This is a genomic window from Variovorax ureilyticus, assembly GCF_037889935.1.
Lineage (GTDB): Bacteria > Pseudomonadota > Gammaproteobacteria > Burkholderiales > Burkholderiaceae_C > Variovorax > Variovorax ureilyticus.
In genome coordinates this window covers 170,646-393,678 of sequence record NZ_JBBKZU010000005.1, presented here as the reverse complement: position 1 = coordinate 393,678, position 223,033 = coordinate 170,646, and the positions used below count along the sequence as shown (strand labels likewise).

At 66.8% G+C, this 223,033-nt stretch carries 208 protein-coding genes, 2 pseudogenes and 1 riboswitch (2 of these 211 only partly in view); of the genes and pseudogenes, 122 read left to right on the top strand and 88 right to left on the bottom strand.

All coding sequences use genetic code 11. From position 1 onward, the window contains the following. The 5 genes from WKW77_RS14255 to WKW77_RS14235 form a co-directional block, all read left to right on the top strand. Positions 1-3,103, top strand: partial view of a YadA-like family protein gene (locus WKW77_RS14255; RefSeq protein ID WP_340357495.1) — the 3' portion only. 17 nt of this gene lie to the left of the window's left edge; only the last 3,103 of its 3,120 coding nucleotides appear in the window; the start codon falls outside the window, past its left edge; it ends in the stop codon at positions 3,101-3,103. A 155-nt stretch (positions 3,104-3,258) separates the two neighbouring features. After that, positions 3,259-3,657 carry a nuclear transport factor 2 family protein gene (locus WKW77_RS14250; protein ID WP_340357494.1) on the top strand — a complete coding sequence of 133 codons (399 nt, stop codon included), beginning with the start codon at positions 3,259-3,261 and terminating at the stop codon, positions 3,655-3,657. A gap of 301 nt (positions 3,658-3,958) precedes the next feature. After that, positions 3,959-4,246, top strand: coding sequence for a hypothetical protein (locus WKW77_RS14245; protein WP_340357493.1), 288 nt, complete (start codon positions 3,959-3,961; stop codon positions 4,244-4,246). Positions 4,247-4,407: 161 nt separating this feature from the next. Beyond that, complete coding sequence (locus WKW77_RS14240) at positions 4,408-4,707, top strand: hypothetical protein (protein ID WP_340357492.1); 300 nt, start codon at positions 4,408-4,410, stop codon at positions 4,705-4,707. Between the two features lie 93 nt (positions 4,708-4,800). After that, the gene (locus WKW77_RS14235) at positions 4,801-5,397 is read left to right on the top strand and encodes a hypothetical protein (protein ID WP_340357491.1); all 597 of its coding nucleotides are present in this window, start codon (positions 4,801-4,803) and stop codon (positions 5,395-5,397) included. Positions 5,398-5,409: 12 nt separating this feature from the next. Here WKW77_RS14235 and WKW77_RS14230 read toward each other — a convergent pair whose 3' ends face one another. Next, positions 5,410-5,793: a hypothetical protein gene (locus WKW77_RS14230; protein ID WP_340357490.1), complete on the bottom strand. Its 384-nt coding sequence runs from the start codon at positions 5,791-5,793 to the stop codon at positions 5,410-5,412. Positions 5,794-5,921: 128 nt separating this feature from the next. On the opposite strand from WKW77_RS14230, the gene WKW77_RS14225 reads away from it, so the two are divergent. After that, the gene (locus tag WKW77_RS14225) at positions 5,922-6,839 is read left to right on the top strand and encodes a hypothetical protein (protein ID WP_340357489.1); all 918 of its coding nucleotides are present in this window, start codon (positions 5,922-5,924) and stop codon (positions 6,837-6,839) included. Between the two features lie 36 nt (positions 6,840-6,875). Continuing rightward, a complete protein-coding gene (locus WKW77_RS14220) occupies positions 6,876-7,187 on the top strand; it encodes a hypothetical protein (protein WP_340357488.1) in 312 nt (103 codons plus the stop codon). Between the two features lie 24 nt (positions 7,188-7,211). Here the strand turns inward: WKW77_RS14220 and WKW77_RS14215 are convergent, their stop codons facing one another. Beyond that, positions 7,212-8,483 (bottom strand): CynX/NimT family MFS transporter, encoded by a 1,272-nt coding sequence (locus WKW77_RS14215; RefSeq protein WP_340357487.1) that lies wholly within the window; start codon positions 8,481-8,483, stop codon positions 7,212-7,214. 181 nt (positions 8,484-8,664) lie between these two features. On the opposite strand from WKW77_RS14215, the gene WKW77_RS14210 reads away from it, so the two are divergent. Next, on the top strand, positions 8,665-9,279 hold the full coding sequence (locus tag WKW77_RS14210; RefSeq protein WP_340357486.1) for a hypothetical protein: 615 nt from the start codon (positions 8,665-8,667) through the stop codon (positions 9,277-9,279). Positions 9,280-9,298: 19 nt separating this feature from the next. Here the strand turns inward: WKW77_RS14210 and WKW77_RS14205 are convergent, their stop codons facing one another. The 3 genes from WKW77_RS14205 to WKW77_RS14195 all read right to left on the bottom strand — a co-directional run bounded on the left by WKW77_RS14205 (position 9,299) and on the right by WKW77_RS14195 (position 12,199). After that, the gene (locus tag WKW77_RS14205; RefSeq protein WP_340357485.1) at positions 9,299-9,940 is read right to left on the bottom strand and encodes a hypothetical protein; all 642 of its coding nucleotides are present in this window, start codon (positions 9,938-9,940) and stop codon (positions 9,299-9,301) included. Between the two features lie 140 nt (positions 9,941-10,080). Beyond that, positions 10,081-11,631 (bottom strand): MFS transporter, encoded by a 1,551-nt coding sequence (locus WKW77_RS14200; RefSeq protein ID WP_340357484.1) that lies wholly within the window; start codon positions 11,629-11,631, stop codon positions 10,081-10,083. A 61-nt stretch (positions 11,632-11,692) separates the two neighbouring features. Beyond that, the gene (locus WKW77_RS14195) at positions 11,693-12,199 is read right to left on the bottom strand and encodes a MerR family transcriptional regulator (protein ID WP_340357483.1); all 507 of its coding nucleotides are present in this window, start codon (positions 12,197-12,199) and stop codon (positions 11,693-11,695) included. 115 nt (positions 12,200-12,314) lie between these two features. On the opposite strand from WKW77_RS14195, the gene WKW77_RS14190 reads away from it, so the two are divergent. Further along, positions 12,315-12,716, top strand: a complete 402-nt coding sequence (locus WKW77_RS14190; protein WP_340357482.1) for a phage holin family protein — start codon at positions 12,315-12,317, stop codon at positions 12,714-12,716. Positions 12,717-12,755: 39 nt separating this feature from the next. Here WKW77_RS14190 and WKW77_RS14185 read toward each other — a convergent pair whose 3' ends face one another. The 3 genes from WKW77_RS14185 to WKW77_RS14175 all read right to left on the bottom strand — a co-directional run bounded on the left by WKW77_RS14185 (position 12,756) and on the right by WKW77_RS14175 (position 16,358). Continuing rightward, positions 12,756-13,730, bottom strand: coding sequence for a Bug family tripartite tricarboxylate transporter substrate binding protein (locus WKW77_RS14185; protein ID WP_340357481.1), 975 nt, complete (start codon positions 13,728-13,730; stop codon positions 12,756-12,758). Between the two features lie 64 nt (positions 13,731-13,794). Beyond that, on the bottom strand, positions 13,795-14,226 hold the full coding sequence (locus tag WKW77_RS14180) for a YbaY family lipoprotein (RefSeq protein WP_340357480.1): 432 nt from the start codon (positions 14,224-14,226) through the stop codon (positions 13,795-13,797). After that, positions 14,223-16,358, bottom strand: a complete 2,136-nt coding sequence (locus tag WKW77_RS14175; RefSeq protein WP_340357576.1) for an acetoacetate--CoA ligase — start codon at positions 16,356-16,358, stop codon at positions 14,223-14,225. The genes WKW77_RS14180 and WKW77_RS14175 overlap by 4 nt, the downstream gene beginning before the upstream one ends. Before the next feature lie 191 nt (positions 16,359-16,549). Here WKW77_RS14175 and WKW77_RS14170 point away from each other — a divergent pair, with 191 nt between their 5' ends. The 4 genes from WKW77_RS14170 (at position 16,550) to WKW77_RS14155 (ending at position 19,460) form a co-directional block, all read left to right on the top strand. After that, the gene (locus WKW77_RS14170) at positions 16,550-17,209 is read left to right on the top strand and encodes a peroxiredoxin (protein WP_340357479.1); all 660 of its coding nucleotides are present in this window, start codon (positions 16,550-16,552) and stop codon (positions 17,207-17,209) included. 4 nt (positions 17,210-17,213) lie between these two features. Continuing rightward, the gene (locus tag WKW77_RS14165; protein ID WP_340357478.1) at positions 17,214-18,254 is read left to right on the top strand and encodes an MBL fold metallo-hydrolase; all 1,041 of its coding nucleotides are present in this window, start codon (positions 17,214-17,216) and stop codon (positions 18,252-18,254) included. A gap of 145 nt (positions 18,255-18,399) precedes the next feature. After that, positions 18,400-19,035, top strand: a complete 636-nt coding sequence (locus WKW77_RS14160; RefSeq protein WP_340357477.1) for a peptidoglycan recognition protein family protein — start codon at positions 18,400-18,402, stop codon at positions 19,033-19,035. Beyond that, positions 19,032-19,460 carry a hypothetical protein gene (locus WKW77_RS14155; RefSeq protein WP_340357476.1) on the top strand — a complete coding sequence of 143 codons (429 nt, stop codon included), beginning with the start codon at positions 19,032-19,034 and terminating at the stop codon, positions 19,458-19,460. Before WKW77_RS14160 ends, WKW77_RS14155 begins: the two co-directional genes overlap by 4 nt. A gap of 322 nt (positions 19,461-19,782) precedes the next feature. On the opposite strand, the gene WKW77_RS14150 is transcribed toward WKW77_RS14155, so the two are convergent. After that, the gene (locus WKW77_RS14150) at positions 19,783-20,196 is read right to left on the bottom strand and encodes a DUF1801 domain-containing protein (protein WP_340357475.1); all 414 of its coding nucleotides are present in this window, start codon (positions 20,194-20,196) and stop codon (positions 19,783-19,785) included. Between the two features lie 114 nt (positions 20,197-20,310). On the opposite strand from WKW77_RS14150, the gene WKW77_RS14145 reads away from it, so the two are divergent. Both WKW77_RS14145 and WKW77_RS14140 read left to right on the top strand, forming a co-directional pair. Next, on the top strand, positions 20,311-21,126 hold the full coding sequence (locus WKW77_RS14145; protein ID WP_340357474.1) for a class I SAM-dependent methyltransferase: 816 nt from the start codon (positions 20,311-20,313) through the stop codon (positions 21,124-21,126). A gap of 30 nt (positions 21,127-21,156) precedes the next feature. Beyond that, positions 21,157-21,588, top strand: a complete 432-nt coding sequence (locus WKW77_RS14140; protein WP_340357473.1) for a MarR family winged helix-turn-helix transcriptional regulator — start codon at positions 21,157-21,159, stop codon at positions 21,586-21,588. 24 nt (positions 21,589-21,612) lie between these two features. On the opposite strand, the gene WKW77_RS14135 is transcribed toward WKW77_RS14140, so the two are convergent. The 5 genes from WKW77_RS14135 to WKW77_RS14115 form a co-directional block, all read right to left on the bottom strand. Continuing rightward, the gene (locus WKW77_RS14135) at positions 21,613-22,062 is read right to left on the bottom strand and encodes a MaoC family dehydratase (protein ID WP_340357472.1); all 450 of its coding nucleotides are present in this window, start codon (positions 22,060-22,062) and stop codon (positions 21,613-21,615) included. Between the two features lie 25 nt (positions 22,063-22,087). Continuing rightward, a complete protein-coding gene (boxA, locus tag WKW77_RS14130) occupies positions 22,088-23,368 on the bottom strand; it encodes a benzoyl-CoA 2,3-epoxidase subunit BoxA (protein WP_340357471.1) in 1,281 nt (426 codons plus the stop codon). Between the two features lie 144 nt (positions 23,369-23,512). Continuing rightward, positions 23,513-24,940 (bottom strand): benzoyl-CoA 2,3-epoxidase subunit BoxB, encoded by a 1,428-nt coding sequence (boxB, locus tag WKW77_RS14125; protein WP_340357470.1) that lies wholly within the window; start codon positions 24,938-24,940, stop codon positions 23,513-23,515. A gap of 34 nt (positions 24,941-24,974) precedes the next feature. Continuing rightward, a complete protein-coding gene (gene boxC, locus WKW77_RS14120; RefSeq protein ID WP_340357469.1) occupies positions 24,975-26,645 on the bottom strand; it encodes a 2,3-epoxybenzoyl-CoA dihydrolase in 1,671 nt (556 codons plus the stop codon). Positions 26,646-26,785: 140 nt separating this feature from the next. Then, positions 26,786-27,724 (bottom strand): helix-turn-helix transcriptional regulator, encoded by a 939-nt coding sequence (locus tag WKW77_RS14115; RefSeq protein WP_340357575.1) that lies wholly within the window; start codon positions 27,722-27,724, stop codon positions 26,786-26,788. A gap of 178 nt (positions 27,725-27,902) precedes the next feature. Between WKW77_RS14115 and WKW77_RS14110 the strand changes: the two genes are divergently transcribed. The 9 genes from WKW77_RS14110 to WKW77_RS14070 all read left to right on the top strand — a co-directional run bounded on the left by WKW77_RS14110 (position 27,903) and on the right by WKW77_RS14070 (position 37,375). Next, positions 27,903-28,367 (top strand): 4-hydroxylaminobenzoate lyase, encoded by a 465-nt coding sequence (locus WKW77_RS14110; protein ID WP_340357468.1) that lies wholly within the window; start codon positions 27,903-27,905, stop codon positions 28,365-28,367. A 121-nt stretch (positions 28,368-28,488) separates the two neighbouring features. Then, a complete protein-coding gene (locus tag WKW77_RS14105) occupies positions 28,489-30,048 on the top strand; it encodes a 3,4-dehydroadipyl-CoA semialdehyde dehydrogenase (protein WP_340357467.1) in 1,560 nt (519 codons plus the stop codon). 35 nt (positions 30,049-30,083) lie between these two features. Continuing rightward, complete coding sequence (locus tag WKW77_RS14100) at positions 30,084-31,631, top strand: benzoate-CoA ligase family protein (RefSeq protein ID WP_340357466.1); 1,548 nt, start codon at positions 30,084-30,086, stop codon at positions 31,629-31,631. After that, positions 31,628-32,452 carry an alpha/beta fold hydrolase gene (locus WKW77_RS14095; RefSeq protein WP_340357465.1) on the top strand — a complete coding sequence of 275 codons (825 nt, stop codon included), beginning with the start codon at positions 31,628-31,630 and terminating at the stop codon, positions 32,450-32,452. Before WKW77_RS14100 ends, WKW77_RS14095 begins: the two co-directional genes overlap by 4 nt. A gap of 104 nt (positions 32,453-32,556) precedes the next feature. Beyond that, positions 32,557-33,723 carry an ABC transporter substrate-binding protein gene (locus WKW77_RS14090; protein WP_340357464.1) on the top strand — a complete coding sequence of 389 codons (1,167 nt, stop codon included), beginning with the start codon at positions 32,557-32,559 and terminating at the stop codon, positions 33,721-33,723. A 146-nt stretch (positions 33,724-33,869) separates the two neighbouring features. Then, entirely contained in the window at positions 33,870-34,742 is an 873-nt protein-coding gene (locus WKW77_RS14085) for a branched-chain amino acid ABC transporter permease (RefSeq protein WP_340357463.1), read from the top strand. Between the two features lie 2 nt (positions 34,743-34,744). Next, on the top strand, positions 34,745-35,695 hold the full coding sequence (locus WKW77_RS14080) for a branched-chain amino acid ABC transporter permease (RefSeq protein ID WP_340357462.1): 951 nt from the start codon (positions 34,745-34,747) through the stop codon (positions 35,693-35,695). After that, entirely contained in the window at positions 35,692-36,522 is an 831-nt protein-coding gene (locus tag WKW77_RS14075) for an ABC transporter ATP-binding protein (protein ID WP_340357461.1), read from the top strand. Before WKW77_RS14080 ends, WKW77_RS14075 begins: the two co-directional genes overlap by 4 nt. A gap of 151 nt (positions 36,523-36,673) precedes the next feature. Then, complete coding sequence (locus WKW77_RS14070) at positions 36,674-37,375, top strand: ABC transporter ATP-binding protein (protein WP_340357460.1); 702 nt, start codon at positions 36,674-36,676, stop codon at positions 37,373-37,375. 4 nt (positions 37,376-37,379) lie between these two features. Here the strand turns inward: WKW77_RS14070 and WKW77_RS14065 are convergent, their stop codons facing one another. The 3 genes from WKW77_RS14065 to WKW77_RS14055 are packed head-to-tail and all read right to left on the bottom strand — an operon-like array spanning position 37,380 to position 39,648. After that, positions 37,380-37,718, bottom strand: coding sequence for a hypothetical protein (locus WKW77_RS14065; RefSeq protein ID WP_340357459.1), 339 nt, complete (start codon positions 37,716-37,718; stop codon positions 37,380-37,382). 11 nt (positions 37,719-37,729) lie between these two features. After that, complete coding sequence (locus tag WKW77_RS14060) at positions 37,730-39,259, bottom strand: tripartite tricarboxylate transporter permease (RefSeq protein WP_340357458.1); 1,530 nt, start codon at positions 39,257-39,259, stop codon at positions 37,730-37,732. A gap of 2 nt (positions 39,260-39,261) precedes the next feature. Then, a complete protein-coding gene (locus WKW77_RS14055; protein ID WP_422823187.1) occupies positions 39,262-39,648 on the bottom strand; it encodes a tripartite tricarboxylate transporter TctB family protein in 387 nt (128 codons plus the stop codon). A gap of 327 nt (positions 39,649-39,975) precedes the next feature. Here WKW77_RS14055 and WKW77_RS14050 point away from each other — a divergent pair, with 327 nt between their 5' ends. Then, positions 39,976-41,787: a tetratricopeptide repeat protein gene (locus WKW77_RS14050; RefSeq protein WP_340357456.1), complete on the top strand. Its 1,812-nt coding sequence runs from the start codon at positions 39,976-39,978 to the stop codon at positions 41,785-41,787. 18 nt (positions 41,788-41,805) lie between these two features. Here the strand turns inward: WKW77_RS14050 and WKW77_RS14045 are convergent, their stop codons facing one another. Beyond that, positions 41,806-42,237 (bottom strand): hypothetical protein, encoded by a 432-nt coding sequence (locus tag WKW77_RS14045; RefSeq protein ID WP_340357455.1) that lies wholly within the window; start codon positions 42,235-42,237, stop codon positions 41,806-41,808. A 152-nt stretch (positions 42,238-42,389) separates the two neighbouring features. Here WKW77_RS14045 and WKW77_RS14040 point away from each other — a divergent pair, with 152 nt between their 5' ends. The 3 genes from WKW77_RS14040 to WKW77_RS14030 are packed head-to-tail and all read left to right on the top strand — an operon-like array spanning position 42,390 to position 45,086. Further along, positions 42,390-43,319, top strand: coding sequence for a DUF6502 family protein (locus WKW77_RS14040; RefSeq protein WP_340357454.1), 930 nt, complete (start codon positions 42,390-42,392; stop codon positions 43,317-43,319). Beyond that, positions 43,316-44,689 (top strand): DUF5666 domain-containing protein, encoded by a 1,374-nt coding sequence (locus WKW77_RS14035; RefSeq protein WP_340357453.1) that lies wholly within the window; start codon positions 43,316-43,318, stop codon positions 44,687-44,689. Before WKW77_RS14040 ends, WKW77_RS14035 begins: the two co-directional genes overlap by 4 nt. Positions 44,690-44,717: 28 nt before the next feature. Beyond that, entirely contained in the window at positions 44,718-45,086 is a 369-nt protein-coding gene (locus WKW77_RS14030; RefSeq protein ID WP_340357452.1) for an SseB family protein, read from the top strand. Between the two features lie 2 nt (positions 45,087-45,088). Here WKW77_RS14030 and WKW77_RS14025 read toward each other — a convergent pair whose 3' ends face one another. Next, on the bottom strand, positions 45,089-45,811 hold the full coding sequence (locus tag WKW77_RS14025) for a Crp/Fnr family transcriptional regulator (protein ID WP_340357451.1): 723 nt from the start codon (positions 45,809-45,811) through the stop codon (positions 45,089-45,091). 105 nt (positions 45,812-45,916) lie between these two features. Here WKW77_RS14025 and WKW77_RS14020 point away from each other — a divergent pair, with 105 nt between their 5' ends. The 4 genes from WKW77_RS14020 (at position 45,917) to WKW77_RS14005 (ending at position 50,184) form a co-directional block, all read left to right on the top strand. Then, entirely contained in the window at positions 45,917-46,837 is a 921-nt protein-coding gene (locus tag WKW77_RS14020; protein ID WP_340357450.1) for a beta-keto acid cleavage family enzyme, read from the top strand. A 15-nt stretch (positions 46,838-46,852) separates the two neighbouring features. Continuing rightward, complete coding sequence (locus WKW77_RS14015; protein ID WP_340357449.1) at positions 46,853-47,803, top strand: 3-hydroxyacyl-CoA dehydrogenase NAD-binding domain-containing protein; 951 nt, start codon at positions 46,853-46,855, stop codon at positions 47,801-47,803. A 35-nt stretch (positions 47,804-47,838) separates the two neighbouring features. Continuing rightward, positions 47,839-49,650, top strand: a complete 1,812-nt coding sequence (locus WKW77_RS14010; RefSeq protein ID WP_340357448.1) for a feruloyl-CoA synthase — start codon at positions 47,839-47,841, stop codon at positions 49,648-49,650. Positions 49,651-49,734: 84 nt separating this feature from the next. After that, positions 49,735-50,184, top strand: a complete 450-nt coding sequence (locus WKW77_RS14005; protein WP_340357447.1) for a surface-adhesin E family protein — start codon at positions 49,735-49,737, stop codon at positions 50,182-50,184. A gap of 18 nt (positions 50,185-50,202) precedes the next feature. Here the strand turns inward: WKW77_RS14005 and WKW77_RS14000 are convergent, their stop codons facing one another. Beyond that, the gene (locus tag WKW77_RS14000; protein ID WP_340357446.1) at positions 50,203-50,748 is read right to left on the bottom strand and encodes a DUF4136 domain-containing protein; all 546 of its coding nucleotides are present in this window, start codon (positions 50,746-50,748) and stop codon (positions 50,203-50,205) included. A gap of 135 nt (positions 50,749-50,883) precedes the next feature. Between WKW77_RS14000 and WKW77_RS13995 the strand changes: the two genes are divergently transcribed. The 3 genes from WKW77_RS13995 to WKW77_RS13985 all read left to right on the top strand — a co-directional run bounded on the left by WKW77_RS13995 (position 50,884) and on the right by WKW77_RS13985 (position 54,172). Beyond that, on the top strand, positions 50,884-51,339 hold the full coding sequence (locus tag WKW77_RS13995) for an FHA domain-containing protein (protein ID WP_340357445.1): 456 nt from the start codon (positions 50,884-50,886) through the stop codon (positions 51,337-51,339). Positions 51,340-51,599: 260 nt separating this feature from the next. Next, positions 51,600-52,325 carry an OmpW/AlkL family protein gene (locus WKW77_RS13990; RefSeq protein WP_422823186.1) on the top strand — a complete coding sequence of 242 codons (726 nt, stop codon included), beginning with the start codon at positions 51,600-51,602 and terminating at the stop codon, positions 52,323-52,325. A gap of 155 nt (positions 52,326-52,480) precedes the next feature. Further along, positions 52,481-54,172: a methyl-accepting chemotaxis protein gene (locus tag WKW77_RS13985; RefSeq protein ID WP_340357444.1), complete on the top strand. Its 1,692-nt coding sequence runs from the start codon at positions 52,481-52,483 to the stop codon at positions 54,170-54,172. Between the two features lie 3 nt (positions 54,173-54,175). Here the strand turns inward: WKW77_RS13985 and WKW77_RS13980 are convergent, their stop codons facing one another. Together WKW77_RS13980 and WKW77_RS13975 are read right to left on the bottom strand one after the other, a co-directional pair. Then, positions 54,176-54,568, bottom strand: coding sequence for a hypothetical protein (locus WKW77_RS13980; RefSeq protein WP_340357443.1), 393 nt, complete (start codon positions 54,566-54,568; stop codon positions 54,176-54,178). 127 nt (positions 54,569-54,695) lie between these two features. Beyond that, entirely contained in the window at positions 54,696-55,997 is a 1,302-nt protein-coding gene (locus tag WKW77_RS13975; protein ID WP_340357442.1) for an AsmA family protein, read from the bottom strand. Between the two features lie 128 nt (positions 55,998-56,125). On the opposite strand from WKW77_RS13975, the gene WKW77_RS13970 reads away from it, so the two are divergent. The 15 genes from WKW77_RS13970 to WKW77_RS13900 all read left to right on the top strand — a co-directional run bounded on the left by WKW77_RS13970 (position 56,126) and on the right by WKW77_RS13900 (position 73,558). Continuing rightward, complete coding sequence (locus WKW77_RS13970) at positions 56,126-56,554, top strand: hotdog fold thioesterase (RefSeq protein ID WP_093167644.1); 429 nt, start codon at positions 56,126-56,128, stop codon at positions 56,552-56,554. Positions 56,555-56,629: 75 nt separating this feature from the next. Continuing rightward, positions 56,630-57,994 (top strand): solute carrier family 23 protein, encoded by a 1,365-nt coding sequence (locus tag WKW77_RS13965; protein WP_340357441.1) that lies wholly within the window; start codon positions 56,630-56,632, stop codon positions 57,992-57,994. A gap of 109 nt (positions 57,995-58,103) precedes the next feature. After that, a complete protein-coding gene (minC, locus tag WKW77_RS13960) occupies positions 58,104-58,862 on the top strand; it encodes a septum site-determining protein MinC (protein ID WP_340357440.1) in 759 nt (252 codons plus the stop codon). 53 nt (positions 58,863-58,915) lie between these two features. Next, on the top strand, positions 58,916-59,731 hold the full coding sequence (gene minD, locus WKW77_RS13955) for a septum site-determining protein MinD (protein ID WP_340357439.1): 816 nt from the start codon (positions 58,916-58,918) through the stop codon (positions 59,729-59,731). A 4-nt stretch (positions 59,732-59,735) separates the two neighbouring features. After that, positions 59,736-60,011 carry a cell division topological specificity factor MinE gene (gene minE, locus WKW77_RS13950; RefSeq protein ID WP_093167637.1) on the top strand — a complete coding sequence of 92 codons (276 nt, stop codon included), beginning with the start codon at positions 59,736-59,738 and terminating at the stop codon, positions 60,009-60,011. A 100-nt stretch (positions 60,012-60,111) separates the two neighbouring features. Further along, positions 60,112-60,576 carry a bacteriohemerythrin gene (locus WKW77_RS13945; protein ID WP_340357438.1) on the top strand — a complete coding sequence of 155 codons (465 nt, stop codon included), beginning with the start codon at positions 60,112-60,114 and terminating at the stop codon, positions 60,574-60,576. Between the two features lie 113 nt (positions 60,577-60,689). Beyond that, complete coding sequence (locus WKW77_RS13940) at positions 60,690-61,958, top strand: MFS transporter (RefSeq protein WP_340357437.1); 1,269 nt, start codon at positions 60,690-60,692, stop codon at positions 61,956-61,958. Then, complete coding sequence (locus WKW77_RS13935) at positions 61,955-63,364, top strand: NarK family nitrate/nitrite MFS transporter (protein WP_340357436.1); 1,410 nt, start codon at positions 61,955-61,957, stop codon at positions 63,362-63,364. The genes WKW77_RS13940 and WKW77_RS13935 overlap by 4 nt, the downstream gene beginning before the upstream one ends. A 16-nt stretch (positions 63,365-63,380) precedes the next feature. Then, positions 63,381-67,181 (top strand): nitrate reductase subunit alpha, encoded by a 3,801-nt coding sequence (locus WKW77_RS13930; protein WP_340357435.1) that lies wholly within the window; start codon positions 63,381-63,383, stop codon positions 67,179-67,181. Then, positions 67,178-68,701, top strand: coding sequence for a nitrate reductase subunit beta (narH, locus tag WKW77_RS13925; RefSeq protein WP_340357434.1), 1,524 nt, complete (start codon positions 67,178-67,180; stop codon positions 68,699-68,701). The genes WKW77_RS13930 and narH overlap by 4 nt, the downstream gene beginning before the upstream one ends. Positions 68,702-68,704: 3 nt before the next feature. Next, entirely contained in the window at positions 68,705-69,418 is a 714-nt protein-coding gene (gene narJ / locus WKW77_RS13920) for a nitrate reductase molybdenum cofactor assembly chaperone (protein WP_340357433.1), read from the top strand. Beyond that, complete coding sequence (narI, locus tag WKW77_RS13915) at positions 69,415-70,140, top strand: respiratory nitrate reductase subunit gamma (RefSeq protein WP_340357432.1); 726 nt, start codon at positions 69,415-69,417, stop codon at positions 70,138-70,140. The genes narJ and narI overlap by 4 nt, the downstream gene beginning before the upstream one ends. A 15-nt stretch (positions 70,141-70,155) precedes the next feature. Then, complete coding sequence (locus WKW77_RS13910; RefSeq protein WP_340357431.1) at positions 70,156-70,935, top strand: peptidylprolyl isomerase; 780 nt, start codon at positions 70,156-70,158, stop codon at positions 70,933-70,935. A 41-nt stretch (positions 70,936-70,976) separates the two neighbouring features. Continuing rightward, complete coding sequence (locus WKW77_RS13905; RefSeq protein WP_340357430.1) at positions 70,977-72,875, top strand: type IV pili methyl-accepting chemotaxis transducer N-terminal domain-containing protein; 1,899 nt, start codon at positions 70,977-70,979, stop codon at positions 72,873-72,875. Continuing rightward, on the top strand, positions 72,872-73,558 hold the full coding sequence (locus WKW77_RS13900; RefSeq protein WP_340357429.1) for a response regulator: 687 nt from the start codon (positions 72,872-72,874) through the stop codon (positions 73,556-73,558). Before WKW77_RS13905 ends, WKW77_RS13900 begins: the two co-directional genes overlap by 4 nt. 56 nt (positions 73,559-73,614) lie before the next feature. Here WKW77_RS13900 and ubiM read toward each other — a convergent pair whose 3' ends face one another. The 6 genes from ubiM to WKW77_RS13870 are packed head-to-tail and all read right to left on the bottom strand — an operon-like array spanning position 73,615 to position 80,205. After that, entirely contained in the window at positions 73,615-74,850 is a 1,236-nt protein-coding gene (gene ubiM, locus WKW77_RS13895; protein ID WP_340357428.1) for a 5-demethoxyubiquinol-8 5-hydroxylase UbiM, read from the bottom strand. Further along, positions 74,834-75,724 (bottom strand): acyltransferase, encoded by an 891-nt coding sequence (locus tag WKW77_RS13890; RefSeq protein ID WP_340357427.1) that lies wholly within the window; start codon positions 75,722-75,724, stop codon positions 74,834-74,836. Before WKW77_RS13890 ends, ubiM begins: the two co-directional genes overlap by 17 nt. Beyond that, a complete protein-coding gene (locus tag WKW77_RS13885) occupies positions 75,721-78,108 on the bottom strand; it encodes an adenosylcobalamin-dependent ribonucleoside-diphosphate reductase (protein ID WP_340357426.1) in 2,388 nt (795 codons plus the stop codon). The genes WKW77_RS13890 and WKW77_RS13885 overlap by 4 nt, the downstream gene beginning before the upstream one ends. 4 nt (positions 78,109-78,112) lie before the next feature. Then, positions 78,113-79,318: an NAD(P)H-dependent flavin oxidoreductase gene (locus WKW77_RS13880; RefSeq protein WP_340357425.1), complete on the bottom strand. Its 1,206-nt coding sequence runs from the start codon at positions 79,316-79,318 to the stop codon at positions 78,113-78,115. A gap of 44 nt (positions 79,319-79,362) precedes the next feature. Then, a complete protein-coding gene (locus WKW77_RS13875; protein WP_340357424.1) occupies positions 79,363-80,019 on the bottom strand; it encodes an OmpW/AlkL family protein in 657 nt (218 codons plus the stop codon). Positions 80,020-80,022: 3 nt separating this feature from the next. After that, a complete protein-coding gene (locus WKW77_RS13870) occupies positions 80,023-80,205 on the bottom strand; it encodes a hypothetical protein (protein ID WP_340357423.1) in 183 nt (60 codons plus the stop codon). A gap of 56 nt (positions 80,206-80,261) precedes the next feature. Here WKW77_RS13870 and phaP point away from each other — a divergent pair, with 56 nt between their 5' ends. Both phaP and WKW77_RS13860 read left to right on the top strand, forming a co-directional pair. Continuing rightward, a complete protein-coding gene (phaP, locus tag WKW77_RS13865) occupies positions 80,262-80,753 on the top strand; it encodes a TIGR01841 family phasin (protein WP_093167615.1) in 492 nt (163 codons plus the stop codon). Between the two features lie 128 nt (positions 80,754-80,881). Further along, positions 80,882-81,127 carry a hypothetical protein gene (locus WKW77_RS13860; protein ID WP_340357422.1) on the top strand — a complete coding sequence of 82 codons (246 nt, stop codon included), beginning with the start codon at positions 80,882-80,884 and terminating at the stop codon, positions 81,125-81,127. A gap of 16 nt (positions 81,128-81,143) precedes the next feature. On the opposite strand, the gene WKW77_RS13855 is transcribed toward WKW77_RS13860, so the two are convergent. The 3 genes from WKW77_RS13855 to WKW77_RS13845 form a co-directional block, all read right to left on the bottom strand. Continuing rightward, positions 81,144-81,548 (bottom strand): RcnB family protein, encoded by a 405-nt coding sequence (locus WKW77_RS13855; protein ID WP_340357421.1) that lies wholly within the window; start codon positions 81,546-81,548, stop codon positions 81,144-81,146. A 104-nt stretch (positions 81,549-81,652) separates the two neighbouring features. Continuing rightward, positions 81,653-81,973 (bottom strand): hypothetical protein, encoded by a 321-nt coding sequence (locus tag WKW77_RS13850; protein ID WP_340357420.1) that lies wholly within the window; start codon positions 81,971-81,973, stop codon positions 81,653-81,655. After that, positions 81,970-82,563, bottom strand: a complete 594-nt coding sequence (locus tag WKW77_RS13845; protein WP_340357419.1) for a cob(I)yrinic acid a,c-diamide adenosyltransferase — start codon at positions 82,561-82,563, stop codon at positions 81,970-81,972. Before WKW77_RS13845 ends, WKW77_RS13850 begins: the two co-directional genes overlap by 4 nt. Positions 82,564-82,630: 67 nt before the next feature. Between WKW77_RS13845 and WKW77_RS13840 the strand changes: the two genes are divergently transcribed. After that, positions 82,631-84,055 (top strand): FAD-binding oxidoreductase, encoded by a 1,425-nt coding sequence (locus tag WKW77_RS13840; protein WP_340357418.1) that lies wholly within the window; start codon positions 82,631-82,633, stop codon positions 84,053-84,055. Positions 84,056-84,164: 109 nt separating this feature from the next. Here the strand turns inward: WKW77_RS13840 and WKW77_RS13835 are convergent, their stop codons facing one another. The 7 genes from WKW77_RS13835 to WKW77_RS13805 all read right to left on the bottom strand — a co-directional run bounded on the left by WKW77_RS13835 (position 84,165) and on the right by WKW77_RS13805 (position 90,186). Further along, a complete protein-coding gene (locus tag WKW77_RS13835) occupies positions 84,165-85,106 on the bottom strand; it encodes a ParB/RepB/Spo0J family partition protein (RefSeq protein ID WP_340357417.1) in 942 nt (313 codons plus the stop codon). A 5-nt stretch (positions 85,107-85,111) separates the two neighbouring features. Next, positions 85,112-85,654, bottom strand: coding sequence for an RBBP9/YdeN family alpha/beta hydrolase (locus WKW77_RS13830; protein ID WP_340357416.1), 543 nt, complete (start codon positions 85,652-85,654; stop codon positions 85,112-85,114). A 32-nt stretch (positions 85,655-85,686) separates the two neighbouring features. Further along, the gene (locus WKW77_RS13825; RefSeq protein ID WP_340357415.1) at positions 85,687-86,556 is read right to left on the bottom strand and encodes a ParA family protein; all 870 of its coding nucleotides are present in this window, start codon (positions 86,554-86,556) and stop codon (positions 85,687-85,689) included. 10 nt (positions 86,557-86,566) lie between these two features. Continuing rightward, positions 86,567-87,181 (bottom strand): LysE family transporter, encoded by a 615-nt coding sequence (locus WKW77_RS13820; RefSeq protein ID WP_340357414.1) that lies wholly within the window; start codon positions 87,179-87,181, stop codon positions 86,567-86,569. Positions 87,182-87,241: 60 nt separating this feature from the next. Continuing rightward, positions 87,242-87,883 (bottom strand): 16S rRNA (guanine(527)-N(7))-methyltransferase RsmG, encoded by a 642-nt coding sequence (gene rsmG, locus WKW77_RS13815; protein ID WP_340357413.1) that lies wholly within the window; start codon positions 87,881-87,883, stop codon positions 87,242-87,244. After that, positions 87,880-89,826: a tRNA uridine-5-carboxymethylaminomethyl(34) synthesis enzyme MnmG gene (mnmG, locus tag WKW77_RS13810; protein WP_340357412.1), complete on the bottom strand. Its 1,947-nt coding sequence runs from the start codon at positions 89,824-89,826 to the stop codon at positions 87,880-87,882. Before mnmG ends, rsmG begins: the two co-directional genes overlap by 4 nt. A 174-nt stretch (positions 89,827-90,000) precedes the next feature. Further along, entirely contained in the window at positions 90,001-90,186 is a 186-nt protein-coding gene (locus WKW77_RS13805; protein WP_340357411.1) for a DUF1328 family protein, read from the bottom strand. 179 nt (positions 90,187-90,365) lie between these two features. Here WKW77_RS13805 and gstA point away from each other — a divergent pair, with 179 nt between their 5' ends. Then, positions 90,366-90,974 carry a glutathione transferase GstA gene (gene gstA / locus WKW77_RS13800; protein WP_340357410.1) on the top strand — a complete coding sequence of 203 codons (609 nt, stop codon included), beginning with the start codon at positions 90,366-90,368 and terminating at the stop codon, positions 90,972-90,974. A 7-nt stretch (positions 90,975-90,981) separates the two neighbouring features. Here gstA and WKW77_RS13795 read toward each other — a convergent pair whose 3' ends face one another. Further along, positions 90,982-92,208 carry a YbfB/YjiJ family MFS transporter gene (locus tag WKW77_RS13795; RefSeq protein ID WP_340357409.1) on the bottom strand — a complete coding sequence of 409 codons (1,227 nt, stop codon included), beginning with the start codon at positions 92,206-92,208 and terminating at the stop codon, positions 90,982-90,984. A gap of 114 nt (positions 92,209-92,322) precedes the next feature. On the opposite strand from WKW77_RS13795, the gene WKW77_RS13790 reads away from it, so the two are divergent. Then, positions 92,323-93,426, top strand: a complete 1,104-nt coding sequence (locus WKW77_RS13790; protein WP_340357408.1) for an alkene reductase — start codon at positions 92,323-92,325, stop codon at positions 93,424-93,426. 21 nt (positions 93,427-93,447) lie between these two features. On the opposite strand, the gene WKW77_RS13785 is transcribed toward WKW77_RS13790, so the two are convergent. Together WKW77_RS13785 and WKW77_RS13780 are read right to left on the bottom strand one after the other, a co-directional pair. Further along, a complete protein-coding gene (locus WKW77_RS13785; protein ID WP_340357407.1) occupies positions 93,448-94,818 on the bottom strand; it encodes a sensor histidine kinase in 1,371 nt (456 codons plus the stop codon). Continuing rightward, positions 94,815-95,504 carry a response regulator transcription factor gene (locus tag WKW77_RS13780; RefSeq protein ID WP_340357406.1) on the bottom strand — a complete coding sequence of 230 codons (690 nt, stop codon included), beginning with the start codon at positions 95,502-95,504 and terminating at the stop codon, positions 94,815-94,817. Before WKW77_RS13780 ends, WKW77_RS13785 begins: the two co-directional genes overlap by 4 nt. Before the next feature lie 449 nt (positions 95,505-95,953). On the opposite strand from WKW77_RS13780, the gene WKW77_RS13775 reads away from it, so the two are divergent. From WKW77_RS13775 to creC, 4 genes are all read left to right on the top strand, one after another. After that, positions 95,954-96,148 (top strand): heavy-metal-associated domain-containing protein, encoded by a 195-nt coding sequence (locus tag WKW77_RS13775; RefSeq protein ID WP_340357405.1) that lies wholly within the window; start codon positions 95,954-95,956, stop codon positions 96,146-96,148. 113 nt (positions 96,149-96,261) lie between these two features. Next, positions 96,262-97,029 carry a TIGR04325 family methyltransferase gene (locus WKW77_RS13770; RefSeq protein ID WP_340357404.1) on the top strand — a complete coding sequence of 256 codons (768 nt, stop codon included), beginning with the start codon at positions 96,262-96,264 and terminating at the stop codon, positions 97,027-97,029. A gap of 161 nt (positions 97,030-97,190) precedes the next feature. Then, positions 97,191-97,934 (top strand): two-component system response regulator CreB, encoded by a 744-nt coding sequence (gene creB / locus WKW77_RS13765; RefSeq protein ID WP_340357403.1) that lies wholly within the window; start codon positions 97,191-97,193, stop codon positions 97,932-97,934. A 4-nt stretch (positions 97,935-97,938) separates the two neighbouring features. Further along, positions 97,939-99,378, top strand: coding sequence for a two-component system sensor histidine kinase CreC (gene creC, locus WKW77_RS13760; protein WP_340357402.1), 1,440 nt, complete (start codon positions 97,939-97,941; stop codon positions 99,376-99,378). Here the strand turns inward: creC and WKW77_RS13755 are convergent. Together WKW77_RS13755 and WKW77_RS13750 are read right to left on the bottom strand one after the other, a co-directional pair. Beyond that, positions 99,372-99,977 carry a hypothetical protein gene (locus WKW77_RS13755; protein ID WP_340357401.1) on the bottom strand — a complete coding sequence of 202 codons (606 nt, stop codon included), beginning with the start codon at positions 99,975-99,977 and terminating at the stop codon, positions 99,372-99,374. The genes creC and WKW77_RS13755 overlap by 7 nt on opposite strands. Before the next feature lie 88 nt (positions 99,978-100,065). Beyond that, positions 100,066-102,447, bottom strand: a complete 2,382-nt coding sequence (locus tag WKW77_RS13750; protein WP_340357400.1) for a penicillin-binding protein 1A — start codon at positions 102,445-102,447, stop codon at positions 100,066-100,068. Positions 102,448-102,760: 313 nt separating this feature from the next. On the opposite strand from WKW77_RS13750, the gene WKW77_RS13745 reads away from it, so the two are divergent. From WKW77_RS13745 to WKW77_RS13695, 11 genes are all read left to right on the top strand, one after another. Further along, positions 102,761-104,839 carry a VIT and vWA domain-containing protein gene (locus tag WKW77_RS13745; protein ID WP_340357399.1) on the top strand — a complete coding sequence of 693 codons (2,079 nt, stop codon included), beginning with the start codon at positions 102,761-102,763 and terminating at the stop codon, positions 104,837-104,839. A gap of 10 nt (positions 104,840-104,849) precedes the next feature. After that, positions 104,850-105,722 (top strand): exosortase Q, encoded by an 873-nt coding sequence (gene xrtQ, locus WKW77_RS13740; RefSeq protein ID WP_340357398.1) that lies wholly within the window; start codon positions 104,850-104,852, stop codon positions 105,720-105,722. Beyond that, the gene (locus WKW77_RS13735) at positions 105,703-106,356 is read left to right on the top strand and encodes a hypothetical protein (RefSeq protein WP_340357397.1); all 654 of its coding nucleotides are present in this window, start codon (positions 105,703-105,705) and stop codon (positions 106,354-106,356) included. Before xrtQ ends, WKW77_RS13735 begins: the two co-directional genes overlap by 20 nt. A 7-nt stretch (positions 106,357-106,363) precedes the next feature. Further along, positions 106,364-107,638, top strand: coding sequence for a transglycosylase domain-containing protein (locus WKW77_RS13730; RefSeq protein ID WP_340357396.1), 1,275 nt, complete (start codon positions 106,364-106,366; stop codon positions 107,636-107,638). 84 nt (positions 107,639-107,722) lie between these two features. Then, positions 107,723-108,835: an ABC transporter ATP-binding protein gene (locus tag WKW77_RS13725; RefSeq protein ID WP_340357395.1), complete on the top strand. Its 1,113-nt coding sequence runs from the start codon at positions 107,723-107,725 to the stop codon at positions 108,833-108,835. Between the two features lie 75 nt (positions 108,836-108,910). Further along, the gene (locus WKW77_RS13720) at positions 108,911-110,182 is read left to right on the top strand and encodes an ABC transporter substrate-binding protein (protein WP_340357394.1); all 1,272 of its coding nucleotides are present in this window, start codon (positions 108,911-108,913) and stop codon (positions 110,180-110,182) included. Between the two features lie 146 nt (positions 110,183-110,328). Continuing rightward, a complete protein-coding gene (locus WKW77_RS13715; protein WP_340357393.1) occupies positions 110,329-111,246 on the top strand; it encodes an ABC transporter permease in 918 nt (305 codons plus the stop codon). A gap of 322 nt (positions 111,247-111,568) precedes the next feature. After that, the gene (locus tag WKW77_RS13710) at positions 111,569-112,459 is read left to right on the top strand and encodes an ABC transporter permease (protein WP_340357392.1); all 891 of its coding nucleotides are present in this window, start codon (positions 111,569-111,571) and stop codon (positions 112,457-112,459) included. Between the two features lie 13 nt (positions 112,460-112,472). Continuing rightward, on the top strand, positions 112,473-113,210 hold the full coding sequence (locus WKW77_RS13705) for an aspartate/glutamate racemase family protein (RefSeq protein ID WP_340357391.1): 738 nt from the start codon (positions 112,473-112,475) through the stop codon (positions 113,208-113,210). Positions 113,211-113,265: 55 nt separating this feature from the next. Continuing rightward, on the top strand, positions 113,266-114,171 hold the full coding sequence (locus WKW77_RS13700; RefSeq protein WP_340357390.1) for a pirin family protein: 906 nt from the start codon (positions 113,266-113,268) through the stop codon (positions 114,169-114,171). Between the two features lie 133 nt (positions 114,172-114,304). Beyond that, a complete protein-coding gene (locus tag WKW77_RS13695; protein ID WP_340357389.1) occupies positions 114,305-114,850 on the top strand; it encodes a Spy/CpxP family protein refolding chaperone in 546 nt (181 codons plus the stop codon). Between the two features lie 76 nt (positions 114,851-114,926). On the opposite strand, the gene WKW77_RS13690 is transcribed toward WKW77_RS13695, so the two are convergent. Continuing rightward, on the bottom strand, positions 114,927-115,355 hold the full coding sequence (locus WKW77_RS13690) for a serine/threonine protein kinase (protein WP_340357388.1): 429 nt from the start codon (positions 115,353-115,355) through the stop codon (positions 114,927-114,929). A gap of 191 nt (positions 115,356-115,546) precedes the next feature. Here WKW77_RS13690 and WKW77_RS13685 point away from each other — a divergent pair, with 191 nt between their 5' ends. From WKW77_RS13685 to WKW77_RS13670, 4 genes are all read left to right on the top strand, one after another. Further along, positions 115,547-116,314 carry an endonuclease/exonuclease/phosphatase family protein gene (locus WKW77_RS13685; protein WP_340357573.1) on the top strand — a complete coding sequence of 256 codons (768 nt, stop codon included), beginning with the start codon at positions 115,547-115,549 and terminating at the stop codon, positions 116,312-116,314. Beyond that, positions 116,311-117,549 (top strand): cardiolipin synthase ClsB, encoded by a 1,239-nt coding sequence (gene clsB, locus WKW77_RS13680; RefSeq protein ID WP_340357387.1) that lies wholly within the window; start codon positions 116,311-116,313, stop codon positions 117,547-117,549. The genes WKW77_RS13685 and clsB overlap by 4 nt, the downstream gene beginning before the upstream one ends. Next, positions 117,549-118,544 carry a lysylphosphatidylglycerol synthase domain-containing protein gene (locus tag WKW77_RS13675; protein WP_340357386.1) on the top strand — a complete coding sequence of 332 codons (996 nt, stop codon included), beginning with the start codon at positions 117,549-117,551 and terminating at the stop codon, positions 118,542-118,544. Before clsB ends, WKW77_RS13675 begins: the two co-directional genes overlap by 1 nt. A gap of 90 nt (positions 118,545-118,634) precedes the next feature. Then, positions 118,635-119,327, top strand: coding sequence for a DUF4130 domain-containing protein (locus WKW77_RS13670; RefSeq protein ID WP_340357385.1), 693 nt, complete (start codon positions 118,635-118,637; stop codon positions 119,325-119,327). On the opposite strand, the gene WKW77_RS13665 is transcribed toward WKW77_RS13670, so the two are convergent. Beyond that, positions 119,321-119,884, bottom strand: coding sequence for an acyloxyacyl hydrolase (locus tag WKW77_RS13665; protein ID WP_340357384.1), 564 nt, complete (start codon positions 119,882-119,884; stop codon positions 119,321-119,323). The two genes, WKW77_RS13670 and WKW77_RS13665, sit on opposite strands and share 7 nt — an antisense overlap. 191 nt (positions 119,885-120,075) lie before the next feature. Between WKW77_RS13665 and WKW77_RS13660 the strand changes: the two genes are divergently transcribed. Then, positions 120,076-120,564 carry a polyhydroxyalkanoate granule-associated phasin gene (locus tag WKW77_RS13660; RefSeq protein WP_340357383.1) on the top strand — a complete coding sequence of 163 codons (489 nt, stop codon included), beginning with the start codon at positions 120,076-120,078 and terminating at the stop codon, positions 120,562-120,564. Positions 120,565-120,657: 93 nt separating this feature from the next. Here the strand turns inward: WKW77_RS13660 and WKW77_RS13655 are convergent, their stop codons facing one another. The 5 genes and pseudogenes from WKW77_RS13655 to dnaA form a co-directional block, all read right to left on the bottom strand. After that, the gene (locus WKW77_RS13655; protein WP_340357382.1) at positions 120,658-121,842 is read right to left on the bottom strand and encodes a metallophosphoesterase; all 1,185 of its coding nucleotides are present in this window, start codon (positions 121,840-121,842) and stop codon (positions 120,658-120,660) included. Between the two features lie 176 nt (positions 121,843-122,018). Continuing rightward, complete coding sequence (locus WKW77_RS13650; RefSeq protein ID WP_340357381.1) at positions 122,019-122,519, bottom strand: hypothetical protein; 501 nt, start codon at positions 122,517-122,519, stop codon at positions 122,019-122,021. 151 nt (positions 122,520-122,670) lie between these two features. Beyond that, positions 122,671-125,187, bottom strand: a pseudogene (gene gyrB, locus WKW77_RS13645) (DNA topoisomerase (ATP-hydrolyzing) subunit B); the annotation flags it as partial. Between the two features lie 235 nt (positions 125,188-125,422). Next, positions 125,423-126,529, bottom strand: coding sequence for a DNA polymerase III subunit beta (gene dnaN, locus WKW77_RS13640; RefSeq protein ID WP_340357380.1), 1,107 nt, complete (start codon positions 126,527-126,529; stop codon positions 125,423-125,425). Between the two features lie 267 nt (positions 126,530-126,796). After that, positions 126,797-128,176 (bottom strand): chromosomal replication initiator protein DnaA, encoded by a 1,380-nt coding sequence (gene dnaA / locus WKW77_RS13635; RefSeq protein WP_340357379.1) that lies wholly within the window; start codon positions 128,174-128,176, stop codon positions 126,797-126,799. Between the two features lie 318 nt (positions 128,177-128,494). Between dnaA and rpmH the strand changes: the two genes are divergently transcribed. The 6 genes from rpmH to WKW77_RS13605 all read left to right on the top strand — a co-directional run bounded on the left by rpmH (position 128,495) and on the right by WKW77_RS13605 (position 133,161). Then, entirely contained in the window at positions 128,495-128,629 is a 135-nt protein-coding gene (gene rpmH, locus WKW77_RS13630; protein ID WP_088958522.1) for a 50S ribosomal protein L34, read from the top strand. 74 nt (positions 128,630-128,703) lie between these two features. After that, positions 128,704-129,090, top strand: a complete 387-nt coding sequence (locus tag WKW77_RS13625) for a ribonuclease P protein component (RefSeq protein ID WP_093167529.1) — start codon at positions 128,704-128,706, stop codon at positions 129,088-129,090. Further along, entirely contained in the window at positions 129,087-129,374 is a 288-nt protein-coding gene (yidD, locus tag WKW77_RS13620) for a membrane protein insertion efficiency factor YidD (RefSeq protein WP_340357378.1), read from the top strand. Before WKW77_RS13625 ends, yidD begins: the two co-directional genes overlap by 4 nt. After that, complete coding sequence (gene yidC / locus WKW77_RS13615; RefSeq protein WP_340357377.1) at positions 129,371-131,125, top strand: membrane protein insertase YidC; 1,755 nt, start codon at positions 129,371-129,373, stop codon at positions 131,123-131,125. The genes yidD and yidC overlap by 4 nt, the downstream gene beginning before the upstream one ends. Before the next feature lie 75 nt (positions 131,126-131,200). After that, positions 131,201-132,607 (top strand): tRNA uridine-5-carboxymethylaminomethyl(34) synthesis GTPase MnmE, encoded by a 1,407-nt coding sequence (gene mnmE / locus WKW77_RS13610; RefSeq protein WP_340357376.1) that lies wholly within the window; start codon positions 131,201-131,203, stop codon positions 132,605-132,607. An 80-nt stretch (positions 132,608-132,687) separates the two neighbouring features. After that, positions 132,688-133,161, top strand: a complete 474-nt coding sequence (locus WKW77_RS13605; RefSeq protein WP_340357375.1) for a Crp/Fnr family transcriptional regulator — start codon at positions 132,688-132,690, stop codon at positions 133,159-133,161. Positions 133,162-133,233: 72 nt separating this feature from the next. Here WKW77_RS13605 and WKW77_RS13600 read toward each other — a convergent pair whose 3' ends face one another. Beyond that, on the bottom strand, positions 133,234-135,219 hold the full coding sequence (locus tag WKW77_RS13600; RefSeq protein ID WP_340357374.1) for a monovalent cation:proton antiporter family protein: 1,986 nt from the start codon (positions 135,217-135,219) through the stop codon (positions 133,234-133,236). Between the two features lie 98 nt (positions 135,220-135,317). Between WKW77_RS13600 and WKW77_RS13595 the strand changes: the two genes are divergently transcribed. The 4 genes from WKW77_RS13595 to WKW77_RS13580 are packed head-to-tail and all read left to right on the top strand — an operon-like array spanning position 135,318 to position 138,286. After that, on the top strand, positions 135,318-136,319 hold the full coding sequence (locus tag WKW77_RS13595) for a KpsF/GutQ family sugar-phosphate isomerase (RefSeq protein WP_340357373.1): 1,002 nt from the start codon (positions 135,318-135,320) through the stop codon (positions 136,317-136,319). Further along, a complete protein-coding gene (locus tag WKW77_RS13590) occupies positions 136,319-136,867 on the top strand; it encodes a KdsC family phosphatase (RefSeq protein ID WP_340357372.1) in 549 nt (182 codons plus the stop codon). The genes WKW77_RS13595 and WKW77_RS13590 overlap by 1 nt, the downstream gene beginning before the upstream one ends. After that, complete coding sequence (gene lptC / locus WKW77_RS13585) at positions 136,864-137,505, top strand: LPS export ABC transporter periplasmic protein LptC (RefSeq protein WP_340357371.1); 642 nt, start codon at positions 136,864-136,866, stop codon at positions 137,503-137,505. The genes WKW77_RS13590 and lptC overlap by 4 nt, the downstream gene beginning before the upstream one ends. Before the next feature lie 7 nt (positions 137,506-137,512). Beyond that, positions 137,513-138,286, top strand: a complete 774-nt coding sequence (locus tag WKW77_RS13580; RefSeq protein WP_340357370.1) for an SDR family oxidoreductase — start codon at positions 137,513-137,515, stop codon at positions 138,284-138,286. A gap of 84 nt (positions 138,287-138,370) precedes the next feature. Here the strand turns inward: WKW77_RS13580 and WKW77_RS13575 are convergent, their stop codons facing one another. After that, positions 138,371-138,880 carry an RNA recognition motif domain-containing protein gene (locus WKW77_RS13575; RefSeq protein WP_340357369.1) on the bottom strand — a complete coding sequence of 170 codons (510 nt, stop codon included), beginning with the start codon at positions 138,878-138,880 and terminating at the stop codon, positions 138,371-138,373. Positions 138,881-139,132: 252 nt separating this feature from the next. Continuing rightward, positions 139,133-139,306, top strand: a riboswitch (yybP-ykoY riboswitch). A gap of 14 nt (positions 139,307-139,320) precedes the next feature. On the opposite strand from WKW77_RS13575, the gene WKW77_RS13570 reads away from it, so the two are divergent. The 5 genes from WKW77_RS13570 (at position 139,321) to WKW77_RS13550 (ending at position 143,038) form a co-directional block, all read left to right on the top strand. Next, entirely contained in the window at positions 139,321-139,887 is a 567-nt protein-coding gene (locus tag WKW77_RS13570) for a TMEM165/GDT1 family protein (protein WP_340357368.1), read from the top strand. A 132-nt stretch (positions 139,888-140,019) separates the two neighbouring features. Continuing rightward, positions 140,020-141,174: a homoserine O-succinyltransferase MetX gene (gene metX / locus WKW77_RS13565; protein WP_340357367.1), complete on the top strand. Its 1,155-nt coding sequence runs from the start codon at positions 140,020-140,022 to the stop codon at positions 141,172-141,174. Then, on the top strand, positions 141,171-141,755 hold the full coding sequence (gene metW, locus WKW77_RS13560) for a methionine biosynthesis protein MetW (protein ID WP_093167502.1): 585 nt from the start codon (positions 141,171-141,173) through the stop codon (positions 141,753-141,755). The genes metX and metW overlap by 4 nt, the downstream gene beginning before the upstream one ends. A gap of 30 nt (positions 141,756-141,785) precedes the next feature. Continuing rightward, entirely contained in the window at positions 141,786-142,373 is a 588-nt protein-coding gene (locus WKW77_RS13555) for an IMPACT family protein (protein WP_340357366.1), read from the top strand. Between the two features lie 131 nt (positions 142,374-142,504). Beyond that, positions 142,505-143,038 (top strand): bactofilin family protein, encoded by a 534-nt coding sequence (locus WKW77_RS13550; RefSeq protein ID WP_340357365.1) that lies wholly within the window; start codon positions 142,505-142,507, stop codon positions 143,036-143,038. A 7-nt stretch (positions 143,039-143,045) separates the two neighbouring features. Here the strand turns inward: WKW77_RS13550 and WKW77_RS13545 are convergent, their stop codons facing one another. Further along, positions 143,046-143,867 carry a DUF72 domain-containing protein gene (locus tag WKW77_RS13545; RefSeq protein ID WP_340357364.1) on the bottom strand — a complete coding sequence of 274 codons (822 nt, stop codon included), beginning with the start codon at positions 143,865-143,867 and terminating at the stop codon, positions 143,046-143,048. Between the two features lie 123 nt (positions 143,868-143,990). Here WKW77_RS13545 and WKW77_RS13540 point away from each other — a divergent pair, with 123 nt between their 5' ends. Beyond that, on the top strand, positions 143,991-145,484 hold the full coding sequence (locus WKW77_RS13540; RefSeq protein ID WP_340357363.1) for a M20 family metallopeptidase: 1,494 nt from the start codon (positions 143,991-143,993) through the stop codon (positions 145,482-145,484). Then, entirely contained in the window at positions 145,481-146,326 is an 846-nt protein-coding gene (locus WKW77_RS13535) for an alpha/beta hydrolase (protein ID WP_340357362.1), read from the top strand. Before WKW77_RS13540 ends, WKW77_RS13535 begins: the two co-directional genes overlap by 4 nt. Here WKW77_RS13535 and WKW77_RS13530 read toward each other — a convergent pair. The 5 genes from WKW77_RS13530 to WKW77_RS13510 form a co-directional block, all read right to left on the bottom strand. Continuing rightward, entirely contained in the window at positions 146,323-147,495 is a 1,173-nt protein-coding gene (locus WKW77_RS13530; RefSeq protein WP_340357361.1) for an MFS transporter, read from the bottom strand. The genes WKW77_RS13535 and WKW77_RS13530 overlap by 4 nt on opposite strands. 81 nt (positions 147,496-147,576) lie before the next feature. Continuing rightward, on the bottom strand, positions 147,577-148,044 hold the full coding sequence (locus WKW77_RS13525) for a YidB family protein (RefSeq protein WP_340357360.1): 468 nt from the start codon (positions 148,042-148,044) through the stop codon (positions 147,577-147,579). A 38-nt stretch (positions 148,045-148,082) separates the two neighbouring features. Beyond that, positions 148,083-149,438, bottom strand: a complete 1,356-nt coding sequence (locus WKW77_RS13520; RefSeq protein ID WP_340357359.1) for a M20/M25/M40 family metallo-hydrolase — start codon at positions 149,436-149,438, stop codon at positions 148,083-148,085. A gap of 32 nt (positions 149,439-149,470) precedes the next feature. Next, on the bottom strand, positions 149,471-150,181 hold the full coding sequence (locus WKW77_RS13515; protein WP_340357358.1) for a 16S rRNA (uracil(1498)-N(3))-methyltransferase: 711 nt from the start codon (positions 150,179-150,181) through the stop codon (positions 149,471-149,473). Positions 150,182-150,241: 60 nt separating this feature from the next. Beyond that, complete coding sequence (locus WKW77_RS13510; protein ID WP_340357357.1) at positions 150,242-151,336, bottom strand: aminoglycoside phosphotransferase family protein; 1,095 nt, start codon at positions 151,334-151,336, stop codon at positions 150,242-150,244. 100 nt (positions 151,337-151,436) lie between these two features. Here WKW77_RS13510 and WKW77_RS13505 point away from each other — a divergent pair, with 100 nt between their 5' ends. The 3 genes from WKW77_RS13505 to rsmA are packed head-to-tail and all read left to right on the top strand — an operon-like array spanning position 151,437 to position 156,031. Then, positions 151,437-153,851 (top strand): LPS-assembly protein LptD, encoded by a 2,415-nt coding sequence (locus WKW77_RS13505; protein WP_340357356.1) that lies wholly within the window; start codon positions 151,437-151,439, stop codon positions 153,849-153,851. A gap of 18 nt (positions 153,852-153,869) precedes the next feature. After that, positions 153,870-155,252 (top strand): peptidylprolyl isomerase, encoded by a 1,383-nt coding sequence (locus tag WKW77_RS13500; RefSeq protein WP_340357355.1) that lies wholly within the window; start codon positions 153,870-153,872, stop codon positions 155,250-155,252. Between the two features lie 2 nt (positions 155,253-155,254). Continuing rightward, complete coding sequence (gene rsmA / locus WKW77_RS13495; protein WP_340357354.1) at positions 155,255-156,031, top strand: 16S rRNA (adenine(1518)-N(6)/adenine(1519)-N(6))-dimethyltransferase RsmA; 777 nt, start codon at positions 155,255-155,257, stop codon at positions 156,029-156,031. A gap of 131 nt (positions 156,032-156,162) precedes the next feature. On the opposite strand, the gene WKW77_RS13490 is transcribed toward rsmA, so the two are convergent. The 4 genes from WKW77_RS13490 to WKW77_RS13475 all read right to left on the bottom strand — a co-directional run bounded on the left by WKW77_RS13490 (position 156,163) and on the right by WKW77_RS13475 (position 159,775). Beyond that, positions 156,163-156,381: a hypothetical protein gene (locus WKW77_RS13490; protein ID WP_340357353.1), complete on the bottom strand. Its 219-nt coding sequence runs from the start codon at positions 156,379-156,381 to the stop codon at positions 156,163-156,165. Then, positions 156,360-156,761: a barstar family protein gene (locus WKW77_RS13485; RefSeq protein WP_340357352.1), complete on the bottom strand. Its 402-nt coding sequence runs from the start codon at positions 156,759-156,761 to the stop codon at positions 156,360-156,362. Before WKW77_RS13485 ends, WKW77_RS13490 begins: the two co-directional genes overlap by 22 nt. A gap of 77 nt (positions 156,762-156,838) precedes the next feature. Further along, positions 156,839-157,252 (bottom strand): guanyl-specific ribonuclease, encoded by a 414-nt coding sequence (locus tag WKW77_RS13480; protein WP_340357351.1) that lies wholly within the window; start codon positions 157,250-157,252, stop codon positions 156,839-156,841. Positions 157,253-157,435: 183 nt separating this feature from the next. Next, positions 157,436-159,775: an NADP-dependent malic enzyme gene (locus WKW77_RS13475; RefSeq protein WP_340357350.1), complete on the bottom strand. Its 2,340-nt coding sequence runs from the start codon at positions 159,773-159,775 to the stop codon at positions 157,436-157,438. A 165-nt stretch (positions 159,776-159,940) separates the two neighbouring features. Between WKW77_RS13475 and WKW77_RS13470 the strand changes: the two genes are divergently transcribed. The 5 genes from WKW77_RS13470 to WKW77_RS13450 all read left to right on the top strand — a co-directional run bounded on the left by WKW77_RS13470 (position 159,941) and on the right by WKW77_RS13450 (position 165,899). Continuing rightward, positions 159,941-160,987 (top strand): SPFH domain-containing protein, encoded by a 1,047-nt coding sequence (locus tag WKW77_RS13470; protein WP_340357349.1) that lies wholly within the window; start codon positions 159,941-159,943, stop codon positions 160,985-160,987. Positions 160,988-161,050: 63 nt separating this feature from the next. After that, positions 161,051-162,541, top strand: coding sequence for a DUF4178 domain-containing protein (locus WKW77_RS13465; RefSeq protein WP_340357348.1), 1,491 nt, complete (start codon positions 161,051-161,053; stop codon positions 162,539-162,541). Between the two features lie 24 nt (positions 162,542-162,565). Then, on the top strand, positions 162,566-162,784 hold the full coding sequence (locus WKW77_RS13460; RefSeq protein WP_340357347.1) for a DUF350 domain-containing protein: 219 nt from the start codon (positions 162,566-162,568) through the stop codon (positions 162,782-162,784). A gap of 11 nt (positions 162,785-162,795) precedes the next feature. Further along, the gene (locus WKW77_RS13455) at positions 162,796-164,334 is read left to right on the top strand and encodes a polyamine aminopropyltransferase (protein ID WP_340357346.1); all 1,539 of its coding nucleotides are present in this window, start codon (positions 162,796-162,798) and stop codon (positions 164,332-164,334) included. Then, positions 164,331-165,899, top strand: coding sequence for an FAD-dependent oxidoreductase (locus tag WKW77_RS13450; RefSeq protein WP_340357345.1), 1,569 nt, complete (start codon positions 164,331-164,333; stop codon positions 165,897-165,899). The genes WKW77_RS13455 and WKW77_RS13450 overlap by 4 nt, the downstream gene beginning before the upstream one ends. 107 nt (positions 165,900-166,006) lie before the next feature. Here the strand turns inward: WKW77_RS13450 and WKW77_RS13445 are convergent, their stop codons facing one another. Next, positions 166,007-167,392 carry an aminopeptidase P N-terminal domain-containing protein gene (locus tag WKW77_RS13445; protein WP_340357344.1) on the bottom strand — a complete coding sequence of 462 codons (1,386 nt, stop codon included), beginning with the start codon at positions 167,390-167,392 and terminating at the stop codon, positions 166,007-166,009. 245 nt (positions 167,393-167,637) lie between these two features. On the opposite strand from WKW77_RS13445, the gene WKW77_RS13440 reads away from it, so the two are divergent. After that, positions 167,638-169,584: a hypothetical protein gene (locus tag WKW77_RS13440; protein WP_340357343.1), complete on the top strand. Its 1,947-nt coding sequence runs from the start codon at positions 167,638-167,640 to the stop codon at positions 169,582-169,584. Between the two features lie 57 nt (positions 169,585-169,641). On the opposite strand, the gene WKW77_RS13435 is transcribed toward WKW77_RS13440, so the two are convergent. Both WKW77_RS13435 and speD read right to left on the bottom strand, forming a co-directional pair. After that, positions 169,642-170,331 (bottom strand): nucleotidyltransferase family protein, encoded by a 690-nt coding sequence (locus tag WKW77_RS13435; RefSeq protein WP_340357571.1) that lies wholly within the window; start codon positions 170,329-170,331, stop codon positions 169,642-169,644. 14 nt (positions 170,332-170,345) lie between these two features. Beyond that, positions 170,346-170,735 carry an adenosylmethionine decarboxylase gene (gene speD, locus WKW77_RS13430; protein WP_340357342.1) on the bottom strand — a complete coding sequence of 130 codons (390 nt, stop codon included), beginning with the start codon at positions 170,733-170,735 and terminating at the stop codon, positions 170,346-170,348. Positions 170,736-170,836: 101 nt separating this feature from the next. Between speD and tkt the strand changes: the two genes are divergently transcribed. After that, positions 170,837-172,876: a transketolase gene (gene tkt / locus WKW77_RS13425; protein ID WP_340357341.1), complete on the top strand. Its 2,040-nt coding sequence runs from the start codon at positions 170,837-170,839 to the stop codon at positions 172,874-172,876. A gap of 47 nt (positions 172,877-172,923) precedes the next feature. Then, positions 172,924-173,925, top strand: coding sequence for a type I glyceraldehyde-3-phosphate dehydrogenase (gap, locus tag WKW77_RS13420; RefSeq protein WP_340357340.1), 1,002 nt, complete (start codon positions 172,924-172,926; stop codon positions 173,923-173,925). A 178-nt stretch (positions 173,926-174,103) separates the two neighbouring features. Here gap and WKW77_RS13415 read toward each other — a convergent pair whose 3' ends face one another. Both WKW77_RS13415 and WKW77_RS13410 read right to left on the bottom strand, forming a co-directional pair. Further along, positions 174,104-174,412, bottom strand: coding sequence for a putative quinol monooxygenase (locus WKW77_RS13415; protein ID WP_340357339.1), 309 nt, complete (start codon positions 174,410-174,412; stop codon positions 174,104-174,106). 91 nt (positions 174,413-174,503) lie between these two features. Continuing rightward, positions 174,504-174,926, bottom strand: coding sequence for a VOC family protein (locus tag WKW77_RS13410; RefSeq protein ID WP_340357338.1), 423 nt, complete (start codon positions 174,924-174,926; stop codon positions 174,504-174,506). A gap of 115 nt (positions 174,927-175,041) precedes the next feature. On the opposite strand from WKW77_RS13410, the gene WKW77_RS13405 reads away from it, so the two are divergent. Further along, complete coding sequence (locus WKW77_RS13405; RefSeq protein ID WP_340357337.1) at positions 175,042-175,689, top strand: TetR/AcrR family transcriptional regulator; 648 nt, start codon at positions 175,042-175,044, stop codon at positions 175,687-175,689. On the opposite strand, the gene WKW77_RS13400 is transcribed toward WKW77_RS13405, so the two are convergent. The 4 genes from WKW77_RS13400 to WKW77_RS13385 all read right to left on the bottom strand — a co-directional run bounded on the left by WKW77_RS13400 (position 175,686) and on the right by WKW77_RS13385 (position 180,211). Then, on the bottom strand, positions 175,686-175,907 hold the full coding sequence (locus WKW77_RS13400; RefSeq protein WP_422823185.1) for an oxidoreductase-like domain-containing protein: 222 nt from the start codon (positions 175,905-175,907) through the stop codon (positions 175,686-175,688). The two genes, WKW77_RS13405 and WKW77_RS13400, sit on opposite strands and share 4 nt — an antisense overlap. Before the next feature lie 394 nt (positions 175,908-176,301). Then, a complete protein-coding gene (locus tag WKW77_RS13395) occupies positions 176,302-177,531 on the bottom strand; it encodes an MFS transporter (RefSeq protein WP_340357336.1) in 1,230 nt (409 codons plus the stop codon). After that, a complete protein-coding gene (locus WKW77_RS13390; RefSeq protein WP_340357335.1) occupies positions 177,521-179,098 on the bottom strand; it encodes a carbamoyltransferase C-terminal domain-containing protein in 1,578 nt (525 codons plus the stop codon). Before WKW77_RS13390 ends, WKW77_RS13395 begins: the two co-directional genes overlap by 11 nt. A 9-nt stretch (positions 179,099-179,107) precedes the next feature. Then, positions 179,108-180,211, bottom strand: a complete 1,104-nt coding sequence (locus WKW77_RS13385) for a SagB/ThcOx family dehydrogenase (RefSeq protein ID WP_340357334.1) — start codon at positions 180,209-180,211, stop codon at positions 179,108-179,110. Positions 180,212-180,834: 623 nt separating this feature from the next. On the opposite strand from WKW77_RS13385, the gene WKW77_RS13380 reads away from it, so the two are divergent. Then, positions 180,835-181,182 (top strand): FHA domain-containing protein, encoded by a 348-nt coding sequence (locus WKW77_RS13380; RefSeq protein WP_340357333.1) that lies wholly within the window; start codon positions 180,835-180,837, stop codon positions 181,180-181,182. Here WKW77_RS13380 and WKW77_RS13375 read toward each other — a convergent pair whose 3' ends face one another. Then, complete coding sequence (locus tag WKW77_RS13375) at positions 181,183-182,985, bottom strand: NAD(P)/FAD-dependent oxidoreductase (RefSeq protein WP_340357332.1); 1,803 nt, start codon at positions 182,983-182,985, stop codon at positions 181,183-181,185. Positions 182,986-183,139: 154 nt separating this feature from the next. Here WKW77_RS13375 and acuI point away from each other — a divergent pair, with 154 nt between their 5' ends. From acuI to WKW77_RS13360, 3 genes are all read left to right on the top strand, one after another. Further along, positions 183,140-184,129: an acrylyl-CoA reductase (NADPH) gene (gene acuI / locus WKW77_RS13370; RefSeq protein ID WP_340357331.1), complete on the top strand. Its 990-nt coding sequence runs from the start codon at positions 183,140-183,142 to the stop codon at positions 184,127-184,129. Positions 184,130-184,192: 63 nt separating this feature from the next. After that, complete coding sequence (locus WKW77_RS13365; protein WP_340357330.1) at positions 184,193-188,530, top strand: DEAD/DEAH box helicase; 4,338 nt, start codon at positions 184,193-184,195, stop codon at positions 188,528-188,530. An 83-nt stretch (positions 188,531-188,613) separates the two neighbouring features. Next, the gene (locus WKW77_RS13360) at positions 188,614-189,624 is read left to right on the top strand and encodes an aldo/keto reductase (RefSeq protein ID WP_340357329.1); all 1,011 of its coding nucleotides are present in this window, start codon (positions 188,614-188,616) and stop codon (positions 189,622-189,624) included. Between the two features lie 126 nt (positions 189,625-189,750). Here the strand turns inward: WKW77_RS13360 and WKW77_RS13355 are convergent, their stop codons facing one another. Further along, positions 189,751-190,752: a bile acid:sodium symporter family protein gene (locus WKW77_RS13355; protein WP_340357328.1), complete on the bottom strand. Its 1,002-nt coding sequence runs from the start codon at positions 190,750-190,752 to the stop codon at positions 189,751-189,753. 138 nt (positions 190,753-190,890) lie between these two features. Here WKW77_RS13355 and WKW77_RS13350 point away from each other — a divergent pair, with 138 nt between their 5' ends. Further along, positions 190,891-191,796: a LysR family transcriptional regulator gene (locus tag WKW77_RS13350; protein ID WP_340357327.1), complete on the top strand. Its 906-nt coding sequence runs from the start codon at positions 190,891-190,893 to the stop codon at positions 191,794-191,796. 6 nt (positions 191,797-191,802) lie between these two features. Here WKW77_RS13350 and WKW77_RS13345 read toward each other — a convergent pair whose 3' ends face one another. Then, the gene (locus tag WKW77_RS13345) at positions 191,803-192,870 is read right to left on the bottom strand and encodes a pirin family protein (protein ID WP_340357326.1); all 1,068 of its coding nucleotides are present in this window, start codon (positions 192,868-192,870) and stop codon (positions 191,803-191,805) included. Positions 192,871-193,096: 226 nt separating this feature from the next. On the opposite strand from WKW77_RS13345, the gene WKW77_RS13340 reads away from it, so the two are divergent. Beyond that, entirely contained in the window at positions 193,097-193,360 is a 264-nt protein-coding gene (locus WKW77_RS13340) for a hypothetical protein (RefSeq protein ID WP_340357325.1), read from the top strand. A gap of 3 nt (positions 193,361-193,363) precedes the next feature. On the opposite strand, the gene WKW77_RS13335 is transcribed toward WKW77_RS13340, so the two are convergent. Further along, positions 193,364-193,843: an FKBP-type peptidyl-prolyl cis-trans isomerase gene (locus WKW77_RS13335; RefSeq protein ID WP_340357324.1), complete on the bottom strand. Its 480-nt coding sequence runs from the start codon at positions 193,841-193,843 to the stop codon at positions 193,364-193,366. Positions 193,844-194,156: 313 nt separating this feature from the next. Between WKW77_RS13335 and WKW77_RS34995 the strand changes: the two are divergent. Continuing rightward, a pseudogene (locus WKW77_RS34995) lies at positions 194,157-194,261 on the top strand (ESPR-type extended signal peptide-containing protein); the annotation flags it as partial. Positions 194,262-194,282: 21 nt separating this feature from the next. Next, positions 194,283-201,794, top strand: a complete 7,512-nt coding sequence (locus WKW77_RS13330) for an autotransporter-associated beta strand repeat-containing protein (protein ID WP_340357323.1) — start codon at positions 194,283-194,285, stop codon at positions 201,792-201,794. 16 nt (positions 201,795-201,810) lie between these two features. On the opposite strand, the gene WKW77_RS13325 is transcribed toward WKW77_RS13330, so the two are convergent. Continuing rightward, positions 201,811-202,821, bottom strand: coding sequence for an SDR family oxidoreductase (locus WKW77_RS13325; RefSeq protein ID WP_340357322.1), 1,011 nt, complete (start codon positions 202,819-202,821; stop codon positions 201,811-201,813). Positions 202,822-203,016: 195 nt separating this feature from the next. On the opposite strand from WKW77_RS13325, the gene WKW77_RS13320 reads away from it, so the two are divergent. Further along, positions 203,017-204,312, top strand: coding sequence for an Nramp family divalent metal transporter (locus WKW77_RS13320; protein WP_340357321.1), 1,296 nt, complete (start codon positions 203,017-203,019; stop codon positions 204,310-204,312). Between the two features lie 49 nt (positions 204,313-204,361). After that, positions 204,362-206,716: a helicase C-terminal domain-containing protein gene (locus WKW77_RS13315; protein ID WP_340357320.1), complete on the top strand. Its 2,355-nt coding sequence runs from the start codon at positions 204,362-204,364 to the stop codon at positions 206,714-206,716. On the opposite strand, the gene WKW77_RS13310 is transcribed toward WKW77_RS13315, so the two are convergent. Next, positions 206,657-207,427, bottom strand: coding sequence for an SGNH/GDSL hydrolase family protein (locus WKW77_RS13310; protein WP_340357319.1), 771 nt, complete (start codon positions 207,425-207,427; stop codon positions 206,657-206,659). The genes WKW77_RS13315 and WKW77_RS13310 overlap by 60 nt on opposite strands. A gap of 188 nt (positions 207,428-207,615) precedes the next feature. Here WKW77_RS13310 and WKW77_RS13305 point away from each other — a divergent pair, with 188 nt between their 5' ends. Further along, positions 207,616-207,927: a plasmid stabilization protein gene (locus WKW77_RS13305; protein WP_184530788.1), complete on the top strand. Its 312-nt coding sequence runs from the start codon at positions 207,616-207,618 to the stop codon at positions 207,925-207,927. A 9-nt stretch (positions 207,928-207,936) separates the two neighbouring features. On the opposite strand, the gene WKW77_RS13300 is transcribed toward WKW77_RS13305, so the two are convergent. From WKW77_RS13300 to WKW77_RS13290, 3 genes are all read right to left on the bottom strand, one after another. Continuing rightward, positions 207,937-208,128: a hypothetical protein gene (locus WKW77_RS13300; protein ID WP_340357318.1), complete on the bottom strand. Its 192-nt coding sequence runs from the start codon at positions 208,126-208,128 to the stop codon at positions 207,937-207,939. Between the two features lie 62 nt (positions 208,129-208,190). Beyond that, positions 208,191-209,102, bottom strand: a complete 912-nt coding sequence (locus tag WKW77_RS13295) for a c-type cytochrome (RefSeq protein WP_340357317.1) — start codon at positions 209,100-209,102, stop codon at positions 208,191-208,193. Continuing rightward, positions 209,099-210,055: a VOC family protein gene (locus WKW77_RS13290; RefSeq protein WP_340357316.1), complete on the bottom strand. Its 957-nt coding sequence runs from the start codon at positions 210,053-210,055 to the stop codon at positions 209,099-209,101. Before WKW77_RS13290 ends, WKW77_RS13295 begins: the two co-directional genes overlap by 4 nt. 97 nt (positions 210,056-210,152) lie before the next feature. Between WKW77_RS13290 and WKW77_RS13285 the strand changes: the two genes are divergently transcribed. Then, the gene (locus WKW77_RS13285; RefSeq protein WP_340357315.1) at positions 210,153-210,845 is read left to right on the top strand and encodes a TetR/AcrR family transcriptional regulator; all 693 of its coding nucleotides are present in this window, start codon (positions 210,153-210,155) and stop codon (positions 210,843-210,845) included. On the opposite strand, the gene WKW77_RS13280 is transcribed toward WKW77_RS13285, so the two are convergent. From WKW77_RS13280 to infA, 4 genes are all read right to left on the bottom strand, one after another. Next, the gene (locus WKW77_RS13280) at positions 210,842-211,171 is read right to left on the bottom strand and encodes a hypothetical protein (protein WP_340357314.1); all 330 of its coding nucleotides are present in this window, start codon (positions 211,169-211,171) and stop codon (positions 210,842-210,844) included. The genes WKW77_RS13285 and WKW77_RS13280 overlap by 4 nt on opposite strands. Before the next feature lie 97 nt (positions 211,172-211,268). Then, the gene (locus tag WKW77_RS13275) at positions 211,269-211,439 is read right to left on the bottom strand and encodes a hypothetical protein (protein ID WP_340357313.1); all 171 of its coding nucleotides are present in this window, start codon (positions 211,437-211,439) and stop codon (positions 211,269-211,271) included. Positions 211,440-211,475: 36 nt separating this feature from the next. Further along, complete coding sequence (dbpA, locus tag WKW77_RS13270; protein WP_340357312.1) at positions 211,476-212,882, bottom strand: ATP-dependent RNA helicase DbpA; 1,407 nt, start codon at positions 212,880-212,882, stop codon at positions 211,476-211,478. 7 nt (positions 212,883-212,889) lie between these two features. Beyond that, positions 212,890-213,159 carry a translation initiation factor IF-1 gene (gene infA / locus WKW77_RS13265; protein ID WP_340357311.1) on the bottom strand — a complete coding sequence of 90 codons (270 nt, stop codon included), beginning with the start codon at positions 213,157-213,159 and terminating at the stop codon, positions 212,890-212,892. Between the two features lie 379 nt (positions 213,160-213,538). On the opposite strand from infA, the gene WKW77_RS13260 reads away from it, so the two are divergent. After that, positions 213,539-214,501 carry a DMT family transporter gene (locus tag WKW77_RS13260; protein ID WP_340357310.1) on the top strand — a complete coding sequence of 321 codons (963 nt, stop codon included), beginning with the start codon at positions 213,539-213,541 and terminating at the stop codon, positions 214,499-214,501. 84 nt (positions 214,502-214,585) lie between these two features. After that, on the top strand, positions 214,586-215,668 hold the full coding sequence (locus tag WKW77_RS13255) for a S1C family serine protease (protein WP_340357309.1): 1,083 nt from the start codon (positions 214,586-214,588) through the stop codon (positions 215,666-215,668). Positions 215,669-215,676: 8 nt separating this feature from the next. Here the strand turns inward: WKW77_RS13255 and WKW77_RS13250 are convergent, their stop codons facing one another. After that, positions 215,677-216,732, bottom strand: coding sequence for a sugar phosphate isomerase/epimerase family protein (locus tag WKW77_RS13250; protein ID WP_340357308.1), 1,056 nt, complete (start codon positions 216,730-216,732; stop codon positions 215,677-215,679). Positions 216,733-216,899: 167 nt separating this feature from the next. On the opposite strand from WKW77_RS13250, the gene WKW77_RS13245 reads away from it, so the two are divergent. Then, complete coding sequence (locus WKW77_RS13245) at positions 216,900-217,781, top strand: gamma-glutamyl-gamma-aminobutyrate hydrolase family protein (protein ID WP_340357307.1); 882 nt, start codon at positions 216,900-216,902, stop codon at positions 217,779-217,781. A 10-nt stretch (positions 217,782-217,791) separates the two neighbouring features. On the opposite strand, the gene WKW77_RS13240 is transcribed toward WKW77_RS13245, so the two are convergent. Both WKW77_RS13240 and WKW77_RS13235 read right to left on the bottom strand, forming a co-directional pair. Continuing rightward, entirely contained in the window at positions 217,792-217,959 is a 168-nt protein-coding gene (locus WKW77_RS13240) for a hypothetical protein (protein ID WP_340357306.1), read from the bottom strand. A 17-nt stretch (positions 217,960-217,976) separates the two neighbouring features. Continuing rightward, positions 217,977-220,883, bottom strand: coding sequence for a DNA topoisomerase III (locus WKW77_RS13235; RefSeq protein WP_340357305.1), 2,907 nt, complete (start codon positions 220,881-220,883; stop codon positions 217,977-217,979). Between the two features lie 85 nt (positions 220,884-220,968). Between WKW77_RS13235 and WKW77_RS13230 the strand changes: the two genes are divergently transcribed. The 3 genes from WKW77_RS13230 to WKW77_RS13220 are packed head-to-tail and all read left to right on the top strand — an operon-like array spanning position 220,969 to position 222,577. Continuing rightward, the gene (locus WKW77_RS13230; protein ID WP_340357304.1) at positions 220,969-221,592 is read left to right on the top strand and encodes an SET domain-containing protein; all 624 of its coding nucleotides are present in this window, start codon (positions 220,969-220,971) and stop codon (positions 221,590-221,592) included. A gap of 2 nt (positions 221,593-221,594) precedes the next feature. Continuing rightward, positions 221,595-222,389, top strand: a complete 795-nt coding sequence (locus WKW77_RS13225; protein WP_340357303.1) for a biotin--[acetyl-CoA-carboxylase] ligase — start codon at positions 221,595-221,597, stop codon at positions 222,387-222,389. A gap of 2 nt (positions 222,390-222,391) precedes the next feature. Continuing rightward, positions 222,392-222,577 carry a sporulation protein gene (locus tag WKW77_RS13220; protein WP_340357302.1) on the top strand — a complete coding sequence of 62 codons (186 nt, stop codon included), beginning with the start codon at positions 222,392-222,394 and terminating at the stop codon, positions 222,575-222,577. A gap of 21 nt (positions 222,578-222,598) precedes the next feature. Here the strand turns inward: WKW77_RS13220 and WKW77_RS13215 are convergent, their stop codons facing one another. Beyond that, positions 222,599-223,033, bottom strand: the end of a protein-coding gene (locus tag WKW77_RS13215; protein WP_340357301.1) for a sensor histidine kinase. Its footprint extends 1,029 nt past the window's final position; the window shows 435 of its 1,464 coding nt (coding positions 1,030-1,464); its start codon lies off the right edge, out of view; its stop codon occupies positions 222,599-222,601.

The window sequence follows — 223,033 nt, the reverse complement described above, 5'->3', positions numbered from 1 at the left end:
CAGCCTCTGGAACGAATCGCTCGGCGCCTGGGTCGCCGCCTCGGAACTCACCCGCGCCCGCGGCAAGCGCAGCAGCGCGCGGGTCGTGGCCGCAACCATCCTCGCTGCCGCAGCCCTGGGCGGGCTGTCGGGCGCGGCGTCGGCGGCGGTGATCGGCACGCCGGTCCAGGCGCAGGATGGCGTCTATTCCTCGGGCGCGGCTTCGGCGACCAGCGGGGACTCGACCGCCGTGGGCGCCGGCTCCAAGGCGTCGGCGCAGGGCGCGACGGCGGTGGGCGCAGCGTCCAAAGCCAGCGGTAGCAACTCGACCGCGGTCGGCATCGAGTCCGAGGCGTCGGGCAACCAATCGATGGCATTGGGATACAAGGCCAAGAGCGCCGGGCTCTCCTCCACCGCCATCGGCGCGTTGGCCAGCGCAGACGGCAGCCAGTCGATCGCCATGGGCGCTTCGGCGGCGGTCACCGCGGGTGCCACCAACGCGATGGCCATCGGCACGCTGGCCAATGCAAGCGCGGTCGGCGCGATGGCGCTCGGTTCGCGTGCAGTCAGCAGCGGCGTGTCCAGCGTGGCGCTCGGCGTGTCTGCCGCTGCAACGGCGGAACATTCGGTTGCGCTGGGCGCAGACTCGACCACGACGGCCAATCTGGCCGCGGCGGCCTACAACGCCGGCGCTTCGGCCTTGTCGGGCACGGCGTCGGTGGCGAACGGCGAGGTGTCCATCGGCGCGGCCGGCAAGGAGCGCCGCCTCACGAACCTGGCCGCCGGTTCGGCCCTCACCGACGCGGTGAACGTCAGCCAGCTGCAGTCGGAAGCCATCAAGTCGAACGCGACCGGCGCCAGCGCCGCCGCGGCACTGGGCGGTGGCGCGACATACAACGCCACCACCGGCGAGATCAGCGCGCCGAGCTACATGGTGGGCGGTACGACGGTCAACAGCGTGGGTGACGCAGTCTCCAACATCGATGACCGCATGACCACCAACGCGACCCACATCGCGCAGAACACGTCCGACATCGCGAACCTGGCCAACAACGTCGCCAACGGTACGGTCGGCCTGGTGCAGCAAGCTTCGGCGGGCGCCAACCTGACGGTGGGCAAGGACACGGACGGCGCGGCGGTGGACTTCACCGGCACGGCCGGCGCACGCAAGCTCGCCGGCGTGGCCGATGGCAGGCTCGCGGCCGACAGCAAGGAAGCGGTCAACGGCTCGCAGCTGCACGCGACCAATACCAACGTCGGCAATCTGCAGACCACGGTGGACGGCCATACGACCCGCATCGCCAACCTGCAGACCACGGTGGACGGCCATACGACCCGCATCGCCAACCTGCAGACCACGGTGGACGATCACACGACCACGCTCAACAACCTGGACAGCGGCAAGGCGGGTCTGGTGCAGCAGGCCGCTGCTGGCGCCAACCTCACGGTGGGCAAGGACACGGACGGCGCGATGGTGGACTTCACCGGCACGGCCGGCGCACGCAAGCTCGCCGGCGTGGCCGATGGCAGGCTCGCGGCCGACAGCAAGGAAGCCGTCAACGGCTCGCAACTGCACGCGACCAATACCAACGTCGGCAATCTGCAGACGACGGTGAACAGCCACACGACCAGCATCAACACGCTGACGAACCAGATCAACACCGGCGCTGTCGGCTTGCTGCAGCAGGCTTCGGCGGGCGCCAACCTCACGGCGGGCGCGGGGACGGACGGCGCGGCGGTGGACTTCACCGACAAGAACGGCAACACCCGCACGCTGAAGAACATCACGGCGGGCGAGGACGGCAACGACGCGGTGAACGTGGCCCAGCTGAAGGACCAGTTCAATCGCGCGGGCCTCACCGACGCCTCGGGCAATCCGCTCGAAGCCGTGACCTACGACGCCGGCTCCGGCAAGGGCTCGATCACCCTGGGCGGTGCCACCGGCACGCAGATCAAGAACGTGGCCGACGGTACGGCCGATCAGGACGCCGTCAACGTTCGCCAGCTCAGGAACGCCGGCCTGCTCGACGGCTCCGGCAACACACTCGATGCGGTGACCTACGCCGCCGGCTCGAACAAGGGCGTGGTGAACTTCGCCGGTGCGAACGGCACGCTGCTGACCAACGTGGCCAGCGGCCAGATCGAGGCCGGCAGCCGCGACGCGGTGAACGGCTCCCAGATCGCGGCCCTGCGCGACACGCTGCAGAACCAGCTCACCAGTATCGATGGCCGCGTGACGAACATCGAAGCCAACGGTGTCGGTGTCGGTGTCGGCGGCGGGGGCAATGGCAACGGCAACGGCGTGGCCTACATCGACGGCAATGCCAACGGCGGCAACGCCAGCAAGGCCGATGCGGGCGGCAGCCCGGGCGTGGCGGTGGGCTACAACGCCACGGCGACGGGCGAGAACGCGTCGGTGCTGGGCCAGAACGCCACGGCGCTGGGCAGCTACGGCACGGCCGTCGGCAACGACAGCTACGCCGCGGGCGCCAACGACACGGCGCTGGGCGGCAACGCGAAGGTGCATGCCGACGGCAGCGTCGCGGTGGGCGCCAACGCCTCGGTCACGTCCGCATCCGCGACCCACGCGGTGGCGGTCGGAGCCGACTCGCAGGTGAGCGCCGCTTCCGGCACGGCCATCGGGCAGGGCGCGGCCGTGGCGGCCTCGGCGACGGGGGCGGTGGCCCTGGGCCAGGGCTCCGTGGCCGATCGCGCCAACACGGTGTCGGTGGGCTCGGCGGGCAACGAGCGCCAGATCACCAACGTCGCGGCCGGCACGGCGCCGACCGATGCGGTGAATGTCCAGCAACTGCAGGACGTGCAGCAGTCCGTCTCGAACTACGCCGATGCGCGCGCCAACCAGCTGCAGTCGCAGATCATTGACAACAAGCGCGACAGCAATGCTGCGATCGCGGGTGCGCTGGCGGCCGCCAACCTGCCGCAGTCGGTGTTTCCCGGCAAGAGCATGATGTCGGCCGGGGTCGGCCATCAGGACGGCGAGTCCGCCGTCGCGATCGGCATGTCCAAGATGGCCGACAGCGGCCGCTGGGTGAGCAAGCTGTCGGGCTCGGTCAACACCCGCGGCAAGGTCGGCGTGGGGGCGGGCATCGGCTACTACTGGTAAGCGCGTTCCGGCAAAGGCTTGAAGAAAGGAAAGAAGAGCGGCGCTCGTTGCGGGCGGCCGCTCTTCTTTCATGTCCGCGAGGTGCCGACGCCGGTTGAATCGAAGAATCCCGTGACTAGACTTGAAGGTTCCCCGTCAGCATGGAGGACGCCGCAATGAGCACCCCATCCGAAGTCGTCCAGCAGGCCTATGCCGCGTTCGGACGCCGTGACATCCCGGGAATCCTGGCCTTGCTTGCCGATGACGTGGACTGGCAGTTCCACGCCAGCCCCAGCACCGGCATTCCGTACGGCGGCAAGTTCACCGGCAAGAAGGCCGTGGAGGACTGGTTCGTCACGCTGGCGCAGAACGACGACATCCAGCAGTTCGAGCCGCGTGAGTTCCTGGCGGGGCCGGACCACGTGACGGTGCTTGGCTGGGAGCGCGTGAAGCCGCTTCCGAACGGGACGCCGTTCGATGGCGAATGGGTTCATGTGTTCACGCTGAAGGGCGGCAAGATCAGCCGCTGGATCGGCACCGCGGACACGGCGGCGCGTCAGGCTGCAGCGAAATAGGTGTCGTGCCGGAGGCCACGCCCCTCCGCCATTCACACTCGTATACTCCGCCGCGTCGCGTCCAACAAGGACGAGACCGGGTTTGGAAGCCCGTCAGCACCCCTGCGACGAAAGCCGCAGGACCCTCCGCAGGGATTGCGGCTTTTTCGTTCGCGCTTGCTTTCAGGCGGCTCGAACGGGAGGGCTCACGCCCTGCCGGTTCTCGCAAGGGGTGCCCGGTCTTCCAACCTGTTCGAGTCGCCGCCCCCGTTTGGAAGCGGGTACGGCGGTTTTTGCAAACCGCACCCCTTGGAGGCCATTCATGGCACACCCTACTTGCGCGCCCGCGCACCTCCCCAACGATCCCCCCGCCCGCACTGGCGCGCCCGATGAGGCCAAGTCCGATCCCTTCGCGCTCACGATGCAAGCGCTCCGCGAGATCAGGTCAGCACGGGCGGCCTATCACGTCGTCGCCTGCATCCGAGGCATTGGCGACGCGTCGCAAGCGCGCGAGCTGATGCAGCTCACCGATGCCGAGTTCCAGCACCGCGTCGAACGCGCCATCGCCGCGCTCAAGTCGATGCGAATGCCGGACGGCATGCGGCACTAAGCGGCGACCGCCCCGCTGTCACACCCACGAGCCGGTAGCCCGCCGGCTCGCCAACTTCCAATCAGGCTTTCCCCCTGCCCCGCGCCACGCGCAGGGCGCAGAGTGCTCGCGGCGCATCCCGTGCCGGAGTCCGCCGCTACTTTCGGCGGGAGGAGATCCAGATGATCGTCTTCGTCCGTACTGCCGGCATCGCGCCGGGCAAGAACGCCAGCATGCTGGCCTTTTCGAAGGAAATCGTGGCCTACATCAAGGAGGTCTACAAGTTCGATGTCGAGGTGCTGCTGCCGATCGGCGGCAATCCGCAGCGGATCGGCTGGACGACGCGGCACAAGGATCTGGCGGAGTACGACAGCATCAATCTGCGGCTGATCGGCGACCCGAAGTACTGGGAGATCGTGAACAAGTACGTCGACAGCTTCCAGCCCGGTTCGGCCCACGACGAGATCTGGCGCACGCTCTGACCTCCGGCGTCCCGCCGTGCGGCGGGGTGACAGCCGCGAGCCGCCGCATGAGAATCCTTCGTCGCTCATCCGCATCGCGAGGAAGGTTCCCTCATGGCCGACGAAGAAAAGTCCAAGTCCTGGTGGCAGACGTTGCCGGGGCTCATCGCCAGCCTGACGGCGGCCACGACCGCCTTCGCAGGGTTGCTGGTGGCGCTCAAGCAGGTGGGCTGGATCGGGTCGTCGCCGCACCCGCCCGCGCCACCGGCGCCTCAGCAACAGCAGTCGTCGCAAGGCGGGGGCGCGTCGTCCTCGCCGGATGCGGCCACGCCGGCATCGGCGCCAATCGCGGAGAGCCGTCCGGTGACCTTGCCGGAGTTGCGCGAGTACAAGCTCGACACGGCGACGTTCACGCTGCTGTCGGCAACGCTGTCGCCGCGGACCGCCGAGAAGGATGCGCTGCGGATCCGGATCCGCATGATGAACAACAACAGCTATGACGCGAATTTCTGGGATCGGTCGTTCCGCCTGATGCTCGACGGTGTGCCGACGGCGCCGGAAAGCGATCTCAACGAGCTGGTTCCGGCCCGCTCCGCGAAAGAGGGGGCGGTCTTGTTCGCGCTTCCGCGCGGCACGGCGGCCGTGAAGCTGGAGATCAGCTATGGCAACGAGCAGACGCTGATTCCGCTCGCGCTCGCGGGTCCGAAATAGTGAGCGGCCCCGCTACAAGCGACGCCATTCGCCCAGGCAGTGCGCGGCCAGCGCCGTGACCCAGAACGGCTCCTTCGGATCGAAGGCGATGCCGAAGCGGGGCGAGACGAGGAATCCGGCTCTCTCGAAACAGTCTTCATCCTCGGCGTGGATGAAGAACGAGAGTGCGTCGAAGCCGATGGAGCGCCGACCGATGATGACGACGGCCGCCTGCATCGTGACCTCTTCGAGCCGGCCGCAGTCCTGGAAGCGGTAGATGACCGATCCGTAGTCGAGTTCGTTCAGGCCGACCGTGTTGCGCCCGGTCTTCAGGGGCTTGCCGCGCAGCCGCTGCACGTCTTCCTTCGAAGCGGAGAACGGCAGGTCGTTGACGCGGATGAAGGGGTCGAGGTTCATGGCGGGCGTGGGGACATTCTGGTGCAGGGATGGCGGTCCCGCGCCGCCGGGTGCCTGGTGGTTTCTTCGGACGACTGAGCCGTGGGTTTGCTTCCAGAATGGCGGTCGAAAGCGAACGGAGAGCCTTCATGAACGAATCTCCCGGCAGTGCGGCCGATGCGCCGCAGAACGAGCGCCGCGATCTGCTGCAGCGCATGTGCGCGCTGGCCGCGATCGGCGTGGCGTCCGGCGGCAGCACGATCACAGGCTGCGGCGGCGGCAGCAGCGGTGGCGGGGTCTCATTTGTCGCGACCTCGGGCACCGCGACGACCTCACCGCCGCCTTCGCCTTCTCCATCGGCGGGTCCGCCTCCGCCAGCAACGCCGCCAGCGCCGCCGCCGGCATCGACATCCGCACTGGCAGCGCCCGCGCTCGGTGCTCATGGCCTGAACTTCAACGGGCTGAACACGTCGGCGCCGGCGCTGTCGGTTTCGGGGATGTCGACGCGCGCGAGCGGAAGCAGCCTGCTGGTCAGCGTCGGGCGAGGCGATCAGGCGGCCAGCGCAACGCCGACGGACAACGCGGGGAATGCGTTCGTCCAGCTCGGCACGACGCACGCCTACACGCTCTATCCCACCTCGGGCACGGCACTGTTCGCTTGCGAGAAGGCGCGCGGGATGGCGGGTCACACGGTTTCGGCGGCGAAGCCGAACCTGATCGACGAAGTGACGCTGTCGGTGGTCGAGATCACCGGCGGCGGCCTGGTGCGCGACGTGAAGTGGCGAGAGGTGCTGTCGGACCAGCCGCTGACCAGCGCCAGCGTCACCACCACCGGCCCGGCGCTGCTGGTGGCATGGTGGTGGGGTGATGCGGGCGTCGACGGCAACAAGACAGCCACGCCCGACGGCGGATTCGCGGTGATCGATTCGGTGCTGGCAGCGGGCGCGCTGGTGCAGTGCGCGGTAGCGGTCAAGCAGGTTTCGTCGGCCGGCAGCTACAACGTGACGTGGACGTCGACGCCGCAGCAGGGCGCTCAACTCTGGCTGGCGGCGGTGGAGGCGGGGTGACGCCGCGTGGGCTTCGACTTGAGGTAGCTTCGCCGCATGACCCTGGACTATCTGGATTTCGACTACAGCGAAGACACCGAGGGCGTCGGCGTGTTCGACGCCATGGCCACCGTTCGCCCGCCGCAGCTCGCCGCGGTGCAGGCGGAGATCGAAAAGGTGCTCGGGTGGGCAAACAGCGTCTTTGCCGGGCGGCGCGGCCCGGTGGAGGACGGCGGAGAGTGGGACTACGACCTGCAGGAGATGCAGGAGAACGCGCCCGGCGAGCCGTGGCACACGGTGACGCTGTCCATCAGCGGCACCGAGGCGTTCTGCGCGGCGTTCAGGGAAGCGTTCGACCTGCCAGGCTGATGCGGCTTCGGCGGTCTCGCACGTTCAGGCGTCGCGGGGCTGCAGCACCGTCATCCGCCGTCCCGCGCCCCAGCCGCTCCAGGCCATGCCGATGCCGATGACGACCATCAGCGCGGCGGAACTCTCGAAGCCGCCGGTCCAGCCGCGCAGCAGCCCGGCGATCAGCGGACCGGCGGAGGCCAGCACGTACCCACAGCCCTGCGCCATGGCCGAGAGCTGCGCGGTGACGTTGGCATCGGGCGAGCGCATGACGATCAGGGCGAGCGCGAGCGCGAAGGATCCGCCCTGCCCCAACCCGAGCAGCACGGTCCACAGCCAGACGCTCTCGAGCGGCGCGAAGAGGAAGGCCAGCAGCGAGACGAGGATGACCACCGTGAGTCCGAGCGCCAGCCCACGCTGGTCTCGGCAGCGCGCGGCGATGGAGAGCGTGACGAGGCAGGTGCCGAGCTGCACGAGGATGGAGACGGCCAGCACGTAGCCGGCGGTCTGGCTGTCGAGGCCGCGCTCGCGCAGGATCGGCGAGAGCCATCCCATGACGATGTAGGCGAGCGAGGACTGCAAGCCCATGAAGCCGGTGACCTGCCACGCGAGCGGGTCGCGCCACAGGCTGCCGACATGCGCGCCCGGCCCCGTCGGCCGCGCACGCGCGGCGAGCGCCTGCGGTGCCCAGAGCAGCACCACCAGGCCGGCGGGCAACGCCCAGAAGGCGAGCGCCGCGGTCCACGAGCCGCCGAAGAGGTGCTCGAGCGGCACGGTGAAGGCGGCGGCGCTCGATGCGCCGGCGCACACGGCGAGGGTGTAGAAGCCGGTCATCATCGCCGCGCGGCTGGAGAAGTCGCGCTTGACGAGTCCCGGCAGCAGCACGTTGCCGACCGCAATGCCGGCGCCGGCCAGCGCCGACGAGACGAACAGCATCGTGAGGTCGCCCGTGCCGCGCAGCAGCGTGCCGATGCAGATCAGGACGAGCGCCCCCAGCAGCGTGCGCTCGGGGCCGAAGCGCCGCGCCAGCGCGGGTGCGGGTGCCGCGAAGAGGCCCAGGCACAGCAGCGGCAGCGTGGTGAGCAGGCTCGCACCCGAGGCGCCGAGGCCGGTGTCCTTCATGACTTCGGGCAACAGCACCGAGAGGCTGCCGAACACCGGCCGAAGATTGAAGGCGATGAGGATCAGGCTCAGACCCAGCAGCACCTGGCGAGCGCGCGTCTGCGCGTGAGAGGGGACGGCGGAAGCGGAAGCAGAAGGGGCGGCGCCGGAGCGGATGTCCGCGCGAGGGCCGGACGCCCGGGCTGTGGATGGCATTGTCTGGATTGTTGTTGGATGGATGCGAAGCGCACGGCACTGTAGCCGGATGATCCCTGCGGCGCGCCCGTGGGCCTCAGTAGCCGCGCGCACAGCCGGGAAAACACCGCTCTGTTCAGCGGATTGAAATGTGCGCGCTCCCCGCAGAATGGCCGCTCATGGCAAGAATAATGACCAAGCCGTGTCAACGATGAACTTCGATGCGTTGCGCTTCTCGGGGCGGGACGGCGCCCCATGCGTGCCGGGAGAGCCGATCTGCGTGCATCTCGGCGAGATCCATGCGGGCATGGTGGACCCGGTGCCGCTGAGCCTCGGCGGCACGCGCATCCTCCTCGCACACTACAACCCGAGGGCGGACGAGGCCTCGCGCCGGCTTCACAAATTGAACTTCGGCCGCGTGTCGCTGCTCGGCGTGACGGCGCACATCGCCGAGCACTACTCGAACGTGACCACGATCAGCTTCCTGCTGGACCGCGAAATCGAGGGGTACGGCGGCGGCGTGCGGCTGGCGGGTTCGCGCTCGGCGCTGCTGCAGAGCATCGGCGCGGAGAACATCGTGATCACGCCACGACCGGAGCCCGAGCACGCGGGACAGTTCGTGGTGGCAGCGACCTGGCAGTACAACCAGCAGAACCTGGCCTTGCTCCATGCCGCGCTGGCGGCGGAGTGGAAGATCTTCAGCGACCGCATGGCCCATGCGGAGGCCGCCGGCGGCCGCACGCCGCGCGCGAATGCGTGGCTGCGGCGGTTCCTGCAGCGGCGCGGACGGCCGGGCGGCGGGCGCAGGCCGGGCTGATCGGCGCGCAGCGGCCGGCTCAGGCCGCCTCCAGTTCCCGAAAACACGCGAGCACGGCGGTGGTGCCGCTCGCCCCGGCGGCTCCGTAGCGCCAGTCGGGCGCCTCGTAGTCCATATGCGCGCAGATGTCGTCCCACGACTGGGCGAGCGCGGCCCATTCGGCCACCCCGGCTTCGTGAACGCGCTCTGCCAGTACCGCGAGCGCCTGCTGCAGCGACGGCACCTGTTCGATGAGCAGACGGCAGCGCCGGAAGGCGCCGGCATCGCGCGGAAGGTCGCGCCCCGGCGTGCCGCGGTAGTGCCGGGGACGCACGCCGCTCAGCAGCAGGAAGAGCGCAAGGCAGGCAGGCCCGTGCTCGCCGGCAGCCAGCCAGCGCAGTGCATCGGGGTCCAGCCGGAGCGCGGCGCGGCCGAGCCCGGTGCGCACCCGCTCGATCGCCGCCGGGGTTTCGCGGCGCCGCAGGCGTGCGAGCGCGCTCGGCAGGCCGATGACGGCGGTCGCATCCAGCATGCGTGCGGTGCCGGCGTGGAGCACCTCGTGATCGCTCGCCTGCCGCACCAGCGCGAGAAACTCCGGCAGCGGCATCTGGCCGTACACGATCCTGCACCCTTCGCGCATGAGGATCCGGTAGCTGTCATCGCTGGCGGCAGTCGTGGTCACGCCGCTCTATCGGCAGGAATGAAGTCGGAGAACAGGGGCGGCGCGGAGTTCTTTACGGCCGATCACGGTTTTCGGTGATGGCGTGGCGGAGGAACTGCAGCTGAAGCTGGCGAAGCTCCGCTTTCCGGCCTGGGCGGGTTCTAGTCCAGCACCTTCTGCGAGGCCGCGTAGATCGCCGCGACGATCGCGATCACCGCCATCACCTGGAACCCGTCGAGCGAAGCCATGAAAGTGGCCTGCTGCTCGAGCATGCGCGACAGCGACGCAAGCGCCATCGTGTGCGCCTCGTTCGCGGCGTGGCCGGCCGCCTGGAAGCCGCGCGTGAGCATGTCGAGCGATTGCGCGAAGGTGGCGTTGCCGAGGCTGGCCGATTCGCCCAGCCGCGTCTCGTGCAGCGCCACGCGGTGCTGCTGCAGCGCAATGACGCTCGCGGTCGCGAAGGAGATCGCAAGCTGCCGCAGCAGGTTCTTGAGCCGGTAGCTGTGCGCGAAGTCCTCGCCCTTGAAGGCACGGAAGGTGACGCCGGCGACCGGCAGCATGACGAAGAGCATCATCAGGCCGCGCAGCAGCAGCGGCACCACGAGCTGCGCGCGCCCGGCCTGCGGCGACATGCGGGCAAGCCAGAAGCCCGCGACGGCAGCGATGACGAAGCCCGGCACCACCAGCCAGCGCTTGCGGGTGACGCGGGACGAGAACTTCATGTAGACGAACATCATCAGCCCGCCCACGAGCGACATCACGCCGGTGAAATAGCCGGTGTCGCCGACCGTGAAGCCGAGGCCGCCTTCCATCATGCGCGGCAGCAGATAGCTGAAGCCGGTCGACAGGCAGTAATAGACGACATAAAGCGCGAGTCCCACCTGGAAGCTCGCCTCCCTGAGCCCCTGCAGCCGCACCAGCGGCGCGGGATGCTTCCACTGGTGGTAGCCGAACCAGCCGAGCCCTCCGAGGCCGGCCACCGCGAGCCCGATGAGGGTGGGCGAGCCGGAGAAGAGTTCGAAGTGCGCGCGGGTCAGCACAAGCTGCAGCGCGGCCTGCGCGAGCGCGAAGACGATGTAGGCGACGTAATGCGGCTCGGTGCGCTGGTGCGGCGCGACATCGCCGATGTCAGGCAGTGTCCACAGCGCCAGCGCACCGGTGATCACCGCGACCGGCGCAGTGCAGAAGAAAAGCGAGCGCCATTCGAAATGCGTGACGAGCCACGCGCCGACGATGGGCGCAAGTGCGCCGCCGAAGATGATCATGGCCATGAACGCACGCAGCGACTTCGCGCGCCGCTGCAGCGGGATACCGATCTGGATCAGGATACGGCACGCGCCGAGCATCGGCCCGACGAAATAGCCCTGGAAGCCGCGCGCGAACATCAGCTGCACCGAGTTGTCGCTGAGCGCCGCGAACACGCCGCCGGCAGCGAAGGCGAACATCGAGATGGCCAGATAGCGGCGATAGCCGATCCGCTCCACCCACGCATGCTGCTGCAGGATGCCGAGCACCGCGCCGAGCGCATAGGCGCTGGAGGCCCAGACCAGTTCGTCGGCCGATGCGCTCACGCCGCCCGCGATGTAGCTCGCGAAGAAGGCGAACAGCGCGTTGTCGAAATAGTCGATGCCCGTGATGACGCCGATGACCCATGGCGCGAGTGCGACGGCCGCGAGTCCGCGCTGCTGGAGCGTCGACAGCGAACTGCTCACGGAAGCACCTTCGTGCTTCGCGCTGCGGTGACGCTTGCTCGGGCGCGGCCCGGCGCTGCGCTCATGACGGCATGCCCTTGCGCAACGCGGCCTTGCGCTCGGGGGCTTCGCGCCTGCGCTCTTCGAGGATGGCTTCGAGCGATTCGCCGCCCAGGCGCCGCTCCACGTACTCGATGTCGCGGCGCAGTTGCGCCTGCATCGCGGCGGCCTCCTTCAGTTCGCGGCGCACCTGCTCGACGCGCTTGTCCAGCGTTTCGAGCTGGGCGGCGAGCGTAGCTTTGAGCGTCTTGAGCGAGGCGTTCGACAGGCGCGGCCGGCCGCCATCCGCCGGCGCCTCGAAGGGCTGCTGGAGCATGGCGGTGATCGCCGTGAGCGAAAAGCCCAGCGAGCGCATCCGCAGCACGCGGGCCAGCTTGTCGAGATCGGGCGCCTCGTAGAGGCGATAGCGACCCTCGCTGCGCGCGGGAACGACCAGGCCCAGCTCCTCGTAGTACTTCAAGGTGCGCGGCGTCACGCCGAGCCGCTCGGCGGCTTCGCGGACGGTGATGGAACCCTTGCTGTCGGTCATGCGGCCATTCTACCAGAGCGTGTACGTTTACGTACATGTTTGGGCGTAGTGGCAGGTGTCGGGCGGATGCGCCGATATGATCGGCCGGTCAATCCCAACGAAGAGAAAGACCGACATGTCCGACTACCTCCCCTCGTTCGTCATCACCTGGGCGATCACCGCGCTGTCGCTGTGGGTGGCGAGCTATCTGTTCAAGGGAATCAAGTTCGAGGGTGCGGGCTCCATCATCATCGCGGCGCTGCTGCTGGGTTTCGCGAACGCGATCGTGCGACCGCTTCTGATCATCCTCACGCTGCCGCTGACGCTGCTGACGTTCGGGCTCTTCCTGCTGGTGATCAACGCGCTGATGATCCTGCTGGTCTCGGCGCTGGTGCGGGGCTTCAAGGTGTCGGGCTTCTGGACCGCCCTGTTCGCGAGCATCTTCATCTCGATCCTGAGCTTCTTCATCAGCGCCACGATCGACGGCGGCTCGCCGGAGACGCGCATCCAGATGCCCTCCGAGGGCAAGTGGCTCTGAACCGATGCGGCCGGACGGTGCGCGAACCGTCCGCTTCGCTCACTGCTTCGGAATGCCTGCCTGCCGGATCACGTCCGACCAGCGCTTGATCTCGTCCTTGAGCACCTTCGCCTGCTGTTCCGGGGTGCTGCCGGCCGCTTCGACGCCGAGGGTGCGCAGGCGCTGCTTGACCTCCGGCGAGGCGAGCGCCTTGTTGGCTTCCTTGTTGAGGCGCGCGACGATGTCCGGCGGCGTCTTCGCGGGCACCGCGAGCGCATTCCACGACGCGACGTTGAAGCCCGCAACGCCGCTTTCGGCAACGGTCGGCGTGTCGGGCAGCGCGAAGGAGCGCTTGGCGCCCATGGTCGCGAGAGCGCGCAACGCCTTGCCGTCGAGCTGGCCGAGGATGGGCGCGAGGATCTCGACGCCCGCATCGACCTGACCGCCGCGCAGCGCGGTGATCAGCGCCGGCGAGCCGTTGAAGGGGATCACCTGCACGTCGATGCCGGTGCTGCGCTTGAGCAGCTCGGCTGCGAGATGCTGCGTGCTGCCGGTGTTGATGGTGCCGATGTTGACCTTGCCGGGATTGGCCTTCGCGTAGGCGAGCAGGTCCTGCATGGTCTTGAACCTGGAGTTCGCCGCGGTGACCACCGCCATGTCGAAATAGCCGAGCATCGAGACCGGCGCGAAGTCCTTGATCGTGTCGAACGGCAGCTTGTTGAACAGGCCCACGCTGACCGCGTTCCCGTTGGACATCAGCAGCATGGTCAATCCGTCGGCCGGCGCCTTGGCGACGGTGTCGCTCGCGACCACGCCGCCCGCGCCGGGCTTGTTGTCGATGACGATCGGCTGGCCCATGGATTCGGACATCTTCTGCGCCACGGTGCGCGCGGTGAGGTCGGCGACGCCGCCGGGACCGAAGGGGACCACGAGGCGGATGGGCTTGGACGAGGGCTGTGCCTGGGCCCCCGCGACGATGGCGAGCGCCGCGAAGGCCACGAAGGAGCGGCGGGCAAGGGTGGGAAAGAGCTTCATGGAATCAGCGAGGTTGGGTGCACGGGCGCTCGCGATCGTAGCCGTTACGCCGGGTCCATCTCTGTCAGCGATCCACGCGCGTGAGCATCAGGCTCGCGGTGTTGCCTTCGCGGTAGGTGAGCACCGGATACGCGCGATCAGTGATGAAGAGCAGCTTCCCGTCCTGGAGGATGCGCGCCGACACGTTGTAGCGCATGCGCGGATCGATGCGTGCCGCCTCGACGCTGAGCTCGAAGGCGATGGGCACCTGCCTGCCGTCGGCACGCATGCGCTGTTCGGCGAGCACGGTGGCCGGCGCGTCCATGCGCGAGACGTCGAGGAGCTGCACCACGATCTCCGCGGACGGATCGAGCGCGATGCGCTCGCGGTAGGCGACGGTGCCGGTCACGCGCACGAATTCGGGCTTGGGCGGCGCCGATGGGTCCACCCCGCAGGCCGCGAACAGCGGCAGCACGGCGGCGGCAAGAAGGACATGAAGTGCGGCGCGTTTGTTCATGCGTCGCGATTTTGCGCCTGCGCCTTTGCATGCGCCGACGCGAAGGCGACGTACCAGTCGAGGCAGCCGGGGTTCGCCATCGCCTCGCGGTTGACCACCCTCTCGATCGGCTGGCCGAGCAGCAGTTTCTTGATCGGCAGCTCCTGCTTCTTGCCAGAGAGCGTGCGCGGGATCTCCGCGACCTGCAGGATCTCGTTGGGCACGAAGCGCGGCGAGAGCGAGGTCTTGATCGCATGGTTGATCTTCGCGCGCATCGCTTCATCGAGTTCGAGGCCCGGGCGCAGCACCACGAAGAGCGGCATGTAGCTCTCGCGGCCGAGGTATTCGAGATCGACCACCATCGAGTCGAGCACCTCGGGCAAGGCTTCGACCGCGCTGTAGATCTCGCTGGTGCCCATGCGCAGGCCCTGGCGGTTGATGGTCGCGTCGCTGCGGCCGTAGATGATGCAGCCGCCGTCCTCGCCGATCCGGATCCAGTCGCCATGGCGCCAGACGCCGGGGTAGGTGTCGAAGTAGCTCGACAGCAAGCGTGCGTTGCCTTCGTCGCCCCAGAAGTACAGCGGCATCGACGGGATGGGCTTCGTGCAGACGAGCTCGCCGACTTCGCCGATGACGGGCTCGCCGTTCTCGTTCCAGGCCTCGACCGCCGCGCCGAGGAAGCGGCACTGCATCTGGCCCGGCACCTCGGGCAGTTCGCGGTTGCCGCCGACGAAGGCGCCGCAGAAGTCCGTGCCGCCCGAAATGTTGTACCACCAGACTTGTTGCTCGCCCCCAGGCTGCGCGCACTCCGTGTCGCTTCGCCACCCCCCTACCGGGGGCGGGCCGGCCGCTTCGGGCGGCCGGGCGCGGCGGCCCTCGCCTGAAGAAGAAGCGTCAATGCTCGCTGCCTGCAATTGGGCAGTTCCCCAGCGCTGGACTTCTTCCGACAGGGGCGAGCCGGTGCTGCCGAGGGCGCGCACGCGCGAGAGATCGCCGCAGTCGCTGGCGACCAGTCCCACCTTCATGCAGTTGGCGAAGTACGCCGCGCCCGCGCCGAAGAAAGTCACCTTGTGCCGCGCGACGAAGCGCCACAGCACGCCCCAGTCGGGCTTCTCGCGGCTGCCCGCCGGATTGCCGTCGTAGATGCAGATGGTCGCCCCGAAAGCGAGCCCCGAGAGCTGCGAGTTCCACATCACCCAGCCGGTCGAGCTGTACCAGTGATAGCGCTCGCCGTGGTTGTTGGCGCTGTAGCTCGGGCCTAAGTCATGGTGCAGGCCACAGGCATACATGTTGACGAGGATGCCGCCCTGCCCGTGCACGATGGGCTTGGGCAAGCCGGTGGTGCCGCTCGAATAGACGATCCAGATCGGATGATCGAAAGGCAGCCATTCGGGCGCGAAGGCGGCGGTTGCGGCATCGTCCCGCTGGGCGGCGTCCGCCCATTCGGCGTCGGCCTCGATGCGCGCGGCGGCGAACTGCGTGCGCACCAGCAGCAGCTTCTGCACGCTCGGCAAGGCGGCGCGCAGTTCCTGCACCACCGCGCCGCGATCCTGCGGCTTGCCGCCGTAGTGGATGCCGTCGACCGCGATCAGCACCTTGGGTTCGATCTGGCGGAAGCGGTCGACCACCGCCGCGGTGCCCATGTCGGGCGCGCAGACGCTCCACACCGCGCCGATGCTCGAGCAGGCGAGGAATGCGACGAGGGTCTCGGGCACGTTCGGCATGTAGGCAGCGACGCGATCGCCGCGCTGCACGCCGAGGTCCTTCAACTTCAGCGCGACCGAGGCCACCTGCCGGCGCAGTTCGGGCCAGGAAATCTCGCGCACGTCGCCCAGTTCGTTTTCGGCCACGACCGCGAGCATGCCGGCCGCGTGCGCCGCATCGGCGTGGCGGAAGACCTCGCGTGCGTAGTTGACCTGCGCCCCCGGGAACCACCGGGTGCCGGGCATGTGCATGTCGCCGACCACCTCGCTGTGCGGCGTGGGCGACTGCATGCCGAAAAAGTCCCAGATGCTCTGCCAGAACGCGGGCAGGTCGGTGGTCGACCAGCGCCACAGCTCGTCGTACGAATCGAAGGTGAGGCCGCGCTCGTCGCGCAGCCAATCCTGGTAGAGGCGGATCCGGGGGATGAAGGGGGCGGGTGTCAGGGCGATCTTGTTCACTTCGCGAGCCTAGCGCGCGGGCGGCCGGTCCTTCAATGCGGGAAAGCACAAGGCTCGTGGCCGCCGGCAGGGGTTGATGTCTTGCCTGAGTCACCGGAAAGTGGTGTACTTTTGGGCTCCTCGTGCGCCTTGTTCGGGGGGTCGCGAGTCCACAAGATCACCACCAGACTGAAGGAGCGAACATGTCACTGCGCATCAACGATGTTGCACCCGATTTCACGGCCAACACCACCCAGGGCCCCATCAAGTTCCACGACTGGATCGGGGACAAGTGGGCCATCCTGTTCTCGCATCCCAAGGACTTCACGCCGGTGTGCACCACCGAGCTGGGCTACATGGCGAAAATCGAGCCCGAGTTCACCAAGCGGAACGCGAAACTCATCGGCCTGAGCATCGACCCGGTGGACGCCCATGACAAGTGGGCCAAGGACATCGAGGAAACGCAGGGCTACCTGCCCAAGTACCCGATGATCGGCGACACCGACCTGAACGTCGCCAAGCTCTACAACATGCTGCCGGCCGAGGAGGCGGGTACGTCCGAAGGCCGCACCGCAGCGACCAATGCGACCGTTCGCTCGGTGTTCATCATCGGCCCGGACAAGAAGATCAAGCTGATGCTCACCTACCCGATGACCACGGGCCGCAACTTCGACGAGATCCTGCGCGTGCTCGACTCGATGCAGCTCACGGCCGCGCACAAGGTGGCGACGCCGGTGAACTGGAAGCACGGCGAGGACGTGATCATCGCGGGCTCGGTCTCGGACGATGACGCCAAGAAGCTCTTCCCCGACGGCTGGAAGGCGCCGAAGCCCTATCTGCGCGTGGTGAAGCAGCCGGGCTGATCGGGTGATCTTCGAGCAGATCGCGACCGGCGGCTGCCAGTCGTACCTGATCGGGTGCGACCAGAGTTGCGTGGCCGCGCTGATCGATCCGGAGCTGAGCCAGATCGACCACTACCTGGCACTCGCAGCGCGCGAGGGCGTGCGGCTGCGCTACCTGATCGACACGCATACGCACGCCGATCACTTCTCGGCCACGCGCGAACTGGCACGGCGGCTCGACCTGCCGGTGGTGATGCACCGCGCGAGCCCCGCCCCTTTCGTCGACATGCGCATCGGCGACGGCGAAATGGTCGTGCTCGGCAAGCTCCGGCTGCAGGCGATCCATACGCCGGGTCACACCGCCGATTCGATGTGCCTGCTGGTGGACGACAGGATCTTCACCGGCGACACCCTGCTCATCGGCGCGACCGGCCGCACCGACCTGCCGAGCGGGGATCCCGAGCAGCTCTACGACAGTCTCTTCAACAAGGTGCTGAAGCTCGACCCGGCGCTCAAGGTCTACCCCGCGCACGACTACAAGGGCCGCAGCCACTCGACCATCGGCGACGAGATCGCGACCAATCCGCGCCTGCAGAAGCGCGATCGCGCCGAGTTCGTGGAGATGATGCGCAACCTCAACCTCACGATGCCCACGCACATCACCGAGGCGCTGCGCACGAACATGAGCGGCGGCAAGACGGTCGCGAGCCTCCTGGCCGAGGCCACATCGGCGGTGCCCTTCATGTCGCTGGCCGAGCTGAAGTCGCGCGTGGAAGCCGGAGAGGACGATCTCATCGTGCTGGACGTGCGCGAGCGCGATGCCTATGAAGCGGGCCACATCCCGGGCGCGCGCCTGCTGCCGCGCGGTCAGCTCGAACTGCGCGTGAACCAGGATTTGCCGGACCCGACGCGGCGCATCCTCGCCTGCTGCGAACTCGGCTACATCTCCACGCTCGCGGCCGCGACGCTGCGCTCGATGGGCTTCGTGCGCGCGGTGGCGCTCGATGGCGGCATGAAGGCATGGCGCGAGGCGGGCTACCCGCTGAGATCGGGCAAGGAGGCCTGAACTCCCATCTGCGAACCGCCGATCGCAGAGAAGCGCACGCATCGCGAACTGTCTGATTTGGAGGAGTTCATTTCTCAGAGCAATGCAAGCCCCTTGAGGCGAGTCTGGATATGACTTAGCGTCGGGCGGATCAGGCGCACGTCGCATGCCTGACACACAAGGGAGCATCGTGATGCTTTACATCACAAGAGATGGCCACGTTGATGCAGAAAGAATCAAAGTGAAGATTTTTTCAAGCATCGAACGAGGGAAGCTGGATGTAATCAACGGCATCGTCGTCCATCAAACGGGTGGGTCCACGGCGGATGGTGCCTTCAGCAGCTATCAAAAAGCGGGCGCGAATGGTGCCCACTTCCTGATCGACAAGGACGGCACCATCTATCAAACGGCCTCGCTGTTCAGGGTCACCAACCATGTCGGCCATCTGAAGTCGCGATGCATGGAAACACGCAAATGCACCGCGGCCGAACTCAAGGCTGCGAACTCGATCCGGGGGCCCATCAATCTGTCGAGATTCGAATTACGAAAAAACTTCCCCAGCAGATTTCCGTCGAACACAGATTCCCTCGGCATAGAGATTGTCGGGCGCCCCATCGAAGGCAAAGGTGAAGATGCGATCTACGAGCCCGTCAATGCACAGCAAAACGCGTCTTTGCAATGGCTGGTGAAGCAACTGGGCGAAACTCTGGGCGTGTCCATGCGGGAGGTGTACAAGCATCCTCAAGTTTCGTACAAGGTGAAGACCGAAGCGGCAACGGCAATATGGCAAAGGGATTATTGAGGCTCGTCATCGCGATGGCCGTATTGGTCTGTCCTCAAGTTGAAGCAATTGCCAGCAAGAGAATCAAGCCCAGAACCGTCATCGCAGTTCAAATCTCCGAAGCCGGCAAAAGCGAGGACGAAGGTGCGTGGGAAACCAGAGAGTGCGAGGCATTCAGGCCCACAAAGGATGAAGTCAAGCGGTTCTTCCTGAAGGCCTATCCGGTGCCGGAAAAAATGGGCCTGCACGACCGGTACTCTCCCTGTTATGCGAAAGGTTCGATCGAGTTCAGCGACAACACGCGCGGCCGTTGGAAAATCCGCTCCAGCGGGATCGGGGTCCTCGTTTTCGACACGGGCGACAGAGTGAACATGTTCTATCGAGACTACAGATGGAAGGATCCCTTCGCATGCTCGTACGGTCTGAGCGATGAAGGGGAGTGCTGAATCACCTTAAAGACAGCGATGCCGAAAGTCGTACGCGGCTACCCGCTCCAGAACCTATGAGAAGGTGCGGTGCCAAGGCGACTGCCGCATAAGACGGCAGGCAAGAATCCCGAGCAACGTCAAAATCGAAGCGTTCGGGACTCACCGACACGACCCGAAGGACGACGCCATGAACCGAGCCCTCGCACTCCTTCTCGCCTGCGCGACCCTGGCGGCGCTTGCGGCATGCGAGCCCAAGCCGCAGGCGCCCAAGGCAGCGGCCGACGCCACGCAATCCAGCTGCGCGTAGCGGATCGCGCGGAGCCGTTCGACTGCCAGGTCTCTATTTCCCTCGCCTGGGGTTCGCCTTGGCGGCACCGTTCAGCGCGATCGCCGCGCGGATGAGTGCCTTGAACGCAGCCGCATCGACCGTCTCGCCTTCGTGGATGTCGATCGCGCGGCGGACGTTGCCGTCGAGGCTCGAATTGAAAAGCTTCGCCGGATCGTCCAGCGACGCACCCTTGGCGAAGGTGAGCTTGACGACCGACTTGTACGACTCGCCGGTGCAGAGGATGCCGTCGTGCTCCCAGACCGGCGTGCCCATCCACTTCCAGGTCTCGACGACCTCCGGGTCCGCTTCCTTGACGAGCTTGCGCATGCGCGCCAGGGTCTCGCCGCGCCAGCCGCCGAGCGAGGCGATTCTTTCGTCGATGAGCTGGGACGGCGGCGGGCCCTCGGTCGATTCCGGCTTCTTCATCGCGACTCCTGTCGATGCAAAGCGGGCTACTTTATCCGGAGGACCCGCGCGATTGACACGCCCTTGACGCCCGCGCACCATCGTGCGACCGAGCCTCTCGCCAAGGGGAACCGCATGAGCGACGCCTTTCGCGATTTCGAGCACGCCGGTTGGGCGAACCCGGCGGTGTGCGCAAGCTACGACGACCTTCTCTCCGGGTTGACGACGCAATCGATCGCGCCGCTGCTCGATGCCGCACACGTGACCCAAGGCAGCGTGGTGCTCGACGCGGCCTGCGGCGCGGGCTACGCAGCGGGTGCGGCGCTGGCCCGAGGGGCCGAAGTCGTCGGGATCGATTTCTCGGCCGAGCAGGTGCGGCTCGCGGCGCGGCGTTATCCCGCGGCGACCTTCGTCGAAGCCGATGCCGGCAGCCTGCCGTTCGAAGGCGGGCACTTCGATGCGATCGTGTCGAACTACGGCGTGCTGCACTTTCCCGATCCCGGGCAGTTCTTTCGCGAAGCCTTCCGCGTGCTCAAGTCCGGCGGCCGGCTCGCGTTCACGGTCTGGGACATGCCGCAGCAGGCGAAGCTCTACGGTGCCGTGCTCGGGGCGGTCGCTTCGGTCGGCTCGCAGGAGATCGGCCTGCCGGCCGGCCCGCCCATGTTCCAGTTCGCAGATGCAGCGACCAGCGAGAAAGCGTTGGCCGAAGCGGGCTTCGCGGATGTCGCGGTCACCCGGCTGCCGCAGAGCTGGCGCGCGGCCTCGGGCGAGCAGATCCTGTTGACGGTGAAGACCGGCACGGTGCGAATGCGCGGCACGCTGCAGCGGCAGCGCCCCGAGGTCCGCGATGCGATCGACGATGCGATCCTGGATGCGCTCGAGCCCTACAGAACCGAAGGCGGCTACGAAGTGCCGATGCCCGCGGTGCTGGCAGCGGCACGCAAGCCCTGACGCAAGCGCCGCGGGCACTACATTCGCCCCATGCCAGAAACCAGGGTCCGACTTCTTCACAACCTGCCGCACCTGCTGCGCCGCGCGCATTTCGAGTGCGAAGCCAAGTTCCCCGCCGTCTACGGCGAGGCGATGACACCCCGCCAGCTCGCGCTGCTGGTGGCGGTGCAGCAGCGGCCGGGCGCTTCGCAGCGCCAGATCGCGCAGGACATCGGCCTGGACCTCAACACCTGCAGCGACCTGGTCGTGCGCACTGTCGGCAAAGGGCTGCTGTGGCGCGAGCGTTCCCTGGCGGATGCGCGCAGCTTCTGCCTGCGGCTGAGCGACGCAGGCCGGCGGATGCTGGAAGATCACGCAGCGAAGTCGGCGTCGTACGTCGATGCGGTGACCACACGGCTGAGCGCGACCGAACGCGAGCAGCTCACCGCGCTCCTGCGCAAGCTGCTGGGGTTCGAGAGCTGAGCGCTGGAAGCGCGGCGCAGTGCATCAGTGGCCGCGTGATTCGGGCAGCCTGAACAGACTCGTCGCTTCGAGATCGAGCACAGGCAGTTCCCGCTGGTTGAAGAGCTGCCAGCGCCAGCGCAGGATGCCGAGTGTCGGGCGCTTTTCGGAGCGGCGCACCTCGATGACTTCGGCCACGAGCCGCAGGCTGTCGCCGGGCCGCACCGGGTTGGTCCACTTGAGGTATTGCAGCCCCGGCGACGCAAAGGACTCGGAGCCCGCCAGCGCCGCATCGGCGACGAGCCGCATCGCGATCGCTGCCGTGTGCCAGCCGCTCGCGATCAGGCCGCCGAACGCACCCTCGGCCGCAAGCGCCGCGTCGGTGTGGAACCACTGCGGGTCGTAGGCCTTCGCGAACTGGAGAAGCTCCGCCTCGGTCACGACATACGGGCCGGCCTCGATGACCTGCCCCGCGTGGAACTCCGCAAAGATCAAGTGGCTCCCCCGGACCGGGCTTCGTTCAGTAGGTCTCGAGATGCAGGCGGCCTTCGCGCTTGAGCGCGGCGCCGATGATGTCCCAGTCGAGCCCGGCTTCGGTCGCGACATCTCGCAGCGCGAGCACCACGCCTTCTTCCATGCTCTTCAGGCCGCAGACGTAGAAGTGGCTCTGGCCGTCCTTGAGCAGCTCGACCAGATCGGCCTTGCGCTCGCGCATCGCATCCTGCACGTAGCGCTTGGGCTGGCCCGGCGTGCGCGAGAAAGCGAAGTTGATGTCGATGAAATCCTTGGGCAGCGTCTGCAGCGGACCGAAGTACGGCAGCTCCTGCTGCGTGCGCGCACCGAAGAACAGCATCAGCTTGCCGCCTTCGAACTTGCCGCTCTTGCGCAGGCGACGGCGCCATTCGGTCATCGCACGCATCGGTGCGCTGCCGGTGCCGGTGCAGATCATCACGATGTGCGACTTCGGGTGGTTCGGCATCAGGAAGGAATTGCCGAAGGGCCCGATGACCTGCACCTTGTCGCCGACCTTGAGGTCGCAGACGTAGTTGCTGCACACGCCGCGCACCGGGTTGCCCTGGTGGTCCTCCAGCACGCGCTTCACGGTCAGCGAGATGTTGTTGTAGCCGGGCCGCTCGCCATTGCGCGGGCTCGCGATCGAGTACTGCCGCGCGAAGTGCTGCTTGCCGTTGGCGTCGACGCCCGGCGGGATGATCGCGATCGACTGGCCTTCGAGCACCGGGAAGGGCATGCCGCCGAAGTCGAGCACGATGTGGTGCGTCTGGTTCTCGTAGCCCGCCTCGGTGCAGTTGAAGTTGCCGACGACGGTCGCGGTGGTCGGGGTCTTCGGCGGGTACAGGTTGGTGTACGCGTGCGCGGCCGACCAGGGCGGCACCGTTGCGCCGTATTGCGCAGAGTTGAAGGCGACTTCGCCCGGTGCGGATGCCGGCTGAGGCACCGCGGAGCCGGCGGCCTGAAGCTGCACTTCATCGGCTGCGCCCAAGCCTTCGGCTTCGAGCTGCTCGGGCGAGAGTTCGGCGGGCAGTTCGTCCCAGGTGAGCTGCTCTTCGATGGAATAGGCGCGCGCGACGGGCATGGTGCGCCAGTTGTCGATCGAGCCGGTCGGGCATGGCGAGATGCAGGCCATGCAGCTGTTGCACACGTCGGCACGGACGACGTAGTTGCGATCGTCGTGCGTGATGGCGTTGACCGGGCAGGTCGCTTCGCAGGTGTTGCAGCGGATGCAGATCTCGGGGTCGATCAGGTGTTGCCTGATGACCTTCACATCAACGGCCATGTCCATCGTAGGTCTCCTTCTTTCTTCCCTGCCGTTCGCAGCCTATTCCAGGAACACCGCGGAACCGGCTTTGCCGGACCGCTGGTGTTGCCCCCGGTCGGGGGTTGGCGTAGCGACACGAAGTGCGCGAAGCCTGGGGGCGAGCTCAATTCAGCCAAATCTCACGTATTCGAAGTCGACGGGCTGGCGGTTGATGCCCATCACCGGCGGCGCGATCCAGCCGGCGAACTTGCCCGGATCGACCACGCGGCCCATCAACGATGCCACGAAAGCGAAGTCTTCGGGGGTCGGCAGCCACTCGCCCTTCTTCGCGGCCCATTCGGCCTCGTTGACCACGCGGCCATCGGGCGACATCTTGATGCCGGCCAGCGCGCCGATCTGGCGGTTGAAGGCCTTGTGCGGCACCGTGAGGCGCGTCGGGATGCCGGCCTTCTCGAGCACCTTGTTCCAGCGGGCGACGCCGGCCATCGAGTCCTTGATGAAGTCGTCGCGCAGCACTTCATTGAGCGCATTGAGCATCGGCACTTCCTTCTCGACCAGCTGCCCGTTGTGCACCTCGAGCACCTTGTAGGTCTGGCCCTTGAGCACGTGGTCGTCCTCGCGCTTGCCTTCTTCGTAGCGGCCCTTCAGGCCCGAGCTGTAGAAGATCGCGGCGTTGCTCGACTGGTCGGCGCCGAAGAGGTCGATCGTGACGCTGTAGTGGAAGTTCAGGTAGCGCTGGATGGTGCCGAGATCGATCGCGCCGGCTTCGCGCACCTTCTTCGGATCGTCGGTCTTGAGGTCGTTCATCACCTGCGCGGTGCGCTGCAGCACGCGCGAGACGCCGCTTTCGCCGACGAACATGTGGTGCGCTTCTTCCGTCAGCATGAACTTGGTCGTGCGCGACAGCGGATCGAAGGCGCTTTCGGCCAGCGCGGAGAGCTGGAACTTGCCGTCGCGGTCCGTGAAGTAGGTGAACATGAAGAACGCGAGCCAGTCGGGCGTCTTTTCGTTGAAGGCGCCGAGGATGCGCGGGTTGTCCTGGTCGCCGGACTGGCGCTGCAGCAGGGCCTCGGCCTCTTCGCGGCCGTCGCGGCCGAAGTACTTGTGCAGCAGGTAGACCATGGCCCACAGGTGGCGGCCTTCCTCGACGTTGACCTGGAACAGGTTGCGCAGGTCGTACTGGCTCGGGCAGGTGAGGCCCAGGTGGCGCTGTTGCTCGACCGACGCGGGCTCGGTGTCGCCCTGCGTGACGATGATGCGGCGCAGGTTGGCGCGGTGCTCGCCGGGCACGTCCTGCCAGGCCTTCTCGCCCTTGTGGTCGCCGAAGTGGATCTCGCGGCTCGCGTCGCCCGGGTTCAGGAAGATGCCCCAGCGATAGTCGCGCATCTTCACGTGGCCGAACTGGGCCCAGCCGTTCGGGTCGACGCTCACGGCGGTGCGCAGGTACACGTCGAAGTTGGTCGAGCCCTCGGGCCCGACATCGTCCCACCAGTTGATGAAGTTCGGCTGCCAGCTCTCGAGCGCGCGCTGCAAGGTGCGGTCCTCGCTCAGGTTGACGTTGTTCGGGATCTTCTCGCTGTAGTTGATCGTGCTCATGACTTGTTTCCTTGAGTGTTCGTGGGACGAAAGATCAGACGCGGTTCATATCGAAGCCGGCTTTTTGGCCGGTGCCGTAGACCTTCAGCGCACCCTTCTCGCCGACGGCGTTCGGGCGGTTGAAGATCCAGTTCTGCCAGGCGGTGAGCCGGCCGAAGATGCGGGTCGCCATGTTTTCCTTGCTCGCGAAGCGCAGGTTGGCTTCGAGGCCGGTCAGCGCATCGGGCGACATGGCGACGCGCTCTTCGATCGCGATGCGGATCTCGTCGTCCCAGTCGATGTCGTCAGGCGCCATGGTGACCAGGCCGAGCTTGAGCGCCTCGTCGGCGTCGAGCGCCTTGCCGGCGGCGGCGCGCGCGGCTTCGAGCGGCGCGGACTCTTCATAGAAGCGGCGCTGCAGGCGGCTCTGGTCGTTCACCAGCGGGAAGAAGCCGAAGTTGAATTCGTTCAGCGTGAGCTTCGGCGCCTTGTCGGCGTCGTCGGGCAGCGCGAGCATGTAGGCGCGATCGGCCGCGAAGGCCAGCTCTGCCAGCGTGCCGGCGAAGCACGAACCCGATTCGATCAGCGCGAACAGGCTGCGCGACGACACATCGAGGCGCGCGAGCGTGCGGCGCAGCAGGCCGATGGTTTCGCGCACCAGCCAGTGGTCCTTGTTCGCGAGCACGGCGGCGTCGCTGGCGAGCACCGCTTTCGCGTCGCCTTCGGTCTTGAGCAGCCAGGTGCCGATGTCGAGCTCGTTGGTGCGCATGCAGAGGATCGCGTCGTCGAGCTGGCGGGCCATCGCGAGCGGCCACCAGGCGGTGCCTGCGGCTTCGATGCCGGCGATGTCGGTGGGCTGCGCAGTCTTCGGCGCCTTGACGGTGAAGGTGGCGGTGCGGCGGGCGCGGTCGATCTCGACGCTCACGTACTCGTAACGCAGGCTGTCCGGGCCGTCCTCGCGTTCCACGCGGGTGAGCTGCACGCCCTTGCCGTCGGCCGGACGGTGGCTGGCTTCGCCCAGCTTGGCCGCGCGCTCCTGAACCGCCGCGCCGAACTGCGCCGGCTTGGCGATGGCATCGACCAGTCGCCAGTCGACCGCGCGCTGGCCGCGCACGCCTTCGACGCTGGTGCAGAAGATGTCGGCGAGGTCGTGGCGCACGTGGCGCTTGTCGGTCACGCGGGTCAGGCCGCCGGTGCCGGGCAGCACGCCGAGCAGCGGGACTTCCGGCAGCGAGACGGAGGAAGAGCGGTCGTCGACCAGGATGATTTCATCGCAGGCCAGCGCGAGTTCGTAGCCGCCGCCGGCGCAGGCGCCGTTGACCGCGGCGACGAACTTCAGGCCCGAGTGCTTCGACGAATCCTCGATGCCGTTGCGGGTCTCGTTGGTGAACTTGCAGAAGTTCACTTTCCACGCATGGCTGGAGACGCCGAGCATGAAGATGTTGGCGCCGGAGCAGAAGATGCGGTCCTTGGCGCTCGTGACGATGACCGAGCGCACTTCAGGGTGCTCGAAGCGCACGCGATTGAGCGCGTCATGCAGTTCGATGTCCACGCCGAGGTCGTAGCTGTTGAGCTTGAGCTTGTAGCCGGGCCGGATGCCGCCGTCTTCCGCGATGTCGAGCGACAGGCGGGCGACCGAGCCTTCGACGCTCAGGTTCCAGTGGCGGTACTGCGTGGGATCGGTGCGGTAGTCCACGCGGGCGGGGTGAGCAGCAGTTTCGGCCATGTCGGTCTCCTAGGGGTTCGGGGGCATCAAGGAACAATAGTGCATTTGCCTATCGCATGGACATGCATCATGCTGCATGTTTTGAGGCGCGTCAACCCTGAAATGAATTTTTTACAGGCAGTGGATGGGCCGGAGGCGGTTCAGCCTTCGTGGTGGATGGTTTCGCGCACGGCGTTGCGCAGGAGCTGGAAGCTCTCCGCGAGGCCATGCCCGCTGGTGTCGACGGCCAGGTCGGCCTTCGAATAGAAGGCGGCGCGACCGGCGAGGATGCGGCGCAGGTCGTCCATGGCCTCCTTGCTGGCGGCCATCGGCCGCGTGTCGCCCTGCGCGGCGACGCGGCCCATGTGCTCCTCGGGCGCGGCCTGCAGCCAGACGGTGGTGCAGTGCGCGAGCAGCTGGTTGAAGGTGGCGGGGTCCGAGACGATGCCGCCCGGCGTGGCGATCACCACCTCGCTGTAGATCTGGATGGTTTCCTCGAGCGCGCGGCGCTCGTAGCGGCGGTAGGCGTTGGTGCCGTAGAGGTCGTGGATCTCGCGCACGCTGCAGCCGGCGAACTTCTCGATCTCGCGGCTCAGTTCGATGAAGGGCACGTCGAGGTCGTCGGCCAGCATCTGCCCCAGCGTGGACTTGCCCGCGCCGCGCAATCCGACCAGCGCGATGCGGCGCCGGCGTGCCGGGTCGCCGGCAGCCGTACCGAGCAGCTCGCCGAGTGCGACGCGGGCGCGTCGCAGGTCGGCTTCGCTGCGATGCTCCAGCAGTTCGCGGATCAGCAGCCACTCGGGCGAGCTGGTGGTGACGTCGCCGACGAGCTCCGCCAGCGAGCACTGCAGCGCACCCGACACCTGCTGCAGCACGAGGATCGAGGCATTGCCGATGCCGTATTCGAGATTGGCGAGGTGGCGCTCCGACACGTTGGCCGCCTGCGCGACCGCCTTGCGGGTGAGCCCCCTTCGCGCGCGCAGGTTGCGGACGCGGTCGCCCAGCGCTACCAGCAGCGGGTTCTTGGCCTCTTCGGCCGGCTGGGATGCCTCGGTGTCGGTGTCGGCGGTTAGCACCGCGTCGTCGGCTCGCTCGTTCATGAGGTTCTTTCGCTGTCTTCCCATGGGTGAATCTTGGGGTTATCACCCATTCATGCACTATATTGCTTGACACCCGAATGGTGGGTGCTTATGGTTCGCACACAGGCAAGATACTGCACGCCGGCAATTGCCGCAAGCCAGTGCAGTCAAGTTTGTTCCCACGAACCACGAGGCGCCCATGTCCAAGCAAGCCTTTCATCAACTCGTCGCCGATCTCGCGACCCAGATCGCCGGTCGCCCGCTCGATGCAGACCTCGACCACTGGCTCAACACCCACCATGGCGCCGGCAGCCCCACTTATGAAGCGCTGAAGCGGGCCTGCATCGGCGGCGTCGCCGAAGGCTGGCTATGCGAGCGCGAAGGTGGCGGCATCCGCTACGGGCGGGTCTTCAAGGCCGAGGACGCTCTCAGCCGCTTCTCGGTCGATGTGGTCGACATGCGCGACATCGCCGGGCCGCACCACACGCATCCGGGCGGGGAGATCGATTTGATCATGCCGCTGGAAGGCGAGGCGACCTTCGACGGCCGGCCCGCGGGTTGGTGCGTCTATCCGCCGGGCAGCGCCCATTTCCCCACCGTGGCGCAAGGCCGCGCCCTTGTCCTGTATCTCCTGCCCGAAGGGCAAATCCAGTTCAGTAAATGAGGCACACCCCCAGGCTCGCGCACTTCGTGTCGCTCGCCACCCCCTTGCAGGGGGGAACACCAGCGGCCCGGCAGAGCCGGTTCCACGGTGTTCCCCGCGATCATCAAGAACGGACCATGGCATGACTGATCTCCTCCTCAACTACGTCGCCGGCCGCTGGCAGGCCGGCACCGGCGCCGGAACGCCGCTGTTCGATCCGGCGCTCGGCACCGAGCTGGTCCGCGTCGATGCGACCGGACTGGATCTGCCCGGGGCCTTCCGCTTTGCGCGTGAAACCGGCGGCGCGGCCCTGCGCGCGCTGACCTATCGCCAGCGCGCCGGCCTGCTCGCCGCCATCGTGAAGGTGCTGCAGGCCAACCGCGACAGCTACTACGAGATCGCCACCGCGAACTCGGGCACGGTGAAGAACGATTCCGCGGTCGACATCGACGGTGCGATCTTCACCATCGGCCAGTACGCGAAATGGGGCGATGCGCTCGGCGACGTTCGCGCGCTGCGCGACGGCGATGCGGTCAAGCTCGGCAAGGAGCCGGTCTTCCAGTCGCAGCACCTGCAGGTGCCCACGCGCGGCGTGGCGCTGTTCATCAATGCCTTCAACTTCCCTTCGTGGGGGCTGTGGGAGAAGGCCGCGCCCGCCCTGCTCTCAGGCGTCCCGGTGATCGTGAAGCCCGCGACCGCCACCGCATGGCTCACGCAGCGCATGGTGCGCGACGTGGTCGAGGCCGGCGTGCTGCCGGCCGGCGCACTCTCGGTGATCTGCGGCAGCTCGGCCGGGTTGATGGACCAGCTCGAAAGCTTCGACGTGGTGTCGTTCACCGGCTCGGCCGACACCGGCGCGGTGATCCGCTCGCATCCCGCCGTGGCGCAGCGCTCGGTGCGCGTGAACATCGAGGCCGACAGCCTGAATTCCGCGCTGCTGCTGCCGGATGCCGCCCCCGGGTCCGATGCCTTCAACCTGCTCGTGCGCGAAGTGGTGCGCGAGATGACGGTCAAGTCCGGCCAGAAGTGCACCGCGATCCGCCGCATCCTCGTGCCTGCCGCTTCGTATGAAGCGGCCGCGGAAGCCATCGGCGCGAAGCTCGCCGGCGTCACGGTCGGCAACCCGCGCAACGAGACAGTGCGCATGGGCTCGCTGGTGAGCCGCGCACAACTGAACGCGGTGCGCGAAGGCCTCGATGCGCTCAGGACGCAGGCCAGCATGCTGCACGACGGCAGCGCGCAGGCGCTGGTCGATGCCGATCCCGCCGTCGCCGCCTGCATCGGCCCCGTGCTGCTCGGCGCGCGCGATGCCGATGCGGCGCAGCGCGTGCATGACATCGAAGTGTTCGGCCCGGTGGCGACGCTGCTGCCCTATCGCGATCTCGATCACGCCGTGGCACTCGCACATCGCGGGCAGGGTTCGCTCGTGACTTCGCTCTACGGCGCGGACGAAGTGGCGCTCGGCCAGGCGGCCGTGCAGCTCGCCGCCAGCCACGGCCGCGTGCACGTCGTCACGCCCGATGTCGCCCAGGCGCACACCGGACACGGCAACGTGGTGCCGATGTCGCTGCACGGTGGCCCGGGCCGGGCGGGCGGCGGCGCGGAGCTGGGCGGCTTGCGCGCGCTGGACTTCTATCACCGCCGCAGCGCGGTGCAGGCCAGCCCCGCCGTGCTGGCGCAGCTCGGCCTGCCCCAGTCATAGCGCCCCGCGCGCGAAACGAATCAAGGAGACAAACGATGAGCCTGCCTGACACCTTCAACTTCGCCGAGCACCTGTTCGCGCTCAATCGCGGCCGCGCGCAGAAGACGGCCTATGTCGACGACCGCGGCGCGCTCGGCTACGGCCAGCTCGAAGACCGTGCCCGCCGCTTTGCCGCGGCCCTGCTCGCCGAGGGCGTGCAGCGCGAGGACCGCGTGCTGCTGCTGATGCTCGACAGCAGCGACTGGCCGGTGTGCTTTCTCGGCAGTCTCTATGCGGGGGCGGTGCCGGTCGCGGTGAACACGCTGCTCACGGCGGACGACTACGCCTACATGCTCGAACACAGCGGCGCGACCGCGGCGATGGTGTCGGGCGCGCTGCTGCCGGTGTTGCAGGAAGCGATGGCGAAAGCCAAGAGCCAGGTCCGCAAACTGTTCGTCTCGCAGCCGACGGATGCACTGCCGGAGAACGCGCGCAATCTCGATTCGGCGATCGCCGCGCATCCGGCGCTCGCGTCACCCGCGGCCACGTCGCCGAAGGACCATGCCTTCTGGCTCTATTCGTCGGGCTCCACCGGCAAGCCCAAGGGCACGGTGCACACGCACGCGAATCCATGGTGGACCGCACAGCTGTACGGCAAGCCGGTGCTGGGCCTCACGGAAGACGACGTGTGCTTCTCCGCAGCCAAGATGTACTTCGCCTATGGCCTGGGCAATGCGCTGACCTTCCCACTGTCGGTGGGCGCCACGGTGCTGCTGATGGCCGAACGGCCCACGCCCGACGCCACCTTCAAGCGCTGGACCGGGCCGTACAAGCCCACGGTGTTCTTCGGCGCGCCGACCGGCTTCGCGGGCATGCTCGCGTCGCCCCACCTGCCGGCCCGAGAAGCGGTGGCCCTGCGCATGTGCTCCTCGGCCGGCGAAGCGCTGCCGGGCGAGATCGCGCAGCGCTTCAAGCAGCACTTCGGCTGCGAGATCGTCGACGGCATCGGCTCGACGGAGATGCTGCACATCTTCATCTCCAACCGGCCCGGCGACATCCGCTACGGCACCACCGGGCGGCCGGTGGAGGGCTATGAAATCGAGCTGCGCGGCGAAGACGGCAAGCCCGTTCCCGTGGGCGAGGTCGGCGACCTCTATATCAAGGGGCCGAGCACCGCCGTCATGTACTGGGGCAATCCGGAGAAGACCGCCGACACCTTCCAGGGTGGCTGGACCAAGAGCGGCGACAAGTACTCGCGCGACGCCGACGGCTACTACACCTATGCGGGCCGCAGCGACGACATGCTCAAGGTCAGCGGCATCTACGTCTCGCCCTTCGAGGTCGAGGCCACGCTGATGCAGCATCCGGCGGTGCTCGAAGCCGCGGTGATCGGCAAGCAGGATGCCGATGGCCTCACGAAGACGAAGGCTTTCGTGGTGCGCAAGGAAGGCCAGAGCGTGAGCGAAGACGAGCTGAAGGCCTTCGTCAAGGAACGCCTCGCGCCCTACAAGTACCCGCGCTTCATCGAGTTCGTCGACGAACTGCCGAAGACCGCGACCGGCAAGATCCAGCGCTTCCGCCTGCGCGAACGGGAAAAGGCATGAGTACGCCTTCCCAATTCGCCGCCATCGAATGGCGGGGCCGGGAGGTGCGCGTCGAATACGTGCACATCGCACCGGAGAGGAGCGATGCGCCGCTCGTCGTGTTCCTCCACGAAGGGCTGGGCTCGATCGCGATGTGGAAGGATTTTCCCGAGAAGCTGTGCGAAGCCGGCGGCTTTCGCGGGCTGGTGTTCTCGCGGCCCGCGTATGGACGCTCCACTCCGCGCGACGCCGATGAAGTGTGGGACGTCGACTTCATGCACCGCCAGGCGCACGAGGTACTGCCTGCCTTCTTCGATGCCATCGGCATCCACGAGAAGCCCTGGCTCTTCGGACACAGCGACGGCGGCTCGATCTCGCTGCTTTATGCCTCGCGCTTTCCGGATCACGTGGCGGGACTCGTGGTGCTGGCCCCGCACATCTTCGTGGAGGACGTGACGGTCGCGAACATCGAGCTCGCCCGCCGCGCCTACCTCGACACGGACATGCCGAAGAAACTCGGCCGCTATCACGATGACGTGGACTCGGCCTTCTGGGGCTGGAACCGCATCTGGCTGCATCCGCCCTTCAAGCAATGGAACATCGAGAACGAGCTCGCGACGATCCGTTGCCCGGTTCTTGCTATGCAAGGTGTCGACGACGAATACGGGACCTTGCGCCAGATCCGTGACATCGCCTTGCACGTGCCGCAGACGCAGTTGCTGGAGATTCCCGACTGCGGGCATTCCCCGCATCGCGATCAGCCCGAAACGGCGATAGTGGCGACCGTTTCATTCGTGAGGCGCCATTCGCCGGATCAGGGAAAACGCTCGGTTGAGAGCTAAATAGTTTACTAGTAAAGTATTGACGCCTGCAGCAATCTGCGCGGGTGTCCCTGGATGTCGGAAATGGCCCACGTCGCCAACTTTTATCAACGAAGGAGTCTTCCATGAGCACCCGCATCGCACGCACCACGCTGACCGCCCTGACGCTGGCCTCGATCGCCACGTTGGGCCATGCCCAGACGGGCAAGCTGAAGGTGGGCCTGATGCTTCCGTTCAGCGGCACGTATGCGGCGCTCGGTGTCGCGATCGAAAACGGCTTCAAGCTGCAGGTCGAGGAAAAGGGCGGCAAGCTCGCCGGCCGCGAGATCGAGTACGTGAAGGTCGACGACGAGTCCGATCCGGCCAAGGCCACAGACAACGTCAACAAGCTGATCAAGCGCGACAACGTCGATGTGATCATCGGCACGGTGCATTCCGGCGTCGCGATGGCGATGGCCAAGGCCGCCAAGGAAAGCGGCACCGTGCTGATCGTGCCGAACGCCGGCGCCGACGCCGTGACCGGCCCGATGTGCGCGCAGAACATCTTCCGCAGCTCGTTCTCGAACTGGCAGCCCGCCTACGCGATGGGCGAAGTCGCCGGCAAGCAGGGCAAGAAGAAGGCGATGACGATCACCTGGAAGTACGCGGCCGGCGACGAGTCGGTGGCGGGCTTCAAGGAAGGCTTCGAGAAGGCCGGCGGCAAGGTCGACAAGCAGCTCACCGTGCCGTTCCCGAACGTGGAGTTCCAGGCGCTCCTGACCGAGATCGCGGCGGCCAAGCCCGATGTCGTCTACGCCTTCTTCGCGGGCGGCGGTGCGGTGAAGTTCGTCAAGGACTACGCAGCGGCAGGCCTGAACAAGACCATCCCGCTGGTCGGCCCCGGCTTCCTGACCGATGGCACGCTTGAAGCGCAAGGCGATACGGCGCAAGGCATGCAGACCACCCTGCACTACGCCGACGGCCTGAACACGCCGCGCGACACGGCATTCCGCACGGCGTATGCCAAGAGCTTCAAGCTGCAGCCCGATGTGTACGCAGTGCAAGGCTATGACGCGGCGCAGATCCTCAACATCGGCCTGACGGCGGTGAAGGGCGACATCTCGAAGAAGGCCGAGTTCGCGGCTGCGGTCGAGAAGGCGAAGATCGACAGCCCGCGCGGCACGTTCACGATGAACAAGGCGCACAACCCGGTACAGGACATCTACCTGCGCAAGGTCGAGGGCAACGAGAACAAGCTGGTGAACGTCGCTGTGAAGAACCTGGCCGATCCGGCCCGCGGCTGCAAGCTCTGACCTGAGCCCACCCCCAGGCTGCGCGCACTTCGTGTCGCTACGCCAACCCCCTTGCAGGGGGCAACACCAGCGGCCCGGCAGAGCCGGTTCCGCGGTGTTCCCCGCGACGGGGACTTCCTAACAACCTTCCAAAAGAACCGCACACCGTGGACATCGGTACCTTTCTGGTTCAGTGCCTGAACTCCGTGCAGTACGGCTTGCTGCTGTTCCTGGTGGCGTCGGGGCTGACGCTGATCTTCGGGATCATGGGCGTGATCAATCTCGCCCACGGCAGCTTCTACATGATCGGCGCCTACATGGCGTTCTCGCTGGCGCCGCTGTTCGGCGACCAGTTCATCGTGATGCTGGTCGCGGGCGTGGTGCTCGCGGCGGTCTTCGGCTACGTGCTGGAGTGGGCCTTCTTCAGCTACCTCTATCAGCGTGACCATCTGCAGCAGGTGCTGATGACCTATGGCCTCATCCTCGTGTTCGAGGAGCTTCGCTCGCTGCTGGTGGGCAACGATGTGCACGGCGTGAAGGTGCCGGAATGGCTCGATGGCAGCTTCGCGCTTGGCGATCTCATGAGCTATCCGTGGTATCGGCTCTTCGCTTCTGCGGCGTGCGTGGTGCTCGCGGTGGGGCTCTACTACGTGGTGAATCGCACGCGGCTGGGGATGATGATCCGCGCCGGTGCGAGCAACCGCGACATGGTGCGCGGGCTCGGCATCGACATCCGCCGGCTGTACCGCATCGTGTTCGCGGCGGGCGTGGCGCTCGCGGCGCTGGCGGGGATGATCGCGGCGCCGATGTCCTCGGTCTATCCGGGCATGGGCGCGAGCGTGCTGATCATCTGCTTCGTGGTGGTGGTGATCGGCGGCATCGGTTCGATCACCGGTGCGCTGGTCGCTTCGTTGCTGGTGGGCTTCGTCGACACCTTCGGCAAGGTGTTCTTCGCGGAGCTGAGCGGCATGGGCGTGTATGTGCTGATGGCCATCGTGCTCATCTGGCGTCCCGAGGGACTCATGGGGAAAAGGCTCTGAGCATGCAACGCGCTACGTTCTTCATCCCGCTTGGCTGCGCGGTCCTGCTGGCGCTGCTCGGGCCGACGCTGACGCCCTATCTCTCCGACCTCGTGGTGAAGGTGATGATCCTGTCGATCTTCGCGCTGAGCCTCGAACTGCTCGTCGGCATGACCGGACTCGTGAGCCTCGGCCACGCCGCGTTCTATGGCATCGGCGCGTATGCGACGGTGCTCGGCTCGGGCAAGGAGGGCGGCTCGATCGCGCTCCTGCTGCCGCTCGCGATGGGCTGCGCGGCGGCCTATGCGCTCGTCGTCGGTGCCTTGAGCCTGCGCACGCGCGGCGTTTACTTCATCATGGTCACGCTGGCGTTCGCGCAGATGGCCTTCTTCGTGTTCCACGACACCGCGCTCGGCGGCGGCAGCGACGGCATCTACATGTACATCCGCCCTGCACTCGGCGCGCTCGACCTGGAAAGCGCTCGTGTGCAGTTCTACTTCGTGCTCGTATCGCTCGTGTTCACCTATGCGCTGCTGGCGCTGATCCGCCGCTCGCGCTTCGGCGCGGCACTCGCGGGCATCCGCGTGAATGAACAGCGCATGCGCGCGGCGGGCTTTCCGGTGTATGGCTACAAGCTCGCGGCATTCGTGATCGCGGGCGCCCTCGCCGGGCTCGCAGGTTTTCTGCTGGCTTCGCGCGACGGCGTGGTCAACCCCGAGCTGCTGGCGTGGCACAACTCGGGCGAGGTGCTGCTGATGATCATCCTCGGCGGCCTCGGCCATCTGCGCGGCGCGGTGATCGGCGCGGTGGCCTTCACTCTGCTGAAGGAGCTGCTCTCGACGCATGCCATCGTCGGCCCGCTCGCGGATCACTGGCAGCTCACGCTGGGCCTCGCGATCATCGCCTTCGTCGCGCTGCTGCCGAAGGGCATCATCGGCATTGCGGCACGCATTTCTCCGAGGGGTGCGGCATGACGAGCGCAGCGCCGGGCCGCCCCAAGCAAGCTCGCGCCCTCTCGGGGGGCAGCGAAGGACACGAAGTGCCGAGCGTGGGGGCTGAAGTCCTCCTTGCAGTCGAATCGCTCACACGCCGCTTCGGCGGGTTGGTTGCCGTGAACGCGGTCACGCTCGATCTGCGCCGCGGCGAAGTGCACGCGGTGATCGGCACCAACGGTGCCGGCAAGTCCACGCTGATCAACATGCTCTCGGGCGAGATCGGCGCATCCGAAGGACGCATCTCGCTGGACGGTGAAGACATCACCGGCCGCGCGCAGTTCCGCCGCGCGCTCGCCGGTGTCGGCCGCAGCTATCAGCGCACCACGATCTTTCCGGAATTCACGGTGCTGGAGAACTGCCGCCTCGCCGCGCAGGCCGCGACGCCGAAGCCGTGGGCCCTCTGGCAATCAGCGAAGAGCTGTGCCGAGAGCAATGCCTCGGCACGCGAAGCGCTGGCCGCCGCCGGCCTCGACGGCGTGGCCGATCGCATCGCCGGCACGCTGAGCCACGGCGCCAAGCGCCAGCTCGAAGTGGCGATGTGCCTGGCGACCAAGCCGCGCGTGCTGCTGCTGGACGAGCCGCTCGCCGGCATGGGCGCGGAGGAGACCGAACGCATGCTCGCGCTGCTCGAGCGCCTCAAACAATCGCACGCGATCCTGCTGGTGGAGCACGACATGGATGCGGTCTTCCGCATCGCCGACCGCATCACGGTGATGGTGAACGGCACGGTGATCGCGACCGGCGACCCCGCGTCGATCCGCCAGAACCCCGAGGTGCGCATCGCCTACCTGGGCGAGGAGCACTGAATGACTGAGTTCTCCCCCAGCCTCGCCCACTTCGTGTGGCTCGGACACCCCCTCTCCGGGGGCAACCCCAGCGGCCCGGCAAAGCCGGTTCCGCGGGGTTCCTGGATTGGGCTGCGCGAGCACCGCACCCGCACGCATCCGAGGAGCTGACATGCTTCAGGTCAAAGGCCTCAACACCTACTACGGCGACAGCCACATCCTGCGCGGCGCCGATGTCGACATCCCCACCGCGACCTCGGTCGGCCTTCTCGGACGGAACGGGATGGGCAAGACCACGCTGATCCGCTCGGTGATGGGCTATGTGCGACCCGCGTCCGGGCAGGTGCTGCTCGACGGCCAGAACGTCACCGGCTGGACGCCCGAGAAGATGGCGCGTCGCGGCATCGGCTACGTGCCCGAAGGGCGCGGCATCTTCCCGAATCTGTCGGTGCGCGAGAACCTCGTCATGAGTGCGCGCGCCGGCATCGACGGCCGCCGCGACTGGACCTTCGACCGTGTGATGGCGACCTTCCCGCGCCTTGCCGAGCGGCTCTCGCACGGCGGCCAGCAGTTGTCGGGCGGCGAGCAGCAGATGCTCTCCATCGGCCGCGCGCTGATGACGAACCCGCGCCTGATGATCCTCGACGAAGCCACCGAAGGCCTCGCGCCGCTGATCGTCGCGGAGATCTGGCGCGTGATCGGCGACATCCGCGCCACCGGCATCGCCACGCTCATCGTGGACCGCGACTGGCGCAAGGTGCTCGCGCACACGGACCAGGCGGTGGTGATGGAGAAAGGCCGCATCGTGCGGCAAGGGGCGTCGGCCGATCTGCTGGCCTCGCCCGCGGTGCTCGAGGAAGTCCTCGGCGTCTGACGCGTCAGCGCGACCTGCCGGGCTTCATCAGGTCCGGCGCGCCCTGGCCATCGCCCGGCAAGGTGTCCAGCACACGGGGGCGGCGCAGGTCCATCCTCAGATGCGCGAGCATGGCATTCAACTCGGCGTCGGAATGGCCATCGCCCCGACCTTCCAGGTCCCATTCCCAAATGGCCTGGATGTCGGGGACGAACATGTTGTCGAAGACTTCAGCAGCGATCCACGCCAGGTTGGTCCGCTGGAGGTCGAAGCGCTGCGCGAGACGCCGAAGGGCCGCCGCCGGCGGCCCTTTCATCAGCTCCTCCCTCGCAACGCGGCGGACCTCGTCGCTCACCTCGAACATGGCGCCTTCGCTTATTCCTGCGGTTCCAGCGCGTGGGTCGTTTCCGGGAGCACGCCCTTGCCCTTCTTGCGCGCCTTGAGAACGAACACGGTGACCTGCCACACGATGAACACGGCGATCAGCGCCATCAGCGTGCCGCTGATCGGACGCTGCACGAACACGTTGAAGCTGCCACGGCTCAGGAGCATCGCGCGGCGGAAGTTCTCTTCGAGCATCGGGCCGAGGATGAAGCCCAGCATCAGCGGTGCCGCATCGAGTTCGAGGCGCATGAAGAGGTAGCCCATCAGGCCGAAGGCGGCGGTGATGAACACGTCTTCCAGGTTGTTGTTCACGCTGTAGGTGCCGATGCAGCAGAAGAACAAGATGCACGGGAACAGCACGTTGTACGGGATCTTGAAGACCGACAGCCAGTAGCGCACCAGCGGCACGTTCAGCACCAGCAGGAAGACGTTACCGACCCACATGCTCGCCACCAGGCCCCAGAAGAGCTCGGGGTGGCTCGCGATCATGTTCGGGCCCGGCTGGATGCCCTTGATGATGAAGGCAGCCAGCATCAGCGCCATCACAGCGTTCTCGGGAATGCCGATGCTCATCAGCGGGATGAAGCTGGTGCGCGCAGCGGCTTCGTCGGCGGCGGCCTGGCCGGCCACGCCTTCGATGCAGCCGGTGCCGATCTCGTCCTTGTACTTGCTGACCTTCTTGTCGATCGCATACGCCGCGAACTGCGCGATGGTCGGGCCGCCGCCAGGCAGGATGCCCAGGAAGGAGCCGATGGCGCTGCCGCGCAGGGCACTCGGCCAGATCCGCTTGAACTCTTCCCAGGTCGGGATCAGGTTGATCTTGCCGTTGAAGGGCGAACGCTCTTCGCGTGCGTCGAGGTTCTTCGTGATTTCGGCGATACCGAAGCAGCCGAGCGCGATGCTCACCACGCCCACGCCATCCACGAGGAAGGGCAGGTCCATGGTGAAGCGCTGCGCGCCGCTGTTCACGTCGGTGCCGATGCAGCCGAGCAGCACGCCGATCATGCACATCGCCAGGCCGTTGAGCAGGCTGCCGGTGGTCACGAAGCTCACGCAGACGAAGCCCACGAGCATCATCGCGACGTAGTCGGCCGGGCCGAAGAGGAAGGCCACCTCGCCCAGCACCGGTGCCAGGAAGGTCAGCACGATGATCGCGACCGTACCGCCGATGAAGCTGGAGAAGCCCGCGGTGAACAGCGCCACCCCGGTCTTGCCCTTGAGCGTCATCTGGTAGCCGTCGATACAGGCCACGATACTGCTGGCGTGCGGGATCTTCATCGTGATCGCACTCACGCTGTCGCCGTACTGCGCTCCGTAGTAGATACCCGCGAGCATGATCAGCGCGCCGGTGGTCGGGATCGAGTACGTGAGCGGCAGCAGCAGACTGATGGTCGCCAGCGGGCCGAGGCCCGGCAGCAGGCCGACCAGCGTGCCGACGGTGCACCCGATGGCGCAGTACATCAGGTTGTGGAGTGTGAGGGCGTGCGAAAAGCCGAACGCCAGATTGTTGAGTGCTTCCATGATCAGAACAGCGGCAGGTTCAGGCCGAGCAGGTATTGAAGGGCCAGTGCCATCGCGATCAGGCCGGCACAAATCTTGACGTTGCGCCACCACGAGTAGGACGTCCCGGCCAAGGTCGACACGAACACCATGAAGATGATGCCCGCGATCATGTTCACGAACATCGACACCACCGCGAAGCCGCAGAGACTCGCGAGAACGATCAGGATGTTGCGGAAGTAAAGGGGCAGGTGAACCTTCTCGACGAAGAAGGAGCGCACCACGGTTGCCACGGCGATCACCAGCAGCATGCCGCTGACCATCGCAGGGAAGAAGCCGGGTCCCGCGTGACTGAGTTCTCCGATGGGGTAGCGAAGCGCAGTCAGGCCGAAGGCCAGTGCGATCGCCATGAGGAACAAGCCTCTGACAAGATTTCTATTCATGTAAGCACGATCAGGTTGGGGTCATCGAATCCCGCAGTTGCGGCGGCGGCCGGTGCGGAACTTGTCTCCATCCGGTAGGGATTCCCGGATGCTTCGATGTTCTTGCCGCTTAACTGAGCGGAATCTGACGGCGACTGTTCGTGAAACTACGTATCAGGCGATTGCGGCGACTGCTGGCGAGTGCCAAAATTTGCGACCCTGATCCGAAGCAAGCATTGCCGATTACCCCCGGCGCACTGCGTTGCAAGCGGCGCAACGGCGGCGAAATCGGTCCTCGATTCGAGGAGGAATGTCATGCCGTTGCATCGATCCACGCCCCCGGGCGGCAGCGCCATTGCGGCGTGCGCCTGCATCTTCGCAGCGACCGGCTTGCTGCTACCTGACGAAGTCGGCGCCGGCAGAAAAGGCGACAGCTTCGATCCGCTGTTTTCGTCGCCGAACAACGTTTGCGGGCCCGGCGCGACCGGGCAGCCGGACTTGCTGAAGGCCCTGGTGCGCGTCGCGGCGACGCAGACCGCGAAGGCACCGCCGGATTCGCCGGCATCGGCCGAGGTGCCGCTCTACAAGGACCTCGGCTCGCTCGGGTTCCGCATCAGCACGAAGAACCCCAAGGCGCAGGTTTATTTCAATCAGGGACTGCGGCTGGCCTTCGGCTTCAACCACGCAGAGGCGCAGCGGGCCTTCCAGGCCGCGCAGAAGCTCGATCCGCAATGCGCGATGTGCTTCTGGGGCGAGGCGCTGGTGCTCGGCACCAACATCAACGTGCCGATGATGCCGGATGCCAATGCGCCGGCGATGGCCGCACTGACCAAGGCGGTCGCGCTCAAGGGCAATGCGAGCGCGAAGGAGCAGGCGCTGATCGGCGCGCTCGAGAAGCGCTATGCCGACAACCCGCCACCGAACCGCGCTCCGCTCGATGCGGCCTATGCCGATGCGATGAAGTCGGTGGTGGAGCGCTTTCCCGCCGACGACACCATCCAGACCCTCTACGCCGAGGCCGCGATGGACACGCAACCCTGGGACTACTGGGAAGCCGGCGGAGCGAAGTCCAAGGGCCGGGGCGCGGAGATCGTCAAGTCGCTGGAGACCGTGCTCAAGCGAAATCCGACGCATCCCGGCGCGATCCACCTCTACATCCACGCGATGGAGGCCTCGACGCAGCCCGAGAAGGCGCTGCCCTATGCCAACCGCCTTGCGGCACTGATGCCCGGTGCGGGGCACATCGTGCACATGCCGGCGCACATCTACTACCGCGTGGGCATGTACCGCGATTCGATGACGCTCAACCAGAAGGCCGCCAAAGTGGACGAGGGCTACTTCAAGACCTCCGCGTCCGACCCGATCTACAAGACCGCCTACTACCCGCACAACGTGCACTTCGTGCTGGTGTCGGCGCAGATGGGCGGCGACGGCAGGACCGCGGTCGAATCGGCCTCGAAGCTCGACGCCGCGGTGCCGATGGAACTGGTGAAGATGTTCCCGATCCTGCAGCCGATCAAGTCCGCGCCCTATGCGGCGCATGCGCGCTTCAGCGATCCGGACACCATCCTCGGATTGCCCGCGCCGGACGGCGATGCGGCGGTCGTGCAGACGATGTACCACTACGCGCGCGCCATCGCGTACGCGCAAAAGAGGGACAAGACCGATGCGCAGAAGGAGATCGACGCGATCGAGAAGATCGAAGGCACCGCCGATTACAAGACCTTCGAGGCGTGGCAACTGCCCGCGCGCGAGATCATCCGCACCGCGGGCCTCGTCGCCGCCGGGCGGCTGGCGGATGCGAGCGGCGATCTCGATGCGGCGGCGAAGTTCTATTCCGACGCGATCGCGATCGAGGACGGCCTGCCCTATACCGAGCCGCCCTACTGGTACTACCCGGTGCGGCAGTCGCTCGGCTCGGTGAAGCTGCGGCAAGGCAAGCTCGACGAGGCGCAGCAGGCGTTCAGGGATTCGCTGGCCAGGGTGCACAACAATGGCTGGGCGCTCGCCGGACTGGTCGAGGTCGAGCGCAAGAAAGGGGATGCGAGTGCCGAGCGGGCCGCACGCAAGGCGTACGAGCGCGCATGGTTCGGGCCGCCCGGCGGGCCGGATCTCGCGGCCCTTTGATCGGCCCGGCCGCGGCACTCACCGCACAGGGATGAATGCCGTGATCAACACCAGCGAACTCAGCACCACCCACACCGCCGCGAGGTCCCAGGCCAGGGTACGGTTGCCGGTCCGCTCGCGCCGATGCCTGAGCACCATCGGCGCGCGTGCGTTGGCGCAGGCGTAGTACGCCGGCAGCTTGTGCTCGCAGCCTTTGCAGTAGCAGGCCCCCGCGCGGTTGAGCGTCTTGCATTCCTGGCAGATTTCGCCGCTGTCTTCGGCCCCCGTCGATCGAACGAGATCGATGAATCCGGCGAATGCGACTGGAGACGATAGCGCGGAATCGGGCGGCTCCGTCGCCCAAGCGCCTTGCGACGCGCCGGCGGGACCGAATTCCACGAAAGCGTGGTGCGCGACGAAGAACGCACGACCGAGCGCTCGACCAGAGGTGACAGCATGGATTGAAGACATAGGGCTTTCCTCTCTTTTGCTGATGTGAAAAAATCACATTTCGAGAGTGTGTTCTCCAATGCGCGTCGAAGCAATCCTGTCAGACGGGAACTGAACTTCGTGTACGTGTCGCCGGAGCGGGGCGAACCACGTGCCGCAACATGGTGGGCTGCATGACGAAGGAAGCCGTGGCGACCGGCGCCTCCCGGGGAGGCCGTGCACGAGTTCTGCCTTCCGCGAAGCTCGCGCAGCTGGCGGAGGGTCAGCTCGATTGGGTGCTTGCGGCCTGCGCGCGCGTGATGCGTCCGCTGGTTCGCCTGGCCGTACGCACGGGCGTCAAGCACGCACAGCTCGACCGGCTCCTGCGCAGCCTGCTCGTCGAGGAGGCACAGCGCACCTGGCGCGACAAGGGCGGCGAGCCGAATCTCAGCCAGATTTCGCTCACCACCGGTCTCAATCGCAAGGTCGTGACCTCGATCGTGCGCGACACGGTCGAGCACCTTCCCTATTCCGAGATGTCCGCCCCCGCGAAGACCATGACGCTGTGGCTGCGGATGTGCACGGACGATCCTTCGCGGCGCAGGCTGCCCATCAGCGCGATCGCGCACGGCCCATCGTTCGAAGCCGTGGCGCACGAGGCGAGCCGCGGCAACGTGCACCATCGCGCGGTGCTCGAAGAGCTGGTGCGGCTCGGCATGGCGACGGCGCCCGGCGACGGCTTCGTCGGACTCGAGGCCGACGGCTTCGTGCCCTCGCAGGACATGCGCAGCATGCTGGCGTTTCTCGGCGACAACACGCGCGACCACCTCCTCGCAGCGGTGTCGAACACGCTGGGCGGTCAGCCTGCGTTCCTGGAGCGCTCGGTGTTCGCGAGGGGGATCTCGCCGGCCCAATGCGAACGAATCCACCAGATCGCGCGCACGCGCTGGAATGCGCTGCACCACGAACTCTCGCATGAGCTGACCGACGCCTTCAGCGAAGCGCCGAAATCGGCGTCGGCGCGGATGCGCGTGGGCATCTACGCCTACTACGAAGAGGGTTCCGCAACGGCTTCCGACGCTGCTGCGGATGCGACTGCTGCGCCCAAGGGAGGACGACCATGACGAAGACCTTTTTGCGCGACGCCTGTCTGGCGATGGCGATGGCGCTGCTCGTGTCCTGCGGCGGCGGAAGCAGCGGCGGTGGCGTGGCGATCGTCGTCGGAAGCCACACGGCCACCTCGGCGCCAGCGGGCTCGGCGCCTGGCAGCGCCACCACGCAGCAGTCGCTGCTGGACAGGACGGTGTCTCCGGCGGGCGGTGGCAGCGGGCCGGGCGACGCGGGCGCGACGGGCACCGGCACCGGCGCGGGCGGCGGCACGTCCGTGGCCGGGGGCGATGACGGCTCCGGCGTCGGCTCGGGCGGCACGGGCGTCAGCACCGCGGACGCGACCGGCATCGGCTCGGTGGACGGCGCCGGCAGCATCCTGGTCAACGGCGTGCGCTACAACACCGACGGCGCAATCGTGGCGCTCGACGACGTGCCGGGGCTGCAGCTCGGCATGACGGCGAAGGTGGTGGGACCCTTCGATACCGATCTCACAAGCGGTAACGCCAAGCGCGTCGAATCGTCGATCGACCTGCGGGGGCCGGTGAGCGCGGTCGACGCGCAGCACGCGAGCTTCACGATCCTCGGCACGACGGTGACGACCGACGAAGCCACGGTGTGGGCGGACGCGCCCGGTGTCGCCGATGTCGCAGCGGGCGCGACGCTGCAGGTGTGGGGCCTGCCCGCCGCGCCAGGGATCCTGCGCGCAACGCGCGTGGAAGTGCATGCGAGCGGCACGCCGATTCTTACGGGCGTGGTGCAGAACCTCGACATCGCGGCGCGGCGCTTCCGCATCGGAAGCTACGCGATCGACTACGGGCAGGCGCCCGTGACGGGCGGAAATGGCGGCCTGCCCTTCGCCAACGGCGTGCTGGTGCGCGTGCGGGCGAACACGGTCGGCGCGGGCCTGCTGGTGGCGAGCGCGGTGCAGGGGTGGTATCCGCCGCCGACCGCCACGGGCACGGCTTTGCAGCTGGGCGGCGTGGTGACCGACTTCGCCGGCCTGGGCTCGCTGCATGTGCTGGGCATTCCGGTCGATGCCTCGGCGGCGAAAGTGTCCGGCGGTCCGCCCCAGTCGGTGGGCAACGGCGTCAGGGTGATCATCGGCGGCGCGCTCTCGAACGGCGTGCTGCAGGCGAACACGCTCAAGATCCGGCTCGTGCCGGGCACCGGCGGGCAGCCCTCGTTCAGCCTGACCGGGCCGATCTCGACCTTCGCCTCGATCGCCGATTTCCGCATCAAGGGACAGCCGATAGACGCCAGCAGGCCGGGGGTGATCTTCCTCAACGGCAGCGCCGCGAACCTCGGTGCGCAGGTGCGGGTGACGGTCGAGGGCAGTCGCGTCGCGGGCGGTGTGCTCATCGCCGATCGCGTCACCTTCCAGTGAGGCCACGCCCCATCGCGGGAACTCGACGATGGACCTCAACAACTCGCTCGAACTGGTGCTGTCGCACGCACGGTGCGGGTCGCTGACGATGGAAGACCTGCTGAAGGAATTCGCCGATTCGGACCTGATCGTGGCCAGCAGGACGGCGTTCATCAAGCACGGTCCGCCGTTCCGGCCGCTGCTGCTCTTCAGGGAGCAGAACGCGATGATGGCCTGCTTCACCGACAAGTGCCGCATCGGCGACTTCGCATCGGTGGCGCCGCATTCCATCGTGATGAAGGGCGTCGACGTGCTGCGGGCGCTGCCGCCGGGGATGGGGCTGGTGATCAACCCCGGGACATCGCTCAACCTGGAGCTTTTTCCCGAGGGCGCGTGCCCGGCGTACGTGTGCCTCTGAAGCTAGACGCGATCGCCGAACCGGCGCAGGCCTTCGACGTCGATCACGGTGATGCCGCCGTACTCGATGCGCAGAAGCCCCGCATCGCGAAGCCGCTTGAGCGCCGCGTTGCAGCGTTGCCGGGAGAGGCCCGACAGTGCCGCGATCTCCTCCTGCGAGGTCTGCAGGTGCTTCTGCCCGAGCGGATGCAGCCATGGATGGAAGAGCCCCGCGAGCGCCCGCGCCACCTGGCTGTCGGCGTCGAGCAGGCGATGCGCCGCGTAGTTGCCCATGAACCAGTGCAGCCGCTCGTTGATCTGCGCGAGCAGGAAGTGGTTGAAGGTCATCTGCGTGCGATGCAGCCACTCGAAGGTGTCCCGCGGCATCACCGCCACGCGGCTGTCGCGCAGCGCGATGATGTCCGCGGAGCGCGGCACCGCGCGCAGCAGCGTGCCTTCGCCGAACCAGCTGCCGACGGTGAGGCCGCCGAAGGTGACGGAGCGGCCATCGTCCGAGGTGACGGACCACTTGAGCAGCCCTTCGAGCGTGCCGTACCAGTGCAGCGGTACCTCGCCGCGCCGGCAAAGCGCCGCGCCGGCGGCGACGGGCTCCTCGCGCATCTCGTCGAGCACGCGCGCCTGCACTTCGCCGTCGAGCTGCGGGAACCAGCCAGAGAGCGCCAGCAGACGCGGAATGGTCAGGGAGAGGCTGGCCGGTGGTGTCTCAGCCGCGGGCTTGTTGCGCATGGGGGCTCCTGCGCCTCGTTATCCCTGATCCGAAATGTCATCACGATGACTGTCAGGGCGAAGGCGGCCAAAAATAATACCGTGCTGTCCCACAGGAGATAGCCGATGACCAAGCGCAAAGTGATCGTGACCATCGCCCCGACCGGCGGCATGGCGCACAAGTCCCAGAACCCCCACCTGCCGACGCAGCCCGCCGAGATCGCGGAGGACGTGATCCGCTGCTGGAAGGCCGGCGCGAGCGTGGCCGCGATCCACGCGCGGCGTCCCGACGACGGCGCGACCTGCGACGCCGCGGTCTACCGCGAGATCAACACCCGCATCCGCGACGCCGGCTGCGACATCGTCATCAACAACTCCACCGGCGGCGGCGTGCATGGCGACATGGTGAAGCCGCTGGCGGGCAACCGCTGGGAGATCGCGTGGGAGGAGCGCATCAAGGGCATGGATGCGGGCGCCGAGATGTGCACGCTCGACGCGACCACGCTGAACCTCTCGTTCGAAGGCCGCGAGATCCTGATGGACACGCCGCTCAGCAAGGGCCGCGAGCTCGCGGCGGGCATGAAGGCGCGCGGCATCAAGCCCGAGTGGGAGGTGTTCAGCCCCACGCACATCCTGCAGGACACGACGACGCTCATCAACGAAGGACTCGACGAGGCGCCCTACTTCATCAACCTCGTGATGAACGTGCACCGCAACTTCCAGAACGCGATGCCCTTCTCGCCGCGCCACCTTCAGATGATGGTCGACACGCTACCCAAGGGCGCGATCTTCTGCGTGAGCGGCATCGGCCCCTCGCAGCTCGAGGCGAACATCAGCGCGCTGTTGCTGGGCGGCCATGCGCGCGTGGGGCTGGAGGACAACCTCTACTTTCGCCATGGCGAGCTGGCGACGAACCTGCAGCTCACCGAGCGCATCGTGCGGATCATCCGCGAGATGGACATGGAGCCCGCGACGCCTGCCGAAGCGCGCGACATGATGGGCCTGCCGCGCATCGGGCTGCCCCGCCCCGAGTTCGCGCCGCGCTGAACGCTGGAGCGCAACATGAGCACTTCGACGAGCGATGTGAAGCGCGTAGCGGTCGTCGCCACGGGGGTGATCGGCGCAAGCTGGGCCGCGTACTTCCTCGCCCGCGGGCTGGACGTGGATGCGACGGACCCGTCGCCCGGCGCCGAGGAGCGGCTGCGCGCGGCGGTGGCGCAGCATTGGCCGACGCTGGAGCGCTTCGGCCTGGCCGAGGGCGCATCGCTCGATCGGCTGCGCTTCCATGCGCGGCTCGAAGACGCGGTCGCGCCGGCGGACTTCGTGCAGGAGAACGGCCCCGAGCGCATGGACATCAAGGCCGATCTGTTCCGGCGCATGGATGCGGCGGCGCGGCCGCATGTGATCCTCGCATCCAGCTCGTCGGGGCTCGCGATCAGCGGCGTGCAGGCGCAATGCAGGCACCCGGAGCGCGTGGTGCTCGGGCATCCGTTCAATCCGCCGCACCTGATCCCACTGGTGGAAGTGGTCGGCGGAGAACACACCTCGGCCGATGCGGTGGCGCGCACGATGGCCTTCTACGCGGCGATCGGCAAGCGGCCGATCCACGTGAGGCGCGAAGTGAAGGGGCATATCGCGAACCGGCTGCAGGCCGCCCTGTGGCGCGAGGCCTTCCATCTGGTGGACCAGGGCGTGGCCTCGGTGGCGGACATCGACACCGCGATCGCGCACGGTCCGGGCCTGCGCTGGGCAGTGATGGGGCCGTTCATGAACCTGCACCTCTCGGGCGGCGCGGGCGGAATCGCGCATGTGCTAGACCATCTGGGCGGCCCGATCGAGGACTGGTGGCACGACCTCGGCGCGCCGTCGATGACGCCCGAGCTCAAGAAGAGCGTCGCAGCAGGCGTCGCCGACGAACTCGGTACGCGGCGCACGGCCGACCTCGAGGCCACGCGAGACATCCTGCTGATGGACCTGATCCGCGCCAAGGCATCCGCCGGCACACTCCAATAACGAAAAGGCGGCAACGACCGCCGAGGAGACAAGACATGAGCACCCCGGCCTTCTTCGAAGACGAGAACCAGATCGCGCCGCCGCGCACCGTGCGCATCGACCTGGACGACGGCTCGTTCATCCTGCGCTCGCCCGTGGCGCTGAAGCCGTACGCGCGCTGCATCGGCGACTGGCTGGAGCGCTGGGCGCGCGAGACGCCCGACGCGCTCGCGCTGGCCGAGCGCGACGAGAGCGGCGAAGGCTGGCGCAAGCTGAGCTACGGCGAGCTGCGCCGCGCCGTGGGCGCCGTCGCGCAAGGGCTGCTTGACCTGGGCGTGCCGAAGGACCGGCCGGTGGTGATCCTCTCGGACAACGCGATCGACCACGCGGTGCTGATGCTCGCCGCGATGCACATCGGGCGCACCGCGTGCTCGCTGTCGAGCGCCTACTCGCGCATGGCCAAGGACCCTTCGCGGCTGCACGGCATGCTGCGCGCGCTGGGGCCTGCGGTGATCTACGCGTCCGATGCGAAGGTGTACGGCCCGTCGCTCGCGGGCTGCGGCATCGAGGCGACCACGGTCTTCAGCCGCAACGCCGATGCGCACCCGGGCGCCATGCCGTTCGAGCGGCTCCTGCACACGGCGGAGACGCCGGCGGTGATTCAGGCCTTCGAAGCCATCCTGCCGGACGACCACGCCAAATACCTGCTGACCTCCGGCTCCACCGGCAAGCCGAAGGTGGTGATCAACACGCACCGCATGCTCTGCGCGAACCAGCAGATGATGGCGCAGACCTGGCGCTTCCTCGACCAGGAGAAGCCGGTGCTGGTCGACTGGCTGCCATGGAGCCACACCTTCGGCGCCAACCACAACTTCAACATGGTGCTCAGCCACGGCGGCGCGCTCTACATCGACGAAGGCCGGCCGGCGCCGGGTCTGATCGAGAAGACGGTGCGCAACCTGCGCGAAGTGCGGCCGACGCTGCTGTTCAACGTGCCGCGCGGCTACGACATGCTGCTGCCCTTCCTCGAAGCCGATGAAGCGCTGGCGTCGGAAGTGCTCTCGCGACTGCGGCTGGTCTTCTACGCGGCCGCCGCGCTGGCACCTTCCACGTGGGAGCGGCTCGAGGCGGTGGCCCGTCGCGCGCGGCCGACGCGGCCGCTGTGGCTCACGACTTCCTGGGGCGCGACGGAGACGTCGCCCGCGATCACCACCGCACACTGGCGGCTCGACGGCGCGGGCTGCATCGGCGCACCGCTGCCGGGGATCGAGCTCAAGCTGGTGCCCAACGGCGGCAAGCTGGAGATGCGGGTGAAGGGCGTGTCGGTGTTCCCCGGCTACCGCCACGGGCCGCGCGAGACCTCCGAGGCCTTCGACGAAGAAGGCTACTACCGCATCGGCGACGCGGGCTACCTGGTCCACGCGGAGCAGCCCGAGCGCGGCGTGATGTTCAACGGTCGCGTGGCCGAGGATTTCAAGCTGTCCAGCGGCACCTGGGTCTCGGTGGGCACCCTGCGCGTGGAACTGGTGTCGCGCCTCGCGCCGCTGGCACAGGACATCGTGATCACCGGGCACGACCGCGCGGAGATCGGCATGCTGGTGTTCCCGAGCCCCCAGGCGGCATCCCGGCCGCGGGACGAACTGCACGCGGCGCTGCAACGCGTGATGCGCGATCTGCGCGATGCGGGCGCGGGCTCTTCGCAGTGCCCCGTGCGCGCGATCGTGCTGAACGCACCGCCCGACATCGACGCGGGCGAGATCACCGACAAGGGCTACATCAACCAACGCGCCGTGCTGGCGCGGCGCGCCGAGCAGGTCGCGAAGCTGCATGCCGACGCGGTCGATGCCGAGGTGGTGCGCGTGGACTGAGGCGCGGGGCGTCGGCCGGCGACCGCTGGCTAGAATCGTCCGCTTCTTCGGCCAGCAAAGGAATGGGATTTGAGACGGCGGCTCGTGTTGCTCAGCATCGTGGCTTGCAATGTGCAGGCACAGCCGCAGGCGCAATCCCAGGGGCAGATCCAGACCCAGCCCCCGGCACCCACGCAGTGGTTCACCGTGACGGGCAATCCGGCGGATGCATCGATGGACACGGTCCAGGTCGATCCGATCGCCACCCGGGTCGAAGGCCAGTTCAAGACCATGAACGTGCGGGTCAGCCGCGCGAGGCAGCGGTTCAACTGGGAAAACGTTCCCTATCGCTCCTACGAATCGACGGTGGTCTTCGACTGCCGCGCGCGCAAGGCGGGCTACACCTTCGCGACGTTCTATCCTGAGCCGCTCTGGCAGGGCGCGCCGAGCCAATCGACCGACTACTCGCGCAATCCGCAGCCGATGCTCTTTCGGGACGTCGAGCCCAATCCGACGCAGCGCATCATCCGCGCGGCCTGCCAGTCGGGCGGCTAGCCGCCCGCCTTGCGCGCTCTATTTCGAGCGCGCGGACGCTCCGCCGGGCGGGAAGCCGGCAAAGAGCTTGTCGAGCGCCGCCTGCACGCTCGCATTCACGCGCGACGGATCGTCCGGCAGTACGCCGCTCGCGCTGCCGCGCCAGATCGCGCGCCTGGTGCCCGCGTCGAACATGTCGACCAGCAACGTGCCCTTCTCGTAGTCGTCGGTGGACATCGTCACGTAGCCGGGCCAGTTGCTGCCGATGCCGAGCCAGTTGAGGTCGTGGCCGATGCCGCTGTAGAAGTTGTTGAAGGTCTGGCCCTTCACGCGCGTGACGTGGGCGGAGACCCGGATCTCGCCGTTCTCGGGCACCCGCTTCCAGCCACGGGCCGAAAGGCGCGAGTCGATGCCCGAGACGATGACCTGCGGCAGCAATGCGCCCCCGTCGTCGCCCGAGATCCAGCTGTAGGTGCGGTCGTTGCCGAAGCGCGCATTCGGATCGAAGTCGGTCTTGACGGTCGCGGTGCTGGCGCAGGCGGCCAGCACGAGGGCAAGCGCCACGGCAAGGAATCTTCCGATCATGTTCGCTCCTGTTGCCGGCGCATGTTACCGGCGCGGATTGCGAAAAGTTGCGGCACTCGCGCGCCGGGACGCTTCAAAAACCGGCTGGACGCGCCGAAAAGCACCACACGTTCAACCACTTACAGCGAGAAGCACATGTCCAGACTCATCGTCCTGACGCGGCACGGCAGCGTGCGACAAGTCAATCTCAAGGGGCCGATCACGACGATCGGCCGCGACCCCACCTGCGGGGTGCACATCGACAGTCTCGGCGTGAGCCGGCATCACGCGGCGATCCGCTGGATCGGCGACCGCTACGTCGTGCTCGACATGGCGAGCCGCAACGGCACTTTCGTGAACCAGTCGCGCATCCGCGAAAGCACGCTGCGCAACGGCGATGCGATCGGCGTGGGCGACTGCCAGATCCGCTTTCTCCAGACGGTCAGCCAGATGGCGGACGAGGATCCGCTGAAGCTGGTCACGGTGCCCGGCGACCCGGTCGAGGTCGAGGTCGCGCGCCAGCGCAGCGACTGGGCGAGCTTCTTCCGCCAAGGCCGCGCGGCCCGGCAGGCCGAAGGCCGGCGCTACGCCAGCGTGCAATGGCGCGCCTGAACGGCCGGGCGGCCGGCTGCGCCAAAAAGAAGGCCCGCACGCGGCGGGCCGAATGATCCTTGGCAAGAAGATCCCTGGAGAACCAGCCCTGATATCGGCTGCCCGTCCAAAACCTTGAGGAGCGCGAGGGAAACCCTACCTTGAGAGTGTGTGCTCACAGAAGAAACAGGCCTTTGCTGTAGCCTCGGTGGCACATCTGGCGAATCAATTAAACGCATACGTATCATATGCAGATCCCCTTTCCCTCAACTCGCTCTCTCATGATGAAGACAAGACTGTTTGCGCTGGCCGCCGTTGCTGCTCTCGGTTCCGGCAGCGCCCTGGCGCAAAAGGCTGGCGACTGGCAGGTGGGCGCCGGCTGGCTGCACTTTTCGCCGCAGGATTCGAGCAAGCCCCTGACCTTCACCTCGCCGGTCGCGGCCGTGGTGCCGGGCTCCGGCGCGGATGCCGGCAACTCGGACACGCTGGGGCTCAGCGCCACCTATTTCTTCGACAGCCACTGGGCCGTCGAAGGCGTGATCGGCGTGCCGCCGAAGTTCAAGCTCTACGGTACCGGCACCCTTGCGCCGATCGGCGAACTCGGCGAGGCGCGCCAGTGGAGCCCCACGATCCTCGCCAAGTACTACTTCAACGACGGCGAAGCCAGGCTGCGCCCCTACGTCGGCCTCGGCGCGACCTACGTCTGGTACAGCGACGTGCAGCTCACCCCGAGCCTGCAGGGCGCGCTCGCGAACCGCCTCGGCATCCCGGTCGCCGCCTCGTCGACGACGGCCAAGCTCGACAGCTCCTTCGCGCCGGTGTTCAACGTGGGCGCGGCCTACCAGTTCGACCCGCACTGGGGCATGTCCTTCTCGGTGTCGTACATCCGCCTGAGCACCACGGCCAAGCTGACCACGACCGCCGTGGGCGTGCCGGTGGCGAAGAGCGAATCGAGCCTCAAGCTCAATCCGATCGTCCCGTACCTGGCGGTGACCTACAAGTTCTAAGCCCCAAACTCCCCGAGCCCCGCTCGCCGGGCCGGAGGGCGCGCAACGCGCTCTCCGCTTCTCTCCCCTTCGCTTCCCTCAAGTTCGGCGGATTCCGGCCGATATGCGAATGCGCAGCGTGCGCACTCTTCTTCGCATCTTCCGGAATCACCACCATGTCCTTGAGCAACATCTCGATCGGCCGGCGTCTCGCCCTCGTGCTTGGCGCCATCCTTGCCCTCTTCCTCGCCAGCAGCGTCTTCGCGGTGCTGAAGCTGCAGCGACTGGGCGAAGAGATCGACCGCATGGTCAACGACAACGTGAAGACCGAACGCGCCGGCGCCGACTGGCTTCGCCACACGACCTCGGGCGTGCAGCGCGCTGCCGCGATCGCGAAGAGCAGCGACCCGAGCCTGATCGCCTACTTCGCGCCGGCGACCGCGGCCTCCATCAAGGAAACGAACGAGCTGCAGAAGTTCATCGAGGGCCAGATGGTCAAGCCGGACGAGCGCGCGCTCTTCGAGAAGGTCGGCGAGTTGCGCAAGGACTATCTCGCCGCACGCGAGGAAGTGAGCAAGCTCAAGCTCGCAGGCGACCTCGAAGGCGCGAACCGGGTGTTCACCGCGCGCTTCGAACCGACATCGGTCAGCTACATCGCCGGCGTGCAGAAGATGGTGGGCCTGCAGCGCGCCGCGCTCGACGCCGCCGCCGAGCGCGGACAGGCCTTGCGCGCGCAGACGAGCTCGCTGTTGATGATCTGCACCGCGCTTTCACTGGCGCTGGGCAGCGCGTTGGCGTGGTTCCTTGCGCGCAGCATCACGCAGCCGCTGCGCCGCGCCGAATCGATGGCGCAGGCGATCGCCGACATGGACCTGACCGGCGCGCCGCAAGCGCGCTACGCCGGCGACGAAACCGGCCGCCTGCTGCACGCGCTCGACCGGATGCGCACCGCGCTGCAGTCTTCGCTGCACCAGGTGCAGGGCGTGGTCGTGAATGTGTCGACGGCCAGTTCGCAGATCGCATCGGGCAATCAGGATCTTTCCTCGCGCACCGAGGAGCAGGCCGGCTCGCTCGAAGAGACGGCCGCCTCGATGGAGGAACTCACCAGCACCGTCAAGCAGAACGCGGACAACGCGCGCCAGGCCAACCAGCTCGCGGTGTCGGCCTCCGAAGTCGCCGTGCGCGGCGGCAGCGTGGTGAATCAGGTCGTGGACACGATGGGCTCGATCAACGCGTCCTCGCGCAAGATCGTGGACATCATCGGCGTGATCGACGGCATTGCCTTCCAGACCAACATCCTGGCGCTGAACGCAGCCGTCGAAGCGGCACGTGCCGGCGAACAGGGCCGCGGCTTTGCAGTCGTGGCATCCGAAGTGCGCAACCTCGCACAGCGCTCGGCAGCCGCAGCGAAAGAGATCAAGACCCTCATCGGCGATTCCGTCGAGAAGGTCGAGGAAGGCAGCAAGCAGGTCACCGAAGCCGGCCGCACGATGGACGAGATCGTCGAAAGAGTGAAGCGCGTGACGGACATCATGGGCGAGATCACCGCGGCCAGCCAGGAGCAGACCTCGGGCATCGAGCAGATCAACCAGGCGATCACGCAGATGGACCAGGTCACGCAGCAGAACGCCGCACTGGTCGAAGAGGCGGCTGCCGCAGCCGCATCGTTGCAGGAACAGGCGGCCAGCCTCTCGGAAGTGGTGAGCGTCTTCAAGCTGGACGGCCAGGGCCAGCGCCCGGTCGCTGCCCCTCAGCGCGCCGCGGCGGCAAAGGCTGCCCCGGCCGCAAGGAAGCCCGCCGCGGCAGCGCAGAAGCCCGCACCCGCACCCGCGGCGGTGGCTGCCGGCGGCGACTGGGAGTCGTTCTGAGGGCTACAGCTCCGGACCGCTCGCCGCGTCCGCATGCTCCTCGTTGAAGCGCTTTTCCGCGGCGGCCAGATGGGTGGTCAGGACGTGCGAGATCATGTTGATGCCGAGGCCCGCGAACAGCGCGGGCAACAGGTAGAGCGCCACCCGCACTTCCGAAACGAAGAACACGTCGTCCGCCAGTGACGGCGTCGCGTTCGCGAGGGTGGCCAGCCGTTGGAGGAAGAAGACGTCGATCCCGGCGATGGCGACCAGCGTGAACCCGAGCACCAGCACCGTGAAGCGCGAGATCGCGCGCTTGGCGATCAGCACGCCGTAGATGGAGAACGGCAGCACGACCGACACGGCCACCATGATCCAGAAGCGCACCTCCGTGAAGACCGAATAGCTGACGTGCATGGCGTGACACCTCGGGTGGCTGGAGCAAAAGGAAAAAGGAAAGCGCGGAGCTTGGCACGCGCGCCGCCCCGGCATTGTCTAGCGCAGGTAAAGAATCCGGCCGCGAGGCGACAGCCGTCACAGTCGCTCAACGCTTCGCCGGGGCCTTGCCGGGGGTGGGCGGCTTGCGGGACGGCTTTGCGTCGTCCGGGCCCAGCAGCTTGTCCATCGCCTGCCCCACGCGCGCGCCGATCGCGGTGCCCACGCCGGGCAGCACCGCCGTGCCGACGGCAGCGCCCGCCAGCGCCGCGCCGGTCAGCGACAACACCGGCGCATCGAGCGTGCCGCCGAGCTTGAGGGGCACGCCCACGACACCATCCACGATGTCGACCGCCGCCTCGCCGTCGAGCTTGCGGTTCAGCACGGTGGCGGCGCCGCTCGCGGTGAGCACGCCGGACCTCGCCTTGAGTTGGCTGTAGCGCAAGATCACGCCGTTGTCCGTCGATTGGGTGTCGAGCGTGCCCGTCAGCGTGTCGAGCCGGGTCTGCCCCCCGCGCGCCGAAGCGGGCGCGGTCACCGCCTTGGCGAGATCGAAGCCGGTGAGCATCGCCGGCGCGATGGTGAAGCGGGTCCGGGTATGCAGATGCCGGATCAGGTCGCCGACATTGGCGGCCTCGGCATTCACTTCTGTGGGGCCGTTCATCTTGCCTTCGACCGCGCTGTGGCGGCCGAAAGCGCGCAGGAACTGCGTCAGCTCCACGCTCTTCGCCGCCAGAGTCGCCGTGAGCCGCATCCGGCCATCGTTGTCGGCTTCGAGCCGCGTGGTGCCGTTCCACGTGCCGCCGCCGACCTCGATCAAGGTTCGCCAGCGGTCGTCTTCGCCCTCGCGTTCGACGCGCAGACTTGCCGGCGGCGAGACGCCCGGGCGGCGGATCTCGCCTTCGCGCGGGCGCCAATGGCGGTCGAAGCGCAGATCGACGTCGTAGGCGAGCGCGATGTCCCGCCAATCGATCCAGGAGATGTCGCGCAGGCGCAGCGTTTCGACGGGCACCTCGGTGAGCGCCCAGCCGCCGGCGAGGGCCACCGCTGTATCGCCCCCCTCCCATCGCCCACGGAACGCGCGGACGGAAGCACTCGGCAGCACGGCGCCGCTCACCGCGACCTCCTCGATGGCCACCTTGCGCCGCCAGAGCGACGCCAGCCGCGGCCGCACCACGATGTGCCGCACCGTGATCGGCCTCGCCTGCGCGGTCGCGACTTCCATCAACTCGATGACCGGCGACGGCCGCAGCGCCCAGTGCGCCGCGCCGATACGCAGGCCGATGCCCGACGCCTGCTCGAAGCGCGCAGCGATTTCCGAGGCCAGCTGCTCGTCGCTCGGCAGCCGCGCGCGCACCCAGAGGCCCAGCCCGGCCGACAGCACGACCAGCAGGGCGACGGAAACGGCCATCCAACGTCGCGTCCGGCTCATGGCGCCAGCTTGCCCGGGCGGGGGCGCCTGTGCTGTCAGCGATGAGCGCATCGTCTTCGGCGCCAATCGCTATAGTCTGCGCAGCCCGAATCTGGAGAAAGATCCCCATGCGCATCTGGAAGAAAGACATCTCGGTGGAAGAGTTGACCCGGAGCCACATCGATACCACGGTCGCCAACCTCGGGATCGAGTTTCTGGAGATCGGGGACGACTTCATTCGCGCCCGCGTTCCGGTCGACAAACGCACGGTGCAGCCCTACGGCATCCTGCACGGCGGCGTCTCCGTCGTGCTGGCGGAGACACTGGGCTCGTGCGGCGCGCACTACTCGGCGCCCGAAGGCCACCGCGCAGTGGGGCTGGACATCAACGCCAATCACCTCAAATCAGCGAGCTCGGGCTGGGTCACCGGCACGGCGCGGCCGGTGCACCGGGGCCGCACCACGCAGGTCTGGCAAATCGACCTCACCAACGACGCGGGCGAGCTCACCTGCGTCTCGCGCATCACGATGGCGGTACTGGCCCCGCGCGGCGACTGACCGTCGCGGCGGGCCCGAAGCGCCCACCGCCCCGCTTCCCGGCAAAAGAAGAAACAACCAACGAGGAGAAAAACCATGAGCGAGTCCTACTTTCCGCGCTGGCAAAAGGTGTCGGCCAGCGCGGGTGCCGTCGTCACGCCCGAACAGCGCCTGCCCTGGCCGCAGACTGCCGCGATGGGCGTGCAGCACGTGATCGCGATGTTCGGCGCCACAGTGCTGGCGCCGATCCTGATGGGGTTCAACCCCAATGTGGCGATCCTCATGAGCGGCATCGGCACGCTGCTGTTCTTCTTCATCACCGGCGGGCGGGTGCCGAGCTACCTGGGGTCGAGCTTCGCCTTCATCGGCGTGGTGATCGCAGCCACCGGCTATTCGGGCTCGGGGCCGAACACGAATCTCGGCGTGGCGCTGGGCGGCATCATCGTGTGCGGCCTGGTCTACGTGCTGATCGGCATCCTGGTCGCGCTCACCAATGAGCGGCGCACGAAGCGAGCGCCGGTGAAGGGCCTCGAAGGCATGGAGGTCGAGGAAGTCGAGAACGACGTGGCGGTGCACTGGATCGAGCGGCTGATGCCGCCGGTGGTGACCGGCGCGGTGGTCGCGGTGATAGGGCTGAACCTCGCAAGCGTGCCGATCAAGAACATGGCGCCGACCGGCTTCGACACCTGGATGCAGCTCGTCACCTTCCTGAGCGTGGGCCTGATCGCGGTCTACACGCGCGGGATGATCCAGCGGCTCCTGATCCTCATGGGGCTGATCGTGGCGAGCGTCGTGTACGCGCTGCTGACCAACGGCCTCGGGCTGGGCAAGCCGATCGACCTCGCCCCGCTCGCGGCGGCGCCGTGGTTCGGCATGCCAACCTTCTCGTCGCCGGTGTTCGACGTCAACGCGATGCTGCTGATCGCGCCGGTGGCGGTCATCCTGGTGGCGGAGAACCTCGGCCACCTCAAGGCCGTCGGCGCGATGACGGGGCGCGACCTCAATCCGTACCTGGGCCGCGCCTTCATCGGCGACGGCATCGCGACGATGGTGAGCGGCGCGGTCGGCGGCACCGGCGTCACCACCTACGCCGAGAACATCGGCGTGATGGCCGCCACCAAGATCTATTCGACGGCGATGTTCGTCGTCGCCGCGCTGATCGCGCTGGTGCTGGGCTTCAGCCCGAAATTCGGTGCGCTGGTGCAGGCGATCCCGCTCGCGGTGATGGGCGGCGTGAGCATCGTGGTGTTCGGCCTGATCGCGGTGTCCGGCGCCAAGATCTGGGTCGACAACCGGGTCGATTTCTCGATGAACAAGAACCTCATCACGGCGGCGATCACGCTGATCCTCGGCACCGGCGACTTCACGCTCAAGTTCGGCCAGTTCGCGCTCGGAGGCATCGGCACCGCGACCTTCGGAGCGATCCTGCTCTACGCGCTGCTCAACCGTGCCCAGGATTGAAATGAAACCTGGTGCAAGAGGTGTTGTGTCAGGTGATAGCGACGCGCCGGTTTCATGGCGCGGAAGCCACTCCCGTTAGACTCCAACGCTTTTCGCACCTACGTTTTACATGGCCGACGCATCCGCCGCGCGCACCAAGACGCTATTCGAGTTCAAGAGCGCGACGATGCCGCTGATCGCGGTCATTCTCCGCACCGTCGATCTCGACGTGCTCTCCGAGGCGCTCGACGCCCAACTCGCCGATTCCCCGGACTTCTTCGAACAGGAGCCCGTGGTCATCGATCTCTCGCAACTGCAGGACGACGACGCGGAAGCCGACATCGACTTCCCCCGGCTGCGCAGCATGCTCGCGCGCCACCAGACGCAACCCGTGGCGGTGCGTGGGGGCACCGACGCGCAGAACGCCGCGGCGCGTGCCGCCGGCCTGTCGGTCACCGCGATGCCCGCCGCGTCGGCGCCCAAGCCGCAAGCGCCGCCCGCCGAACCGCCGAGCGAAGCCCCGCAGATCGTGCGCGAAGTGCCGGTGCCGGCCAACGGCACGCTGGTCATCGACCGGCCGCTGCGCTCGGGCCAGCAGGTGTATGCGCGCGGCGGCGACGTGATCGTCACGGCCGTCGTGAGCTTCGGCGCCGAGGTGATCGCCGACGGCAACGTCCATGTGTACGCACCGCTGCGCGGCAAGGCGATCGCCGGCGCGCGCGGCGACACCGGGGCGCGCATCTTCACGACCTGCCTGGAAGCGCAGCTCGTCGCCATCGCGGGCATCTATCGCACTTCCGAGGTCGCGCTGCCGGACGAGGTGGCGGGCAAGGCGGCGCAGATCTCGCTGCAGGACGGCAAGAAGATCCTGATCGAGGCGATCGAATGAGATTCCGGCCTCAACAACCGAACAACTGAAACGAACGAAAGAGGAATGTGGCAATGGCCAAAATTGTGGTGGTGACATCGGGCAAGGGCGGCGTCGGCAAGACGACCACGAGCGCGAGCTTCGCGTCCGGTCTCGCCCTGGCAGGCAAGAAGACGGCGGTGATCGATTTCGACGTCGGCCTGCGCAACCTCGACCTCATCATGGGCTGCGAGCGCCGCGTGGTGTTCGACCTCATCAACGTGATCCAGGGCGAGGCGAACCTGAGCCAGGCGCTCATCAAGGACAAGCACTGCGAGAACCTCTATGTACTGGCCGCCTCGCAGACGCGCGACAAGGACGCACTGACGCAGGACGGCGTCGAGAAGATCCTCAAGGAACTGGCCGACCAGGGCTTCGACTACATCGTGTGCGACTCGCCCGCCGGCATCGAGGTCGGTGCGCTGATGGCGATGCACTTCGCGGACGAAGCGCTCATCGTCACCAACCCCGAGGTGTCCTCGGTGCGGGACTCGGACCGCATCCTGGGGATGCTCAGCTCCAAGACCAAGCGCGCCAAGGAAGGCGGCGAGCCGATCAAGGAGCACCTGCTGATCACCCGCTACAACCCCAACCGGGTGGCAGGCGGACAGATGCTGTCGCTGGAAGACATCCAGGACATCCTGCGCATCAAGCTCATCGGCGTGATTCCCGAGTCCGAGAGCGTGCTGCAGGCTTCCAACCAGGGCGTGCCGGCGATCCACGACAAGGACACCGACGTGGCGCAGGCCTACAGCGACGTGGTGGCGCGCTTCCTCGGCGAGGACCGGCCGATGCGCTTCGTCGACGCCGAGAAACCCGGCTTCTTCAAACGAATCTTCGGCGCGAGGTAGTTCGATGTCCCTTCTCTCCTTTCTGCTGGGCGAAAAGAAGAAGACGGCCAGTGTCGCCAAGGAACGGCTGCAGATCATCCTCGCCCACGAGCGCAGCAGCCTCGGCAACAAGCGGCCCGACTATCTGCCGGAGCTTCAGCGCGAGCTGATCGCGGTGATCTCCAAGTACGTGTCGATCAAGGCCGAGGACATCAAGGTCCACCTCGAGAAGCAGGACGACCTCGAAGTGCTCGAGGTCAAGATCGAACTGCCCGACGGCACCGCGGTCGCGGCGCGCTGACGCCCCGGCAGCGCGCCGGGGCCGCGCGATCATTGCGCGCGGTCAACGAACGGCCGGCCCTTCGTCGATAGCCTGGGGGCTTCCCAACAAGGAGGCCCCGATGACGGATCCGCTTCGCTTCGACTCGCTCTGTCTCGACCTGCCGTTCATGGACGAGGCGCACGAACAGCTCATGCGCCTGCTGGCGATCGTCGAGGAAGCCGACGACGCGCACCTGCCGGCCGCATGGCGCGACCTGGTCGAGTGCATCGCCCAGGGCTTTGCCCGCGAGGACCGGTGGATGAACGACACCGGATATGCCTCCCGCAGGGACCACCAGGTCCAGCACCGCGTGGTGCTCGAAGTGCTGCGCGACGGCATCACGCAGGTCGCCGAAGGCCGCCTGCTTCACGTGCGGCAGATGGCCTGGCAGTTGCGGGACTGGTATCGCAAGCACGTCCAGACCATGGACGCCGCCCTTGCACTGCATCTGCGCGGCAGGCGTTTCGATCCGGCGAATGGCGGGTCGGGCCCGAGCCGCAGCAGTGTCGCTTCGGCCCGCGCCGGCATCGTTCTTCGGAACTAGGCGGCGCTGAGGTTCCATCGTTCTTCTGCTGCGATGGACCTGTGCTCCGGACGGATGTTCAGGCCTGCGCCCCTCGGGAACAGTGGAGTGGTCACACACGAGAGCACTCCCCCATGCCCCCTTCCCCCATCGCACCCAAGGCCTGGTCGGTCCTGATCGTCAGCACGCTGGCCTTCACGACCTGCTTCATGGTCTGGATGATGTTCGGCGTCATCGGCATCCCGATCAGGAAGGCCCTCGGCCTCAACGCCACCGAGTTCGGCCTGCTGACCGCGATGCCGGTGCTCTCCGGCTCGCTGGTCCGCGTGCCGCTCGGCATCTGGACCGACAAGTACGGCGGCCGGATCGTGATGGCCGTGCTGCTCGCGATCACGGTGCCGGCGATCTGGCTGCTGGCCTATGCCACGGCCTTCTGGCACTTCCTCGTGATCGGGCTCGTGCTGGGCCTCGCGGGCGGTTCGTTCTCGGTCGGCACGCCCTACGTCGCGCGCTGGTTCCCCAGGGAACGGCAAGGCATGGCGATGGGCGTGTTCGGCGCCGGCAATTCGGGCGCGGCGGTCAACAAGTTCGTCGCGCCCGCGCTGATGGTGGCCTTCGGTTGGACCATCGTGCCCGAGGTCTATGCGGCCATCATGCTCGGCACGCTGATCGTGTTCTGGCTCGGCAGCGCGAGCGATCCGCGGCACCTCGTGCCCTCGAACACGAAGTTCGCAGACCAGTTGCGCGCGCTCAAGGATCCGCGCGTGCTCAAGTACTGCCAGTACTACAGCATCGTGTTCGGCGGCTACGTGGCGCTGAGCCTCTGGATGGTGCAGTACTACGTCGGCGAATACGGCCTGGACATCCGCATCGCGGCGCTGCTGGCGGCCTGCTTCTCGCTGCCGGGCGGCGTGCTGCGCGCCATCGGCGGCCTGCTGTCGGACCGGCACGGCGCGCACAAGGTCACCTGGTGGGTGATGTGGCTGAGCTGGGTCTGCCTGTTCCTGCTGAGCTACCCGCAGACCGACTTCACCGTGCTCACGGTCGATGGCCCGAAGAGTTTCCACATCGGGCTCAACGTCTACGGCTTCACCGCACTTCTGTTTCTGCTCGGCATCGCCTTCGCGTTCGGCAAGGCCAGCGTCTTCAAGTACATCAGCGACGACTACCCGCACAACATCGGCGCGATCAGCGGCATCGTCGGGCTCGCGGGCGGGCTGGGCGGCTTCGTGCTGCCGATCCTGTTCGGCGCGCTGATGGACCTCACCGGCGTGCGTTCCAGCGCCTTCATGCTGATGTACGGCGTGGTCTGGGTGTCGCTGGTCTGGATGTACTGGACCGAAGTGCGCAAGACCGATCTGCTGGGCTCCACGCCCCTGACTCCCAAGGAGGTATCCGTATGACCACGCAAACCATGGGCGCGCGGCGCGGCCGCCTGCTCGAAATCTGGAAGCCGGAAGACAAGGCGTTCTGGGAACGCGAGGGCGAAGCCGTCGCCAAGCTCAACCTCTGGATCTCGGTGCCGGCGCTGTTCCTGGCCTTCGCGATCTGGCAGGTGTGGAGCGTGGTGGCGGTGAGCCTGCCCTCGCTCGGCTTCAACTACTCGACCAACCAGCTCTTCTGGCTGGCCGCCGCGCCGGCGCTGAGCGGCGCGACCTTGCGCATCTTCTATTCGTTCATGGTGCCGCTCGTCGGTGGACGTCGCTGGACGGCGATCTCCACCGCATCGCTGCTGATCCCGGCGATCGGCATCGGCTTCGCGGTGCAGGACCCGACGACCGCCTACCCGACGATGCTGATCCTTGCACTGCTGTGCGGCTTCGGCGGCGGCAACTTCAGCTCCAGCATGGCGAACATCAGCTTCTTCTTTCCGAAGGAGCGCAAGGGTTCGGCGCTCGGCATCAATGCGGGGCTCGGCAACCTCGGCGTGTCGGTGGTGCAGTTCCTGAGTCCTCTGGTGGTCACCGCCGGCATCTTCGGCATCTTCGGCGGCGAAGCGCAGACCATCGTCCGGAACAACCAGACGGTGCAGGTCTGGACGCAGAACGCGGCCTTCATCTGGGTGCCGTGGATCGCGCTGGCCTCGCTCGCCGCCTGGTTCGGCATGAACGACCTCGCGGACGCGAAGGCCTCGTTCGCCGAGCAGGCCGTGATCTTCCGCCGCAAGCACAACTGGCTGATGTGCATCCTGTACCTCGGCACCTTCGGTTCCTTCCTCGGCTATGCGGCGGGCTTTCCGCTGCTCATCAAGAGCCAGTTTCCCGGCGTGAATCCGCTCGCCTATGCATGGCTCGGCCCGCTGACCGGCGCGGCGGTGCGGCCCTTCGGCGGCTGGCTCGCCGACAAGCTCGGCGGCGCGAAGGTCACGTTCTGGAACTTCATCGTGATGACGATGGCGGTCGGTGGCGTGCTGGTCTTCCTGCCGCACGGGCCGCTGGGCGGCAGCTTCGCGGGCTTCTTCGTGAGCTTCCTGGTGCTGTTCCTCACGACCGGCCTCGGCAACGGATCGACCTTCCGCATGATCCCGGTGATCTTCCAGACGCAGAAGATGCGCGAGGTGAACGCCGGCGACCGCGAGGCCGTGGCCCGCGCCACCAAGGAAGCCAACACCGAGGCCGCCGCCACGCTGGGCTTCACCGCGGCCTTCGCGGCCTACGGCGGCTTCTTCATCCCGAAGAGCTACGGCAGCGCCATCGCGCTGACCGGATCGCCCGACGCGGCGCTCTACGTCTTCATCGTCTTCTACCTGCTGTGCATCGGCGTGACCTGGTGGCACTACGCGCGCCGCAACGCACCCATGCCCTGCTGATCTCGAAAGCACAACCATGAGCCATTTCCTCGATCGCCTCACGCACTTCAGCCTCCCCAAGGAACGCTTCGCCGACGGCCACGGCGTGACCACCGGCGAAGACCGCACCTGGGAGGACGCCTACCGCAACCGCTGGGCGCACGACAAGATCGTGCGCAGCACGCACGGCGTGAACTGCACGGGCTCCTGCTCGTGGAAGATCTACGTCAAGGGCGGCATCGTCACCTGGGAAACCCAGCAGACCGACTACCCGCGCACCCGCTGGGACATGCCCAACCACGAGCCGCGCGGCTGCGCACGTGGCGCCTCGTACTCGTGGTACCTCTACAGCGCCAACCGCGTGAAGTACCCGATGGTGCGCGGCCGGCTGCTCGAACGCTGGCGCGCCGCGCTCGCGGTGAGCAAGGACCCGGTCTCGGCCTGGGCCTCGATCGCCGGGAACCCCGAAGCGCGCCGCGACTACCAGCAGCTGCGCGGCATGGGCGGCTTCGTGCGCAGCACCTGGGATGAAGTGAACCAGTTGATCGCCGCCGCGAACGTCCACACGATCAAGCAGTACGGGCCCGACCGCATCATCGGCTTCTCGCCGATCCCCGCGATGAGCATGGTGAGCTACGCGGCCGGCAGTCGCTACCTGAGCCTGATCGGCGGCGTCTGCATGAGCTTCTACGACTGGTACTGCGACCTGCCGCCCGCGAGCCCGCAGATCTGGGGCGAGCAGACCGACGTGCCCGAATCGGCCGACTGGTACAACTCGACCTACATCATCGCCTGGGGCAGCAACGTGCCGCAGACGCGCACGCCCGATGCGCATTTCTTCACCGAGGTGCGCTACAAGGGCGCGAAGACCGTCGCGGTCACGCCCGACTACAGCGAGGTCGCCAAGCTCGCCGACCTGTGGCTGCACCCCAAGCAGGGCACCGACGCGGCGCTCGCGATGGCGATGGGCCATGTCGCGCTGAGCGAGTTCTACTTCAAGCAGCGCAGCGCCTATTTCGACGACTACGCGCGCCGCTACACCGACCTGCCGATGCTGGTGATGCTCAAGGCGCAGCGCCACGCCGACGGCCGCACCACGCTCGTGCCCGACCGCTACCTGCGCGCGAGCGACTTCAACGGCAAGCTGGGCCAGGCCAACAACCCCGACTGGAAGACCGTCGCCTTCGACACCGACGGACGCGCGGTGTTGCCCAACGGCTCGATCGGCTTCCGCTGGGGCCCCGAAGGGCGGGAGGATGCCGGCAAGTGGAACCTGGAGGAGAAGGAAGCGCGCCACGACGCCGACGTGCGCCTGAAGCTCTCGGTGCTCGAGGACGGCAAGCAGGCGCACGAAGTGCGCGATGTGAGCTTCCCGTACTTCGGCGGCGTTCAGACGCCCCACTTCACCGCCAACACGCAGAAGGGCGACGTGATCGACGCCCGCGTGCCGGTCGTGTCGCTCCGGCTCGGCAAGGAAGGCGACTACCGCGAGGCGTTCGTGGCCACCGTGTTCGACCTGCAGGCCGCGCAGTACGGCATCGACCGCGGCCTCGGCAGCGGCGCCGCCAGCTATGACGACAACGCGCCCTACACGCCCGCCTGGGCCGAATCGATCACCGGCGTGCCGCGCGAGCAGATTGTGACCGTCGCGCGCCAGTTCGCCGACAACGCGGACCGGACAGAAGGCAAGTCGATGGTCATCATCGGCGCGGCGATGAACCACTGGTACCACGCCGACATGAACTACCGCGGCGTCATCAACCTCCTGATGATGTGCGGCTGCATCGGAAAGAGCGGCGGCGGCTGGGCGCACTACGTGGGGCAGGAGAAGCTGCGCCCTCAGACCGGCTGGACCGCCCTCGCCTTCGCGCTCGACTGGATCCGGCCGCCGCGCCAGATGAACAGCACCAGCTTCTTCTACGCCCACACCGACCAGTGGCGCTACGAGAAGCTCGGCATGGAAGAGATCGTCTCGCCGCTGGCCGACAAGGCGATGTATGGCGGCAGCATGATCGACTACAACGTGCGCGCCGAACGCATGGGCTGGCTGCCGAGCGCGCCGCAGCTCAAGACCAACCCGCTGCAGGTGGTGAAGGACGCGGGCGCCGCCAACATGGAGCCGCGCGACTACGTGGTGCGCGGCCTGCGCGACGGCACCTTGCAGATGAGCTGCGAAGACCCCGACGCACCACAGAACTGGCCGCGCAACATGTTCGTGTGGCGCAGCAACCTGCTGGGCTCCAGCGGCAAGGGCCACGAGTATTTCTGCAAGCACCTGCTCGGCACCACCAACGGCGTGCAAGGCAAGGATCTCGGCGCCGACGATGCCAAGCCGGTCGAGGTCGAATGGCATGCACAGGCGCCCGAAGGCAAGCTCGACCTGCTCGTGACGCTCGACTTCCGCATGAGCACCACCTGCCTCTATTCGGACATCGTGCTGCCCACCGCGAGCTGGTACGAGAAGAACGACCTCAACACCAGCGACATGCACCCGTTCATCCACCCGCTCTCGGCGGCGGTGGACCCGGTGTGGCAGTCGCGCAGCGACTGGGAGATCTACAAGGGCTTCGCGAAGGCCTTCAGCGAAGTGTGCGTGGGCCACCTCGGCGTCGAACGCGAAGTGGTGCTGACGCCGCTGATGCACGACACGCCGGCCGAACTCGCCCAGCCCTTCGAGGTGAAGGACTGGAAGAAGGGCGAGTGCGAGCTCGTCCCCGGCAAGACCGCGCCGCAGATCGCGGTGGTCGAGCGCGACTACCCGAACGTCTACAAGCGCTTCACCGCGCTCGGCCCGCTGATGGACAAGCTCGGCAACGGCGGCAAGGGCATCGGCTGGAAGACCGACACCGAGGTCACGCAGCTCGGGCAGCTCAACGGCTTCACGCAAGACGATGGCGCGACGAAAGGCCGGCCGAAGATCGTGACCGACATCGATGCCTGCGAAGTGATCCTGCAACTCGCGCCCGAGACCAATGGCCACGTGGCGGTGAAGGCCTGGGAAGCACTCTCCAAGGCCACCGGCCGCGACCACAAGCACCTCGCGCTCTACCGCGAGGACGAGAAGATCCGCTACCGCGACGTGCAGGCGCAGCCGCGCAAGATCATCAGCAGCCCGACCTGGAGCGGCATCGAGAGCGAGACGGTGAGCTACAACGCCGGCTACACCAACGTGCACGAGCTGATCCCATGGCGCACGCTGACGGGCCGCCAGCAGTTCTACCAGGACCACCCGTGGATGATCGCCTTCGGCGAAGGCTTCTCGAGCTACCGCCCGCCGGTGGACATGAAGGCCACCCACGGCATGCAGGGCATCAAGCCCAATGGCAACGCCGAGATCCTGCTGAACTTCATCACGCCGCACCAGAAGTGGGGCATCCACAGCACCTACAGCGACAACCTGCTGATGCTGACGCTCAACCGTGGCGGCCCTGTCGTTTGGTTGAGTGAGGACGACGCGAAGAAGGCCGGCATTGAGGACAACGACTGGGTGGAGCTGTTCAACGTGAACGGCGCGATCGCGGCGCGCGCAGTCGTAAGCCAGCGGGTCCACCCCGGCATGGTGCTCATGTACCACGCGCAGGAAAAGATCATCAACACCCCGGGCTCGGAGATCACCGGCACGCGCGGCGGCATCCACAACTCGGTGACCCGCATCGTGCTCAAGCCCACGCACATGATCGGCGGCTACGCGCAGCTGAGTTACGGCTTCAACTACTACGGGACCATCGGCACCAACCGCGACGAGTTCGTGGTGGTGCGCAAGATGAACAAGGTCGACTGGCTCGACGCGCCACGCGATGCAGGCGCGGCCCAACCCACGCAAGGAGCAACGCAATGAAAGTTCGTGCGCAGATCGGCATGGTGCTGAACCTGGACAAGTGCATCGGCTGCCACACGTGCAGCGTGACCTGCAAGAACGTCTGGACCAGCCGGCCCGGCGTCGAGTACGCCTGGTTCAACAACGTGGAGACCAAGCCCGGCATCGGCTACCCCAAGGACTGGGAAGACCAGGACAAGTGGAACGGCGGCTGGACCCGCCACGCGGACGGCTCGATCACGCCGCGCCAGGGCGGCAAGTGGAAGCTGCTGATGCGCATCTTCGCCAATCCGAACCTGCCGCAGATCGACGACTACTACGAGCCCTTCACCTTCGACTACGAGCACCTGCACACCGCGCCCGAGATGAAGGCCGCGCCCACCGCGCGGCCGCGCAGCCTGATCACCGGCCAGCGCATGGAGAAGATCGTCTGGGGCCCGAACTGGGAAGAGATCCTCGGCGGCGAATTCGCCAAGCGCAGCAAGGACCGCAACTTCGACGACATCCAGAAGGACATCTACGGCCAGTTCGAGAACACCTTCATGATGTACTTGCCGCGCCTGTGCGAGCACTGCCTGAATCCGGCGTGCGTGGCATCGTGCCCCTCGGGCTCGATCTACAAGCGCGAGGAAGACGGCATCGTGCTCATCGACCAGGACAAGTGCCGTGGCTGGCGCATGTGCGTCTCGGGCTGCCCGTACAAGAAGATCTACTACAACTGGAAGAGCGGCAAGGCCGAGAAGTGCATCTTCTGCTACCCGCGCATCGAGGCCGGACAGCCCACCGTGTGCAGCGAGACCTGCGTGGGCCGCATCCGCTACCTCGGCGTGATGCTCTACGACGCCGACCGCATCGAGCAGGCGGCGAGCGTGGAACGTGACAAGGACCTGTACCAGGCCCAGCTCGACGTATTCCTCGACCCCCACGATCCCGAAGTCATCGCCCAGGCGCGTCGCGACGGCATCCCCGAGAACTGGCTCGAAGCGGCGCGCAGCAGCCCGGTCTACAAGATGGCGATGGACTGGAAGGTCGCGCTGCCGCTGCACCCGGAATACCGCACCTTGCCGATGGTCTGGTACGTGCCGCCGCTGTCGCCGATCACCGGCGCGGCACAGGCCGGCCACATCGGCAGCAACGGCGAGATCCCGGACGTGAACCAGCTGCGCATCCCGGTGAAGTACCTCGCCAACCTGCTCACGGCCGGCGACACCGCGCCGGTGGTGCGCGCTCTCGAACGCATGCTCGCGATGCGCGCCTGGCAGCGCGGCAAGCACGTCGAGGGCCAAGGCAATGCCGAGGCACTGCGGCAGGTGGGTCTCGACGCCGAGACGGTCGAGGAGATGTACCGCGTGATGGCGATCGCCAACTACGAGGACCGCTTCGTCATCCCGAGCACGCACCGCGAGTACGCGGAGAACGCCTTCGACCTGCGCGGCGGCTGCGGCTTCAGCTTCGGCAACGGGTGCTCCGACGGCGAGACCGACGCCAGCCTGTTCGGTGGCCAGAAGAAGCGAACGATCCCCATCCACGTGGAGAACTGAGTCATGGCATTGTTCAAGCAAAGCACCCAGCCGATGGCCCACACCCTGCGTGTGCTGGCCCGCCTGCTGGGCTACCCCGACGCCGAACTCTGCGCGCACCTCGACGCGATGCGCGACGCGCTGCATGCCGAAGGCGCGCTCGGCGCGGCAAGGCTCGCCGAACTCGACGCGCTGGTCGCGCACCTCGGCGATGGCCCGCAGCTCGACGTCGAAGCCGAGTACGTCGACCTCTTCGATCGTGGCCGCGCCACCGCGCTGCACCTGTTCGAACACGTGCACGGCGATTCGCGCGAACGTGGTCCCGCGATGGTCGACCTCACGCAGACCTATGCGCAGGCCGGCCTGCTGCTGCACGCCGGCGAGCTGCCGGACCACCTGACGGTGGTGCTCGAATACGCATCGACGCAACCGCCCGCGCAGGCCGCCGCCTTCCTCGCGGAATTCGCGCACATCACGCGCAGCATCTTCAGCGCGCTGCGGGGGCGCCGCAGTCCCTACGCCTGCGTGCTCGCCGCCGTGCTCGAACTCGCAGGCGAAAAGGCGCAGCCCGTACCGATCGAGCCCGAACCCGCGCTCGACGAGGCCTGGGAAGAGCCGCTGGCCTTCGGCGGCTGCTCCACCGAAGGGCAGGCCGCACCCGGCACGCCGCAGCCCGTGCGCATCGTGCGGCGGCCTGCCTCCCCCTCCAACCCACACGCCCAAGGAGCCTCCGCATGACACGCGCGGTGCATGACTTCCTGTTCACGGTCTATCCGTACATCTGCCTCGCGGTCTTCCTGCTCGGCAGCCTGGCGCGCTTCGACCGCGACCAGTACACGTGGAAGAGCGACTCGTCGCAGCTGCTGCGCGCCGGCCAGCTGCGCTGGGGCAGCAACCTGTTCCACGTCGGCATCCTGTTCCTGCTGTTCGGCCACACGGTCGGGCTGCTGACGCCGCATTGGCTCTACGAACCCTTCATCGGCGCCGGCCAGAAGCAGATGGTGGCCGTGGTCTCCGGCGGCGCGGCCGGCGCGCTGTGCTTCGTCGGGCTGACGATGCTTCTGCATCGCCGCCTGTCGGACCCGCGCATCCGCGCCACCAGCCATCGCACCGACGTCGCGATCCTCGTCGTGCTGTGGGCGCAGCTCGTGCTCGGCCTCGTCACCCTGCCCTTCTCGGTGCATCACCGCGACGGCGGGACGATGATGATCCTGGCCGGATGGGCGCAGGGCATCGTCACCTTCCGCCCCGACGCGGCCGCGCTTGCGGGCGTGGAATGGCCCTTCAAGACGCACATGGTGCTGGGCATGACCCTGTTCCTGCTGTTTCCGTTCACGCGCCTCGTGCATGTGTGGAGCGGGCTCGCGACGGTCGGCTACCTCTTCCGGCCCTACCAGGTGGTGCGCTCGCGCCGCATGAACATCGTCGCCGCCCGCACACGGCCGGGCCGCTCGGCCTGAGCCCCGGAGGAAGCCATGACCACCCCCACGGATCTGCCCTCGGTGAACGGCGTCCCGCTCGCGCGCGACGACGAATCGCCGGCCCCGGAAGCCCTGCGCCAGCGCGCCTGCACCGAGCTGCTTCGGCAGGCCGCGATGCGCGCCGGCCTGCTCGACGCCGATGATCCCGCGCCCGTCGAAGGTGCGACCAGCGAAGCGGCGGCGCGGTCCATCGAGGCGCTGCTCGACCGCGAGATCGTGGTGCCCGATCCTTCGGAAGAGGCCTGCCGCCGCCACCACGCCGCGAACTCAAAGCACTTCGCCAGCGGCGAGCGCGTGCATGCGCGCCACGTGCTGTTCGCCGTGACGCCCGGCGTGGACATCGCGCTCGTGCGCATGCGCGCCGAGGACTGTCTGTTCGACCTGCGCTGCCAGGACGCAGCGCGCGCGACCGAAGCCTTCGCCGCCATGGCCGCGGAGTTCTCCAACTGCCCGAGCGGCGCCCACGGCGGCGACCTCGGCTGGCTCACGGCCAACGACTGCGCGCCCGAATTTGCACGCGCCCTCTTTGGCGGCCAGGCCATCGGCGTGCTGCCGCACCTGGTCGCGACCCGCTTCGGCCTGCACGTGATCGAAGTGCTGGCGCGCGAAGGCGGCGAGCAGCCGCCCTTCGAGGCGGTCCACGCCGCCGTCGCGCAAGCGCTGCGCCAGCAAAGCTATGTGACCGCGCTGCGCCAGTACCTCGGCCTGCTGACCGGCGCGGCGCGCATCGAAGGCATCGACATGGACGCGGCGACCGCTCCTCTGGTTCAATAGGCGTCCGTCGAGCGAGCCCGCTCCGCTACATTACCGACCCCATGCGCAGATCCCCGAACCTGGTGGCCAAGCTGGGCGCCATCGGTGGCGCCCTGCTGGTGGCCGCAATCGCCTCCATCGGGCTCACGCTGTGGATGACGTGGCAGCTCGAAGGCGGCGCCGCCGCCATCAACGAGGCGGGCCGCATGCGCATGCAGGCCTGGCGGCTCGCGCAGGCGCAGGCCTTTTCCGATCCGCAGAAGATCGTCGCGCTGTCCGGCGAACTCGATCGCAGCATCGTGCTGCTGCGCCAGGGCGATCCGGCCCGCCCGCTCTTCGTGCCGCGCGACAAGGCATCACTGGATGCCTTCGACGCGGTGGAAGCCGGCTGGAACGCGCTGCGCCGCGACTGGAGCGCAGCACCCGCACCGTCCGCCGACGCCGCTGCCGAGCGCGCCCGAACCCTGGTGGAGGAGATCGACCGCTTCGTCTCGCAGATCGAGGGCCATCTCTCGCGCCTCACGGCCATCCTCAACGCGGTCCAGCTCGCCATGGTGGCGCTGGTGGTCGCGAGCGCCGTCGCCATCCTGTACCTGTCGTACCTGCTGGTCTTCAATCCGCTCGCTCGGCTGCAGGCCGGGCTCACGCGCATCCGCGACGGCGACCTCTCGGCGCGCGTCGATCATCCGGCGAAGGACGAATTCGGCGCGCTGGCCGACGGCTTCAACCGCATGGCCGAAACGCTGCAGGACCTCTACCAGGGCCTCGAATCCAAGGTGCAGGAAAAGACCATGCGCCTCGAAGCCGAGCACGCCCGCCTCGCCGCGCTCTACAAGGCCGCGGCCTTCGTCAATCGCGCCGGCACGCTCGAAGAACTGGCCCACGGCTTCGCACAGCAGATCCGCGCCGCGGCCGAGGCCGATGCGTCGGCCATCCGCTGGTCCGACGAATCGAACCGGCGCTACATCATGCTGGCCTCCGACGGCCTGCCGCGCGACCTGACGGACGACGAGTACTGCCTGCCCACCGGCGACTGCTTCTGCGGCCAGGATCAGACGCATGCCAGCACGCAGGTGATTCCGATCGTCGCGCAGAACCGGCCCGGCTTTCTCGGCCACTGCACGCGCGCAGGCTACGGTGCGGTGGTGAGCGTGCCCGTGCGGCTGCAGGAGCGCCTCGTCGGCGAACTGAACCTCTTCTACCGCGAGCCCCGCGCGCTCGCCGACGACGACCGCGCGCTGCTCGAAACCCTCGCGAGCCACCTGGCCGGCGCCATCGAGGCGCTGCGCGGCGCGGCCCTGCAGCGCGAGGCCGCCATCGCGGAGGAGCGCGGCCTGCTCGCGCGCGAGCTGCACGACTCCATCGCGCAGAGCCTCGCCTTCCTGAAGATCCAGATCGGCCTGCTGCGTGGCGCGCTCAAGCGCGGCGACAGCGCGCAGGCCGATCGCACCCTGGCCGAACTCGATGCGGGCGTCAACGGCAGCCTCTCGGACGTCCGTGAGCTGCTCGTGCACTTCCGCACCCGCACCAACGCCGAGGACATCATTCCCGCGATCCAGATCACCCTGCAGAAGTTCGAGCACCAGACCGGCCTGCCCACGCACCTCTCCATTGATGGTCAGGGCCTGCCGCTCGATCCCGACGTGCAGGTGCAGGTGCTGCACGTGGTGCAGGAAGCGCTGTCGAACGTGCGCAAGCATTCCGGAGCGAGCGCCGTGTGGGTCGAGGTGCAGCAATCGCCGCCATGGCGCGTCGAGGTGCGCGACGACGGCTGCGGCTTCATCGAGCCCGAGCAGGCGCCAGACGGCATCCACGTCGGCCTGCGCATCATGCGCGAGCGCGCCCGCAGCATCGGCGCCGAGGTCGAGGTGCATTCCGTCGTCGACGCCGGCACCAGCATCGCGATGATCCTGCCCGTCGCCGAAACGCCGCCGCAGAAGGCAACCACCGCAATCTCATGAATCACGACAGCACCGCGACGCCCATCCGCCTTCTCGTGGTCGATGACCACACCCTGTTCCGGCGCGGCGTGATCGCGCTGCTCGAAGCCGACACCCGCTTCCGCGTCGTCGCCGAAGCCGGCGACGCCGGCGAAGCCCAGCGCCGCGCCGCCGAGACCCAGCCCGACATCATCCTGCTCGACAACCACCTGCCCGGCGTCAAGGGCGTGGATGCGCTCGCGGGCCTCCGGCAGGCCGCGCCCGAGGCGCGCATCCTGATGCTCACGGTGAGCGAAGACGAGAACGACCTCGCCGCCGCGCTGCGCGGTGGCGCGCTGGGCTACCTGCTGAAGACCGTGGACAGCGACGTGATGGCCGGAGCCATCGTGCGCGCGATGGCCGGCGAATCGACCATCAGCCCCGAGATGACCGGCAAGCTCATCACCGCCTTTCGCTCCACCCAGAGTTCGCTTCCAGCCCAGCAGCCCCCGGCGAGCGTGCCGGCCGACCCCATCGAGAGCCTCTCGCCGCGCGAGCAGGAAATCCTCGCCCACATCGCACGCGGCGCCAGCAACAAGGACATCGCGCGCGCGCTCGGCATCGCGGAGACCACCGTCAAGATCCACGTGCAGCACATCCTGCGCAAGTTGAACCTCGCCTCGCGCGTGCAGGCGGCGGTCTATGCCGTGAGCCGCATGGAGTGAGCGGCGCCTCGGCGCGCCATCCGGAGGTCGCCCGGATCGTGGCCGGAACGGCTCCTTCAGCGACGCTGCGTCAGGTCGCCCAACCGGAATGACACAGGCGGCGGCAGCCCGCCGCGTCCCGTCAGCCGCGCCATGATCGCGGTCTTCAAGAGCGGCAGATTCTGCGCACCGCGCAGCAGCCACCGGCGCGCCACACGCTGCATCGCGCCATGGCCCGCATAGAGCTTCGCGACCGCGTTGGTGCCGTGGTACATCACCGACGCGTCGCGGCGATGGGCGCGCTCGTAGCCGGCCAGCACGCCGGCGTCGCCGATGTCCCGCCCCTCGCCGCGCGCGCCCTGCAGCACCCGGGTCAGCGCAGCCACGCTCTGCAGTCCGAGGTTGTAGCCATGCGCCGTGACCGGGTGCATGCCCACTGCCGCGTCGCCGATCAGCGCGCTGCGTTCGGCTGCGAAGCGGCGCGACAGGACCGTGACGAGCGGATAGGCGAAGCGCTCGCCCACCAGATGCATGGCGCCGAGCCGGCCGCCGAACTGGGTCGCCACGAGCGCGGCGTACTCGCCCGCCGGCAGGGCCATGAGCCGCGCTGCCGAAGCGGTGTCGACGGTGATCACCACCGAGCACAGCTCGCCCGCCAGCGGCAGTACCGCCAGCGTGCGCTCGTAGCCGAAGCACTCATGGGCCACATGGTGATGCGGCAGCGCATGGCGCATGCGGCAGACGATCATGGTGCGGCCGAAGTCATGCATGTCGGCCGCGATGCCGAGATGCCGGCGCGCCGCCGAGAAACGGCTGTCGGCGGCGACGAAGAGCTGCGCGCGGAGGGCTTCGCGCGTGCCGTCGGCCGCGCTCTCGACCTGCATGTCCACGTGCGCTGGCGAGGGCTCGACGGCGAGCAGCCGGGTGCGATCCCGCAGGCGGATGGCCGGCCGTTCGGCCAGTGCTTCGAAGCTCACGCGGCGCAGGGCGTGGTTGGGGACGATCCAGCCCAGTTCCATGCTGGACTTGAAGCGCAGGGCCGCGTCGTGCCGGTCGCCGTCGATCACGCGGGCCTCGCGGATCTCGCCGATCTCTTCGGCACGCAAACGATGCCAGAGGCCCAGCGTGCGCAAGGTGGCGACGCTCGAATGGGTCAGCGCGATTTCGCGGCCGTCCTCGGGGGGCGCAGCCAGCGCATCGCGCGCCTGCAAGTCGAGCACGGTGACGCCGAAACCGGCGTCGTGCAGCGCGACGGCCATGGCGAGGCCCGCGGGCCCCGCACCGACGATGACCACTTCAGCGTCCAGCGACATGGGGTGACTCCTTCAACAAGAGGGGGATGAGCGAATCCTTCTCCGCCCACTGCAGCTCGATCCATTCGCGCAGGCGCTGGCGGTAGGCCCTGTCGGCGGGCGCGCCGGGCCGGATCAGCGCGGCAGGAATCTCGCGCCGCCGCACGTCCACCGTCACCGCGCGCAAGCGGCCGCTCAGCAGGTCCCAGAAGGTGGGCGTGCCGCCCGGATAGACGATGGTGACGTCCAGCATCGCGTCGAAACGCTCGCCCATCGTCTGCAGCGCCACGCCGATGCCGCCCATCCTGGGCTCCAGCAGATGGCGATAGCGGCTGTGCTGGCCGGCGTGGCGCGCGCAGGTGAAGCGCGTGCCTTCGACGAAGTTGATGACGGTGGTGGGGAAGCGCTTGAACTTCTCGCAGGCCTCGCGCGTGGCGGCGAGATCGCCGCGCTGCGTGCGCGCATCGCCGCCGCGCTTCATGAAGGGAAAGTCGAGCGCCCACCAGGCCAGGCCCATGAAAGGCACCCAGATGAGCTGCTGCTTGAGAAAGAACTTGAGGAACGGAATGCGGCCGTGAAACACCCGCTGGAGCACCAGGATGTCGACCCAGCTCTGGTGGTTGACGGACACCAGGTACCAGCCGCTCCGGTTCAGCCCCTCGAGGCCGCTCTGCCGCCAGGGCTCGCGGCACACGGCCGCGATCCAGGCGTTGTTGATCGCCACCCAGCGGCCGGCAATGGCGTTCAGCAGCCGGTCGCAGGCGTTGCGCAGCCGGCCCGCCGGCAGCACGCCCTTGCCGAGTGCCGGCACGACCATCGGCGCGAAGCCCGCCAGGGTGTTGAGCCCCAGCACCAGGCCGCTGCCAATACCGCGCACAACGGCCGGCAGCCTCATCCACAGCTCCCCATGTGGCCGCATCCGGTACAGAAGTCGCAGCCGTCCTTGCGGATCATGGCGTGCGCGCCGCACTCGGGGCACTTGGCGCCGGCCATCGGCGCAGGCGCCTCGGACGACGAAGCGGCATCGGGCGACGCGGCCTCCAGCTTGTTGCGCCGCGCGATGAGGTTCTGGATCGCGAAGGCGATCGCCGCCACTTCCGAGTCGTGCCATTGCGGCACCAGCGTGCAGTCGGCTTTGCGGTAGTGGCCGAGTCGCACCGGGCCGCGATCCCATGCCACCTTGCGCATGTCGGCCAGCGCGCGTTCGAGGAAGCCGCCGCGCGCGGCCAGCGACAGGAGGCGCATGCTCGCGGTGACCCACTGCTGCGACTCGCCGTTCTGGCCCACCGGCATGAAGAACTCGACCGCGCGCTCTCGCCCGTCGGCGAGCGGCAGAAACGAAACCACGAGGTACAGCGTCTGGCGGCCCTGCGCGGTCCAGTATTCGATCTTGTCGGCGAGCGCGTTCAGCGCGCCCTTCGGCCGGCTCTCGATCTGCGCACGCATCGGATCGATCGCCGCAGCGGCGGCCTGCGCGTCCGATGGCGCGGGGGCGGCGTCGAGCACCGAGCCGACGATCGTGTTGGGCCGGTAGGTCGCAAGCCCCTTGAGACCCGCATCCCACGCCTGCTGGTAGAGCCCCTTGAAGTCGTCGTAGGGAAATTCGGCCGGCACGTTCACCGTCTTCGAGATCGCGGTGTCGACGTAGGGCTGCACCGCTTCCATCATCGCGAGGTGCGCGCAAGCGGGCATCGAGAGCGCCGAGACGAAGTACGCAGGCAGCCGGTCGACGTCGCCGCCGAGGAAGCGGTAGAGGCGCCATGCGTGGTCCTCGACCTGGTATTCGCTGACGCTGCCGTCGGCCTCCCGCTTCTTGCGCCGGTAGGTCCACGAGAAGGCCGGCTCGATGCCGTTCGACGCGTTGTCCGCGAAGGCGAGGCTCACCGTGCCGGTGGGCGCGATCGAGACCAGATGGCTGTTGCGCAGGCCCTGTTCGCGGATCTGCGCCTGCAATGCGGGATCGAGGCGGCTCGCGAAGGTGCCCGGCGCGAGATGGCTTTGCGCATCGAAGGCCGGAAACGCGCCCTTCTCGCGCGCGAGCGCCACCGAGGCGGCATAGGCCGCATCGCGCAGCGTGCGTGCGATGCGCGCGGCCATTTCGCGGCCCTCGGCCTGGTCGTAGCGCAGGCACAGCATCGCGAGCGCGTCGCCCAGGCCGGTGAAGCCGACGCCGATGCGCCGCTTGGCCATGGCTTCCACGCGCTGCTGGGGCAGCGGCCAGAAACTCAGGTCGAGCACGTTGTCGAGCGCGCGCACCTGCACCGCGACCGCGGCGCCGAAGGCGTCGAAATCGAACCCGGCCGTGCCGCCGATCGAGAACGGATGCCGCACGAAGCGCGGCAGGATCACCGGGCCCAGGTCGCAGCAGCCGTAGGGCGGCAAGGGCTGCTCGCCGCAGGGATTGGTGGCGTCGATGCGCTCCAGCGCGCGCAGGTTGTTGTCGTCGTTGATCGTGTCGGTGAACAGGATGCCCGGCTCGGCGAAATCGTAGGCCGAGCGCATCACCGTGTCCCACAGCTCCCGCGCGGGCAGGCGGCGATAGACCCAATGGTCCCCCTCCTGCACCGCGCCCTGCGCGATCAGGGCCGGGCCCGGTTTTGCGCGATGCACCAACGCCCAGTCTTCGTCGGCCTCGAGCGCCTGCATGAAAGCATCGCTGACCGCAACGGAGACGTTGAAGTTGCTCCAGCGCCCCGGCGTGCGCTTGGCGGTGATGAATTCGAGCACGTCGGGATGGTCGATGCGCAGCACGCCCATCTGCGCGCCGCGGCGCGCGCCTGCGCTTTCCACCGTGGAACACGAGCGGTCGAACACATCGATGTAGCTGCACGGCCCCGAAGCGAGCGAGGCGGTGGCGTGCACGGCCGCGCCGCGCGGGCGGATGCGCGAGAAGTCGTAGCCCACGCCGCCGCCGCGCCGCATGGTCTCGGCGGCTTCGCGCAGGGCTTCGTAGATGCCGGGGTAGCCGTCCGCGTCCTGCCCCTGGATGCAGTCGCCGACGGGCTGCACGAAGCAGTTGATGAGCGTGGCCTCCAGGCCGGTGCCGGCAGCGCTCATGATGCGGCCGGCGCCGATGGCGCCCGCGTGCAGGTTCGCGAGGAAGCGTTGCCGCCACGTCTCGCGCAGCGCTTCGGTCTCCACCGACGCCAGCGCCGCGGCGACCCGCTGGAACAGGTCGCCCACGCTCTGCTCGCCGGGCTTGAGGTACTTCTGGACCAGCACGTCCCGGCTGATCGGCTGCATGGACAGGCGATTCATGACCGCGTCGTCGCGCTTCATGGCGCTATGCCGCGCCGGTCAGCGGTGCAGGGCGCAGTCCGCCGAGCAGCCACTGCAGCAGCTCCTGCACCGAGCGGATCTCGCTGCCGAAGGGCAGCTTGCCCGCGCCGCGGAAGAACAGCCCCTGCTCGGTCTGGCCCGACAAGGCATGGCCCAGCATCTTGTCGATGCAGAACTTGCCCCAGCCCGGCGTGCCGTCGCGCAGCCCGCAGTGGGCCAGGCAGTCGAAGCGCATGGTGCATTCCGTCTCCTTGTGGACCTTGGCGTTCAGCCTCGGCTCCAGCCGCATGTATTTCGCGAGCCACTTGGTGCGCACCGCACGCGCGGGCAGGCCGGCCACACTGGTGAATTCGACGAGGTCCTCGGGCTTTGCATCGGCCAGCACCTGCTTGAACCTCGGATCGGCATCGCACTCGGTGGTGACCGCAAACGCGGTGCCGAGTTGCACCGCGCTCGCCCCCAGCGACTGCAGGCGGCGGATGTCCTCCTGGGTGCCGATGCCGCCGGCGGCGATCAGCGGAATCTTCCCTTCGATGCCGGCCGACTTGAAGAAATCCTGCGCCTGCGGCAGCACGACCTCGAAGTCGAAGCGCGGATCGTTGAGATCTCCCACCTTCGCCGCGCCGAGGTGACCACCCGCGAGGCGCGGATGCTCGACCACGATCGCATCGGGCAGGCGCCCCTTCTTCTCCCACTTGCGCACGAGCAGCTGGATGCCCCGCGCGTCCGACAGGATCGGGATCAACGCCACCTTCGGATGGTCCTTCGCGAGGTCGGGCAGATCGAGCGGCAGGCCTGCGCCCACCACCAGCGCGTCGACGCCGCAGGCGAGCGCATGGCGCACCTGGGCCGCGTAGGCGGAGAGCGCCTTCATCACGTTCACGGCCAGGAGCCCGCGCCCGCCCGACAGGCGGCGCGCCAGGCCGATTTCGCGGCCGAGCGCTTCGAGGTTGGCCGCATCGATGCGCGGTCCCGCGTCGGGCTCCGCGTCGAGGTGGGCCGTCTTCGCCATCAGGTCCGGATGCAGCCGGCGCAGATCGACCGACGACACCGTGCCGATGCCGCCGAGCCCCGCGACCGTGCCGGCGAGACCGCCCGCCGAGATGCCCACGCCCATCCCGCCTTGCACGACGGGCAGCAGTTCGCGGCCTCCCAGCTTCCAGCTTCTGAGGCCGGACGTCGCGGCGAGCGCCTTCAGCCGGTCAGCCATCGACGCCCCATCGCAGGGCGCCACGCCAGATGTGCGCATCATCATCAGAAGCGGTAGCCGACGCCCGCGCCGAACAGCCAGGGATCGACCTTGACCGTCGAGAGCTTCTGGCCGAACTGCGTCACGTCGGTGCGGATCTGCACCTTCTTGACGTCGAAGTTGAGGAACCAGTTCTTCGCGAGCTCGATGTCCACGCCGCCGCCCACCGCGAGGCCCCAGCTGTTCTGGTCGAGGTCCAGGCGGCCGACGGTCGGCACGAACAGGTTCACCGAGCTGATCCGCGTGTAGTTCACACCCGCGCCCGCATAGGGACGGATCTTCGCGTCGGGCATGAAGTGGTATTGCAGCATCAGCGTCGGCGGCAGGTGCTCGAAGGTGCCGATGTCGACCGGCCCGCCCAATGCGCTCTGCTGCACGGTGACGGTGTGCTTCTGCGGCACCGTCAGCACCAGCTCGGCCGCGATGTTGGGCGTGAAGAAGTAGGTGACATCGACTTCGGGAATGGTCTTGTTGCTGACCGTGATCGCATCCGAGGGGATGGCCAGCGACGGGATCGGGTCGGATTTGTCGGCGGTGTCGATGCGCACGGCGCGTGCGCGCACCAGCCAGTGGCCTTGCGCTTCCTGCGCCTGCGCGGGCAATGCCCCCAAGGTGCCGAGGACGGCAGCGGCAATCAATGCGCGCGGACGGTTTCCATTCATGTATCAGCTGCTCCAGAGTTGGCCGGCGTCAAACGGTGCGTCGGCGGCCGGGGCAGTGTCGATGCGCGTGGTGCGAGAAAGCTTGACCCATGGCAAGACCAGCGCCATGGTGCGCGCCGCGATGGCGATGAGCTTGATCCAGGTCAGTGGTTCACCGGGCCGCGAAACTGCATTCGGGGCTTCCATCGGAAGGCCCTGTGGGCGTATCGTCGCAACTCCAACATCAACTGGAGACATCGCACATGGCAACGAGCAGAACGAGCACCACCGCCGCGAAAAAGGCGGGCTCCACGCGCAGCAGCGCCGCCGAAGACATCCAGGACGCCTTCGTCAAGCCGCTGAAGGGCATGGCGGACAGGCTTCAGAACCTCCCCCTGGCCGGTGCCGCCGGCGCGATCGTGGAAAGTGGACGCAAGGACCTGCAGGCGCTCGTGCAGGCCAACGAGAAGTCCTACCAGGGCCTGCAGGCCGTGGTGCAGCGGCAGACCGAGATGCTCAAGGCATCGATCCAGGACTGGCAGAGCACCGTGAAGGGCATGTCGACCGGCGAGCCGCGCGAGAACCTCGCCAAGCTCGACGCGATGGGCAAGGCCGCATTCAAGCAGGCGCTCGACGACATCCGCGAGTTGTCCGAGATGGCCGCCAAGTCGCAGTCCGAGGCGTTCGAAGTGGTGCGCAAGCGCATCGGCGAGAACGTGGATGAGGTCAGCAAGCTGTTGCGCACCCGCAAGTAGCAGCATCGCCGAGCCTCCGGGCTCGGGTTTGTCCTCTGCGAAAACGAGAAATACGCCCGTGACACGTCACACAGGGCGCGTACATTGGTGAGGTTCTGTTCCAGCGATCCGACGATCAAGAATCAACCATGGCATCGATTTCTCAGACGCGCGCATCCGCCAAGGTGGACGCCAAGGCCGCCGAGCGTGAACGGCTGCGGCAGGCGCTGCCCGCCACCGTGGGCCATCTGCGGCAGCACCAGGCCGGCCGGATCGACGACAACGATATCGAGGCCTACGTGCAGCTCAACTGGCTCGAATGGCATGGCGGCGGGTTGCGGCTCACGATCACCGGCCGCAACGTCTACGCTCAGGTCGCGACCCCCGCCGCCTGAGTTCTGAGCGGCCCGCTCAGCTGTTGGCGATGATCTGGGCGATGAGCCCGGTCGCCACGGCCGCCAGCACGAAGTCGCCTCGCACTCCCACCCACTGGTAGCCCCGCGGCGGCGCATACAGGCGGTGCGCACGCCAGTCGTTCACGACGTAGCCGGGGCTGCGGTACGCGGCCGGCAGGCGGTCGCCGCGGTGCCACTGCGCATAGGGGTTCACGTAGCCGCGGCGCACCACCTGCGGCTGCGCCCGGAAGTCCGGCCGGCCGTGACCGTCGAAGCGTTGGTGCTGCGGCTCGACGCGCTCATAGCGGTCATGGCGCTCGGGTCCGCGATCGAAGCGGCCGTCCTGGGCCAAGGCGCTTCCGGCCATGCACATCGCCAGTACTGCTGCGACGACGGTCATGTACTTCTTCGACTTGATCATTCTGGAACTCCTGTTCGCGTTGATGAGGAGTCCAGTGTGCGCAGCCGATGTGTCGCGCGGCCCTCGCGCCTGTATGCGCCAGGTGAAGCAAGGTAAAGGCGTGTTCAGGGCGCGTTGCCTTGCGGGCCGACCGCCGGAGACGCCGCGTGGTGCGAGCCGTGCGGCAGCTTGCGACCCAGGTTCTCTCCCCAGCGCCGCACGGGTGCGCTCGCTTTCTCGGCGGTGTTGTTGACGCCCCTGCGCGTGGCGTCGGCGCCGTGCTCGATGCCGCGGCCGGTCGCATTCGCGCCCCGTTCGATGCCGCCGAGGACCTTGCTGTCGCTGGCGAAGGCTGCCGGGGTCAGCAGCATCCCGGCGGCCAGGGCCGCGAGGCAGGCTGCGGCGCGTGCGGAAATGGGCGTTTGGTTCGTGTTGCGTGAAATCATGCGTTGGGTTCCTTCGATTCGGATTCGGCGGCCGCGGCGCGCGCCATGCGTTCGCTCTTCCAGTAGATGTCGTCGCCGCCATCGATGCGGTTGAGCACCCGCGCGAGCACGAAGAGCAGGTCGCTCAGCCGGTTGAGATAGCGGCGCAGCGTGTCGTTGATCTCTTCGTTCGCGCCGAGCGCTACCACGGCGCGCTCGGCACGGCGGGCGACGGTGCGGCACACGTGCGCGACCGAAGCGCCCCGCGTGCCGGCAGGGAGGATGAATTCGGCGAGCCGCGGCAGCGCTGCGTTGTGCTCGGCCAGTGCATTGTCGAGCTGCAGCAGTGCCTCGGGCTTGAGCAGCGTGTAGCCCGGCATCGAGAGTTCGCCGCCCAGGTTGAACAGCTGGTGCTGCACATCGACGAGCAGCTCGCGCACCGCGGCAGGCATCGGCTCGCACAGCAGCACGCCGATGTTCGAGTTGAGCTCGTCGACGTCGCCCATGGCCTGCACGCGCAGGTGGTTCTTGGGCACGCGCGTGTTGTCGCCGAGGCCGGTCGTGCCATCGTCGCCGGTGCGCGTGGCGATCTGGGAAAGGCGGTTGCCCATGGAATGTCCCTGTCTTTCTTTAAGGAGTGCGGTTCGTAGAATGTTAGACCCCTTCAGGAGTCCGCCGATGAACGCCCCCACCGCACTGTCCCACCTGACGCCCGAGATCGCGCTGCGCGACGTGCCCGATGCGCTGATCGACGCCCTGAAGGCCCGCTTCGGCGATCGATGCTCCACCGCGATGGCCGTGCGCACTCAGCATGGCCGCGACGAATCCTCCTTCGAAGCGCCGCCGCCCTCTGCCGTTGTCTTCGCCGAAAGCACGCAGGACGTGGCCGATGCCGTGAAGCTGGCGAGCGACTACAGCGTGCCGGTGATCCCGTTCGGCGTGGGCTCCTCGCTCGAAGGCCACTTGCTGGCGGTACAGGGCGGCATCAGCATCGACGTGGGCCGCATGAACCGTGTGCTCTCCGTCAACGCCGACGACCTCACGGTGACGGTGCAGCCGGGCGTCACGCGCAAGCAGCTCAACGAGGAGATCAAGAGCACGGGCCTCTTCTTCCCGATCGACCCGGGCGCCGACGCTTCGATCGGCGGCATGTCCGCCACGCGCGCGAGCGGCACGAACGCGGTGCGCTACGGCACGATGCGCGAGAACGTGCTGTCGCTCGAAGTGGTGACGGCGAGCGGCGAGATCATCCGCACCGGGACACGGGCCAAGAAGTCCTCCGCGGGTTACGACCTGACCCGCCTCTTCGTCGGCAGCGAAGGCACGCTGGGCGTGATCACCGAAATCACGCTGCGCATCTATCCGCTGCCCGAGGCGGTTTCCGCGGCGATCTGCTCGTTCCCGAGCATCGAGGCGGCCGTGCGCACCACCATCGAGACCATCCAGCTCGGCGTGCCGATCGCGCGCGTGGAACTGATCGACGTGAACACGGTCCGCATGGTCAATGCATATTCGAAGCTCAGCCTGCGCGAAGAGCCGATGCTGCTGATGGAATTCCACGGCTCCCCCACCGGTGTGAAGGAGCAGGCCGAGACGGTGCAGGAAATCGCCAGCGGCCACGGCGGCAACGCCTTCGAATGGGCCAGCACGCCCGAGGAGCGCACCCGCCTCTGGACCGCCCGCCACAACAGCTATTTCGCAGCGGTGCAGTCGCGTCCGGGCTGTCGCGCGATCTCGACCGACACCTGCGTGCCGATTTCGCGCCTGGCCGACTGCCTGCTCGAATCGGTGGCCGAAGCCGATGCGAGCGGCATCCCCTACTTTCTCGTCGGCCATGTCGGCGACGGCAACTTCCACTTCGGCTATCTGCTGGACCCGAACGACCCGAAGGAGCGTGAAACCGCCGAGAAGCTGAACCACTCGCTCGTGGCGCGCGCCCTGTCGCTCGAAGGCACCTGCACCGGCGAGCACGGCGTGGGACTGCACAAGATGGGCTTCCTGGTCGACGAGGCCGGCGCCGGCGCGGTGGATGTGATGCGGACGATCAAGCGCGCGCTCGATCCGAAGAACATCATGAACCCCGGAAAAATATTTTCTCTCTGACCCCCAGCCTCGCCCACTTCGCGTGGCTCGGGCACCCCCTTTCAGGGGGCAATCCCAGCGGCCCGGCGAAGCCGGTTCCGCGGGATTTCTGGCATTGGCCGTGGGGGCGCTAGGCGGTTTGACGAATGCGGTCGATGAGGCCGTTCAGGGCATCGAGCGAGCCGAAGTGGATTGCCAACTCGCCGCTTTCTTCCACGCGCCCTCCCCGCTTGGTGCGCTTCTTGATGCGCACTTCGACTTCGGCGGCGAGCAGGTCGGCCAGTTCCTCTTCCACACGCAGCAGGTCGCGCGACTTCTCCGCCGTGCCGCGGCGTGAAGTCGGGGTCAGGCTGAATTCCGCTGCCAGCTTCTTCACCAGCGCCTCGGCTTCGCGCACCGACATCTTCTTCGCGGCGATCTGGTTGGCCGCAGTGATCTGCGTGCCCTTGTCGAGCGACAGCAGCGCCCGCGCGTGGCCCATGTCGATGTCGCCGGCCATCAGCATGGCCTGCGCCGGCTCGGCCAGATTCAGCAGGCGCAGCAGGTTGCTGGCGGCGCTGCGCGAGCGGCCGACGGCCTGCGCTGCAGATTCGTGAGTGAGTCCAAACTCAACGACCAGGCGTTGCAGGCCTTGGGCTTCTTCCAGCGGATTGAGGTCTTCACGCTGGATGTTCTCGATCAGCGACATGGCTGCCGCGGCCTCGTTGGGCACATCGCGGACCAGCACGGGGACACTTTCCAGCCCGGCCAGCCGGGCGGCACGAAAGCGGCGCTCGCCGGCAATGATCTCGAATTCGGCGTTCTTGTCGCGCGCCGCATCAGTGTCCAGGCGACGCACGAGGATCGGCTGCATGATCCCCTGCGCCTTGATGCTTTCCGCGAGTTCGTAGAGCGCGCCTTCGTCCATGCGCGTGCGCGGCTGGTAGACGCCCGGCACCATCTGGTCGAGATTGAGCGAGGTCGGGCTCGGCGGTGCCGAATCGTCGACGACGGCGGTGTCGGGCCCGTTGAAGGTGGGGCCAAGCAGGGCTTCGAGTCCGCGGCCGAGGCCCTTGGGTTTTTTGGTCGCCATGGAGATCAGTGTTCTTTCAGGAGATCGGTCAGGAGCTTTCGACCCTCGGGCCAGTCGCCGAGGCCGGATTCGCTGTTGATGTGGCCGCGCGAGCCTGCGTCGATGTAGCTGGCGCCCCAGGCACCGGCCATGCCGCGGGAGCGTTCGGCTGCGCAGTACGGATCGTTGTTCGCCGCGATCATGAGGGCTGGGAACGGCAAGGGCTGGCGCACGATCGGCGACCAGCCGGGAATCATCTGCCGCAAGTCATCGCGCTCCAGATCACCCGGCGCGACCAGCAATGCCGCGCGAACCTTGCCGACATGACGCGAATGCGCCGCCCAGGCAGCGACAAGGACGCAGCCGAGACTGTGCGCCACGAGCGCCACCGGCCCTGGTGCCGCGATGACCTCTTCCTCCAGCCGCGCGGCCCAGTCGCCGCGCAGGGGTCGCATCCAGTCGTGCTGCTCGACGCGATGATCGCCATAGATCGCTTCCCAGCGGCTTTGCCAATGGTCGGGGTCGCTGTTCTGCCAGCCGGGCAGCAACAGGATCTGTGGAGAGGTCATCGGCGAGGTATGGATGGAACGATGAAAGATGTTCAGGGCGCTTCCGGGGTTTCTTCAGGTGCATGGACCGTCACTGGCGGCGGGTCCATCGGCACAGGCGCGGCAGGCGCCGATGCTTCGGAGGTCATGGCGCTGGCCGGCGGCATCTTCCGCACCAGTTCTTCCGCGAAGGCGACGAATGCCTGGCTGCCCTTGGCCGGCGGATCGAAGACCACGCCTGGAAGGCCGTAGCTCGGCGCTTCCGCGAGTCGCACGTTGCGGGGAATGACGGTGTCGAACACCTTGTCGCCGAAATGGGCCTTCAGTTGCTCGCTGACCTGCTGCTGCAGCGTGATGCGCGGATCGAACATCACGCGCAACAGGCCGATGATCTGCAGGTTCTTGTTGAGGTTGGCGTGGACCTGCTTGATGGTGTTGACGAGGTCCGTCAGCCCTTCGAGAGCGAAATATTCGCACTGCATGGGGACGATGACGCCATGCGCCGCGCACAGGCCGTTGAGCGTCAGCAGGCTCAGGCTGGGCGGGCAATCGATCAGGATGAAATCGTATTCGGCGCCGACCGCGGCCAGCGCGGTCCGCAGGCGCTTCTCGCGCCGGTCGAGCGTCACCATTTCGACTTCCGCGCCGGCCAGCTCCCGGTTTGCGCCCAGCACGTCGTAGCCGCATCGCTCGGATGTCACCCGCGCTTCGGCGACCGAAGCCGACTCGAGCAGCACGTCGTACACCGTGGTTTCGAGCTGTCGCTTGTCGATGCCCGAACCCATGGTCGCATTGCCCTGTGGATCGAGGTCGATCATCAGGACCCGCTGGCCGACCTTGGCCAGGCCAGCGGCCAGATTGACAGTGGTCGTCGTCTTGCCGACCCCACCCTTCTGGTTCGCGATGCAGAAAATTTTTGCCATGGCGTACGACTTACCTCGAAATGGCGAGCCGGACGCCAAAGCCGATCAGGAAGATCCCGGCGATCTTGTTCAGCCAGACCGTCACACGCGGGTTCGCGCGGACGCGCTCGGCCAGGAAGTGCGTCAGCAGGGTGGCGGTGAGCCCGTAGAGGAAGGTCAGAAAGGCGATGGTCATCGCCATCACTGCGAAGGTCGTCAGGCCCTGGTGGCGTGCCGGATCGACGAACAGCGGAAAGAACGCCATGTAGAAGACGATCGCCTTCGGGTTGAGCAGCGTGATCGTCAGCGCCTGTTGAAAGTACTGGCGAGGACGGATGTTCAGGATGGGCGCGGCGCCCGGCTTGGTGCGCAGCATCTTGAATCCGAGCCAGGCCAGATAGACCGCGCCGAGCCATTGGACGACATGGAAAGCGGTCGGATAAGCGGTGAGCATCGCCGCGACGCCAGCAACCGCTGCCCACATGAGCACCTGGTCCCCTGAAATGACACCGAATGTCGCCGCCAATCCGCCGCGGATGCCACCTTTGCTCGTCGACGTGATCAGCGCCAGATTGCCGGGTCCGGGAATCGCGAGAAAAAGGATGATGGCTGCGACGAACGCGCCGTAGTCAGCGATGCCGAACATGCAAATTGCTCAAAAAGGGGATGCGTCGAGTCTAAGCGAGGTCGACGCGGAGCACGCCGCTTAGCCGGCAGGTTTTCGCATCCAGACGATGCAGCGCTCGGCGTCCAACCCCGGAACTGACAGTTGTTCCACGTGAAACACCTCGGCTTGCGGGGGGAGCTGGGCGATTTCGTCCGTCGGCACCCTGCCCTTCATGGCGAGCCAGACGCCGTCCGGGGCCAGAAGATGGACCGAGCCGAGCACAAAATCCGGCAGCGATGCGAAGGCGCGCGAGCTGATGACTTCGTAGCTGCCGGTCAGCGTCTCTACCCGCGCGTGCAGGCCGTGCAGGTTGCGCAAACCCAGTTCCGAAGCCACTTGCTGGATGAAGGCAGCCTTCTTGGCGACTGCGTCGACGCAGGTGACATCGATGTCGCTTCTGAGAATGGCGATCACCACGCCCGGCAACCCGGCCCCTGCGCCCACATCCAGCAGCTTGGCCTCGCTGGCGCACTCCCGCTGAAGCGGCGCAATCGCGGCCAGGCTATCGAGCAAATGATGGGTCAGAACGGCCGCCGGATCACGCAAGGCCGTCAGGTTGTAGACCTTGTTCCATTTGAGGATGAGCGCGCCGTACGCCAGCAGCTGTTCCGCCTGCTCATCGCTCAAGGCGATGCCGAGCGCCTCCGCCCCCTGGCGGAGTTGTTGTTCCTTGGGGCTCATTCGACGGATTGCGCTTCGACTGCCGTGTCCCGCACGAACGCGCGGTGCCCACCTTTGCGGAGATGGATCATCAGCAGTGAAATGGCCGCGGGCGTCACGCCCGATATGCGCGATGCCATCCCGAGCGTTTCGGGCCGGTGCTTGGCGAGCTTCTGGCGAACCTCGATGCTCAATGCCTTGACCTGGCTGTAGTCCAGGTCTTCCGGCAACTTGAGGCTTTCGAAGTGCGCGGCCCGCTCCACCTCGTCGTGCTGGCGATTGATGTAGCCGGAATACTTGGCCGCAATCTCGATCTGCTCGATCTCCGTGTCGCCCAACGCTTCCTCGGAGCGGTACTTGCCGCCGTCCATCGACATCAGGGATTCATAGCTCACGTTCGGCCGGCGCAACAGATCGCCGAGGTTGTACTCATGGTCGATCGCCTTGCCGAGAACCCGCTCCGACTCGGCCGCCGGCAGGTTGCGGGGATTCACCCAGATGGAGCGCAGCCGCTCTGTTTCACGTGAAACAATATCGCGCTTGCGCGAGAAAGCATCCCAGCGTGCGTCGTCGACCAGTCCGAGCTTGCGCCCTGCCTCGGTCAGCCGCATGTCGGCGTTGTCCTCGCGCAGTTGCAGCCGGAACTCCGCGCGGCTCGTGAACATCCGATACGGTTCGGTCACGCCCTTGGTGATCAGATCGTCGACGAGCACGCCCAGATAGGCTTCGTCGCGACGGGGCAGCCAGGGATCCTCTCCCCTGCATTGCAGCGCCGCATTGATCCCGGCAAAAAGCCCTTGGGCGGCGGCTTCTTCGTAGCCGGTCGTGCCGTTGATCTGTCCGGCAAAGAACAGGCCCCGGATCGCACGGGTTTCGAAGTTGCTCTTCAGTTCGCGCGGATCGAAGTAGTCGTATTCGATCGCGTAGCCCGGCCGCAGGATGTGCGCGTTCTCCAGGCCTACCATCGAGCGCACCAGTTGGAATTGGATATCGAACGGCAAGCTGGTCGAGATCCCATTCGGGTAGTACTCGTTGGTGGCCAGCCCTTCGGGTTCGAGAAAGATCTGGTGGCTCTCCTTGTCGGCGAACCGGTTGATCTTGTCTTCCACGCTCGGGCAGTAGCGCGGCCCGACGCCATCGATCTTGCCGGTGAACATCGGGCTGCGATCGAAGCCGGACCGGATGATCTCGTGCGTGCGCGCATTGGTATTCGTGATCCAGCACGGCAACTGTTGCGGATGCATGTCCGCGCGCCCCATGAAGCTGAAGACCGGCATCGGCCCTGCACCGCCCGGCATGCCGTCACCGGGCTGCTCGGTGCACTTCGAAAAATCGATGGTCCGGCCATCGAGACGCGGCGGCGTGCCCGTCTTGAGGCGCCCTTGCGGCAGTTTCAGCTCCTTCAGACGCGCCGAGAGACTCACCGCCGGCGGATCACCCGCGCGGCCGGCCTGATAGTTGTCCAGACCCACATGGATGCGGCCGTCGAGGAAGGTCCCCGCGGTCAGCACGACGGTGCGGGCACGGAAGGCGATGCCGACCTGCGTCACCGCGCCAACGACGCGGTCCCCCTCGATCATGAGGTCGTCCACCGCCTGCTGGAAGAGGGACAGATTCGGCTGATTCTCCAGCCGGCGGCGGATCGCCGCCTTGTAGAGCACCCGGTCGGCCTGTGCACGCGTCGCGCGCACGGCCGGGCCTTTGCTCGAATTCAGCACCCGGAACTGGATTCCGGCTTCATCCGTCGCGATCGCCATGGCGCCGCCGAGTGCATCGACTTCCTTGACCAGGTGACCCTTGCCGATTCCGCCGATGGACGGGTTGCAGCTCATCTGCCCGAGCGTCTCGATGTTGTGGGTCAGCAAAAGGGTCCGGGCGCCCATCCGGGCGGAAGCGAGCGCGGCTTCGGTGCCGGCATGGCCTCCGCCAACGACGATCACATCGAATTCTTCGGGATACAGCATGAGAGTGGGCGCACTGCCGCGTGCGCTGCGCAAAGGGGGCGCTGATTTTAATCGGCCCCGCTGCTGTCTGCCGCTTTGGGGACAAAGCCAGCGCTTGAACTGTTGCTATCCATTTGATAGCAAGCGACTTGTTAGCGTTCGCTCACCAACCCCGCTGCGCAGCATCAAGGCGCCCTATTCGAGCGACTTCTTGACGGCCCCCACGCCCAATGCAGCCAGCACGAGGAACACGACCGCGAGGATCAGGAACAGTCCGAACAGCACTTTGGCGATACCGGCCGCACCGGCGGCCACGCCGCCGAAGCCAAGCGCACCGGCGATGAGCGAGATCACCGCGAAAACAATGGCGTACTTCAACATGCACGAACTCCTTGCAGCGGCAACGATCGCCGCAACGCACAGGTTAGGAATTCGCCCCTTCCCCACTCATAGTCACCGCCCGCGAGCCCCCGTAGGACAAGTACGCCGGGCCCGCGAACCCGCTAGCATCGGCTTCCCTTTCCCAAAACACACATCGACTTTCGATTGGAGTTTTCCGCATGAAGCTGTACTACTCGCCGGGCGCCTGCTCGCTGTCTCCCCACATCGCGCTGCGTGAAGCCGGGCTCGCCTTCGAACCGGTGCTAGCCAGCACCAAGAGCCACAAGCTTCAGGACGGCACCGACTACTACGGCATCAACCCGCTCGGCTACGTGCCGATGCTCGAACTCGACGACGGCACGCGACTGCGCGAAGGCCCCGCGATCGTGCAGTACATCGCCGACCAGGCGCCCACCAAGAACCTCGCGCCGGCCAACGGCACCCTCTCGCGCTACCGCCTGCAGGAATGGCTGACCTTCATCGGCACCGAGATCCACAAGACCTTCTCGCCGCTGTTCAACCCGGCCATTCCGGACGAGGCCAAGGCCGTCTTCAAGGACAAGCTGAAGTCGCGCTACGAATGGCTCGACGGCCAGCTCGCGGGCAAGGAATTCGTCATGGGCGAACACTTCACGGTGGCGGACGGCTATCTCTTCACCGTCACCAACTGGACCAAGCCGATGGGCATCGACCTTTCGGGCTTCCCGAACGTCAGCGCATGGCACGCCCGCGTGGCCGCGCGTCCCGCGGTGCAGGAAGCGATGAAGCTCGAAGGCCTCGTCAAGTAAGCCCGCTTCAGGCGGGCTGCGGATGCAAGGGCTTCTGTCGCGAGGCCAGCAGCGCACCCGCCCACAGGATCACCGCCGAGGCCACGAGGCCTCGCGCCAAGCCTCCCCGGCCATCGGAGATCCACCCCGTCAGCGTCGGGCCGACGATCTGACCCGCCGCGAACACGATCGTGAACGCGCTGATCCCCGTCGCCCAGCGGGACGCGGGCAGGTTGTGCCGGACGAGCGCAGTCGTCGACGCAACGACAGAAAGAAACACCGCACCGAAGAGCAGGCCGGACGCCATCGCCAGCGGCCATGACGCGCTCACGACCGGCAGGATCGTCGCCACGCCCAGCAGCCCGTTGAGGATCGCCTGCGGCCCGCCGCCCCGGAATCTGTCGAGCAAGCCCGACCACAGCTTCGACGAAGCCACGCACGCCACGCCGAGCAGCGCATAGAACAGCGTGATGTGGCCCGGCCCCGCGCCCTGCTCGCGCAACAAGGCGATCACGAAGGTCATGTAGCCGATGTACCCCGCACCGAAAGCCACGTAGCCGGCCAGGGCCCAGCCGAATCGATGCACTTGCGCGGTGTTCGCCGGAGTTGAATGCGCAGGCACGCGTGATATCGCATGTGTGTCGCCCGGCATCCGGCGCATCGCCATCGCGAGCACGCCCGTCGCGATGAAGCTCGCGCCCGCCAGTGCCCACCAGGCCCATGACCACCCATGCGGCACCCCCGAAGCCGCCTGCAGCACCGCAGGCACCAGCAAGGCGGACAAAGTGATGCCGAGCCCTGTTCCGCCGTAATAAATGCCCAGAAGGAAACCCGCCCGCGCGGGTTGGAGCGACCCGAGCCGAGCCGCCAACAGCCCGCCGGCGACGAAGACCCAGGCACTCGCGAGCCCTGCGAGCAATCGCTGCAGCAACAAGGCAGGCGCCGAAGCGAGAAAGCCGCTCGCGACCATGAACACGCTCGCCCAGAACGCCCCCCAGACCAGCAGGCGAATCGGTCCGAAGCGCCGCATCAATGCGGGCGTCATCAAGGCGCCGAGCAGATAGCCCGCCGCGTTCGCCGTGTTCATCCCGCCGGCGAGCGCATAGCTCCATCCGAGATCCTCGCGCATCGGTGGCAGCAGCAGGCCATAGGAGAAGCGCGTGATGCCCAGCGATACCGCGGCGCCCAGCGACAAGGCCAACGCCAGATTCAGTACTCGATAAGCAGGCGTAGGGATGGCGGCATTCGATGTCATGGGCTCGCGGCGATTCTGCTGCATCGCCTAGCACCAAACCGACAACCCCGTGACAGCGCGGATGAGTTGCCGGGTTTACCCTCAGCCTCGTTCTCAACAACACACAACGCGAACATGTCCTCTCTCTTCGATCCCATCCAGGTCGGCGACCTGCATCTGCGCAACCGCGTCGTGATGGCGCCGCTCACGCGCAACCGTTCGCCCAACGCCATTCCGCGCGACATCACTGCGACCTACTACGCGCAGCGCGCGAGCGCCGGCCTGCTGATCACCGAAGCCACCGCCATCAGCCACCAGGGCCAGGGCTATGCGGACGTTCCGGGTCTCTACGGCACCGAGCAGCTCGATGCCTGGAAGCACGTCACGAATGCGGTACACGCCAAGGGCGGCAAGATCGTCGTGCAGCTCTGGCATGTGGGCCGCGTCTCGCACACCGAACTCCAGCCCGACGGCGCCAAGCCGGTCGCGCCTTCGGCGATCGCTGCGAAGACGAAGACCGTGCTGATCAAGAACGGCATCCCGACCTTCACCGACACCTCCGAGCCCCGCGCCCTCGAAGCGGCGGAACTGCCCGGCATCGTGCACGCCTATGCGGTGGCCGCGCGCAACGCGGTGGAGACCGCGGGCTTCGACGGCGTGGAGATCCACGGCGCGAACGGCTATCTGCTGGACCAGTTCCTCAAGAACGGCAGCAACAAGCGCACCGACGACTACGGCGGCAGCATCGAGAACCGCGCCCGCCTGCTGCTCGAAGCAACGCGTGCCGTGGTCGACGCGGTCGGCGGCGGCAAGGTCGGCATCCGTCTTTCGCCGGTGACGCCCGCGAACGACGTGCACGACGACAACCCGCAGCCGCTCTTCGACTACGTGGTGCGCCAGCTCGCAACGCTGAACCTCGCCTACATCCACGTCATCGAGGGTGCGACCGGCGGGCCGCGCGAGATCTCCGACCGGCCCTTCGACTACGAAGCGCTCAAGGCCGCGTACGCCCAAGCCGGCGGCAAGGGCGCGTGGATGGTGAACAACGGCTACGACAAGCCGCTCGCCGAACAAGCGCTGAAGGAAGGCGACGATCTCATCGCCTTCGGCAAGCCCTTCATCTCGAACCCCGACCTCGTGCGCCGGCTGCGCGAGAACGCACCGCTGAACGAATGGGACAAGAACACCTTCTACGGCGGCAGCGAAGCGGGCTACATCGACTATCCCGCGCTGGCCTGACCGCCGCCGCGCCGGATCGCGTCAGTCGGGCCCGAATGCCAGGCTGACGCGCAAACCACCTTCTTCCGAAGCCTTCGCGAAGCTGAGCTCCGCACCGAGCAGCTTCGCATAGCGCGCCACGATCGCGAGGCCCAGTCCGGCGCCTTCGCCGAGCTTCTGGCCCTCCGGTCCCTGTGTCCATCGCTCCATCAGGTCGCGCTGCGCCGCATCGGGAATGCCCGGGCCATCGTCGATCACGCTCAGGGTCCTGCCGTCGAGTTCGATGGTGATCGTGTGCCCGCCGTAGCGCAGCGCGTTGTCGATCAGGTTGTCGAGCGTGCCTTCGACCAGCGCCATGGTCGCCTGCACCGTCACCGGCTCGTCGATGCCCTTGGCGCCCAGATCCACGCCCTTGGCATCGGCCCGCGCCAGATGGCGGAGCACCGCTTGCCGGATCAGTTCGTCGAGACGCACCGCCTGCTGCTGCAGGCCCGTGCGTCTTTCATTGGCCAGCGCCAGCGCCAGCAATTGATCCACGAGGTGACTGGCCCGCGCCTGGCTCGTGGCGATCTGCTTGAGCTGTTCGCGCCACACCGAGGGCGTCGTCTGCGCAAGCCCATAGTCCGCGAGCGCCCGGATTCCGGCGAGCGGGGTTCGCAGTTCGTGCGCCACGTTGCCGGCGAACTCGCGCTGCGCGGACGCGCTCTGCGCCAGCCTTTCGAGCAGCGCGTTGAGCGTGTCGCACAACTGCTCAAGCTCGCGCGAACTGCGTGCCACGGGCACCGGCGTCAAGTCGTTTGCATTGCGCTTTTCCAGCGTCTGCCGCAATTCGCCGAGCGGACGAAGCTCGCGCCGGATGCGGCGCCACAGCCACGTCGCGAGCAAGCCCAGCAGCACGATCTGCGGCGCGATCGAATAGATCAGCAGCCTTTCGATCAGAACGCCGCGCGCGGTCGTTGTCTGCGCCACCACCACGCTGTAGGCATCGGGCTCGTCGTGATTCATCACCACCGCGCGCAAGGTCTGGCCCTCGAAGATCACATGCGAGAAACGGTGCCGCGCACCTTCCTCCGGCGGCGACGCCGTCAGCCCCGGGTTGCCGGCCAGCAGGGACCCGTCGGGCCGCAGCACCGCGAAGTAGACCTGCTCGTCCTGGTCGAAGAGCATGTTCGTGACTTCGCGCGGCGACAGCGGCAGCTCGATGCCCCGCTCTCCCCGACGCACATTGGCCGATATCGCGTACGCGTCGTCGAGCAGCGCGCGGTCGAAGGCTTGCCGCGTGAAATAGCTCGCCAGGTAGAGCGCCACCGCGGTGCCGAGAAACCAGGTCAGCGCCAGCGGCAGCAGCACGCCGCGCAGCACCCGCGTGGTCAGAGACGGCGCGGCCGGGCTGCGCGGCGGCGTCGCGCTCACACCTCGGCTTCCAGCAGATAGCCGATGCCCCGCAAGGTCCGGATCGCCGCGCCGCTGCCCACCAGTTTCTTGCGCAGGCGCGAAATGAAAGCCTCGAGTGCGTTGTCGCCCAGCGAGTCGTCGAAGCTCGAGAGCTTGTCCGACAGCTCACGCTTGCTGATGGTCCGGCCCGGCGGACTCATCAACTCCCACAAGACCTCGAATTCGCGCGCCGGCAGGTCGAGCGGCACGTTGCCGATGCCGAAGCGCCGTGCACGGCGGTCGAGCCGCAGCCGGCCCAGGGTGGAGATGTCCTCCGTGCCTTGGGCACGACGCACCAGCGCGCGAAGACGCGCCTCCACTTCCGCGAGGTCGAAAGGCTTGCCGAGGTAGTCGTCCGCACCCGCATCCAGCCCGGCGATGCGTTCCTCCGTCCGGTCGCGCGCGGTCAGCACCAGCACCGGCGTCCGGTCGCCGCGCAGGCGCGCATGGCGCAACGCGGTCAGGCCGCTGCCCAAGCCGCTGGTCGGACTCGCCGTGGCGGGCAGGTTCAGATCGAGGAGCACCGCGTCGAAGCTCTGCACGCGCCACAGGTGCTCTGCTTCTTCCACGCTCGCAGCCACATCGACGCGGTGTCCCGCGTCACCCAGGCTGCGCAGCATCACGCTGCGCAGTACGGCGTCATCTTCGACCAGGAGGATTCGCATAGCTCGAGCAGGAGGAGAAAGGTCAGGGGGTTGTGTTTGTACAGCATGCGCAGCGGGCCGCAGCGCATTTCAGGTGCTGCTCGGCAACCTGTACACGGAATCGCCGGGCTCTGTCAAAGCACAACCCTGGGGACAGTTCCGGCACAAGCGAGCGGTTGTCCACAGGCCGATCGCGTTTCGCAGAGTTGTTCGAATTCGCGCGACAGCGCGGAAGCGCGGCTGCGCACAGTGAACAGGTGACGATAAGTGCCTGTCGGCAAAGGAAAAAATTGATATATCCACAGCAACATGCAAGCCTTACCTACTACTACTAATCTAAATAAGGGAAATAGGAGAGGAATAGGAACAGCCGTCGATTTCCGCGCGCCAGCGCCAGCCTCTGGACATTGCCATGGTGAGAAGGTTCAAACTCGGGGCTTCCGTCATCCAGTAGGAAAGGAGCCACTCCGATGAGCCAGAAATTTCAGGTCACCGGCATGAGCTGCGGGCACTGCGCCAACCTGGTGCAGAACGCGGTACAAACCATCGATCCCAAAGCACAGGTCACGGTCGACCTCGAAACGGGCCACGTGGACGTCGTCAGCGAGCATCCGCGCGCGGACATCATCGTGGCCATCGAAAACGCCGGATATCGGGCGCAGTAGCCACAGATCACCGTCCGGAGACGCTGGAAAGACTTGGAAACCTCGCCAGCAGTTGAATACTTAATGTTTCAACGTGCAAAATGTGTCATTGCTGCTGACATCAACGAGGTGCCATGCTTTCCAGCCTTCTGCCTTCCTCGGTCCGCGAGTCGACCTACCGCCGCAAATTCCTGGAAAACCGCGACGAGAACCTGTTCATGGGTTCTTTCGAGAGCTTCGCCGACGCCGAGGCCCATGCGCCTGCGGGCAAGACGGTGGGCTACGACACGCCGGAGGCGGCCAATCTCTACAGCCATCAGATCTACTTCTACGACTACCCCGCGCTCTTCTGGCTCGGGCGTTCGCTGGACAGCGGCCTGCGCACCGTCTTCGACCTGGGCGGGCACATCGGCATCAAGTACTACGCGTTCCGCCGCGTGCTCAATTACCCGCCGGAGATGCGCTGGACGGTTTGTGACGTGCCGGGTGTGATCAAGGCTGGCGCCGAAGTCGCTGCGCAGCGGCAAGTCGCCGGTCAGCTGGGTTTCACCACCGATTTCCACGACGCGAGCGGCTGCGACATCCTGTATGCCTCCGGCAGCCTGCAATATCTGCCGAAGCACCTGTCCGAAATCCTGGCCGAGCTCCCGGTCAAGCCCAAGCGCATCATCATCAACACCGCGGCGGTCCATCCGGAGAAGACGCTCTACACGCTCAACAGCATCGGCGTGGCGGTGTGTCCGTACCGGATCGAGCACCATGACCGGCTCTTCGCCGATCTCACCGAGGCGGGCTATGTGCGCCGCGATGCCTGGCGCAACGAGGGCAAGCCGATCGAGGTGCCCTTCATCGAGGGCGGCGACAAACCCTACTACGCCGGTTGCTGCTTCGACCAGGCTTGACTCACCCCCAGGCTCGCGCACTTCGTGTCGCTCTCCACCCCCTTCCATGGGGCAATCCCTGCGGCCCGGCAAAGCCGGTTCCGCGGGATTTGCCGAAGGGGCCTTGCTCGCTGGGTGGCGGTCATCCGTTGCCTATGCATGGCGGGGCTACCATCCGGGCCATGCCCTCCAACCCCCGGATCCTGATCGCCGAAGACGAATCCGGCATCGCAGACACCCTCCAATACGTGCTGCGCACCGATGGCTTCGCGCCGGTCTGGTGCCCGACCGCAGAGGAAGCGATCGCGCAATTCACCGCCGAACCGCCCGCGCTCGCGATCCTCGACATCGGCCTGCCTGACATGAACGGTTTCGATCTGTTCAAGCGGCTGCAGTCGCTGCCCGGAGGCGCGCAGGTGCCGATGCTGTTCCTGACTGCGCGCAGCGACGAGATCGACCGCGTGGTCGGCCTCGAACTGGGCGCGGACGACTACGTGGCCAAGCCCTTTTCTCCGCGCGAACTGGTGGCGCGGGTGAGGACCATCCTGCGACGGAGCGGCCGCAATGGGCAGAACGGGCCGTCAACCGCGGCGACGGCTCCTGCAACTGCCCCCGCGCCCGCGATGCCCTTCGCGGTCGACGCCGAGCGCATGCAGATCCGCTACTACGGCCGCCTGCTCGAACTCTCCCGCTACGAGTACGGCCTGCTGCGGCTGATGGTCCAGCGCCCCGGCCGCGTCTTCACGCGCGGCGAGTTGCTGCGCCTCGTGTGGGACGAATCGAGCGAGAGCTTCGACCGCACCGTGGATGCGCACATCAAGACCCTGCGCGCCAAGCTCAAGGCGATCGCGCCGGACGTGGAACCGATCCGCACCCTGCGCGGCACCGGCTATGCGCTGAACGAAGAACTGCCGCCGGCCGCGTGACAGGGTGACGCGCCGAACCCGCATCTTCATCGGGGTCCTGCTGATCTACACGGTCGGCATCGCCTTCCTGCTGTACCGCGTGGTCTCGGACATCGATCCGCGCTACCGCGAGTCGGCGGAGGAATCGCTGGTCGAGACCTCGCAGCTGATGGCCAGCCTGATCGAGCAGGACGTGATCGCGGGTGCCATCAACGTCTCGCGGCTCGATCCGTTGTTCCGCTCGGTCTATGCGAGGCAGTTCTCGGCGCAGATCTACAACCTGCACAAACGTCATGTGGAGTTGCGCATGTACGTCACCGACCGAACCGGGCGCGTGTTGTTCGATTCGCTGGGCCGCAGCACCGGCGCGGACTACTCGCAGCGCCCCGACGTGAGCCGTTCCCTGGCCGGTGTCTACGGTGCGCGCACCTCGCGCGACATCGCGGGCGATCCGCTGACCTCGGTGATGTACGTCGGTGCGCCGATCCGCTGGGGCAACGAGATCGTCGGCGTGGTCACCGTCGGCAAGCCGGTGCGCAGCTTCGGGCAGTTCGTCGAGGACGCGCGCGCACGCACGCTCTGGGTCGGCGCCGGCTCGGCCTTCGCGCTGCTGGTGTTGGCCATCATCGTGTCGATCTGGCTCGTGCGGCCCTTCGGCCTCATCTCGGACTACGTCGGATGGCTGCGCAGCCAGCGCAGCCTGAGCCTGTCGCGCATGGTCCGGCGCGCGGTGGACACGCTGCGCGGCGGCCTGCGCGAAATGCGCGATGCGCTCACCGGCCGCAACTACGTGGCCGACTACGTGCAGACCTTCACGCACGAAGTGAAGAGCCCGCTTTCGGCCATCCGTGGCGCGGCCGAACTCATCCAGGAGCCGTCGATGCCGCAGGCCGAGCGCGAACGATTCCTCGCGAACATCGCGCACGAGACGCAGCGCATCCAGGAGATCGTCGACCGCATGATGGAGCTCACCGCGCTGGAGACGCGTCGCGCGCTCGAGCGCAGCGAGCCCGTGGCCCTGGCGCCCCTCTTGCGCGACATCGGCGCGGGCGCGCAGGCGGCGGCATCGAAGCGCCAGATCCATGTCAACGTGGCGATCCACAACGAGGCGCGGGTCGAAGGCGATCCCTTCCTGCTGCGCCGCGCGATCAGCAACCTGCTGGACAACGCGATCGACTTTTCACCGGATGGCGCCGAAGTGCTGCTCGCGCTGGAGGCCGAAGGGCGGCGCGCCCGGATCACCGTGCGCGATCGCGGCAAGGGCATCCCCGACTTCGCGAAAGACAAGGTGTTCGAGAAGTTCTATTCGCTCGCCCGCCCGCACAGCCAGAAGAAGAGCACCGGCCTTGGGCTGGCCTTCGTGAAGGAGATCGCCACCTTGCATCGCGGCCGTGTCGAGCTCGTCAATGCGCCGCGCGGCGGCGCGCAGGCGACGCTCACGCTGCCGCTGCTCGCGTATCACTGACGCGTGAGGGCCAGGTAGGCGCTGCGCGTGGCGGGACTCACCGAATCGATGAGCTGCTGGTAGGCGGTCCTGTGCCGGGCGAGCATGCGCGCCGATGCAATCGCCTTCGACTTGCAGAACCAGTGGCAGGTGTGCTGCATGAGGAAAAGCTCGGCGGACATCATGTAGGCCTTGGCTTTCTGGCCGCGCTGGGCGTCGTTCTGCGCCACTTCCGCGATACCGCGCGCGTGGATCGCGAAAGCCCTGCGCACGTCGAAGGTGGCTCGAGGCAGGAACTGGCCCGCGTACGGAAGTGCGATCGGCAAGGTGCTGACGCGCGCTTCCTTTTCGTCCACGCGAGAGAACTCGGCGGCGAAGTTGCTGAACTGCATTGAGAGCTTGCGCTCGGTGTCGTCGAGCAAGGCCCAGATCTGCGCCCGCCGGGCCGGATCTTCCTCGCCCAAGCATCGCAGGTAGCCTTCGGTGAGGTTCTCCATGAGCTTCTCGATCTGGTAGTTGCCGAGGTAGCTGCCGAGCAGTGCGACGCGGCGGCGCTGGTCCGCCGATTTGAGGATGGAGGCGCCGACGAGGACGAGCGTCGCCAGGATCAGGTATTCCATGGCCGGATGTGAGAGGGGGGATGTGGAGTGTAGATAGCTCCGCATCCCCCTTCATGCATTTCGCGCCGAGGGGCGGCGCGGCGGCGGCCTAGCGGAAGAAGTCGAGGATGCGGCTGCGCTCCTCGGCCGGCGGTGGTGCGCCGACCGGTGCGCCCGCAAGCGCTTCGGCCGATGTCGGTGCCTGCGCATCGACACCCAGGCTCGCGACGCCGTGGCCCGGTCCGAACTCGTCGAAGTACCACTCGCCATCGACATTGACGAGGCCGCCCGGTGCGCGCGGTTCGCTCACCGGAACGCCCTTCAACGCGGTCTGCATGAAGCCGACCCAGATCGGCAGGCTCAGGCTGCCGCCGGTCTCGCCGCGCACGCCGAGCTGGCGCGGCGTGTCGTAGCCGATCCATGCGATGCCGACCATCGTCGGCTGGAAGCCCGCGAACCAGGTGTCGAACGAGTCGTTGGTGGTGCCGGTCTTGCCGAAGAGGTCGTTGCGACGCAGCGCCTGGCCGGCCTTCGACGCCGTGCCGCCCTTCACCACGCTCTGCAGCAGCGAGCCCATGACGAAGGCATTGCGCTCGGGGATGGCGCGGCGGCTCTCGTCGAGCACCGGCGCTTCGGTTTCGAGCAGGACCTTGTCCTTCATGTCGGTGACGCGCGTGACGAGGTACGGATTCACGCGATAGCCGCCGTTGGCGAACACCGAGTAGCCGGCCGCCATCTGCATCGGCGTGACCGAACCCGCGCCGAGCCCCATCGGCAGGTTGGCAGGCTGCTTGTCGCGGTCGAAGCCGAAGCGGGTGACCCAGTCCTGCGCGTAGTCGACGCCGATCGACTGCAGCACGCGGATCGTGACCAGGTTCTTCGACTGCTGCAGCGCGCGGCGCAGCGTGATCGGGCCGTCGTAGGTGCCGTCGTAGTTCTTCGGCTCCCAGGCCTGCCCGCCGGGGCCGGCTTCGAAGGACAGCGGCGCGTCGTTGACGATGGTGCTCGGAGAGAAGCCCTTCTCCAGTGCGGCCGAGTAGATGAACGGCTTGAAGCTCGATCCGGGCTGCCGCCATGCCTGGGTGACGTGGTTGAACTTGCTGCGTCCGAAGTCGAAGCCACCCACGAGCGCCTTGATCGCACCGCTCTTCGGGTCCATGGCGACGAACGCGCCTTCGACTTCGGGCACCTGCGTGATTTCCCAACCGCCCTTGGCCATCTTCGCGACGCGGATGACGGCGCCGCGGCGGATCTTGATTGCGGCCGGCGCCTTCGCGGCGAGGCCCGATTGCGCGGGGCGCAGGCCTTCACTGGTGATCTGCAGGGTCTCGCCATTGGCACGCACGGCGGTGACTTCCTTCGGGCTGGCTTCGAGCACCACGGCAGCAACCAGATCGCCGTTGTCGGGGTGGTCGGCCAGCGCATCGTCGACCGCGTCGTCGAGTTCCTTCGCTTCGTCGGGCAGGTCGGCGAAGGCCTCGGGACCGCGGTAGGGCTGGCGGCGTTCGTAGTCCAGGATGCCGCGGCGCAGCGATCGATAGGCCGCTGCCTGATCGCCCGAGTCGAGCGAGGTGTAGACCTTGAGCCCGCTGGTGTAGATGCTGTCGCCGTACTGCGCGTGCATCATCTGCCGCACTGTCTCGGCGACATACTCGGCGTGCAGGCGATCGGGGTCGGCGGCATCGCGCAGATGCAGTTCCTCCTTCTTCGCCTGGTCGGCCTGCTCGGCGGTGATGAAGCCGGTTTCCTGCATGCGGTCGATCACGTAGAGCTGCCGTGCGCGCGCGCGGCGCGGATTGGCGACCGGGTTGTTGGTTCCCGGGGCCTTCGGCAGGCCCGCGAGCATCGCGGCTTCGGCAATCGTCACCTTCTGGAGCGGCTTGCCGAAGTAGGTCTCGGCGGCCGCCCCGAAACCATAGGCGCGATTGCCGAGGTAGATCTGGTTCAGGTAGATCTCGAGGATCTGGTCCTTGGTGAGCTGGCGCTCGAGCTGCATCGACAGCAGGATCTCGTAGGCCTTGCGGCTCAGCGTGCGTTCCGAGCTCAGGAACACGTTGCGCGCGACCTGCATCGTGATGGTGGAGGCGCCCTGCTGGCGGCCGCCGCGCAGGCTCGAGAAGGCCGCCCGAACAAAGCCCTTGTAGTCCACGCCACCGTGGTCGTAGAAGCGCGCGTCCTCGACCGCGAGCACCGCGTCCTTCATCACCTGGGGGATGTCCGCGAAGGGCGTGAGATTGCGACGCTCCTCGCCGAATTCGCCGATCAGGCTGCCATCGGCCGCGAAGACACGCAGCGGGAGCTTGGGCCGGTAGTCCGCCAGATCGGACACGCTCGGGAGCTTTGGGTAGATCACCGCCACTGCGGTCGCAGCGCCGATCATCACGACGAGAGCACCAGCGGCAATCGCGGCGCCGCCCCAAATGGCAATGCGGCGCAGCGGACCTGGAGGAGCCTTGCGCGCCGGCTCGCTGGAAGAAGAAGGTTTCGGCATGTGGATGTGGACCCGACGTGGGAATACTCTTTTACAGAGTCATACATTTGCTATCAGTCGGATAGCGCCGTCGGCCCGGATAGGAGCAACTCCGCATTTTCCAGTTCCCGGGCCGGATTTCAAAAGGGATGGCGCCCTAATGCTGACTGCGGCTTCCGAAGCCCGTGTGAAGTCGGGGTGTCCCTGACTTCACACGGACTTCACGCAAGCGCCGGCGGCTTCGAACAGCCTTCCAACTGGCTTCGCGCTCCCCCTCGACATTGCCTGGCGTGCACCGTTGCACGACACCCATCGAGGGACAAGGACCAACGTCATGGAAGCTTCCATACCCCGCCCCGGCCGCTGGCTCTGGCTCGGCACGCTGAGCCTCGCCACCACCTGCTTCGCCCTGCTGCTCGCGCGGCCCGTGCATGCACAGCAGGAGGCACCGGGCCCGCACATCAAGACCGAGAGCCCGTACTTCTTCGTCAAGAGCGACGACCCTGAGGTCGATCGTCTCCCTCTCAAGGGCACCGAGGTGGACGTGAAGGTCTCCGGCGTGATCGCGGACGTGACCGTCACGCAGACCTACCGCAACGAAGGCAGGCGCCCGATCGAGGCGCGGTACGTGTTCCCGGGCTCCACGAAGGCGGCGGTGAGCGGTCTCAACGTACGCCTGGCCGATCGCCTAATCACCGCGCAGATCCGCGAGAAGGAGCAGGCACGCATCGAATACGACACCGCGAAGAAGGAAGGCAAGACGGCCGCTCTGCTCGAACAACACCTGCCCAACGTGTTCCAGATGAACGTCGCGAACATCCTGCCGGGCGACGACGTGAAGGTCGAGCTGCGCTACACCGAACTTCTCGTGCCGGAGGGCGGCAACTACCAGTTCGTCTTTCCGACGGTGGTCGGTCCGCGCTACAACAGCCCGCAGTCCGAGAACGCGCAGGCGCGCTGGGTCGCGCAGCCCATCCTGCGTGCGGGCGTCGAGCCGAACACCCGCTTCAGGCTCAAGGTCGCACTCGACACGCCGCTGGGCATCAAGGAAGTGCGTTCGCTCACGCACGACATCGACGTGCAGCGCCGTGATGGCGACGGGCACGCCGACATCACGCTCGCAGATGGCAGCGCAGCGGCGGACAACCGCGATTTCGTGCTGGACTACCGCCTGGCGGGCGAACGCATCGAGTCGGGCCTGATGCTTTACGAGGGCCAAGGAGGTCAGGGAGAAAGCGCCGAGAACTTCTTCCTCGCGATGGTCGAGCCGCCGAAGTCGGTGCCCGCGAATGTCATCTCGCCGCGCGACTACATCTTCGTGGTCGACATCTCGGGCTCGATGCACGGATTCCCGCTGGACACCGCGAAGGCCACTCTGGAGCGGCTCATCGGCGGACTGCGTCCCAGCGACAGCTTCAACGTGCTGCTGTTCTCGGGCAGCAACCGGATGCTGTCGCCCCACTCGGTGCCCGCGACGCGCGCCAACATCGAACAGGCGCTCGCCACCATCCAGAACTACAGCGGCAGCGGCAGCACGGAGCTGATCCCCGCCTTGAAGCGAGCCTATGCCGAACCGAAGGCCGATGACGTGTCGCGCACCATCGTGGTGGTGACCGACGGCTACGTCACCGTGGAGCGCGAAGCGTTCGAACTGGTGCGCAAGAACCTGTCGAAAGCCAATCTGTTCGCCTTCGGCATCGGTTCGTCGGTCAACCGGCACCTGATGGAAGGCCTGGCGCGCGCCGGCATGGGCGAGCCATTCATCGTCACGGACCCGGTGCAGGCACCCGGGCAGGCAGCGCGCTTCCGACGCATGATCGAATCGCCGGTGCTCACCAGCGTGAAGGCGCGCTTCGAAGGGCTGGATGTCTATGACGTCGAACCTGCCGCGTTGCCGGACGTGCTCGGCGAGCGTCCGGTGATCGTGTTCGGCAAGTGGCGCGGCGAAGCCAAGGGTCGCATGGTCATCGAGGGCCGCAGCGCCAGCGGTCCGTACCGCCAGGAACTGAAGATCGACCCGCACACGCGCAAGGATGCGGCCGCGCTGCGCAGCCTGTGGGCGCGTCATCGCATCGCGAGCCTCGGCGACCAGGAAGCGCTGGAAGGCGGCGACGAACTGCGCAAGCGCATCACCGAACTCGGCCTTCGCTATAGCCTGCTCACGCAATACACGAGCTTCATCGCGGTGGACAAGGTGGTGCGCAACGCCGCGCCGCAGAACAGCGTCGGGGTCGACCAGCCGGTGCCGCTGCCCAAGGGCGTCAGCGAACTGGCGGTCGGCCAGAGCTTCGGCGCCGAAGTGCCGAGCTCGCCCGAGCCCGAAACGCTCGGTGCGATCGCGGTGGTGATCTCGATGCTCGCGATGCTGCGCCGCCGTGCGCGTCGCAACGATCCCCGCCGATACACGGCCTGAGGAGGACGACATGTCGCTTGCCTCACTCGCCCAAACTCACCCACGTGTCATCGACTGGGGCATCCGCCTCGATCGCGCGCCGGCCGCGGGCTGGCTCTCGCTGCAGGCGGGTGCGCTGTCCCCGCACTGGATCTGGATGGCGCGCCGCATGCATGACGGTTCCGACGATCCGCTCGGCTTGCTCGCGCTGGCCGCGCTCGCCGTACTGGTGTGGCGCTTTCGAAGCGAACTGCGACCTGCGCCGCGCCTCGGCTGGCTCGCGATCGCCACCTTCGGCACGCTCTGCGCTGCGCTGCTCCGGACGGGAGCGGGTCCCCTGCCTTCGTTGCCGGCTCTGGCTGCCGCGCTGCTCGCGGTGCTTGCGCTGGCCTGCGGGCTGCTGGCCTTCCTGCCGCGGCGCGTCGCAGCTTTGCCGATGCTCGCCATGCTGGCCCTGCCCTGGCTGTCGTCGCTGCAGTTCTATGCGGGCTACCCGCTGCGCGTCATCACTGCCGAAGCCAGCCGTTGGCTGCTGATGACGGGCTTCAACGTTGCGCGGGAGGGCAGCAGCCTGCTGGTCGATGGGCAACTCGTGATCGTCGATGCGCCCTGCTCCGGCGTGCAGATGGCCTGGTTCGGCTACTTCACCGCCTGCGTGGTCGCGCTCTGGTCGGAGCGCGATGGCCGCAGCTTTCTCGCACGTCTGCCGGCCGTCGGGCTGTTGGTGCTGGGCGGGAACATCGCGCGCAACAGCGTGCTGGTGGCGCTCGAAGCCGCGGCCCATGCACCGCCGGGGTGGTTGCACGACGGCTTCGGGCTCGCGGTGCTTGCAGGGGTGTGCGCGGGCATCGCGTGGGTGATGGTCGCGTCCGCAGGAGGTCGCCGTGTCGATACAGCTTTTTGACGCCGGGCCGCCCCAAGGTAAAGAACACCCCGCCGGGGGGCAGCGAGGACACGATGTGCCGAGCGTGGGGGCCATTCTTGAACGCTGGTTCGGCAATCGCTTCGTCAACCGCATCGCGCACAAGGCGGTATTCGCGTCGGCCATGCTGGTGTGCATGCTCTGGTCGGCGACCTCGGCACTCCAGGACGATGCGCCCTCGGCCGCGACGGCGAGCTTCCAGGAATGGCCCAGCGAATGGGAAGGCGCGCCGCTGCGCCCGTTGGCGCTCAGCGAGGTGGAACACCGCTTTGCCGACCGCTTTCCCGGCGCGATCGCGCGCCTGACCGATGGCCGCCAGGTGCTCGTGATGCGCCGCGTCGACACACCCACCCGCATGCTGCATCCGGCCGCCGATTGCTACCGGGCGCTCGGCTACGGCATCGCGCAGGCGCGTCTGGAGCAGGACGTGCATGCCCGACTGTGGCGCTGTTTCGTCGCCGAGCGGCACGGCGTGCAGAAAATGCGCGTCTGCGAGCGCATCGTCGATGCCGAGGGTGCCGCTTTCACCGACACTTCAGCCTGGTACTGGGCAGCTGCCACCGGCCGGTCGAACGGCCCCTGGCAGGCTGTCACGTCGGCGAGAACTATCGAGTGAGAGAGATTTGCTGAAGAAGGCCCTGCTTTACCTGCTTTTCGCGACCCTGGCGCTGGTGCTGACCGCAGGCATCGCCGCGTATCTGATCCTGCGGCTGGCGCTCGCGCCCGGACCCGACGAATGGGCTGCGCGCGTCAAGGCCGGTCCTTTCTCCGTCGACGTCGGCGTGCCCACGGCGATCCGGCTCGCCACCTCGTCGTGGTTCGCGCCATGGATCGCGGGCCGCACCGTCGAGACCGGCTTCGGCCCTGTGCAGTTCGGCTGGAACGAACCCACCGCCACGCTCGAGCTGCATTGCGCGCCGTGCAGCGCCACGGTGCCTTCGCTGGGCAAGACGCCGATCCGCGTCGATCGTCTCAAGGCGACGGTGCGCCGCGATGCGGGCACGCTCAGCGGCCTGCTCGAAGCCTCGGCGCCGGGTGCGGTGACCACCGAAGGCACCGGCGACGTGGTGCTGCGCGGGCGCTGGGACGGCCGGCTCACGCAGAAGAACCTGCAACTCGACATCCGCGCCGACAACGCGCCGATCGTCCACTGGTACGCGGTGCTCGCGCCCGACCTGCCCGAGCTCAAGCGCGCGCGCATCGGCGGCACGATGGGCCTGCGCGCACATGTGGTGCTTCCGGGCGGCACCTATTCCCTGACGCCGCAGCTCGAGGGCTTTACCGTCGATGGTCTGGGCACCGAGGCGATCGCCAACGCACGCACGAGCTGCGGGCCCGCGAGCCGCCTCGGCAGCGAGAGCTGGCTCGCCCGGTCGGTGATCTCGGCCGAGGACCAGCGCTTCTTCAACCATCCCGGCTACGACCTGACCGAACTCGCGGCCTCTCTCGAGGTCAACCAGAAGGCCTCGCGCACCGAGCGCGGCGGCAGCACCATCACCCAGCAACTCGCCAAGATCCTGGTGACCGGTGGCGAACAGAACGCCGACCGCAAGCTGCGCGAGCTGCTCTACGCCGTCGAGATGGAACAGACGCTGGGCAAGGCGCGGATCCTGGCGCTCTACCTCGACAACGCGCCGTGGGGCGCACGCATCTGCGGCGCGGAGACGGCGGCGCGCACCTATTTCAAGCGCTCCGCACGCAACCTGGAGCCGGCGCAGGCGGTCTGGCTCGCGTCCATGCTGACCAATCCGGCGCTGGCCGTGCGCAAGTGGCAGCAGGACGGCAACATCAACGTCGAGCGGGCGACGAAGGTGGCCGACGGCGTGCGCGGCATCACCAAGGCACAAAGGGACGCACTGCTCAAGAGCGTGGCCGCCGCGAAGTTCGCTGCACCCTAGGCGACCGGCGCGGGCGCGGGCGCGCACCACGATGGCACATGACGGCGCCGATCCGCTGGCACATGTCTTGCGAAGCCAGCATCGATGGATGCCGTCTCCGCCCCACCGCCCGCAGCCGTTGAAATCGTCGCGCTGACCAAGCGCTATGCCGCGGGTGCGCAGCCCGCGGTCGACCAGATCGACCTGCGCATCGCCAGCGGCAGCTACTGCTGCCTTCTCGGCCCTTCCGGCTGCGGCAAGAGCACCACGCTGCGCATGGTCGCGGGGCATGAGTCGGTGTCCGCCGGCGACATCCTGCTGGACAACCGCAACATCACCAACCTGCCGGCGGCCGCGCGCGGCACCGCGATGATGTTCCAGAGCTTCGCGCTCTTTCCGCATCTCTCGGCGTTGGACAACGTCGCCTTCAGCCTGAAGATGAAAAGCGTCGCCAAGGCCGAGCGCCATCGCCGTGCGAAGAACCTGCTGGAGCGCGTCGCGATGGGCCATCTGGCCGAACGCAAGCCGGCCGAGCTCTCCGGCGGCCAGCAGCAGCGCGTCGCGCTGGCGCGGGCGCTCATCACCGAGCCGCGGGTGCTGCTGCTCGACGAGCCGCTCTCCGCGCTCGACCCGTTCCTGCGCATCCAGATGCGCGCCGAGCTGCGGCGCTGGCAGAAGGAGCTGGGCCTCACCTTCATCCACGTGACGCACTCGCAGGAAGAGGCGATGGCGCTGGCCGACACGATGGTGGTGATGAACCACGGCCTGATCGAGCAGGTGGGCTCGCCGCATCAGGTCTACAACCATCCGGCCAGCGAGTTCGTCGCGCGCTTCATGGGCGGCCACAACGTGTTCGCGCTGAACGACGGGCTCGTTGCGGTGCGCAACGACCACATGCGCATCGCACCGTCCACGGGCGAGGCGGGCGACATGGGCGTGCCGGCGCATGTGACCGACATCGAATACCAGGGCACCTATGTGCTGATCGGCCTGCGCCTGACCGGCGAGCGCCCGGAGCGAAGCGGCGTCTCGGTGCTGCTGTCGGAGCAGACCTTCTTGAGCCGTCCTTACGAGGTCGGCGACAGCGTGCGCCTGAGCTGGTCCGAAACCGACGCGCGTGCGCTCGGCCCCGGCGCCACGCGGCCGGGCGAACCGGGCAACGGCTCGGCGGCTTCGCGCCCCGCGCCGATGGCGGCCCTTGCGGCGATGGCAGCGTGATCGGCTTCGTTCGTCGCGCCGCGGCGGCGGTGCTTCCCCTTTTCTTCACCACCACTGGCTCTCCGGAGACCCATCATGTCCAAAAAAGATGAAATCTCTTCCACCGATGTGCAGCGCCGCACGCTGCTGAAGGGCACTGCGGGCATTCTTGCCGCGGGCGCGTTCCCCGCGATCCATGCGCAGGAAAAGATCGTGCTGCGCTACATCGGCACCGCAGTCAACCAGGACAAGGCGATCGCCGAGAAGTTCAAGGCCGACACCGGCATCGAGATCCAGTACGTGGCCGTGACCACCGACGACGTGACCAAGCGCGCCGTCACTGCGCCGAACAGCTTCGACCTGATCGACACCGAGTACTTCTCGTTGAAGAAGATCGTGCCGACCGGCAACTTGAAGGGCATCGACACCAAGCGGGTGAAGAACGCCGACAAGATCACCACCCTCTTCACCAAGGGCGAAGTGGCCGGCAAGAAGGTCGGCGACCAGGGCACCGCGCCGATCAAGGTGATCTACCTCGAGGGCGAGAAGAGCAAGGCCTTCGCGAAGTCGCCGACGCAGTTCATGTCGCTGATCCCGACCACCTACAACGCGGACACGCTGGGCATCCGGCCCGACCTCATCAAGCGGCCGATCGGTTCGTGGGCCGAGCTGCTCAATCCCGAATTCAAGGGCAAGACGGCGATCTTGAACATCCCGTCGATCGGCATCATGGACGCGGCGATGGTGGTCGAGTCGAAGGGCCTGCACAAGTACGCCGACAAGGGCAACATGACCAAGGCCGAGATCGACCTCACGATCAAGACGCTGATCGAGGCGAAGAAGGCCGGCCAGTTCCGCGCGCTGTGGAAGGACTTCAACGAGTCGGTGAACCTCATGGCCTCGGGCGAGGTGGTGATCCAGTCGATGTGGTCGCCTGCCGTGACGGCCGTGCGCAGCAAGGGCATCGACTGCGTGTTCCAGCCGCTCAAGGAAGGCTATCGCGCATGGGCCTCGGGCTTCGGTCTGCCGGCGACGCTGTCGGGCCGCAAGCTCGACGGCGCCTATGAATTCATCAACTGGTTCCTCGACGGCTGGGCCGGCGCGTACCTCAATCGCCAGGGCTACTACAGCGCAGTGCTCGAGACGGCCAAGGCCAAGATGGAGCCCTACGAATGGGCCTACTGGATGGAAGGCAAGCCGGCCGAGAAGGACATCAAGAGCCCGCAGGGCGACGTGATCGCGAAGGCCAGTGCAGTGCGCGACGGCGGCAGCTACGAGCAGCGCATGGGCGGCATCGCGTGCTGGAACGCCGTGATGGACGAGAACGAATACATGGTGAGGAAATGGAACGAATTCGTGGCTGCGTAGAGCTCGCCCCCAGGCTGCGCGCACTTCGTGTCGCTTCGCCAACCCCCTACCGGGGGCGACACCGGCGGCCCGGCGAAGCCGGTTCCGCGGTGTCTCTGGAACGGGCTTCGCGTTGCTCGCCCTGGGGGCAGTGAATTCAAGCATTCATGAGCACAGTCGTCGTATCCGCTGAGATCGCCTCGTCGCCCACCCGCACGATCAAGGCGTGGTGGCAGGCGGCGCCGTTCGCGCTGGTGTTCCTGCTGTTCTTCATCGTTCCGCTGCTGCTCATCGCGATGGTCAGCCTGTGGAACTTCAACGAGTACGAACTCATCCCCGCGCTGTCGCTGCGCAACTACCTGAGCATCTTCGAAGGCTGCTCGCATCTCACGGACAACGGCGACTTCTGCGTCACGCTGTCGACCTATCTCAGCACGTTGAAGTTCTGCGTCATCGTGTGGGCGATCACGCTGTTGATCGGCTTCGCGGTGGCGTACTTCCTCGCGTTCCATGTGCGCTCGTCGGCGATGCAGACGTTGCTCTTCGTGCTGTGCACCGTGCCGTTCTGGACCTCGAACGTGATCCGCATGATCTCGTGGGTGCCGCTCTTGGGGCGCAACGGACTGGTCAACCAGGGCTTGATGTGGCTCGGCGTGGTCGACTCGCCGATCGAGTGGCTGCTCTTCTCGGACTTCTCTGTGGTGCTCGCCTTCGTGCATCTCTACACGATGTTCATGATCGTGCCGATCTTCAACTCGATGATGCGCATCGACCGCTCGCTGCTCGAAGCCGCGAGCGATTCGGGCGCCTCGGGCTGGCAGACGCTGTGGAACGTGATCGTGCCGCTCTCGCGCACCGGCATCCTGATCGGCTCCATCTTCGTCATCACCATCGTGATGGGCGACTTCGTCACCATCGGCGTGATGGGCGGCCAGCAGATCGCCTCCGTGGGCAAGATCATCCAGGTGCAGACCTCGTACCTGCAGTTCCCGCTCGCGGCGGCGAACGCGATGATCCTGCTTGCGGTGGTGCTGATGATCATCTGGGCTCTTACGCGGCTCGTCGACATCCGGAAGGAGCTATAGGTGCTCGCGCGGCCATCTTTTCAGTTGCGCCCGGGACGGGATCGCGCCGACGGCGCACTCTGCTCCGCGAATGTCCCCCGCCCTTCGGGCTCCTCCTTTATTTCGCTGCGCAGAGCACGCCATCGGCGCGATCCGTCACGGCAGTGCTTGATCTGCCGGCACGACACGGCCGCTCCCGTGGCGAGGATGCCGGGTGGTCCCCGCAGCGAAATAAAGGAGGAGGCGAAGCCGGGGGACATTCGCGGAGGGGACCACCCGGTGTCCTCGCCACGCGCCCTGGACTCGACTCACGTAGTGGAGAAATCCTAGTGGAGGAATCCGCATGAGCCACCGCATCGGCGAACAGCGCAGCCGCGGTTTCTGGCCACTGGCCGTGGTCTTCGCGCTGTTCGTGCTGTTTCTCTACGGGCCGATGATCACGATCTTCGTGCTCAGCTTCCAGGGGCCCGAAGGCGGGCTCACCTTTCCGCTGCGCGGTGTTTCGTTGCACTGGTTCCACAAGCTCGCCGACGGCCTCGGCACGGTCGACATCGGGGCGGCATTTCGCCGGTCGATGCTGCTCGGTGCGGTGGTGATGCTTTTCACCGTGGTGCTTTCGGTGCTTGCGGGATTGGCCTTCCGCAAGAAGCTCAAGGGCGGCAACGCGCTCTTCTTCATCACCATCGCGAGTCTCATCATGCCGTCGATCATCGTGTCGCTCGGCATCGGCCTGCAGTTCCGCCTGCTCGACGGCGGCATCAAGAGTGCGCTGACCGCGCTCGATGCCACCAGCGTGCTGGAGAACTACGGCACCGCGCTCGGCCTGCTGACCTCGGCACTCGGCGCGCATCTCACCTGGACGCTGCCCTTCGGGCTCCTGATCATGTTCGCGGTGTTCAACCGCTTCAACCCGGCGTACGAGGAAGCCGCCCGCGATCTGGGCGCAACGCCTTGGCAGAGCTTCCTGCATGTGGTGCTGCCGTTGATCGGGCCCTCGGTGGTGGGCATCGGCATGTTCGGCTTCACGCTGAGCTGGGACGAGATCGCGCGCACCTCGCAGGCGATCGGCGACGTCAACACGCTGCCGCTCGAACTCCAGGGGCTGACGTCGACGGTCACGACGCCGGCCATCTATGCGCTCGGCACGGTCACGACGGTGGTGTCCTTCGCGGTGATGGCCATCGCGCTCGGCGCCGCGGCCATGCTGCGCAGGCGTTCCGCGCACCGGCGCTGATGCGGCCACAGGCATGGCGCGGCTGCTGGTCATCAATCCGAATACCTCCGCATCGGTGAGCGAACTGCTGCAGCGCCGCGTCAGCGCTGCGGTCGGCGGCGCGCACGAGGTTCGCACCGTCACCGCGCGATTCGGTGCGCCCTACATCTCGAGCGAGGCCGGCTACGCGGTCGCGCAGCACGCGACGCTGGACGCCTGGGCGGCTGCGCACGCCAACGGCGAGCGGCCCGACGCAGTGCTGATCGGCTGCTTCGGCGACCCGGGCCTCTTCGCCCTGCGCGAAGGCGCCGGCGTGGCGGTGGGCGGGCTGGCGGAGGCGTCTTTTCTCGCCGGCTCGCGGCGGGGACGCTTCGCAGTGGTCACCGGCGGCGAGGCCTGGCGGCCCATGCTCGAACGGCTGGCGTGGTCGCTTGGTCATTCGGCGTCGCTCGCGGGCATCCACACCGTGGCGCCGACCGGTGCGCAGCTCGCGGCCGATCCGGACGGTGCGCGATCGCTGCTCGCGCAGGCCTGCCGCGACGCTGCGCAACGCTTCGGCGTGCAGGCGGTCGTCCTCGGCGGCGCGGGCCTCGCCGGCATGGCGGCCGAGATTGGCGATGCGGTACCGGTGCCGCTGATCGACAGCGTGGATGCCGGTGCGGAATGGGCCGTGGCGGCGGCCGGGTCGTCCGCTTCAGGTGCGAAGAAGGCCGCGGTGGGCTTCGGCGTGGCCTGGCAGAGCGTCTCGTGGGAGCTCGAGTCCTTCGGCTGACCGCGCGCCGCCCCCACCGCCAGCGCGGTCGTCCGGACCGTGCCACCATGGTCCGATGACCAGCCCGCACCACCCCCACAACGTCCATGCCGCCCAAGCGGTTTCGCTCGTCCGCCCGCGGCCGATCGAGCAGATCGTCGCGGGCGTCTCCACCAGCGACGGCGACGGCGTCAAGCTCACGCGGGTGCTCCAGCACACGCTGCAGGAGCGGCTTGATCCCTACCTGATGCTCGACGCCTTCGGCAGCGACAACCCCGGCGACTACATCGGCGGATTTCCGAGCCATCCGCATCGCGGCTTCGAAACCGTGACCTACATGATCTCGGGTCGCATGCGCCATCGCGACAGCCACGGCCATGAAGGCCTGCTGTCCAACGGCGGCGTGCAGTGGATGACCGCCGGGCGCGGCCTGGTGCACAGCGAGCTGCCGGAGCAGGAAGAGGGACTGATGGAAGGCTTCCAGCTCTGGCTCAATCTGCCGGCCAAGGACAAGATGCGCGAGCCCTGGTATCGCGACATCCAGAGCGAGGAGATCCCGGAGTTCACCACGCCTGCGGGCGTGCATGTGCGCGTGATCGCCGGGGAGAGCCATGGCGTCGCGGGCGCGATGAAGCGCGAGCGCACCGAGCCGCTCTACCTCGACATCACCCTTCCCCCCGGGGCCGAGTTCGCCCAGCCGCTGCCCGACGATCGCAACGCGCTGGTCTACGTGTTCCGGGAGTCGGTCTTCATCGGCAACAGCGAGATCCCGACCAAGCGCATGGCGATCATGGCCAACGAGTCCGGCAGCGACGGCGTGCTGCTGCACGCGCCCGGCACCAACCACAGCCCGGCGCGCGCGCTGCTGATCGCCGGCAAGCCGCTGCGCGAGCCGATCGCGCAGTACGGCCCCTTCGTCATGAACACCCGCGAGCAGCTGATGCAGGCGGTGCAGGACTTCCAGCGCGGCAAGTTCGGATGACCCGGCCGCCGCGCGCGTTCATCTATCTTTACGCGCGCTCACTGTGGGCTCACTGTCGGGACACATGCGGCCGCCACACTTTCGTTCACCTGCTGCCCATCGGCGGCAGGCTTCTTCGAAAGGAAGCACTCTCATGATCACGTCTCGCAAAAGCCTTCTCTGTGCCGGATTGCTGGCTGCCACGGTCGCCTCGGGCGCATTCGCGCAGGCACCGGCTGCCGCGCCTGCCGCCCAGGACCCGTCCGCCGCGCAGGCGCCGGCCAAGGGTCCGCGCGGGCGGGAAGACCGCGCACAGCGCTTCGAGCAGATGAAGCAGCGCCATGCGCAGCATCTCGCCGCGCTCAAGGAAAAGCTCAAGCTCACGCCGGCGCAGGAAGGCGCTTGGAACACCTTTGCACAAGCCCAGGAACTGCCTCCGGCACCGCCCGCCGGTGCGCGCATGAACCGCGACGAGTTCGCCAAGCTGACGACGCCGCAACGCCTCGACCTGATGGAAAAGCGCCGCGCGGAACGCAGTGCGATGTTCACCAGGCGCGCCGACGCGACCCGCACCTTCTACGCCGGCCTGACGCCTGAGCAGCAGAAGACCTTCGACGCGGAATCGATGCGCCGCTTCGGCCCGGACGAGCATGGCGGCCCCCGTCATCCTCATCATCCGGCCGCACCTGCCAAGAGCTGATTCGTTCACAGGCCCAAGCGAAAGAGCCCGCGACGCGCAAGCGCCGCGGGCTTTTGTTTCTTCCATCTCGAGACCGTTATTGAGGCGTGCCGGTCCGGTTGGTCGGGTTGGTCGGCACGTCAGGCCGCTCGCCCGGCTGGCCGAATCGCGGCTTCACCTTGCGGCCCGACTGGCTCACCTCGGCGCGCGACATCTCTCCGGTGGGGGGCGGCACCGCATTGGGCTGGTGGTTCACGGTGGTCGTGGCCTCGCCCTTCGGCACCGGATTGTTCGCGTTGTTGCGATTGTGGGCACGTGCCTCGGCCTTCACCGATTCGCGATTCGCAGGCGCGGAGCCCTCGGGTCGCTGCGGAGGGTTCGGCACGCCCGACGGCGTCATGGTGCTGGCCTGTCCGGCGACCGAGGGATCGGGCTGCGCAGGTATCGAGGTGCCTTGTGCGAACGAGGCGGCCGCGATGCCCGTCAGGCCGGCGAACAGGGCCGTTCTCAGGATCGATTGCTTCATGGTTGCTCCTTGTCTGGGTGGACTGTCGATTCACCGTAGAAGGGCTCTGGCGGCCGCTTTGTGCGGGTACGCTCGCCCTCGCTGTAGGAGCCGGCCGCAGCGCCTCGCAGGCCATGGAAGAACGTGGCGCGCTCCTACAGCCCGCCCCGGCGGCGCGTCTTACAACTGAATCCGTGAAGCTCTCGTCCCCCATGGAAGCCATGACGGCCCAGCCGACGTCGCTGAAGGTGATGACCGTGAACACCCACAAGGGCTTCACGGCGCTGAATCGCAGGTTCATCCTTCCCGAGCTTCGGGAAGCGGTGCGCACCGTGGGGGCGGACGTGGTGTTCCTGCAGGAAGTGCTCGGCACGCACTCGCGGCATTCGCGCAAGATCGACAACTGGCCCGAGGCGCCGCACTACGAATTCCTCGCCGACACCATGTGGCCGCAGTTCGCCTACGGCCGCAACGCGGTGTATCCGAAGGGCCACCATGGCAATGCGGTGCTGTCGAAGTTTCCGATCGTCCATTACCGCAATCACGACGTCTCGGTGTTGGGTCCCGAGAAGCGCGGCCTGCTGCATTGCGTGCTGCGGCTGCCTGCGCGGCCGGTCGACGTGCACGTGATCTGCACGCACCTGGGGCTGGCCGAGAACCATCGGCAGCAGCAACTGGAGCTGCTTTGCCACATCGTGCGCGACGAGGTGCCTGCGGATGCGCCGCTGATCGTCGCGGGCGATTTCAACGACTGGCGCGGCAAGGCGCACGCGATCCTCGAACAGGGTGCGGCGTTGCACGAGGTTTTCGTGCGAGCCCACGGCAGTGCGGCCAGGACGTTCCCGGCGCGCTTTCCGGTGCTGCCGCTGGATCGCATCTACGTGCGCAACGCGGCAGTGCATGCGCCGGTGGTGCTGCCGCGCAGGCCGTGGTCGCATCTGTCGGACCACGCGCCCTTGGTGGCGGAGATCGAGCTGTGAGCGCGTCGAAGGGGCCGCGCTGGATCAGCGGCAACCAGGTCGAGCTGCTGGAGAACGGCGAGCAGTATTTCCCGCGCGTCTTCGAGGCCATCCGCCAGGCGCGGCGCGAGGTCGTTATCGAGACCTTCATCCTGTTCGAGGACAAGGTCGGCCAGGCGCTGCAGGACGTGCTGCGCGAAGCGGCGCTGCGCGGCGTCAAGGTCGAGGTGATGATCGACGGCTTCGGTTCGGCGGGGCTGTCACCCGCTTTCATCGAAGCGCTCACCTCGACGGGCGGGCGCGTCAGAGTGTTCGATCCCGGCAGGCGGATCTTCGGGCAGCGCCTGAACTACTTCCGGCGCATGCACCGCAAGATCGTGGTGGTCGATGGCGCCACGGCCTTCGTCGGCGGCATCAATTTCTCGGCGGATCACCTGCTCGACTTCGGCCCGATGGCCAAGCAGGACTATGCCGTGGCGCTGCGCGGGCCGATCGTCGGCGAGATTCATCACTTCGTGCTGCGGGCGATCGCGCTCGGAGACAAGGGCGCGAGCTGGTTCCGGCGGCGGCTCAAGGCGACCAGCCAGGAACTGCTGGGGCCGGAGGGCACGGACGAGGTGCTTTTCGTGACGCGCGACAACCGGCGTCACACCAACGACATCGAGCGGCACTACCGCGCCGCGATCCGCAGCGCGCGCGAGCGCATCGTCATCGCCAATGCCTACTTCTTTCCGGGCTATCGGCTGATCCAGGAAATGCGGCGCGCAGCGCGTCGGGGGGTCGCGGTGCACCTGATCCTGCAGGGCGAGCCCGACATGCCTTTCGTCAAGGTGGCGGCGAGCATGCTCTACCACCACCTGCTGCACGCGGGCGTCTGCATCCACGAATACATCGACCGGCCGCTGCACGGCAAGGTGGCGCTGGCGGACGACCAGTGGAGCACCGTGGGCTCGAGCAACCTCGACCCGCTGAGCCTCTCGCTGAACCTGGAGGCGAATGTGGTCGTGCGCAGCCGGGCGTTCAACCAGGCGCTCTGGGATAAGCTCCACGACCTCATGCAGAACAGTTGCAAGCAGGTGCGGACATCGGATCTCACCGAATGGAGCGCATGGCGCCTGGTGCGCAGCTTCTTCATCTTCCACCTGCTGCGCTGGTATCCGGCGTGGGTCGGGTGGCTGCCGCGGCATGTGCCGCGCCTGGAGCCGCTCGGCAAGCAGGACCCGCGCCGCGGCCCGACGCAGACGGACGTGGCGTGATGGCCAGCCCACCGGCAGCCGGCGCCGGTGCGCCCGCGGAATCCGTCGGACCGACCCCCTGGGAGCACGTCAAGCGTATTGCCGCGTGGCTCTTCTTCGCCGGCGTGGTGGCGCTGATCTGGCGCCAGGCGCGCCACATCGACTGGTGGTCCGTGCTGGCGTCGGTGCGCGCGATTCCCTTGCCGATGCTGCTCACGGCGGCGGTACTTGCCTTCCTGAGCCATCTTCTCTACAGCACCTACGACCTTCTCGGCCGGCGCATGACCCATCACGATCTCGGCACCGTGCCGGTGATGGGCATCACCTTCATCAGCTACGCGTTCAACCTGAACTTCGGATCGCTGATCGGCGGGGTGGCTTTCCGCTACCGGCTGTACTCGCGGCTCGGCCTCAGGCCCAACACGATCACGCGGGTGCTGGGCTTCAGCATGCTCACCAACTGGTTCGGCTACTTCGTGGTCGCCGGCGCCGCCTTCTGTTTCGCTCCGATGACCTTGCCGCCGGACTGGCGAATTGACAGCGGCGGGCTGCGCATCCTCGGCGCGGGGCTGATGCTGGCCGGCGCGGCGTACCTCGTGCTGTGCGCGGTCGCGCGCGAGCACACCTGGAGCATCCGCGGCCATGAACTGGACACGCCGCCGCTGCGCATCGCGCTGCTCCAGCTCGCGCTGTCCTGCACCAACTGGTCGCTGATCGGAGGGATTCTCTGGTTCCTGCTCCAGTGGCAGGTGGAGTACCCCACCGTGCTTTCGGTGCTTCTCGTGGCAGCGGTGGCGGGCGTCATCACGCATGTACCGGGCGGGCTCGGCGTGCTGGAGGCGGTGTTCCTCGCGCTGCTGTCGCACCGTCTGCCGGAGGCCCAGATCCTCGGGGCATTGCTTGCGTACCGCGCGCTCTACTATCTGCTGCCGCTGGCGGTGGCGCTGGTTTTCTACGTGGTGGCGGAGATGCACGCGCGGCGCCTGCGGCGGATGCTTTCGATGCCCCCGGGCTGAATTCCGGAGCGCGCCAAGCCAGCGCATCCTTCGGTCTTTTTCGCCTGAATGCCTACAGGGGTGTCAGCGGGCGCGCCCTAAGTTGGCGGAATGGCGCAGCACTCCGTCACGCTCGCGAGTCAGACCGACCTCCCCGGATTTCGGCGCGAAGCCCGCACCCTGCTCGCGGGGCTCGTCCCGCCGGAGGAGGCCCAGTGGGACGCCCGCGCGACACACGAACTGCGCACCGAGGCGCGAGGCATTGGAAGACCGTGCGACGAAAAGCCGCCAAGCGGCGTCAATGTGGTGTTGCCGCGCTCGTTTCTGTCCCTGTGCAACATGGTGATCCTGCACCACGATCCCGCGCGCTTCGCGCTGTTGTACCGGCTGCTCTGGCGACTGGTGCACGAGCCCGGCCTGCAGCGCGATCCGCACGACGACGACCGGTTGCGTGCGCTGCACATGGCGCGGGCCGTACGTCGTGACATCCAGAAGATGAGGTCGCACGTGCGCTTCAGGACGCTCCGCCTCACCGCCGACGGCGAACCGCTGCAGATCGCGTGGTTCGCGCCGGATCACTACATCGTCGAAGCTGTCGCGCCCTTCTTCATTCGCAGGATGGCGCACGGGCGCTGGGCCGTGCTCACGCCGGTAGGTTGCGTCCGCGGGTGGGGCGAGTCACTCGAATTCGGACCGGGCGCGCCCTGCGAACCTCGGCTGGACCGCGACACGGCGGAAACGGCATGGCTCGATTGCTACCGCCAGGTCTTCGGCGCCGATCACCCCCTCGAACCCACTCAGTAGCGGTAAAGATAGCGGACCCGGACGAAGTTTTCGCCCGGATTCGGCTCCTTGATGCGGCCGTTGGAGAAATGCTGGAAGCGCACCGAGACCTCATGCTCGCGCTGCGCACCGAAGTTGAGGCCGGCGCCGATGACTTCGGTGAACTGGAAGGCGGTGCTGAACTCGCGGTCCGGGGTGCGATAGAGATGGTCCATCACCGTGCCGCCGATGCCGGCGTCGAGAAACCACGGCGAGCCGCCTTCGCCGAAGCGATAGCGGACGTTGGCGATGGCGCCGATCTGGGCGTAGTTGTCGTTGTCGTTGCCGTGAGGCTTCGGTGCGCGCCAGCCGCTCAGGAATGCATCCCAGTAGAAGCTCACGTCCCCGCCCCACAGAGGGTAGTTGGCTCCGAACGGCCGGGTCAATCCGAGTGTCAGCGAGTCGGTCGACCGGCCGCTCTGCGGCGTCGTTCCAGCCTCGAGGTAGATGCCCATCGCCCTGTCGTCCGGCGCAGCCTGGGCTGCCACCGAAAGCAACACGCCCCCCAAACACAGGATGGCTTTGGCGCAGGAAGTCATGTTTTTCATTCTTGGAACCCTGCGTTCAGTTTGCACGTCGTGGCATCGTAAGGGGTTATGCGAAAAGTCTGCAGGAAGTGGTGCCACGACCGGAGATAGGATGCGACCACTATTCGTGCTGCACTGCAGCAAAAAGGGCTTCTAAAGGCCTATAGTTGCCTCTCGAGTCCCGTGTACCGAGAGTCCCCCGCATGTCTTCCGCCCGTTATTTCAATCCCCTGCTGCTCTGGGCCGACGTTGCGGCCACGGTCAACGAAATGCTCCTGTCGTCCGGCTCGGTCATCCGCATGAGGACCGAACGGATCGCCCGGGCGGGCCTCGCGCCCAGCGACTCTGATGTCGCCGAATTCCAGCTCATGGGGCACGAGAAGCTCGTCGCGGCGAGCGAGGCCGGCGCGGCGATGGTCAATCAGCTGCACACCACGCAGTTCGCGGTCTTCAATCGCGCGGTCAGGCACTGGCTGAGCGGCGGGGTCGCGCTGTTCTCGCTCGCCACCAGCACCTCGCAGGCGCAGGCCATGACGCATGCGGAAGCGCTGGGCGACTCGGCCGCGCGCACCGCCGCAGCAGTGAGCCAGTTGAGCAGCGCCGGTGCGCGCATCGTGCAGCGCGGCCTCAAGCCGATCCACGCGAAGGCGACGGCCAACGAGCGCCGCCTCGCGGCACCCGCCGGGAAGTGAAGTAGACCGCGTCGGCGAAGCGAGATCGGCGCCGAGTCCTCGTGCGCCAAGCTGCCGGGATCGGCGCTCACGCTCGAGCCGCCTGAACCGCGATCAGCTTTCCGTCACCAGGCGCAGCAGGGTGATTTCCGACGGCGCGCCGATGCGCTTCGGCGGACCCCAATAGCCGGTGCCGCGGCTCGTGTAGACCCACATCTTCTGCAGCCTGTGCAGCCCTGCGGTGAAAGGCTGCTGGAGCGGCACGAAGAGATTCCACGGAAAGAACTGCCCGCCGTGCGTGTGGCCGGACAGCTGGAGCTGAAAGCCGGCCTCCGCTGCCGCCGGCGCACTGCGCGGCTGGTGCGCAAGCAGCACCCGCGTGTGCACCATCGGCGGCGCGCCGTCGAGCGCGAGCTGCGGATCGCTCGCATGCGCGGCATCGAAATGCACCGCCGTGTAGTCGGTGACCCCGGCGACGACGAGCGCGCTTTCGAGCACTTCCTCGTCGGTCTGCGCGCCTTTCACGCTGCGCGTCTGGAGCACGACATGCTCGTTGAGCAGCACGCGCAGCCCAAGCCGCCGCAGTTCGTCGATCCAGGCGTGGGCGCCGGCGTAGTACTCGTGATTGCCGGTCACCACGAAGGTGCCGTGCTTCGCGCGCAGGCCCTGCAACGGCGCGATGTGATCGCGAAGCTCCGTCACCGTGCCGTCGACGAGGTCTCCCGTGATGGCGACCATGTCGGCGCCGAGGCGGTTGACTGCATCGACGATGCGCTGGATGTAGCCGCGCCGGATCGTCGGGCCCACGTGGATGTCGCTCAGTTGCGCGATGGTGAATCCGTCCAGCGCGGCGGGCAGATCCCGGATCGGCACCTCCACATGCACCACGTTGGCGGTGCGCCGCGCGTTGAGAAAGCCGATCATGGAGATCGCCGTCGCGAGGACCGGCACCGCGCCGGCGCTCTTCGACAGCCAGCGGGGCCAGTCGATGCCCCAGCCCGAAATCGATGCCGCCCCCCAGGCGATCAGCAAGCCGGTGTCGCGCACGATCGTGAGCACGAACATGGACGAGAACCAGCCCATGCTCAGCAGCCCGATCCACTTCCAGCCGTCGCCGATGCGGCGAGCGCCCGAACGCCTGCTCGCGAACGGCAGGGGCATGGTCGCAGCCGAAACGACCAGCGCCACGACCAGCAGCGCCAACCAGCCGGTCCAGTTCCCGGCGAGCGCGGGCAGCAGCCGCAGGCCGATGTAGACATGCAGGAGCGTGGTGAGGAGGATGAGTGGTCGAAGCGGCATCTAGACGGCGGGACGGAAAAATCCGGGACACACCAAATGCGAGCGATCTGCTCCACATTCAAGGTGTGTGCCACCTTGTCCGACGCTAATTTCAAGGCAGGTTGCTTGCGCGAACCTGATGTTGGTTCTGGCGGGATCCTCGCGGGGTTGGCCGACGGATCTCCCGCCGGGTGGGCTCAGTCGCCGGTGCTGACGGCCGCCTGGTGTTCAGGACGGTGCGCGCCCATCGCCGAGGCGAAATCCACGTTCGACGGCCACATGAACACGGCCTTCGCGGCAACGCCGTTGAAGACGACGAGCGGCTGCGTCAACGTGACGCCACCCATCGTCGCCTCGATTTCGTATGCACCGGGATCGAGCCGCGCGAGCATGTAGGGCGATCCGGTATCGGCCTGCATGATCTCGCGACCGTTGTAGCGCTCACGCACGATGACGTGCACGTCGGACGGAAAGCGAACGCTCCGGCTGGCACGGTTGATGCCGAACTCCAGCGTGGCCGCCCAGCGCGGCGAAACGGTCTGCATGAAGGCAGCCTCTTCGCTCGTCCTGCCGCCGCACATGTACTCGATCCCCTGCGCCATCCGGATCGGGGGGGTGGTCAAGGCCTGTGCCGACGTGAATGCGCCCAGCATCACCACCGCGGCCCACAGGGGCCGCCAAGACCGGTTGGGGTTCATTTTGCTGTCCTCTTGCTCGACTCGAATGGCGTGAATCCGCCGGAGATTCTGCTTAGCAAGAGTCGGGCTAGGAATAGCGTTTACGCGCATTTCCCGCCCTGACAGGAGCGACCGATCGATCATCGATCGGTCGTGGTCGGTCGTCGATCGATCAGACGTCGATGTTCGCCGCCCGCAGCGCGTTCTGCTCGATGAAGTCGCGCCGCGGCTCGACCTCGTCGCCCATCAGCATGGTGAACACGCGGTCGGCTTCGATCGCGTCGTCGATCTGGACGCGCAGCAGGCGCCGCACGTTCGGGTCCATGGTGGTTTCCCACAGCTGCTCGGGATTCATTTCGCCCAGGCCCTTGTAGCGTTGGCGCGATGTCGCGTTCTCGGCCTGGCCGATCAGCCAGCGCATGGCTTCGCGGAAGTCGCTGACCTTCTCTTCCTTCGCCTTGTCGCCCTCGCCGCGGCGAACGATGGCACCCTCGCCGAGCAGGTCGCGGAAGGTCTTGGCGGCCTCGGCCAGTGCGGCGTAGTCGGCGCCATGCACGAAATCCTGTGTGAGCACGCTGCTCTTGATGTTGCCGTGATGGCGGCGGCTGACGCGCAGCAGCGGCTTGTCGGTGCGGGCATCGAACTCGCTCGACACATCGGCGGGCGCGCCGGTGGTGTTGAGCTCGCGCAGCTTGTTCTGCAGTGCGATGGCGGAGGCTTCGGCGGCGGGCGTGGTGTCGAGGTCGAGCGCCACGCCATCGGCAATCGCACGCAGCGCTGCGGTGTCGAGGAACACGCCCAGCCGCGCGATCACCGCTTCGGCAAGCTGGTGCTTGCGGGCGAGGTCGGCCAGCGCCTCGCCGGCGAGCGTGGTCGGGTTGCTGCCGCCTGTCTGGACGCTCGCGTCCTTCAGAGCGACCTTGAGCAGGAACGTGTCGAGCGCGGGGCCGTCCTTGAGGTACTGCTCTTCCTTGCCGACCTTCACCTTGTAGAGCGGCGGCTGGGCGATGTAGATGTGGCCGCGTTCGACCAGCTCGGGCATCTGCCGGTAGAAGAAGGTCAGGAGCAGCGTGCGGATGTGCGCACCGTCCACGTCCGCGTCGGTCATGATGATGATGCGGTGGTAGCGCAGCTTCGCGACGTTGAAGTCGTCCGCCCCGCCGGCGGCCGTGGTGGCGCCCGCGCGGCCGATGCCGGTGCCCAGCGCGGTGATCATGGTCAGGATTTCGTTGCTGGTCAGCAGCTTCTCGTAGCGCGCCTTCTCGACGTTCAGGATCTTGCCGCGCAGCGGCAGGATGGCCTGAAACTTCCGGTCGCGGCCCTGCTTGGCCGAGCCGCCTGCGGAGTCGCCCTCCACCAGGTAGATCTCGCACAGCGCGGGGTCCTTTTCCTGACAGTCGGCGAGCTTGCCCGGCAGGCCCATGCCGTCGAGCACGCCCTTGCGGCGCGTCATCTCGCGGGCCTTGCGTGCGGCTTCGCGGGCGCGTGCCGCCTCGACGATCTTGCCGCAGATGATCTTCGCGTCGTTCGGGCGCTCCTGCAGGTAGTCGGTCAGCAGGCGGCCCACGATGTCCTCGACCGGTGCGCGCACTTCGCTCGACACCAGCTTGTCCTTGGTCTGGCTGGAGAACTTCGGCTCGGGCACCTTGACGCTCAGCACGCAGCACAGGCCTTCGCGCATGTCGTCGCCGGTCACCTCGACCTTGGCCTTCTTGGCCAGCTCGTTCTCTTCGATGTACTTGTTGATGACGCGCGTCATCGCCGCGCGCAGGCCGGTCAGGTGCGTGCCGCCGTCACGCTGCGGGATGTTGTTGGTGAAGCAGAGGACCTGCTCGTTGTAGCCGCTGTTCCACTGCATCGCGACTTCGACGCCGATGTGCGTACCGGGAATGCCGCCGTAGGTGTCGGCCGGCTTCTCGCCCGTCGCGTAGAACACGTTCGGGTGCAGGACGGTCTTGCCCTTGTTGATGAACTCGACGAAGCCGCGCACGCCGCCGGCGCCCGAGAAGTCGTCTTCCTTGCCGGTCCGCTCGTCGATCAGGCGGATGCGCACGCCGTTGTTCAGGAAGCTAAGCTCGCGCAGGCGCTTGCTCAGGATCTCGTAGTGGAAATCGGAGTTCTCCTTGAAGATTTCCGTGTCCGGCAGGAAGTGCACCTCGGTGCCGCGCTTCTCGGTTTCGCCGGTGACCTTCATCGGCGAGACCTCGACGCCGTTCACCGTCTCGAGGAGCCGGTTCTGCACGAAGCCCTTGCTGAATTCGAGCGTGTGGACCTTGCCTTCGCGGCGCACCGTGAGGCGCAGCATCTTGGAGAGCGCGTTCACGCAGCTCACGCCGACGCCGTGCAGGCCGCCCGACACCTTGTAGCTGTTCTGGTTGAACTTGCCGCCCGCGTGCAGCTCGGTCAGTGCGATTTCCGCCGCCGAGCGCTTCGGTTCGTGCTTGTCGTCCATCTTGATCCCGGTCGGGATGCCGCGGCCGTTGTCGGTCACCGAGATCGAGTTGTCCGTGTGGATCGTGACGACGATGTCGTCGCAATAGCCCGCGAGCGCCTCGTCGATCGAGTTGTCGACCACCTCGAACACGAGGTGGTGCAGGCCGGTGCCGTCCGAGGTGTCGCCGATGTACATCCCCGGCCGCTTGCGCACCGCTTCGAGGCCTTCGAGGATCGTGATGGCGCCTTCGCCGTAGGAGCTGTCAGGCGTGACTTCGATCGGAATCGCGTTGTCGACCTCAGGGGTGTAGACCGGCTCCGTATGCGGCGCATCCAGCTTGTTTTCTTCGCTCATCAGAATCTTTCTCTCTCGGCAACCCGCGGACTGCCGTTATTTCAGGAACACCGCGGAACCGGCTCTGCCGGGCCGCAGGTGTTGCCCCCTGCAAGGAGGTTGGCGGCCACACGAAGTGGGCAAGCCTGGGGGTGCGCTAGATCCTCATCGGCATCACGACGTACTTGAACGACGCGTTCTCAGGGATCGTCATCAGCACCGAGCTGTTCGAATCCTGCAGGTCCAGCTTCACCATGTCCTGGCTCATGTTCGAGAGGGCGTCGATGAGGTAGGTGACGTTGAAACCGATCTCGATCGTGTCGCCCCCGTAGTCGATGTCCAGTTCGTCCTGCGCCTCTTCCTGCTCGGCATTGTTCGATGCGATGCGCAGCGTGCCCGGCTCGATGTTCAGCCGCACGCCCTTGAACTTCTCGCTCGTCAGGATCGCGGTGCGCTGCAGGCTCGCGAGCAGCGGCGCGCGACCCAGCGTGACGGAGTTCTTGTGGTTCTTGGGGATCACGCGGTTGTAGTCGGGGAACTTGCCCTCGACCAGCTTGGTGACGAACTCCATGCCGCCGAAGGCGAACTTCGCCTGGTTGTTGGCGAACTGCATCTCGATGGCACCCTCGGCGTCGGACAGCAGGCGCTGCATTTCGAGCACCGTCTTGCGCGGCAGGATCACTTCCTGGCGCGGCACCTCGACGTCGAGCGTGGCGGAAGCGAATGCGAGGCGGTGGCCATCGGTCGCGACCAGGCTGAGCTGCTTGCCTTCGGCCACGAAAAGGATGCCGTTGAGGTAGTAGCGGATGTCATGCACCGCCATCGCGAACGAGACCTGGCCGAGAAGGTCCTTCAGCGTCTTCTGCGGCACGCTGAACACCGGGCCGAAGTTGGCGGATTCCTGCACCAGCGGGAAATCCTCGGCCGGCAGCGACTGCAGCGTGAAGCGGCTCTTGCCGCCCTTCAGCACGAGCTTGCTGGCGTTCGATTCGAGGCTCACCGTCTGGTCCGACGGCATGGTGCGCAGAATGTCGATCAGCTTGCGCGCGCCCACGGTCGTCGTGAAGTTGCCGTCGTCCCCGCCGAGTTCCGCCTGCGTGCGGATCTGGATTTCCAGGTCGCTGGTCGTGAGCTGGAGTTGACCGCCCGTCTTGCGGATCAGCACGTTGGCGAGGATCGGCAGCGTGTGGCGCCGCTCCACGATGCCGGATACCGATTGCAGCGCCGCCAGGACTTTGTCTTGAGTTGCCTTCAAAACGATCATGTGTCTTACCTCTTCCTTATTTCTTAATTCAAATTGGTAGTAGTAGATAAGGGACGCACCGCGCTGTGGACAGCGCGATTTTCCGCTTCCGCGACAAGGACTTGACGTCGCGCAACAGGTGTGCGCAGCCGCGCTTGCGTGCCGCGCGACGCGGCGAACAACTTTTGTCCGCGCGGTGGCTCTGTGGACAAGCCGTCATTTGTGCCGAGACTTTCCCCAGAGTTGTGCTTTGACAGCATGGACGGATTGTGCGCGGGCGCCCATCGATCATCCCTTGAGCGTCTGCTCCAGCACGTGCAGCTGCTGGTTCAGCTCGGTCAGCTGCTGGCGCTCGCCGGAAATCTTGCGCACCGCGTGCAGGACCGTGGTGTGGTCGCGGCCGCCGAAAAGCTCGCCGATTTCCGGCAGGCTCTTCTGCGTCAATTCCTTGGCGAGGTACATCGCGATCTGGCGTGGCCGCGCGATCGAAGCCGGCCGCTTCTTCGAGTACATGTCGGCGACCTTGATCTTGTAGTAGTCGGCCACCGTCTTCTGGATGTTCTCCACCGAGATCTGTCGGTTCTGGATCGACAGCAGGTCCCGCAGCGCCTCGCGCGCGAGCGCGATGGAGATTTCCTTCTGGTTGAAGCGCGAGTACGCGAGGATCTTGCGCAGCGCGCCTTCGAGCTCGCGCACGTTGGAGCGCACGTTCTTCGCCACGAAGAACGCGACCTCCTCCGGCATCTCGGCGCTTTCGGCACGCGCCTTGTTGATCAGGATGGCCACGCGCATTTCGAGCTCGGGCGGCTCGATGGCGACCGTCAGGCCCGAATCGAAGCGCGACACGAGCCGCTCGTGGATGTCCGCCAGGCCCTTCGGATAGGTGTCGCTCGTCATGACGATGTGCGACTTCTTCGCGAGCAGGGCCTCGAAGGCGTTGAAGAACTCTTCCTGCGTGCGGTCCTTGTTCGCGAAGAACTGGACGTCATCGATCAGCAGCAGATCGAGCGAGTGATAGCGCTCCTTGAATTCGTCGAAGGTCTTGCGCTGATACGCTTTGACCACATCCGACACGAATTGCTCGGCGTGGATGTAGAGAACTTTGGCGTCCGGACGATCGGCCAGCAGCCTGTTGCCCACAGCGTGCATCAAGTGCGTCTTGCCGAGACCGACGCCGCCGTAGATGAACAGCGGGTTGTAAAGGTGGCCCGGCGTGCTCGCCACGTGCATGGCCGCGGCGCGCGCCATCCGGTTCGCGGTACCTTCGACGAGATTCTCGAAAGTCAGCCCGGAATTGAGGCGGTTCTTGAAGGCCGAACTCGCCGGGTCCTCGCCGGGGCTCGGCAGATCGCGCGGCACATCGACATCGGAAACGACCGCCAAGGACGTCGGCCGGGCAATGATCTCCCGAGGAGCAAGTGCTAACTCGATCAGGATGGGCTGGCCGTAGATCTTCTCGGCCATCGACGCGATCTTGCCCGCGTATTGGGCACGTATCCAGTCGAGCTTGAAGCGGTTCGCGACAAAGACGGTCACCCGCGAAAAGTCATCCGCGACCTTGGCGGTCAGTGGTTTGATCCAGGTGTTGAATTGCTGTTCGGACAGCTCCTGCGCGAGCTGGTCGACGCAGGCCTGCCAGAGGCTGTCACCGACGCCGTCAGTCGACATGGGTGCTCTGAAAAGTGGTTTGTCCCTCAGCCATCTTTCGTGTTCGTGTTGTGGATAGTCGCACCCGCGATGCGCCTTGGATTCTAACTTGTCAAAAACTTATCCACACCGCTGCGGCGGTGATGGAAAGGCGGAGAAAACATCGATCGGGATTGTCGAGTACGCGAATGTTTGCGATAATCGCGGGTTTCCCTGAAATCCTCTTTGTGTGTTTCGGGGTATCTCGGGGGCCGAATCTCACGTGAATCTCTCGTATTCACGTATGTATTGGGGCACCGGACCTGCCGGCATCGATCCGGCCACACCAGGAAAACCATCATGAAACGCACTTATCAAGCATCCAAGACCCGCCGCGCCCGTACCCACGGTTTTCTGGTCCGCATGAAGACTCGCGGTGGCCGCGCCGTCATCAACGCGCGCCGCGCCAAGGGCCGCAAGCGCCTCTCCGTCTAACGGCACCCCCGGCGCCGTTGCCAGTCGTACCGCCTGCGCCCCCGCAAAACGACGGCGCCCTGCGGTTCGCTTCCATGCAGCGGCTCAAGACCCGCGCGCAGTTCCAGGCCGTACTCGCAGGTGCCACCGTGGCGCGCACCGCCCACTTCGCACTGCACCGTTGCCCGCTTGACGCTCCGTCCGGCGCGGCTTCGCTGTTTTCTGCGCAGGATGTCTGGGTGGGCGCCATGGTGCCCAAGCGCTGGGCGCGCCGTGCGGTCACCCGCAATGCGATCAAACGCCAGATCTACAACGTGACCGCCGCGTCGGAAGCCTCGTTGCCGCCTGCGGCACACGTGGTGCGCCTTCGCGCCGGCTTCGATCGCAAGCAGTTCGTGAGCGCGGTATCCGACAAGCTCAAGGCCGCGGTGCGGGCCGAACTCCAGCTCTTGCTGGAGCGGGCCGCTGCGGCGCGCGCATGATGCGGCGCCTCCTCATCGGTCTCGTGAAGGCCTATCGCCTTCTGCTGAGTCCCTGGCTCGGCCAGGCCTGCCGCTTCGAGCCGACCTGCTCCGTCTACGCCATCGGCGCGCTCGAACAGCATGGCGCGCTGGCAGGCAGCTATCTCACACTGCGCCGGATCTGCCGTTGCCAACCCTGGTGCCAGGGCGGCCACGATCCGGTTCCCCCCAAGGCTCAGCACCCCGCATCGCGGCCGGGGCTGTTCGCCTTCCTCACTTCCGACGACAAGAAGTCTTCTTCATGAACGATATACGCCGCACCATTCTGTGGGTGATCTTTGGCTTCTCGCTGGTGCTGCTGTGGGACCAATGGCAGGTCTACACCGGTCACCGGCCGACCTTCCTGCCGTCGGCGAAGACCACGGCGACCGAGCAGGCCAACGCGCCCGCAGCGCCCGCCGCATCGACCGGCGTGCCGGCCGCGGGGTCCTCCACCAACGCCGCAGTGCCGCAACAAACCGCAGCGCCCGCCATCGGCGAGCGCGTGACGGTCACCACCGACGTCTTCAAGGCGACCATCGACGGCGAAGGCGGCACGCTGTCCGAGCTGCAGCTGCTCAATTTCGTCGACCAGACCAACAACCACGGCCTCGTCGAATGGGCCCGCCGCCTCGTGGGCCTGCAGGTCGCCGAGAACGAATCGCATCCGGTCACGCTCATGGAGAACGGCTCGCCGGCCACGCGCTACGTGGCGCAGACGGGCCTGCTCAATCAGGTCCAGACCGGCGAGCGCTTTCCCAACCACCTGACGCTGATGACGCCGCGCAGCGGCCCGCGGCAGTTGGCGGAGGGCCAGAAGACGCTCGAGGTCGCGTTCGAGTCGCAACCCGTCGGCGGCCTGAAGTACGTCAAGACCTACGTGTTCCAGCGTGGCGACTACTCCATCCACGTCAAGCACGAGATCGTCAACGTGAGCAACCAGCCGGTGGACGCCCAGCTCTACCTGCAGTTCGTCCGCCACGGCACGGTCGCGTCGAGCACGATGTTCGGCACCAACACCTTCACCGGTCCGGCCATCTTCACGGAGCAGAAGAAGTTCCAGAAGATCAACTTTGCGGACATCACGAAGAACAAGGTCGAGCTCCCTGCGGCCGCCACCAACGGCTGGGTCGCGATGGTGCAGCACTACTTCGTCTCGGCGTGGCTGCTCAATGTGCCGGGCAGCGATGGCCTCAAGCGTGAATTCCGCGTGGCCGATCTTGGCAACAACCTGTTCTCGGTCGCGATGGTGCTCGACGTGCCCAAGCTCGCGCCGGGCGCCACGCAGCTGGTCGAATCCAACCTGTTCGCCGGTCCCGAGGAAGAGAAGAAGCTCGAAGCCCTGGCCCCCGGCCTCGAACTGGTCAAGGACTACGGCATCTTCGCGATCATCTCCAAGCCCCTGTACTGGCTGCTCAACCAACTGCACGGCATCCTCGGCAACTGGGGCTGGTCCATCGTCGCGCTGGTGGTGCTGCTGAAGGCGGCGTTCTACTGGCTCAATGCCAAGGCGTACGCCAGCATGGCCAAGATGAAGGCCATCAATCCGCGGATCATGGAAATGCGCGAGCGGCTCAAGGACAAGCCGCAGGAGATGCAGCAGGAGATGATGCGCATCTACCGCGAGGAAAAGGTCAACCCGATGGGTGGCTGCTTCCCGATCCTGATCCAGATCCCGGTGTTCATCGCGCTGTACTGGGTGCTGCTGTCGTCGGTCGAAATGCGCCACGCGCCGTGGATTCTCTGGATCAAGGACCTGTCGGCGCCCGATCCGTGGTTCATCCTGCCGGCCGTGATGACCGCGACCTCGCTGTTCCAGACCTGGCTCAACCCGACGCCTCCGGACCCGATGCAGGCCAAGCTGATGTGGATCATGCCGCTGGCGTTCAGCGTGATGTTCATCTTCTTCCCGGCCGGTCTGGTGCTGTACTGGATCACGAACAACGTGCTGTCGATCGCGCAGCAGTGGTTCATCAACAAGCGCCTCGGGGTGCTGGGCAACAAGCCGTCGAAGTAACGCTCGACGCACTTCGTTCAGAAAAGGGCCGCGCAAGCGGCCCTTCTTGCTGGACTTGCTGGAAGAATCGCCGTCATGCTCGCGCGCACCTCCGATCCGATCATTGCCATCGCCACCGCTCCCGGGCGAGGTGCCGTCGGCATCGTGCGGATCTCCGGTCCGCAGATGGCACCGCTCATCGCGGCCGTTTGCGGACGACCCTTGAAGGCGCGCGAGGCGACCTACCTGCCCTTTCGTGACGCAAAGGGGGTGCCTGTCGATCACGGGCTGGCAATCCACTTCCCTGCGCCCCATTCGTTCACCGGCGAGGACGTGCTCGAACTGCAGGCACATGGGGGGCCGGTCGTGCTGCAGCTGCTGCTGGCCCGCTGCCTCGAAGCGGCGGCCGAGTTCGACGTCGCCAGCGGCCGAGCGCGACTTCCCGGCCTGCGGGTGGCCGAACCCGGCGAATTCAGCCAGCGCGCCTTCCTGAACGGCAAGATCGACCTGGCGCAGGCCGAGGCGATCGCCGACCTGATCGACGCCAGTACGGAGGCCGCCGCGCGCAGCGCCGGCCGATCGCTCTCCGGCGCGTTCTCACAGGAGATTCATGGCCTTCTCGACGCCCTGGTCCGGCTGCGGATGCTGGTCGAGGCCACGCTCGACTTTCCCGACGAGGAAATCGACTTTCTTCAGGAAGCCGATGCGATCGGCCAGCTCGCGGAACTGAAGACGCAACTGGGTGCCGTGCAGAACCGCGCACGCCAGGGCGCATTGCTGCGCGAAGGCATCAAGGTGGTGATCGCCGGTCAGCCGAACGCGGGCAAGAGCTCGCTGCTCAACGCGCTGGCGGGTGCCGAACTGGCGATCGTGAGTTCGGTCGCCGGCACCACGCGCGACGTGGTTTCGGAAACCATTCAGATCCATGGCGTGCCGCTGCATGTGGTCGATACGGCTGGACTGCGCGAGAGCATCGACGAGGTCGAGCAGATCGGCATCGCGCGCGCATGGGGCCAGATCGAAGGCGCCGATGCGGTGCTCTTCCTTCATGACCTGACGCGCACCGCGCTGCCCGACTATGCGCAGGCCGACGCCGAAATCACACGCGACCTGGAAGATCGCCTGCCCACGGGTGTGCCTGTCATCGACATCTGGAGCAAGCTCGACGCTGCCGCGACCGCGGCGCCCTCGACGGGCGTGAGCCTCTCGGCGAAGACCGGTTTCGGCATCGAGGCGCTGCGTACCCGCCTGCTCGAGGTGGCGGGCTGGCAGGCCGTGCCCGAAGGGGTCTATCTGGCGCGAGCGCGTCATGTCCAGGCGCTGACCCGTGTCGAGCAGCACATCGACATCGCGGCCGAGCACCTCGCGGAACGCGCCCAATCGCTCGACCTGCTGGCGGAAGAATTGCGGCTCGCGCAGAACGCTCTGAACGAAATCACCGGCGAATTCGGCGCTGACGACCTGCTCGGCGTGATCTTTTCCCGCTTTTGCATCGGCAAATAGCCACGGGCGTGAGTGTTTGTGACATTTGTCACCACACATTCTCGCTTTCGCGGATACTTCCGATCGATCAGCAGGACCTCATGACGATGTCTTCCAGCATTCAAGATCTTTGCCGCGCCATCGCCCAGAACACCAGCTACGACGCCTTCGCCCCTGCGTACAACGCTCAGCAGTGGGAGACCGTCGGCAGCTACCTGCAGCCGTTCGACCTTGCGGTCGGCCAAGTGCTGATCGACCAGGGCGCCCACGACCGCACCCTCTTTTTCATCGAGAGCGGCGCGCTGAGCGTCCACGTCATCGGCGACAAGGGCCAGATGCAGCTTGCCATCCTCAACCCCGGTTCCGTGGTGGGTGAAGGCGCGTTCTTCTCCAGGCTGCCGCGTTCGGCCAACGTGATCGCTACCGGGGCGGCCCGCGTCTGGCGGCTCACGGCCCTGCGTTTCGGCGAGATGTCCAACCGGCAACCCTCGCTCGCGCTGGAACTGACCCTGAGTCTGGGTGCGGTCATCGCCAAGCGGATGGTCAACAAGCCCAAACGCGTGGCCGTGACCTGAATCCGGCCTGCCGGCGACTGCACGATCACGGCGGTACGCTGGAAGGTCCCTGCGGCCCGAGCCTGCGCCGCATCAGCCCTTCTGGAGCTTGTCGATGGCCATGGCCAGCGCCCCGGGCTTGCCCGACAGCACCAGCGTGTCGCCGTCCGCCAGCACCGCGTCGTCCGTCGCAGGGGCGGTCTTGCCGTCGCGGCGGCGCAGGCTGGCGACGCGCACACCCAGCGCTTCGAGCGCCAGCCGTGCCAGGGGTTGGCCGATGGCGCGGGCGCCCGCCGAAAGCGTGAAGGTGTTGAGTCGTTCGTGATCCAGCTCGTCGGCCTTGTCGTCGTCCGCGCCGTGGAAGTAGCCGCGCAGCAGGTTGTAGCGTGCGTCGCGCTGATCCTGCACCACCCGGATCACGCGCCGCATCGGCACGCCGACGAGTGCCAGCGCGTGGCTCGCGAGCATCAGGGAGCCTTCGATCGCTTCGGGCACCACTTCGGTCGCACCGGCCTTCTGGAGTTTTTCGAGATCGCGGTCGTCCTGGGTCCGGACGATGACCGGCACCTGCGGCGCGTGGGCGCGGGCATTCGCGAGCACCTTCAGCGCCCCGGGTACGTCGTGATAGGTGACGACCAGGGCGCTCGCCCGTGCGAGGCCCGCCGCCATCAGCGCCTGCAGCCGCGACGCATCGCCGAAAACGACGGAGTCGCCGGCGGCAGCGGCCTGCCGGACGCGGTCGGGATCGAGGTCGAGCGCTAGGTAGGGAATCCCCTCCCGTTCCAGGACGCGCGCCAGGTTCTGTCCGCAGCGCCCGTAGCCGCAGATGATCACGTGCTGGGCCGTGTTGATCGTCTTGCGGGCGATCTGCGTCATCTGCAGCGACTGCTGCAGCCAATCGCTGGCGACCAGCCGCCGGACGATGCGGTTGCTGTACATGATGATGAACGGCGTCGAGAGCATCGACAGGACCATCGACGCCAGTACCGGATTCACCAGCCACTCGGGCAGAAGGCTCTTGCCCTGCGCCAGCGCGAGCAGCACGAAGCCGAACTCCCCGGCCTGCGCCAGATAAAGGCCCGTGCGCAGCGACACGCCCGTCGTCGCGCCCAGCAGTCGCGCGAGCGCGGTGACGAGCGCCAGCTTGAACGCCAGCGGCAGCAGGAGCAGCAGCACCACCACCGCCCAGTGCTGCACCACGACGTGCCAGTCGAGCGACATGCCGATCGTGATGAAGAAGAGGCCCAGCAGCACGTCGTGGAACGGGCGGATGTCCGTTTCCACCTGGTGCTTGAACTCGGTCTCCGACACCAGCATCCCGGCGACGAAGGCGCCCAGCGCCAGGCTCAGGCCGGCCATTTCCGTCAGCCAGGCCAGGCCCAGCGTGACCAGTAGCAGGTTGAGCATGAAGAGTTCCTCACTGCGCCGGCGAGCGACGAGCGTCAACCACCATCGCATGATGCGCGGCCCGCCGTAGAGCAGCACGGCAATCAGCAATGCCGCCTTGACGACGGCGACCGCGAGCGCCTTGAGAAGTGCTTCGGGCGGCGCGCCCAGGGCGGGGATGATGACCAGCAGGGGAACCACCGCCAGGTCCTGGAACAGCAGCACCCCCATGACCCGCTTGCCGTGCTCGCTGTCGATTTCCAGGCGTTCGGCCATCAGCTTCACGACGATCGCGGTGCTGCTCATGGCGAGCGCGCCGGAGAGCACCAGCGCCGTCTGCCAGTTCAGCTGCCGGGCGGCCGGCAGCAGCGTGGACACCAGCAGCGCGCCCGCGGTCGCGATCGCGATGGTCAGCACCACCTGGAGCATTCCGAGGCCGAACACGTGCTTGCGCATCGCCCGCAGCTTGGGCAGGCTGAATTCGAGGCCGATCACGAACATGAGGAACACCACGCCGAACTCGCCCAGGTGCTGGATGCCTTCGGAGTTCTGCGCGAGCGCGAAGGCGTGCGGCCCGATCAGAACGCCGGCCGTCAGATAGCCCAGCATCGGCGGCAGCTTGAGGAACCGGCACGCGACCACGCCGATCACTGCAGCGAGCAGATACATCAGGGTGAGATCGAACGAGGTCATGAGCCGATGCTACTGAATGTGGCCCGCTTCCCGCGTCCCGCGTTTCACCCTGTTCCCCCTATTTCTGCCGTTCCGGTCGCGCCCGATAAAATTCCGCGATGAGCTCACGCCCCGACCCGTCCTCCGCGGCCACTCCCGAAGCCATGCTTGCGCGGGCGCGCATCACCTTCGACATCGAAGCCGCGGCCGTGCTCGGCCTGAAGGATCGCGTCGGACCGAGCTTCGTCGAGGCCGTCCGAAAGATCCTCGACGTGCGCGGACGCGTCGTCGTGATGGGCATGGGCAAGAGCGGCCACGTCGGTCGCAAGATCGCCGCCACCCTCGCTTCCACCGGCACGCCGGCGATGTTCGTGCACCCCGCGGAAGCGAGCCATGGCGACCTCGGAATGATCAAGGCCGTCGATCTCGTGCTCGCCATCTCCAACAGCGGCGAGGTCGAGGAGCTCACCGTCATCCTTCCCGTGGTCAAGCGCCAGGGCGTGCCGCTGATCGCGATGACCGGCCGAGTGGATTCCACGCTGGCACGCCACGCCGACATCGTTTTGGACAGCGGCGTCGAGAAAGAGGCGTGCCCGCTCAATCTGGCGCCGACCGCCAGCACCACGGCGCAAATGGCACTGGGCGATGCCCTGGCTGTCGCCTTGCTCGACGCGCGCGGGTTCGGCACCGAGGATTTCGCCCGATCGCATCCCGGCGGCGCGCTGGGCCGCAAGCTGCTCACCCATGTGAGCGACGTCATGCGCTCCGGCGACGACGTGCCGCGCGTGCCGCCGGATGCCAGCTTCACCGATCTGATGCGCGAGATGAGTGCCAAGGGACTCGGCGCGGCAGCGGTGGTCGGTTCCGATGGCCGGGCGATCGGCATCTTCACCGACGGCGACCTGCGCCGGCAGGTCGAGACCGGCGCGGATTTGCGCGCGCTGACGGCGCGGGACGTCATGCACGTCGGGCCGCGCACCTTGCGCGCCGAGGCGCTCGCCGCCGAAGCGGCAGAAGTCATGGAGCAGCATCGCATCACCAGCGTGCTCGTCGTGGACGCGTCCGGGGTGCTCATCGGCGTGCTCAGCATCAACGACCTGATGCGCGCGAAAGTCATCTGATGCCGGTGGAATTCAAGGCGCAGACCCTGCTCGCCGCGCAGGACGTTCGCCTCGCGTTCTTCGACGTCGATGGCGTGTTGACCGACGGCGGCGTGTATTTCAGCGAGCATGGCGAGACGCTCAAGCGCTTCAGCATCCTCGACGGCTATGGCCTCAAGCTGCTTCGCCTGGCCGGCATCAAGCCGGCGGTGATCACTGGTCGCGACTCGAAGCCCTTGCGCGTGCGGCTCGAGGCGCTCGGCATCGAGCATGTGCGCTATGGCACTGAAGACAAGTTGCCCGCCGCCGAGGCCATGCTGGCATCGCTGGGGCTGGAATGGAAACAGGCAGCCGCCATCGGCGACGACTGGCCCGATCTGCCCGTGCTGATGCGCGTCGCATTTGCCGCGGCCCCCGCGAACGCGCATCCCGAAGTGCGCGCCGTCGCCCATCATGTGACCCGCGCGCGCGGCGGCGAAGGCGCGGCGCGCGAGTTTTGCGACCTGCTCCTGACCGCGGGCGGGCACTACCGTCGATTGCTGGATGCTGCACGGGGCCTGCCCGCATGAAGTCGGCCTGGCGCCTGTTGCGTGACGGATTCGATCGCGTCACGATCTACCTGCCCCTGATCCTGACTGCGACGCTCGCGTTGGGCACCTATTGGCTGGTCCGCAATGCGCCCAAGCTGCTGGAGCCGGCGCCCAAGGAGGTGGCGGTCCACGAGCCCGATTTCTTCATGCGCGACTTCGTCGTGAAGAGCTTTCTGCCCAACGGCGAATTGCGCAGCGAGCTGTTCGGCAAGGAAGGCCGGCACTACCCCGACAACGACACGCTCGAGGTCGATGAGGTACGCTTCCGCTCCATCTCGGACGAAGGGCTTGTGATGCACGGCTCGGCGCAGCGCGGACTGTCGAACGGCGACGGCACCGAGATCCAGTTGTTCGGCAACGCGATCGTGGTTCGCGATGCCGCGGTCGGGCCCAACGGCACTCCGATCCCGCGCCTGGAGTTTCGTGGTGATTTCCTGCATGTCTTCACTGACACGGAACGCGTGAAGTCGAACAAGCCGGTCGAACTGACGCGCGGCACCGACAAGTTCACCTCGGACTCGATGGACTACGACAACGCAACCGGCATTGCCAATCTTCATGGCCGCGTGCGCGGCCTCCTGATCCCGTCGCAGGCGCCGCCGGCCGGTAGGCGCTGACATCGACATGAAGCATCTCGCGTTCATTACCGGCGCATCCAGCGGGATCGGGCAGGCACTGGCGGCACGCTTTCATGCGGCGGGCTACGACCTTGCGCTCGTTGCACGGCGTACCGCAGAGATCGAAGCCTGGGCCGCCGAGAAGAAGATCGACGCCACTCGCTGTGCAATCTACAACGCGGACGTGGCCCAGATCGACAGCATCGTCGCGGCGGGCGCGGCGTGCCTGGCGCGACAGGGCCTGCCGGATGTGGTGATCGCCAACGCCGGCATCAGCGTCGGAATCGATACCGCGGAACGCAGCGACCTGGACGTGTTCGCGCGCTTGCTGGCGATCAACAACGTCGGCGTTGCCGCGACCTTCCACCCCTTCGTGCGCGCGATGCAGTCGCGCGGCAGCGGTCGGCTCGTGGGCGTCGGCAGCGTCGCCGCCATTCGCGGCCTGCCTGGACACGGCGCCTACTGCGCAAGCAAGGCGGGCGTGGTGGCCTATTGCGAGAGCCTGCGCACCGAGCTTCGCGGCAGCGGCGTGAAGGTCGTGACCATTTCGCCGGGCTACGTCGATACCCCACTGACGCAAGGCAACCGGTACGGCATGCCGTTCCTGATGCAGCCGTCCGAGTTCGCCGACAAGGCGTTCCGCGCCATCGAGTCAGGCGCGAGCTACCGCGTGATTCCGTGGCAGATGGGCGTGGTCGCGAAGCTCCTGCGGATGCTGCCCAATGCCCTGTTCGATCGCGTCGTGCAAGGCCGCGGGCGCAAGCGGCGCGCCGGCGAATAGGCTGAGTCTCCAAGAAGCCCCGACCACGAAAAAAGGCTCCCGAGGGAGCCTTTTCAATTCCGATGCGGAGGGATGGGCGAGCGATCAGTAGCCGCTGTTGCCACCGCTGCCGCCGCCGTAGCCGCCGCGGCCGCCACCACCGCCACCGCGGGGACCCGCGCCGTAGGGGCTGCGGAAACCGCCATCGCCGCCGCGACCGCCGCCGCCACCACCGTAGCCGCCACCACCGCCGCCGCCGTAACCGCCGCCGCCGCTGCGACCGCCACCACCGTAGCCGCCGCCGCCACCGCCGTAACCACCACCGCCGCCGCCACCACCGTAGCCGCCGCTACGCGGAGGACGCGCTTCCATGGGGCGCGCTTCGTTCACCACCACGCTGCGACCACCCAAGGGCTGACCATTCATGCCGTTGATGGCTGCCTGCGCTTCCGCGTCGCTGCCCATCTCGACAAAGCCGAAGCCCTTGGAACGACCGGTGTCGCGTTCCATCATGACTTTGGCGCTGGTGACGGCACCGAATTGGCCGAAAGCTTGCTCGAGATCGCCGTCGCGCACCGAGTAAGGCAGATTACCGACGTACAGTTTGTTGCCCATCAAGGGACTCCTAATAAACACAGAAAAAAAGCGATGGAGTCCCGAAAGCACCACCGGTCGAAAACACTCGACGAGTTGCGCGAAACTGACCGATCACCGATTGCATCCGCCCCGGAATGCGGAGGGATGCTCGCTCATTATGTGGGAAATACGTGGTGTGCAACTAGGAATTTGCCCCCATTACCACGTGCGACATAAATAAACTACAAGTTGGCGCGCACTTACAATGTCGGCCCGCCCATACGCTACAATCCCGTCGTCATTGGGGAGTAGCCGCCTTCCATTGCGAGAAGGGTTTGCGTCAACAGACTTGTCCTACAACCTGTGGGATATGGCGTAAGCAGCGTGCAGCCTGGCGAGACCTTTGACCGCGCGACTTCGGGTTCGGCCGAGGAGAGGCGCGGTCAATTGCGTCTTCGGCCGAGGAAACCCACCTGTTCATGGAAGCTTTTTTTGTTGCAACCGGCGTGGTCGCGCTCGCCGAAATGGGCGACAAGACCCAACTGTTGTCCCTCGTGCTCGCCGCACGGTTTCGCAAGCCCTGGCCCATCGTTCTCGGCATCTTCGCAGCCACCGTGCTGAACCATGCGTTGGCCGGCGCGGTCGGAAACTGGGTCACGCATTTCCTCGGTCCGACGGTCCTTCGATGGATTCTCGGCGGCTCCTTCATCGCGATGGCCCTGTGGATGCTCATCCCGGACAAACTCGACGAGGACGAACTCCCCAAGTCCTCGCACTTCGGCGTCTTCGGCACCACGGCGATCGCCTTCTTCCTCGCGGAGATGGGCGACAAGACACAGATTGCGACCGTCATGCTCGCAGCGCGCTACGTGGATGCATACGTCTGGGTCGTCGTCGGCACGACGCTGGGCATGATGCTGGCCAATGCGCCTGTCGTGTGGCTGGGCGAGCGCATCGTGCGCCGCGTGCCGATCAAGCTCGTGCACAGCATCTCCGCGGTCATCTTTCTGGTGCTGGGCGTGGCCGCGCTGATCGACTGGGGTTGAGTCCCGAGTCGGCGTGCAGGGCATATACTTCTGCACGCGCCGATTTGCTCCAGCTTGCGGGCGCTTGATAAATGCAGCTAAAGACGGACGCCGTGACCCGGCTCGTTTTTGGCGAGGCCGGGTTTTTCATTCATGTCGTTCGTCGTCACTCCGCAATCGATGCAGTTCGCCGGGCCGCTGGGCTTGCGCAGCGGCGCGTCGATTTCCAACTACTCGCTCGCCTTCGAAACGTACGGCGAGCTCAACGCGGACCGCAGCAATGCGGTGCTCGTCTGCCATGCACTGAACGCGTCGCACCACGTGGCCGGCGTGTATGCGGGCCAGGAGAAGTCCGACGGCTGGTGGGACAACATGATCGGCCCCGGCAAGCCGGTCGACACCGATCGCTTCTTCGTCATCGGCATCAACAACCTCGGGTCGTGCTTCGGCTCGACCGGTCCGATGCACCTGAATCCTGAAACGGGGCGCGCCTACGGTGCCGACTTTCCGGTGGTGACGGTGGAGGACTGGGTCAACGCGCAGGCCGGTCTCCTCGACGCGCTGGGCATCCGCACGCTGGCCGCCGTGATGGGCGGCAGCCTCGGCGGCATGCAGGCGCTGTCGTGGACGCTCCAGTATCCCGAGCGGGTGCGCCACGCGGTGGTCATCGCGAGCGCGCCAAGCCTCACCGCGCAGAACATCGCATTCAACGAGGTCGCGCGCCGCGCGATCGTGACCGATCCGGACTTTCATGGCGGCCACTTCTACGAACATAGCGTCATCCCGCAACGAGGGCTGCGCATCGCGCGAATGATTGGCCACATCACCTACCAAAGCGACGACGTCATGAACGAGAAGTTCGGCCGTGCGTTGCGTCATGCGGTCGAAGGCACCTCGGGCCGCCAGGATTTCCTCTATTCGACGCAGGAAGTTGAGTTCCAGATCGAAAGCTACCTGCGCTACAACGGCGACAAGTTCAGCGAGTACTTCGACGCCAACACCTACCTGCTCATCACCCGTGCGCTCGACTATTTCGATCCCGCACAAGCGCATGGCGGCGATCTTCGCGCCGCGCTGGCCAAGGTCACGGCCAAGTTCCTGATCGTGAGCTTCAGCACCGACTGGCGTTTCTCGCCGGCGCGCAGCCGTGAGATCGTGAAGGGTCTGCTCGACAACCGGCGCAACGTGAGCTACGCGGAGATCGATGCGCCGCACGGCCACGATGCCTTCCTGCTGGACGATGTGCGCTACATGAGCCTCGTGCGTTCCTATTTCGATCGCATTGCTGCGTCGGAGGTCACCCCATGAGCGACCTCGACACGCAACAACTCATCGCACGCCTTGTGCCGCAAGGCTCCCGCGTGCTCGATCTCGGCTGCGGCGACGGCGCTCTGCTCGATCTTCTGCAGCGCGAGCGCGGCTGCAGCGGCTACGGTGTCGAGATTGCCGACGGCAACGTGCTGCATTGCGTGCGTCGCGGGGTCGACGTGATCCAGCTCAACCTCGACGAAGGCCTCGCGATGTTCGACGACGCCTCGTTCGACGTGGTCCTACAGATCGACACGCTCCAGCATCTGCGCAACGCGGAGGTGATGCTGCGCGAGACGGCGCGGGTGGGCCGCATCGGCATCGTGGCCTTCCCGAACTTCGCGCACTGGCCCAACCGCATCAGCATTGCGCGCGGCCGCATGCCCGTGACGAAACGGCTGCCCTATCAGTGGTACGACACGCCGAACATCCGCGTGGGCACGTTCAAGGACTTCGAGGTCCTCGCAGGCAAGAACCGCCTGCGCGTGCTCGATGCCTTCGGGCTCGAGAACGGGCGCGAGGTCCGCTGGCTGCCCAATGCGCGCGCGAGCACAGCGGTGTTCAAGTTCGAGCGCGGCTGAGCGCGCAAGCGAGGCCGGCCGGAGCCGCACATGTCATTCACGCTGGCGGCGCCCGTCCATAGCGAACTGATCATTCGGAAGAGCCGGTTCATCGGTTGCGTGCAGCCGGTCGCGGATCGCGCCGCCGCGCACTCCGTCGTCGCTAGCTTGCGCAGTGAACATCCCGGTGCCGCGCATGTCTGCTGGGCACTGATGGCCGGTGGCCAGTCGGCCGCGAACGACGATGGTGAGCCGGGCGGAACGGCGGGCCGCCCGATGCTTGAAGTGCTTCGGCATCACGAACTCGAACGCGTGCTCGCTACCGTCGTGCGCTACTTCGGCGGCGTGAAGCTCGGCGCTGGCGGGCTGGTCCGTGCCTATACCGACAGCGTCGCGCAAGCCCTGGCCGGCGCGGCACTGATTCCGCTGGTGCGGCAGCGCGCATTGCATTGCGCAGTGCCCTATGCGCTCGAAGGCTTGGTGCGAAGGGAAATCGCAAGCGTCGGGGCGGCGCTGATCGATGTGCGCCACGGGAGCATGGTGCGCTTCTCCTTCTCGCTGCCGGAGCCTTCCGCGGACGCATTCATGACGCGCCTCGACGACGCCACGCAAGGCCGCGCTGCATGGTCGAAGGGATGAGAGTGCGTGGAGAGAAAACGAAAGTGTCCATTCGGGGCTTTGGGTGACTTATTCGGTTACGCCTCTTGCGCAATGAAGTGCCGCCAACCGTAATGGCGTTCTTAGGATAGGCGTTTTCGAGGAGCTCCCCATTGGCTACACAGTCCCCCTTCTTCGGCAAGCGTGATCGCGACGCCGACAATCTCACGTCCCGTCCCGCGCCGCTGATGGGTTCCGGCACCAATCTCTCGGGCACGCCCGTCAGCCCCTCGTCCCTCACCACGCAAGCCGCCAACGCCGCCGCAAGCGTCGCCAAGGAAGGCGGCAGCAAGCTGACCGTCGGCCCGAACATCAAGCTCAAGGGCGTCGAGATCACGGACTGCGACACGCTCGTGGTCGAAGGCCTGGTCGAGGCCACGATGGATTCGCGCGTGATGCAGATCGCCGAGCAGGGCGCCTTCAAGGGCTCGGCCGAGATCGACATCGCCGAGATCCGCGGCCTGTTCGACGGTAACCTGACCGTTCGCGAGAAGCTCGTGATCCACTCGACCGGCAAGGTCACCGGCAAGATCCGCTACGGCAAGATCATCATCGAGGAAGGCGGCCAGCTTTCCGGCGAGATCAGCTTCGGCGCCGCGACCTCGGGCAGCAAGCCCGCGACGTCCGCGCTGCAGGCCGCGGCCTGAGTCGCGTTCAGCGCAATCGCTCGATCAAGGCACCGGCAGCCGCCGGTGCCTTTTCTTTTGCGCCGTTGATGAAGAAGACGAACACATCACGCGCACCCGCGCCGTTGTGCCTGCCTTCGTCGAGCCGTGCGAGCGAAGAAGGCACGCCGCCCTTCGCCCAGGTCCTGGCGGTATCGGCCCACTCGTCGAGCGCCTTGGGCGCATAGCCGGCGGCGTACTTCGCGTCGCTGTTCATCAGGCGCGCATACACGAAGTCGCCGGTGAGATCCGCGATCGAAGGGAACTTCGGCGAATCCGTGAACACCGTCGCCACCTTGTACTTGCGTGCCAACGCGAGGTACTCGGCCGTGCGGAAGCTCGCGTGCCGCACGTCGAGCACATGGCGCAGCGCGCGGCTGCCCTCCTTCTTCGGCAGCAGTTCAAGAAAGCCGGCGAGATCCTCGGGATCGAAAACCTTCGTGGGCATGAACTGCCACACGATCGGCCCCAGCTTGCTGCCGAGTTCGGCTATGCCGCTCTCGACGAAACGGCGGATCGAATCGCCGGCGGTCGCGAGCGCCTTGCGATTGGTCGCGAAGCGGGAGGCCTTGAGCGAGAACACGAAGTCCTCCGGCGTCTCGTCGTGCCACTTCTTGAAACTCGCCGGCTTGAAAGTGCTGTAGTAGGTGCCGTTGACCTCGATCGCGGTGAGGTGTCGGCTCGCATAGTGGAGTTCCTGCGCGTGCGGAAGACCGGCCGGGTAGAAGTTGTCGCGCCACGGCTCGTAAGTCCAGCCGCCGATGCCGACGCGGATGCGTTGTGTTGCTGAGACCTCGGTGTGCGCAGGCATGGCAGTCCTCAGGAGCAATGGCGAAGCCCGCCTTTTAGCGCATGCGGTGGCGGGTTGTCACTCGCACGAGCGGCGCCGATACGCACTAACATCTTTCTTCTCACCCCCGCGGAGTACCTCTCAATGAACGCCCCCCTCCATCGCGAAATGCCCGCCGGCCTGCTCGACGCCGAACGCGCGCTCTCCGATGTCTCGTCCAAGTGGGACAACGACATCGTCCGGCAACTCACCGACTACATCGCAATCCCGGCCAAGTCGCCGGGCTTCGACAAGGATTGGGTGCAGAACGGCTATCTCGAAACGGTGATGCGCAACGCGGCCGCGTGGGTCGAAGCGCAGAAAATCGAGGGCCTCAAGCTCGAGATCGTGCGGCTCGAAGGCCGCACGCCGGTGCTCTTCTTCGAAGTGCCGGCCACCGGCACGAGCATGACCGAAACCGTGCTGATGTACGGCCACCTCGACAAGCAGCCCGAGTTCACCGGCTGGCGCAACGACCTCGGCCCGTGGACGCCGAAGTACGAGAACGGCCTGCTCTACGGCCGCGGCGGTGCGGACGACGGCTATGCGGTGTACGCCAGCGTCGCGGCAATCCAGGCGCTCAAGGCGCAAGGCGCTGCGCACCCGCGCATCGTCGGCATCATCGAAACCTGCGAAGAGTCCGGTTCGTACGACCTGCTGCCTTATGTGGATGCATTGCGTCCGCGCCTTGGTGAGGTGTCGCTCGTCATCTGCCTTGATTCCGGCGCCGGCAACTACGACCAGCTGTGGCTTACCACCTCGCTGCGCGGCATGGCCAGCGGCACGCTGAAGGTGGAGATCCTCACGGAAGGCGTCCATTCGGGCGATGCCTCGGGGCTCGTGCCTTCGAGCTTCCGCATCATGCGGCAGGTGCTCGACCGTCTCGAAGACAGCAAGACGGGTCGTCTTCTGCCACAAAGCTTCCATTGCGAAGTGCCGACCGAACGCCTGGCTCAAGCCAAGGCCACCGCCGCGATCCTCGGCGAAGAGGTCTACAAGCGCTTCCCCTGGGCGCACTACGACTGCGGCGGCGCAACCGCCTTCGCGTTGCCGACCACGACCGATCCGGTCGAGGCGCTGCTCAATCGCACCTGGAAGCCGACGCTCTCCGTGACCGGCGCCGAGGGCTTCCCGGCACTGAAGGACGCAGGAAACGTGCTGCGTCCGTACACCGCATTCAAGCTGTCGCTGCGCCTTCCCCCGTTGGTCGACGCGGACCAGGCGGTGCAGCAGCTCAAGACGCTGCTCGAAGACAACGCGCCCTATCAGGCCAAGGTCACGTTCGACAGCCACGGTGGTGCGACCGGATGGAATGCACCGGAGACCGCGCCGTGGTTCGAACGCGCACTCAACGCCGCATCGCGCGCCCACTTCGGCGCGGACTGCGGCTACATCGGCCAAGGCGGCACCATCCCGCTGATGAACATGCTGAGCGTCGGATTCCCCAAGGCACAGATGATGGTCTGCGGCGTGCTGGGTCCGAAGAGCAATGCGCACGGCCCGAACGAATTCCTGCATGTGCCGTATGCGAAGAAGCTGACGGCTGCAGTGGCGGAGGTCATCGCCGCGTTGCCGCTGGCCGGCGCCGTCGCCGCTTGAGGCCGCAGCCCGCGCGCCACACGCTGCGCACGCCCGACAGCGAGACGCTGGCCATCTGCGATTGGCCGGTCCAGTACGGCGCCGCGCGGGCGGTGATCCTCGTGGTCCATGGGCTCGGCGAGCATTCGGGCCGTTACGCGCACGTGGCCGAGCGGCTCAACGACTGGGGCTTTGAGGTGCGCGCCGTCGATCACCATGGGCACGGCGCATCCAGCGGTGCACGCGGCGGACTCCCGACGGTGCATCGGCTCATCGACGATCTCGCGCTCGTGATAGACGACACGCGGCGGACGTACCCGGCCCTGCCCTTGGTGCTGCTCGGACACAGCCTCGGCGGGTTGGTGGCGGCCAGCTTCGTTGCGCGCGGTGTGCGCAAGGTCGATGCGCTGGTGCTGTCGTCACCGGCGCTCGATGCAGGGCTGAGCGCGATCCAGAAGCTCCTGGTCGCGACGCTTTCACGCATTGCGCCGGCACTGCGCGTGGGCAATGGGCTCGACCTGCACTACCTTTCGCACGATCCCGTGGTCGCGAAGGCCTACCGCGCAGACGCCTTGTGTCATGACCGCATCGGCGCGCGCCTTGCGAGGTTCCTTGCCGACGAGGGTGCCAACGTGCAGGCCGTCGCAGCGCACTGGGTCGTGCCCACGTTGCTGATCTATGCCGGTGATGACCGGCTCGTGAATCCGGCCGGCAGTCGCGCTTTCGCGCACGCCGCGCCACCCGGGATGATCAGCTCGACCTGCTACGCCGACCACTATCACGAGATCTTCAACGAGCGCGACGCCGGGCCCGTCTTCGAACGACTCCGCCGCTGGCTCGAGGAGCGCTTCGCCAATCCCTAGGCGGTTGCGGGCGAGGCTGCTCGCCGGCGCGCCAGCCAGAGCAGCGCGATCCCCGTCAGCGCGAGGGGGACCAGCGAGCCGAAATTCAGCAGACGCCAACCCTGCGTCGTAACCAGCACGCCGGAAGCGAACGAGGTGAGCGCCAGCGTGGCGAACATGCAGAAGTTGAGCGCGCCCTGCGCCCGATCCTTCTCATCGGCCGTGAAGGTGGTCAAGGAAAGCGTGGTGGCGCCGGTGAAGAGGAAGTTCCATCCGATGCCCAGCAGGAACAGCGCGATCACGAACTGCTGCAGATCCACGCCGGACAGCGCCACCGCAACGCACGCCAGATTGAGCAGCAGCCCGGTGCCCATCACCGGCAGCACGCCGAGGCGCCGAATCAGATGGCCCGTGAAGAAGCCCGGCGCGAACATGCCGATCACGTGCCATTCGAGAACGAACGCGACGTCCTCGAACGGAAGGCTGCAGACCTGCATCGCGATCGGCGTGGCGGCCATCAGCAGGTTCATCACGCCGAAGCCCAGCGAGCCGGCGACGGCGGCCACGATGAATGACGGCTGGCGCGCGATCTCCGCGAGCGCGCGACCGCCGGCCGTGGCGTTTTTCGCCGACGGTGCGGGGAAGTCGATGAACTGCATCATCGCCATCGACATCAGCGCGATGATGGCCAGCGCGAGGTACGCGCCGGCAAAAGGCACCTCGAACCAGTTGCGCGTGACCGCGGCGAGGTTCGGGCCGGCGACGGCGCCGATCAGGCCGCCGGCCATCACCAGCGAGACCGCCTTCTCGCGCCAGTCGGGCGCGGCGAGTTCCGCCGCGGCAAATCGGTAGAGGTTGGCGTTCGCGTTGTAGTAGCCGGCGACGACCGTTGCCAGGCAGAGGAGCCAGAACTCCTTCATCACCGCCGCCTGTGCGCACAGCAAGGCGGCAACCAGCGCCACCCCCAGCCCGATCTGGAAAGAGCGTCGCCGGCCGAAGCGCTTCTGTGTACGAGCCACGAGCCCTGTCGACAGTGCGCCCCCCACCACATAGGCCATGACCGGTAGCGTCGCCATCCATCCGCGCGGCGCGAGCGAGAGGCCGACGAGCCCATTGATGGCGATGAAGGCGACGTTGTTCGTGAGGAAGAGGCCTTGGCAGAAGGTGAGCAGCCAGAGATTGCGGTTCATGGAGTGGTTGTGCAGTGGGCTCGTGAAAATGGCGCCTCGCGGCGCCATCATGTTGCTGGAAGGAAGCGGGCTGTGCGCCCTTCAGCCCTTCTGGAGAAGGCCGCTCAACGAAGACAGCAGATCCTCGTGGTTGCCGAGTCCTTCCGCCGGCACCTGGCCCTTGGGCGTCAGATGGTCGATCAACGTGGGCAGCAGCGTGGCGAGCAATGGCAGGAGCGTCGCGCTGTTCATGCCCAGCTTCTGCGCAATGCCCGAGACGACGTCGCTGCCCAGCACGTCCTGGAGCTGCCCGCCCGAGATCGGCGCGTTCTCGCCATGGCCGATCCACGAGCCGATGACGTCGCCCATGCCTGCCTGTTCGAACTTCGACACCAGGCCGCCCAACCCGCCCTGCTCGCCGTTGTTGGCGAGCAGTCCGCCGAGCGCGCCGGCGATGTTGCCCAGATCACCCAGCCCGCCCGGGCCGCCGAGACTACCGATACCGCCTGCCTGTGGTTGCGCCTGGCCGCCGCCGAGCACTTGTCCGAGAACCGAATCGAGCAATCCCATGATGGGCTCCTCTGAGATGCAATGGAAGGAATGCGCCCCTACCGGGAACGCGGCGGGCGCTTCGGAAGCAGCGGTTCGCTGACACCCTGTACGCCGACCAGTCCGAGCACGGTCACCAGGGCATTCTGCGCGCCCTTCCACCCGTCTGTCACGTCGATCCATTCGGTGAGCGCGTGAAAGCCGCCGGTCTTGCCGCCGCTGCCGATGATGATCGCCGGGATTCCGAGCGACATCGGCACGTTGGCATCGGTGCTCGCGCCCGTCAGCAGCGTCTTGTGACCGAAGGCGGCATTGGCACGCACGGCGGCTTCGACGATCACCGAGTCCGATGCGGTACGGCCGCCGAGCCGGTCGCCGATCAGCTTGGTGCTGGCGCTCAGGGTCGAGACGTTCCAGCGCTTGTTCTCCTCCGCCACCGCTTCGTCGATCGCTGCGAGGACCTTCTTCTCGGTGTCGAGCAACGCATTCATGTCGTCGGACCGGATGTCCACGGCCATGCGCGCGTCCGGCGCGATCGTGTTGACCGACGTGCCGCCGCTCACGAGGCCCACGGTGAAGGTCGTCTTGGGGAAGCCCGGGGTCTTGATGTCGGAGATCTTCGCGATGGCTCGGCCCATTCCGTGGATCGCACTGGGCACCTGTCCGAAGGCCGCGTAGCTGTGCCCTCCCGGGCCCTTGAAGTGCACCTCGTAGCGATGACTGGCCGTGCCGAGCACCAGCACGTTGCCGTCGGGCGCGGGCTCGAGGCCGACCATCCCGTCGATGTCGAGGTGGTCTCGGAAGATGGCCTTCATGCCGCGCAGGTTGCCGAGCTCTTCCTCGCCCACGTTGCCGACGAAGATCAGGTCGCCGACCGTCTGGATCTTGTTGTCGTTCAGCACCTTGAGCCACGACAGGAGCACCGAGAGCCCGCGCGTGTCGTCGGAGATGCCGGGCGCATGGAGCTTGCCGTCGCGCTCCTTCACCTTCACGTCGGTGCCGGCCGGGAAGACGGTGTCGAGGTGCGCCGAAACGAGCAGCTTCGGGCCGTTGCCGGTGCCCTTGCGAATGCCGGTCACGTTGCCTTCGGCATCGATCCTCGCGTCGCCGAGGCCGAGGGCCTTCAGGTGCGAAAGAAAGGCCTCGGCGCGCTTCTGTTCCTTGAAAGGCGGCGCTTCGATTTCAGTGAGGGTCTTCAGATCTTCGATGGAGCGATCGTGGTCGGCCTTGACCGCTTCGAGCAGGTCCTTGATGGCCGGAGCGGCGAGCAGTTGCGTGTAAGCCTGATCGACCGCCGGCCGTACCTGCGAAGGTGTCGGCGCCACGGCATTGCTCTGGGCCTCGACGCCGGCCGCGGCGCAGAGCGCCGCGAGCATGACGGGCGCGAATCGGATGGCAGAAGGACGGAACGGCATGAGGTCGTGGAATCGGGAGCGTTTGCAGCGGGTCAGGAAAGGAATGCGAGCGCCGCGAGCGCGGCGGTCTCGGCGCGCAGGACACGGGGCCCGAGTGACAGCGGCACGAAGCCGCGCGAGATCGCATCCTTTTCCTCGATGGGGCTGAGGCCGCCTTCCGGCCCGCTCAGCACCCAGGCATGGCGAAAGTCATTCTGAGCAAGCTCGCGTGCGGGACGGGTTCCCTCCGCGAGACTGAGGATGAAACGTGGCGAATCGCCGGATTGTGCGGCGAGCCAGTTCGCGAAGGTCTGGACTGGATGGATTTCCGGCACGCGATTGCGCCCGCATTGCTCGCACGCGGCGATGGCGATCGCCTCCCAGTGCGTGCGCTTTTTCTCGGCGCGCTCGCCGCTCAGCCGAAGCACCGCATGCGCGGTCATGAGGGGCTGGATGCCGGCGACGCCGAGTTCGGTGGCTTTCTCGACCAGCCAGTCCATGCGCTCGTTGGCCGGCATGCCGACCGCGAGATGAATCGCGCGCGCCGCTTCGCGCTCGACGGCGACACGTTCGCCCACGCGCACCTCGACGTCGCTGCGGCCCATGCGTTCGACGGTGGCGGCGTATTCACCGCCGGTGCCGTCGAACAGCGTCAACGCGTCGCCGGGTTGCATTCGCAGCACCTGCACATGGCGCGCGGCACCGGGCGGCAGCGAGAGAGAACTGTCGGAAGCCAGCGCGACGGCGCAGTGGATCCGGGCCACGTCAGCTTCCCATGGGGCGCGGGAGAGAGACACGCAGCGCGCGAAGCCTGGCGGAGAACGTCATACCCTTCCGTAGGCGAAGCCGGTCACCGGCGCCGTGCCTTCGATCTCGTCGATCGCGCGCAGCAGCGGCGTCAGTTCGCGATAGCGGCCGGCCGTGGCCCGGATGTAGTTGATGAAGCGCGGGGCATCGGCCAGGTACTTCGGTTTGCCGTCGCGCAGCGTGAGCCGCGCGAAGATGCCTGCGACCTTCAGGTGGCGCTGCAGACCCATCCATTCGACCGCACGATAGAAAGCGCCGAAGTCCTCGTCGACCGGCAGGCCCGCCTTGCGGGCCTTTTGCCAGTAGCGCACGGTCATGTCGATCACGAAGTCCTCCTCCCAGCTCAGGAAGGCGTCGCGCATCAGGCTCGCGATGTCGTAGGTGATCGGCCCGTGGACCGCATCCTGGAAGTCCAGCACGCCCAGGGGCGCACCGCTGCCGACCATCAGGTTGCGCGGCATGAAGTCGCGGTGCACGTAGACGCGCGGTGCCGCCAGGTTGTTCTCGACGATGAGGTTGAAGCTGCGGTCGAGACGCTCCTTGAGCTTGCCTTCCGCCGTCATGCCGCGGTGCTGGCCCACGTACCACTGCGGAAACAGCGATAGCTCGCGCTCGAGCAGGGCCCTGTCGTAGGGAGGCAGCACGTCCTGCTCGGAGGCCAGCTGCCAAAGGATCAGGCTGTCGATCGCCTGCTCGAAGAGGGGGCGCGCGGCAGCGGGATCGGCGGGGTCGATCACGTCCAGCATGGTCTGGAAGCCGAGGTCGTCGAGCAGCAGGAAGCCGTTGTCACGGTCCCACTCGAGGACGTGCGGCGCCTTGACGCCGGCGGCGGCCATGAGGCCGGCGACATGGACGAAGGGCTCGCTGTTTTCCTGCGCCGGCGGCGCGTCCATCACGATGCGCGTCAGCGCCTCGTCGCCCGTGTCGACGCGGAAGTAGCGCCTGAAGCTGGCATCGGCGGAGGCGAGCCGGACCGTATCAGGAAGCAAGCGATGTTGCGGTGCGATGCGCTCGATCCAGCGCTGAAAAGTGTGTGCGCGCGCAGGGTCCGTCCACACGGGAGGCTGGGAGGCGGTGGCGGCGCTGCGGGCCGGTGGCTGAGAGGCTGTCATGGATAATCAATTCTACAAATCCGCCTGGCGCGGAGCCTCTCAACCCGGTGGCCCCCGGCGCCGCCTTCCCCCTCCAGACGACATTTGTCCTTCCGTACCGATGCCTGACCTGAACCGAGCCGCCTGGCGCCGGTGCCGCCCGCCTTTGCCGCTGGCCGTGCTGTCGCTCGCCCTGCTGCATGCGCATGCTGCGTGGGCACAGGAGGCGGCCCTGGATGCGCCGCTGGTGCTCAAGCGCACGCCACAGCTCACCGAAGTGATTCCGGAGAACCTGCGCGGACGCATGCCGAGCTTCGTCGACGGGGATCGCATTTCCGGGCAACCCGACCTCGGCACCATCGTCGAAGGCAATGCCACGCTGCGGCGTGGCGACACCCTGATCCGCGCCGACCGTCTCGAGTACTACCAGCCCGAGGATCGCGCCCGGGCCACCGGCAATGTGCATGTGAACCATGCCGGCAACATCTACGAAGGCCCCGAGCTCGAGCTCAAGCTCGAAACCTTCGAGGGCTTCTTCAACAGGGTGCGCTACCAGTTTCTCGCCAATGGCGGGCGTGGCGACGCGGAGCGGGTCGACTTCATCGACAGCAATGTATCGATCGCCCGCATGGCCACCTACACCACCTGCCGCCCGGAAGACTATCCGGGATGGATGCCGGCCTGGCTGCTCAAGGCGCGCACCATCACCGCGGACACCGAGGAAAACGTCGGTGTCGCGACCAGCGCGCAGATCACGTTCATGGGCATCAGCACGCCGCCGTTCCCGTCGCTCAGCTTCCCGCTGAGCAACGATCGCAAGTCGGGCGTGCTGCCACCCGTCATCGGGATCGACAGCGTCAACGGTTTCGAGGTCACGGCGCCTTACTACTGGAACATCGCGCCCAATCGCGATGCGACGCTCTATCCCACCTTGATGAGCAAGCGCGGCATCAACCTGGGCACGGAGTTCCGCTACCTCGAGCCCACGTACAGCGGCGAGATCCGTGCCGACTACATGCCGGAAGACAGGCTGCGCGATCGCGACCGCTGGGGCATCTGGACGCACCACGAGCAACGCTTCGACGCCAAGGCGCTGGGGCTCGACTCCCTGACGGGCTCGCTGAGCATCAACCGTGTGAGCGACGATGACTACTGGCGCGATTTCACGCGCACGCCGTCCCTCACGCAGCGGCTGCTGGCCAACGACGGCATCTTGCGCTGGAGTTCCGGCGACTGGAGCGGCACGGCGCGCGCGCTCAGCTATCAGACGCTTCAGTACGCGCCTTCGCCCATCCTGCCGCCGTACGACCGGCTGCCGCAGATCACGGCGGACTACAACAAGTACGACTGGAACGGCTTCGACTTCTCGCTCAATACCGACTACTCGCGCTTCCGCGGCCCCGGCCCGCTCGTGCAGAAGGAACTCGCCGGCTATGTGCAGCCGGACGGCGAGCGCGTGTTCGGGCTGGCTTCGCTGAGCCGCCCCTTCCTGACGCCGGGTACCTTCGTCATCCCGAAGGTGATGCTGAACGCGACCGCCTACCAGTTCGACGCGCCGCTCACCACCAATGGCGCGACGTCGGCCACCCGCGTGGTGCCGACCTTCAGCCTCGACAGCGGCATGATCTTCGAGCGCGACGCCAATTATTTCGGCCGGGCGTTCCGGCAGACGCTCGAGCCGCGCGCGTTCTACGTCTACACGCCCTACCGCAACCAGAACGACCTGCCGAACTACGACTCGGCGGCCAACGACTTCAGCTTCGCGACGGTCTACACCGAGAACGCCTTCTCAGGCAACGATCGGATCTCCGACAGCAACCTGCTCACCCTGGGGGTTACGTCGCGCCTGATCGATCCCGAGACCGGCGCCGAGGCGGCACGCTTCGGGGTCGCTCAGCGCCTGCGCTTCGCCGACCAGTTGGTCACCTTGCCAAACGGCACGCCGGTGACCGATCGTTTCAGCGACATCCTGCTCGGCGCGCAGATCAACTGGACGCCCAAGTGGAGCGTGGACGGCACGGTCCAGTACAACCCGGACGAACACAACTCGACCCGCACCGCGATCAGTGCCCGCTACAGCCCCGGCCCGTATCGCACCATCAGTGCCGCCTACCGCTACCAGGCCGACTCCACGTCGACCTCCAACGACGGCAGCAAATCGATCGACGTCGGCTGGCAGTGGCCCATCAACGACCTCTGGGGCGATTACGGCAAGGATCTGGGACCGGGAAGGGGTCAAGGCGGCGGCCGCTGGTACGCTGTGGGCCGTCTCAATTACAGTCTGCAAGACAGCAAGCTGACGGACGGCGTGCTCGGCTTGGAATACGACGGCTGCTGCTGGATCGGCCGCGTGGTGGTGGAACGGATCACCACCGGGCAGATCACAGCCAGCACCCGGATCATGTTCCAGCTCGAACTCGTTGGCTTCGCAAGCGTCGGATCGAGCCCTGCGCGCACTTTGACGCAGAACATCCAACGCTACACCCCGCTGCGCCAACCGGGGCTGGCGCCGAGCCGGTTCACCAATTACGACTGAGATAGACAGAGCTTCGCCATGAAACACATTCGCTCCATCCTTACGCTGGCCTGTCTCGCGACACTGGCCGCCTCCGCCGGGGCGCAGGGCCTGGGCATCACCGACATCATGCGCAACGGTCCGCGCATCGTGCCGCCGCCGACCACCAGCGGTCCGCCGCCCAATGTGCAGCGATCGGCCGAGTACATCGTCGCGCTGGTCAATTCCGAACCCGTCACCAACACCGAGGTCCAGATCCGGGTGGCGCGCGTGCTGCGTGAGAACCCCGAAGCCGAACGGATGCCACGCGCGGAGCTCGTGCGCCTGGTGCTGGAGCGGATGATCAACGAGCGTGCCATGCTGCAGCTCGCCAAGGAATCGGGCATCAAGATAGACGACGTCGCGGTCGACCAGGCCGAACAGACCGTGGCGCGGCAGAACCAGATCACGGTCACCGAACTGCGCCGGCGGGTCGCCGCCGAGGGTATGTCGCAGGACCAGTTCCGGCGCGAGTTGCGCGAACAACTCATACTCACGCGCCTGCGCAACAACGAGGTCGAATCCAAGGTCAAGATCAGCGACGTCGAGGTCGATCAGTTCATTCGCGAGCAGCGCGCCGGCGGCAATGCGTCGGTCGCGCCCAACCTCAATATTGCGCAACTGCTGGTCATCGTTCCGGAAAACGCCGGCGATGCCGATGTGGCAAAGCTGCAGCAGCGCGCGCTGGGGCTCGCCCAGCGCGCCCGCGCAGGCGAAGACTTCGGCAAGCTCGTCAAGGAAAACTCCGACGCGCAGGACCGTGCCGGCGGCGGCGCGATGGGCATGCGCAGTGCCGATCGCTATCCCCCGCTCTTCGTCGAGGCCACGCAGTCGACCCCGGTGGGCGGCATCGTCGGTCCCGTCCGATCGCCCGCGGGCTTCCACGTGCTGAAGGTGTTGGCGAAGTCTCAAGCGGGCATTGGCGATGCCGTCGTCACGCAGACGCAGGTCCGGCACATTCTGCTGCGCAACGACTCCAAGCGGACCACCGCCCAATCGGTTGCGCAACTGAACGATTTCAAGGATCGCATCCAGCGGGGCTCCGCCGACTTCGCGAGCCTTGCGCGCGACAACTCGGAGGACGGAAGCGCCAAGAGCGGCGGTGACCTGGGGTGGTCGCGACCCGGCCAGTTCGTGCCCGAGTTCGAGGAGGCGATGAACCGCCTCAGTCCGGGCCAGATCAGCGATCCGGTCGTGTCGCGCTTCGGCGTGCATCTGATCCAGGTGACCGATCGTCGTGAGACCAAGCTCACGCAGGTCGAGCAGCGCGAGGCGGCGCGCGCCGTGCTGCGAGAGAAGAAGATCGAGCAGAACACGGATACCTGGGCCCAGGAAGTTCGCGCGCGCGCCTACGTGGAATATCGCGAACCGCCGCAGTCCTGACGGTGAAGTCCCACATTCCCCGCAAGCGGTTCGGCCAGCATTTCCTGGCCGACGTTGCCATCATCGACGCCATCGTGCGCGAAATCGCGCCGAAACCCGGCGATGCGATGGTCGAGATCGGTCCGGGTCTCGCGGCACTGACGCAGCCGCTCGTGGAACGCCTGGGCCGCCTGACGGTGATCGAACTCGATCGCGACCTGGCCGAGCGCTTGCGCGGCCATGGTCAACTCGACGTCGTGGAATCGGACGTGCTGAAGGTCGACTTCGCCGAGCTGGCGAATCGGCTGGCGGCACCGCCCGACAAGTTGCTCCGCGTGGTCGGCAATCTGCCCTACAACATTTCGACGCCCATCCTCTTTCATCTGCTGGGGTTTGCGGGTCTCGTCGCCGATCAGCATTTCATGCTGCAGAAGGAAGTGATCGACCGCATGGTCGCGCAGCCCGCGACCTCCGATTACGGTCGCCTGAGCGTCATGCTTCAGTGGCGCTACGCGATGGAGAACGTCCTGTTCGTGCCGCCGGAGAGCTTCGATCCGCCGCCGCGCGTCGATAGCGCAGTCGTGAGGATGGTGCCCCTGGCCGAACCGCCCCGAGTTGATGCGGAACTGCTTGGCGAAGTCGTGCAGGTGGCCTTCAGCCAGCGTCGCAAGCTCCTGCGGCACAGCCTTGGCAAGTGGCTGGAGCAAAAGAATTTCGGTGGCGCCTTCGACGTCCAGCGGCGCGCGGAGGAGGTCCCGGTCGCCGAATACGTCGCCCTCGCCCAGCAGTTTCCCAAATAGAAAAGCCCGTCAACGACGGGCTTTCGTTCGTGAAACACCGCGGATCCGGCTCGGCCGGCCCGCTGGTGTTACCCCCGGCAGGGGGTTGGCGAAGCGACACGAAGTGCGCGCAGCCTGGGGGCGAGCAACAGTCAGGCTGCTGCGAGCCAGTATCCCGCGTTGAAGGGGCTGCTCATGCGCAGCGCCAGGGGAGATACATCGACCAGTTTGTCCGTCGGCATCTTTTCTGCCGTCGGATCAGCCTCTTGAGCCTCGATCTCGGCACCTGCGGCGCCGGTTTGCTGAGCCTCGTTCGCCCGTTCTGCTTGGCTGGATTGTGCAGAACGGGCTACAGAAAAGAATAGAAGCACCGGAAGGGTATTTTTCGATCCCCCCAGTAGTCCGCCGCGTCGCGGAAGATGTCCAGAAGCTGCTCGCGTGCTTCCTTGTCGAATTTGGCGTTGGCGGGAATCTGTTCGAGAACGATAACGAAGCCCGGCTGCGGACCCGACTTGTGAAGCGGGTCGGTCATGCAGTCATAGAGCGCGTCGAAGTTCTTCCCGAAGTGCTGGGGGAACGTGAATTGCTGCGCGATCAGATCCAGCACGTCCTGCTTGGTCTGGGCATTGCCGAGGTTGGCATACAGAAAGTGCTGACCGGCCGCATGTGCTGCCTCCTGCAGGTCGCTCACGCGAAATGCGCGAATCGACTGCACGATATTGGGTCGCACGCCACGAAGGGATTGGGTCATCTCCGCTGGTCTTTCCATGGTTGTCGTCATCTATTCTCAGGACGCTGTTCTGCGCCTCTCCAAATTCATTTCATCGCTCAGGGAACGATCCGCCTGAAGCTCGCGTAGTGATCCGCCGTGTACCAGCAAGCCGAGGGCGCCGTGCGTTCGCCTCCACAGACGATTCGCTTGGCGCCACGATCACGCGAGCCGGGCGTTTCGACCGTGTACTCTCGGTAGTGACCCCGACGTTCCTGGGGGAGCAGGCGTTCACGATTGCCGAACACCACGCCGTCCTTTTCATACTGGAAGGGGCCACCCTTGAAGATGGCCTCGTAGGTACGCTGGCCTTGCACCGGCAATTCGGCCAGCGCGATCGTTTCCTGAGCCGACGGACCGGTACGGGTGCCGAACCATTCGCGGGCCTGAACGCCATTTGCGAGAGCGACCAGCAGGAAGCTAGTGAGCGCAAACTTGGATGCAGGGGACGAGATCGAGGCGAAAACCGCCATGGAGCACCAGGAAAGAAAGAGCGAGGGCCGAATCGGGGGTCAACCTTATTGGGGTTAACCCGCAAATTCAAGCCCGTAAGTGTGCACCAGAGGCGCGCAAATAGCAAGCGCCTGCTCAATCTTTGAGCAGGCGAACAGGATCGGCGAAGTCCGGAAAGTTAGCGGTCGCTATTTCGAAAGTGCCTACCGCTCGGCGTTCGCATCGGCAACCGTCAGAGCCGTCATGTTGACGATGCGCCGGACAGTGGCACTGGGCGTGAGAATATGCACAGGTTTGGCCGCTCCGAGCAGGACCGGGCCGATCGCGATGTTGCCGCCGGCCGCCGTCTTGAGCAGGTTGTATGCAATGTTGGCCGAATCGATGTTCGGAAACACCAGCAGATTGGCGTCCCCGGCCAGGGCGCTGTGCGGCATGACCGATGCGCGCTGCTTGCCGTCCAAAGCGACGTCGCCGTGCATTTCGCCGTCCACTTCAAGCCACGGCGCCTGGGTGCGCAGCAACTCGAGCGTCTGTCGCATCTTGACCGCGCTCGGCATGTTGCTGCTGCCGAAGTTCGAATGCGACAGCAGCGCTGCCTTCGGCTTGATGCCGAAGCGCATCATCTCCTCCGCCGCCATGGTCGTGATCTCGGTGAGTTCTTCGGGCGTCGGGTCGTAGTTGACGTGGGTGTCGACCAGGAACACCTGCCGGTTCGGCAGAAGCAGCCCGTTCATGCAGGCGTAGATCGGCACGTTCTGCTGTGTGCTCGCGCATCCGCCGGGGCGCTTGCCGATCACCTGGTCGATGTAGTGCAGATGGATGGCGGTGGTGCCCCAGGTGCCGCAGATCATCCCGTCGACGTCGCCCTTGTGCAGCAGCATCGAGCCGATGAGCGTCAGGCGGCGGCGCATCTCGATCTTCGCGGTCTGCACCGTCGTGCCCTTGCGCTCAGTCATCCGGTGGTAGGTCTGCCAGAAATCGCGGTAGCGCTGGTCCCACTCGACGTTGACGATGTCGTAGTGCACGTCCTGCTTCAGGCGCAGGCCAAACTTCTCGATGCGCTGCGCGATGATGGCTGGCCGCCCGATCAGCGTCGGGCGCGCGATGCCTTCGTCGACCACGATCTGGGCGGCGCGCAGGATGCGCTCCTCCTCGCCCTCGCAGAAGGCGATGCGCTTCTTCGGCGCACGCTTCGCGGCATCGAAGATGGGCTTCATCGTCGTGCCCGAGGTATAGACGAAGGTCTGCAGCTTGTCGCGATAGGCATCGAGGTCGGCAATGGGCCGCAATGCCACGCCGCTGTCGGCCGCGGCCTTGGCGACGGCCGGCGCGATCTTCATCATCAGGCGCGGATCGAAGGGCTTCGGAATCAGGTATTCGGGTCCGAAGCTGAGCTTCTCGCCGGCGTAGGCAGCGGCGACGCGTTCGCTCTGTTCGGCTTGCGCGAGTTCGGCGATCGCGTGCACCGCAGCGACTTCCATCTCATCGGTGATGGTGGTCGCGCCGCAGTCCAGTGCGCCGCGGAAGATGTATGGGAAGCACAGGACGTTGTTGACCTGGTTCGGGTAGTCCGTGCGGCCGGTGGCCATGACCACGTCACCCCGCACCGCGTGCGCGTCTTCCGGCGTGATCTCGGGATTGGGATTCGCGAGCGCGAAGATCACGGGCTTGGCCGCCATCTTCGCGACCATCGCCGGCTTGAGCACGCCGCCGGCGGAGAGGCCGAGGAACACGTCCGCGCCCTCGATCACCTCGGACAGCGTGCGCGCGTCGGTCTTCTGCATGTACTGGCGCTTGTCGTCGTCCATCAGCTCGGTGCGGCCTTCGTAGACCACGCCGGCAAGGTCGGTGACATAGACGTTTTCGCGCTTGAGACCGACCTTGAGCAGCAAATTCAGGCAGGCCAGCGCCGCAGCGCCGGCGCCGGAGGTGACGAGCTTGACCTGCGAGATGTCCTTGCCCACGACCTTGAGGCCGTTGAGCATCGCTGCCGCCACGGTGATCGCGGTGCCGTGCTGGTCGTCGTGGAAGACCGGGATCTTCATGCGCTTGCGCAGCTCGCGCTCGACGTAGAAGCAGTCCGGCGCCTTGATGTCCTCCAGGTTGATCGCGCCGAAGGTCGGCTCCAGCGCGGCGATGACGTCGACCAGCTTCGCCGGGTCCTTCTCGTCGATCTCGATGTCGAACACGTCGACGCCGGCGAACTTCTTGAAGAGCACGCCCTTGCCCTCCATCACCGGCTTGGAGGCCAGCGGGCCGATGTCGCCAAGGCCGAGCACCGCGGTGCCGTTGGTGATGACCGCCACCAGGTTGCCGCGCGCGGTGTACTTGAAGGCGTTGACGGGGTCCTTGACGATCTCCTCGCAGGGGGCTGCCACGCCGGGCGAGTAGGCCAGTGCCAGATCGCGCTGGTTGACCATCTGCTTGGTCGCGGCGATCGAGATCTTTCCGGGGACCGGATGCTCGTGGTATTCGAGGGCGGCGCGACGCAGTTCGGCACGTTTGTCCTCGGGCGAGGGAATCGATGAAGTCGGATCGGACATTGGGCCGTGCCTCCTGTGACGCTTCTTGAAAGGGCGCCGATTGTAGACCTCGCCTGCTTTCGCCCATGAAACATGGGCTTCGCATCGAAGCACGGGAAGTGCGCCGCGAGCAGGGCTTCCGCCCTGTGGCAATATCACCGGCCGAGTATTTGCAGGAGCACCTCCATGGCGCTGATGGATTTCATCAAGAAGCAGTTCATCGACATCATCCAGTGGACCGAGACCGGCGACGGCACACTGGCATGGCGCTTCCCGATGGCGGACATGGAAATCCAGAACGGCGCCTCGCTCACGGTGCGCGAATCGCAGATGGCGGTGTTCGTCAACGAGGGCCAGGTCGCCGACGTCTTCGGCCCCGGCACCTACGAGCTCACCACGCAGACGCTGCCCGTCCTCACCTACCTCAAGAACTGGGACAAGCTCTTCGAGTCGCCCTTCAAGAGCGACGTCTATTTCTTCAGCACGCGGCAGCAGGTCGACCAGAAGTGGGGCACGCCCCAGCCGATCACGGTTCGCGACAAGGACTTCGGCGCGGTGCGCGTGCGCGCCTTCGGCAACTACAGCTTCCGCATCGGCGATCCGAAGCTGTTCCATACCGAGATCTCGGGCACGCGCGATGTGTATTCGGTGGCCGACCTCGACGGGCAGCTGCGCGGGCTCGTGCTGCAGAACATCAGCAACGCGATCGCGTCCAGCGGCGTGCCGTTCCTCGACCTCGCGGCGAACCAGATCGAGTTCGCGCAGGCGCTTGCGGGGCAGCTCGTGCCCGGGTTCGCGAAGATCGGGATCAAGCTCGAGAACATCACCGTGCAGAACGTCTCGCTGCCGGAAGAGCTGCAGAAGATCCTCGACCAGAAGATCGGCATGGGCATGGTCGGCAACGACATGGGCAAGTTCATGCAGTACCAGACCGCGCAGGCGATCCCGAAGATCGCCGAAGGCGCGGGAGGCGGCAGCGGCATTGCCGGCGATGCGATGGGGCTGGGCGCGGGTGTCGCGCTGGGGCAGGTGCTCGCTCAGAACCTCGCGCAGGGGCTGAATCCGGGCAACGCAGCCGCGGCTGCGACCACACAGCAGCCGGTGGTCGCGGTGGTCGATCCGGCCGACGTGATGACGACGCTGGAGAAGCTCGCCGAGCTCAAGACCAAGGGCATCCTCACGCAGGAAGAATTCGACGCCAAGAAGGCGGAGCTCCTCAAGAAGCTCGTGTGAGGCCCGCAGCTTTCGCGGGACCACCCGGCCAGCCACCCGCAGGCTGGCCCTCTTCGGAGCGCCATGGCTGAGAACGGCGCCATTCAGCGCACCTACCGCGCGCCCTGCCCCGGCTGCGGCGCGCCGGTCGAGTTCCGCTCGGCGCAATCGACGCATGCGGTGTGCGCCTACTGCCGCAGCACCGTGGTGCGGCAGGGCGAGACGCTCGCGCGCACCGGCAAGATGGCGGAGCTGTTCGACGACTTCAGCCCGCTGCAGCTCTTTGCCTCCGGCCGCATCCATGATCGGCCGTTCACGCTCATCGGCCGGCTGCAGTACGGCTACGACGGCGGACGCTGGACCGAATGGATCGCTACGCTCGACGGCGACCGCACCGGAATCCTGAGCGAGGACAACGGCGCATTCGTCTTCGCGCTGCCGTTCGATCTGCAGCGCGACGCGCCTTCCGCCGCGGCCCTGCGCGTCGGTGCGACGTCCGCCTTCAACGGGCAGTCGTACACCGTCACATCGAACGAGCAGGCCGCTCTGATCTCCGCCCAAGGCGAACTGCCGCGACTGCCCGAGCTGGGCCGGCGCTTCGCGGTGGTCGAGCTGCGCGGCGACAACGGGCAGATGCTCAGCCTCGAGTACGACACCGATCCGCCGGGCGCCTGGATCGGCCGCGCCGTGCAGCTCGAGGACCTGCAGCTCACGGGCCTGCGCGACGAATCGGCGAAGGAAGAAAAGGCGCGCAGCTTCAACTGCCCGAACTGCGGCGCGACGGTCACCGTCCACCTGGCCGACAGCAAGAGCATCACCTGTTCGTCGTGCAACAGCATCATCGACCTGAGCCAGGGCATCGGCGGCGAGTTGCGGCACGCGATCCAGGACGAGCCGGTGCAGCCGCTGATCCCGCTCGGCACCGTGGGGCAGCTGCAGGGGCTGGATTGGCAGGTGGTCGGCTTCCAGCACCGCATGGGCGTGGCGCCCGGCGACGACGAACACTTCGGCTGGAGCGAATACCTGCTGTTCAATCGCAAGCGCGGCTTCAGCTTCCTGGTCGACGCGGAGGACGGCTGGAGCATGGTCCGGCCGACCACCGGCGCGCCGACGATGGACAAGGACGGGTCGAAGGCCACGTACCTGGGCAAGGTCTACCGCCAGCTCTACACCTACAACGCCGAGACGAGCTACGTGGCCGGCGAGTTCTACTGGCAGGTCCAGCGCGGGCAGCGGACCTTCAATCGTGATTTCGCCAATGGCCCGGCGCTGCTGTCGATGGAGCGCTACGCCAGCGAAATCACCTGGTCGTCGGGCAGCAAGATCGACAGCGCCCTCGTCGCGGCCGCGTTCACGCTCGCCGGCCGCAAGGACATGTTCAAGCGCAACGATGCATTGCCGGTGAGCGCCGGATCGGGCATCGGGTGCGGCACGATCATCCTGGTGGTCGTCGTGATCATCATCCTGCTGATCATCCTGAGCACGTGCAGCAGTTCCAGCGGCGGAAGCGGTGGCGGGATGCGCAGCTCGGGCGGCTCGTACGGTGGCTATTCGAGTGGCGGCGGCCACAAATGATGTTTTTATCCGGAGGTCCTCATCATGGGATTTGAATGGTTGAAGCCGGACGTCGTCCTCGGGTCGCTCGTCTATGCACTGCTGGGCGTGGCCATCTTCTGGCTGTGCTTCCTCGTCATCGACAAGCTCACGCCCTATGACCTGTGGCAGGAGATCGTCGAGAAGCAGAACGTGGCGCTCGGCCTGGTGGTGGCGGCGATGAGCCTGGGGATCTGCGTGATCGTCGCCGCGGCGATCCATTGAGCGGAGCGGTCTTGTCCGCGCGTCCGGCCGCTGCGAGCGGCCCGCAGCCCGTCGAGATCGCGCTGCTCGCCAGCGTGTTCGTCGTCGCGGCCTGCGGACTGGTCTACGAACTCAGCGCAGCGGCGCTGAGTTCGTACCTGCTCGGCGATTCGGTGCTGCAGTTCAGCACGGTCATCGGCACTTATCTCTTCGCCATGGGTGTCGGCTCGTGGCTTTCGCGCTATTTCGATCGCCAGTTGCCGGCGCACTTCCTCCGCATCGAGCTGCTGGTGGCGCTCATCGGCGGCGGCCTGCCGGCGGCGCTCTTCATCGCCAATGCCTACGTGCCGGGGGCGTTCCGGTTGCTGCTCTATGGCATGGTGCTCGTGGTCGGCGCGCTGGTCGGGCTCGAGATTCCGCTGGTGATGCGCATCCTTCGCCGCAATGTCGCGTTGAAGGAACTCGTCTCGCAGGTGCTGACCTTCGACTACCTCGGTGCGCTGGCGGTGTCGATCGCATTCCCGCTGTTGCTGGTGCCGCAGCTCGGCATGATCCGCACCGGCCTGCTGTTCGGCCTCATGAACGCGGCGGTCGCGGTGTGGGCGCTCTGGCTGTTTCGCCATGAGCTGCGCCGGCTGGGCGCGCATGCGCTCGCCTGCGCTCTGGTGCTGCTCGCGCTCGCGGCGGCCTTCGTGCTCGCCGACCGTATCACGACGCTGGCGGAGGACAAGTTCTACCAGGACCGCATCGTCTTCAGTGCGACCTCCCCCTATCAGCGCATCGTGGTGACGCACGGGAGCGCGGGCCACCGGCTGTTCCTCAACGGCAACCTGCAGTTCGCGGAGCGCGACGAGTACCGCTATCACGAGGCGCTGGTCCATCCCGCGATGGCCGCGCACGGTGCGCCGAAGAAGGTGGCGGTGCTCGGCGGCGGCGACGGGATGGCCGTGCGCGAAATCCTGAAATATCCGTCGGTGGAAAGCGTGACGCTGGTCGAGCTCGACCCGAACATGACGCGGCTCTTCACCGATCACGAGACGCTCGCCGCGCTCAACGGCGGCTCGCTCAAGTCGCCGAAGGTGCGGATCGTGAACACCGACGCCTTCCAGTGGCTCCAGCAGCCGGGCGACACGTTCGACGTGATCGTGGTCGATTTCCCGGACCCGACCAACTTCGCGATCGGCAAGCTCTACACCAACTCGTTCTACGCGCTGCTCGACAAGCGGCTTTCGGCGAGCGGCTACGCGGTGATCCAGACCACCTCGCCGCTGATCGCGCGCAAGAGCTTCTGGACCGTGGCCGAGACCCTCGAGTCGGTCGGACTGCAGGTGGCGCCCTATCACGCGCATGTGCCCAGCTTCGGGGAGTGGGGCTACATCATCGCGAGCCACCGGCCGTATCGCCTGCCCGATGCCGGTGCCCTGCCGCCGGGATTGCGCTTCCTCTCGGCGCAGAGCCTGCCGCTCTTGTTCGACTTCCCGCTCGACATGGCGCGCGTGCCGACCGAGGTGAACCGGCTGTCGAACCAGGTGCTGGTGACCACCTACGAGCAGGAGTGGGGCAAGCGGTGAAGCGCCGCGCGTTCCTCGGCGCGGTCGCGAGCACGGCGGTGCTGGCCGGCTGCGCGCCCGAACACAGGATCGACGGCGGCTTCACCGGCATCGACGTGGCGCGCGGCCACGCGCTGCGCGACGGCAGGCTGCAGCCTGATCGTGCGCCGGATGTGATGCGCAGCACCCGCGTGGTCATCGCCGGCGGTGGCATCGCGGGCCTCGCCGCGGCGCGTGCATTGCGTCTCGCCGGCATCGACGACTTCGTGCTGCTCGAACTCGAAGACACCGCGGGCGGAAACAGCCGGGGCGGCGCGGTGAACGGCATTGCCTGCCCGCTCGGCGCACACTACCTGCCGGTGCCCGGCGAGGACGCGCACGAGGTGCAGGACCTGCTCGAGGAACTGGGCCTGCGCCGGCGCGTCGCCGGGCGGTGGGAATACGACGAGCGGCACCTCTGCCACAGCCCGCAGGAGCGGCTCTACTTCCGCGGCGAATGGCAGGACGGCCTGCTGCCCGTGCAGGGAGTCGGCGAGGCCACGCTCGCGCAGTACCGCCAGTTCTCTCAGCGCGTGCAGGCACTGCGGCACGAGGCGCGCTTCGCGATCCCGACGCTGAGGGCACCGGGGGCGCCGCTGCTGCTTTCGCTCGACGCGCTTTCGTTCCAGGCGTGGCTCGACCGCGAAGGCTTCACCGATGAGCACCTGCGCTGGTACCTGGACTACTGCTGCCGCGACGACTACGGCGCGGGAATGGCCCATGTGTCGGCCTGGGCGGGGCTTCACTATTTCGCGAGCCGCCACGGCTTTCACGCGCCCGGCGACGACAACGCGGAACGCGACGCGGTGCTGACCTGGCCCGAGGGCAATGCCTGGCTCATGCGCAGGCTGGCGGATCCGCTGGGCGAGCGCCTGAAGACCGGCCATGCGGTCACTCGCATCGCCGAAACACGCGGCGGCGTGGAGATCGATGCATTCGATGCTGCGACGCGATCCCGCATCCGGTGGCGGGCCGAGCGATGCATCGTCGCGCTGCCGGTGTTCATCGCCTCGCGCGTGGTCGAGAACCCGCCCGGCGCGTTGACGCGGGCCGGCTCCCTCATCCGGCATTCGCCCTGGCTGGTCGCGAACATCCACGTGCGCGAGCCGCTCGCGGACCGCCCGGGCGCGGCGCCGAGCTGGGACAACGTGCTCTACGGCACGCGCGGCCTCGGCTATGTCGATGCGCGGCATCAGTCGCTGGACCCCACGCCTCGCGCCACCGTGCTGAGCTGGTATCGCCCGCTCGGGCCCAGCGCCTTCGATGGCGATGACGGGCGGCGGCAACTGCTCGATCGGCCGTGGACCGGCTGGCGCGACGAGCTGGTCGCGGAGCTGTCGGTGGCGCATCCCGACCTGCCGGCGCTCGCGACGCGCATCGACATCACCCGCTATGGCCATGCGATGGCGATCCCGTCACCGGGGCTGCTGCGGCAGATCGGCGCGCCGGAGCGGGTGCGCGCCGGGCGCCTGGCCTTCGCGCACGCCGACTGGTCGGGCTATTCGATCTTCGAAGAGGCGTTCACCCGCGGCCACCTCGCCGCATGATGCTCACCCCCAGCCTCGCCCACTTCGTGTGGCTCGGGCACCCCCTCTCCGGGGGCAACCCCGGCGGCCCGGCAGAGCCGGTTCCGCGGGGTTCCTGGCCTTGAGGGTCAGCCCCTCATCAGGGCTTCGATCTCGTCGGCCTTGACCGGCACGCCGCGGGAGATCAGCTCGCAGCCGGTTTCAGTCACGATCGCGTCGTCCTCGATGCGGATGCCGATGTTGTGGAACTGCTCCGGTACGCCTTCGGCAGGCCGCACGTAGAGGCCCGGCTCGATCGTCAGCACCATGCCCGGCTTCAGGATCCGGCTCGGCCGGTTCTTGATGACCTCGTTGGACAGCGGATCGCGGCGTTCGCTCACTTCTCCGACCTGCGAGGGCTCGACGTAGCTGCCGCAGTCGTGCACGTCCATGCCCAGCCAATGGCCGGTGCGATGCATATAGAAAGGGAAGTAGGCGCGCTTTTCGATCACGTCGTCCACGCTGCCCACCTTGTTCGCGTCGAGCAGGCCCAGGTCGAGCATGCCCTGCGACAGCACCTTGACCGTCGCTTCGTGCGGGTCGTTGAAGCGCTGCCCTGCCCGGGTCGCCGCGACGGCGGCGTCCTGGCTCGCGAGGACGAGGTCGTACAGCGCGCGCTGCGGGCCGGTGAACTTCCCGTTGGCCGGGAAGGTGCGGGTGATGTCGCTGGCGTAGCCGTCCAGTTCGCAGCCCGCATCGATGAGCACCAGCTCGCCGCCCTGCACCGGGGCTGTATCGGCCCGGTAGTGCAGCACGCAGGCGTTGGCGCCGGCCGCCACGATCGAGCCGTAGGCCGGGTACTGCGACCCGCCGAGGCGGAATTCGTGCAGCAGTTCGGCGTCGAGGTGGTACTCGCGCACGTCCTTGCCTTCGCGCAGCATCCGCGCGGACAGCTGCATCGCGCGGACGTGGGCCCGGGCGCTGATCTGCGCGGCGCGGCGCATCACGTCCTGTTCGTGCGTGTCCTTGACCAGCCGCATTTCATCGAGCGGACCGCACAGGTCGCGCTGTTCCTCGGGGCACAGGGCGCCGAAGCGGACCCGGGCGCGGACGGCGGAAAGCCAGCCATCGACGCGAGTTTCCAGCCCCTTGTGCGTCGCGAACGGATACCAGACCACCGACTTGTTCTCGAGCAGGCGCGGCAGGCGCGTATCCAGCTCTTGGACGGAATAAGCCTCGTCCACCCCCAACGCGGCCGGCGCGGCTTGCGGTCCCAGGCGGTAGCCATCCCAGATTTCGCGCTCCAGATCCTTCGGCGCGCAGAACAGCGTCGACTTGCCGTCGCCGGTCAGCACCAGCCACGCGTTCGGCTCGGCGAAGCCGGTCAGGTAATAGAAGTAGCTGTCGTGCCGGTACAGAAAGTCGCTGTCCCGGTTGCGCTGGCGCTCGGGAGCGGTCGGAATGATCGCGATTCCGTCGGCGCCTAAATAAGTAGAAAGATGTATACGACGGGGGGCTTGATGATTTGTGGTCATAACGTCACTATTCGCTACCGTTGTAAGTGCTTCCCAAGAGGGCTGAAAAACACGAAGAAAGTGTTTGCAAGATGGTTTGCCCGTAGGACCCATCCCACGTAAAAAACGACCACTTGTTATCTTGGAGGTGTTTTTTGTTGAAAGTTATCCATAAGAGCGCCATTTTGCTGTCATTTGGTGCTATCGCGCTGGCTGGGTGTGGTGGGGGCGGCGGCGGTGGTGGCGGCGGCGGAAGTGCCGCAGCCGTGAGCGCAGCCGCCGCGGCTGCTGCTGCGTCGACAGCGGCGTCGCAGAGCGGCAGCGCTTCCACAGGCTCGGTCCTCGGTACGAACCCCCAGACGACGACATTCTGCGGTTCCCAGAGTACCGACATTGTCGACAGCGCGCTGAACATCGTGCCGGCGCAGTACACCGCGATGGCGGGCCAGTTGAGCAAGGATGCCGGGATCGCCTACCGCTACGGCCCCGACGCGACGGCCTGCGGAACCGCCGGTACCGGCGTGGCGCTGTACAAGCGGGGGGACACCCAGCTCACCTCGCCCGCCCCAAGCTACCCGTTCTGGTGGCAGGTCGGCCAGGTCTCCGGCAGCGCCGGCTCCTACTCGTCGAACCAGGGCTCGATCGCCTTCGTGGCCGACAACACGGCGCAACGCGTGGGCGTGGCTGACATCCAGATCTCGAACACCATGTACGGCGTGTTCGCCCAGTTGCCGCAGCTGAGCTGGACCCGCGCGGCGGTCGCTGGCGGCGGCATCGACAGCGTCACCGTCATGGGCTACCGCGAGCAGGGCATCGTGAGCAGTGATCCTGTCGCCACGGCTCGTTGCACTGGCACCGCCTTCTGCTCCGAAGGCCTTGTCGCCTTCCAGAACGGCGTCATCGGCACGGTCGGCAGCAACACCGCGAGCAACCGCACCACCGTGCAGCTGCCCGCCAACAAGGTGCCGACGTCCATCGCCATGACGAACGACAGCGAGTTCGCGCTGGTCACGGTGTGGGACACGCAGGCCCTCAAGGGCCAGGTGGCGGTCATCGCGCTGGCCGGCCTGTGCGACAACTGCGACCCCTACGCCAGCGCCGGGAGCACCGGCCGCGCGGCTTGGTACAACTGGTGGCAGGAGTGGATGGGCGTCTACCCGGGCCTGGCGAACATGGGCAACATCGCCTTCATGAAGATCCTGGGCTACATCGACCTGCCCGGCATCAACGCGCCGACCGAGATCGCCGTCACGACGGGCATGGACCAGTACAAGACGCTCTACCAGACCGGCTCGCAGGTCGGTCAGTTCGTCGGCCTGGACAACTCGCCCCTGACGACCGCGACCAACTGGCAGAAGTTCGCGAGCGGCGGCTCCCTCTACTACAACTATGCCAAGGGCGGCGTGGCGGTGGTGATCTCCAAGTCGGAGCAGAAGGCCGCGTTCATCGACCTGAAGCCGCTGTTCAGCTACTTCAACGGCATGTACTTCAGCTCGAACGTGAGCCAGACGACCAACTTCGGCCAGGCGGCCAACCAGTGGCCGTTCACCTTCGACGTGCAGGCTTCGCAGAAGCCGACGGTGGTCAAGACGGTGTCGCTGGGTGCGCGTCCGACCGCGGTGAAGACGACGATGACCGAGAAGTTCGCGACGCGGGCATGGATCGCGACGCAGGACGGCACGCTGCACATCTACAGCCTGAATGGCTTCGCGCCGGGTGACGGCTACAACATGACGGCCAACCCGCCGGCGAGCAACATTGCCGAAGTGGGCACCGTGACCGGCATCGGCCGCAATCCGACGTCGCTCGCCACCTCCAGGGGCGAGCCGCCCGGCAGCAGCGTCGACCCGAGCAACCAGCAGGTCATCGTCGCCTCCCGTGGCGACAACAAGATCAACTGGGTGCGCTTCGCTTCCAACGGCAACAGCGGCAGCATCGTTCGCACGATCCAGCACAACGAGATGAAGGATCTGATCGCGGTCGAGGACTCGGACAACTTCGCCAACCAGGGCTACGTGCTGAGCGCGCTCGACTACACGGGCAAGGCGGTGCGCAACTACCGCTACGGCCCGGTGATCTTCCATGACGGCGGCGCGTGCCCGGCGCCCAATGGCTGCGCGGTCAACGCGATCAACGGCGCCGCGGTCGAGTACGGCGGTGCGATGGCGCTGCCTGGCAAGCCCTTCCAGATGAATTCGGCCAACGTGCCCTGACGCTGGATTCGAAAGCTCCGAAACAGGACGGCCCGCCTCGCGCGGGCCGTTTTCTTTTCATCGATTGAGTTCCGCCAGCCGCTCGGGGGTGCCGACATCGGCCCAGCGCCCGGTGTAGAGCTCCGCGCCCACGAGGCCGGATCGCATCGCGTCGCGCAGCAGGGGCGCCAACGCCGCCTTGATGCCCAGCGGATTCCCGGCTTCGATGTCGCAGCGCGGGGGGGCGAAGAACGCGCTGCGGTACAGCGCGATCGTCGAGAAGGTGTACTTCTGCGCCGCCTCGTTCAGTGCGCGACCGTCGTCTGCAAGGCCGAAGTCGCCCTTCGGGTTGTGCGCCGGATTCGGCACCAGCCACAGATGGGCGAGATACCGGCTTGCCACGAACCGCTCCACCGCCTCGCGTGTGAAGCGGAAATCCGGCGCGAACACGTCGCCTGCGGCAACCCAGAAGACGTCGCCCAGCATCGGCAGCGCGCGAACGATGCCGCCGGCGGTTTCGAGTGCGCCGCCGAAGTCCTGGCCCTCGTGCGAGTAAGCGATGGTGCATCCGCCGAACCGATCGCCGAAGCGCGCCGGGATCTGCTCGCCGAGCCATGCGGTGTTGACCACCAGCTCGGTGAAACCGCCGGCGGCCAGCGCCTCGATCGGCCATTGCATCAGGGGCTTGCCCGCGACTTCGAGCAGCGGCTTGGGCGTGGCGTCCGTCAGCGGCCGCATGCGCTCGCCGCGCCCGGCGGCGAGGATCATCGCCTTCGCGTTCGTCATGCGGTTTCGGCCTCGATCGAGCCGCGCTGCAAGGCGTGCCGCTCGGCGTGCTGCGGCTTGAAGAGCGTCTCCAGCGATTCCATGACCGCCCTCGCCTTCGCCGAATGGTCGCCGCCGAAATTGCACACGTAGACATCGAGCGTGACGCCGCGCTGTTCGGGCCAGGTGTGAACGCACAGATGCGATTCCGCGAGCAGCACCGTGGCCGTGACGCCGCCGGGCCCCTGCGATGTGGCAGGGAAGGCGTGAAAGAGCTCGCCGACCACCTGGAGTCCGGCCGATTCCGCCGCATCGACACAGGCCGCGCCGAGCGCCTCGCCGTCGAGCAGCCAGTGCGCCGCGCAACGGCAATCGTGAAGATCGGCGGTGAGGTGCAGTCCATGCATGGCCGGCACTCTAGCAGCCCATCGGCGGCCCGCCGGGAGGGGTCGCGACCTCGCCCGCTAAAATGCCGGGTTCCCCCTAACTTGCTCCCAGGAAGCCACAGATGGCCAACCAAGCCTTGATGGCCAACGCGATCCGCGCGTTGGCAATGGATGCCGTACAACTCGCAAACTCGGGGCATCCGGGCGCACCCATGGGAATGGCCGACATGGCCGTCGCGCTGTGGGGCGAACACCTCAGGCACAACCCGGCCAATCCGCACTGGTTCGATCGCGACCGCTTCGTGCTGTCGAACGGCCATGCCTCGATGCTCATCTACGCGGTGCTGCATCTCGCGGGCTACGACCTGCCCCTCGAAGAATTGAAGCATTTCCGCCAGCTTCACAGCAAGACCGCAGGCCACCCCGAAACCGGCATCACCCCGGGCGTCGAGACGACCACCGGCCCGCTGGGCCAGGGCATCACCAACGCGGTCGGCTTCGCCCTCGCCGAGAAGCTGCTGGCTTCGGAATTCAACCGCAAGGGCCACGACATCGTGGACCATCACACCTACGCCTTCCTCGGCGACGGCTGCCTGATGGAAGGCATCAGCCACGAAGCGGCGGCGCTCGCGGGCGCCTGGAAGCTCGGCAAGCTGATCGCGCTGTACGACGACAACGGAATTTCCATCGACGGCCCGGTCAAGCCCTGGTTCATCGACAACACCGAGGAACGCTTCAAGGCCTACGGCTGGCACGTGATCGGCCCGATCGACGGCCATGACGTCAAGGACGTCTCCAAGGCCATCGAAAAAGCCAAGAAGCACGACGACAAGCCCACCCTCGTCATCTGCAAGACGCAGATCGGCAAGGGCAGCCCGAATCGCGCCAACACCGCCAAGGCCCACGGCGAGCCGCTCGGCGCGGACGAGATCGGCCTCACCCGCAGCGCGCTGCAGTGGACGCATGCGCCCTTCGAGTTGCCGGCGGCCGTGTACGAAGAGTGGGATGCGAAGGCCGCCGGCGCGAAGGCCGAAGCTGCCTGGAACGAGAAGTTCGCCGCCTACGCCCAGGCGTACCCCGATCTCGCGGACGAGTTCACCCGCCGCATGAAGGGCGAACTGCCCAAGAACTTCCACCAGACGGCGCTGGACACGATCGTCGCCGCGCACACCAAGGCCGAGACGGTCGCCTCGCGCAAGGCCTCGCAGCTCGCGCTCGAAGCCTTCACCGCCGCACTGCCCGAACTGCTCGGCGGCAGCGCCGACCTGACCGGCTCGAACCTCACCAACACCAAGAGCACGCCGAGCCTGCGCTTCGACGACAACGGCCATGTGGTGCGCAGCGAAGGCAACGAGCAGTTCCCCGACGGACTGCCGGGCCGCCACATCAATTACGGCGTGCGCGAATTCGGCATGGCCGCGATCATGAACGGCGTGGCGCTGCATGGCGGCTACATCCCCTATGGCGGCACCTTCCTCACTTTCAGCGACTACAGCCGCAACGCGATCCGCATGGCGGCGCTGATGAAGCAGCGCGTGATCCACGTCTTCACGCACGACTCCATCGGCCTCGGTGAAGACGGCCCGACGCACCAGTCGATCGAGCATGCCGCGTCGCTGCGCCTGATCCCGAACCTCGATGTCTGGCGCCCCGCCGACACCGCCGAGACCGCGGTGGCCTGGGCCGTCGCGCTGCAGAACGCCAGCCGCCCGACCGCGCTGCTGCTGTCGCGCCAGAACCTGCCTTACTCGCCCAAGAGCGACCTGAGCGACATCAACAAGGGCGCCTACGTGCTTGCCGAACCGCAGGGCGGCAAGAAGGCGAAGGCCGTCATCATCGCGACCGGCTCCGAAGTGCAACTCGCGCTCAAGGCGCAGGAGCTGCTGGCCGCGAAGAAGATCCCGGTGCGCGTGGTCTCGATGCCTTCGACCACCGCCTTCGACCGCCAGAGCGTCGACTACAAGAAGAGCGTGCTGCCGCAAGGCGTGCTGCGCGTCGCCGTGGAAATGGGCGCCACGGACGGCTGGTGGAAGTACGGTGTCGCCGCCGTCGTCGGCATCGACACCTATGGCGAATCGGCGCCCGCGGGCGTGCTGTTCAAGCACTTCGGGTTCACGGCAGAGAACGTCGCTGCCACGGTCGAAGCAGCGCTCAAGCGCTGAGGCTTTGACCGCCTCTTTCGGTTTTCAATCATCCAGGAGCAAATGACATGGCTATCAAACTCGGTATCAACGGCTTCGGTCGCATCGGTCGCAACGTGCTTCGCGCCGCGGTGCAGAACTTCAAGAACGACATCGAGATCGTCGCGATCAACGACCTGCTCGAACCCGACTACCTGGCCTACATGCTCCAGTACGACTCGGTGCACGGCCGCTTCCAGGGCGAGATCAACGTCGAAGGCAACACGCTGATCGTCAACGGCAAGAAGATCCGCCTCACGCAGGAGCGCGACCCGGCGCAACTGAAGTGGAACGAAGTCGGCGCGGACATCGTGCTCGAATCCACCGGCCTCTTCCTCACCAAGGAAACCGCGCAGAAGCACATCGACGCCGGCGCGAAGAAGGTGCTGCTGTCGGCCCCCAGCAAGGACGACACGCCCATGTTCGTCTACGGCGTGAACGACAAGAAGTACGCCGGCGAGGCCATCATCAGCAACGCGAGCTGCACGACGAACTGCCTTGCGCCGCTCGCCAAGGTGCTCAACGACAAGTGGGGCATCAAGCGCGGCCTGATGACCACCGTGCACGCCGCCACCGCCACGCAGAAGACCGTCGACGGCCCGAGCAACAAGGACTGGCGCGGCGGCCGCGGCATCCTCGAGAACATCATTCCGTCGAGCACCGGTGCTGCCAAGGCCGTCGGCGTGGTGATCCCCGAGCTCAACAAGAAGCTCACGGGCATGAGCTTCCGTGTGCCGACCTCCGACGTGTCGGTGGTCGACCTGACGGTCGAGCTTGAAAGCGCCGCGACCTACAAGGAAATCTGCGCCGAGATGAAGGCGCAGAGCGAAGGCGCGCTGAAGGGCGTGCTGGGCTACACCGAGGACAAGGTCGTGGCCACCGACTTCCGCGGCGACCCGCGCACCTCGATCTTCGACGCCGAAGCCGGCATCGCGCTCGACGGCACCTTCGTCAAGCTCGTGAGCTGGTACGACAACGAGTGGGGCTACTCGAACAAGTGCCTCGAAATGGTCCGCGTGATCGCGAAGTAAGCCGCGTCAGGCCCAGCCAAGAAAAACGCGCCCCTCGGGCGCGTTTTTTGTTTCCCGGGCCGCGCAGCAGGCCTGTTCCGAGGCACCCGCGGAACCGGCTTCGCCGGGCCGCAGGGGTGCGCCCCCTTGAGGGGGTGCAGAGCCACACGCAGTGGGCGAGGCTGGGGGTGGGCCGAGTTCAGGCGGGTTCGAGGACGTGGATCACGCGACTCTCGGTCCACTCCTTGGTCTTTGCGCCGTAAGCGGCCATGTGAGGGGCGGCGGCGTGGGCCTGCAGCGCGGCGAGCGTCGCCCACTTCTCGACCACCACGAACGTGTCCGGTCCGAAGGTGCCTTTTGACGCGGGCATGCCGGCGGCGTCCACCGTGGCGGTGTATTCGATGCAGCCTTCCTCGGCCAGCACGGCCGGCCGGTTGTCGCGGTAGGCCTCGAGAATCTTGTCGCGTTGGCCGGGCTTGGCGGTGATGACGGCGACGACGTGAATCATGGGCGGTGGCTCCTTGGGTTCTTAGGGATGGAACCGCCGAATGTACGGGCAGCCGGCCGCCCGCGCCTGTCGCCTCGGAGGCGCGCGGCGGTCAGGCGGCCTCGTGCATCACCACGACCATCCACGAAACGCCGAAGCGGTCCGCCAGCACGCCGAAGGCCGGGGAGAAGAAGGTCTTGCCGAGCGGCATCTGCACCTGCCCGCCATTGCCGAGACCGTCGAAGAGGCGCCTGGCCTCGGCTTCGTCCTTGGCGATCAGCGAGAGCGAAACGCCCTGGAACACCGGCTTGCCGTCCACGGTCATCCCGTCGGACGCCATCACCGTGGAATCGCCGACAGTGAAGGCCGAGTGCATGATCTTCTGGCCATCCACGGGCGCGCATCCGGGCGGCGGCGGTTCCGGGCTCTCGCTGAAACGCATCAGCATCGTGACCTGCGCGCCGAGCGTCTTCTTGTAGAACTCGAGCGCTTCTTCGCAGCGGCCGTTGAACATCAGATAGGGCTGGACCTGCATGGAGAACTCCTTTTCGATGGGATGGAGAGGATCGGATGGGGAAAGCGTTGCATTTGTGTACAACGTCCACAAGACCATAGCAAAGATAATGGACGCTGTCCACATGAAAGACCGCATGACCATCCGGGCCACCTCCGCGCCGCCTGCGCGCAGCACCTATCGCCATGGCGATCTCCGGCGCGCGCTGCTCCACGCGGGCGTCGAACTGGCGCGTGACGGCGGCCCCGAGGCCGTGGTGCTGCGCGAAGCCACGCGGCGCGCGGGTGTCGTTCCCAATGCGGCCTATCGGCATTTCGAAAACCGGCAGGCGCTCTTGCAGGCGGTGAGGGCGGCTGCGCTGGCAGCGGTCGCCCGCGCGATGGAGGCAGAACTCGCCACGCTGCGGCCGGCCCGCGACCCGGTGGCCTTCGCGCGCGCGACCGTTCGTGCGGTGGGCACCGGCTATCTGCGTTTCGCGCAGTCGGAAACCGGCCTCTTCCGCACCGCCTTCGCAACGCAGGTGGATGTCGAGGCACAGCCCGACCAGGCCAAGAGCGGCGACAGCGGGCTCAACCCTTTCCAGCTCCTCGGCGCTGCGCTGGACCGCCTGGTCGAAGCCGGCGCCATGCCGGCCTCGCGCCGTCCAGGCGCCGAATACCTGGCGTGGTCGACGGTCCACGGCCTCGCCATGCTCGTCATCGACGGCCCCTTGCGCGCCTTGCCGCGCGAGGAGGTCGATGCGCTCGGGCAGCGGCTCCTGGACATGGTTGAACAGGGCCTCTAGGCGCCCCGACCCTGCCCGAGCAGCGCCAGCGCATCGTCGCGCCACCATCCGAGTGCCGCGAAGTAGCCTTCCCAGACGCAGCCGTGGCAGCCTCGCGCGCAGCAGGTGGTGGGCTCGGGCGGCGGCGCGCGAAAGCCGGCGATTCCCTCGACCCGCAAGCGATTGCCGAGCTGTCGTGTTAGTTCGCGGGCCGAAGCGGCGTCAATGAGTTCTGGCACGGTCACGCGCTGATGCTAGTCCAGCGGGCTGCGGCACCCCATGCGCGACACGTGGCAACGGTGCTTCAAACGGACCACCGGCACTCCAAGCTTCCGGGCCATGGAGACACGCATGGAAAGTCGCAGCGCTCCCCGTGGAAGACAAGGAGCCGAAGAGAAGATAGTGCTGTCGTTCCCCCAAGCGATCGCAGCCGAAGGTCAGGTACCTGATCGGCCAGCCGGAGTGCCCGGCCCGGTGAGCATCCGCCGCCAATGGCGATGATCATCAACATCCCCGAGAGGGGAACTGCTCAGCAGGGTCGCCAAGCTCGCGGACCTGCTCTGGTGGTGTCGCTGTCGCATGACACCTGCAACGGCGGATCGACGGCTCTTGCGAGAGTCGAACATGACCGGCTTACGCAGCCTTACCAAAAGGCCGCGAAAAGTTTGCTTTCAGTCCCGTAATCGAGAGTCCAAGAAGCAACCAGGCAAATGCGGCCGCGACAACAAATGGCATGGACCAAGAGTGAGCACTAATCAGCCAAGCTCCGATGCTAGGTCCGGTCACCACGACGAGCATCTGCAAGCTACGGACTGAGGTACTAACCCGCCCCAACATTGACACGGGGCACAGGTTCTGCAGGTTGACGCCGCTACCAATCATGAACAATTCATAGCCCAGACCGTTTAACAACCATAAGACAACCAAGGTGCCAACCCCCGCATACTCCATATAAAAGCTCGAAATTACAGCCGCGCTGGTGATCGCGATGGTGAATATACCAATGCCGCTTCGTACCAGACTGGCAACCGTCGCATTTGCAAAGAAAAAACGGACCAGAAGGGCCCCGGTCACGGCGCCCACGCCGGTCGACGAGACCACGATTGAAAATGTGCGTGGGTTAAACCCCGAATGGGAAAGAAATCGCGCAAGATGAGGGTCGTAAACGGCCAGCGATAGCGAAATTCCCACGCTCAGTGCAATGGTGACAATCAGATTGCGGGGCAAATTCAGAATATCGCGCAGGCGGACCGGCGAATGCTTTTCACCCGAGGTTGGCGCTTTCCAGTGAAGTCCCGTTTTGCTCAATAGTCGCGGTAGAAGCGCTGCCGCAACCATCGTCATGCACGCCGAGAAAAGAAAAATAACCTGAGAATTCAAGAGCAACGTCAACGCTCCCGCAATGAGCGGGGTAACTATTTTTGACACCTGATCAAGGGCGCTGAGGCTGCTGAAATACCTGACGCGCTCGTTGGAGCCTACAAGACGATTGGTGATGATCGAGCTCGCAGGCCAGTAGCATAAATTCGCCAGACCCTTCAACAATGTCAGTGCGGCGAACGACCAATAGTTTGGCGCAAAAGCAATGGCTGCGGTCAATACGGAGCGAGCAAAGATTCCAAGATAGAGAATTCTCCGTGGATCAATTCGATCTAGGAATGCGCCAATAAATGGGCCTAGGAAAAGACTTGGAATTCCAAAAAGCGCTGCCAGGAGCGCGATTCTCGCAGGGCTTGCTTGCCACAGGAAAGACGGTATCGAAAAGATCAAGAAAACGTCGATCCACTGAGAAAACCCTGCAAGTGTCTGTACAGTCAAAAACCTTCCGGTGTGCGTTCGCTTGCCCCTTCTCTCAGCTGCCATGATGATTGGCTCTCAAAAAGATACTATCCTCGAATACGAAGCCATCGAGCTCGTTTTGAGCGCAAAATCGACTGAGATCGCTGAGGCGATTCAAAAATCCACTGCCGTTAAAATTGAGGGACGTATTGCAAAGCACAGGGACCCCGGAAACATTCTCCGTGGCACTGAGAAGCTCGTGCATGCGCGCATTTTGTCGGGCTGAAACAGATTGGGGGCGCGCTGAACCATCTACGTGGGTAACCGCAGGAATTGACTTGGAAATAACACGTCTGAATTCGAGCATATAGGGACTCGGCGAGGCAGGATAAAAATGATCGCTCATTTTTTCCTCGAGGCATATGGGAGCAATCGGGCGGAAACTTTCCCGCTTCTTGACCTGATTGAGCCTGTCCAGCATGTTTTCGGATGTGGCGACGGCCAGAATTGAACGAGCCCCTAAGGAGCGAGGTCCGATTTCATGCCTGCCCTGCATCCATCCGAGAATCGCGCCGTCATTTAGCAACCTGGCGACGGCGTGAGCGTCGTAAATGCTCTCGCGAAACCCCGCACATTGCACCAAATCCCGAATTGGAGTTTCGCCGGAATAGACATCCCATTGAATTTTGGCCCTGCCTGTCAACGAGAGCTGCGCATCAATAGCCGTGCCAATAGCGGAGCCACTGTCGTTCGTGCACGGCGGAACGAATACATCCGAGAATATGCCGCTGGCCTTCCAGCGTGAATTCCATTCGCAATTCAACCCGCATCCACCAGAAATCAATAAGGGGTGTCTATCTTTGACCAGTGGTCGAATTCTCTCTTCGAAAATCTGATACAAGCGATCAGATAGCAATTTGGCGAGATTTGCGAACTTGGGCGCGGTGACCCCGCAATTGTAGTATGAGGAGAAATTGAAGTCGTCTTTGAATAAGTCGTTTGCGCTGAGTGAAGGGTGAAGAATTCGATCGACCAGTGCAAGCCCTTCTTCGGGAACGGGAGTGTCAGAGGCATAGGCCGCGATGGCCATGAGCTTCCCAGCATCGCTTAAACGAACGGCCCCTCTATGCATCTTGAATTTGGGGTCCGCCAAGGCATACAGAAAGGCGTAGCGAATTCCGGGATCGGTCAGAATGTCCGCAAGCTTGATGACGTTGACTTGCGCATCAACAAGATAGAACGACCCGATATGACCTTCCCAGACTAATACATAGCAGGGATTGCCTTGTGCGAAAGGTGACAATCCATACGCGCAGAGAATATGGGATCGCTCGTGACTCGAAGAAAAATTGATGACTGGCTTACCCAACAGGCGTCCGGTTGAAAGAATGCCAGGATCGATTCCGCGATAACCGGCCCCTATGGGCACGCCAGTTGGATCTGGTCCGGCACTCCATCCCCCCGAAGCAATGACTGTAGGAATACGGGAGCAGTGTTCTAGTGCTTTCAAAAAAGTCCTTGGGCCGACCTCACCGTACCGCGGGCCATTGTCCTTTTCGCTTTCGAAAGAAAACTCGAGAACACCGTTTGCGATATAGGCAATCGCGCCGTCGTGGCCCGGATTGATGCCAAGAATTTTGATATCTTCCATACGATGTATTTATCTCTCAACAAAGCTGCTGGTAAATAGTTCACGACTTTCCCTCGAAAGAGAGCTCCCGCTTCCATGGCCAGCTCCAACCATTAGGATTGGATGTTCCAATTCTGGAGTGCACTGGAGCAGTTCGGCTATTTCGCTGTCATGGAAATAGCCCGTCATCCACGGATGGAGATGCTTCGAAGTTATGCAGAGATTTAGCGTTTGCGAGAGATGGCCAACATCCATGAGCATTGGCCGATAGGCTCTGGAATGCGGGTATTTCCACCACATTTTTTCCATCCGACATGTCATGAAAATTGCGAATGCGAGATCATTTGCCCATTGTTGGTTGCAAAGGTATGTGCCAATTGGATGCGGTGGAGGACCTTCGGTGACGATTTCCAATTTATGCTGTCGGGAGAGATAGTGGTAAATCCCCGTAGGCAAGCCCTCCACATTGATGGCCCAGAGATACGGCTCCGTGCACTGAAGCCCTCCGGCTGAAGGCGATGTTCGGCGAAAACCGTAGGTTTTAACGTTGGGTGGAATGGTCGGATCCGGCGCCCGTTGATCGCCAAACGCAACGAACAATAGATCCGACACATCGGTCAAACTGATGGCGGAACCATCGAAATCTCGACAAGTGCGGCGCTTCGCCAGCACCTCCCACAGCGACAGCGAGTGGAAGGATTCGAGGTCTGGCTTGGGAAGGTTGATCTGCAATCCGCCTTTGATGAGTTCGACCTCTGGTTCTCGGTCTGAAATAGATTCGCAAAAATCCGTATAGCTTTTCGTGTAGTCGAATGCAATCTGGTCAGTTAAACCAATTGCAGGCGGTAGCGGATGACATGTTCCGTAATGAAAAATGTGTGCCAGCCAGTCCCATTTCCAGGCTGAATTTGCGGAATGGTCCGTTAATACGCCGGCTTGATTTATTTCGCGATCTAGGATGGTGTCTCTTACGGTCGACCCTGTGGAAAAATCAATGAGTCGCAATAAGTGCGGGACACTCAGCTCAAATTGGCAATGCGACTTATAGTCCCAGAATATCAATTTGCCTTCGTGGATTTTTAGAAAATGCGAAGTGTTCAGCCAGTGTTGTTTATCGAGCGTGATCGTTGTCATCTTGGCGGCCTCCCTGGAAACTAAGCGAGCGATCAGTGATGATCGCTCGCGATGTCAATGTGAATGCTCGCTTGACGGGCATGTCACATTGCCGTGAGTGGAATTACCCGCGGATGAAATGCACTTGATATGCATTGTTCGACTGGCACTGCAGGCTCGATTCAATTTGAATTTTCTTCATGTTCAATCCCTTAAAAAATAACCATCCAATTGATGGCGAGTGGAGTCTATGCACGATATGGGATTTTGAAAAATGAAAAAATAGGTCAAAAGTTTTCAACTAATAGTTGATTGATCTTGAGATAAAATGGGAATGTTCTGTCCTATTGCCTGAAAAGTCGTGTCAATGCCCTGAGAGTCGAAGAAAGGGTGCCGAATTCATCGCGAGATGAGTCCTTATTGCGACGGCGGACACGCGCCCGCAGTAACTGGAGGCAGCATCGGGCTCCAGCCCCCGCACCTGGGCTTTGGCCGGCGTGAAGCCAGTGATGGACGCCTTCGAGCGCCTCCGCTTCGTCGGTCGCGGTGTGGCGGGGCAGTGCGGCACGGCGGATGTAACTTTGCAGCCGTTGTACTTCTGAGTTGGGAGCGCTAGTGTGCAAATGCGCCCGGAGCGCGCACAGATGGCACTGTTGATCCTTATGACCCCCAAGGGCCAGACCACGCAGGTCCCGGTGACCGAACCCGAAATGACCATCGGCCGGGCCGAGCACAACCATGTGGTGCTCGCCTCGCAGCGTGTGAGCCGCTTTCACGCGGCACTGGCCACCGACGGGCCGATCGTCACGATCCGCGACCTTGGCAGCCGCAACGGAACTTTCGTGAACGGGCGGCGTATCGAGATGCAAATTCTGGTGAACGGCGACAACATCGATATCGCCGGCTACTGGATGCGCTTCCTCACGTTCGACCAGGAGCGCATCGCCGACGAAGCGATGGAACTCATCAGCGAGCGCGGGCCGCTGGTCTGATCAGCGAGTGTGGTAGCTCGGCGCCAGTTCGTACACCGGCGTCGGAATGCCTTCCATGCGCGCCTTGAGCTGCAGCGACAGGAACTGAGAGTAGTGGCGCGACTGGTGCAGGTTGCCGCCATGGAACCAGAGCTGCGGCACCTGCGTGGGCTTCCACATGTTGCGCAGCTCGCCCTCCCACGGTCCCGGGTCCTTGGGCGTGTCGGAGCCCAGTCCCCAGACCTTGCCGACCTTGTCGGCCACCTCGGGCGAGATCAGGTCCGCGAGCCAGCCGTTCATCGAGCCGTAGCCGGTGGCGTAGACGATGAGGTCCGCGGGCAGCTCGGTGCCGTCGCTGAGCGTCACCGACTTCGGGTTGATGCGCTCGATGGTCACGCCGCTCCTGAGCTTGATGCTGCCGTTCGCGACCAGCTCCGAGGCGCCCACATCGATGTAGTAGCCCGAGCCGCGCCGCAGGTACTTCATGAAGAGGCCCGAGCCGTCGACCCCGAAGTCCAGCAGGAAGCCGGCCTTCTCCAGCCGTGAATAGAGATCGGCGTCGCGCTTCTTCATCTCCTCGTACACCGGCACCTGCATCGGCGCCATGATCTTGTAGGGGATCGACGCGAAGATCAGGTCCGCCTTGTCGGTGGTGACGCCGGCCTTCACCGCTGACTCGGAATAGAGGCCGCCGAGTGCAAGCTCCATCAGCGAGTCCGACGGCGCGATGTGCGTCGAGCTGCGCTGGATCATCGTGACGTCCGCGCCGTTCTCCCACAGCGCGGCGCAGATGTCGTGCGCCGAGTTGTTCGAACCGAGCACCACGCACTTCTTGCCGCACCAGGCCTCGGGCCCCGGATGCGCGCTGGAGTGGTGCTGTTCGCCTTCGAAGGTCTCGGCGCCGGGGATCTTCGGCACGTTCGGGTAGCCCGACACGCCGAGCGCGAACACGAGCTGCTTCGGCCGCAGCACGATCTCCTTGCCGCCCTGCTCGACCGTGACTTCCCACTCCTTCTTCGCCTCGTCGAAGCGGGCCTTCTTCGCGGTGGTCGAGCCCCAGTAGTTGAGCTCCATCACCTTCGTGTACATCTCCAGCCAGTCGCCGATCTTGTCTTTGGGCGAGAACACCGGCCAGTCGTCCGGAAACGGCAGATACGGCAGGTGGTCGTACCACACCGGGTCGTGCAGGCACAGGCTCTTGTAGCGCTTGCGCCAGGAATCGCCGGGCCGCGCGTTCTTCTCCACGATGATGGTCGGCACCCCGAGCCGACGCAGCCGCGCGCCGAGGGCAATGCCGCCCTGACCGCCACCCACGATCACGACGTAGGGCTGCTCGGTGAAGCCGAGCGTCTTCGCTTCTTCAGCGCGCTTCTCGAGCCAGGTCCTGCGCTGCGTGTCGGCGCCGTGCTCCGCGCCCTTGATGCGGCGATCGCCCTTCTTTTCCTCGAAGCCCTTGAGCTCCGTCATCGTGGTCAGCAGCGTCCACGCCTTGCCGTTGCGCAGCCGCAGGTGCCCGCGTCCGCGCGCGACGGCGGTCTCGAAGGTGAACCACGCATCGACGATGCCGTCGGCTTCGGTCGCGTCGCCTTCGACCGCGAAGCCACCGGGCTTCGTGTCGGCCAGCCGCGCATTCAGCATCGCGCGTATCGCATCCGGCCCTTCCTGCGTGCGGATGTTCCAGGTGAAGGCGACGAGGTCGCGCCAGTAACTGTCTGCGTCGAACAGCGCCACGGCGGCATCGATGTCCTGCCGTTCGAGTGCGGAGTTGAAATCGGCCAGCCAGGCGCTGGCGATCTGCGTCGGATGCGCGGACAGATCGGTCATCGGATGTCTCCTGCGTTCGCGCCGACCTGCGTGCGGGTGGGCGGGGCGGCAACCGTACGCCGTTCGCGTGCGGACGTCAAACGCCGCCGGCGGCGCATCTTGCGCGCCGGTCGCGAACGTGCCAGTCTCGGCCGCACCCATTCGAGGAGATCGCATGTTCAAAGGGCTGCTGCTCGACAAGGCAGACGACGGCGCCACGAAGGCCGCCGTGACGGACATCGACGAAGCCCGGTTGCCGGAAGGCGAGGTGCTCGTCGACGTCGCGTGTTCCACGGTCAACTACAAGGACGCGCTCGCGATCACCGGCAAGTCGCCGGTGGTGCGCAAGTTCCCGATGGTGCCCGGCATCGACTTCGCGGGCACCGTCGCAGAGAGCACCGACGCGCGCTACCAACCCGGCGACGCGGTGCTGCTCAATGGCTGGGGCGTCGGCGAAACGCACTGGGGCGGTCTCGCCCACAAGGCGCGGGTCAAGGCGGATTGGCTCGTGCCCATTCCTTCGGATCTCGATGCGCGGCAGGCCATGGCGATCGGCACCGCCGGCTACACCGCGATGCTGTGCGTGATGGCGCTGCAGGACCGCGGCCTCGTGCCCACTTCCGGCCCGGTGCTGGTCACCGGCGCGAACGGCGGCGTCGGCAGCATCGCGATCGCGCTGCTCGCGAAGCTCGGCTTCGAGGTGCATGCGTCCACTGGCCGGCTGGCCGAAGCCGAGCACCTGCGGCGGCTCGGCGCGCGCGAGATCGTCGATCGCTCGACATTGAGCGAACCCGGCAAGCCGCTGCAGAAAGAGCGCTGGGCCGGCGCGGTCGACAGCGTCGGCAGCCACACGCTGGCCAACGTCTGCGCGAGCCTGCGCTATGGCGGCACCGTGGCGGCCTGCGGGCTCGCGCAGGGACTGGACCTGCCGGCGAGCGTCGCGCCCTTCATCCTGCGTGGCGTCACGCTGGCGGGCGTCGACAGCGTCTACGCGCCGCAGGCCCGGCGGCTGGTTGCCTGGCAGCGTCTGGCGAACGAACTGCCCAAGGACTTGCTCGAAGCCAACACCGAAACCATCGGGCTGGACGCGGTGATCGCGCTTGCGCCGCGGCTGCTCGCGGGGCAGGTGCGCGGGCGCGTGGTGGTGGACGTCGGCGCTTCGTAGCCAGACGTATCGGCCGGCGCCCTTGCCTTGACATCGGATCGAACGGCCTGATCTCATCGTTTCGTGCTCGACAACTTCCACCCCGCCGTCGCCAACTGGTTCAACGCGACCTTCCCGGGCCCGACGCAGGCCCAGGCCGCTGCCTGGCCGGCGATCGCCGCGGGGCGGCATACGCTGATCGCTGCACCGACCGGGTCCGGCAAGACGCTGACCGCATTCCTGGCCGCGCTCGATGGCCTCGTGCGCCGGGGTCTCGAATCCGGCGGCCTCGCGGACGAGACGACGGTGCTGTATGTGTCGCCGCTGAAGGCGCTGTCGAACGACATCGGCCTCAACCTGAAGGCGCCGCTCGCGGGCATCCGCCGCGAACTCGCGAAGCTGCATCTGCCCGAGGTCGAGATCCGCACCGCGGTGCGCACCGGCGACACGCCGAGCAAGGAGCGCCAGCAGAGCCTGCGCCGGCCGCCGCACATCCTCGTGAGCACGCCCGAGTCGCTCTACGTGCTGTTGGGCTCGGCATCGGGACGCAAGATGCTCTCGACGGTGCGCACCGTGATCGTCGACGAGATCCATGCGGTGGTGGCGAGCAAGCGCGGCAGCCACCTCGCGCTCTCGCTCGAAAGGCTGCAGGCCAACTGCACGGGGCCGCTGACGCGCATCGGCGTGTCGGCCACGCAGAAGCCGATCGACGAGATCGCGCGCTTCCTTGTGGGCGCGGGCGCGGTGAAGGACGGCGTGGCGGATTGCGAGATCGTCGACATCGGCTATGCCAAGCAACGCGACCTCGCGCTGGAACTGCCGCCCACGCCGCTGGCGGCCGTGATGTCGACCGATCAGTGGGGGCAGGTGTACGCGCGCGTCGCCGCGCTGGTGCGCGAGCACCGGACCACCCTCGTCTTCGTCAACACGCGCCGCATGGCGGAGCGCGCGGCGCGGCACCTGGGCGAGATCCTCGGCAAGGAGGTCGTGGCCGCGCACCACGGCAGCCTCGCGAAGGAAGCGCGGCTCGACGCCGAGCAGCGGCTCAAGCGCGGCGCTCTCAAGGTGCTGGTCGCCACGGCATCGCTGGAACTGGGGCTGGATATCGGCGACGTCGATCTGGTCTGCCAGCTCGGCTCGCCGCGGTCGATCGCGACCTTCCTGCAGCGCGCCGGACGGTCGGGCCATGCGGTCGGCGGCGTACCGAAGGCGCGGCTCTTTCCGCAATCGTGCGACGAGCTGGTGGAGTGCGCGGCCCTGCTCGACTGCGTGCGGCGCGGCGAACTCGACGCGCTGCACATCTTGCCGGCGCCGCTCGACGTGCTCGCCCAGCAGATCGTCGCCGAGACCGCGAGCCGCGAATGGAACGAGGACGATCTCTTCGCCCTCATGCGGCGCGCGTGGCCCTACGCGCAGCTCACGCGCGAGAGCTACGCGGCTGTGGTGCGCATGCTGGCCGACGGGTTCACCATCCGGCAGGGACAGCGCGCGAGCTACGTGCATCGCGATGCGGTGCACCACCGCCTGCGGGAGCGCCGCGGCGCGCGCCTCACCGCGCTGACGTCGGGCGGCACCATTCCCGAGACCGGCGACTACACCGTGGTGCTCGAGCCGCAGGCGCAGAAGATCGGCACGATCAACGAGGACTTCGCGGTCGAGAGCCTCGCGGGCGACGTCTTCCAGCTCGGCAATGCGAGCTATCGCATCCTGCGCGTCGAGCCGGGGCGCGTGCGGGTGGAAGACGCGCTCGGCGCACCGCCGAACATTCCCTTCTGGCTCGGCGAGGCGCCGGGCCGCTCGGACGAGCTCTCCTTCGGCGTCTCGCGCCTGCGCGGCGAAATCGCCGACATGCTGCGTGCGCAGGGCATGGAGGCCACGCTGGATTGGCTGGTGCGCACGATCGGCATGGATGCGGCCGCCGCGCGGCAGATCGCCGACCATCTCGCGCGCGCCGCGAACGCGCTCGGCGTGCTGCCCACGCAGGAGCGCATCGTGATGGAGCGCTTCTTCGACGAGTCCGGCGGCATGCAGCTGGTCATCCACTCGCCCTACGGCAGCCGGCTCAACCGCGCGTGGGGGCTGGCGCTGCGCAAGCGCTTCTGCCGCCAGTTCAACTTCGAACTGCAGGCCGCGGCGACCGAGGACGCGATCGTGCTCTCGCTGTCGACGAGCCACAGCTTTCCGCTCGAGGAAGTCGGGCGCTATCTGCATTCCGCGACGGCGCTCGACGTGCTGATCCAGGCGCTGCTCGATGCCCCGCTCTTCAACGTGCGCTGGCGCTGGAACGCGACCACCTCGCTGGCGCTGCCTCGCTTCCTCGGCGGCCGCAAGGTCGCGCCGCAGTTGCAGCGGATGCGGTCGGAGGACCTGCTCGCCTCGGTGTTCCCCGACCAGGTCGCGTGCGCCGAGAACCTCGCCGGCGCGCGCGAGATCCCCGATCACCCCCTGGTCGCGCAGACGCTCCAGGACTGCCTCTACGACGCGATGGACGCCGAAGGCTGGCTGCGCTTGCTGCGGCGCCTGGAATCGGGCGAGGTGCAGATCGTGGCGCGTGACCTGCCCGCGCCCTCGCCGCTCGCGGCGGAAGCGCTCAACGCGAAGCCCTATGCCTTCCTCGACGATGCGCCGCTCGAGGAGCGCCGCACGCAGGCGGTGCAGAGTCGACGCTATGTCGATCCGGAAAGCGCCGACGACCTCGGGCGGCTCGATCAGGAAGCGATCGACAGCGTGCGCGAAGAGGCATGGCCCCGAGTGCGCGGCATCGATGAAATGCACGAGGCGGTGAATGGGCTCGGCGTCGTCACCGCCCGGGAAGTAGCGGCGAATGCGGACTGGCCCGTGCGGCTCGATGCGCTCGCGCGATCGAGTCGTGCAACCTGCCTCGCGATGCCTGGCGGCGGCTTGTGGGTGGTGGCCGAGCGTCTCGCGCAGATCGCGATGCTGTACCCCGACGCTTCGATGCAGCCCCGCATCGACGTGCCGGCCGAGTACGCGCAGGTGGACGGCGGCGCGGACGATGCGCTGCGCGAATTGCTGCGCTCGCGCTTGACCGGCCTGGGGCCGATGACCGCAGCCGAACTCGCGGCCCAGCTCCAACTTCCGCAGGCGCGCATCGATGCCGCCCTCTCCGCTCTGCAGCGCGAGGGCTACGTGCTGCAGGGCCGCTTCACGCCGGGCACCGAAACCACCGAATGGTGCGAACGGCATCTGCTGGCGCGCATCCACCGCTACACGCTCCGGCGCCTGCGGCGCGAGATCGAGCCGGTCGAGCCGCGCGACTTCGCTCGCTTCCTGTTCGAGTGGCAGCACGTCACGCCGGAGACCCGGGTCGGCGGTCCCGATGCGCTCGCCGGCATCCTGGTGCAGCTCGAAGGCTACGAGGCGCCGGCCGCGAGCTGGGAGCCGGAGCTGCTGCCCGCGCGGGTGAAGGACTACACGCCGGCCTGGCTCGACGACCTGTGCACCGCCGGCCGCACGCTGTGGACGCGGCTGCGTCCGCCCGCGCTCGACGGCCGGCCCGGTGGCGGCGGCGCGTCGCTGCGGTCCACGCCCGTGCTGCTGCTGCCGCGCCGCACCGCGTCGCTCTGGACCGGCCTGGCGCCTGCGCCGGTGGATGACGCGGCGCTCGGCTCCCGGGCGCAGCGCGTCGCCGCGTTCCTGAAGGAGCACGGCGCCTCCTTCTTCGACGAGATGCTCCACGGCACGCGGCTGCTGGGCACCGAGCTCGAAGACGCGCTCAGCGAACTGGTGGTGCGCGGCCGCGCGCACTGCGACAGCTTCGCGGGCCTGCGTGCCCTGCTTATTCCGCCGTCCAGGCGCGCGTCGACGCATGCGCGCCGGCGTCGGCGCACCTCGCTCTTCGGCATCGAGGACGCGGGGCGCTGGTCGCTGGTGCGACAGCGGGCGGTTGCGGCGGACGACATCGCGAGCGGTGCCGTCGAGCAGGTCGCGCGCATCCTGCTGCGCCGCTACGGCGTGGTGTGCTGGCGCGTGCTGGAGCGCGAGGCGTCGTGGCTTCCACCCTGGCGCGATCTGGTGCGCGCGTATCGACGGCTCGAGGCGCGTGGCGAGATCCGCGGCGGTCGCTTCATCGCCGGCGTGGCGGGCGAGCAATTCGCGCTGCCCGAGGCCATCGGACTGATGCGCGAAGTGCGGCGCCGGCCCGCGGACGGCCACCTGATCTGCCTGGCGGCCACCGATCCCGCGAACCTGCTCGGCACCGTCGTGCCGGGGCCGAAGGTCGCGCGCGTGCCGGGTTCGCGCGTGGTGTTTCGCGATGGCGTGCCGCTCGCGACCAGCGTGGGCGGCACGGTCGAGATGCTGGTGCCGCTGACGCCATCCGAAGCGCAGGCCGTGGCGCGCGCGCTGATTTCGGAGCCATCCATGCGCTTTGCCGAACTGGCGGCGCAGGCATCGGACTGACGCGCCGCCGAACGTGGGTGCGGGCACGAAACCGGAGCGCTGTCTATGATCGCCGTCTGCCCAGCGTACGGAGAGTCTTTTTCATGAGCATTCCCACCACCCGCCTCGGCCGCACCGGCCTCACCATGTCCCGGCTCGCGCTCGGCACCATGACCTTCGGCCTGCAGACCGATGAAGCCGTGTCGCACCAGATCCTCGACCGTGCGACCGAAGCCGGCATCAACTTCCTCGACACGGCCGATGTGTACCCACTCGGTGGAACGTGGGAGACTGCCGGCCGCACCGAGGAGATCATCGGCCGCTGGCTGCGCGCCAAGGGCGCGAGCCGTCGCAGCGAGTTCATCATCGCGACCAAGGCCGCGAACAAGGTCGGGCCGCAGAGCTGGGACCAGGGCAATTCGCGCAAGCACCTGCTGGATGCGATCGACGTGTCGCTCAAGCGGCTGCAGACGGACTACGTCGATCTCTACCAGCTCCACCACGACGACCGCGAGACCCCGCTCGACGAGAGCCTGGAGGCTCTCGACGTGATCGTGCGTTCGGGTCGTGCGCGCTACATCGGCGTCTCGAATTTCCTTGCCTACCGGCTCGCGCGCGCGATCGGGCGCGCCGAGCTGCACAAGCTCACGCGGGTCGTGTCGGTGCAGCCGCGCTACAGCCTGCTCTTCCGCGAGATCGAGCGCGAGCTGCTGCCGCTGGCGGCGGAGGAAGGCCTGGGCGTGATCCCCTACAACCCGCTGGCCGGCGGCCTGCTCACCGGCAAGTACAAGGCGGGGGCGAAGCCGGAGGACAACACGCGCTTCACGCTCGGCACCGCCGGTTCGATGTACCAGGACCGCTACTGGAACGAGCGGTCCTTCGCGACCGTCGCCCAGTTGCACAAGCTCGCGGATGAAGCGGGCGTGCCGCTTGCGACACTGGCGGTGGCCTGGGTGATGGCGAATCCGCTGATCACTGCGCCGCTGCTCGGAGCGAGCCGTCCCGAGCAGCTCGATGCGACGATCGCGGCGGCGGACTACAAGCTCGATCCGGCGCTCAAGCAGAAGCTGGACGAGTTGACTGCGGACTACCGCAAGGGCGACGCACCGCGGTAGGGCTCTCCCCCAGCCTCGCCCACTTCGTGTGGCTCTGCACCCCCCGCCGGGGGCAACCCGGCGGCCCGGCAAAGCCGGTCCCGCGGGGTTTGCGGATTGGGTGCGGCCCGATGGGTGCGTGTGTTCTCAGGCGGGCGTTTTTGCCGGGTTCACTTCGACAGGCTCGGCGGACCGCCTTGCATAGCGCTGCGCCAGCACCGCGCAGACCATGAGCTGCATCTGGTGGAACAGCATCAGCGGCAGCACGATCGCGCCGACCGCGTGCGAGGCGAAGAGCACCTTCGCCATCGGGATGCCGCTCGCGAGGCTCTTCTTCGAGCCACAGAACACGATGGTGATCTGGTCGGCCATGTCGAAGCCGAGCGCCCGGCCGGCCCAGGCGGTGATGGCGAGCGCCAGGCCGAGGATCACCGCGCAGACCACGAGCAGGCCGACGAGCGCCGACACCGGCACCTGCTTCCACAGGCCCTCGATCACCGCGGCGCTGAAGGCGGTGTAGACCACCAGCAGGATCGAGCCGCGATCCACCAGCGTGAGCACCGAGGCGCGCTTCTTGATCCAGCCGCCGATCCACGGCCGCATCAGGTGGCCCGCGACGAAGGGCACCATCAGCTGCAGCAGGATGCGGCCCACCGCGTCGAGCGATGCGCCGGCCGCGCCGTGCTGCACCACGATCAGGTTCACGAGGAGGGGCGTGACGAACACGCCGAGCAGCGTCGACGCCGAAGCGCTGCACACCGCCGCAGGAATGTTGCCGCGCGCCATCGACGTGAAGGCGATCGCCGACTGCACCGTGGCCGGCAACACGCACAGGAAGAGCACGCCGGTGTAGAGATCGGGCGTGACGAGCGGCTGCAGCACCGGCCTGAGGACGAGCCCGAGCACCGGGAACATCACGAAGGTGGCCGCGAACACCAGCACATGCAGCCGCCAGTGCGTGATGCCGCCGAGGATCGCCTCGCGCGAGAGCTTTGCGCCATGGAGGAAGAACAGCAGGCCGATCGCGACCGTGGTGAGGCGCTCGAAGAAGTGCGCGGTGCCGCCGCTCGCAGGCCAGAGGCTGGCGAGCGCGACGACCACCACCAGGGCGATCGTGAAGTTGTCGGGGAGGTAGCGTGAACGGGCCATGGGTCGCGATTGGACGCGCTTCGGATTCAAAAGAGAAATGGATTTATCTGATAGATCTATGATTCGGCTGCATGAGACTCCCGCCCCGGCCGGTCCGAAGGGAGCTCGCATCGCAGTGCGAAGCACGGAGGTTTCCCAATGATCGTCAACGTCACCCTCCGGCAGCTGCGCGTGTTCCAGGCGGTCGCCGAGGAGCGCAATTTCAGTCGTGCGGGTGACCGCGTCGGACTCACGCAACCGGCGGTGAGCCGCGCCATCGTCGAGCTCGAATCGCAGCTCGGCGTGAAGCTGCTCGACCGCACCACGCGCGAAGTGGTGCTGACCGAGGCGGGCCAGTCGCTCGCGCTGCGGCTCGACCGGGCGCTGGACGAACTCGACCAGACGCTGGCGGAAGTGCACGGCATGGCCGGCGCGCGGCGCGGCAAGGTGCGCGTCGCGAGCAGCCCGACGCTGTCGGCCAACTTGATGCCTGCCTGCATTGCCGAATGCGCGCGGCGCGACCCGGAAATCGAGCTGGTGCTGCTCGACCGCATCCAGCAGGACGTGCTCGACAGCGTGCGCGCCGGCGAGGTCGACTTCGGCGTGGTGGTCGAACCCCCTTCGGCGGAGGACCTGCACTGCGAGGCCATCCTCGACGATCCCTTCTGCCTGGTCATGGCGCCCGGCCACCGGCTGGCGGACAAGGCCTCGGTGCGCTGGCCGATGCTCGATGGCGAGCCGCTGGTGCTGCTCGACTACGCCTCGGGCAGCCGGCGGCTCATCGACGATGCGCTCGCCGCTCACCGTGTGCGCTGCGAAGTGCGCCAGCAGGTCGGCCACCCCACCACCGCGTTCCGGATGGTCGAGCAGGGCATCGGCATCAGCGTGATGCCGGCGATGGCGATGCCCCCGATGGGCCTGCCGGCGCTGGTCGTGCGGCCGCTGCTGCCGAAGATCCAGCGCTCGATCATGCTGGTGCACCGCCGCAACCGTGCGCCCTCGCCGCTCGCGCAGCGCGTGTGGGCGCTGATCCGCGAAGTGGCGGGGCAGCGCGTTCGGCGCTGACGCAGCTCAGGCGGCGGTCGCCGCGCGGTCCTGCGGTTTCTCTTCCCGGCCGTCCGGATGCTTCGCGAAGCGGGCGGGGTCGCGGCCATGCACCGGCGCCTCGTCCTTCCACGGCCAGCCGCCGAACCGGGTGCTGCGGTAGTCGGCCATCGCCTGCGCGATCTCTGCGGACGTGTTCATCACGAAGGGGCCGTACTGCGCCACCGGCTCGCCGATCGGGCGGCCCTGCAGCACCAGAAACTCGCTCGCCTCGTCGCCGTTGTGCAGATCCACCGCGAGGTCGGCGCGCACCTCGATGGCGGCGCGGGCGCTCACGTCCTGGTCGCCGATGTTCACCGAGCGGCCCTTGAAGAAATAGAGCGTGCGGCGCGTGCCGTCCCCGGTCGCGGCGGGCAGCGTCCAGCGGGCGCCGGGCTCCAGGCGCAAGGTCCAGATCGCGACGTCGGCGTCGGGCTGCGCGGCCCATGAATCCGGCGGCGGCGCGAGCGGACCGCCGGCGCCGGGTGCGCCGTCCACCGGGCCGATCCGGCCCGCGATGCACGCGACCTCGGTCTTGCGGCCTTCCGCGTCGGTGGCGGTGAAGCGCGGCACGTCCTCGGCCCAGAACATCGTGAAGTGCGGCTCGGCCATCTTGTTGCGCGCGGGCAGGTTCAGCCAGATCTGGAACAGCTCCAGCGGGTTCGGCGCGGCCGCGTCGAGCAGCGGGAACATCTCCGAATGCACGATTCCCTTGCCGGCGGTGAGCCACTGCACGTCGCCGCCGCCGAAGCGCGCGGCAGCGCCGAGCGAGTCCGAATGGTCGATCAGCCCGCGTCGCACGATCGTCACCGTCTCGAAGCCCCGGTGCGGATGGCCCGGAAAGCCCGGCACGCTCTCGCCGTGGTACATGCTCCAGCCGTCCTTGCGGCTGAAGTCCTGCCCGATGTCCCGGCCCGCGAGCGGCGCGTCGGGGCCCATCTGCGCGTTGCCGCGCGGATAGGCGTCGTCGTGATAGGCGCAGAAAAGGAAGGGATCGATCGTCTCCCACGGGAATCCGAGGGCTTTGATCTGGACGATGGGGCTGGGGGTGGACATTGCGCTGACTTCCTGAGAGTGGTGCCCCGTCCGATCCGACGGGGCGATGCATGGCATGTGAGGGCGCCGGGCGCGCACGAAAGGTACCGCCGGTGGGACGGTCTGGGCTCGCCGGCGCAACGCAGTGTCGGAATCGGCCTACGCGAATGCCGGGACGTCGGCCTACAGGGCATGCCCCTGCCGCTTCCCAGAATCGCCGCAACCGACAAACCCCCGCAGGGAGAACATGGACGCCTCATTGGATGAAGAGCTGACCGCGCTGGAGGCCGCCAGCGACACCGCGACGCGGGCGCGCGAACTCGCCCAGGAAAGGATCGTGCTGGCCTTTCGCTCGCAGCTCGAAGGCGCCGGCCCCGGCCCGTCCGATGCGGACGTGCAGTGCTTCGCGCGGCTCGCGCTGGTCGAAAAGGCGCTTCAGAAAGAGGTGGACAGCATGGCGGAATTCATGGGGCGGGAGCGGCTTGCCCGCGCGCCGGAAACCGTTCAATAGCGGTCAGTGATGGTGCCCATGCTCGCCATGCACATGGCGGTGGGCGATCTCCTCTTCCGTGGCGGTGCGCACGCCCGTCACCGTCAAGCTGAACTTGAGCGCCTTGCCGGCGAGCGGATGGTTGCCGTCGAGGATCACCTGCGGGCCCTTGATCTTCACGACGTGGTAGATCTGCGGCTCGCCCTGGTCGTTGCGCCCTTCGAGTTGGCCGCCGACCTTCACGCCGGGCGGGAAGTCGCTCTTGTCGATCGTCCTCATCAGTGACTCGTCACGCGCGCCGAAGGCGTCTTCGGGCGCCAGGTTGAGCGTCGCCTGGAAGCCGGCTTCCTTGCCGTCGAGGGCTGCCTCGATCTTCGGGAAGGTGTTCTCGTAGCCGCCGTGGAGATAGACCATGGGGTCGCGTCCCTCGTCGATCAGTTTCTGGGTGGTGGCGTCCGACACCTTGTAGCGCAGGGTGACGACGGCGTCTTTCTGGATCTTCATGGTTGGGTGGTAGCTCGCTGCTTGTAGACGGCGGGCAGCATAAGCCAACCCGTCCCGGGCGCCCGCCCGAACGCGCGATGCCCTTCTTCCGCGCTGCCCGGCCGCAGGTCGGGCGAAAACCCCCGTTTCGTCTCTATCGGCTGCCCCCGCGCTTTCTTTAAGTGTCGGGTTCGTGCGCTTGCTTGTGCAGCTGTTCTCGCTTTTAGAACTTTGTTCGCAGTCGCTGTGTTGATTTAGGCCTTAGTGATTACAGAATCCGCCCGCCAATTTCAACAATTTGTATCTTTAGTAAACATTTAACAAAGAGACTGGAATGAACCGAGTTCACCGCATCGTTTTCAACCGCGCCAAAGGCGTTTGCCAAGCCGTTTCGGAGGTCGCGGCGGCCGCTCGCGGCGGAATCGGGGGCAATTCCTCCGTCGCCATTGAAGTCCCGCGAATGTCAGTGCTGGCTTCGGCTTGCGTGCTGGCCTGGGCAGCGATGGCGGGTGGGAATGTCTGGGCTGCCGGGGGCGCTGGTGGGGCGGGTACATCCGGCGGCGGCGCTGGCGGTGCGGGCGGCGGCGTCACCGCCAGTGGCGCTGGTGCGGCGGGCGCGACCGGCGGTGCTGCTTCGGGGTCGACGGCGGGGTCGTCCGGAACGGCCGGCACAGTCACCACGACTTGGACCGGCACCGCGAGTCACACCGTCGGTGCGGCGATCCAGGGTGGAAATGGCGGACCCGGGGGGAATGCGAGTTCGACGGGGCAGAACCACAACGATGCCGGTGGTGGCGGCGGCGGCGGCGGCGGGGCGGGCGTCGTCTCCACGACGACCGGCACGCTGACCATTAACGCCGCCGTGACCGGCGGCACAGGGGGTACTGGCGGTGCAAGCGGCACATTCCGTGCAAACGCCTACGGCAAGGGCGGCGGTGGCGGTGGCGGGCAGGGCGGGACGGGGCTGCTTTCGAGCAGCGGCGGCAACGTCACCAACAACGCCACGGTCAACGGCGGCCAAGGCGGCCAGGGCGGCACCGCAACGATCGGCAACGGCGGTTCTGGCGGTGATGGTGGCACGGGTGTCGACATCGCGGGGGCGAGAACGCTGACCAATACGGGGACCATCCAGGGCGGCAACGGCGGCGCTGGCGGGACCACGAGCGTGAACTCGGGTCAGGCGGGGACCCCGGGTCAGGCCGGCGCCGGCGGCGTCGCCATCCGGGCCAGCGGAGGCGTGACCATCATCAATAGCGGAACCATCACGGGCGGCAGCGGCAACGGCGGGACCGCGAATGCCATCCAGTTCTCCGGCTCCGGCAATTCGCTCGAGTTGCAGGGCACTTCGTACGCGATCACGGGGAACGTCGTTGCCACCTCGGGCGGGAATGACAAGCTGGTCCTCGGCGGATCGACCAACAGCAGCTTCAATGCCGGCGACATCGGCTCGACGGCGAAGTACCGCAACTTCGCGACCTTCGCCAAGACGGGCTCGAGCACGTGGACACTGAACGGGACCACGCCCGCAGTCACGCCATGGACGATCTCGGGCGGCACCCTGTCGATCGCCGCGGACGGAGCGCTGGGTGACGCGAGCGGCTTGCTGACGCTGAACGGCGGCACGCTCCGCGCGACCACCGGCTTCAATTCGAGCCGTGCGGTCTCGATCGGCAGCAGCAACGGCACGATCGACACCAGCAGCGGGACGCTGACCCTCGGTGGTGTCGTCTCGGGCGCGGGCCAGTTGATCGTGCGGGGTTCCGGCACGCTGGTGCTTGCCAACACCGCCAACACGTACGTGGGCGGCACCACCATCGCGGGCGGCATGTTGTCCGTGGCGGCGGATGGCAATCTCGGTGCCAGCAACGGCGGCCTGACGATCAATGGTGGCTTCTTCAACACCACCAATACCTTCACGTCGACCCGCACGGTGTCGGTCGGCAGCAACGGCGGCGTGATCAACACCAACGGGACGACGCTCACGCTCAACGGCGCGGTGTCGGGCTCGGGCAATCTGACCAAGGAAAATGCCGGCACGCTGGTGCTCGGAGGGAACAACGCCGGGTTCAGCGGTGACCTCGCGATTCTCGGCGGTACGCTGTCCGTGCAGGCCGACAACAACCTCGGCGGCGCGGCCACTGATCTGACGCTCACCGGCGCCACGCTCAACACCACCGGCACCTTCACGACCAGCCGCAACGTGTCGCTGGGCTCCGGCGGCGGCACCTTCGACACGAATGCCGGGACGACGCTCACGGTGGGCGGCCGGGTGGACGGCCTGCAGCTCGTCAAGCAAGGCGGCGGCACGCTGGTGCTCGGCGGCGCGAACACCTACACCGGCGGCAGCACCATCTCCGCGGGCACGGTATCCGTCTCGGCCGACGCCAATCTCGGCACCGGCGGCCTGACGATCGATGGCGGCACGTTCAACACGACGGCGAACATTGCCACCGCCCGCGCGGTGACGGTCGGCACCAGCAACGGCGCGATCGACACCAGCAACGGGACCACGCTGACGCTCGGCGGCAACGTGTCGGGCGGCGGGCGCCTGACCAAGCAAGGCACCGGCACGCTGGTGCTCGCCAACGGCAACGCGTCGTCGTACACCGGCGGCACCACCATCTCGGCGGGCACGCTGCAGGTGGGCAACGGAGGGACGAGCGGCACGATCACGGGCGACGTGATCGACAACGGCGTGCTGGCCTTCGATCGCTCCGATTCGATCGGCATCGCCGGCAACATCTCCGGCTCGGGCTCGGTCCAGCAGATCGGCAGCGGCCGCACGACGCTCAGCGGAGTCAACACCTATGCCGGCGGCACCTCGGTCACGGCGGGCACGCTCGCCGTGGCGGCCGACGGCAACCTGGGCACCGGCAGCCTGTCGCTGGATGGCGGCACGCTCAATACCGCCGGCACGTTCACGACGAATCGCAACGTGGCGATCGGCGGCAACGGCGGCACCTTCGATACCAACACCGGGACTTCGCTGACCCTCGGCGGCCCGGTGTCGGGCGCGGGCCGGCTGACCAAGCAGGGCCTCGGCACGCTGGTGCTCGCGTCCGCGGACGCCCACACCGGCGGCAGCACCATCGCCGCGGGCACGCTGCAAGTGGGCAATGGGGGGACGTCTGGCACGCTTAACGGCGACGTGATCGACAACGGCGTGCTGGCCTTCGATCGCTCCGATTCGATCGGCATCGTCGGCAACATCTCCGGCTCGGGCTCGGTCCAGCAGATCGGCAGCGGCCGCACGACGCTCAGCGGAGTCAACACCTATGCCGGCGGCACCTCGGTCACGGCGGGCACGCTCGCCGTGGCGGCCGACGGCAACCTGGGCACCGGCAGCCTGTCGCTCGATGGCGGCACGCTCAACACCGCCGGCACATTCACGACGAACCGCAACGTGGCGATCGGCGGCAACGGCGGCACCTTCGACACCAGCACCGGGACTTCGCTGACCCTCGGCGGCCCGGTGTCGGGCGCGGGCCGGCTGACCAAGGAGGGCCTCGGCACGCTGGTGCTCGCGTCCGCCGACAACCACACCGGCGGAACCACCATCGCCTCGGGCACGCTGCAGGTGGGCAATGGCGGCACGTCGGGCACGCTGGGCGGCGACGTGATCGATGACGGCGCGCTGGTCTTCAACCGGTCCGACGCGCTGACCTATTCGGGCGCCGTGTCCGGGTCCGGCACGCTGACCCAGCAGGGCACGGGCACGCTGACCCTCACGGGCAGCAACACCAACACCGGCGGCGTCACGATCGGCGCCGGCACGCTGCAGGTCGGCAACGGCGGCACCACCGGCTCGATCACGGGCGATTTGTCGAACAGCGGCGCGCTGGTCTTCAACCGTGCGGACAACACCAGCTTCGGCGGCGTCCTCACGGGTTCGGGTTCCGTCACCCAGCGGGGCAGCGGCACGCTGGTGCTCACCGGCAACAGCAACTACGCCGGCGGCACGACCATCGAAGCGGGCACGCTGCAGCTCGGCAATGGCGGCACGAGCGGATCGATCACGGGCAACGTGACCAACAACGGCACGCTCGCCTTCGACCGCGCCGACAACACGATCTACGCCGGCGTGATCTCCGGCGCAGGCGCGGTGACGAAGAACGGCGCAGGCACCACCACGCTCACCGGCGCCAACGTCTACGCCGGCGACACCACGGTGTCGGGCGGCACGCTGCGCGTCGACGGCTCGCTCGGCAACACCGCGGTCGATGTCGCGAACGGCGGCACGCTCACCGGCTCAGGCTCGATCGCCGGCGCGGTGAGCATCGCCGACGGCGGCACGCTGCGCGGCTCCAGCGGCCAGACGCTGGCCACCGGCGCGCTGACGCTCGCCAGCGGCTCGACCATCGATGCCGTGCTGGGCACGCCGAGCAGCCAGGCGCTGTTCCAGGTCAACGGCGCGCTGACGCTCGACGGCCAGGTCAACGTCACCGACCTCGGCGGCTTCGGCGCGGGCGTGTACCGGCTCATCAACTACACCGGCGCGCTGACGGACAACGGGCTGGACGTCGGCACCGCGCCGGCAGGTTCGCAGCTCTCGGTGCAGACGGCCGTGGCGCAGCAGGTGAACCTGGTCAACACGGCCGGCCAGACCCTGAGCTTCTGGGACGGCGGCAGCGCGTCCGTCTTCAACAACGGTCTGGTCAACGGCGGCTCGGGCACCTGGAACGCGAACGGCAGCAACTGGACGACGCAGGACGGCTCGATGAACGCCCCGCGCACGTCGACCGGCTTCGCGGTGTTCCAAGGCGCGGCCGGCACGGTCACGGTCGACAACTCGCAGGGCGCGATGAGCGTGACAGGCATGCAGTTCGCGACCGACGGCTACGTGCTGGACGGCGACCCGCTCACGCTGAGCGGTACGCAGGCGATCATCCGCGTCGGCGACGGCTCGAACGTGCCCGTCACGGCGATCGTGAAAGCCAGCCTCACGGGCGGCGCGCAGCTCGAGAAGACCGACCTGGGCACCCTGGTGCTCGCCGGGGCCAACACCTACACCGGCGGCACGCTCATCTCGGGCGGCACCCTGCAACTGGGCAACGGCGGCACCACCGGCTCGATCGTCGGCGACGTGACCAACAACGGCACCCTCGCCTTCGACCGCAGCGATGCCGATACCTTCGCCGGCACGATCACCGGCAGCGGTGCGGTCAAGCAGATCGGCAGCGGCACCACCACGCTGACCGCGGCCAACGCCTACACCGGCGGGACCGTGATCTCGGCGGGCACGCTGCAGCTCGGCAACGGCGGTACGACGGGCTCGATCACCGGCGACGTGACGGACAACGGCACCCTTGCCTTCAACCGCAGCGATGCGGTGACCTTCGCGGGCGCCATCACCGGCAGCGGCGCGGTCAAGCAGGTCGGCAGCGGCACCACCACGCTGACCGGCGCCAGCAACTACAGCGGCGGCACCGTGATCGCTGCCGGCACGCTGCAGCTCGGCAACGGCGGCACCACCGGATCGATCACCGGCGACGTGACCGACAACGGCACCCTCGCCTTCAACCGCAGCGATGCCGTGACCTTTGCGGGCGCAATCACCGGCGCCGGCGCGGTCACGCACATCGGCAGCGGCACCACGACGCTCACCGGCGCCAGCGACTACGCCGGCGGCACGGTGATCTCTTCCGGCACGCTGCAGCTCGGCAATGGCGGCACCACCGGCTCGATCACCGGCGACGTGACCAACAACGGCACGCTCGCGGTCAACCGCAGCGACGCGGTGACCTTTGCGGGCGCCATCACCGGCGGCGGCGCACTCAAGCAGATCGGCAGCGGCACCACGACGCTCACCGGCGCCAGCAATTACAGCGGCGGCACGGTGATCTCTGCCGGCACGCTGCAACTCGGCAACGGCGGCACCACCGGCTCCATCACCGGCGACGTGGCCGACAACGGCACCCTCGCCTTCAACCGCGGCGATGCCGTGACCTTCGCGGGCGCGATCACCGGCAGCGGCGCAGTCAAGCAGGTCGGCAGCGGCACCACCACGCTGACCGGCGCCAGCAACTACACCGGCGGCACCGTGATCTCGGCGGGCACCCTGCAACTCGGAAACGGCGGCACCACCGGCTCCATCACCGGCGACGTGACCGACAACGGCACCCTCGCCTTCAACCGCAGCGATGCCGTGACCCTCGCGGGCGCGATCAGCGGCAGCGGCGCGGTCACGCAGATCGGCAGCGGCACCACGACGCTGACGGGTGCCAACAGCTACAGCGGCGGCACCACCGTCGGCGCGGGCAAGCTGGTCGCCGCCGCCGGCGGCCTGGGCACCGGTGCGATCGCCCTCAACGCCGCGCTCGAAATCCGCCAGGCGACCGACGCCGCAATGGCCAACGCGATCTCCGGCAACGGCAGCATCACGAAGACCGGCGCAGGTGCGCTCAACTACACCGGCAACGGCAGCGCCTTCACCGGCTCGACGCTGGTGCAGGCCGGCACGCTGGCGGTCAACGGCTCGCTCGGCGGCACGCTCACGATGGCGAGCGGCACGACGCTCAAGGGCAACGGCACAGTCGGCACGACGGTCGTGCAGTCGGGTGCGACCGTGGCGCCGGGCAACTCGATCGGCCTGCTCAACGTTGCGGGCAACCTGACGCTGGCGCAGGGCTCGACCTACCAGGTCGAAGCCGCGGTCGACGGCCGCAGCGACCAGATCCATGCCACCGGCACGATCACGCTGCAAGGCGGCACGGTCGCGGTGCTGGCGGACGGCAACTGGAGCCCGACGACGAGCTATTCGATCCTCAAAGCGGCCGGCGGCCTGAACGGCACCTTCAGCGGCGTCACGACCAACTTCGCGTTCCTCGATCCCGCGATCAGCTACGACGCGAAGGGCGCAACGCTGAGTCTGAAGCGCAACGACGTGAGCTTCTCGTCCGTCGCCACCACCACCAACGAGCGTGCTTCCGGCGCGGCGGTGCAGGCCGTGGCTGCGGGCACGCTGTTCGACGCGGTGGTCCAGCTCGACGCACCGACGGCGGCGCGTGCCTTCCGCCAGCTCACTGGCGAGCTGCACGCCTCGGTGAAGTCCGCGACCATCGAGGACAGCCGCTTCGTCCGCGACGCGAGCCTCGACCGCACCCGTCAGGCGCTGGGCGGCGTCGCCGCGCCGGCCGATCTGAGCGCGAAGAACGGCGTCTGGGCCCGTGCCTTCGGGTCGTGGGGCGACATGCGCAGCGACGGCAACGCGAGCACGGTGGACCGCTCCACCAGCGGCATCCTGATCGGCGGCGACACGCAGGTGGGCGACGACTGGCGCGTCGGCGCGCTCGGCGGCTACAGCCGCGCCAATGTCGACGTGCACGCGCTCAACTCGTCGGCCAGCAGCGACAACTATCACCTCGGCGTCTACGGCGGTCGCCAGTGGGGCGCGCTCGGCCTGCGTGCCGGCGCGAGCTACACCGACAGCCGCATCGACACCAGCCGCATCGTGAGCTTCACCGGCTTCGCCGACCGGTCGACCGCGAGCTACAAGTCGCAGACCGCGCAGGCTTTCGGGGAGCTGGGCTGGCGCATCGAGGCCGGCACCGGCGCGGTCGAGCCCTTCGCGGGCCTCGCCTACGTGAACCTGCACAGCGACGACTTCGCGGAGCGCGGCGGCACGGCCTCGCTGCATGGTGGCGGCGGCAGCACCGACACCACCTTCAGCACCCTGGGCGTGCGCGGCAGCAACAACGTCGACATCGGCAGCATGAAGGCGACGGTGCACGGCATGGTCGGCTGGCGCCATGCCTTCGGTGACGTGTCGAACACCGCGTCGCTCGCGCTCGCCGCGCAGCCGGCCGCCTTCACCGTGGCCGGCGTGCCGCTCGCGAGGAACGTGGCGGTGGTCGAAGGCGGCCTCGACCTGGTGCTGAAGCCGAACCTTACGCTGGGTGTGTCCTACATCGGCCAGTTCGGCAACAACGTGGAAGACCACGGCGTGAAGGCCGATCTGGTCTGGAAGTTCTGAAGACCGCCAGGACGACTTACACCGCGCCCACGCTTCCCGTCACCGGCAGCACGATGCCGGTGATGTAGCTCGCGCAGCACGGCGCGGCGAGGAACACATAGGCCGGCGACAGCTCCTCGGGCTGCGCCGGCCTTTTCATGTCGGTGTGCCTGCCGAAGTCCTTCACCTCGTCGCCCGGGCGGTCGGCCGGATTCAGCGGCGTCCAGACCGGCCCCGGCGCCACCGCGTTGACGCGGATGCCCTTGTCGAGCAGGTTGCTCGCGAGCGACTTCGTGAAAGCGTGGATCGCGCCCTTGGTCATCGAATAGTCGAGCAGTTCTTCGCTGCCTTCCAATCCTGTCACCGAACCGGTGTTGATGATCGAGCCGCCCTCGGGCAGATGCGGCACCGCCGCGCGCGCCATCTGGAAATAGCCGAACACATTGGTGCGCAGCGTGAGATCGAAGCGCTCGTCCGTGATGTCCCCGATCGATGCCGCGTGCAGTTGGAACGCCGCGTTGTTCACGAGGATGTGCAGCTTGCCGTAGGCCTCGATCGTTTCCTTCACCGCGCGGTTGCAGAAGGCCGGGTCGCGCACGTCGCCGGGAATCAGCACGCAATGCTGCCCCTCGGCTTCGATGCAGCGCTTGGTTTCTTCCGCATCGACCTGCTCTTCGGGGAGATACACGATGGCGACGTCCGCGCCTTCGCGCGCATACAGCGTCGCCACCGCGCGGCCGATGCCCGAGTCGCCGCCGGTGATCAGCGCCACCATGCCATTGAGCTTGCCGCTGCCGACGTAGCCCGACGCCTTGAAGCGCGGCGGCAGTTCCATGTCGGCTTCGATGCCGGGCTTCTTGAGATGCTGCGCCGGCATGGGGTTCTCCGGCTCGGGCCGATGGCCGGCCTGTACCGGCTTTCCCGCGTCGGCCTTCGATGGGGCGGTGCGATCCTTGGCGTCCTGTTCGCGCTGTACCTTTCGCTGCTCGGCGGCGACGTCGCCGTGCGTGGCGCTCCGGGATTTCGCCTTGTTGTCCGTGTCCTGCATGTTGCGGCTCCTGCGTTGAAGGAAATGGCTGGGATGGAGCTCACCGTAGGCAGCGCCGCCCGGCGCCCGTGTCATCCAACGCCGCATGCCGCGCCCGGACTCGACGAAATCCCACAGCGCGCGGCGGACTGCGCCTATGTGGCGGCTGAGTGGGGCAAGCCAGAGTGGCGTCAACCCCCAAGACCGGAGTCGCCCATGAGCACACCTGCCCGCCCCGCAACCGCCGACAGCCGTGCCGACGGCGAGCGCTGGTGGTCCAAGCTCGGCCCGGGGCTGGTCACCGGTGCCGCCGACGACGATCCGAGCGGCATCGCCACCTATTCGCAGGCCGGCGCGCAGTTCGGCTATGCCCTCGGCTGGACGGTGGTGCTGACCTTTCCGCTGATGGTGGGCATCCAGCTCGCCAGCGCGCGCATCGGGCGCGTGACCGGGCGCAACCTCACCGAGAACTTCACGCGCTTCTGTCCTGGCTGGATCGTGGTGTGCCTCGTCATGCTGCTGCTGGTCGCGAACATCATCAATCTCGCCGCCGACCTGAGCGCGATGGGCCATGCGACCGCCCTCGTGCTGCCGGACCATCCGGCCGCCTACGCGGCCGCCTTCGGCGTCGTCTCCCTGCTGCTGCAGGTGTTCGTGAAGTACGACCAGTACGTGCGCGTTCTCAAATGGCTGACGCTGTCGCTCTTCGCCTACGTGGGGGTGGTGCTCGCCGTCGATGTGGACTGGGCGGCCGCGGCACGGGGCATCTACGCGCCGTCGATCCAATGGAGCCGCGAGTTCGTGACCACCGTCGTGGCGATCCTCGGCACCACGATCAGTCCGTATCTCTTCTTCTGGCAGGCCTCGCAGGAAGTCGAAGAGATCCGGCGCGTTCCGGAGGACAAGCCGCTGCGTTCTGCGCCCGAGCAGATACGGCGGCAGCTGCGGCGGCTGCGCATCGATACCGTGGCCGGCATGGGTTTCTCGAACCTCATCGCCTTCTTCATGATCACGGCCACCGCCGCGACCCTGCACGCGCACGGCCAGACCCACATCGAGACCACCGAACAGGCGGCGGCCGCGCTGCGGCCGATCGCGGGCGATGCGGCCTTCATGCTCTTCGCGCTGGGCATCGTCGGCACCGGCATGCTCGCGCTGCCGGTGCTCGCGGGCTCGGCCGCAGATGCGGTGGCGAGCTACTTCCATGTGCGCCGGGGGCTGAATCTCACGCTCTCGCAGGGGCGCAGTTTCTACGGCATCCTCGCGGCGGCGATGGGGCTTGGCATCGCGGTGAGCCTCTCCGGTCTCGATCCGATCGCCGCGCTCGTGGGCGCGGCGGTGATCAACGCGGTGATTTCGGTGCCCGTGATGGTCGCGGTGATGATCGCCGCCTCCAGCCCGAAGGTGATGGCCGGCATCGTGCTTCCACGGAAATGGAAGGTGCTCGGCTGGCTCGCGACCGCGGCGATGGCGGCGGCATCGCTCGCGCTGCTCGTGACTTCGATCATGTGAGCCCATGGGCACTGGGGAGTGGGTTCGCGCTGTATATTCATCCAGCGCGATGCCCCCCTCCTCCCCTGAATCACCCGCCACCGCCGAAGCTCCGGTCACGGCCCTCACCGTCTCGGTGAAGACGCTGTGCGCCTTCGCCGCGAAGGCGGGCGACCTCGACCTGCGCTTCGTACCCGTGCCGAGCGCGCAGGAAGGCCAGGGCGGGCACCGCCTGGTGCAGAACCGCCGGGGTCCCGCCTATGAAAGCGAAGTCATCCTTGCGGCCGCGTTCGATCGCCTCACCGTGCGCGGCCGCGCCGACGGCTACGACCCGCATCGCCGCCGGGTCGAGGAGATCAAGACCTTCCGCGGCGATTTCGCGGCGATCAAGTCCAACCACCGCGCGCTGCACTGGGCGCAGGCGAAGACCTATGCGTGGATGCTCTGCGAACGCGAGCAGCTTCAGCGCCTGGGCGTCGCACTGGTGTATCTGGACCTCGACAGCGAGGAAGAAACAGTGCTCGAGGAGACCTGCACGCGCGACGAACTGCGCACGCACTTCGAGACCCTGTGCGGTCGATTTCTCGCCTGGGCCGCACAGGAAGCGAAGCACCGGACGGACATCGACCACGCGCTCGCGGCGCTTGCCTTTCCCCACGGCGAATTCCGCCCGGGCCAGCGCGATCTCGCCGAAGCCGTGTACCGCGCCGCCGCGTCGGACCGCTGCCTGCTGGCGCAGGCCCCGACCGGCATCGGCAAGACGGTGGCGACGCTCTTTCCGCTGCTCAAGGCGAGGCCCGCGCAGAAGCTCGACAAGGTCTTCTTCCTCACCGCGAAGACCTCGGGCCGGGGGGTGGCGCTCGATGCGCTGCGCACGCTCGATCGCGACCGCGCACCTCTGCGCGTGCTCGAACTCGCCGCGCGCGAGAAGGCCTGCGAGCATCCCGGGCGCGCATGCAACGGCGACGCCTGCCCGCTGGCGCGCGGCTTCTACGACCGCCTGCCGGCTGCGCGGGGCGAGGCGGTGCAAGCTGGCTGGCTCGACCGCATCGAACTGCGCCGCATCGCGCTGCAGCACGAGGTCTGCCCCTACTACCTCGCGCAAGAGCTGGTGCGCTGGAGCGACGTGATCGTCGGCGACTACAACTACTACTTCGACGGCAGCGCCTTCCTCTTTGCGCTGACGAAAGAGGAAGACTGGCGCGTCGCCCTGCTGGTCGACGAGGCGCACAACCTGCTCGACCGTGCGCGCGGCATGTATTCGGCGGAACTCGCATCGGCCGCGATCGACGGGGTGACGGAGAAGGCTCCCGTACCGATTCGCAAGGCGCTGCGCAACCTCGACCGCGAATGGCGGCTGCTCCAGCGCGAGCAGGTCGCCGCCTACGAGGCGCGCGACGAGATTCCGGAGCCCTTTGCGCGCGCGCTGCTCGACGCGGTCGCGGTGATGGCCGAGCATTTCACCGCGCATCCCGACGAGCCGCTCGGCCCGCTCCAGCAGTGCTTCTTCGATGTGCTGCGCTTCGCGCGGCTGGTCGATTCCTTCGCGCGGCATTCGGTCTTCGAGTGCACGCAGGGTCCGGAAGGCGCGCGCATGCTCGTCATCCGCAACCTCGTTCCCGCGCCATTCCTCGCCGGCCGCTTCGATGCCTGCGCATCGGCCACCTGCTTCTCGGGCACGCTGGCGCCCTTCTCGTTCTACCGCGACACGCTGGGGCTGCCCGACGACACCGCGACGCTCGACGTGGATTCGCCGTTCCGCAGCGAGCAGCTCACGGTGCGGGTGGCCATGGACGTGTCGACGCGCTTTCGCGACCGGCCGCGCTCGCTCGCGACGCTGGTGGACATCGTTGCGGAGCAGTTCGCGCAGCGTCCGGGCAACTACCTCGCCTTCTTCAGCAGCTTCGACTACCTCGCCGATGCCTCGGCCGCCTTCGCGGACCGGCATCCCGACGTGCCGACCTGGGCGCAGTCGCGCGGCATGCGCGAGGCCGACCGGGACGCCTTCCTCGCGCGCTTCGCGCCGGGCGGCCAGGGCATCGGTTTCGCGGTGCTCGGCGGCGCTTTCGGCGAAGGCATCGACCTGCCGGGCGACCGCCTCGTCGGCGCTTTCGTCGCGAGCCTCGGCCTGCCGCAGCACAACGAGCCCAACGAGGTCATGCGAGAGCGCATGGACGCGCTCTTCGGCGACGGCTACGAATACACCTACGTCTACCCGGGGCTGCAGAAGGTGGTGCAGGCGGCCGGCCGCGTCATCCGCACCGAGACGGATGCGGGCGTGCTTTACCTGCTCGACGATCGCTTCGCGCGGCAGGAAATCCGCGCCCTGCTGCCGGCGTGGTGGCGCGTGCAGCCGATGTTCGCGTCAGAAGTCGGCGCCGCGCCAAGCGGCGGTCCGCCCGATCTTGCGCAGCCTGGCCGATAGCTGGACCTGCGTTTCGAGCTCACGCTGCCACAGCTCGTAGCCTGCGTCGCTCGGATGCAGGGCATCCTTCGAGTGCATGCGGCCGGAATGGCGCGCGAAGGGGTCGTCCTCACGCGTCTGGTAGAGCGAGACGCAAAGCGCGCCGTTGGCACGCGCGACCTCCGACACGATCGCATTCAGCCGCCGCGAGCGCCAGGCCATCCACCAGTCCCACGGCGGCAGGAACGGCCGCGCATTGCCGAGGTTGCCCGGCGGCATGAAGACTACGAGGTCGGCCCGCACGCGGGCCCGCTGCGCGACCTGCTCCACGGCATGGCGCAGATCGCCGAGCGGCCGCATGCGGATCACGTCGTTGCCGCCGCCGAGGACCAGCACCGCATCGAAAGGCTCGTCGCCGTCGAGCTGCGAAAGGAGGTCCCCGAAGCAGGCACCGTGCTGCGCGCGGTTGACCACGGTGAGCGCTGGATTCGCACGCGACAGAAGCCCCGGGAGGCTGCGTTCCGGCGCGCTCGCACCGGCGCCGCTGCCGGTGCCGTCGCCGATCACCAGCAGGCGCGAGCCCTGGGCCTCGGCGACCCGGTCGTAGGAGTGGCTGCGGCCTGCCAGCTTCGCCGACCGCGCGAGCCGGAGGGCGGCATAGCCGGCCGTCCCCGCAGCCAGTCCGACCAGCAGGGACAAGCCCGTCAAAGCGGCGATGTGTGCGCGTTTCAAGCTTGCTCCTCGGTTGTCGTCTCCAAGCGTAACCGTAGCCGGATCACGCGCCCGTAGGAACCGGCCGAACGGCCAGCCATGGCGTACTCATGCAAGCGCTTGCTGACATGCGCCGGCTTGAACCTCCTACCCGTATCGCCTGCGCGAGGTCAACCATGGAGCCCCTCACCCACAGAAGGAGCCGCACCATGCCAAGAGGTGACAAGTCGTCGTACACCGACAAGCAGAAGCGTCAGGCCGAGCACATCGAGAAGGGCTACGAGCACCGCGGCGTCGCGAAGGGCGAGGCCGAACGCCGCGCCTGGGCGACCGTGAATGCCGAAACCGGCGGCGGCAAGAAGAGCGGCTCGGGCCGCGGCAAGGCTGAGAACCACGCGCCCGCCCACAAGGGTGGCCGCCTGGGTGGTGCGGCCTCGGCCTCGCGCAGCGCCGCAGAGCGGTCCGCCTCCGCGAAGAAGGCTGCCGCCACCCGCAAGCGCAACGCCGAGCACCGCGGCTGAGGGGCCTGCTCAGGCGGAGTCGACGCTCGCGTCCCGGCGCTTGAGCACTTCGCTGAGCTGCAGCTCGATGCGAAAGAGCCGTTCGTTCAGTATGGCGGTCTGAAGCCGCAGCGCCTCGATGATCGCGCCGGTCTGCGGATCGGCGGCGTTGGTCGACAGCTCCTGCAGTTCGTGCAGCTTGTTGCGCAGCTCGTTGCTCATGGGGGGACTCCGTGGGGCAATGGAGTCGATCGTAGAGCCGTGCATCGATTGAGCAAAGGCCTTCAGCCGTCCGGCATCGGCTGCAAGGTCTTCAGGTACAGAAACAGCGCCCGCACATCGGTGTCGCTCATCTCGCGCAACGAGCCGAAAGGCATCACCTTCACCACCGTGCCGTCCGGGCGGTTGCCGGTCTTGAAGAGCTTCGCGAAGGCGTCCGCGTCGGGGTAGCGGGTCATCGCGGTGCCTTCGCCGGGCGTGAGGTTCGCCGCGGGCGGCCAGTCTGGCGGGCCGCCGGGGATCTTGCCGCCGTTGAGCTTCGCGCCGTGGCAGCCGAGGCACATGTTGGCGACATAGGCCCCGTGCGTGGTGGTCACGCCGTCGGGTACGGGTGGCTCGGGCGGGCGCGTGTGGTCGATCTTCGCGGCTGCGTCACGGATCATGCCGAAGCCGTACAGCACACGCACCGGCAGCGGCAGGTCGAGCACGGGGCCGCCGCCGGTCGCGGGCGGAATCTGGCGCACGTAGGCGACGAGCGAGGCAAGGTCGTCGTCGGTGAAGCGGTTGTAGTCCTCGCTCGGCATGATCATCAGGGGACGCCCCTTCGGATTGACGCCGTGGCGGATCGTGCGCTCCCAGTCCGCCGTCGTGTATCCGGCGACCACGCTGCCCGGGCCGGGGCTGATGTTCGGGCCTGCGATGCGCAGGCCCTTGCCATCGTCGACGAACATCGCGCCACCGCCCTTCGCGCCGTGGCAGTCGACGCAGCCGCGCGAGGCGAAGAGATAGCGCCCGCGCTCGACGGCGGCTGCGTCATCGCGGAACGGGACGCCCTTCACCGCGACGTCGACGTGGCGCTGCATCCGGGCGCGCCCGATCTGGTCGCCGGCGAAGATCGCGACGGCCGCCAATGCGATCAATGCCACGACTGCGACCGCGATGCGTCTGGGCCATCGCCTGCCCTTGGCCGCGCTCATGCCAGCGCCTTCGCCTGGCGAGCGCCGCCCGACATCTTCTGCGCGATCAACCCGGCAGCCATCTTCAGCTGCAGGCGCAGCCTGGGCTTGTGGCCCCAGGTGCTGGTGATGTCGGTGTGATGCGTCTGCCAGCCTTCGGGATGGATCGTCTGCGTGCCGGCGCCGATCTCGAAGTCGAAGCCCGATGGTGTCTCGCCGTAGAACGAGAAGGTGCTGTCCGGCGCGGGATGCTGCCCCAGCTCCAAACTCAGCGGGACCTTGTGCAGGCGCGCCCGCTCGAAGGCGAGCCCGATGTCGCACAGGCGCTCGGCCTGCAGCATGAAGTGATGCATGCGCTTGCGCAGTGGCATGTCGAAGAGCGCCAGCGAATGATGGCGCTGGTTGCAGTGCAGGAAGACGCCGCGGATGTCCATCGGCCCGACCCGCGTCGCCAGGCGTTCGGTCACGCCGAAGCCGAGTACCTCGACGTAGAACGCCTCCATGCACTCGATGTCGTGGCACACGAGCACCGCATGGCCCAGGCCCAGGTCGCCGGTCCGGAAGCCCTCGGGAAAAGCCGCGGACTTGAATGGCGTGGCCGACTGCTCGGGCCCCGTGAACAGTTCGACCGCGTTGCCGCACGGATCGACGCAGCGATGCAGCCGCTGCACGCGGCGCGCGTGGCAGAGCGCCGCGTCGCCCGCCTCGACGGTGCAGCCGGCCTCGCGCAGGCGGTTCAACAGACGGTCGAGCGCCTCGTCGCTGCCGCATTGCAGGCCGATCGCCGCCAGGTCGTCGCCGACGCCTTCGCGCACGATCAGGCGCTGGCTGGCATCGTCGAGCTGCCACCCGGTGCTCCCGTCCGTATTGGCGACCGGCGCGGGGAGACCCAGCATGTGTTCGCAGAAGGCCGCCCATCGGTCGGGGCGGCGCACGTCGAAGACGAGATAGCCGAGGCGGAGATCGGGAGGCATGGCAAACTCCTGTCTAAATGGGTGGTTCGTTCAAAATTGAATGCGACATGCAAAAATGGATGATCTCGTAAATTTTGGCGACGGGTCAATAGCACCTTTGCCAGAGGCCCTGGCCGAAAGTGTGTGGCGCGCGCGGCCCGGCCTGCTCAAGCGCGAGCGCACCCGTGTGCAGCTGGTGCAGGCGGCGATCCGGGTCTTCGGTTCGCGCGGCTATGCCGATGCGACGATCCAGGAAATCGCCGCAGTGGCGGGCGTCACGACCGGCACGGTCTACAACCACTTCAAGACGAAAGAGGACGTCGCGCGCGGCGTTGCGATGCTGCTGGCGGACACCCTGTGCCGGCGCATCACGCAGAGCCAGCAAGGCGTGGCCGAGGGCGCGCAGCGCATGGCCATCGGAATCCAGCGCTACATCTGGCTCGCCGAGCAAAGCCCGCAATGGGCGCTGATGCTGATGGAGGTGTCGGCCGCGGCGCCCGAACTGCTGATGCAGATCCGCGACTACGTGCTGGCCGACCTGCGGCTGGGCGTGAAGCAGAAGGCGTTCCGCGTGCCGAGCGAGGCGGCTGCGATGGACATGATCAACGGCTCGGTGCAGCAGGCGATGCGCACCGTGGCGTTCGGCCGCGCGTCGGGAAAGCACGGGCGCGAGGTTTCGACCTGCCTCCTGCGTGGCTTGGGAATGGAATGGGCGGCCGCCAAGCAGGTGGCCTTCCGGCCCCTGCCGGCCTTTCCGCCGATGGAAGAGACGGCGGCGCCGGCTGCGAAAAAGACGTCGCGCAGAACCTAGTCGGGCGTGCCTGCCGCGTTGTCGAAGGAAGGATCGCGCCAGCCGAGCAGTTCGGCCAGCCGTCGCGTGATCCATTGCGCCTCGGCGGGCGACAGACCGGATCCGGTCGCCGCAAGGCCGGCATGGATCTTCCCGAGGATCTCTTCCTCCGACGGCACCGCGACGTGGTGCAGCGTCAGCGCCTGCTGGACGAGATGGTTCGCCAGGTCTTCGCAGACCTCGTAGCGCTCGCGCACCACGGCCAAGGGCTCGGACAGGCGCTGCCGTCGGTCGGTGAAGAGCGCGAAGAACGAGGGCGGAATCTCGATCTGGTAGTCGTCGGACATGTGCGGCGGGAGCTCCAATGAAAAACGCGCCCGGAAGGCGCGTTCTGCGATGTTCAGCGAGCCGGGGCGCACGTGCGCGCCGGACCCGGTGAAGCGATCAGCCGCCCTTCTTGGCGCGCTTGCCGGGGTTCTTCTTGCTGCGGGTCGCGGTGCCGCGCTCGAGGCTCACCTTCTGGCCGCCACCCATCTTGGGCAGGCTGTAGCCGGGCATCGGAACGGGCTTGGGAGTCGCCTTGCGGTCGGCTTCGGTGCGGATTTTGTTGGACATGGAAAGCTCTGGTTGATGAGAAAGCGAAAAGCGTAATTAGGCCACATCCTCGAGCAGCCGCACCTTGACGGTCTTGCCCTTCACGCGGCCTGCGGAGAGCCTGCGCACGGCCTCGCGCGCGATGCGCCGGTCGACCGCCACGTAGGTGGAGAAATCGTTGACGTTGATCTTGCCGACCTGCTCGCGGGTGAAGCCGGCCTCGCCGGTGAGCGCGCCCAGCACGTCGCCGGCGCGGATCTTCTCCTTGCGGCCGCCGGTGATCTGCAGCGTGGCCATGGGCGGCTGCAGGGGCGCGGCGTCTGCGGAGGCCCCGGCCGTGAGTTCGGCCAGCGGATGCCATTCGGATTCGCGGCCCTGCAGCTGCTCGATCTTCCCGACGCTGCCCATCTCGTCCATGGCGGCGAGGTTCAGCACCAGCCCTTCCGCGTCGCCACGGCCGGTTCGGCCGATTCGGTGGATGTGGACTTCGGGGTCGGGCGTCACGTCGACGTTGATCACCGCTTCGAGCTGCGCGATGTCGAGCCCGCGTGCCGCGACGTCGGTGGCCACCAGCACCGAGCAGCTCCGGTTGGCGAACTGCACGAGCACCTGATCGCGCTCGCGCTGCTCCAGTTCGCCGAACAGCGCCAGGGCGCTGAATCCCTGCGCCTGGAGCACCTGCACGAGATCGCGGCACTGCTGCTTGGTGTTGCAGAAGGCCAGCGTGCTGAGCGGACGGAAATGGTTGAGCAGCAGGCTCACTGCGTGAAGGCGCTCCTCGCCCTGCACTTCGTACCACTGCTGACGGATCTTGCCGGCCTCGTGCTGCGCCTGCACGGTGATCTGCTGCGGGTCCTTCATGAACTGCGCGGCGAGCCGTTCGATGCCTTCCGGGTACGTGGCCGAGAACAGCAGTGTCTGCCGCTTTGCAGGACATTGCCGCGCAACCTTGGCAATGTCGTCGAAGAAGCCCATGTCGAGCATGCGATCGGCTTCGTCGAGCACCAGCGTGTTGAGCGCTTCGAGATCGAGGCTGCCGCGCTCGAGGTGATCCATGATGCGGCCGGGCGTGCCGACCACGATGTGCGCGCCGTGCTCGAGGCTGGCGAGCTGCCCGCGCATCGCGACACCGCCGCAGAGCGTGACCACCTTGATGTTTTCCTCGGCCCGGGCAAGGCGGCGGATCTCGGTCGTGACCTGATCGGCGAGTTCGCGCGTCGGGCACAGCACCAGGGCCTGAACCGCGAAGCGGCGCGGATTGAGATTCGCCAGCAGCGCGAGCCCGAACGCGGCCGTCTTGCCGCTGCCCGTCTTGGCCTGTGCGATGAGGTCGCGGCCGAGCAGCGCCGGCGGCAGACTGGCCGCCTGGATCGGCGTCATCTGCGCGTAGCCGAGCTGCGCCAGGTTCGCCAGCGTTTGTGGCGAAAGCGGCAGCTGCGCGAAATCGGCGGCCGGACCGGTCACTGCGAGATCAGCGGCGCTGCGAGTTGTTGCCGCCCGTGACTGGCGGAGGGCCGCGGCGTTCCAGGTGACGGAACGTGATGCGGCCCTTCGTCAGGTCGTAGGGCGAGAGTTCGAGCGAGACCTTGTCGCCGGCCAAGATGCGGATGTGGTGCTTGCGCATCTTGCCGCCGCTGTAGGCGATCAGCTGATGGCCGTTGTCGAGGGTCACGCGGTAGCGGGAATCGGGCAGCACTTCGGTGACTGCACCGTTCATTTCGATCAGTTCTTCCTTGGGCATGAATTACCTTTGAATGGTTGTCGTGATTGGACAGGAAAACGGTCGGCCGGTTCAAGCGCGGCCCGGCCGGGCCCATGCGCCCACCCAAGCGGACAGCGCGCCGTTCGCTTCAACAAGGTACGAAGGCCGTGAGCGACGTGCATCGGCGCGTCGCTGACGCACCAACGCACGGAAGGAGCCGGCCTGGACATCCACGGGTCTCGCGGTTTGGAACCGAATGCGGACCCTGCCGGCGATCTGACGAAATGCTTCGTCGCGCGGTATCGAAACGAACCCGCCATTCTACTCGACTGGCATAACTGTTGCTTTTCGGGGCGCCCGCTCCGGGCTTGGTCGTCGTACAACCAAGGCGGCTTCGTGGATAATCTCGCCTCGTTGTATGACAAGTTCGCCAAATCACCGCGCTTTCTTCAGCGACCGCAAGGTCGTTTTTCTTTTTGCATCCCTGTGCTGCCTGCTCTGGGGCAGCGCCTTTCCGGCCATCAAGAACGGCTATGTGCTCTTCCAGATCGCGCCGGACGACATCCCGTCGCAACTGCTCTTCGCCGGCTATCGCTTTCTCTTCGCCGGGCTGGTGCTGCTCGTCGTCGCAGCGTTCAGCCGGAAGGCGATCTTCGGCTTCGACCGCCGCTCCCTCGGTCAGATGACCTTGCTGGGCCTGACGCAGACCAGTCTGCAGTACCTCTTCTTCTACCTGGGGCTGGCGCACACCACGGGCGTGAAGAGCTCGATCATGAACGCGACCGGCACCTTCTTCAGCGTGCTGCTGGCGCACTTCATCTATCACAACGACCGTTTGAGCTTCAACAAGGTGCTCGGCTGCGTGGTCGGCTTCGTCGGCGTGATGGTGGTCAATTTCGGGCGCGGCGCGATGGAATTCGATTTCACGCTGCTCGGCGAAGGCTCCGTCGTTCTGGCGGCGCTGGTGCTGTCGGCTGCGAGCATCTACGGCAAGAAGCTCTCTCAGCGCATCGATTCGGTGGTGCTCACCGGCTACCAGCTCGCGATCGGCGGCGCCACGCTGCTGCTGATCGGCTTCGCCCTGGGCGGCGCCCTGCGCGAGCCGACGCTCGGCGGGCTGGTGCTGCTGGGTTATCTGGTGGTGCTCTCATCCGCCGCCTTCTCGCTGTGGACCACGCTGCTCAAGTACAACCGCGTGAGCATGGTCACGGTCTTCAATTTCATGGTGCCGATATTCGGGACGCTGCTGTCGGCGCTGTTCCTCGACGAGCGCTTTCTCGAATGGAAGAACGCCCTCGCGCTGCTGCTGGTGTGCGCCGGCATCTGGCTGGTGACTCGCGAAGAGGTGCCGGGCGCGCGGGCCTCGCTCAATCCGCGATAGACGGCCGCGGCGGGAGTCGTTCGGACTTGCGGGCCGCGCCCCGGCGGCGCACCATGAGGGACCATCGTTCCAAGGAGCGCGGTCATGCGGACGCAAGGATCAATCGTTCGATCTTCGCTGGCGCCGGGCCTTGTCCGGGATCGCTTTCGATGGCTCGGCAGCCTTGCCCTCTGCGTGGCCGCGTTGCTCGGCGTCTCGGCAATGGCCGCGACGCCGGCCGAGACCGCGGCGATGAATGCGCAGGTGCGCGCGCTCAAGCGTGCTGGCGACGCGGTGGTGGCGGTCAATGTCACCGCGACCGAAGGCGCGACCTCCGCCGACAGCCTCGGCCAGCGGCGGTCGGGTTCGGGCGTGGTGATCGGGCCGGACGGGTTGATCCTCACCATCGGCTACCTGCTGCTCGAAGCCGAGACCATCGAAGTCGTCACGCAGGATGATCGCGTTCTGCCGGCACGCGAGGTGGCCTACGACCTCGCGACGGGCTTCGGCCTCGTGCGCCCGCTGGTGCCGCTTCGGGGCATCGAGCCGGTGCCGATGGCCGGTGTCGCGACCCTGAAGGTCGGCGAGCCACTGCTGGTCGCCACCGGGAGCAGCCGCGGCACCGAAGTCGGCTTCACCCGGCTGATCGCGACGCGGCCGTTCTCGGGCTACTGGGAGTACCACATCGAAAGCGCGATCTTCACCAGTCCGCCGGTGGCCAACCACAGCGGCGCCGCGCTCTTCAACAGCCGTGGCGACCTGCTCGGCATCGGCAGCCTGTTCGTGCTGGAGGCCGCAGGTCCCGAGCGGACGCTGCCGGGCAACATGTTCGTGCCGGTCGACCTGCTGAGGCCGGTGCTCGCGGAACTGCAGGCCAACGGCCGCACGCGCGCAAGCATCCGGCCGTGGCTCGGCGTCTCGTCGTCCGAGCGCGACGGCCATGTGGAGATCGTGCGCGTCGATCGCGCGGGACCGGCGGTCGAAGCCGGACTGCGCCCGGGCGACGTGGTGCTGGAGATCGACGGCATCGAGGTCACCACCCTCGAGGGCTTCTACAAGCAGCTCTGGAAGCGGCCGCTGGCCGAAGGCGACGTCGAACTCACGGTGCAGCAGGGCTCGGAAGTGCGCAAGATCAAGGTGCACTCGATCGATCGCATGCGGACCCTGCGCAAACCTGAAGGCATTTGACGCGGCGCTCAGGCAAGCCCGAGCATCTTCCTGTTGGCGGCGGTGTCGACGTTCCCTGCGGCGAAGTCGTCGAAGGCGCGGTCGGCGACGCGGATGATGTGGTTGGCGATGAACTCGGCGCCTTCGCGCGCACCGTCCTCGGGGTGCTTGAGGCAGCACTCCCATTCGAGGACCGCCCAGCCCGGGAAGTCGTAGGCGGCGAGCTTCGAGAAGATCGCGCCGAAGTCCACCTGCCCGTCGCCCAGCGAACGGAAGCGGCCCGCGCGGTTGAGCCACGACTGGAAGCCGCCGTAGACGCCCTGCTTGCCGGTCGGGTTGAACTCGGCGTCCTTCACGTGAAAGATCTTGATCCGCTCGTGATAGTGGTCGATGTAGTCGAGGTAGTTGAGCTGCTGCAGCACGAAGTGGCTCGGGTCGTACAGCAGGCACGCGCGCGGATGGTTGTTCACGCGTTCGAGGAACATCTCGTAGGTCACGCCGTCGTGCAGGTCCTCGCCGGGATGGATTTCGTAGCAGACGTCGACGCCGGCCTCGTCGAAGCGGTCGAGGATCGGCTTCCAGCGGCGCGCCAGTTCGTCGAAGGCCTCCTCGATCAGGCCCGGCGGACGCGGCGGCCACGAATAGAGATACGGCCATGCGAGCGCGCCCGAGAAGGTCGCGTGCGCAGTCAGTCCCAGGTTGGCCGAAGCCCGTGCGGCGTGGTGCAGCTGTTCGACCGCCCATTGCTGCCGTTTGACCGGATCGTTGCGCACCACCGGCGCGGCGAAGCCGTCGAAGCCCGCATCGTAGGCCGGATGCACCGCGACGAGCTGCCCCTGCAGGTGCGTCGACAGCTCCGTGATCTCCAGGCCGTGCCGGGCCAACGTGCCCTTCGCTTCGTCGCAGTAGGTCTTGCTCTCGGCGGCCCGCTTCAGATCGAAGAGGCGGGCATCCCAGCTCGGAATCTGCACGCCCTTGTAGCCAAGGCCCGCCGCCCAGCCGGCGATCGCGTCGAGGGAGTCGAAGGGCGCTTCATCGCCCGCGAACTGGGCCAGGAAGATGGCCGGCCCCTTGATGGTCTTCATTCGTTTGTCTCCTGCGTTGGGCTCGCGATGATGCCATTGCGCCTGAGTTGCGAGCGTCGTCTGACTTCGCCATGCGGTCGTCTCCGCCGTGCAGCAGCCGCAGAATCGTTTCAGAATGAAACGCGAAGTCAACAGCGTGGCTCAGCCGCACGTTTCCCGAAAGACGAATGGCACAAACCGTATCCGGCCGTTTGAAGATCGGCCTCTCAGCCTGCTTCTCCCACGCGGACCCGGCGCGCTCTCTGTTCACGAACAAGACGCTCCAGTACGTGGAGCAGTCGATTGCGCACTGGCTCATGTCCGCGGGCGCGATGGTGGTGATGGTCCCCTGCCCCACCGGCGAGACCGCGCGCGGCGACACCAAGCTGTCGCACTACGCCGAATGGCTCGATGGCGTGGTGATGCACGGTGGCGCCGATGTCTGGCCCGGCAGCTATGGCGAAGTGCCGCTCAAGGATGCGTGGATCGGCGATCGGATCCGCGACCTCTACGACCTCGCCCTGGTGGAAGCCTTCGAGCAGGTCGGCAAACCGATCTTCGGCGTCTGCCGCGGCTTGCAACTGATCAACGTGGCCTTCGGCGGCACGCTTTACCAGGACATCGAGGCCCAGCACCCCAATGCGCAGCGGCACCGCGACCCGGTGGCGTACGACCAGAACTTCCATGACATCCACGTCGCGCCGGGCTCGCGGATGTCGAAGCTCTATCCGGGCATGGAGACCGCGCGCGTCAACAGCATCCACCACCAGGGCGTGAAGGACCTCGCGCCGGGCTTCGAGGTCGATGCGTGGAGCATTCCGGACCACGTCGCCGAGGCCATCCGCCGCAAGCCCGACCGGGGACGCAGCTACATCGCGGCCACGCAGTGGCACCCCGAGTTCCACAAGTACGGCAGCACCGAAACGCTCGACGACACGGCGATCCTCGAGGACTTCCTGTGGGCGTGTGCGACCGCCAAGGTCAGCCAGCACAGTCCGCTGCGCGCCGCGCCGGGACGCATCCGCAACCGCGCCGCGCGCCTGTTGCGGCAGGCGCTGCTGATGCGCTGAGCGCGCCCGCTCAGCGACTCTGGTTGCGGGCGCCGTTGACGCCCGCGTCGATCTCGCCGAAGACGGTGATGCCGCTTCCGCCCGAAGACGCGGCGCCGGCGCCCGCCGAGCCTCGCGACGCGCAGCCCGCGAGCAGGCACATGCACAGCGCGAGCAGTGCGATCACAGAGGGCTTCATTCGAACGACTCCTTCCATCAGCTCAGATGCTTGCCGACGATGCCCGCCAGTTCGAACATCGTGACCTGGTCCTTGCCGAACACCGGCTTCAGCTTCGCGTCCGCATTGATCGCGCGCTTGTTGGCGGCATCCTGCAGGCCGTTGGCCTTGATGTAGTCCCAGAGCTTCTTGATGACTTCGGTGCGCGGCACGGGTTCCGTGCCGATCACCGCGGCCAGCGCATCGCTGGGCTTCAGGCCCGCGGCGGGCTTGCGCGGTGCCGCAGCTTTCTTCGCTGGTGCCTTCTTGGCAGGCGCCGCTTTCTTCGCGGCCGCGGGCGCCGCCTTCGCGAAGGTCTTGCGCGGCGGAAACTTGCTTTCCCTCGGCTCGAACTCGAAGGTCACCTTGCCTTCGTCCTTGTTCCAGGCGAGGAAGGCCTTGAATGCGCGGCGCGTGCGCATCGAGACGAACTTCTCGAGCAGGTCGGTCTTGCCGGTGGCGAGCAGCTTCTCGACCTGGGCGCGGTCCACCGGCTGCTGCAGGATGATCTTGCCGGTCTTGAAGTCGCAACTCGGCGTGGGGTGCTCGTGGGTCGGCACGGACTTCTCGCAGACGTAGTTGCTGCCGTACTCGAAGACGCGCGCGCCGCACTTCGGACACGGTCCTAGCGATTCCTGTCCCGCGAAGTCGACGATCTCGCCGGTCTCGGCATTCTTGTCGTCGCCGAAGTCGAACTCGAGCTTCCAGTTCTTCGCCTCGTCGTCGTAGCGCAGCACGATCTCCGACGTGAAGGGCCAGCCCGCCTTGGAGCGGAAGCCGTCCAGCGGCCCGATGTGCTTGTCTCGCAGAAGCTGCTCGGCTTCCTCGAACTCGAAGGTGCGGCCCGCCGGAGACTTGCCGAACGAGAAGCCGCAGGGCTCCTGCCCTGGCTTGCCGGTGCACGAATAGCGGCGGTAGTTTTCCTTCACCACGCCGCCGCAATTCGGGCAGGGCGTCTGCAGCGTCACGTAGTCGCCCGGCACGGTGTCGCGGTCGTATTCCTTCGCCTTCTTGACGATGTGCTGCGTCATCTCGGCGATCTCGCGCATGAAGGCTTCGCGGCTGAGCTTGCCGTGCTCCATCTGCGCGAGCTTGTATTCCCACTCGCCGGTGAGCTCGGCCTTGGAGAGTTCTTCCACGCCCAGGCCGCGCAGCAGCGTCATGAGCTGGAAGGCCTTCGCGGTCGGGATCAGCTCGCGCCCTTCGCGGTGGATGTACTTCTCGGTCAGCAGGCCTTCGATGATGGCCGCGCGCGTGGCCGGCGTGCCCAGGCCCTTCTCGGTCATCGCGGCGCGCAGTTCATCGTCGTCGATGGTCTTGCCCGCACCTTCCATCGCGCCGAGCAGCGTGGCTTCGGAATAGCGTGCCGGCGGCCGCGTCTTCAGACCCTTGATCTCGGCCGACTGCACCTTGACCTGTTCGCCGGGCTTCACCGGCACGAGGCGCTTGCCATCCTTGTCGTCTTCTTTCTCTTCGTCCTGGGCTTCCTTGCCGTAGATCGCCAGCCAGCCCGCCTTGACCAGCACCTTGCCGTCGGAGCGGAACGGGTACTTCTTGCCCACGTGCTCCACCGTGCTGATGCGCGTGGTCACCTGGTACTCGGCGCTAGGGAAGAACACCGACAGGAAGCGCCGCACGACGAAGTCGTAGAGCTTCTGCTCTGCCTCGGAAAGGCCACTCGGCGCCTGCAGCGTCGGGATGATCGCAAAGTGATCGCTGACCTTGGCGTTGTCGAAGATGCGCTTGGACGGCTTCACGTAGTTGCCGTCGATCGCCTGCTGCGCGAACGGTGCCAGGTGCCGCATGCCGCTGCCCGCCAGCATGCCCATCGTCTGCTTGACCACCGGGAGGTAGTCCTCGGGCAGCGCGCGCGAATCGGTCCGCGGATAGGTCAGCGCCTTGTGGCGCTCGTAGAGGCTCTGCGCCAGCGCCAGCGTGGTCTTCGCGCTGAAGCCGAAGCGGCTGTTGGCCTCGCGCTGCAGCGAGGTGAGGTCGAACAGCAGCGGCGATGCCTGCGTCGTGGGCTTGCTCTCTTCGGTGACGCTCGCGACCTTGCCTCGTGCGGCCTCGGCGACTTCGAGCGCTTCGCGTTCGCTCCAGACGCGGTCGGCGCGCTGCTCGGGGTCGGGCGTGCCGTCCGGGCCGGGGGGCGGTTTCTTCCAGTCGGGGTTGAACCACTTGCCGAGGTACTCGCCGGCTTCGGCCAGGAAGGTGCCGTGCACCTCCCAGTAGTCGCGGCTCACGAACTTGCGGATCTTCTCTTCGCGCTCGACCACGACGGAGAGCGTCGGCGTCTGCACGCGGCCCACCGTGGTCAGGAAGAACCCGCCGTCGCGCGAGTTGAACGCCGTCATCGCGCGCGTGCCGTTGATGCCGACGAGCCAGTCGGCTTCCGAGCGCGAGCGCGCTGCGTCGGCGAGGCCCTTCATCTGCTGGTCGCTGCGCAGCTGGTCGAAGCCGTCGCGAATGGCCTGCGGCGTCATCGACTGCAGCCACAACCGCTTGACCGGCTTGCCCAGCGACGACTTGCCGCCGGCGTACTGCTCGATGAGGCGGAAGATCAGCTCTCCTTCGCGTCCCGCGTCGCAGGCGTTCACGAGTTCGGTCACGTCCTTGCGCTTGGCCTGCCTGACCACCGCGGCCAGACGCGTCTTGGTCTTGTCGACCGGCTTCAGGTCGAAGCGCGGCGGGATCACCGGCAGGTTGGCGAAGCTCCACTTGCCCCGCTTCACGTCGAACTCTTCCGGGGCCTGGATTTCCACCAGGTGGCCCACGGCGCTCGTGACAACGTATTTCTCGTTCTCGAAATGCTCTTCGTGCTTGTCGAACTTGCCTGCCACGGGCGTGAGTGCCCGGACGATGTCCTGGGCCACCGATGGCTTCTCTGCTATCACCAAAGTCTTCATTGACTCGTCATCCTTACAATCTGGCGCTTCTCGCGTGCGCGCACGCACGCGCATGCGTACATATTCAAACTATCAGACTTCGCCGATGCCTTCCAAGTCCCTCGTTTCAGGTGGTGGCCGCCGCATCCAGACCCGGCGCTCCGACGTCCATGGCAACGGCGTTTTCGCCGTGCAGGATATCGCGGAGGGCGAAACGCTCATCGAATACAAGGGCGAGGTCATCACCTGGAAGGAAGCGCTCCGGCGCCATCCGCACGATCCGTCCCAGCCCAATCACACGTTCTACTTCCACATCGATGACGAGCGGGTGATCGACGGCGGCGTGAAGGGCAACGCGGCACGCTGGATCAACCATTCCTGCGACCCGAGTTGCGAAGCGGACGAGCAGGACGGCCGCGTCTTCATCAAGGCCCTGCGCAACATCGCGGCGGGCGAAGAACTCAGCTACGACTACGGCCTGATCATCGACGAACCCTACACCAAGAAGCTCAAGGCCGAATTCCCCTGCTGGTGCGGCTCAAAGAACTGCCGCGGTACTTTGCTCGCGCCCAAGGCCGACGACAAGAAGAGCAAGGGCAAGAAGAAGGACAGGCAAGCCAAAAGCGCCAGCAAGGGCAAGAAGGACGCAGTCGAAGCCCGCACTGAACCGAAGAAGAAGAAAAAGGACAAGGACAAGAGCGCCAATTCCCTGAAGTCCGGCAAGCGCTGAACATGGCCGCGCCCTGGTTCGAGGACGAGATCGTCAAGGCCCTGGCGCCGAAGCTGCCGGGGGTGAGCGTCGAGATCGTTTCCGAGATCGATTCGACGAGCAGCGAACTCATGCGGCGGGCGCGCGATGGCAACCACGCCCCTGTCTTCCTGGTGGCCGAGCGGCAGACCGCCGGTCGCGGCCGGCTGGGACGAGACTGGCAAAGCGCGCAGGATGCGCAGCAACCCGCATCCCTGACCTTCTCGCTCGGCCTGCCGCTCGCGCCGCGCGATTGGTCGGGGCTGTCGCTCGCGGTGGGCGTGAGCGTGGCGGAAAGCCTCGATCCCTCCAATGCCGCGGGATTGGGGCTCAAGTGGCCCAACGACCTCTGGGTCGGCGAGCACAAGCTCGGCGGCATCCTGATCGAAACCGCCCTCCTCCAGCCTGACGCGGCGGAGCGCTACCTCGTGATCGGCATCGGCATCAACATCGGCCCGCGAGAAGCCGCCGGCATGCGCACCCCACCGGCCTGGCTGCAGCAGTGGCGTCCGCAGGCGACGCCGGCGCAGGTGCTGCGCGAGATCGCGGTGCCGCTGGTGGAGAACGTGCAGCTTTTCGATGCGCGGGGCTTCATCCCCTTCGCGCCGCGCTTCGCCGCGCGCGACGTGCTGCGCGGACGCGAAGTGCGGCTCAGCGACGGCACCGAAGGCCGCTGCGAGGGCGTGGGCTGGGGCGGTGAACTGCTGGTACAGACGGCTTCCGGCATGAAGACGATCACCAGCGCCGAAGTCAGCGTGCGCCCTGCGCCTTCGACGTGACGATGCTTCGACTGCTGGTCGTTCTCCTCGTCGTCGCGAACCTCGGCTACTACGCATGGTCGCAAGGCGCGCTCGCGCTGTTCGGCACGCAGCCCGCGCGCTTCAGTGAGCGCGAACCGCAGCGCCTTCAGCAGCAGGTGCGTCCGCAGATGCTGGAGATCCGAAAGGTCGATCCCGGCAAGGTCTAGGGTGAACACGCCCAACGCCGCTCAGTGCGGCCTGCCGGCGCGGCGTTCGCCCTCGTTGCCGTCGAAGCGCAGGCTCACGAGCGTGCCCGGCGGATGCCGGCCCGGATGGGCGTCCTCCAGCCGCACCGTCGCGAAATGCTGGCGCGCGATCTCGCGCACGATCGGCAGTCCCAAGCCCGATCCGTCGGCCTCGTTGCCCAGTACCCGGTAGAACGGTTCGAACACGAGCTCGCGCTCGGCTTCGGGAATGCCGGGGCCGTTGTCTTCGACCTGCAGCACCACGATGCGGCCGAAGGGATCGGCCAGCACCCGCGCGGTGATCACGCCCGGCCGCTCCGGCGTCGACGGCGTGTAGTTGATCGCGTTGTCGACCAGGTTGCGCACCAGTTCCTTGAGCAGGGTCGGATTGCCGTCGATCGCCACGCCGGGTGCGCCGGGCTGGGCGCCTTCGTAGCC

What these genes read in the sequence shown, in the direction of transcription:
- WKW77_RS14195 (WP_340357483.1), bottom strand. Translation starts at nt 12,199, where the DNA reads ATGACCGACAGCAAGGGTTCCATCACCGTCCGCGAAGCCGCCGAGCGG.
- WKW77_RS13750 (WP_340357400.1), bottom strand. Translation starts at nt 102,447, where the DNA reads ATGCCGAAACCTTCTTCTTCCAGCGAGCCGGCGCGCAAGGCTCCTCCA.
- metX (WP_340357367.1), top strand. Translation starts at nt 140,020, where the DNA reads ATGTCGTTCGTCGTCACTCCGCAATCGATGCAGTTCGCCGGGCCGCTG.
- WKW77_RS13380 (WP_340357333.1), top strand. Translation starts at nt 180,835, where the DNA reads ATGGCACTGTTGATCCTTATGACCCCCAAGGGCCAGACCACGCAGGTC.
- WKW77_RS13700 (WP_340357390.1), top strand. Translation starts at nt 113,266, where the DNA reads ATGACCAGCCCGCACCACCCCCACAACGTCCATGCCGCCCAAGCGGTT.
- WKW77_RS14160 (WP_340357477.1), top strand. Translation starts at nt 18,400, where the DNA reads ATGCCTGACACACAAGGGAGCATCGTGATGCTTTACATCACAAGAGAT.
- WKW77_RS13905 (WP_340357430.1), top strand. Translation starts at nt 70,977, where the DNA reads ATGCGCAGATCCCCGAACCTGGTGGCCAAGCTGGGCGCCATCGGTGGC.
- WKW77_RS13965 (WP_340357441.1), top strand. Translation starts at nt 56,630, where the DNA reads ATGAGCGAGTCCTACTTTCCGCGCTGGCAAAAGGTGTCGGCCAGCGCG.
- WKW77_RS13840 (WP_340357418.1), top strand. Translation starts at nt 82,631, where the DNA reads ATGAACGCCCCCACCGCACTGTCCCACCTGACGCCCGAGATCGCGCTG.
- rsmG (WP_340357413.1), bottom strand. Translation starts at nt 87,883, where the DNA reads ATGAGCCCCAAGGAACAACAACTCCGCCAGGGGGCGGAGGCGCTCGGC.
- WKW77_RS13975 (WP_340357442.1), bottom strand. Translation starts at nt 55,997, where the DNA reads ATGGCCGTTTCCGTCGCCCTGCTGGTCGTGCTGTCGGCCGGGCTGGGC.
- WKW77_RS13770 (WP_340357404.1), top strand. Translation starts at nt 96,262, where the DNA reads ATGCTTTCCAGCCTTCTGCCTTCCTCGGTCCGCGAGTCGACCTACCGC.
- WKW77_RS13540 (WP_340357363.1), top strand. Translation starts at nt 143,991, where the DNA reads ATGAACGCCCCCCTCCATCGCGAAATGCCCGCCGGCCTGCTCGACGCC.
- WKW77_RS13460 (WP_340357347.1), top strand. Translation starts at nt 162,566, where the DNA reads ATGGGATTTGAATGGTTGAAGCCGGACGTCGTCCTCGGGTCGCTCGTC.
- WKW77_RS13335 (WP_340357324.1), bottom strand. Translation starts at nt 193,843, where the DNA reads ATGAAGATCCAGAAAGACGCCGTCGTCACCCTGCGCTACAAGGTGTCG.
- WKW77_RS13320 (WP_340357321.1), top strand. Translation starts at nt 203,017, where the DNA reads ATGAGCACACCTGCCCGCCCCGCAACCGCCGACAGCCGTGCCGACGGC.
- WKW77_RS13410 (WP_340357338.1), bottom strand. Translation starts at nt 174,926, where the DNA reads ATGCAGGTCCAGCCCTATCTGATGTTCAACGGCCGCTGCGAAGAAGCG.
- WKW77_RS14100 (WP_340357466.1), top strand. Translation starts at nt 30,084, where the DNA reads ATGAGCCTGCCTGACACCTTCAACTTCGCCGAGCACCTGTTCGCGCTC.
- WKW77_RS13520 (WP_340357359.1), bottom strand. Translation starts at nt 149,438, where the DNA reads ATGCCGTTCCGTCCTTCTGCCATCCGATTCGCGCCCGTCATGCTCGCG.
- WKW77_RS14040 (WP_340357454.1), top strand. Translation starts at nt 42,390, where the DNA reads ATGACGAAGGAAGCCGTGGCGACCGGCGCCTCCCGGGGAGGCCGTGCA.
- tkt (WP_340357341.1), top strand. Translation starts at nt 170,837, where the DNA reads ATGGCCAACCAAGCCTTGATGGCCAACGCGATCCGCGCGTTGGCAATG.
- WKW77_RS13360 (WP_340357329.1), top strand. Translation starts at nt 188,614, where the DNA reads ATGAGCATTCCCACCACCCGCCTCGGCCGCACCGGCCTCACCATGTCC.
- WKW77_RS13690 (WP_340357388.1), bottom strand. Translation starts at nt 115,355, where the DNA reads ATGAAGCAATCGATCCTGAGAACGGCCCTGTTCGCCGGCCTGACGGGC.
- WKW77_RS13795 (WP_340357409.1), bottom strand. Translation starts at nt 92,208, where the DNA reads ATGACATCGAATGCCGCCATCCCTACGCCTGCTTATCGAGTACTGAAT.
- WKW77_RS13805 (WP_340357411.1), bottom strand. Translation starts at nt 90,186, where the DNA reads ATGTTGAAGTACGCCATTGTTTTCGCGGTGATCTCGCTCATCGCCGGT.
- WKW77_RS14190 (WP_340357482.1), top strand. Translation starts at nt 12,315, where the DNA reads ATGTCCGACTACCTCCCCTCGTTCGTCATCACCTGGGCGATCACCGCG.
- WKW77_RS13395 (WP_340357336.1), bottom strand. Translation starts at nt 177,531, where the DNA reads ATGGCAGCTGAGAGAAGGGGCAAGCGAACGCACACCGGAAGGTTTTTG.
- WKW77_RS13330 (WP_340357323.1), top strand. Translation starts at nt 194,283, where the DNA reads ATGTCAGTGCTGGCTTCGGCTTGCGTGCTGGCCTGGGCAGCGATGGCG.
- WKW77_RS13890 (WP_340357427.1), bottom strand. Translation starts at nt 75,724, where the DNA reads ATGAGGCTGCCGGCCGTTGTGCGCGGTATTGGCAGCGGCCTGGTGCTG.
- WKW77_RS13555 (WP_340357366.1), top strand. Translation starts at nt 141,786, where the DNA reads ATGTCATTCACGCTGGCGGCGCCCGTCCATAGCGAACTGATCATTCGG.
- WKW77_RS13695 (WP_340357389.1), top strand. Translation starts at nt 114,305, where the DNA reads ATGATCACGTCTCGCAAAAGCCTTCTCTGTGCCGGATTGCTGGCTGCC.
- minE (WP_093167637.1), top strand. Translation starts at nt 59,736, where the DNA reads ATGTCCCTTCTCTCCTTTCTGCTGGGCGAAAAGAAGAAGACGGCCAGT.
- WKW77_RS13445 (WP_340357344.1), bottom strand. Translation starts at nt 167,392, where the DNA reads ATGACCACAAATCATCAAGCCCCCCGTCGTATACATCTTTCTACTTAT.
- narH (WP_340357434.1), top strand. Translation starts at nt 67,178, where the DNA reads ATGAAAGTTCGTGCGCAGATCGGCATGGTGCTGAACCTGGACAAGTGC.
- WKW77_RS13985 (WP_340357444.1), top strand. Translation starts at nt 52,481, where the DNA reads ATGTCCTTGAGCAACATCTCGATCGGCCGGCGTCTCGCCCTCGTGCTT.
- phaP (WP_093167615.1), top strand. Translation starts at nt 80,262, where the DNA reads ATGGCAACGAGCAGAACGAGCACCACCGCCGCGAAAAAGGCGGGCTCC.
- WKW77_RS13295 (WP_340357317.1), bottom strand. Translation starts at nt 209,102, where the DNA reads ATGAGCGCGGCCAAGGGCAGGCGATGGCCCAGACGCATCGCGGTCGCA.
- dnaA (WP_340357379.1), bottom strand. Translation starts at nt 128,176, where the DNA reads ATGTCGACTGACGGCGTCGGTGACAGCCTCTGGCAGGCCTGCGTCGAC.
- WKW77_RS13855 (WP_340357421.1), bottom strand. Translation starts at nt 81,548, where the DNA reads ATGATCAAGTCGAAGAAGTACATGACCGTCGTCGCAGCAGTACTGGCG.
- WKW77_RS13665 (WP_340357384.1), bottom strand. Translation starts at nt 119,884, where the DNA reads ATGACTTCCTGCGCCAAAGCCATCCTGTGTTTGGGGGGCGTGTTGCTT.
- WKW77_RS14170 (WP_340357479.1), top strand. Translation starts at nt 16,550, where the DNA reads ATGTCACTGCGCATCAACGATGTTGCACCCGATTTCACGGCCAACACC.
- WKW77_RS14045 (WP_340357455.1), bottom strand. Translation starts at nt 42,237, where the DNA reads ATGTCTTCAATCCATGCTGTCACCTCTGGTCGAGCGCTCGGTCGTGCG.
- boxC (WP_340357469.1), bottom strand. Translation starts at nt 26,645, where the DNA reads ATGGCCGAAACTGCTGCTCACCCCGCCCGCGTGGACTACCGCACCGAT.
- WKW77_RS13910 (WP_340357431.1), top strand. Translation starts at nt 70,156, where the DNA reads ATGACCACCCCCACGGATCTGCCCTCGGTGAACGGCGTCCCGCTCGCG.
- rpmH (WP_088958522.1), top strand. Translation starts at nt 128,495, where the DNA reads ATGAAACGCACTTATCAAGCATCCAAGACCCGCCGCGCCCGTACCCAC.
- WKW77_RS13835 (WP_340357417.1), bottom strand. Translation starts at nt 85,106, where the DNA reads ATGGCGACCAAAAAACCCAAGGGCCTCGGCCGCGGACTCGAAGCCCTG.
- WKW77_RS14240 (WP_340357492.1), top strand. Translation starts at nt 4,408, where the DNA reads ATGATCGTCTTCGTCCGTACTGCCGGCATCGCGCCGGGCAAGAACGCC.
- WKW77_RS13670 (WP_340357385.1), top strand. Translation starts at nt 118,635, where the DNA reads ATGGCGCAGCACTCCGTCACGCTCGCGAGTCAGACCGACCTCCCCGGA.
- acuI (WP_340357331.1), top strand. Translation starts at nt 183,140, where the DNA reads ATGTTCAAAGGGCTGCTGCTCGACAAGGCAGACGACGGCGCCACGAAG.
- WKW77_RS13685 (WP_340357573.1), top strand. Translation starts at nt 115,547, where the DNA reads ATGGAAGCCATGACGGCCCAGCCGACGTCGCTGAAGGTGATGACCGTG.
- mnmE (WP_340357376.1), top strand. Translation starts at nt 131,201, where the DNA reads ATGCTCGCGCGCACCTCCGATCCGATCATTGCCATCGCCACCGCTCCC.
- WKW77_RS13995 (WP_340357445.1), top strand. Translation starts at nt 50,884, where the DNA reads ATGTCCAGACTCATCGTCCTGACGCGGCACGGCAGCGTGCGACAAGTC.
- WKW77_RS13790 (WP_340357408.1), top strand. Translation starts at nt 92,323, where the DNA reads ATGTCCTCTCTCTTCGATCCCATCCAGGTCGGCGACCTGCATCTGCGC.
- WKW77_RS13545 (WP_340357364.1), bottom strand. Translation starts at nt 143,867, where the DNA reads ATGCCTGCGCACACCGAGGTCTCAGCAACACAACGCATCCGCGTCGGC.
- WKW77_RS13885 (WP_340357426.1), bottom strand. Translation starts at nt 78,108, where the DNA reads ATGAAGCGCGACGACGCGGTCATGAATCGCCTGTCCATGCAGCCGATC.
- WKW77_RS14000 (WP_340357446.1), bottom strand. Translation starts at nt 50,748, where the DNA reads ATGATCGGAAGATTCCTTGCCGTGGCGCTTGCCCTCGTGCTGGCCGCC.
- WKW77_RS13930 (WP_340357435.1), top strand. Translation starts at nt 63,381, where the DNA reads ATGAGCCATTTCCTCGATCGCCTCACGCACTTCAGCCTCCCCAAGGAA.
- WKW77_RS13780 (WP_340357406.1), bottom strand. Translation starts at nt 95,504, where the DNA reads ATGCGAATCCTCCTGGTCGAAGATGACGCCGTACTGCGCAGCGTGATG.
- WKW77_RS13510 (WP_340357357.1), bottom strand. Translation starts at nt 151,336, where the DNA reads ATGACAGCCTCTCAGCCACCGGCCCGCAGCGCCGCCACCGCCTCCCAG.
- WKW77_RS13660 (WP_340357383.1), top strand. Translation starts at nt 120,076, where the DNA reads ATGTCTTCCGCCCGTTATTTCAATCCCCTGCTGCTCTGGGCCGACGTT.
- WKW77_RS13725 (WP_340357395.1), top strand. Translation starts at nt 107,723, where the DNA reads ATGGATGCCGTCTCCGCCCCACCGCCCGCAGCCGTTGAAATCGTCGCG.
- WKW77_RS13390 (WP_340357335.1), bottom strand. Translation starts at nt 179,098, where the DNA reads ATGGAAGATATCAAAATTCTTGGCATCAATCCGGGCCACGACGGCGCG.
- WKW77_RS13940 (WP_340357437.1), top strand. Translation starts at nt 60,690, where the DNA reads ATGCCCCCTTCCCCCATCGCACCCAAGGCCTGGTCGGTCCTGATCGTC.
- infA (WP_340357311.1), bottom strand. Translation starts at nt 213,159, where the DNA reads ATGCCCAAGGAAGAACTGATCGAAATGAACGGTGCAGTCACCGAAGTG.
- gstA (WP_340357410.1), top strand. Translation starts at nt 90,366, where the DNA reads ATGAAGCTGTACTACTCGCCGGGCGCCTGCTCGCTGTCTCCCCACATC.
- WKW77_RS13375 (WP_340357332.1), bottom strand. Translation starts at nt 182,985, where the DNA reads ATGACCGATCTGTCCGCGCATCCGACGCAGATCGCCAGCGCCTGGCTG.
- WKW77_RS14080 (WP_340357462.1), top strand. Translation starts at nt 34,745, where the DNA reads ATGCAACGCGCTACGTTCTTCATCCCGCTTGGCTGCGCGGTCCTGCTG.
- WKW77_RS14025 (WP_340357451.1), bottom strand. Translation starts at nt 45,811, where the DNA reads ATGCGCAACAAGCCCGCGGCTGAGACACCACCGGCCAGCCTCTCCCTG.
- WKW77_RS13385 (WP_340357334.1), bottom strand. Translation starts at nt 180,211, where the DNA reads ATGACAACGATCACGCTCGATAAACAACACTGGCTGAACACTTCGCAT.
- WKW77_RS13625 (WP_093167529.1), top strand. Translation starts at nt 128,704, where the DNA reads ATGCAGCGGCTCAAGACCCGCGCGCAGTTCCAGGCCGTACTCGCAGGT.
- WKW77_RS13230 (WP_340357304.1), top strand. Translation starts at nt 220,969, where the DNA reads ATGCCTTCCAAGTCCCTCGTTTCAGGTGGTGGCCGCCGCATCCAGACC.
- WKW77_RS13345 (WP_340357326.1), bottom strand. Translation starts at nt 192,870, where the DNA reads ATGTCCACCCCCAGCCCCATCGTCCAGATCAAAGCCCTCGGATTCCCG.
- WKW77_RS14185 (WP_340357481.1), bottom strand. Translation starts at nt 13,730, where the DNA reads ATGAAGCTCTTTCCCACCCTTGCCCGCCGCTCCTTCGTGGCCTTCGCG.
- WKW77_RS13850 (WP_340357420.1), bottom strand. Translation starts at nt 81,973, where the DNA reads ATGATTTCACGCAACACGAACCAAACGCCCATTTCCGCACGCGCCGCA.
- ubiM (WP_340357428.1), bottom strand. Translation starts at nt 74,850, where the DNA reads ATGTCGCTGGACGCTGAAGTGGTCATCGTCGGTGCGGGGCCCGCGGGC.
- mnmG (WP_340357412.1), bottom strand. Translation starts at nt 89,826, where the DNA reads ATGCTGTATCCCGAAGAATTCGATGTGATCGTCGTTGGCGGAGGCCAT.
- WKW77_RS13220 (WP_340357302.1), top strand. Translation starts at nt 222,392, where the DNA reads ATGCTTCGACTGCTGGTCGTTCTCCTCGTCGTCGCGAACCTCGGCTAC.
- WKW77_RS13250 (WP_340357308.1), bottom strand. Translation starts at nt 216,732, where the DNA reads ATGAAGACCATCAAGGGGCCGGCCATCTTCCTGGCCCAGTTCGCGGGC.
- WKW77_RS14035 (WP_340357453.1), top strand. Translation starts at nt 43,316, where the DNA reads ATGACGAAGACCTTTTTGCGCGACGCCTGTCTGGCGATGGCGATGGCG.
- WKW77_RS14225 (WP_340357489.1), top strand. Translation starts at nt 5,922, where the DNA reads ATGAACGAATCTCCCGGCAGTGCGGCCGATGCGCCGCAGAACGAGCGC.
- WKW77_RS14230 (WP_340357490.1), bottom strand. Translation starts at nt 5,793, where the DNA reads ATGAACCTCGACCCCTTCATCCGCGTCAACGACCTGCCGTTCTCCGCT.
- WKW77_RS13505 (WP_340357356.1), top strand. Translation starts at nt 151,437, where the DNA reads ATGCCTGACCTGAACCGAGCCGCCTGGCGCCGGTGCCGCCCGCCTTTG.
- WKW77_RS14145 (WP_340357474.1), top strand. Translation starts at nt 20,311, where the DNA reads ATGAGCGACGCCTTTCGCGATTTCGAGCACGCCGGTTGGGCGAACCCG.
- WKW77_RS13875 (WP_340357424.1), bottom strand. Translation starts at nt 80,019, where the DNA reads ATGAATGGAAACCGTCCGCGCGCATTGATTGCCGCTGCCGTCCTCGGC.
- WKW77_RS13475 (WP_340357350.1), bottom strand. Translation starts at nt 159,775, where the DNA reads ATGTCCGATCCGACTTCATCGATTCCCTCGCCCGAGGACAAACGTGCC.
- WKW77_RS13470 (WP_340357349.1), top strand. Translation starts at nt 159,941, where the DNA reads ATGGCGCTGATGGATTTCATCAAGAAGCAGTTCATCGACATCATCCAG.
- WKW77_RS14250 (WP_340357494.1), top strand. Translation starts at nt 3,259, where the DNA reads ATGAGCACCCCATCCGAAGTCGTCCAGCAGGCCTATGCCGCGTTCGGA.
- WKW77_RS13720 (WP_340357394.1), top strand. Translation starts at nt 108,911, where the DNA reads ATGTCCAAAAAAGATGAAATCTCTTCCACCGATGTGCAGCGCCGCACG.
- WKW77_RS13405 (WP_340357337.1), top strand. Translation starts at nt 175,042, where the DNA reads ATGACCATCCGGGCCACCTCCGCGCCGCCTGCGCGCAGCACCTATCGC.
- WKW77_RS13260 (WP_340357310.1), top strand. Translation starts at nt 213,539, where the DNA reads ATGACAAGTTCGCCAAATCACCGCGCTTTCTTCAGCGACCGCAAGGTC.
- WKW77_RS13970 (WP_093167644.1), top strand. Translation starts at nt 56,126, where the DNA reads ATGCGCATCTGGAAGAAAGACATCTCGGTGGAAGAGTTGACCCGGAGC.
- creB (WP_340357403.1), top strand. Translation starts at nt 97,191, where the DNA reads ATGCCCTCCAACCCCCGGATCCTGATCGCCGAAGACGAATCCGGCATC.
- minD (WP_340357439.1), top strand. Translation starts at nt 58,916, where the DNA reads ATGGCCAAAATTGTGGTGGTGACATCGGGCAAGGGCGGCGTCGGCAAG.
- WKW77_RS13290 (WP_340357316.1), bottom strand. Translation starts at nt 210,055, where the DNA reads ATGCCTCCCGATCTCCGCCTCGGCTATCTCGTCTTCGACGTGCGCCGC.
- WKW77_RS13845 (WP_340357419.1), bottom strand. Translation starts at nt 82,563, where the DNA reads ATGGGCAACCGCCTTTCCCAGATCGCCACGCGCACCGGCGACGATGGC.
- WKW77_RS13415 (WP_340357339.1), bottom strand. Translation starts at nt 174,412, where the DNA reads ATGATTCACGTCGTCGCCGTCATCACCGCCAAGCCCGGCCAACGCGAC.
- WKW77_RS13280 (WP_340357314.1), bottom strand. Translation starts at nt 211,171, where the DNA reads ATGTCCGACGACTACCAGATCGAGATTCCGCCCTCGTTCTTCGCGCTC.
- WKW77_RS13225 (WP_340357303.1), top strand. Translation starts at nt 221,595, where the DNA reads ATGGCCGCGCCCTGGTTCGAGGACGAGATCGTCAAGGCCCTGGCGCCG.
- WKW77_RS13465 (WP_340357348.1), top strand. Translation starts at nt 161,051, where the DNA reads ATGGCTGAGAACGGCGCCATTCAGCGCACCTACCGCGCGCCCTGCCCC.
- WKW77_RS13945 (WP_340357438.1), top strand. Translation starts at nt 60,112, where the DNA reads ATGACGGATCCGCTTCGCTTCGACTCGCTCTGTCTCGACCTGCCGTTC.
- WKW77_RS14140 (WP_340357473.1), top strand. Translation starts at nt 21,157, where the DNA reads ATGCCAGAAACCAGGGTCCGACTTCTTCACAACCTGCCGCACCTGCTG.
- WKW77_RS13235 (WP_340357305.1), bottom strand. Translation starts at nt 220,883, where the DNA reads ATGAAGACTTTGGTGATAGCAGAGAAGCCATCGGTGGCCCAGGACATC.
- WKW77_RS14245 (WP_340357493.1), top strand. Translation starts at nt 3,959, where the DNA reads ATGGCACACCCTACTTGCGCGCCCGCGCACCTCCCCAACGATCCCCCC.
- WKW77_RS13590 (WP_340357372.1), top strand. Translation starts at nt 136,319, where the DNA reads ATGCCGGTGGAATTCAAGGCGCAGACCCTGCTCGCCGCGCAGGACGTT.
- WKW77_RS13435 (WP_340357571.1), bottom strand. Translation starts at nt 170,331, where the DNA reads ATGATCCTCGCCGCCGGGCGCGGCGAGCGCATGCGGCCGCTGACGGAC.
- WKW77_RS13715 (WP_340357393.1), top strand. Translation starts at nt 110,329, where the DNA reads ATGAGCACAGTCGTCGTATCCGCTGAGATCGCCTCGTCGCCCACCCGC.
- narJ (WP_340357433.1), top strand. Translation starts at nt 68,705, where the DNA reads ATGGCATTGTTCAAGCAAAGCACCCAGCCGATGGCCCACACCCTGCGT.
- WKW77_RS13605 (WP_340357375.1), top strand. Translation starts at nt 132,688, where the DNA reads ATGACGATGTCTTCCAGCATTCAAGATCTTTGCCGCGCCATCGCCCAG.
- WKW77_RS14015 (WP_340357449.1), top strand. Translation starts at nt 46,853, where the DNA reads ATGAGCACTTCGACGAGCGATGTGAAGCGCGTAGCGGTCGTCGCCACG.
- WKW77_RS13935 (WP_340357436.1), top strand. Translation starts at nt 61,955, where the DNA reads ATGACCACGCAAACCATGGGCGCGCGGCGCGGCCGCCTGCTCGAAATC.
- WKW77_RS13830 (WP_340357416.1), bottom strand. Translation starts at nt 85,654, where the DNA reads ATGACCTCTCCACAGATCCTGTTGCTGCCCGGCTGGCAGAACAGCGAC.
- WKW77_RS13525 (WP_340357360.1), bottom strand. Translation starts at nt 148,044, where the DNA reads ATGGGATTGCTCGATTCGGTTCTCGGACAAGTGCTCGGCGGCGGCCAG.
- WKW77_RS13655 (WP_340357382.1), bottom strand. Translation starts at nt 121,842, where the DNA reads ATGCCGCTTCGACCACTCATCCTCCTCACCACGCTCCTGCATGTCTAC.
- WKW77_RS13710 (WP_340357392.1), top strand. Translation starts at nt 111,569, where the DNA reads ATGAGCCACCGCATCGGCGAACAGCGCAGCCGCGGTTTCTGGCCACTG.
- WKW77_RS13980 (WP_340357443.1), bottom strand. Translation starts at nt 54,568, where the DNA reads ATGCACGTCAGCTATTCGGTCTTCACGGAGGTGCGCTTCTGGATCATG.
- WKW77_RS14235 (WP_340357491.1), top strand. Translation starts at nt 4,801, where the DNA reads ATGGCCGACGAAGAAAAGTCCAAGTCCTGGTGGCAGACGTTGCCGGGG.
- WKW77_RS14220 (WP_340357488.1), top strand. Translation starts at nt 6,876, where the DNA reads ATGACCCTGGACTATCTGGATTTCGACTACAGCGAAGACACCGAGGGC.
- WKW77_RS14180 (WP_340357480.1), bottom strand. Translation starts at nt 14,226, where the DNA reads ATGAACAAACGCGCCGCACTTCATGTCCTTCTTGCCGCCGCCGTGCTG.
- WKW77_RS13575 (WP_340357369.1), bottom strand. Translation starts at nt 138,880, where the DNA reads ATGGGCAACAAACTGTACGTCGGTAATCTGCCTTACTCGGTGCGCGAC.
- WKW77_RS13675 (WP_340357386.1), top strand. Translation starts at nt 117,549, where the DNA reads ATGGCCAGCCCACCGGCAGCCGGCGCCGGTGCGCCCGCGGAATCCGTC.
- WKW77_RS13480 (WP_340357351.1), bottom strand. Translation starts at nt 157,252, where the DNA reads ATGGCGGTTTTCGCCTCGATCTCGTCCCCTGCATCCAAGTTTGCGCTC.
- WKW77_RS13500 (WP_340357355.1), top strand. Translation starts at nt 153,870, where the DNA reads ATGAAACACATTCGCTCCATCCTTACGCTGGCCTGTCTCGCGACACTG.
- WKW77_RS13325 (WP_340357322.1), bottom strand. Translation starts at nt 202,821, where the DNA reads ATGCAGGACACGGACAACAAGGCGAAATCCCGGAGCGCCACGCACGGC.
- WKW77_RS13705 (WP_340357391.1), top strand. Translation starts at nt 112,473, where the DNA reads ATGGCGCGGCTGCTGGTCATCAATCCGAATACCTCCGCATCGGTGAGC.
- WKW77_RS13530 (WP_340357361.1), bottom strand. Translation starts at nt 147,495, where the DNA reads ATGAACCGCAATCTCTGGCTGCTCACCTTCTGCCAAGGCCTCTTCCTC.
- WKW77_RS14065 (WP_340357459.1), bottom strand. Translation starts at nt 37,718, where the DNA reads ATGTTCGAGGTGAGCGACGAGGTCCGCCGCGTTGCGAGGGAGGAGCTG.
- WKW77_RS14150 (WP_340357475.1), bottom strand. Translation starts at nt 20,196, where the DNA reads ATGAAGAAGCCGGAATCGACCGAGGGCCCGCCGCCGTCCCAGCTCATC.
- gap (WP_340357340.1), top strand. Translation starts at nt 172,924, where the DNA reads ATGGCTATCAAACTCGGTATCAACGGCTTCGGTCGCATCGGTCGCAAC.
- dnaN (WP_340357380.1), bottom strand. Translation starts at nt 126,529, where the DNA reads ATGATCGTTTTGAAGGCAACTCAAGACAAAGTCCTGGCGGCGCTGCAA.
- WKW77_RS13580 (WP_340357370.1), top strand. Translation starts at nt 137,513, where the DNA reads ATGAAGCATCTCGCGTTCATTACCGGCGCATCCAGCGGGATCGGGCAG.
- WKW77_RS13305 (WP_184530788.1), top strand. Translation starts at nt 207,616, where the DNA reads ATGCCAAGAGGTGACAAGTCGTCGTACACCGACAAGCAGAAGCGTCAG.
- WKW77_RS13825 (WP_340357415.1), bottom strand. Translation starts at nt 86,556, where the DNA reads ATGGCAAAAATTTTCTGCATCGCGAACCAGAAGGGTGGGGTCGGCAAG.
- WKW77_RS13820 (WP_340357414.1), bottom strand. Translation starts at nt 87,181, where the DNA reads ATGTTCGGCATCGCTGACTACGGCGCGTTCGTCGCAGCCATCATCCTT.
- WKW77_RS13870 (WP_340357423.1), bottom strand. Translation starts at nt 80,205, where the DNA reads ATGGAAGCCCCGAATGCAGTTTCGCGGCCCGGTGAACCACTGACCTGG.
- WKW77_RS14105 (WP_340357467.1), top strand. Translation starts at nt 28,489, where the DNA reads ATGACTGATCTCCTCCTCAACTACGTCGCCGGCCGCTGGCAGGCCGGC.
- WKW77_RS14115 (WP_340357575.1), bottom strand. Translation starts at nt 27,724, where the DNA reads ATGAACGAGCGAGCCGACGACGCGGTGCTAACCGCCGACACCGACACC.
- xrtQ (WP_340357398.1), top strand. Translation starts at nt 104,850, where the DNA reads ATGTCGCTTGCCTCACTCGCCCAAACTCACCCACGTGTCATCGACTGG.
- WKW77_RS14090 (WP_340357464.1), top strand. Translation starts at nt 32,557, where the DNA reads ATGAGCACCCGCATCGCACGCACCACGCTGACCGCCCTGACGCTGGCC.
- WKW77_RS14060 (WP_340357458.1), bottom strand. Translation starts at nt 39,259, where the DNA reads ATGGAAGCACTCAACAATCTGGCGTTCGGCTTTTCGCACGCCCTCACA.
- WKW77_RS14095 (WP_340357465.1), top strand. Translation starts at nt 31,628, where the DNA reads ATGAGTACGCCTTCCCAATTCGCCGCCATCGAATGGCGGGGCCGGGAG.
- WKW77_RS13600 (WP_340357374.1), bottom strand. Translation starts at nt 135,219, where the DNA reads ATGACCTCGTTCGATCTCACCCTGATGTATCTGCTCGCTGCAGTGATC.
- WKW77_RS14070 (WP_340357460.1), top strand. Translation starts at nt 36,674, where the DNA reads ATGCTTCAGGTCAAAGGCCTCAACACCTACTACGGCGACAGCCACATC.
- WKW77_RS13775 (WP_340357405.1), top strand. Translation starts at nt 95,954, where the DNA reads ATGAGCCAGAAATTTCAGGTCACCGGCATGAGCTGCGGGCACTGCGCC.
- WKW77_RS14055 (WP_422823187.1), bottom strand. Translation starts at nt 39,648, where the DNA reads ATGGCGATCGCACTGGCCTTCGGCCTGACTGCGCTTCGCTACCCCATC.
- boxA (WP_340357471.1), bottom strand. Translation starts at nt 23,368, where the DNA reads ATGGACATGGCCGTTGATGTGAAGGTCATCAGGCAACACCTGATCGAC.
- WKW77_RS13990 (WP_422823186.1), top strand. Translation starts at nt 51,600, where the DNA reads ATGATGAAGACAAGACTGTTTGCGCTGGCCGCCGTTGCTGCTCTCGGT.
- WKW77_RS13485 (WP_340357352.1), bottom strand. Translation starts at nt 156,761, where the DNA reads ATGACCCAATCCCTTCGTGGCGTGCGACCCAATATCGTGCAGTCGATT.
- WKW77_RS13900 (WP_340357429.1), top strand. Translation starts at nt 72,872, where the DNA reads ATGAATCACGACAGCACCGCGACGCCCATCCGCCTTCTCGTGGTCGAT.
- WKW77_RS13275 (WP_340357313.1), bottom strand. Translation starts at nt 211,439, where the DNA reads ATGTCCAACAAAATCCGCACCGAAGCCGACCGCAAGGCGACTCCCAAG.
- WKW77_RS13255 (WP_340357309.1), top strand. Translation starts at nt 214,586, where the DNA reads ATGCGGACGCAAGGATCAATCGTTCGATCTTCGCTGGCGCCGGGCCTT.
- WKW77_RS14030 (WP_340357452.1), top strand. Translation starts at nt 44,718, where the DNA reads ATGGACCTCAACAACTCGCTCGAACTGGTGCTGTCGCACGCACGGTGC.
- yidD (WP_340357378.1), top strand. Translation starts at nt 129,087, where the DNA reads ATGATGCGGCGCCTCCTCATCGGTCTCGTGAAGGCCTATCGCCTTCTG.
- lptC (WP_340357371.1), top strand. Translation starts at nt 136,864, where the DNA reads ATGAAGTCGGCCTGGCGCCTGTTGCGTGACGGATTCGATCGCGTCACG.
- WKW77_RS13245 (WP_340357307.1), top strand. Translation starts at nt 216,900, where the DNA reads ATGGCACAAACCGTATCCGGCCGTTTGAAGATCGGCCTCTCAGCCTGC.
- narI (WP_340357432.1), top strand. Translation starts at nt 69,415, where the DNA reads ATGACACGCGCGGTGCATGACTTCCTGTTCACGGTCTATCCGTACATC.
- WKW77_RS13300 (WP_340357318.1), bottom strand. Translation starts at nt 208,128, where the DNA reads ATGAGCAACGAGCTGCGCAACAAGCTGCACGAACTGCAGGAGCTGTCG.
- WKW77_RS13340 (WP_340357325.1), top strand. Translation starts at nt 193,097, where the DNA reads ATGGACGCCTCATTGGATGAAGAGCTGACCGCGCTGGAGGCCGCCAGC.
- yidC (WP_340357377.1), top strand. Translation starts at nt 129,371, where the DNA reads ATGAACGATATACGCCGCACCATTCTGTGGGTGATCTTTGGCTTCTCG.
- WKW77_RS13860 (WP_340357422.1), top strand. Translation starts at nt 80,882, where the DNA reads ATGGCATCGATTTCTCAGACGCGCGCATCCGCCAAGGTGGACGCCAAG.
- WKW77_RS13315 (WP_340357320.1), top strand. Translation starts at nt 204,362, where the DNA reads ATGCCCCCCTCCTCCCCTGAATCACCCGCCACCGCCGAAGCTCCGGTC.
- WKW77_RS13595 (WP_340357373.1), top strand. Translation starts at nt 135,318, where the DNA reads ATGAGCTCACGCCCCGACCCGTCCTCCGCGGCCACTCCCGAAGCCATG.
- metW (WP_093167502.1), top strand. Translation starts at nt 141,171, where the DNA reads ATGAGCGACCTCGACACGCAACAACTCATCGCACGCCTTGTGCCGCAA.
- WKW77_RS13650 (WP_340357381.1), bottom strand. Translation starts at nt 122,519, where the DNA reads ATGAACCCCAACCGGTCTTGGCGGCCCCTGTGGGCCGCGGTGGTGATG.
- WKW77_RS14020 (WP_340357450.1), top strand. Translation starts at nt 45,917, where the DNA reads ATGACCAAGCGCAAAGTGATCGTGACCATCGCCCCGACCGGCGGCATG.
- WKW77_RS13570 (WP_340357368.1), top strand. Translation starts at nt 139,321, where the DNA reads ATGGAAGCTTTTTTTGTTGCAACCGGCGTGGTCGCGCTCGCCGAAATG.
- speD (WP_340357342.1), bottom strand. Translation starts at nt 170,735, where the DNA reads ATGCATGGACTGCACCTCACCGCCGATCTTCACGATTGCCGTTGCGCG.
- WKW77_RS13880 (WP_340357425.1), bottom strand. Translation starts at nt 79,318, where the DNA reads ATGGCTGACCGGCTGAAGGCGCTCGCCGCGACGTCCGGCCTCAGAAGC.
- WKW77_RS13755 (WP_340357401.1), bottom strand. Translation starts at nt 99,977, where the DNA reads ATGGAATACCTGATCCTGGCGACGCTCGTCCTCGTCGGCGCCTCCATC.
- WKW77_RS14215 (WP_340357487.1), bottom strand. Translation starts at nt 8,483, where the DNA reads ATGCCATCCACAGCCCGGGCGTCCGGCCCTCGCGCGGACATCCGCTCC.
- WKW77_RS13355 (WP_340357328.1), bottom strand. Translation starts at nt 190,752, where the DNA reads ATGGCCCGTTCACGCTACCTCCCCGACAACTTCACGATCGCCCTGGTG.
- WKW77_RS13745 (WP_340357399.1), top strand. Translation starts at nt 102,761, where the DNA reads ATGGAAGCTTCCATACCCCGCCCCGGCCGCTGGCTCTGGCTCGGCACG.
- WKW77_RS14110 (WP_340357468.1), top strand. Translation starts at nt 27,903, where the DNA reads ATGTCCAAGCAAGCCTTTCATCAACTCGTCGCCGATCTCGCGACCCAG.
- WKW77_RS13350 (WP_340357327.1), top strand. Translation starts at nt 190,891, where the DNA reads ATGATCGTCAACGTCACCCTCCGGCAGCTGCGCGTGTTCCAGGCGGTC.
- minC (WP_340357440.1), top strand. Translation starts at nt 58,104, where the DNA reads ATGGCCGACGCATCCGCCGCGCGCACCAAGACGCTATTCGAGTTCAAG.
- WKW77_RS14075 (WP_340357461.1), top strand. Translation starts at nt 35,692, where the DNA reads ATGACGAGCGCAGCGCCGGGCCGCCCCAAGCAAGCTCGCGCCCTCTCG.
- boxB (WP_340357470.1), bottom strand. Translation starts at nt 24,940, where the DNA reads ATGAGCACGATCAACTACAGCGAGAAGATCCCGAACAACGTCAACCTG.
- WKW77_RS13240 (WP_340357306.1), bottom strand. Translation starts at nt 217,959, where the DNA reads ATGAAGCCCTCTGTGATCGCACTGCTCGCGCTGTGCATGTGCCTGCTC.
- WKW77_RS14050 (WP_340357456.1), top strand. Translation starts at nt 39,976, where the DNA reads ATGCCGTTGCATCGATCCACGCCCCCGGGCGGCAGCGCCATTGCGGCG.
- WKW77_RS14010 (WP_340357448.1), top strand. Translation starts at nt 47,839, where the DNA reads ATGAGCACCCCGGCCTTCTTCGAAGACGAGAACCAGATCGCGCCGCCG.